The sequence below is a fragment of the Sphingomonas sp. jy18 genome, from assembly GCF_056931895.1.
Genome location: NZ_JBXPBT010000001.1, coordinates 506,515 through 730,970 on the forward strand (window position 1 = coordinate 506,515; position 224,456 = coordinate 730,970).

The 224,456-nt window shown below is 66.6% G+C and carries 214 protein-coding genes, 4 tRNA genes and 1 riboswitch (1 of these 219 running past the window's edge); of the genes, 128 read left to right on the plus strand and 90 right to left on the minus strand.

What is annotated here, in order from left to right:
- Positions 1–63 precede the first annotated feature (63 nt).
- Positions 64–1,623, plus strand: a complete 1,560-nt coding sequence (locus tag AC0QC4_RS02460) for a flavin-containing monooxygenase (protein WP_483658127.1) — start codon at positions 64–66, stop codon at positions 1,621–1,623.
- Here the strand turns inward: AC0QC4_RS02460 and AC0QC4_RS02465 are convergent.
- Positions 1,563–1,898 (minus strand): hypothetical protein, encoded by a 336-nt coding sequence (locus AC0QC4_RS02465; RefSeq protein ID WP_483658128.1) that lies wholly within the window; start codon positions 1,896–1,898, stop codon positions 1,563–1,565. The two genes, AC0QC4_RS02460 and AC0QC4_RS02465, sit on opposite strands and share 61 nt — an antisense overlap.
- 191 nt (positions 1,899–2,089) lie before the next feature.
- Between AC0QC4_RS02465 and AC0QC4_RS02470 the strand changes: the two genes are divergently transcribed.
- On the plus strand, positions 2,090–3,277 hold the full coding sequence (locus AC0QC4_RS02470) for a hypothetical protein (protein WP_483658129.1): 1,188 nt from the start codon (positions 2,090–2,092) through the stop codon (positions 3,275–3,277).
- Between the two features lie 7 nt (positions 3,278–3,284).
- On the opposite strand, the gene AC0QC4_RS02475 is transcribed toward AC0QC4_RS02470, so the two are convergent.
- The 3 genes from AC0QC4_RS02475 to AC0QC4_RS02485 form a co-directional block, all read right to left on the minus strand.
- Positions 3,285–4,514 (minus strand): cytochrome P450, encoded by a 1,230-nt coding sequence (locus tag AC0QC4_RS02475; RefSeq protein WP_483658130.1) that lies wholly within the window; start codon positions 4,512–4,514, stop codon positions 3,285–3,287.
- A 67-nt stretch (positions 4,515–4,581) separates the two neighbouring features.
- Entirely contained in the window at positions 4,582–5,616 is a 1,035-nt protein-coding gene (locus AC0QC4_RS02480; protein WP_483658131.1) for a zinc-dependent alcohol dehydrogenase, read from the minus strand.
- Complete coding sequence (locus AC0QC4_RS02485; RefSeq protein WP_483658132.1) at positions 5,613–6,026, minus strand: DUF4267 domain-containing protein; 414 nt, start codon at positions 6,024–6,026, stop codon at positions 5,613–5,615. The genes AC0QC4_RS02480 and AC0QC4_RS02485 overlap by 4 nt, the downstream gene beginning before the upstream one ends.
- 122 nt (positions 6,027–6,148) lie before the next feature.
- Between AC0QC4_RS02485 and AC0QC4_RS02490 the strand changes: the two genes are divergently transcribed.
- Positions 6,149–7,030 (plus strand): LysR family transcriptional regulator, encoded by an 882-nt coding sequence (locus AC0QC4_RS02490; protein ID WP_483658133.1) that lies wholly within the window; start codon positions 6,149–6,151, stop codon positions 7,028–7,030.
- A 124-nt stretch (positions 7,031–7,154) separates the two neighbouring features.
- Here AC0QC4_RS02490 and AC0QC4_RS02495 read toward each other — a convergent pair whose 3' ends face one another.
- A complete protein-coding gene (locus AC0QC4_RS02495) occupies positions 7,155–8,516 on the minus strand; it encodes a flavin-containing monooxygenase (RefSeq protein WP_483658134.1) in 1,362 nt (453 codons plus the stop codon).
- Between the two features lie 189 nt (positions 8,517–8,705).
- On the opposite strand from AC0QC4_RS02495, the gene AC0QC4_RS02500 reads away from it, so the two are divergent.
- The 7 genes from AC0QC4_RS02500 to AC0QC4_RS02530 all read left to right on the plus strand — a co-directional run bounded on the left by AC0QC4_RS02500 (position 8,706) and on the right by AC0QC4_RS02530 (position 16,233).
- Positions 8,706–9,638: a M23 family metallopeptidase gene (locus AC0QC4_RS02500; protein WP_483658135.1), complete on the plus strand. Its 933-nt coding sequence runs from the start codon at positions 8,706–8,708 to the stop codon at positions 9,636–9,638.
- Between the two features lie 69 nt (positions 9,639–9,707).
- Complete coding sequence (locus AC0QC4_RS02505; RefSeq protein WP_483658136.1) at positions 9,708–10,307, plus strand: thiamine biosynthesis protein ThiC; 600 nt, start codon at positions 9,708–9,710, stop codon at positions 10,305–10,307.
- A 65-nt stretch (positions 10,308–10,372) separates the two neighbouring features.
- A riboswitch (TPP riboswitch) is annotated at positions 10,373–10,478 on the plus strand.
- A gap of 33 nt (positions 10,479–10,511) precedes the next feature.
- Complete coding sequence (gene thiC, locus AC0QC4_RS02510; protein WP_483658137.1) at positions 10,512–12,371, plus strand: phosphomethylpyrimidine synthase ThiC; 1,860 nt, start codon at positions 10,512–10,514, stop codon at positions 12,369–12,371.
- Positions 12,368–12,634 carry a hypothetical protein gene (locus AC0QC4_RS02515; RefSeq protein ID WP_483658138.1) on the plus strand — a complete coding sequence of 89 codons (267 nt, stop codon included), beginning with the start codon at positions 12,368–12,370 and terminating at the stop codon, positions 12,632–12,634. Before thiC ends, AC0QC4_RS02515 begins: the two co-directional genes overlap by 4 nt.
- Before the next feature lie 155 nt (positions 12,635–12,789).
- On the plus strand, positions 12,790–13,716 hold the full coding sequence (locus tag AC0QC4_RS02520; protein ID WP_483658139.1) for a helix-turn-helix domain-containing protein: 927 nt from the start codon (positions 12,790–12,792) through the stop codon (positions 13,714–13,716).
- A 70-nt stretch (positions 13,717–13,786) separates the two neighbouring features.
- Positions 13,787–14,413, plus strand: coding sequence for a hypothetical protein (locus AC0QC4_RS02525; RefSeq protein WP_483658140.1), 627 nt, complete (start codon positions 13,787–13,789; stop codon positions 14,411–14,413).
- Positions 14,414–14,553: 140 nt separating this feature from the next.
- Entirely contained in the window at positions 14,554–16,233 is a 1,680-nt protein-coding gene (locus AC0QC4_RS02530) for an RNA-directed DNA polymerase (protein ID WP_483658141.1), read from the plus strand.
- Positions 16,234–16,278: 45 nt separating this feature from the next.
- Here the strand turns inward: AC0QC4_RS02530 and AC0QC4_RS02535 are convergent, their stop codons facing one another.
- Positions 16,279–16,680: a DUF2200 family protein gene (locus tag AC0QC4_RS02535; protein WP_483658640.1), complete on the minus strand. Its 402-nt coding sequence runs from the start codon at positions 16,678–16,680 to the stop codon at positions 16,279–16,281.
- Entirely contained in the window at positions 16,599–16,949 is a 351-nt protein-coding gene (locus AC0QC4_RS02540; RefSeq protein WP_483658142.1) for a hypothetical protein, read from the minus strand. The genes AC0QC4_RS02535 and AC0QC4_RS02540 overlap by 82 nt, the downstream gene beginning before the upstream one ends.
- A 138-nt stretch (positions 16,950–17,087) precedes the next feature.
- On the opposite strand from AC0QC4_RS02540, the gene AC0QC4_RS02545 reads away from it, so the two are divergent.
- Positions 17,088–17,951, plus strand: a complete 864-nt coding sequence (locus AC0QC4_RS02545) for a hypothetical protein (protein ID WP_483658143.1) — start codon at positions 17,088–17,090, stop codon at positions 17,949–17,951.
- Between the two features lie 95 nt (positions 17,952–18,046).
- Here the strand turns inward: AC0QC4_RS02545 and AC0QC4_RS02550 are convergent, their stop codons facing one another.
- Both AC0QC4_RS02550 and AC0QC4_RS02555 read right to left on the minus strand, forming a co-directional pair.
- Entirely contained in the window at positions 18,047–18,766 is a 720-nt protein-coding gene (locus AC0QC4_RS02550) for a phosphatase PAP2 family protein (RefSeq protein ID WP_483658144.1), read from the minus strand.
- A 265-nt stretch (positions 18,767–19,031) separates the two neighbouring features.
- The gene (locus AC0QC4_RS02555; protein ID WP_483658145.1) at positions 19,032–19,550 is read right to left on the minus strand and encodes a sterol desaturase family protein; all 519 of its coding nucleotides are present in this window, start codon (positions 19,548–19,550) and stop codon (positions 19,032–19,034) included.
- 82 nt (positions 19,551–19,632) lie between these two features.
- On the opposite strand from AC0QC4_RS02555, the gene leuC reads away from it, so the two are divergent.
- The 4 genes from leuC to AC0QC4_RS02575 all read left to right on the plus strand — a co-directional run bounded on the left by leuC (position 19,633) and on the right by AC0QC4_RS02575 (position 23,111).
- Entirely contained in the window at positions 19,633–21,060 is a 1,428-nt protein-coding gene (gene leuC / locus AC0QC4_RS02560; protein ID WP_483658146.1) for a 3-isopropylmalate dehydratase large subunit, read from the plus strand.
- Positions 21,061–21,147: 87 nt separating this feature from the next.
- Positions 21,148–21,504, plus strand: a complete 357-nt coding sequence (locus AC0QC4_RS02565; protein ID WP_483658147.1) for a hypothetical protein — start codon at positions 21,148–21,150, stop codon at positions 21,502–21,504.
- A gap of 80 nt (positions 21,505–21,584) precedes the next feature.
- Positions 21,585–22,142 (plus strand): YqhG/Tai3 family protein, encoded by a 558-nt coding sequence (locus AC0QC4_RS02570; protein WP_483658148.1) that lies wholly within the window; start codon positions 21,585–21,587, stop codon positions 22,140–22,142.
- 30 nt (positions 22,143–22,172) lie between these two features.
- Entirely contained in the window at positions 22,173–23,111 is a 939-nt protein-coding gene (locus tag AC0QC4_RS02575; protein WP_483658149.1) for a D-2-hydroxyacid dehydrogenase, read from the plus strand.
- Positions 23,112–23,252: 141 nt separating this feature from the next.
- On the opposite strand, the gene putA is transcribed toward AC0QC4_RS02575, so the two are convergent.
- The gene (putA, locus tag AC0QC4_RS02580) at positions 23,253–26,363 is read right to left on the minus strand and encodes a bifunctional proline dehydrogenase/L-glutamate gamma-semialdehyde dehydrogenase PutA (RefSeq protein ID WP_483658150.1); all 3,111 of its coding nucleotides are present in this window, start codon (positions 26,361–26,363) and stop codon (positions 23,253–23,255) included.
- 247 nt (positions 26,364–26,610) lie between these two features.
- Positions 26,611–27,666 (minus strand): sigma-54 interaction domain-containing protein, encoded by a 1,056-nt coding sequence (locus AC0QC4_RS02585; RefSeq protein WP_483658151.1) that lies wholly within the window; start codon positions 27,664–27,666, stop codon positions 26,611–26,613.
- A gap of 79 nt (positions 27,667–27,745) precedes the next feature.
- Between AC0QC4_RS02585 and AC0QC4_RS02590 the strand changes: the two genes are divergently transcribed.
- The 7 genes from AC0QC4_RS02590 to AC0QC4_RS02620 all read left to right on the plus strand — a co-directional run bounded on the left by AC0QC4_RS02590 (position 27,746) and on the right by AC0QC4_RS02620 (position 33,850).
- Positions 27,746–28,063 (plus strand): hypothetical protein, encoded by a 318-nt coding sequence (locus AC0QC4_RS02590; protein WP_483658152.1) that lies wholly within the window; start codon positions 27,746–27,748, stop codon positions 28,061–28,063.
- Positions 28,064–28,152: 89 nt separating this feature from the next.
- Entirely contained in the window at positions 28,153–29,352 is a 1,200-nt protein-coding gene (sucC, locus tag AC0QC4_RS02595) for an ADP-forming succinate--CoA ligase subunit beta (RefSeq protein ID WP_483658153.1), read from the plus strand.
- 76 nt (positions 29,353–29,428) lie between these two features.
- Positions 29,429–30,175 carry an electron transfer flavoprotein subunit beta/FixA family protein gene (locus AC0QC4_RS02600; protein WP_483658154.1) on the plus strand — a complete coding sequence of 249 codons (747 nt, stop codon included), beginning with the start codon at positions 29,429–29,431 and terminating at the stop codon, positions 30,173–30,175.
- A gap of 1 nt (position 30,176) precedes the next feature.
- Entirely contained in the window at positions 30,177–31,106 is a 930-nt protein-coding gene (locus AC0QC4_RS02605; protein WP_483658155.1) for an electron transfer flavoprotein subunit alpha/FixB family protein, read from the plus strand.
- A gap of 10 nt (positions 31,107–31,116) precedes the next feature.
- Positions 31,117–32,475 carry a DUF389 domain-containing protein gene (locus AC0QC4_RS02610; protein WP_483658156.1) on the plus strand — a complete coding sequence of 453 codons (1,359 nt, stop codon included), beginning with the start codon at positions 31,117–31,119 and terminating at the stop codon, positions 32,473–32,475.
- On the plus strand, positions 32,472–33,467 hold the full coding sequence (locus AC0QC4_RS02615; RefSeq protein WP_483658157.1) for a cupin-like domain-containing protein: 996 nt from the start codon (positions 32,472–32,474) through the stop codon (positions 33,465–33,467). Before AC0QC4_RS02610 ends, AC0QC4_RS02615 begins: the two co-directional genes overlap by 4 nt.
- Before the next feature lie 56 nt (positions 33,468–33,523).
- A complete protein-coding gene (locus AC0QC4_RS02620; protein ID WP_483658158.1) occupies positions 33,524–33,850 on the plus strand; it encodes a hypothetical protein in 327 nt (108 codons plus the stop codon).
- Positions 33,851–34,036: 186 nt separating this feature from the next.
- On the opposite strand, the gene AC0QC4_RS02625 is transcribed toward AC0QC4_RS02620, so the two are convergent.
- A complete protein-coding gene (locus AC0QC4_RS02625) occupies positions 34,037–34,951 on the minus strand; it encodes a crotonase/enoyl-CoA hydratase family protein (RefSeq protein WP_483658159.1) in 915 nt (304 codons plus the stop codon).
- Between the two features lie 216 nt (positions 34,952–35,167).
- On the opposite strand from AC0QC4_RS02625, the gene purC reads away from it, so the two are divergent.
- The gene (gene purC, locus AC0QC4_RS02630; protein ID WP_483658160.1) at positions 35,168–35,947 is read left to right on the plus strand and encodes a phosphoribosylaminoimidazolesuccinocarboxamide synthase; all 780 of its coding nucleotides are present in this window, start codon (positions 35,168–35,170) and stop codon (positions 35,945–35,947) included.
- A 30-nt stretch (positions 35,948–35,977) separates the two neighbouring features.
- Positions 35,978–36,445 carry a hypothetical protein gene (locus tag AC0QC4_RS02635; RefSeq protein ID WP_483658161.1) on the plus strand — a complete coding sequence of 156 codons (468 nt, stop codon included), beginning with the start codon at positions 35,978–35,980 and terminating at the stop codon, positions 36,443–36,445.
- 30 nt (positions 36,446–36,475) lie between these two features.
- Here AC0QC4_RS02635 and AC0QC4_RS02640 read toward each other — a convergent pair whose 3' ends face one another.
- Complete coding sequence (locus AC0QC4_RS02640) at positions 36,476–36,871, minus strand: GFA family protein (protein ID WP_483658162.1); 396 nt, start codon at positions 36,869–36,871, stop codon at positions 36,476–36,478.
- A 304-nt stretch (positions 36,872–37,175) separates the two neighbouring features.
- Between AC0QC4_RS02640 and AC0QC4_RS02645 the strand changes: the two genes are divergently transcribed.
- Together AC0QC4_RS02645 and AC0QC4_RS02650 are read left to right on the plus strand one after the other, a co-directional pair.
- A complete protein-coding gene (locus tag AC0QC4_RS02645) occupies positions 37,176–40,034 on the plus strand; it encodes a M16 family metallopeptidase (protein ID WP_483658163.1) in 2,859 nt (952 codons plus the stop codon).
- Positions 40,035–40,056: 22 nt separating this feature from the next.
- Complete coding sequence (locus AC0QC4_RS02650) at positions 40,057–40,992, plus strand: glycerophosphodiester phosphodiesterase family protein (protein WP_483658164.1); 936 nt, start codon at positions 40,057–40,059, stop codon at positions 40,990–40,992.
- 513 nt (positions 40,993–41,505) lie between these two features.
- Here AC0QC4_RS02650 and AC0QC4_RS02655 read toward each other — a convergent pair.
- Entirely contained in the window at positions 41,506–41,856 is a 351-nt protein-coding gene (locus tag AC0QC4_RS02655; protein WP_483658165.1) for a metalloregulator ArsR/SmtB family transcription factor, read from the minus strand.
- A 55-nt stretch (positions 41,857–41,911) separates the two neighbouring features.
- On the opposite strand from AC0QC4_RS02655, the gene AC0QC4_RS02660 reads away from it, so the two are divergent.
- Entirely contained in the window at positions 41,912–42,874 is a 963-nt protein-coding gene (locus AC0QC4_RS02660; RefSeq protein WP_483658166.1) for an acyl-CoA desaturase, read from the plus strand.
- A gap of 65 nt (positions 42,875–42,939) precedes the next feature.
- Positions 42,940–44,148, plus strand: coding sequence for a M20 metallopeptidase family protein (locus AC0QC4_RS02665; RefSeq protein ID WP_483658167.1), 1,209 nt, complete (start codon positions 42,940–42,942; stop codon positions 44,146–44,148).
- Here AC0QC4_RS02665 and nadB read toward each other — a convergent pair.
- Both nadB and AC0QC4_RS02675 read right to left on the minus strand, forming a co-directional pair.
- On the minus strand, positions 44,145–45,734 hold the full coding sequence (gene nadB, locus AC0QC4_RS02670) for an L-aspartate oxidase (RefSeq protein WP_483658168.1): 1,590 nt from the start codon (positions 45,732–45,734) through the stop codon (positions 44,145–44,147). The two genes, AC0QC4_RS02665 and nadB, sit on opposite strands and share 4 nt — an antisense overlap.
- 4 nt (positions 45,735–45,738) lie before the next feature.
- Positions 45,739–46,656 carry an ABC transporter ATP-binding protein gene (locus AC0QC4_RS02675; RefSeq protein ID WP_483658169.1) on the minus strand — a complete coding sequence of 306 codons (918 nt, stop codon included), beginning with the start codon at positions 46,654–46,656 and terminating at the stop codon, positions 45,739–45,741.
- A gap of 119 nt (positions 46,657–46,775) precedes the next feature.
- Here AC0QC4_RS02675 and AC0QC4_RS02680 point away from each other — a divergent pair, with 119 nt between their 5' ends.
- The 12 genes from AC0QC4_RS02680 to AC0QC4_RS02735 all read left to right on the plus strand — a co-directional run bounded on the left by AC0QC4_RS02680 (position 46,776) and on the right by AC0QC4_RS02735 (position 56,584).
- Positions 46,776–47,363: a DUF4402 domain-containing protein gene (locus tag AC0QC4_RS02680; RefSeq protein WP_483658170.1), complete on the plus strand. Its 588-nt coding sequence runs from the start codon at positions 46,776–46,778 to the stop codon at positions 47,361–47,363.
- Positions 47,364–47,425: 62 nt separating this feature from the next.
- Positions 47,426–47,941: a DUF4402 domain-containing protein gene (locus AC0QC4_RS02685; protein WP_483658171.1), complete on the plus strand. Its 516-nt coding sequence runs from the start codon at positions 47,426–47,428 to the stop codon at positions 47,939–47,941.
- Positions 47,942–47,991: 50 nt separating this feature from the next.
- The gene (locus AC0QC4_RS02690; protein ID WP_483658172.1) at positions 47,992–48,240 is read left to right on the plus strand and encodes a zinc-finger domain-containing protein; all 249 of its coding nucleotides are present in this window, start codon (positions 47,992–47,994) and stop codon (positions 48,238–48,240) included.
- A gap of 25 nt (positions 48,241–48,265) precedes the next feature.
- The gene (tldD, locus tag AC0QC4_RS02695) at positions 48,266–49,711 is read left to right on the plus strand and encodes a metalloprotease TldD (RefSeq protein ID WP_483658173.1); all 1,446 of its coding nucleotides are present in this window, start codon (positions 48,266–48,268) and stop codon (positions 49,709–49,711) included.
- Entirely contained in the window at positions 49,708–50,262 is a 555-nt protein-coding gene (locus AC0QC4_RS02700; protein ID WP_483658174.1) for a DUF924 family protein, read from the plus strand. Before tldD ends, AC0QC4_RS02700 begins: the two co-directional genes overlap by 4 nt.
- A gap of 132 nt (positions 50,263–50,394) precedes the next feature.
- On the plus strand, positions 50,395–50,982 hold the full coding sequence (locus tag AC0QC4_RS02705; RefSeq protein WP_483658175.1) for a pyridoxamine 5'-phosphate oxidase family protein: 588 nt from the start codon (positions 50,395–50,397) through the stop codon (positions 50,980–50,982).
- Between the two features lie 6 nt (positions 50,983–50,988).
- Positions 50,989–51,198 carry a putative signal transducing protein gene (locus AC0QC4_RS02710; protein WP_483658176.1) on the plus strand — a complete coding sequence of 70 codons (210 nt, stop codon included), beginning with the start codon at positions 50,989–50,991 and terminating at the stop codon, positions 51,196–51,198.
- The gene (locus tag AC0QC4_RS02715; RefSeq protein ID WP_483658177.1) at positions 51,195–51,893 is read left to right on the plus strand and encodes an endonuclease/exonuclease/phosphatase family protein; all 699 of its coding nucleotides are present in this window, start codon (positions 51,195–51,197) and stop codon (positions 51,891–51,893) included. The genes AC0QC4_RS02710 and AC0QC4_RS02715 overlap by 4 nt, the downstream gene beginning before the upstream one ends.
- Before the next feature lie 166 nt (positions 51,894–52,059).
- Positions 52,060–52,398 carry a P-II family nitrogen regulator gene (locus AC0QC4_RS02720; RefSeq protein WP_483658178.1) on the plus strand — a complete coding sequence of 113 codons (339 nt, stop codon included), beginning with the start codon at positions 52,060–52,062 and terminating at the stop codon, positions 52,396–52,398.
- A gap of 50 nt (positions 52,399–52,448) precedes the next feature.
- The gene (locus AC0QC4_RS02725) at positions 52,449–53,954 is read left to right on the plus strand and encodes an ammonium transporter (protein ID WP_483658179.1); all 1,506 of its coding nucleotides are present in this window, start codon (positions 52,449–52,451) and stop codon (positions 53,952–53,954) included.
- A 281-nt stretch (positions 53,955–54,235) separates the two neighbouring features.
- Entirely contained in the window at positions 54,236–55,366 is a 1,131-nt protein-coding gene (locus AC0QC4_RS02730) for a serine hydrolase (protein WP_483658180.1), read from the plus strand.
- A gap of 252 nt (positions 55,367–55,618) precedes the next feature.
- Positions 55,619–56,584, plus strand: coding sequence for a hypothetical protein (locus AC0QC4_RS02735; RefSeq protein WP_483658181.1), 966 nt, complete (start codon positions 55,619–55,621; stop codon positions 56,582–56,584).
- 107 nt (positions 56,585–56,691) lie between these two features.
- Here the strand turns inward: AC0QC4_RS02735 and rplL are convergent, their stop codons facing one another.
- Both rplL and rplJ read right to left on the minus strand, forming a co-directional pair.
- The gene (gene rplL / locus AC0QC4_RS02740; RefSeq protein WP_483658182.1) at positions 56,692–57,066 is read right to left on the minus strand and encodes a 50S ribosomal protein L7/L12; all 375 of its coding nucleotides are present in this window, start codon (positions 57,064–57,066) and stop codon (positions 56,692–56,694) included.
- A gap of 63 nt (positions 57,067–57,129) precedes the next feature.
- Positions 57,130–57,645, minus strand: a complete 516-nt coding sequence (rplJ, locus tag AC0QC4_RS02745) for a 50S ribosomal protein L10 (protein WP_483658183.1) — start codon at positions 57,643–57,645, stop codon at positions 57,130–57,132.
- 434 nt (positions 57,646–58,079) lie between these two features.
- Between rplJ and AC0QC4_RS02750 the strand changes: the two genes are divergently transcribed.
- Entirely contained in the window at positions 58,080–59,543 is a 1,464-nt protein-coding gene (locus AC0QC4_RS02750) for a B12-binding domain-containing radical SAM protein (protein ID WP_483658184.1), read from the plus strand.
- Between the two features lie 40 nt (positions 59,544–59,583).
- The gene (locus AC0QC4_RS02755; RefSeq protein ID WP_483658185.1) at positions 59,584–61,689 is read left to right on the plus strand and encodes a RelA/SpoT family protein; all 2,106 of its coding nucleotides are present in this window, start codon (positions 59,584–59,586) and stop codon (positions 61,687–61,689) included.
- A 125-nt stretch (positions 61,690–61,814) separates the two neighbouring features.
- On the opposite strand, the gene AC0QC4_RS02760 is transcribed toward AC0QC4_RS02755, so the two are convergent.
- Together AC0QC4_RS02760 and AC0QC4_RS02765 are read right to left on the minus strand one after the other, a co-directional pair.
- Positions 61,815–62,309 carry a flavodoxin family protein gene (locus AC0QC4_RS02760; RefSeq protein ID WP_483658186.1) on the minus strand — a complete coding sequence of 165 codons (495 nt, stop codon included), beginning with the start codon at positions 62,307–62,309 and terminating at the stop codon, positions 61,815–61,817.
- A gap of 13 nt (positions 62,310–62,322) precedes the next feature.
- A complete protein-coding gene (locus AC0QC4_RS02765) occupies positions 62,323–62,973 on the minus strand; it encodes a Crp/Fnr family transcriptional regulator (RefSeq protein ID WP_483658187.1) in 651 nt (216 codons plus the stop codon).
- Between the two features lie 107 nt (positions 62,974–63,080).
- Here AC0QC4_RS02765 and AC0QC4_RS02770 point away from each other — a divergent pair, with 107 nt between their 5' ends.
- The 7 genes from AC0QC4_RS02770 (at position 63,081) to AC0QC4_RS02800 (ending at position 70,360) form a co-directional block, all read left to right on the plus strand.
- Complete coding sequence (locus AC0QC4_RS02770; RefSeq protein ID WP_483658188.1) at positions 63,081–63,911, plus strand: TauD/TfdA dioxygenase family protein; 831 nt, start codon at positions 63,081–63,083, stop codon at positions 63,909–63,911.
- A gap of 129 nt (positions 63,912–64,040) precedes the next feature.
- Positions 64,041–65,993 carry an alkyl/aryl-sulfatase gene (locus AC0QC4_RS02775; protein ID WP_483658189.1) on the plus strand — a complete coding sequence of 651 codons (1,953 nt, stop codon included), beginning with the start codon at positions 64,041–64,043 and terminating at the stop codon, positions 65,991–65,993.
- 194 nt (positions 65,994–66,187) lie between these two features.
- The gene (locus AC0QC4_RS02780; protein WP_483658190.1) at positions 66,188–66,709 is read left to right on the plus strand and encodes a PH domain-containing protein; all 522 of its coding nucleotides are present in this window, start codon (positions 66,188–66,190) and stop codon (positions 66,707–66,709) included.
- Positions 66,706–68,304 carry a PH domain-containing protein gene (locus AC0QC4_RS02785; protein ID WP_483658191.1) on the plus strand — a complete coding sequence of 533 codons (1,599 nt, stop codon included), beginning with the start codon at positions 66,706–66,708 and terminating at the stop codon, positions 68,302–68,304. The genes AC0QC4_RS02780 and AC0QC4_RS02785 overlap by 4 nt, the downstream gene beginning before the upstream one ends.
- Positions 68,301–70,076, plus strand: a complete 1,776-nt coding sequence (recJ, locus tag AC0QC4_RS02790) for a single-stranded-DNA-specific exonuclease RecJ (protein WP_483658192.1) — start codon at positions 68,301–68,303, stop codon at positions 70,074–70,076. The genes AC0QC4_RS02785 and recJ overlap by 4 nt, the downstream gene beginning before the upstream one ends.
- An 85-nt stretch (positions 70,077–70,161) precedes the next feature.
- Positions 70,162–70,236 (plus strand) — tRNA-Glu (locus tag AC0QC4_RS02795).
- Between the two features lie 49 nt (positions 70,237–70,285).
- Positions 70,286–70,360: transfer RNA gene (locus AC0QC4_RS02800), tRNA-Glu, on the plus strand.
- Positions 70,361–70,417: 57 nt separating this feature from the next.
- Here the strand turns inward: AC0QC4_RS02800 and AC0QC4_RS02805 are convergent.
- Complete coding sequence (locus tag AC0QC4_RS02805) at positions 70,418–70,822, minus strand: DoxX family protein (RefSeq protein WP_483658193.1); 405 nt, start codon at positions 70,820–70,822, stop codon at positions 70,418–70,420.
- Positions 70,823–70,947: 125 nt separating this feature from the next.
- Here AC0QC4_RS02805 and AC0QC4_RS02810 point away from each other — a divergent pair, with 125 nt between their 5' ends.
- The 4 genes from AC0QC4_RS02810 (at position 70,948) to AC0QC4_RS02825 (ending at position 75,422) form a co-directional block, all read left to right on the plus strand.
- Positions 70,948–71,616 (plus strand): zinc ribbon domain-containing protein, encoded by a 669-nt coding sequence (locus tag AC0QC4_RS02810; RefSeq protein ID WP_483658194.1) that lies wholly within the window; start codon positions 70,948–70,950, stop codon positions 71,614–71,616.
- A 36-nt stretch (positions 71,617–71,652) separates the two neighbouring features.
- Positions 71,653–73,878: a CHASE2 domain-containing protein gene (locus tag AC0QC4_RS02815; protein ID WP_483658195.1), complete on the plus strand. Its 2,226-nt coding sequence runs from the start codon at positions 71,653–71,655 to the stop codon at positions 73,876–73,878.
- Between the two features lie 120 nt (positions 73,879–73,998).
- The gene (locus AC0QC4_RS02820) at positions 73,999–74,748 is read left to right on the plus strand and encodes a hypothetical protein (protein ID WP_483658196.1); all 750 of its coding nucleotides are present in this window, start codon (positions 73,999–74,001) and stop codon (positions 74,746–74,748) included.
- Positions 74,749–74,900: 152 nt separating this feature from the next.
- Positions 74,901–75,422 (plus strand): thermonuclease family protein, encoded by a 522-nt coding sequence (locus tag AC0QC4_RS02825; RefSeq protein WP_483658197.1) that lies wholly within the window; start codon positions 74,901–74,903, stop codon positions 75,420–75,422.
- A gap of 167 nt (positions 75,423–75,589) precedes the next feature.
- Here the strand turns inward: AC0QC4_RS02825 and AC0QC4_RS02830 are convergent, their stop codons facing one another.
- Entirely contained in the window at positions 75,590–76,165 is a 576-nt protein-coding gene (locus AC0QC4_RS02830; protein WP_483658641.1) for a LuxR C-terminal-related transcriptional regulator, read from the minus strand.
- A 90-nt stretch (positions 76,166–76,255) separates the two neighbouring features.
- Entirely contained in the window at positions 76,256–77,071 is an 816-nt protein-coding gene (locus tag AC0QC4_RS02835) for a M15 family metallopeptidase (RefSeq protein ID WP_483658198.1), read from the minus strand.
- 187 nt (positions 77,072–77,258) lie between these two features.
- Between AC0QC4_RS02835 and AC0QC4_RS02840 the strand changes: the two genes are divergently transcribed.
- From AC0QC4_RS02840 to grxD, 3 genes are read left to right on the plus strand one after another with little or no spacing between them, the layout of a single operon-like run.
- Positions 77,259–77,582, plus strand: coding sequence for a DUF1476 domain-containing protein (locus AC0QC4_RS02840; protein ID WP_483658199.1), 324 nt, complete (start codon positions 77,259–77,261; stop codon positions 77,580–77,582).
- A gap of 7 nt (positions 77,583–77,589) precedes the next feature.
- Complete coding sequence (locus AC0QC4_RS02845; RefSeq protein ID WP_483658200.1) at positions 77,590–77,829, plus strand: BolA/IbaG family iron-sulfur metabolism protein; 240 nt, start codon at positions 77,590–77,592, stop codon at positions 77,827–77,829.
- 19 nt (positions 77,830–77,848) lie between these two features.
- Entirely contained in the window at positions 77,849–78,169 is a 321-nt protein-coding gene (grxD, locus tag AC0QC4_RS02850; RefSeq protein WP_483658201.1) for a Grx4 family monothiol glutaredoxin, read from the plus strand.
- A 75-nt stretch (positions 78,170–78,244) separates the two neighbouring features.
- Here the strand turns inward: grxD and AC0QC4_RS02855 are convergent, their stop codons facing one another.
- Positions 78,245–79,201, minus strand: a complete 957-nt coding sequence (locus AC0QC4_RS02855; RefSeq protein WP_483658202.1) for a tyrosine recombinase — start codon at positions 79,199–79,201, stop codon at positions 78,245–78,247.
- Entirely contained in the window at positions 79,201–81,009 is a 1,809-nt protein-coding gene (locus AC0QC4_RS02860; protein WP_483658203.1) for a hypothetical protein, read from the minus strand. The genes AC0QC4_RS02855 and AC0QC4_RS02860 overlap by 1 nt, the downstream gene beginning before the upstream one ends.
- A gap of 157 nt (positions 81,010–81,166) precedes the next feature.
- On the opposite strand from AC0QC4_RS02860, the gene AC0QC4_RS02865 reads away from it, so the two are divergent.
- Genes AC0QC4_RS02865 through AC0QC4_RS02875 form a run of 3 tightly spaced genes read left to right on the plus strand, consistent with a single transcriptional unit; the run spans position 81,167 to position 82,967 of the window.
- A complete protein-coding gene (locus AC0QC4_RS02865; protein WP_483658204.1) occupies positions 81,167–81,718 on the plus strand; it encodes a shikimate kinase in 552 nt (183 codons plus the stop codon).
- Complete coding sequence (gene aroB, locus AC0QC4_RS02870) at positions 81,715–82,824, plus strand: 3-dehydroquinate synthase (RefSeq protein ID WP_483658205.1); 1,110 nt, start codon at positions 81,715–81,717, stop codon at positions 82,822–82,824. Before AC0QC4_RS02865 ends, aroB begins: the two co-directional genes overlap by 4 nt.
- Complete coding sequence (locus tag AC0QC4_RS02875; protein ID WP_483658206.1) at positions 82,824–82,967, plus strand: DUF2256 domain-containing protein; 144 nt, start codon at positions 82,824–82,826, stop codon at positions 82,965–82,967. Before aroB ends, AC0QC4_RS02875 begins: the two co-directional genes overlap by 1 nt.
- A gap of 24 nt (positions 82,968–82,991) precedes the next feature.
- On the opposite strand, the gene AC0QC4_RS02880 is transcribed toward AC0QC4_RS02875, so the two are convergent.
- Positions 82,992–83,525: a L,D-transpeptidase family protein gene (locus tag AC0QC4_RS02880; RefSeq protein WP_483658207.1), complete on the minus strand. Its 534-nt coding sequence runs from the start codon at positions 83,523–83,525 to the stop codon at positions 82,992–82,994.
- 10 nt (positions 83,526–83,535) lie between these two features.
- Positions 83,536–84,825, minus strand: coding sequence for an adenylosuccinate synthase (locus AC0QC4_RS02885; RefSeq protein WP_483658208.1), 1,290 nt, complete (start codon positions 84,823–84,825; stop codon positions 83,536–83,538).
- A 124-nt stretch (positions 84,826–84,949) separates the two neighbouring features.
- On the opposite strand from AC0QC4_RS02885, the gene AC0QC4_RS02890 reads away from it, so the two are divergent.
- Positions 84,950–85,996, plus strand: a complete 1,047-nt coding sequence (locus AC0QC4_RS02890; RefSeq protein ID WP_483658209.1) for an alpha/beta hydrolase — start codon at positions 84,950–84,952, stop codon at positions 85,994–85,996.
- Between the two features lie 56 nt (positions 85,997–86,052).
- Here the strand turns inward: AC0QC4_RS02890 and AC0QC4_RS02895 are convergent, their stop codons facing one another.
- The 4 genes from AC0QC4_RS02895 to AC0QC4_RS02910 form a co-directional block, all read right to left on the minus strand.
- Positions 86,053–87,171 (minus strand): ATP phosphoribosyltransferase regulatory subunit, encoded by a 1,119-nt coding sequence (locus tag AC0QC4_RS02895; protein WP_483658210.1) that lies wholly within the window; start codon positions 87,169–87,171, stop codon positions 86,053–86,055.
- Position 87,172: 1 nt separating this feature from the next.
- Complete coding sequence (locus AC0QC4_RS02900; protein ID WP_483658211.1) at positions 87,173–87,571, minus strand: endonuclease domain-containing protein; 399 nt, start codon at positions 87,569–87,571, stop codon at positions 87,173–87,175.
- Between the two features lie 102 nt (positions 87,572–87,673).
- On the minus strand, positions 87,674–89,260 hold the full coding sequence (serA, locus tag AC0QC4_RS02905; RefSeq protein WP_483658212.1) for a phosphoglycerate dehydrogenase: 1,587 nt from the start codon (positions 89,258–89,260) through the stop codon (positions 87,674–87,676).
- A 139-nt stretch (positions 89,261–89,399) separates the two neighbouring features.
- Positions 89,400–90,512 carry a phosphoserine transaminase gene (locus tag AC0QC4_RS02910; protein ID WP_483658642.1) on the minus strand — a complete coding sequence of 371 codons (1,113 nt, stop codon included), beginning with the start codon at positions 90,510–90,512 and terminating at the stop codon, positions 89,400–89,402.
- A gap of 135 nt (positions 90,513–90,647) precedes the next feature.
- On the opposite strand from AC0QC4_RS02910, the gene AC0QC4_RS02915 reads away from it, so the two are divergent.
- The 3 genes from AC0QC4_RS02915 (at position 90,648) to AC0QC4_RS02925 (ending at position 93,247) form a co-directional block, all read left to right on the plus strand.
- A complete protein-coding gene (locus AC0QC4_RS02915; RefSeq protein ID WP_483658213.1) occupies positions 90,648–91,445 on the plus strand; it encodes an alpha/beta hydrolase in 798 nt (265 codons plus the stop codon).
- A gap of 36 nt (positions 91,446–91,481) precedes the next feature.
- Positions 91,482–92,147: an extensin-like domain-containing protein gene (locus tag AC0QC4_RS02920; RefSeq protein ID WP_483658214.1), complete on the plus strand. Its 666-nt coding sequence runs from the start codon at positions 91,482–91,484 to the stop codon at positions 92,145–92,147.
- 188 nt (positions 92,148–92,335) lie between these two features.
- Entirely contained in the window at positions 92,336–93,247 is a 912-nt protein-coding gene (locus AC0QC4_RS02925; protein WP_483658215.1) for an LOG family protein, read from the plus strand.
- Between the two features lie 33 nt (positions 93,248–93,280).
- Here AC0QC4_RS02925 and ligD read toward each other — a convergent pair whose 3' ends face one another.
- Complete coding sequence (gene ligD, locus AC0QC4_RS02930; protein ID WP_483658216.1) at positions 93,281–95,791, minus strand: DNA ligase D; 2,511 nt, start codon at positions 95,789–95,791, stop codon at positions 93,281–93,283.
- A 4-nt stretch (positions 95,792–95,795) separates the two neighbouring features.
- A complete protein-coding gene (gene ku / locus AC0QC4_RS02935; RefSeq protein WP_483658217.1) occupies positions 95,796–96,659 on the minus strand; it encodes a non-homologous end joining protein Ku in 864 nt (287 codons plus the stop codon).
- 185 nt (positions 96,660–96,844) lie between these two features.
- Between ku and AC0QC4_RS02940 the strand changes: the two genes are divergently transcribed.
- The 4 genes from AC0QC4_RS02940 to AC0QC4_RS02955 all read left to right on the plus strand — a co-directional run bounded on the left by AC0QC4_RS02940 (position 96,845) and on the right by AC0QC4_RS02955 (position 101,789).
- Positions 96,845–97,339, plus strand: coding sequence for a hemerythrin domain-containing protein (locus AC0QC4_RS02940; protein WP_483658218.1), 495 nt, complete (start codon positions 96,845–96,847; stop codon positions 97,337–97,339).
- Positions 97,340–97,418: 79 nt separating this feature from the next.
- Positions 97,419–99,713 carry a UDP-galactopyranose mutase gene (gene glf / locus AC0QC4_RS02945; protein ID WP_483658219.1) on the plus strand — a complete coding sequence of 765 codons (2,295 nt, stop codon included), beginning with the start codon at positions 97,419–97,421 and terminating at the stop codon, positions 99,711–99,713.
- Positions 99,710–100,891, plus strand: coding sequence for a hypothetical protein (locus AC0QC4_RS02950; RefSeq protein WP_483658220.1), 1,182 nt, complete (start codon positions 99,710–99,712; stop codon positions 100,889–100,891). Before glf ends, AC0QC4_RS02950 begins: the two co-directional genes overlap by 4 nt.
- A 142-nt stretch (positions 100,892–101,033) precedes the next feature.
- A complete protein-coding gene (locus tag AC0QC4_RS02955; RefSeq protein WP_483658221.1) occupies positions 101,034–101,789 on the plus strand; it encodes a Crp/Fnr family transcriptional regulator in 756 nt (251 codons plus the stop codon).
- Positions 101,790–101,806: 17 nt separating this feature from the next.
- Here the strand turns inward: AC0QC4_RS02955 and AC0QC4_RS02960 are convergent, their stop codons facing one another.
- Positions 101,807–102,739, minus strand: a complete 933-nt coding sequence (locus tag AC0QC4_RS02960) for an NAD(P)/FAD-dependent oxidoreductase (RefSeq protein WP_483658222.1) — start codon at positions 102,737–102,739, stop codon at positions 101,807–101,809.
- Positions 102,740–103,350: 611 nt separating this feature from the next.
- Between AC0QC4_RS02960 and AC0QC4_RS02965 the strand changes: the two genes are divergently transcribed.
- Positions 103,351–105,315, plus strand: coding sequence for an AAA family ATPase (locus AC0QC4_RS02965; RefSeq protein WP_483658223.1), 1,965 nt, complete (start codon positions 103,351–103,353; stop codon positions 105,313–105,315).
- A 135-nt stretch (positions 105,316–105,450) separates the two neighbouring features.
- On the opposite strand, the gene rtcA is transcribed toward AC0QC4_RS02965, so the two are convergent.
- Positions 105,451–106,467, minus strand: a complete 1,017-nt coding sequence (rtcA, locus tag AC0QC4_RS02970) for an RNA 3'-terminal phosphate cyclase (RefSeq protein WP_483658224.1) — start codon at positions 106,465–106,467, stop codon at positions 105,451–105,453.
- A gap of 182 nt (positions 106,468–106,649) precedes the next feature.
- On the minus strand, positions 106,650–107,876 hold the full coding sequence (locus AC0QC4_RS02975; RefSeq protein ID WP_483658225.1) for an RtcB family protein: 1,227 nt from the start codon (positions 107,874–107,876) through the stop codon (positions 106,650–106,652).
- Positions 107,877–108,132: 256 nt separating this feature from the next.
- Here AC0QC4_RS02975 and rtcR point away from each other — a divergent pair, with 256 nt between their 5' ends.
- The 3 genes from rtcR to AC0QC4_RS02990 all read left to right on the plus strand — a co-directional run bounded on the left by rtcR (position 108,133) and on the right by AC0QC4_RS02990 (position 116,566).
- Positions 108,133–109,728 carry an RNA repair transcriptional activator RtcR gene (rtcR, locus tag AC0QC4_RS02980; RefSeq protein WP_483658226.1) on the plus strand — a complete coding sequence of 532 codons (1,596 nt, stop codon included), beginning with the start codon at positions 108,133–108,135 and terminating at the stop codon, positions 109,726–109,728.
- Between the two features lie 94 nt (positions 109,729–109,822).
- A complete protein-coding gene (locus tag AC0QC4_RS02985; protein ID WP_483658227.1) occupies positions 109,823–111,010 on the plus strand; it encodes a M48 family metalloprotease in 1,188 nt (395 codons plus the stop codon).
- 3 nt (positions 111,011–111,013) lie between these two features.
- Positions 111,014–116,566: a WGR domain-containing protein gene (locus tag AC0QC4_RS02990; protein WP_483658228.1), complete on the plus strand. Its 5,553-nt coding sequence runs from the start codon at positions 111,014–111,016 to the stop codon at positions 116,564–116,566.
- A 99-nt stretch (positions 116,567–116,665) separates the two neighbouring features.
- On the opposite strand, the gene AC0QC4_RS02995 is transcribed toward AC0QC4_RS02990, so the two are convergent.
- Positions 116,666–116,740 (minus strand) — tRNA-Gln (locus AC0QC4_RS02995).
- A 251-nt stretch (positions 116,741–116,991) separates the two neighbouring features.
- Positions 116,992–118,092 carry a branched-chain amino acid aminotransferase gene (locus tag AC0QC4_RS03000; RefSeq protein ID WP_483658229.1) on the minus strand — a complete coding sequence of 367 codons (1,101 nt, stop codon included), beginning with the start codon at positions 118,090–118,092 and terminating at the stop codon, positions 116,992–116,994.
- Positions 118,093–118,199: 107 nt separating this feature from the next.
- Here AC0QC4_RS03000 and AC0QC4_RS03005 point away from each other — a divergent pair, with 107 nt between their 5' ends.
- Positions 118,200–118,742 carry a MarR family winged helix-turn-helix transcriptional regulator gene (locus tag AC0QC4_RS03005; RefSeq protein ID WP_483658230.1) on the plus strand — a complete coding sequence of 181 codons (543 nt, stop codon included), beginning with the start codon at positions 118,200–118,202 and terminating at the stop codon, positions 118,740–118,742.
- 4 nt (positions 118,743–118,746) lie between these two features.
- On the opposite strand, the gene AC0QC4_RS03010 is transcribed toward AC0QC4_RS03005, so the two are convergent.
- Together AC0QC4_RS03010 and AC0QC4_RS03015 are read right to left on the minus strand one after the other, a co-directional pair.
- Entirely contained in the window at positions 118,747–119,085 is a 339-nt protein-coding gene (locus AC0QC4_RS03010; protein WP_483658231.1) for a hypothetical protein, read from the minus strand.
- Between the two features lie 112 nt (positions 119,086–119,197).
- The gene (locus tag AC0QC4_RS03015) at positions 119,198–119,518 is read right to left on the minus strand and encodes a DUF4870 family protein (RefSeq protein ID WP_483658232.1); all 321 of its coding nucleotides are present in this window, start codon (positions 119,516–119,518) and stop codon (positions 119,198–119,200) included.
- A 172-nt stretch (positions 119,519–119,690) separates the two neighbouring features.
- On the opposite strand from AC0QC4_RS03015, the gene AC0QC4_RS03020 reads away from it, so the two are divergent.
- The 4 genes from AC0QC4_RS03020 (at position 119,691) to AC0QC4_RS03035 (ending at position 121,417) form a co-directional block, all read left to right on the plus strand.
- Positions 119,691–120,131 carry a DUF1330 domain-containing protein gene (locus tag AC0QC4_RS03020; protein ID WP_483658233.1) on the plus strand — a complete coding sequence of 147 codons (441 nt, stop codon included), beginning with the start codon at positions 119,691–119,693 and terminating at the stop codon, positions 120,129–120,131.
- Complete coding sequence (locus tag AC0QC4_RS03025; RefSeq protein WP_483658234.1) at positions 120,128–120,517, plus strand: hypothetical protein; 390 nt, start codon at positions 120,128–120,130, stop codon at positions 120,515–120,517. The genes AC0QC4_RS03020 and AC0QC4_RS03025 overlap by 4 nt, the downstream gene beginning before the upstream one ends.
- Before the next feature lie 64 nt (positions 120,518–120,581).
- Positions 120,582–120,983 (plus strand): GFA family protein, encoded by a 402-nt coding sequence (locus AC0QC4_RS03030; protein WP_483658235.1) that lies wholly within the window; start codon positions 120,582–120,584, stop codon positions 120,981–120,983.
- A gap of 95 nt (positions 120,984–121,078) precedes the next feature.
- Positions 121,079–121,417: a TFIIB-type zinc ribbon-containing protein gene (locus AC0QC4_RS03035; protein ID WP_483658236.1), complete on the plus strand. Its 339-nt coding sequence runs from the start codon at positions 121,079–121,081 to the stop codon at positions 121,415–121,417.
- Between the two features lie 12 nt (positions 121,418–121,429).
- Here the strand turns inward: AC0QC4_RS03035 and AC0QC4_RS03040 are convergent, their stop codons facing one another.
- The 4 genes from AC0QC4_RS03040 to AC0QC4_RS03055 all read right to left on the minus strand — a co-directional run bounded on the left by AC0QC4_RS03040 (position 121,430) and on the right by AC0QC4_RS03055 (position 125,993).
- Positions 121,430–122,566: a serine hydrolase domain-containing protein gene (locus AC0QC4_RS03040; RefSeq protein WP_483658237.1), complete on the minus strand. Its 1,137-nt coding sequence runs from the start codon at positions 122,564–122,566 to the stop codon at positions 121,430–121,432.
- On the minus strand, positions 122,563–123,354 hold the full coding sequence (locus tag AC0QC4_RS03045; protein WP_483658238.1) for an SDR family oxidoreductase: 792 nt from the start codon (positions 123,352–123,354) through the stop codon (positions 122,563–122,565). The genes AC0QC4_RS03040 and AC0QC4_RS03045 overlap by 4 nt, the downstream gene beginning before the upstream one ends.
- Before the next feature lie 206 nt (positions 123,355–123,560).
- The gene (locus AC0QC4_RS03050; protein ID WP_483658239.1) at positions 123,561–124,697 is read right to left on the minus strand and encodes an acyl-CoA dehydrogenase family protein; all 1,137 of its coding nucleotides are present in this window, start codon (positions 124,695–124,697) and stop codon (positions 123,561–123,563) included.
- 111 nt (positions 124,698–124,808) lie between these two features.
- On the minus strand, positions 124,809–125,993 hold the full coding sequence (locus tag AC0QC4_RS03055; protein ID WP_483658240.1) for an acyl-CoA dehydrogenase family protein: 1,185 nt from the start codon (positions 125,991–125,993) through the stop codon (positions 124,809–124,811).
- A gap of 215 nt (positions 125,994–126,208) precedes the next feature.
- On the opposite strand from AC0QC4_RS03055, the gene AC0QC4_RS03060 reads away from it, so the two are divergent.
- Together AC0QC4_RS03060 and AC0QC4_RS03065 are read left to right on the plus strand one after the other, a co-directional pair.
- On the plus strand, positions 126,209–127,057 hold the full coding sequence (locus tag AC0QC4_RS03060; RefSeq protein WP_483658241.1) for an SDR family NAD(P)-dependent oxidoreductase: 849 nt from the start codon (positions 126,209–126,211) through the stop codon (positions 127,055–127,057).
- A gap of 8 nt (positions 127,058–127,065) precedes the next feature.
- Positions 127,066–128,505: an MFS transporter gene (locus tag AC0QC4_RS03065; RefSeq protein ID WP_483658242.1), complete on the plus strand. Its 1,440-nt coding sequence runs from the start codon at positions 127,066–127,068 to the stop codon at positions 128,503–128,505.
- 122 nt (positions 128,506–128,627) lie between these two features.
- Here the strand turns inward: AC0QC4_RS03065 and lepA are convergent, their stop codons facing one another.
- The 7 genes from lepA to crtY form a co-directional block, all read right to left on the minus strand.
- Complete coding sequence (lepA, locus tag AC0QC4_RS03070) at positions 128,628–130,445, minus strand: translation elongation factor 4 (protein ID WP_483658243.1); 1,818 nt, start codon at positions 130,443–130,445, stop codon at positions 128,628–128,630.
- Between the two features lie 32 nt (positions 130,446–130,477).
- Entirely contained in the window at positions 130,478–131,011 is a 534-nt protein-coding gene (locus AC0QC4_RS03075) for an AAA family ATPase (protein ID WP_483658244.1), read from the minus strand.
- On the minus strand, positions 131,008–131,583 hold the full coding sequence (gene pnuC / locus AC0QC4_RS03080; protein WP_483658245.1) for a nicotinamide riboside transporter PnuC: 576 nt from the start codon (positions 131,581–131,583) through the stop codon (positions 131,008–131,010). Before pnuC ends, AC0QC4_RS03075 begins: the two co-directional genes overlap by 4 nt.
- A 7-nt stretch (positions 131,584–131,590) precedes the next feature.
- A complete protein-coding gene (locus AC0QC4_RS03085; protein ID WP_483658246.1) occupies positions 131,591–132,541 on the minus strand; it encodes a phytoene/squalene synthase family protein in 951 nt (316 codons plus the stop codon).
- Positions 132,542–132,638: 97 nt separating this feature from the next.
- Positions 132,639–133,220 carry an LOG family protein gene (locus AC0QC4_RS03090; RefSeq protein WP_483658247.1) on the minus strand — a complete coding sequence of 194 codons (582 nt, stop codon included), beginning with the start codon at positions 133,218–133,220 and terminating at the stop codon, positions 132,639–132,641.
- Positions 133,217–134,698, minus strand: coding sequence for a phytoene desaturase (locus AC0QC4_RS03095; protein ID WP_483658248.1), 1,482 nt, complete (start codon positions 134,696–134,698; stop codon positions 133,217–133,219). The genes AC0QC4_RS03090 and AC0QC4_RS03095 overlap by 4 nt, the downstream gene beginning before the upstream one ends.
- Positions 134,695–135,852 carry a lycopene beta-cyclase CrtY gene (gene crtY, locus AC0QC4_RS03100; RefSeq protein WP_483658249.1) on the minus strand — a complete coding sequence of 386 codons (1,158 nt, stop codon included), beginning with the start codon at positions 135,850–135,852 and terminating at the stop codon, positions 134,695–134,697. The genes AC0QC4_RS03095 and crtY overlap by 4 nt, the downstream gene beginning before the upstream one ends.
- 104 nt (positions 135,853–135,956) lie before the next feature.
- Here crtY and AC0QC4_RS03105 point away from each other — a divergent pair, with 104 nt between their 5' ends.
- The 3 genes from AC0QC4_RS03105 to AC0QC4_RS03115 all read left to right on the plus strand — a co-directional run bounded on the left by AC0QC4_RS03105 (position 135,957) and on the right by AC0QC4_RS03115 (position 139,019).
- The gene (locus AC0QC4_RS03105; protein ID WP_483658250.1) at positions 135,957–137,141 is read left to right on the plus strand and encodes a CaiB/BaiF CoA transferase family protein; all 1,185 of its coding nucleotides are present in this window, start codon (positions 135,957–135,959) and stop codon (positions 137,139–137,141) included.
- A gap of 144 nt (positions 137,142–137,285) precedes the next feature.
- Positions 137,286–137,738, plus strand: coding sequence for a hypothetical protein (locus tag AC0QC4_RS03110; protein WP_483658251.1), 453 nt, complete (start codon positions 137,286–137,288; stop codon positions 137,736–137,738).
- 12 nt (positions 137,739–137,750) lie between these two features.
- The gene (locus AC0QC4_RS03115; RefSeq protein WP_483658252.1) at positions 137,751–139,019 is read left to right on the plus strand and encodes an MFS transporter; all 1,269 of its coding nucleotides are present in this window, start codon (positions 137,751–137,753) and stop codon (positions 139,017–139,019) included.
- Here AC0QC4_RS03115 and galK read toward each other — a convergent pair.
- From galK to AC0QC4_RS03140, 5 genes are all read right to left on the minus strand, one after another.
- Complete coding sequence (gene galK / locus AC0QC4_RS03120) at positions 139,005–140,159, minus strand: galactokinase (RefSeq protein ID WP_483658253.1); 1,155 nt, start codon at positions 140,157–140,159, stop codon at positions 139,005–139,007. The two genes, AC0QC4_RS03115 and galK, sit on opposite strands and share 15 nt — an antisense overlap.
- Complete coding sequence (locus tag AC0QC4_RS03125) at positions 140,156–141,226, minus strand: UDP-glucose--hexose-1-phosphate uridylyltransferase (RefSeq protein ID WP_483658254.1); 1,071 nt, start codon at positions 141,224–141,226, stop codon at positions 140,156–140,158. The genes galK and AC0QC4_RS03125 overlap by 4 nt, the downstream gene beginning before the upstream one ends.
- Positions 141,223–143,274, minus strand: a complete 2,052-nt coding sequence (locus tag AC0QC4_RS03130; RefSeq protein ID WP_483658255.1) for an alpha-galactosidase — start codon at positions 143,272–143,274, stop codon at positions 141,223–141,225. The genes AC0QC4_RS03125 and AC0QC4_RS03130 overlap by 4 nt, the downstream gene beginning before the upstream one ends.
- 9 nt (positions 143,275–143,283) lie before the next feature.
- The gene (locus AC0QC4_RS03135) at positions 143,284–144,711 is read right to left on the minus strand and encodes an MFS transporter (protein ID WP_483658256.1); all 1,428 of its coding nucleotides are present in this window, start codon (positions 144,709–144,711) and stop codon (positions 143,284–143,286) included.
- Positions 144,712–144,825: 114 nt separating this feature from the next.
- Positions 144,826–147,303 (minus strand): TonB-dependent receptor, encoded by a 2,478-nt coding sequence (locus tag AC0QC4_RS03140; RefSeq protein WP_483658257.1) that lies wholly within the window; start codon positions 147,301–147,303, stop codon positions 144,826–144,828.
- Positions 147,304–147,565: 262 nt separating this feature from the next.
- Between AC0QC4_RS03140 and AC0QC4_RS03145 the strand changes: the two genes are divergently transcribed.
- Positions 147,566–148,570, plus strand: coding sequence for a LacI family DNA-binding transcriptional regulator (locus tag AC0QC4_RS03145; RefSeq protein ID WP_483658258.1), 1,005 nt, complete (start codon positions 147,566–147,568; stop codon positions 148,568–148,570).
- Positions 148,571–148,618: 48 nt separating this feature from the next.
- On the opposite strand, the gene AC0QC4_RS03150 is transcribed toward AC0QC4_RS03145, so the two are convergent.
- The 3 genes from AC0QC4_RS03150 to AC0QC4_RS03160 all read right to left on the minus strand — a co-directional run bounded on the left by AC0QC4_RS03150 (position 148,619) and on the right by AC0QC4_RS03160 (position 151,206).
- Positions 148,619–149,482, minus strand: coding sequence for an ROK family protein (locus AC0QC4_RS03150; protein WP_483658259.1), 864 nt, complete (start codon positions 149,480–149,482; stop codon positions 148,619–148,621).
- A gap of 4 nt (positions 149,483–149,486) precedes the next feature.
- A complete protein-coding gene (locus AC0QC4_RS03155; protein ID WP_483658260.1) occupies positions 149,487–150,644 on the minus strand; it encodes a glycoside hydrolase family 68 protein in 1,158 nt (385 codons plus the stop codon).
- Positions 150,645–150,765: 121 nt separating this feature from the next.
- Positions 150,766–151,206 carry a PaaI family thioesterase gene (locus AC0QC4_RS03160; RefSeq protein WP_483658261.1) on the minus strand — a complete coding sequence of 147 codons (441 nt, stop codon included), beginning with the start codon at positions 151,204–151,206 and terminating at the stop codon, positions 150,766–150,768.
- A 173-nt stretch (positions 151,207–151,379) separates the two neighbouring features.
- Between AC0QC4_RS03160 and AC0QC4_RS03165 the strand changes: the two genes are divergently transcribed.
- The 7 genes from AC0QC4_RS03165 to AC0QC4_RS03195 all read left to right on the plus strand — a co-directional run bounded on the left by AC0QC4_RS03165 (position 151,380) and on the right by AC0QC4_RS03195 (position 160,099).
- The gene (locus AC0QC4_RS03165) at positions 151,380–152,684 is read left to right on the plus strand and encodes an acyl-CoA dehydrogenase family protein (RefSeq protein ID WP_483658262.1); all 1,305 of its coding nucleotides are present in this window, start codon (positions 151,380–151,382) and stop codon (positions 152,682–152,684) included.
- A 112-nt stretch (positions 152,685–152,796) separates the two neighbouring features.
- A complete protein-coding gene (locus AC0QC4_RS03170; protein WP_483658263.1) occupies positions 152,797–153,888 on the plus strand; it encodes a Zn-dependent alcohol dehydrogenase in 1,092 nt (363 codons plus the stop codon).
- The gene (locus AC0QC4_RS03175; protein ID WP_483658264.1) at positions 153,885–154,961 is read left to right on the plus strand and encodes a phosphotransferase family protein; all 1,077 of its coding nucleotides are present in this window, start codon (positions 153,885–153,887) and stop codon (positions 154,959–154,961) included. Before AC0QC4_RS03170 ends, AC0QC4_RS03175 begins: the two co-directional genes overlap by 4 nt.
- 127 nt (positions 154,962–155,088) lie before the next feature.
- Entirely contained in the window at positions 155,089–155,892 is an 804-nt protein-coding gene (locus AC0QC4_RS03180) for an SDR family NAD(P)-dependent oxidoreductase (protein WP_483658265.1), read from the plus strand.
- Between the two features lies 1 nt (position 155,893).
- Positions 155,894–157,096 carry a serine hydrolase domain-containing protein gene (locus AC0QC4_RS03185; RefSeq protein ID WP_483658266.1) on the plus strand — a complete coding sequence of 401 codons (1,203 nt, stop codon included), beginning with the start codon at positions 155,894–155,896 and terminating at the stop codon, positions 157,094–157,096.
- A 133-nt stretch (positions 157,097–157,229) separates the two neighbouring features.
- Positions 157,230–159,242: a 3-hydroxyacyl-CoA dehydrogenase NAD-binding domain-containing protein gene (locus AC0QC4_RS03190; RefSeq protein ID WP_483658267.1), complete on the plus strand. Its 2,013-nt coding sequence runs from the start codon at positions 157,230–157,232 to the stop codon at positions 159,240–159,242.
- A 44-nt stretch (positions 159,243–159,286) separates the two neighbouring features.
- Positions 159,287–160,099, plus strand: coding sequence for an SDR family oxidoreductase (locus AC0QC4_RS03195; protein WP_483658268.1), 813 nt, complete (start codon positions 159,287–159,289; stop codon positions 160,097–160,099).
- A gap of 37 nt (positions 160,100–160,136) precedes the next feature.
- On the opposite strand, the gene AC0QC4_RS03200 is transcribed toward AC0QC4_RS03195, so the two are convergent.
- Positions 160,137–160,424, minus strand: coding sequence for a 4a-hydroxytetrahydrobiopterin dehydratase (locus AC0QC4_RS03200; protein ID WP_483658269.1), 288 nt, complete (start codon positions 160,422–160,424; stop codon positions 160,137–160,139).
- A 149-nt stretch (positions 160,425–160,573) separates the two neighbouring features.
- On the opposite strand from AC0QC4_RS03200, the gene AC0QC4_RS03205 reads away from it, so the two are divergent.
- Genes AC0QC4_RS03205 through AC0QC4_RS03215 form a run of 3 tightly spaced genes read left to right on the plus strand, consistent with a single transcriptional unit; the run spans position 160,574 to position 162,209 of the window.
- Positions 160,574–160,975, plus strand: a complete 402-nt coding sequence (locus tag AC0QC4_RS03205; RefSeq protein ID WP_483658270.1) for a metallopeptidase family protein — start codon at positions 160,574–160,576, stop codon at positions 160,973–160,975.
- A complete protein-coding gene (gene ccmA / locus AC0QC4_RS03210; RefSeq protein ID WP_483658271.1) occupies positions 160,972–161,562 on the plus strand; it encodes a heme ABC exporter ATP-binding protein CcmA in 591 nt (196 codons plus the stop codon). Before AC0QC4_RS03205 ends, ccmA begins: the two co-directional genes overlap by 4 nt.
- Complete coding sequence (locus AC0QC4_RS03215; protein WP_483658272.1) at positions 161,559–162,209, plus strand: heme exporter protein CcmB; 651 nt, start codon at positions 161,559–161,561, stop codon at positions 162,207–162,209. Before ccmA ends, AC0QC4_RS03215 begins: the two co-directional genes overlap by 4 nt.
- A gap of 81 nt (positions 162,210–162,290) precedes the next feature.
- On the opposite strand, the gene AC0QC4_RS03220 is transcribed toward AC0QC4_RS03215, so the two are convergent.
- From AC0QC4_RS03220 to coxB, 10 genes are all read right to left on the minus strand, one after another.
- On the minus strand, positions 162,291–163,163 hold the full coding sequence (locus AC0QC4_RS03220) for a class I SAM-dependent methyltransferase (RefSeq protein WP_483658273.1): 873 nt from the start codon (positions 163,161–163,163) through the stop codon (positions 162,291–162,293).
- A 3-nt stretch (positions 163,164–163,166) separates the two neighbouring features.
- Positions 163,167–164,561: a threonine synthase gene (thrC, locus tag AC0QC4_RS03225; RefSeq protein WP_483658274.1), complete on the minus strand. Its 1,395-nt coding sequence runs from the start codon at positions 164,559–164,561 to the stop codon at positions 163,167–163,169.
- 109 nt (positions 164,562–164,670) lie between these two features.
- The gene (locus AC0QC4_RS03230) at positions 164,671–165,336 is read right to left on the minus strand and encodes an SURF1 family protein (protein ID WP_483658275.1); all 666 of its coding nucleotides are present in this window, start codon (positions 165,334–165,336) and stop codon (positions 164,671–164,673) included.
- A complete protein-coding gene (locus AC0QC4_RS03235; protein ID WP_483658276.1) occupies positions 165,333–165,740 on the minus strand; it encodes a DUF983 domain-containing protein in 408 nt (135 codons plus the stop codon). The genes AC0QC4_RS03230 and AC0QC4_RS03235 overlap by 4 nt, the downstream gene beginning before the upstream one ends.
- Positions 165,741–165,748: 8 nt before the next feature.
- Positions 165,749–166,618: a cytochrome c oxidase subunit 3 gene (locus tag AC0QC4_RS03240; protein ID WP_483658277.1), complete on the minus strand. Its 870-nt coding sequence runs from the start codon at positions 166,616–166,618 to the stop codon at positions 165,749–165,751.
- A gap of 59 nt (positions 166,619–166,677) precedes the next feature.
- Entirely contained in the window at positions 166,678–167,244 is a 567-nt protein-coding gene (locus tag AC0QC4_RS03245; protein ID WP_483658278.1) for a cytochrome c oxidase assembly protein, read from the minus strand.
- Complete coding sequence (locus AC0QC4_RS03250) at positions 167,241–167,384, minus strand: hypothetical protein (RefSeq protein ID WP_483658279.1); 144 nt, start codon at positions 167,382–167,384, stop codon at positions 167,241–167,243. The genes AC0QC4_RS03245 and AC0QC4_RS03250 overlap by 4 nt, the downstream gene beginning before the upstream one ends.
- A complete protein-coding gene (locus AC0QC4_RS03255; protein WP_483658280.1) occupies positions 167,381–168,295 on the minus strand; it encodes a heme o synthase in 915 nt (304 codons plus the stop codon). Before AC0QC4_RS03255 ends, AC0QC4_RS03250 begins: the two co-directional genes overlap by 4 nt.
- A 62-nt stretch (positions 168,296–168,357) precedes the next feature.
- On the minus strand, positions 168,358–170,031 hold the full coding sequence (gene ctaD, locus AC0QC4_RS03260; protein ID WP_483658281.1) for a cytochrome c oxidase subunit I: 1,674 nt from the start codon (positions 170,029–170,031) through the stop codon (positions 168,358–168,360).
- A 23-nt stretch (positions 170,032–170,054) separates the two neighbouring features.
- Positions 170,055–171,131 (minus strand): cytochrome c oxidase subunit II, encoded by a 1,077-nt coding sequence (gene coxB / locus AC0QC4_RS03265; protein ID WP_483658282.1) that lies wholly within the window; start codon positions 171,129–171,131, stop codon positions 170,055–170,057.
- Positions 171,132–171,343: 212 nt separating this feature from the next.
- Between coxB and pyrE the strand changes: the two genes are divergently transcribed.
- From pyrE to accC, 8 genes are all read left to right on the plus strand, one after another.
- A complete protein-coding gene (gene pyrE, locus AC0QC4_RS03270) occupies positions 171,344–171,931 on the plus strand; it encodes an orotate phosphoribosyltransferase (protein WP_483658283.1) in 588 nt (195 codons plus the stop codon).
- The gene (locus tag AC0QC4_RS03275) at positions 171,928–172,674 is read left to right on the plus strand and encodes a pyridoxine 5'-phosphate synthase (RefSeq protein WP_483658284.1); all 747 of its coding nucleotides are present in this window, start codon (positions 171,928–171,930) and stop codon (positions 172,672–172,674) included. The genes pyrE and AC0QC4_RS03275 overlap by 4 nt, the downstream gene beginning before the upstream one ends.
- A 109-nt stretch (positions 172,675–172,783) precedes the next feature.
- A complete protein-coding gene (gene acpS, locus AC0QC4_RS03280) occupies positions 172,784–173,197 on the plus strand; it encodes a holo-ACP synthase (RefSeq protein ID WP_483658285.1) in 414 nt (137 codons plus the stop codon).
- Positions 173,198–173,218: 21 nt separating this feature from the next.
- Positions 173,219–174,139, plus strand: a complete 921-nt coding sequence (gene lepB, locus AC0QC4_RS03285; RefSeq protein ID WP_483658286.1) for a signal peptidase I — start codon at positions 173,219–173,221, stop codon at positions 174,137–174,139.
- 52 nt (positions 174,140–174,191) lie between these two features.
- Positions 174,192–175,310 carry an AI-2E family transporter gene (locus tag AC0QC4_RS03290; RefSeq protein ID WP_483658287.1) on the plus strand — a complete coding sequence of 373 codons (1,119 nt, stop codon included), beginning with the start codon at positions 174,192–174,194 and terminating at the stop codon, positions 175,308–175,310.
- Positions 175,307–175,747 carry a type II 3-dehydroquinate dehydratase gene (locus AC0QC4_RS03295; RefSeq protein WP_483658288.1) on the plus strand — a complete coding sequence of 147 codons (441 nt, stop codon included), beginning with the start codon at positions 175,307–175,309 and terminating at the stop codon, positions 175,745–175,747. Before AC0QC4_RS03290 ends, AC0QC4_RS03295 begins: the two co-directional genes overlap by 4 nt.
- A 59-nt stretch (positions 175,748–175,806) precedes the next feature.
- Positions 175,807–176,292 carry an acetyl-CoA carboxylase biotin carboxyl carrier protein gene (accB, locus tag AC0QC4_RS03300; RefSeq protein WP_483658289.1) on the plus strand — a complete coding sequence of 162 codons (486 nt, stop codon included), beginning with the start codon at positions 175,807–175,809 and terminating at the stop codon, positions 176,290–176,292.
- Between the two features lie 10 nt (positions 176,293–176,302).
- Positions 176,303–177,658: an acetyl-CoA carboxylase biotin carboxylase subunit gene (gene accC / locus AC0QC4_RS03305; RefSeq protein WP_483658290.1), complete on the plus strand. Its 1,356-nt coding sequence runs from the start codon at positions 176,303–176,305 to the stop codon at positions 177,656–177,658.
- 24 nt (positions 177,659–177,682) lie between these two features.
- On the opposite strand, the gene AC0QC4_RS03310 is transcribed toward accC, so the two are convergent.
- A complete protein-coding gene (locus tag AC0QC4_RS03310; protein ID WP_483658291.1) occupies positions 177,683–179,368 on the minus strand; it encodes a putative bifunctional diguanylate cyclase/phosphodiesterase in 1,686 nt (561 codons plus the stop codon).
- A gap of 143 nt (positions 179,369–179,511) precedes the next feature.
- On the opposite strand from AC0QC4_RS03310, the gene AC0QC4_RS03315 reads away from it, so the two are divergent.
- Positions 179,512–180,213 (plus strand): hypothetical protein, encoded by a 702-nt coding sequence (locus AC0QC4_RS03315; RefSeq protein WP_483658292.1) that lies wholly within the window; start codon positions 179,512–179,514, stop codon positions 180,211–180,213.
- A gap of 10 nt (positions 180,214–180,223) precedes the next feature.
- Here AC0QC4_RS03315 and AC0QC4_RS03320 read toward each other — a convergent pair whose 3' ends face one another.
- Together AC0QC4_RS03320 and parC are read right to left on the minus strand one after the other, a co-directional pair.
- Positions 180,224–181,474, minus strand: coding sequence for a cytochrome P450 (locus tag AC0QC4_RS03320; RefSeq protein ID WP_483658293.1), 1,251 nt, complete (start codon positions 181,472–181,474; stop codon positions 180,224–180,226).
- Positions 181,475–181,640: 166 nt separating this feature from the next.
- Positions 181,641–183,938, minus strand: coding sequence for a DNA topoisomerase IV subunit A (gene parC, locus AC0QC4_RS03325; RefSeq protein ID WP_483658294.1), 2,298 nt, complete (start codon positions 183,936–183,938; stop codon positions 181,641–181,643).
- A 294-nt stretch (positions 183,939–184,232) separates the two neighbouring features.
- Here parC and AC0QC4_RS03330 point away from each other — a divergent pair, with 294 nt between their 5' ends.
- Together AC0QC4_RS03330 and AC0QC4_RS03335 are read left to right on the plus strand one after the other, a co-directional pair.
- Entirely contained in the window at positions 184,233–185,153 is a 921-nt protein-coding gene (locus tag AC0QC4_RS03330) for a MarR family transcriptional regulator (protein ID WP_483658295.1), read from the plus strand.
- 61 nt (positions 185,154–185,214) lie between these two features.
- Positions 185,215–185,290 (plus strand) — tRNA-Val (locus tag AC0QC4_RS03335).
- Positions 185,291–185,394: 104 nt separating this feature from the next.
- On the opposite strand, the gene AC0QC4_RS03340 is transcribed toward AC0QC4_RS03335, so the two are convergent.
- The 6 genes from AC0QC4_RS03340 to fsa form a co-directional block, all read right to left on the minus strand.
- Positions 185,395–185,664 (minus strand): CBU_0592 family membrane protein, encoded by a 270-nt coding sequence (locus tag AC0QC4_RS03340; protein ID WP_483658296.1) that lies wholly within the window; start codon positions 185,662–185,664, stop codon positions 185,395–185,397.
- 67 nt (positions 185,665–185,731) lie between these two features.
- Positions 185,732–186,274: a VOC family protein gene (locus AC0QC4_RS03345; protein ID WP_483658297.1), complete on the minus strand. Its 543-nt coding sequence runs from the start codon at positions 186,272–186,274 to the stop codon at positions 185,732–185,734.
- Positions 186,275–186,278: 4 nt separating this feature from the next.
- The gene (locus AC0QC4_RS03350) at positions 186,279–186,929 is read right to left on the minus strand and encodes a carboxymuconolactone decarboxylase family protein (protein WP_483658298.1); all 651 of its coding nucleotides are present in this window, start codon (positions 186,927–186,929) and stop codon (positions 186,279–186,281) included.
- A gap of 29 nt (positions 186,930–186,958) precedes the next feature.
- Entirely contained in the window at positions 186,959–189,640 is a 2,682-nt protein-coding gene (acnA, locus tag AC0QC4_RS03355; RefSeq protein WP_483658299.1) for an aconitate hydratase AcnA, read from the minus strand.
- 191 nt (positions 189,641–189,831) lie between these two features.
- Positions 189,832–189,984: a hypothetical protein gene (locus AC0QC4_RS03360; protein ID WP_483658300.1), complete on the minus strand. Its 153-nt coding sequence runs from the start codon at positions 189,982–189,984 to the stop codon at positions 189,832–189,834.
- Between the two features lie 112 nt (positions 189,985–190,096).
- Positions 190,097–190,750, minus strand: a complete 654-nt coding sequence (fsa, locus tag AC0QC4_RS03365) for a fructose-6-phosphate aldolase (protein WP_483658301.1) — start codon at positions 190,748–190,750, stop codon at positions 190,097–190,099.
- A gap of 43 nt (positions 190,751–190,793) precedes the next feature.
- Between fsa and AC0QC4_RS03370 the strand changes: the two genes are divergently transcribed.
- From AC0QC4_RS03370 to AC0QC4_RS03395, 6 genes are all read left to right on the plus strand, one after another.
- Positions 190,794–191,534: a DUF2490 domain-containing protein gene (locus tag AC0QC4_RS03370; RefSeq protein ID WP_483658302.1), complete on the plus strand. Its 741-nt coding sequence runs from the start codon at positions 190,794–190,796 to the stop codon at positions 191,532–191,534.
- Between the two features lie 113 nt (positions 191,535–191,647).
- The gene (locus AC0QC4_RS03375) at positions 191,648–192,292 is read left to right on the plus strand and encodes a DUF2490 domain-containing protein (protein ID WP_483658303.1); all 645 of its coding nucleotides are present in this window, start codon (positions 191,648–191,650) and stop codon (positions 192,290–192,292) included.
- A gap of 41 nt (positions 192,293–192,333) precedes the next feature.
- Positions 192,334–193,701 (plus strand): DNA repair protein RadA, encoded by a 1,368-nt coding sequence (gene radA, locus AC0QC4_RS03380; protein ID WP_483658304.1) that lies wholly within the window; start codon positions 192,334–192,336, stop codon positions 193,699–193,701.
- Positions 193,702–193,724: 23 nt separating this feature from the next.
- Complete coding sequence (locus tag AC0QC4_RS03385) at positions 193,725–194,012, plus strand: BrnT family toxin (RefSeq protein ID WP_483658305.1); 288 nt, start codon at positions 193,725–193,727, stop codon at positions 194,010–194,012.
- Entirely contained in the window at positions 193,999–194,229 is a 231-nt protein-coding gene (locus AC0QC4_RS03390; RefSeq protein ID WP_483658306.1) for a BrnA antitoxin family protein, read from the plus strand. Before AC0QC4_RS03385 ends, AC0QC4_RS03390 begins: the two co-directional genes overlap by 14 nt.
- Positions 194,230–194,274: 45 nt before the next feature.
- Positions 194,275–194,577, plus strand: coding sequence for a HigA family addiction module antitoxin (locus tag AC0QC4_RS03395; RefSeq protein WP_483658307.1), 303 nt, complete (start codon positions 194,275–194,277; stop codon positions 194,575–194,577).
- 30 nt (positions 194,578–194,607) lie between these two features.
- Here the strand turns inward: AC0QC4_RS03395 and AC0QC4_RS03400 are convergent, their stop codons facing one another.
- Complete coding sequence (locus tag AC0QC4_RS03400; protein WP_483658308.1) at positions 194,608–195,984, minus strand: pyridoxal phosphate-dependent decarboxylase family protein; 1,377 nt, start codon at positions 195,982–195,984, stop codon at positions 194,608–194,610.
- A 126-nt stretch (positions 195,985–196,110) separates the two neighbouring features.
- On the opposite strand from AC0QC4_RS03400, the gene AC0QC4_RS03405 reads away from it, so the two are divergent.
- Genes AC0QC4_RS03405 through AC0QC4_RS03420 form a run of 4 tightly spaced genes read left to right on the plus strand, consistent with a single transcriptional unit; the run spans position 196,111 to position 199,214 of the window.
- Entirely contained in the window at positions 196,111–196,641 is a 531-nt protein-coding gene (locus tag AC0QC4_RS03405) for a CvpA family protein (protein WP_483658309.1), read from the plus strand.
- Entirely contained in the window at positions 196,638–197,066 is a 429-nt protein-coding gene (locus tag AC0QC4_RS03410; protein ID WP_483658310.1) for an iron-sulfur cluster assembly scaffold protein, read from the plus strand. Before AC0QC4_RS03405 ends, AC0QC4_RS03410 begins: the two co-directional genes overlap by 4 nt.
- The gene (locus tag AC0QC4_RS03415) at positions 197,063–198,868 is read left to right on the plus strand and encodes a cation:proton antiporter domain-containing protein (protein WP_483658311.1); all 1,806 of its coding nucleotides are present in this window, start codon (positions 197,063–197,065) and stop codon (positions 198,866–198,868) included. Before AC0QC4_RS03410 ends, AC0QC4_RS03415 begins: the two co-directional genes overlap by 4 nt.
- The gene (locus tag AC0QC4_RS03420) at positions 198,861–199,214 is read left to right on the plus strand and encodes a DUF423 domain-containing protein (RefSeq protein WP_483658312.1); all 354 of its coding nucleotides are present in this window, start codon (positions 198,861–198,863) and stop codon (positions 199,212–199,214) included. The genes AC0QC4_RS03415 and AC0QC4_RS03420 overlap by 8 nt, the downstream gene beginning before the upstream one ends.
- A gap of 15 nt (positions 199,215–199,229) precedes the next feature.
- On the opposite strand, the gene AC0QC4_RS03425 is transcribed toward AC0QC4_RS03420, so the two are convergent.
- Both AC0QC4_RS03425 and proB read right to left on the minus strand, forming a co-directional pair.
- Complete coding sequence (locus AC0QC4_RS03425; protein ID WP_483658313.1) at positions 199,230–200,177, minus strand: NAD-dependent epimerase/dehydratase family protein; 948 nt, start codon at positions 200,175–200,177, stop codon at positions 199,230–199,232.
- Between the two features lie 163 nt (positions 200,178–200,340).
- Positions 200,341–201,447: a glutamate 5-kinase gene (proB, locus tag AC0QC4_RS03430; protein WP_483658314.1), complete on the minus strand. Its 1,107-nt coding sequence runs from the start codon at positions 201,445–201,447 to the stop codon at positions 200,341–200,343.
- A 419-nt stretch (positions 201,448–201,866) separates the two neighbouring features.
- On the opposite strand from proB, the gene AC0QC4_RS03435 reads away from it, so the two are divergent.
- Positions 201,867–202,418, plus strand: coding sequence for a rhomboid family intramembrane serine protease (locus tag AC0QC4_RS03435; protein WP_483658643.1), 552 nt, complete (start codon positions 201,867–201,869; stop codon positions 202,416–202,418).
- Between the two features lie 10 nt (positions 202,419–202,428).
- Here AC0QC4_RS03435 and obgE read toward each other — a convergent pair whose 3' ends face one another.
- Positions 202,429–203,478, minus strand: coding sequence for a GTPase ObgE (obgE, locus tag AC0QC4_RS03440; RefSeq protein ID WP_483658315.1), 1,050 nt, complete (start codon positions 203,476–203,478; stop codon positions 202,429–202,431).
- A gap of 163 nt (positions 203,479–203,641) precedes the next feature.
- Between obgE and AC0QC4_RS03445 the strand changes: the two genes are divergently transcribed.
- The gene (locus AC0QC4_RS03445; protein WP_483658316.1) at positions 203,642–204,298 is read left to right on the plus strand and encodes a ferritin-like domain-containing protein; all 657 of its coding nucleotides are present in this window, start codon (positions 203,642–203,644) and stop codon (positions 204,296–204,298) included.
- 64 nt (positions 204,299–204,362) lie between these two features.
- Here the strand turns inward: AC0QC4_RS03445 and AC0QC4_RS03450 are convergent, their stop codons facing one another.
- A complete protein-coding gene (locus AC0QC4_RS03450) occupies positions 204,363–204,974 on the minus strand; it encodes a TetR/AcrR family transcriptional regulator (protein WP_483658317.1) in 612 nt (203 codons plus the stop codon).
- A 58-nt stretch (positions 204,975–205,032) separates the two neighbouring features.
- Between AC0QC4_RS03450 and AC0QC4_RS03455 the strand changes: the two genes are divergently transcribed.
- A complete protein-coding gene (locus AC0QC4_RS03455) occupies positions 205,033–205,893 on the plus strand; it encodes a metal-dependent hydrolase (protein ID WP_483658318.1) in 861 nt (286 codons plus the stop codon).
- A 34-nt stretch (positions 205,894–205,927) separates the two neighbouring features.
- On the opposite strand, the gene AC0QC4_RS03460 is transcribed toward AC0QC4_RS03455, so the two are convergent.
- Positions 205,928–206,671 (minus strand): GIN domain-containing protein, encoded by a 744-nt coding sequence (locus tag AC0QC4_RS03460; protein WP_483658319.1) that lies wholly within the window; start codon positions 206,669–206,671, stop codon positions 205,928–205,930.
- A 93-nt stretch (positions 206,672–206,764) separates the two neighbouring features.
- On the opposite strand from AC0QC4_RS03460, the gene AC0QC4_RS03465 reads away from it, so the two are divergent.
- The 3 genes from AC0QC4_RS03465 to AC0QC4_RS03475 all read left to right on the plus strand — a co-directional run bounded on the left by AC0QC4_RS03465 (position 206,765) and on the right by AC0QC4_RS03475 (position 209,850).
- Entirely contained in the window at positions 206,765–208,297 is a 1,533-nt protein-coding gene (locus AC0QC4_RS03465) for a S10 family peptidase (RefSeq protein ID WP_483658320.1), read from the plus strand.
- 88 nt (positions 208,298–208,385) lie between these two features.
- Positions 208,386–209,669, plus strand: coding sequence for a cytochrome P450 (locus tag AC0QC4_RS03470; RefSeq protein WP_483658321.1), 1,284 nt, complete (start codon positions 208,386–208,388; stop codon positions 209,667–209,669).
- A gap of 1 nt (position 209,670) precedes the next feature.
- Complete coding sequence (locus tag AC0QC4_RS03475) at positions 209,671–209,850, plus strand: rubredoxin (protein WP_483658322.1); 180 nt, start codon at positions 209,671–209,673, stop codon at positions 209,848–209,850.
- Between the two features lie 21 nt (positions 209,851–209,871).
- Here the strand turns inward: AC0QC4_RS03475 and AC0QC4_RS03480 are convergent, their stop codons facing one another.
- From AC0QC4_RS03480 to AC0QC4_RS03490, 3 genes are read right to left on the minus strand one after another with little or no spacing between them, the layout of a single operon-like run.
- The gene (locus tag AC0QC4_RS03480) at positions 209,872–211,449 is read right to left on the minus strand and encodes a sensor histidine kinase (RefSeq protein ID WP_483658323.1); all 1,578 of its coding nucleotides are present in this window, start codon (positions 211,447–211,449) and stop codon (positions 209,872–209,874) included.
- The gene (locus AC0QC4_RS03485; RefSeq protein ID WP_483658324.1) at positions 211,446–212,150 is read right to left on the minus strand and encodes a response regulator transcription factor; all 705 of its coding nucleotides are present in this window, start codon (positions 212,148–212,150) and stop codon (positions 211,446–211,448) included. The genes AC0QC4_RS03480 and AC0QC4_RS03485 overlap by 4 nt, the downstream gene beginning before the upstream one ends.
- Positions 212,151–212,161: 11 nt before the next feature.
- Positions 212,162–213,769 carry a DUF4153 domain-containing protein gene (locus tag AC0QC4_RS03490; protein WP_483658325.1) on the minus strand — a complete coding sequence of 536 codons (1,608 nt, stop codon included), beginning with the start codon at positions 213,767–213,769 and terminating at the stop codon, positions 212,162–212,164.
- 246 nt (positions 213,770–214,015) lie between these two features.
- On the opposite strand from AC0QC4_RS03490, the gene AC0QC4_RS03495 reads away from it, so the two are divergent.
- The 3 genes from AC0QC4_RS03495 (at position 214,016) to AC0QC4_RS03505 (ending at position 217,405) form a co-directional block, all read left to right on the plus strand.
- Positions 214,016–214,870: a PhzF family phenazine biosynthesis protein gene (locus AC0QC4_RS03495; protein WP_483658644.1), complete on the plus strand. Its 855-nt coding sequence runs from the start codon at positions 214,016–214,018 to the stop codon at positions 214,868–214,870.
- 1,495 nt (positions 214,871–216,365) lie between these two features.
- On the plus strand, positions 216,366–216,644 hold the full coding sequence (locus AC0QC4_RS03500; RefSeq protein ID WP_483658326.1) for a hypothetical protein: 279 nt from the start codon (positions 216,366–216,368) through the stop codon (positions 216,642–216,644).
- Positions 216,641–217,405 (plus strand): BRO-N domain-containing protein, encoded by a 765-nt coding sequence (locus tag AC0QC4_RS03505; protein ID WP_483658327.1) that lies wholly within the window; start codon positions 216,641–216,643, stop codon positions 217,403–217,405. The genes AC0QC4_RS03500 and AC0QC4_RS03505 overlap by 4 nt, the downstream gene beginning before the upstream one ends.
- On the opposite strand, the gene AC0QC4_RS03510 is transcribed toward AC0QC4_RS03505, so the two are convergent.
- Entirely contained in the window at positions 217,387–218,388 is a 1,002-nt protein-coding gene (locus AC0QC4_RS03510) for a phage portal protein (protein ID WP_483658328.1), read from the minus strand. The two genes, AC0QC4_RS03505 and AC0QC4_RS03510, sit on opposite strands and share 19 nt — an antisense overlap.
- Positions 218,388–220,232: a terminase large subunit domain-containing protein gene (locus tag AC0QC4_RS03515; RefSeq protein WP_483658329.1), complete on the minus strand. Its 1,845-nt coding sequence runs from the start codon at positions 220,230–220,232 to the stop codon at positions 218,388–218,390. Before AC0QC4_RS03515 ends, AC0QC4_RS03510 begins: the two co-directional genes overlap by 1 nt.
- A 160-nt stretch (positions 220,233–220,392) precedes the next feature.
- On the opposite strand from AC0QC4_RS03515, the gene AC0QC4_RS03520 reads away from it, so the two are divergent.
- From AC0QC4_RS03520 to AC0QC4_RS03545, 6 genes are all read left to right on the plus strand, one after another.
- Positions 220,393–221,271: a GPO family capsid scaffolding protein gene (locus AC0QC4_RS03520; RefSeq protein ID WP_483658330.1), complete on the plus strand. Its 879-nt coding sequence runs from the start codon at positions 220,393–220,395 to the stop codon at positions 221,269–221,271.
- A gap of 71 nt (positions 221,272–221,342) precedes the next feature.
- Positions 221,343–222,392 carry a phage major capsid protein, P2 family gene (locus AC0QC4_RS03525; RefSeq protein WP_483658331.1) on the plus strand — a complete coding sequence of 350 codons (1,050 nt, stop codon included), beginning with the start codon at positions 221,343–221,345 and terminating at the stop codon, positions 222,390–222,392.
- A gap of 164 nt (positions 222,393–222,556) precedes the next feature.
- Positions 222,557–223,339, plus strand: coding sequence for a phage terminase small subunit (gpM, locus tag AC0QC4_RS03530; protein WP_483658332.1), 783 nt, complete (start codon positions 222,557–222,559; stop codon positions 223,337–223,339).
- Between the two features lie 139 nt (positions 223,340–223,478).
- Complete coding sequence (locus AC0QC4_RS03535) at positions 223,479–223,955, plus strand: head completion/stabilization protein (RefSeq protein ID WP_483658333.1); 477 nt, start codon at positions 223,479–223,481, stop codon at positions 223,953–223,955.
- The gene (locus AC0QC4_RS03540; RefSeq protein WP_483658334.1) at positions 223,955–224,188 is read left to right on the plus strand and encodes a tail protein X; all 234 of its coding nucleotides are present in this window, start codon (positions 223,955–223,957) and stop codon (positions 224,186–224,188) included. Before AC0QC4_RS03535 ends, AC0QC4_RS03540 begins: the two co-directional genes overlap by 1 nt.
- Positions 224,189–224,193: 5 nt before the next feature.
- Positions 224,194–224,456, plus strand: partial view of a hypothetical protein gene (locus AC0QC4_RS03545; protein WP_483658335.1) — the 5' portion only. 118 nt of this gene lie beyond the right edge of the window; only the first 263 of its 381 coding nucleotides appear in the window; its start codon is at positions 224,194–224,196; the stop codon falls past the right edge of the window.

Below are 224,456 nucleotides of genomic sequence, written 5' to 3' on the forward strand. Positions count from 1 at the left end.
GCGGTAAGGTGCGCTTGTGGCATCATGCGTGCCAACAGAAGCGCAAAGCGGGGAGAGTGAGAGATGGCCGAGTCGGCGGTTGCGGAGCGCCCTGCTCCGGAAAGCGATACCACCCATGTCGACGTGCTGATCGTCGGTGCCGGGATTTCCGGCATCGGATCGGCCTATCATCTGCAGGATCAGTGCCCGGGCAAGAGCTATGTGATCCTGGAGACCAAGGACAGGTTCGGCGGGACGTGGGAGACGCACAAATATCCCGGCGTCCGTTCGGACTCGGACCTCTACACTTTCGGCTACCGCTTCAAGCCATGGGTCGGCACCCCCATCGCCACGGCGGACGAGATCCTCAAATATATGGGCGAGGTGATCGAGGAGAACGGCATCGACGCGCATATCCGATACGGCCACACCATCACCGCCTGCCACTGGTCGAGCGCCGACAATCTCTGGACGGTGGAGGCCACCCGCAAGGCCGACGGTGCCATGCTGCGCTTCACCTGCAATTTCCTGTGGATGTGTCAGGGCTATTACAACCACAATGACCCCTATCTGCCCGACTGGGCGGGGATGGGCGACTATAAGGGCATGCTGGTCCATGCGATGAAATGGGACCCGGCGACCGACTATGCGGGCAAGCGGGTGATCGTCATCGGATCGGGCGCCACCGCGGCCACCGTCATCCCGGCGATGGCCGAGACGGCCGCGCATGTGACGATGCTGCAGCGTTCCCCCACCTATTTCTTCTGCAGCGAGAACAAGAATGAGCTGGCCGACAAGCTGCGCGCCGGGGGCATCGACGAGCCGACCATCCACCGCGTGGTCCGCGCGCAGATCATGTACGATCAGGACCAGCTCACCCGCCGCTGCCAGGAGGAGCCGGAGGTGGTGGTGGAGGAGTTGCGCGAGCTGGTGCGCGCCTTCACCGGCAAGCCCGACTTCCAGTTCGAGCCGCATTTCACGCCCCGCTATCGCGTGTGGCAGCAGCGGCTGGCCTTCTGCCCCAATGGCGACATCTTCCAGCATGCGGTGGCGGGCCGGGTCAGCGTCGTCACCGACGAGATCGAGCGCTTCACCGAAGCCGGCATCCTCACCAAGGGCGGCGAGCATCTCGAGGCGGACATCGTCATCGCCGCCACCGGCTTCAAACTCTCCGTACTCGGCGGCATCCCCTTCAGCGTTGACGGGCGCGCCATCGACTGGGCCGATACCGTCACCTATCGCGGCATGATGTTCACCGGCGTCCCCAACATGGCGTGGGTGTTCGGCTATTTCCGCGCGAGCTGGACGCTGCGTGTCGACATGATGGGCGATTTCATCTGCGCGCTGCTCAACCATATGGACGCGCGCGGCGCGCACAAGGTGGAGGTGGCGTTCCGCCCCGAGGATGAAGGGATGGAGATCCTCGACTGGATCGAGAGCGACAATTTCAACCCCGGCTATCTGGTCCGCGACCTCGACAAGATGCCGCGCCGCGGCGCCAAGGAGGAATGGCGCCACAACCAGGATTATTGGGCCGAACGCGATGCCTTCCCCAGGATCGACCTGGAGGGAAGCGAGTTCGTCTATGACGGCCAGCGCCGCAATGCGAGCGCGGATGAACGGGTGGCGGAGGCGGCGGAATAGTCAGGCGGGCGCGTCGGTCGCTCACCGCCGCGCCCGCGCCACCATGGCGTCTCGGGCATGTCCGTGGAAACCCGCCCCGGAAACTCCGGCTGCCGCTTGTCGAGGAAGGCCGCGACGCCTTCATGCACATCGGCGCGCTTGCCCAACGCGATGTTGAGCGCGGCATCGACCGCGAGCGCGCCGGCCGCGCTGTCCTCTGCGCCGAATTGCCACAGCATCCGGCGGGTCAGCGCCAGCGAGACCGGCGCGCAATTACTGGCGATGTCGAGCGCCATCTTCCGCGCCCGTGCCACCAGCGCGTCAGCGAGGGTGACGTTCGTATTCTGAGCCTCGACCGGCCGATACCATCACCGTAGTAGGCTATGGACACAGCCGGAATATCTACCATAACGGCGGTATGCGCAGCGCATCCATTGGTCATCGCGTCCGCTGCGCAGGCAGCATCGTCAGACGGCTTTGCTGGGCGATGCCAGCAATTTTAGTCTTACTGCATGCGCCGGATGTTAAGGCTGAACAAGCCCGGTCCCCATCGATGTTCGATCTAGTGACGGGGGGTATGGATGCACCGCGCCGCACACAATTCTGCGCCTTTGTCGCGCGGATGGCAGCAACAAATGCTGGAAATGCAATAGACCCTTCAGTCCGTGCGACGCGTGCCGCTTCGGCCAGGCAACTGATGGTCCGCCTGGAAGCGTCTTTGGCTGCGGCCGATGCCCCACTCTCGGCCGAGCAACTTGAGGCCATCGAGCGCGAAAATGGGACGGCGTTCGGCCTGCTCAGCTATGCTCCTTCGCCAGCACTGCGTGACGCCGTCGAGGCGAATGGTATTGGCGACGTTGTCGGGTTGCTGATCGTCGAGACAGTCAGCCATTGCAACGCGATGCTCGATGGTGCTGGGGTGCCCGCTGCACCGTTGGTTGCGGTAGAGCCGCCGCCGTTCCAATGGCGCGGACAGACAGCAGAGCAATTGTTCGCCAGCGGCGGGCTGTTCCCCTTCGCCGCCAAGATTTGCGTCGGCAGGACAGTCACCTCTGCCGATTTCGCCGGGGCACCACTCAGCCAGCGCGGCGTAGAAGGCATGTCCCTACTCGACTGGGCGATGGCCTGTGCAGATAAGACCGCTTACTCAGCATTGCTCGACGCCAATTTCGACGCCACAGACGCAGGGCTATTCGGTGAGAAACCGCTGGTCCTTGCCGCACGGGAGACTGATCGTTGGTATCTCGCCACACTATTGTCCCACGGCGTACCCGCCGATAGCGCGGGCCTTCGCGGCTCGGCCTTGACAGAAGCTTGGGATCCAGCGGCCGAAGGCGGTGGCGAAGCCTACGCCATGCTCCGGGCTGCCGGTGCATCGCTAGATTTTCCTGATTACCGTTCGTCTATGTGGAACCAATGGAGCATTTTTAGACGCTGGGAAGCAATACTGGCGCATTGGGAAGAATTTGGCAGTGATCCGGTCGCACTCGGGCGATCAATAAGTGTGGAGTTCGAGCGCGATGGCCGGACGCGTGGCAGCCGGGCTGCGTTGGAAACCATCCGCCAGCGACTGACGTCCCAGTATGGCGTCTGCTTTCCGGTCGGCCCGACTAGGCACTTTGGCCGCGACGAGCGCGGCTACCTGATCCAACCCAACTGCCCACCGCACGGCTGAACGCCGCTCATTGCTGTTCGAGCCTGACCGGCATGGCGGTGAAGCCGTGCAGGAAGGGGCTGGCCAGCCGGGTGGGCGCGCCATCGGGGTGGATGCGCAAGCGGCGGCTGACAATCTCCTCGATCAGCGTGCCGATCTGCACCTCCGCCAGCCGCGCGCCGACGCAGCGGTGGATGCCATGGCCGAACGCCAGATGCCGCCGCGCATTGTCCCGCCCGACATCGAAGTGCTCGGCATCGGGGAAGACGCTCTCGTCGCGGTTGGCGGAGATATACCATAGCACCACCTTCTCGCCCTCGCGGATGCGCTGCCCGCCCAGCTCGGTATCGGCGAGCGCGGTGCGGCGCATGTGGGTGACCGGCGATTGCCAGCGGATGATCTCCTGCGCGGCATTGGGGATGAGCGACGGGTCCGCGCGCAGCCGGTCGAGCTGGTCGGGGTAGCGGTCCAGCGCCTCGATCAGCCCGCTCATCGAGTTGCGCGTGGTATCATTGCCGCCGACGATCAGCAGCGCGATATTGGCGATGCGCTCCATCGGCGTCATGTTGCCCATCGCCTCGCTGTGGACCATGCGACTGAGCAGATCGTCGGTCGGCGGCAGAACGCGGCGCGCCTCCAGCTCGCGGTCGAAGCGGGCCAGCATCTCGCCCATCTGTACCATGAACTCGGCGCGATACGCATCGTTGAGGTTCTCGGCCGATACCCCGCTCGCCCAGTCCGACCAGCGCTTGATGTCGCGCCATTCGTCGAACGGCATGTCGAACAGGATGCACAACATGCCCAGCGTCTGCGGGATCGAGACCCGCTCGACCCAGTCGAACCTCTCCCCCACCGGCAGACCGTCGATCAGCTCCTTGGTCCGCTCTCGCACTTGGGCGTCGTGCTTGCCCATCTGGCTGGGGTTGAAAGCCGGCGCGATCACCCGCCGCTGCGCGGTATGGACCGGCGGATCCTCTGCGATGAAATTGGGGAAGGCCATTTCGTTGACCGAATCGGCGATGGTGATGTTGCCCTTGTCCCAGCGCGAGGTGAAGACGTCGTGGCGTAGCTCCACCTCCTGCACCAGTGCATGAGTGACGACCGACCAATAGCCGCCGAACGGGCTGTCCGGGCACCAGCTGACAGGCATCTCGGCGCGCAGCTTTGCGAAAGGCTCCCGCCAGCGATCCTCGACATAGAGCGCATCGGCGCTGACATCGACGGGGTTGACCGCTCGCCCTTCGATAATGGTCGCCATGTCCGAACCCTCCCGCTGCTTTGCGGCAGGATGCAGCCATTGGGCGGCCAACTCAACAGCCGAGCGTTTACCGCAGGAACACGATCTTCGGCCCCGCTTCCGTCATCGCCTCGGGCGCGTCGGCGAAGCGGGCGAGGCGGTGGGTCACCGGGGCAGGGTTCAACTTGCCGCAGGCGATGCAGCCGACCACATCGTGCAGCAGCGCGCGCGATTGCACCCGGCCGGTGTGCAGCGTCAGCCCCTTGTAATAGGCCTGGTGCAGCGGCACCGGCGTGGTCGTGCCCAGATGGATACTGACCACGGTCAGCACGCCATTGGCAGCGGTCGACTGGATGGCAAAGGCCAGCGCGGCGGCATCGCCGGCGGCTTCCACGACGATGTCATATTGCTCTTTCGGGCTGCGGCCATCGCCCAGCGCAAGCGGCTGCGCGATGGCACCCAGTGCCTGCGCGCGGGCGCGGCGGTCCGCATCGTCGTCGAGATAGACGGTGGTGCCCGCGCCCAGCGCCACCGCTGCGGCGACCGCATACAGGCCCACGCTTTGTGCGAGGCCGCCGATCACCAGCACCGATGCACCGGGCCGTTCGGCGAGCGGCGCAGCGACGCCGCGCCAGCCATCCGCGATATTGTCCGAACAATTGGCGGCGATCTCGACCGGCATGCCATCTGGCACCGGCACCAGCATGTGATCGGCAAAGGGCACCCGCACCAGATCGGAAAAGCCCCCGCCGAAATCGGGCCGCGGCCCGGCGGCGAGGCCGTATGCGGCATAGGGCGGAAAGGCCGTGCAGCTATTGGTCCAGCCGCGGCGGCACGCGTCGCAGCGACCGCAGGAGAGCTGGAACGGCACGATCACCCGCGTGCCGGGCGCGACGCCGGCCGCAGGCCCGGCATCGACCACCTCGCCCACCATCTCATGCCCGAAGGCGAACGGGCCGGGGAAGGGCACGCGGCCGGTGGCGATATGCAGGTCCAGATCGCAGCGCGCGACCGCCAGCGGCCGGACGATGGCATCGGTATCGGATGCAAGCATCGGCGCGGCGACATCGCGCCATTCGAAGGCGCCGGGGGCCAGGAAGGTGAGCTGTTGCATGCCGGTCATGACGCACTCTTTCGCGCCAGGCGCAGCAGCAGCAGCGCCGTCACCGCCAGATAGGCGGCGATGGCGAGATGGCGCGCCACGATGCTCGCCGATCCGCCCGCCGCGCTGACCTGCGCCGCATCGGCCATCGGCATGATCACCGCGACAGCGGCGAACCAGCCCAGAGCCGCGAACTGGCGCAGGCCGAGCAGCACCGCCGGTACCAGCGCCAGAAACAAGGCGCGGCTGGCATAGACGGTGACGAAGGCGCTGTTGGCATCGGCCGCGCCGGGCGTGCCGAAGCGGGCGACGAAGGCGGTGGGGGCTGCAAAGGCCTGCCACGCGTTGAACAACATCATCGCCACGATCAGCGCAACCAGCCACACCGCCAGGCTGCGCACTGGAAAGGGGGAAACGGGGATAGCGCTCATGCTGGCCTCCTTGGTCGATGCCCATCGCCTACCACTGGCCCAGCTTGCACCGCCATGTGCGATATTGCATGATAGTCCTGCGAAAACGCACATCGTGAGGATTTCTGAGGAGTTTGCATGCCATGCCCATGCCGGACGCTGCCGATTGCGATGCGTTGGTGGCGCTTTGCCGCCATGGCACACTGAGCGCGGCGGCGAAGAAGCGTGGCGTTGCCATCACCACCATCGCCCGCCGCATTGCCGCTCTGGAGGCGGCGACCGGGCTCAAGCTGATCGACAAGCGCGCCAGCGGGGCAGTGCCGACCGAGGCGGGGCGCGCGCTGGCCGCAGCCTCCGACGGGCTGAGCGCGCAGCTTGACCGCATCGCCCATCTGGCCGCATCGCTGCGCGGCGGCACCCGCACCCGGCCGATCCGCGTATCGGCGACCGAGTTCATCATCTCCGACGTGCTCGCCCCGTCGATGATGCAGTTGACCGGCGGGCGCAGCACTGTGCCGGTCGAGCTCAGATCGGAAGCCGATATCGTCAGCCTTGCCGCGCGCGATGCCGACATCGCGGTGCGCATGGTCCGGCCCGAAGGCGCGAGCCTGATCATCCGCAAGCTGCCGGCGCTGACGCTGTCGCTCTACACGACCCGTCGCTACCTCTCCGCCAATCCGCAGGCTCTTGCCGATCTCTCGCGCGCGCATCTGCTGAGCTATGACGACAGCTACGGGCCGCTGCCGGAGACGGCGTGGATCGAGGAGCGCCGCCTGACCGGCGCGGTGCAGCTGCGCACCGGCAGCACGCGGGCGCTGCTGACCGCCACCCGCAACGGCGCGGGCATCGCCCTGCTGCCCGACGCCATCGCCGCGCGCGATCCGGCGCTGGTGCAGCTTGACGCCCGACTGGCGGTGCCACCACGCACGCCGTGGCTGACCTTCCATGAAGACATGCAGCGCGATGCCGCGCTGCGCCACGTCGCCGACTGGATCGAGCACTGTTTCAGGCGGCTGGTGGGGTAACCCTCGGTTCCCCGGGCTTATGCGAGTGATCCGCAGCCCTGAGCCTGTCGAAGGCCGATTCTCAGTGAGGCACAGCGCCCTTCGACAAGCTCAGGGCTGCGGTTTGAATCGAGAGGTGCAGTTCTTAAGCCGCCTCGCTCACCCGCCCCGGCACCGGCAACCGGTTACCCGCCGCCGCCGCGCGCTTCGCGCCCTTGGCCAATTCCTTCTTCAGCGCGCGCACATAATGGTCGAAATCGAGCTGGATGGTGTGTCGCCGTGCCTGGTAATAGCCGCCCGTGTAATATTCCTCATCGGCGGCGATGATGCGCTGCATCTCGGCTTGCGATGGTGGCGCATAGCTGCCGGCCAGATAGCCCGCGACCAGCTTCGATTGCTGCTCGGCGAAATTGACCAAAGTCGGCAGCGGCTGGGCAAGGCCCATGTAGAACAGGTCGGGCACTCCGGGCTTGATGATCCGCTTGAACAGCGGCGGCGGGCGGTTGTCGCTGTCGGCCTGCAGCGCGGGATCGTCGAAGAAGGGGAATTTGATGTCATAGCCGGTCGCCCAGACGATGGCGTCGAGCTGTTCGCGGCTGCCATCGGTGAAGACCACGCCGTCGCCGTCGAGCCGTTCGATCCCCGGCTTCATCGTCAGGTCGCCTGATCCAGCGCGCAGCAGGAATTCGCCGGAGACGGTGCCATGGCTCTCGAACGGGCCGATTTCGGGCTCGGGCAGGCCATAATCGCTCATCCGCCCGACCAGATTCTTGACCATCCGCGCGCCCAGCCACAGCCGCAAGCCCTTGGGCATCCATGCCGGTGCGGGGTTCTTGTCGAGCGGCTGCCCGCGGTAATATTTGGGGAAAATCCACACGCCCCGCCGGGTCGAGACGAACAATTTGCTGGCGATCGGGCGCTGCGACAGCTCCGAGGCGATGTCCATCGCGCTGTTGCCCATGCCCACCACCAGCACCCGCTTGCCGACGCAGTCGATCGGCTCGAACGGGGAGCGATACTGGTGGCTGTGGATCTGCGGGCCATCGAACGTCCCCGGATACGCCGGGATGCGCGCCGCCCAGTGATGGCCGTTGGCGACAGCAAGCGCGTCATAGGCCAGCGTCTCGCCGTTCGACAGCGTCACTTGCCAGCCGCCGCCTTCCTGCCGCGCCGCCTTTTCCACCCGGGTGTTGAAGCGGATGTGCCGCCTGAGGTCGAAATGATCGACATAGTCATGGAAATACTGGAGCAGTTGCGCATGGTGCGGATAGTCGGGCCAATCGGCCGGCACCGGATAATCCTCGAACGCCAGCCGCCACTTCGACGTGTCGATATGCAGGCTCTTGTAACAGGCCGACATGCCGTTGGGATTGCCGAAATACCAGTTGCCGCCGATGTCGTCCGACGCCTCGTAGATGGTGAAGGGTATGCCATGATCGGCCAGCCGCTTGGCGGTGGTAAAGCCGGAGCATCCGGCACCGATGATGCAGACGTGCGGCAAGGCCATGATCGCTCTCTCTCCCCTATGTTTGGGGTCGAGTATCCGCATGCTGCCTCGCTCTGTCCAGCGTTGGTTGACGTTTACGTGAGCGGGAAGAGCTGCGCCCGCATTCGGCCACCGCATCCGCGTTGCGCGTACCGATCGGCTGCGGCATAGCAGGGCTCTCTCGGGACATTGACCATCGGAGCGATTCCCGTGAGCCCTCTTTTGCTGCTGCAATTTCTCGCGCCGCCGCTGGCTGTCGCCTGGCTGGCGTTCGGGCGACCGGTGACCGCGACCGACCTGATGCTGCGCACGGCGGCCGCCGTGCTGGTGCTGCTCGCCGCCGCGCTCGCCGGAACCTGGCTGCTGCTGCCGCGCATGGTCGTCGTCCCGCTCGGCCTGCTGCTGCTCGGCGCGCTGTTCATGGCGCTGCGGCCGCTGGCGCGTCAGGCGCCGCCGACCCGGATCGGTGGCCTGGCCTGGGCGGGACGGGCGCTGTGCCTTTCGGTCACTGTCGCCGCAGGCTGGGTGGTGGTGCAGGGGGTGAGCGGTCGATCGCCGCCGGACCGGCCGGTCGATCTGGCGCTGCCCTTTCTCGAAGGCCGCTATCTGGTGACGGCGGGCGGCGCCAACGCGCTGCTCAACACGCATGCCGCCGCCGGCCAACCGCAGGCGCAACGCAGCGCGGTCGATCTGGTGCGTATCGATGGCTGGGGGTTCCGTACCCATGCCGCGACCCCCTTCAGCCAGCCCGACGATGCGGCCGCCTATCGCATGACCGGCACCACCGTTGTCGCGCCGTGCAGCGGGATGGTGGACGCGGTGGTCGACGACCGGCCCGACCTGCCGGTCAACGCACCCGCCGAGGCCGGCGCGCTCGGCAATCATGTCGTGCTGCGCTGCGCAGGCCTCGCCATCGTGCTCGGCGGCCTCCGCCAAGGCAGCATCCTGCCCGCCGTGGGCGCGCCGCTGGCGCGGGATGAGCCGATCGGCGTCGTCGGCACCAGCGCCGGCGGAGAACCGCACCTGCACATGCACGTGCAGCGCGCCGCCGCCCCCGGCCTGCCCCCGCTCTCCGGCGCGCCGCTGTCGTTCCGGCTGAGCGGCGGCTACCCGGTGCGCAACACCCAATATCGGGTACGCTGAGCGCTGTAACCGCCAGCCCCGTTGCCGCGAACACCCCATATCCGTTTCTTCATCAAACAGGGGCAAATCATGGAAATCACGCATAGCCGCACCGTGCGGATCATCGCCGCGCTGCTCGTCGTCGCGACCATTACCCAGTCGATCTACACCGCGCTGTACGTCGCCAAGATGGATGTGCCGCGGCAGTTGCTGTGGGGCACCGAGGGCATCCTCTTCTCGCTGCTTGCCGCACTGGCCGGGGCGGCGATGGTGCGCTCCAAGGCGCTGACGCTGGCCTTTGCCGCCATCGCTTTCGGCGCGGTGCTCAACATCGTGCAGGTCGGGGTCGGCCTGACCCTGTTCGGTCCGTTCGGGGAGGCCGCCGATGCGGTCCCCGCACTTGCCCCGGCGGCGGGCGCAACGGTCGCCTTTGCCTTCTTCGTCTATAACGCCGCCAAGATCATGCTCGGCCTCGCCGCGCTGGTCGCGGGCCTGGCCCTCACCGGGCGCGGCAGCAAGCTGCTGGGCGGCGCGACCGTGCTGGTCGGCGGCATCGCGCTGATCGCCAACGCAGCATCGCTCGCTGGCGGAACCGAGGTCTTCGGGGAGCTCCCGCTGGCCGGCGGCTCGGGCGTGCTGGCAACGCTGCTGCTGGCGCTGAGCCTGTTCGGACTCGCCAAGGACGACTGATGGCGCGCGGGATGCGGCGAACCGTCGCATCCCGCTCGACTTGCGCGCACGCCCGCGCTATCCCGTCACCATCCCCGGGGAGCCGCTTGGCTGAGAGGGGCGGTTAGCATCGCCCGACCCGTCGAACCTGAACCCGTTAGCACGGGCGGAGGGAGCGGTGTCGCATGTTCCGGCCCGCACTCCGCCAACTGGAGCGCATGAGCCATGGCCGATATCCCAGCCCGCACCGAACTCGCCGTCACCACCGGCCCGATCCGCGGCAGCAAGAAAATCCACGTCGGCCCGCTCAAGGTGGCGATGCGCGAGATCCATCTCGAGCCGTCGTCGGGCGAGCCGCCGGTGCGGGTCTATGACACCTCCGGCCCCTATACCGACCCGGCGGCGCGCATCGACATCATGGCGGGCCTGCCCGAGCTGCGCCGCGAGTGGATCCGCGCGCGCGGCGATGTCGAGGAAGTGACGCAGCGCGAGGTGCGGCCCGAAGACAATGGCCAGCTCGGCCCGGATCGCAGCGGCGGCGTCCCTGCCTTCCCCAACGTCCGCAAGAAGGTGCTGCGCGCCAGGGCCGGCGCGAACGTCAGCCAGATGCACTATGCCCGCCGCGGCATCATCACGCCCGAGATGGAATATGTCGCCGAGCGCGAGAATCTCGGCCGCGCCCGCCTAGCCGAGTACAAGCGCGACGGCGAGAGCTTCGGCGCCGCCATCCCCGATTATGTCACCCCCGAATTCGTGCGCGACGAGGTGGCGCGCGGCCGCGCCATTATCCCCAGCAACATCAACCACCCCGAATCCGAGCCGATGGCGATCGGCCGCAACTTCCTGGTCAAGATCAACGCCAATATCGGCAACAGCGCCGTCGCATCCGATGTCGCGAGCGAAGTCGACAAGATGGTGTGGGCGATCCGCTGGGGCGCGGACACGGTGATGGACCTTTCCACCGGCCGCAACATCCATGACACCCGCGAATGGATTTTGCGGAACAGCCCCGTCCCCATCGGCACCGTGCCCATCTATCAGGCGCTGGAAAAGGTCGGCGGCATTGCCGAGGATCTGACCTGGGAAATCTTCGCCGATACGCTGATCGAACAGGCCGAGCAGGGCGTCGACTATTTCACCATCCACGCCGGCGTGCGCCTGCCCTATGTTCCGCTCGCGGCGAAGCGGATGACCGGCATCGTCAGCCGCGGCGGCAGCATCATGGCCAAATGGTGCCTGGCGCACCACAAGGAGAGCTTCCTCTACGAGCGCTTCGACGAGATCACCGAGATCATGAAGGCCTATGACGTCGCCTATTCGCTGGGAGACGGCCTGCGCCCCGGCAGCATCTATGACGCCAATGACGAAGCGCAGTTCGCCGAGCTCTACACGCTGGGCGAGCTGACCAAGCGCGCCTGGGCGCAGGATGTGCAGGTGATGATCGAAGGGCCCGGCCATGTGCCGATGCACAAGATCAAGGAGAATATGGAAAAGCAGCTCGAAGCGTGCGGCGAGGCGCCCTTCTATACCTTGGGGCCGCTGACCACCGACATCGCGCCGGGATATGACCATATCACCAGCGGCATCGGCGCGGCGCAGATCGGCTGGTATGGCACGGCGATGCTCTGCTACGTCACGCCCAAGGAGCATCTGGGCCTGCCCGACCGCGATGACGTGAAAGTCGGCGTCGTCACCTACAAGCTCGCCGCGCACGCCGCCGATCTCGCCAAGGGCCACCCGGCGGCACAGGTGCGCGACGATGCGCTGAGCAAGGCGCGCTTCGAATTCCGCTGGCGCGACCAGTTCAATCTCAGCCTCGATCCCGATACCGCCGAGCAGTATCACGACCAGACGCTGCCCGCCGAAGGCGCCAAGACCGCGCATTTCTGTTCGATGTGCGGCCCCAAATTCTGTTCGATGAAGATCAGCCAAGAGGTGCGCGAATTCGCCCGCCTGCAGAACCAGCCCGCCGACGGCTTCATCGCCGCGGAAGAGGCCGAGGCCGGCATGGCGCAGATGAGCGAGGTCTATGAGGAGACAGGCCGCGAGCTCTATCTCGGTGCAGGCGGGCGCGAGCACGATTGATGGGCTGGCTGGCGGCGCTGGCCAGCGCGCTGCTGGCGCTGCTCACGGCCCTGTTCACTGCGCTGTGGCTGGCACGGCGCGCGCTGCCTTATAACGAGATGGGCCGGCATTTCGATGCAGCGTCGGCGGTGGTGTATGATGAGGGCGCGGTGCTGGTCTATGGCGCGCTGGCGCTGATCTGCGGCGCGGGCGCGCTCGCGTCGACGCTCGTCACGCGGCTCCTGTGGCGGAAGCGCCCGGATGGCCTGCCGCCGCGCGACTGACCCCGCGCCCACCCCGCAACACGCGATTGCATGGACATCCCCCGCGGACTTTGCCATCCTGCGGACAGGGAGAGAGCGGGATGACGGGGAACGACCAGGCGCCTGACCGGCACAAGCCGCATGCCAGCAGCCATAGCGGCGGGCGCGGCTGAGCGATGGCCGCCGCTGCACCGCAGCTCGATTCCGTGCCGCTCAGCTTCACCGCCCCCACACCCGGCGCGGTGACCATGCATCGCGCCAGCGGCATCGTCTCCACCTGCCTGTTCGGGACCTTCAACGGCGAGTGGACGACGGCGGCGATCGAGGGGCTGGCGTTCGACACGCTGCTGCTGACGCGCGGCAGCAACCGGCCGTGGCATGGCGTGCTCGGCGGGGCGCCCTTCAGCGTCGAACCGCACGGCACACTGCTGATCAGCTACATCCCGCAGGGGGTGCGCGGCGAGATGACCTATTTTGCCGAGGCCAACACATCTTCGCTGCTGATGTTTCCGCCCGGCCGCCTGGCCAACATGATGCCGGCAGACAGCGCCGCTGCAGCCACGCCCATCGCGATGCTCGACAGCGCGCGGCTGGTGGCGCTGTTCCAGATGATCGAGACCGAGATCCTCGATCCCGATACCGAGCGCCCCGGCCATATCGAGACGTTGACGCGGATGCTGGCACGGGCGCTGGCGGAGCGGGCGACGCCACACGCAACCGGCAGCCGCGCGCATATGGACATCGGCCCATACAAGCTGAAACGCGTGCTCGACTATGTCGACGATCATCTCGACAAGAATGTCGACATTGCCACGATGGCCGAGGTCGCCGGGCTGTCGCGCTATTATTTCATCGGCATTTTCAGGCGCGCCACCGGTCGATCCCCTTATCAGCATCTGCTCCACCGGCGGGTGGCGCATGCGCAGACGCTGATCGCCAACAGCGATCTGACGCTGGCGGAGATTGCCGAGCGCAGCGGCTTTGCCAATCCCGGCCATTTCAGCACCGCATTCAAGCGCGCCACCGGCCAGCCACCTGTCCGCTACCGGGATCTGGTACGGCGCGGCGTGCCCGTTCCCGGCACTGTGCTGGCGCAACCCTGAACGCGGCACATTGGTTATCGACAACCGCATGGTCGCCATGCTCAATGCTCTGCGTTTCAGGAGCATTGCCATGGCCCGCCGCATCGTCCCGCTGCTGATCCTCTCGACGCTCGCCGCCTGCGCGCCCGATGCGTCGTCACCGCCGGCGGCGTCCGGGGCGACGGGGGCGGATGCCGCCGCGCCCGCCGATCCGGCACCGGCCGCGCAAGCGATGGCGCTGACCGTGGAGGCCGAGGGCCTGCGCCTGGTCGATCCCGCCAGCGGCTCCGCCCGCCCCATCCCGTTCGGCACTGCGCAGGCGCAGGTGATGACCGCGCTGGCCAGCCGCGGCGCGGCGGAGACGGGGACCAATGCGGAATGCGGCGCCGGCCCGCTCGCCTACGCTCGCTGGCCCGACGGGCTGACCCTGTGGTTCCAGGAGGGCGCCTTCGCCGGCTGGGCACTCAACGCCCCCGCACCCGACGCGCCGCCATCGCCCGCCGGCGGCATCAGCACCGCCAGCGGCCTGACCGTGGGCAACAGCCAGACCACCCCCAGCACCCGCGCCGATCTCGACAGCGCCTATGCCGCCACCGTCGAGCAATCGACACTGGGCACCGAATTCACGGCGGGCGAGCTCTACGGCCTGCTCGACGGCGAGGGCAGCGGGGCGAAGGTGACGGCGCTGTGGGCGGGGGTGAGTTGCAATTTTCGGTGAGGGGGGCAGCGGGCTAACAGTCAACGTGGGGTTCGCACCGTAGAGCGCCTTCACACCGTGAATTGCGGTTGGATAAGCTGCAACCACCTCGCTTTGATTGAAAGGCTAGCCAACGGAAATTCAGATACTATAACGTGCGAATGGATGAAGCACACTTCAAACGGGCGATATTGCATCTCGCGGATCTGAGCGACACTGACATACTGCCGCCGCTCTTTGAATTCCAATTTTTTAAGGAAGCGGCTGATTCAGTCGTTAGGAAACTGCTTTCCTTTACACCTGGTTCATACAACCCTGTCGGCGTGTTCGAAGTTCTGAGTCCCAAAACGCAGACGTCATTCAGAATCGCACACCAACTCCACGCAACCGACACATTGCTCTTCACCGCTGCTGCTATTGAGGTTGCGGCGGCGATCGACCAAGCCAGGCTCGGACCCGAGCATGGGGCGTTCTCTTATCGCTTTAATAGCGACGCTGCTTCCCCAAGCCTTTTCACTGATGAATGTAGCTATCACGAGTGGCTCATTTCAATATCTAATATGTGTGAACCGGCAAAGCCGTTCTCTAGTGAAATGTTAGTATTGGAAACCGATATCTCTGATTTTTATGGACGAATATATTTCCACAGAATAGAACATGTTCTTGATGATATTGAGGCCGCTAACGCACCACGTAAAATTATCGAGAACATTATCAAAAACTCCCGTGCTCGACAGTCGCACGGCTTGCCTGTCGGCGGCGCTGCTTCTCGTATTGTAGCAGAGGGAGTTTTGATTGATGTAGATACGATGTTGCGTCGTGAAGGGATTAAATTCACGCGTTTTGTTGACGATTTTCGGATTTTTGTTTCAAATCCCGCTGAAGCTCACACTGCGCTGTGCCGATTGGCTGAGCATCTTATGTTAACTGAGGGGCTTTCACTTAATGCAGCTAAGACTAGAATTGTATCTGCCTCTTCGGTCAAGGAGGAAATAGATAATAGTTTTTCCGATATATTTACGAATGATGAGCGCAATGGTCTTGATCGCTATTTTCAAGCGATTTATGACTCCGAGGACGTAGCTGAAACGATATCTGATGCAATTGATGTTGGCACTCTTATACAAAAGCTAGATAAGGCAATCAAACTTGAGAAAATAGATTATACGGCTGTAAAACTAATTCTAAGAGCACTAAGAGTAAGCCAAATTGATGACATTATGGGCTTTATGAGCCAATTTTCCCAGTTACTATATTTTGCACCACGAGATTTCTGTATGCTTCTTGGTGCCCAAGCGCAGAAAAATGCAGAGTCGGCCGATAGTATAGCAGACAGACTGCTTACTGTTGTAAGAACTTCCCCATTTAAAGACATGGCACTGGTGCGGATATGGGTAAATCATCTTTTTGTTGCTGGTGCGCTCCCGATTACCGATGCTCGAATGTCCCAGCTAGATTTCGGCGAGACTCAGATTGAGCGCCGCCAAAGCGTTTTGTTGCGCGGACGTTTGAAGGACAGGGCCTTTTTTCGGGAAGCGAAAACACGGTTTGGCGACCTTAGTGAGTGGGAGAAGCCGGCAGTAATGCTTGGTGCATCATGTCTAGCCGCAAGCGAATACGAAACATGGCTTGGATTCTGTAGAAACAAATCGACTAATATCGTTTTCGATGAATACATTTCTTGGTTAAAATCTAATCGGTCTGAGTTGCTAAAAAAACTGGATCAAAGCTTTGTGATAAAGTCAAGAAGTGAGAGAATGGCGGAATTATTTGGCGATATTGATTTTGAAAGTCTTTTTGGTAGCATTTTTGCTGCCAACCGCACACAGTCCGGCGCGTAAATCGGGCACTCTAGGGGTGCTAGAATTCACGCAATTATGGGTGCGCTACATCAAATCCGGCACACTCCCCTCATCCCTCCCGCATCCCTCCCGCAAGATCTTCGCCAGCGCCTTCCCCCGCGCCGGCTCGTCGATCAGCTTGTCCAGCACGCGGATGTCGCGCATCAGCGGGTTGTCCACCGTCTCCACCCGCACGCAGCACACTACCCCGGTCACCGCATCCCGCGCCGGGTTGCGGCGGGGGGCCGGGGTGAACAAGCGGCGGAGATCGGCGCGGCTGTCCAGCACCGCCTGCGGCCCGGCGGCGTCATAGCCGGTCAGCCCGCCGATGATCGGAAGCGCGCCGACTCTGCGGCCTCGCCTCGCTACAGCGGCAGCAATTGCCCGTCCCAGCCATATTGGCTGCCATTGCCCGTCTCGACGCGGATCAGATTGAGGTCGATCGATAGCGGCGCACTGCCCGGGCCGTTCATGATGCCGGTCGCCGCGACATAGTCGGTCGCCCCCGCGCTGTCCGCGCCCCATATCGCAAAGGCCGAATAATTGCGCCCCGGCACCGATCCGGCCGCCGCCCAGTTGCCGCCGACAGTGAACAGCATCTTCTTGAACCACAATTGCCCGGTGACCGCGCCGGTCGCATCGTCGGTCAGGAAATTGATCGTCACGTCGCGCGATCCATCGGAATATGGCTTGCTGCCCAGTTCCCAGTTCGACATCGGCTTCACTCCCTCTACCGGCCCGTCACAGACCATCGGACAGTGCACGGGCTATCACATGGCATTGCGGGCGCGCAGCGATATCCTCGCCTGAAAAAACGCTTTCCTACATGTTCCTTTTATGTTCCAAACTGTCCGATGGAACAGACCGACTCAGCCCATGGTGACGACGCCACGGCCGTCACCACCACCCACCCCTATGACCCCGCCGACTATCGCTGGGTACCCGTCCGCCGCAAGCCGCGCCTGGATGGCTGGACGGAGGAGAAGCAGCGCCGCTTTATCGAGGAGCTGGCGGATACCGGCATCGTCCGCGTCGCGGCCAAGGCGGTGGGGATGACGCCGCAGAGCGCCTACCGGCTGCGCCGCTCGCCCGATGGCGCCGCCTTTGCCCGCGCCTGGGATATCGCCCGCCAGCATGCCGGCGCCCTGTTGGAGGATATCGCCTTCGAACGCGCCATAGAGGGCGTCGAGCAGAATATCTTTGATGAGCATGGCACCGTCGTCTGCACCAAGCGGGTGGTCAATGACCGGCTGCTGACCTTCTTGCTCGCCCATCTGATGCCCGACCGCTACGGGCGCGCCGCCCGCGGCGCGGGCGCAGACGCCGCCGCCGCCGCCGCCGCCGCCCGCAACACCGAAACAGCCGTCGACTCCATCGTAACGCAGACTGTCAGTCTGGCGGACAGTTTGCGCGCCATGGAACCGCAGCTCCCCGCCCCGGCCGAGCAACTGCTCGACCCCGATACGCTGGCGGCGGAGCTGGCGCTGGCCGACATGGCGGACGGGGAATTGCCCCATTTTTTCAACGAGCAGCGCCCCGAACCGACCAAGGCCCAGGTCGCAGCGGCTGAGCGCGCCGCGGTCGCCGCGCGCGGCGAGGCCGCCCTCGCCAAGCTGGACCGCAAGCAGGGCCCGCTCACCGATCAGGAATTCAACGACTTAAGCCTCTACCTCGACCCCACCCAGCGCAAGCCACTCGGCAAGAAGCGTTTCAGGTGAAACTTTAGCGGAACCTTTGGCGCAAATGCGTCGCCTGCGGACCTGATCCGGCGGCTCCTGCGGAGGCGATCCGCGGGCCGCCCACCCCGCCCCGGCTACACCATATCCCGCACCGCCCCGGCCATGGCGCGCAAATCGATCAGCATGTTGGCGATCTGGTGCATGGCGAGGAAGAACAGGGGATAGAACAGCGCCGGGTGGGTGCGGGAACGCAGGACGATGGTCTTGAGCAGCGCCAGATGCGGCACCACCCGCGCGCCGATCATGGCGATGATCACCCCGATCAGCCCGCCGACGATGAGATCGCTGGCATAATGCAGGCCGAGGTACAGGCACGGCAGCAGGATCATGACGATGACCCACAGCATGCCGACGATCGCGGCGCGGCGGGAAACCAGCCAGATGCCGGCGCACAGCGCGCAGAACAGCACGCCATGGTCGCTGGGAAAGCTGCTTTCGCCGGCGATGTTGAGCGAGTCCAGCGTGATGCCCTCGGGCAGGCGGAACGGCAGGCTGCCGTCGAATAGCGGGCGCGGGCGGAACGGCAGGGTCAGCGAGAGCAGCCGCGCCACCACCTCTGCCACCGCGCTGCTGATCAGCACGCCCAGGATCGCCAGCCGGTCCTGCCGCACCCGCGCCCGCACGCGGGTGCAGCGGCCGACCTCCGTGAACCAGGCGAACCACAGGAAGGCGCAGAGCACCCCGCCCTTGAGCAGCGCATTGGCCGAGAGCATCCACACCAGCCGGTCGAATTCAGGGCTGATGCCGTTGAGCGAGGCGAAGAAATGGGAAATGCGGTAATCGAACGAGGCCATGGATGCGAAATCTCTGCTGCAAGGCGCGCGGGCGCGGGGATGCAGGCTCGTTCGCAAGGAGCGGGCCAATTGCCCCGGGCGCGGATTTCCACACGATCGGCCGATGCGGGGGGTGCGGCGCGAGGGGCGGCGTTGCAAAATGCAATGCCGATCGTCGTGATTTGCGACGACCGCACTGGACTGTTTCCGCATGAGGAAGCGCGCGGGAACGGCGCGGCAGGGTGTCGACGCGCGTCCGCCTGACCGGCCCAGCGCGCCGGGGTCTTCAGTCCTGCGCCGACTCGCGCAGGCGGGCGCGGCCTTCGCTCACCTGGCGCCTGAGGTCGGCCTTCAGCGCCTCGGGCGAGCGGGCAAAGAGGAAGCCGAAGCTGACCCCGCCTTCCTTGCTCTGGGTGGCGTGGTGCAGCTTGTGCGCCTGCACCAGCCGCTTGGCATAGCCCGACTTGGGCACCCAGCGGAAATAGCGCTGGTGGACGAGGCCATCATGCGCCAGTGTGTAGAGGATGCCGTAGCCGAGGATGCCGATGCCGATGAAGGTCGCGGGCTCCCACGCCGCGGCCCCGGCGACCAGCGGGCTGCCAGCCGCGAACATGCTGATGCTCATCGCCGCGCCGACCACGGCGTAGAGATCGTTCTTCTCGAACATATTGTCGTGCCGCTCGTGATGGTCACGGTGCCAGCCCCAGCCGAAGCCGTGCATCACATATTTGTGGCTGACCCAGGCAACGCATTCCATCGCAAGGATGGTGACGATGATGATGACGATGGCAGCGATTGGCGACATGGCTGTCCATATAGGCGAAAGCGGCGCGGGTTTACAGAGCGGCTTGCGTTTCGCTCGCCGATGGTTCTAGGCAATTTTCATCATGCCAGCACCCAAGACCCTGTACGAAAAAATCTGGGACGCGCACATCGTCTCGCAGCGCGAGGACGGCACCGCGCTGATCTTCATCGATCGCCATCTGGTGCATGAAGTCACCAGCCCGCAGGCTTTTGCCGGGCTCAAGGCCAATGGCCGCGGCGTGCGCCGCCCGGACCTGACGCTGGCGGTGCCCGACCATAATCTGCCGACCACCCCGCGCGTCGACGCCGCCGGCCGGCCGGTGCCGATCGCCGACCCCGAAAGCGCGGCGCAGCTGGAGGCGCTGGAGGCCAATGTCGCGGCGTTCGGCGTGCCCTATATTCCGGCGACCGACGTGCGGCAGGGCATCGTCCATGTCATCGGCCCCGAACAGGGCTTCACCCTGCCCGGCCTGACCATGGTCTGCGGCGACAGCCACACCGCAGCGCATGGCGCGCTCGGCGCGCTCGCCTTCGGCATCGGCACGTCGGAGGTGGAGCATGTGCTGGGCACCCAGACCCTGTGGCTGGCGCCATCCCGGACCATGGAAGTGCGCGTCGATGGCGCGCTCGGGCCGGGGGTGACGGCCAAGGACGTGATCCTCCACATCGTCGGCCTGATCGGCACGGCGGGCGGCACCGGCCATGTCATCGAATTTCGCGGATCGGCCATCGAGGCGCTGAGCATCGAAGGGCGGCTGACGATCAGCAACATGGCGATCGAGGCTGGCGCACGCGCCGGGCTGATCGCGCCCGACGAGACCACCTTCGCTTATTTGAAGGGTCGGCCGATGGCGCCCAAGGGCGCCGCCTGGGACGCCGCGCTGGCCTATTGGCGGACGCTGCCGACCGACGCCGGCGCGCGCTTCGACAAGAGCGTGCTGATCGACGCGGCCGACATCGCGCCGAGCGTGACCTGGGGCACCAGCCCGGAGGATGTCGTGCCGATCACCGGCAGCGTGCCCGCGCCGGAAAGCTTCGCCGACCCTTCCAAGCAGGAAGCGGCGCGCAAGTCGCTCGATTACATGGGCCTGACCCCCGGCACGCCGATGAGCGCGGTCGAGGTGCAGAATATCTTCATTGGCAGTTGCACCAACAGCCGCATCGAGGATCTGCGCGCCGCCGCCGCCGTGCTCAAGGGGCGGCGCAAGGCCGAGGGCGTGAAATGGGCGATCGTCGTCCCCGGATCGGGCTTGGTCAAAGCCCAGGCCGAGGCGGAGGGCATCGACCGCATTTTCATCGACGCCGGCTTCGAATGGCGCGAGCCGGGCTGCTCGGCCTGCCTCGGCATGAACCCGGACAAGGTGCCGCCTGGCGAGCGTGCGGCATCGACATCCAACCGCAATTTCGTCGGCCGGCAGGGGCCGGGAGCCCGCACCCACCTCGTCTCCCCGGCCATGGCCGCGGCGGCGGCGGTGACCGGGCGGCTGAGCGACGTGAGGGCGCTGGTCTAGGGCCAGGGCCCTGGGCCGCCTGGCCGCCCGGCGCGGGAGCGGCACGAAAGCGCTTGCTTACATCAATGTAAGTGATACGCTTGCCGGATGCTCGACCGCATCCTCTGGCTCATCCTGGCCGCCATCCACGCCACGCCGGCGCTGGCTTTCATCCGCCCCGCGACACTGAGCGCGATGTATCGCCTGCAGGCGGACAATCCGCTGTTCCTGCTGATGCGCCACCGCGCTGCGCTGTTCGTCGTCATCCTCGTCATCGCGCTGTGGGCGATGGTCGATCCGGGGGCGCGGCGCCTGGCCTCGGTCGCGCTGGCGATCAGCATGCTCAGCTTCCTGTGGCTTTACTGGCAGGCTGGATCGCCGCCGGCGCTGAAAACCATAGCGCTGGTCGATCTGGCCGGCCTGCCGGTGCTGGCTCTGGCCATGGGGCGGGCTTTTACGCAATAAGGCGGGGCTGTTATGGCAAGACTCGCGCGCGGCTGCAGCGGCCATGCGCAGCCGCCCGATGAACAAGAAGGGGAGAAGCGATGCTACGCACTGTGCTTTTGGGAACGACCGCAATGCTGCTGGCCGCCTGTTCGGCCAGCGACAAGGCTGCAGACGCCGCGCCGACCGCCGCGGACAGCGCAGCGACCAGCCCGTCCTTCACGCCGAGCGACGCCGACCAGACCGCACTGCGCGATGCCGTCACCGCGCTGTTCGAACCCTACAAGAGCGAGGATTTCCCCAGCATAACCGAGCGACCCATCTTCACCCAGGCAACCGGCGCACTGGTCCAGCAATGGGAGCGCAGCCAGACCGACCAGATCGACGTGCTCGGCGATTTCGACTGGCTGTGCCAGTGCAATGATAATGATCCCAGCCAGTTCGCGCTGCTGGAGCAGACCGCGGAATGGTCGGGGCCCGACAGCGCAACCGTCACGGTGCAGACCCGCGGGGATCCCGCCAGCCAGACCCGGCTGATCATGGCCATGCGCCGCGAAACGGGCAAATGGTTGATCGAAGACCTGACTTTCCAGGGTCTCGAGACACCGCTGGTGGCGCAGTTGCAGCGGGAAATCGCCGCCAACACCGCCGCCCGCTGACCCTTCGATCCGCCCGCTGAAGGAACCGGCATGACCATCCTCGTCGCCTCCGCCATGGTCCGTCCCGCACTCGAGCAGCGCCTGCCGGACTGGGTCGATCCGCACTGGTTCACCAGCACCGAAGAGCTGTTCGCGCTGGCGCCGACCGCGGAAATCGGCTGGTTCGACCTCTACAAGAAGGACGACATGGCCGAGGCGGTGCGCCGCGCGAGCAACCTCAAATGGCTCAACTCGATCTATGCGGGCGTCGACGGCATGCCGCTCGATCTTCTCGCCGAGCGCGGCGTCACCTTCACCAACGGTGCCGGGATCAACGCGATCACCATCGCCGAATATGTGGTGATGGGCATGCTGACCGTCGCCAAGGGCTATCGCGACGTGGTGCGCGCGCAGGAACGGCACGAGTGGCTGATGGATTCACCGGGCAAGGTCGAGCTCTACGGCTCGCGGGCCTTGCTGCTCGGCTATGGCGCGATCGGCAAGCTGGTCGAGGAGCGATTGGTGCCGTTCGGCGTCGACGTCACCGTGGTGCGCCGCTCGAAGGGCGACAAGGTGCTGGGGCCCGATGAATGGCGGGCGCAGCTCCATGAATTCGACTGGGTGATCCTGGCCGTCCCCGCCACCGCAGAGACTGACGGGATGATCGGCGCCGCCGAGCTGGCGGCTATGAAATCCAGCGCCGTGCTGATCAACATCGCCCGCGGGACGGTGGTCGATCAGGATGCGCTGGTGGCGGCGCTGTCCGCCAAACAGATCGGCGGCGCCTTCCTCGACGTGACCACGCCCGAGCCGCTGCCGCCGGGGCACCCGCTGTGGGGCCTCGATACGGCGCACATCACCATGCACTTGTCCGGCCGCGCGCAGGACAAGATGTTCGGCCGCTCGGTCGAGCGGTTTCTGGCCAATCTGGAACGGTGGCACAGCGGCGAGCGGGTGGAGCCGCAAGTGGATTTGAAGCTGGGGTATTGATCATCCCCTCTCCCGCCTGCGGGAGAGGGAAAGACGCCGAAGGCGGCGAGGGTGAGGGTGTGTCTGGGCGCCGTCGCTCTCGGCACACACCCTCACCCTGGCGCTTCGCGCCTGTCCCTCTCCCGCAAGCGGGAGAGGGCATTATCGCGCCATCAGCGCGGCATTGCCACCCGCTGCCGTGACATCGGTGGATATCGTCTTTTCCTCGGCGAAGCGGAACAGATAGTGCGGGCCGCCGGCTTTGGGGCCGGTGCCTGACAGGCCGCGCCCGCCAAAGGGCTGCACGCCGACGACGGCTCCGATCTGGTTGCGGTTGACGTAGATGTTGCCGACCCGCGCGCGCGCCGCGACATGCGCCGCGACGGCGTCGATGCGGCTGTGCAGCCCCAGCGTCAGGCCATAACCGCTGGCATTGATCGCATCGATCACCGCGTCCAGTTGTTCGCCCTCATAGGTGGCGACATGCAGCACAGGGCCGAAAATCTCGCGCTTCAGATCGGCGATGGTGTCGAGGCGCACGAGCGTGGGCGGCACGAAATGGCCGGATGAGCCATCGAAGCGCGTTGCCTGTGCGATGACGCGGCCGGCGGCGCGCTGTTCCTCGACATAGGCGGCGATGCCACCCTGCGCTTCGGCATCGATGATCGGGCCAACATCGGTGGCGGGATCGGCGGGGTTGCCGACCTGCAGCTCGGCCATCGCCCCGGCGATCATCGCGATCATGCCATCGGCAACGTCACGCTGCACGATGAGCAGCCGCAGCGCCGAGCAGCGCTGCCCCGCGCTCTGGAAAGCAGAGGCCACCGCGTCGCGCGCCACCTGCTCGGGCAGCGCGGTCGAATCGACGATCATCGCATTGATGCCGCCGGTTTCGGCGACCAGCGCGGCGATGGGGCCATCGCGCATTGCCAGCGACCGGTTGATCAGCCGCGCGACCTCGGTCGATCCGGTGAACACCACCCCGGCGATGGCCGGGTGCGCGGAGAGCGCCGCACCGACCGTCTCGCCCGGGCCGGGCAGGAAATGCAGCACTTCGGGCGGCACCCCGGCGCGGTGCAGCAGATCGACAGCGGCAGCGGCGATCAACGGGGTCTGCTCGGCAGGCTTGGCCAGCACGGCATTGCCCGCAACCAGCGCGGCGCTGACCTGCCCCAGGAAAATCGCCAACGGGAAATTCCACGGGCTGATGCAGGCGAACACGCCCTTGCCTTCGAGGATCAGCTCGTTGCGCTCGCCGGTGGGGCCAGGCAGCGCGGTCGCGCGGTTGAAATGGGTGCGGGCTTCGCGCGCATAGTAACGCAGGAAATCGACCGCCTCGCGCACTTCGGACACAGCGTCGGCCAGCGTCTTGCCCGCCTCGTCCATCGCCAGCGCCAGGAAGATGGCCTCCTCGGCTTCGAGCAGGTCGGCGGCGCGCTCGAGCCGGTCGGCGCGGAAATCGCCTCCGGCGAGGCTCCAGTCGGGCTGGGCAGACAGGCTGGCGGCGACGGCGGCATCGACTTGTCCCGCATCGGCATCGGTGACCGTTCCGACCACGTCGCCGGTCGCCGGGTTATGGACAGGTGCACCGGTTCCGGCGTGCACGGCCCCAGCGACGACTGGTGCAGCGTGTCGTGGCGTGCGCCGCGCCTCGGCCATCGCACCGAGCAGCGCCTCTGGCACGCCGGGATCGCCCAGATCATGGCCACGGCTGTTGCGCCGCTCGGGCAGATAGAGGTCGAGTCCGGTCGGCAGCGGCGCGGTGCCGGTGGGGCGGGCCGCCGGCTCGCGCGGGTCGATCGCCAGTTCCTCAACGGTCACGTCGGGATCGGCGAACTGGTGGACGAAGCTCGAATTGGCGCCATTTTCCAGCAGGCGGCGGACAAGATAGGCGAGCAGGTCGCGATGGGTGCCAACGGGCGCATAGACGCGCACCGGACGCACCGGCCGGTCCTGGCTCGGGGCGATATCCATCAGCGCATCGTGCGCGCCCTCGCCCATGCCGTGCAGCCGCTGCAATTCATGGTCGGTCGCGCGCCCGAACAGCTTACCGATATAGGCGATGGTCATCGCATTGTGCGTGGCAAAGGCCGGATAGATGCAGTCGGCGAGGCCATGCAGCAGCTGGGCACAGCGCATGTAGTTGGTGTCGGTATGGTTCTTTTCGGTGAACACCGGCCAGTCGCCGAGGCCCGCGACCTGCGCGCGCTTGACCTCGCTGTCCCAATAGGCGCCCTTGACGAGGCGCAGCGCCACCCTGACGCCGCGGGCGCGGGCGAGCGCGCCGACCCATTCGATGACCGCCGAGGCGCGCTTCTGATAAGCCTGGACGACGATGCCGAGGCCGGCCCAGCCATCCGCCACACCGGCGTCGACCAGACCGGCGAAGATGTCGAGATGCGGTTCCAGCCGGTCGCTCTCCTCGGCATCGATCATCAGCGGCACATTGGCATCGCGTGCCGCCTGGGCGAGCCTGAGCACCACCGGAAACAGCTCCTCGGCACGCCGCTTGGGCTGCAGATATTCGTAGCGCGGGTGCAGCGCGGAAAGCTTGATCGAAATGCCGTGGTTTGCGTGCGGATCGCCCGATTTTGCGTGCCGGCCGATCGCGGCGATGGCATCGGCATAGCTCGCCGCATAGCGCGCCGCATCCTCCGCGGTGCGCGCCGCCTCGCCCAACATGTCGAACGAAGCGAGTTCTCCCTTTTCCTTGTTGGCGCGCTTCAGCGCCGCGCCGATATCCTCGCCCATCACGAACTGCTGACCGAGCAGCTTCATCGCCGCATAGGCCGCCTGGCGGATCACCGGCTCGCCCGACTTGCGGATCATCCGCTTCAAGATCGCGGCGGGGGAAGAGGTGCTGCCGATCTGGTCGAGCAGCAATGTCGCCGAGCCGAGACTGAGGCCGAAGCCGCTCAACTGGATGAGGAAGCTGTCGCCGCTTTCGCCATCGGCCCAGTGGCGCCCGGCGATCTTGTCGCGGATCAGGGCATTGGCGGTGTCGCTGTCGGGCACGCGCAGCAGCGCTTCGGCAAGGCACATCAGCACCACGCCCTCCTCGGTGGAGAGGCGGTATTTGTTCATCAGCGCGCCGACCAGCGTGTCGCGCTCGCCCTCGGCCTTGGCCGCGGCGATGATGCGCCGCCCCAGCGTCTTGACCGCCGCCACATCGGGACCGGCAGCCGCCAGCGCCGCGAGGTTGGAGGCGACAATGGCCGGTTCCGGCTGACGGTGGAGGGCGCGGATGGCGGTGCGGGGCGGGTGGCTGATCATCGGTTCGCCATAGCGCAATAAAGTTGCGCGCGAAACCACAGGCTGCCGCTGCCGCACCTGCCTAAAAGACCAAAAGCAAAGGGGCGGAGCGTCGCCGGTCAGGCAAGGGACCAGACTGGCCCGACCAGGCGACGCTCCTAGGCTGCCGTCCGAGTCCGACACCCATGGGGGTAACGGGTTCGAAACCGGTCAGGGGCATGAACCGGCACCTCTGACCACATTAGTGTGACTTCGGTCGGCTCCATGTTCAAATACTTTGCGGCAGTCCGAGTTCCCTCTGCGCTACACTCAACTTGTCTTTTTCTGACGGCAACTGGTCCAGTCCGTAACGACGCATGCGGTCGACAAAAGTCGTGCGACTCAATCCGACCCGCCGCGCCGCAGCGGCGACCGTCCATCGGCTGATTTCGAGCGCAGCGAGCAGTTGCTGGCGCTCGATGGCATCGAGCAGTCCGCGCAGGTCGCCATCGGGCAAAACCGGGGCGACAGACGCGTTCCCGGGTCCGCCAGCCGGGGCGAGCAGCGCATCCCACTGCGCCGCCTCCAGTCGGCCGCCAGCGGCAAACACCGCCGCACGCGTCAGGATCGTCCGCAGCTCGCGGACATTGCCGGGCCAGTCATGCGCGGACAGCCGGGCGAGCGCCGCATCGTCGATGCGCAGCGCCAGCCCGTGCCGCGCGATGATCGCCTCGCACAGCACGCCGATGTCCTCGCGCCGATCGACCAGCGGCGGCATCGTCACCGGCCACACCGCCAGCCTGTACCACAGATCCTCCCGGAACCGCCCCTCCCGACAGGCGCCGGCAAGATCGCGGTGCGTCGCACATACCACCCGGCCGGTGAAAGCGATCGGCCGCACCGATCCCACCCGCTCGAATTCCCGGGTCTCCAGCACGCGCAGCAGTCGCACCTGCGCGGCCAGCGGCATGTCGCCGATCTCGTCGAGAAACAGCGTGCCGCCGTTGGCCGCTTCGAACCGGCCGACGCGGCGCTGGCTGGCCCCGGTGAAACTGCCCCGTTCGTGCCCGAACAAGTCGGATTCGATCAGCTCGGCGGGAATCGCACCGCAATTGACCGCGACAAACGGCCGGGCCTCTCCGCCCAGCGCGTGCAGCGCGCGCGCCGCCACCTCCTTGCCGCTGCCGGTCGGGCCGTGCAGCACCACCGGTGCATCGCTGCCCGCTGCCAGCCGCACCATCCAGCGCAACCGCGTCATCGCCGGGCTGTCGCCGACCAGCAGCCGGCGCGCAGCATCGTCGGGCTCGGGGGAAAGAATATGCAGGAGCGGACGGGCACTGGTCATGCAGCGCGTTTGCGGGCAAGACCGTTAAGGCCGGGCAATCGACCGCGCCGGATTGGCGCCGAAGCAGGAGCAATTGATCATGGCTGTACGTTGGATCGCCGCCACGGCGGCGCTGGTCTTGCTGGCGGGCTGCGCCACCCCGGAACAGCGGGTGCGCGCCGGCTTGGTCGACGCCGGCCTGTCGCCGCCGCTCGCCGCCTGCATGGCGGAGCGCATGGTCGAGCGGCTCAATTTGCTGCAATTGCGCCGGATCGGACGATTAGGCGCGCTGCGCGACGCCAATGTCCGCGAATTGTCCGTCGAGCAGTTCCTCCACCGCGCCCGCGCGCTCGGCGACCCGGAGATTCTTGCTGTAATGACGACATCGGCCGGCATCTGCGCGATTCGCACCCGCTGACCGCTTTGCTTCGCTTGGCGCATGTGCTTTAGGCCATCCCGAGTCCCCTCGCGCGCGACGCAATTATCAATCAGGAAGGCCCGCACCCCATGAACATTCACGAATATCAGGCCAAGGAATTGCTGGCGAAGTTCGGCATTGCCATCCCGGCGGGCCACGCCGCGATGAGCGTCGAGGAAGCGGTTGCCGCCGCCAAGGCGCTGCCGGGGCCGCTCTATGTCGTGAAGTCGCAGATCCACGCCGGCGGGCGCGGCAAGGGCAAGTTCAAGGAATTGGGGCCGGATGCCAAGGGCGGCGTGCGGCTGGCCTTCAGCCTCGACGAGGTCGAGGCACACGCCAGGGACATGCTGGGCAACACGCTAGTGACGGTGCAGACCGGCGAAGCGGGCAAGCAGGTCAACCGCCTCTACATCACTGACGGCGCGGACATCGACAAGGAATATTACCTGTCGCTGCTGGTCGACCGCAAATCGAGCCGCATTGCCATGATCGTCTCGACCGAAGGCGGCATGAACATCGAGGATGTCGCGCACGACACGCCAGAAAAGATCATGACCATCACCATCGATCCCGCCACCGGCCTGACCGATGCCGATGCCAAAAAGGCGTCGGACGCGCTTCTGCTGGAGGGCGATCTTGCCGCCCAGGCGCAGGATACGGTCAAGAAGCTCTACGAAGCCTTCGTCGCCACCGACATGGAAATGTGCGAGATCAACCCGCTGGTGCAGACCAACGACGGCAAGATCCTCGTGCTCGACGCCAAGGTCTCCTTCGATGGCAACGCCATGTTCCGCCACAAGGACATCGCCGAACTGCGTGACGAGACCGAGGAAGACCCGGCCGAGGTCGAAGCGAGCAAATATGATCTCGCCTATATCAAGCTGGATGGCGACATCGGCTGCATGGTCAATGGCGCGGGCCTCGCCATGGCGACGATGGACATCATCAAATTGAACGGCATGTTCCCCGCCAATTTCCTCGACGTCGGCGGCGGCGCCTCGAAGGAGAAGGTGACGGCCGCCTTCAAGATCATCCTCGCCGATCCCAATGTGAAGGGCATCCTCGTCAACATCTTCGGCGGGATCATGAAGTGCGACATCATCGCCGAGGGCATCGTCGCGGCGGCCAAGGAAGTGAATCTGTCGGTGCCGCTGGTCGTCCGGCTGGAAGGCACCAATGTCGAGCAGGGCAAGAAAATCCTGTCCGAAAGCGGCCTCGCCATCGTCCCCGCCAACGACCTGGGCGATGCCGCGCAGAAGATCGTCGCGGAAGTGAAGAAGGTGGCTTGAAGCCGGGGCGTCAGCAGTTGACGTTAACGTCAACCAATCCTACAGCGCGTCACGCATTTTTCGAGGGAGTGAACCCATGAAAGCCCTGGTTACCGTCAAGCGGGTGCTGGATTACAACGTCAAGCCGCGGGTCAAATCCGACGGCAGCGGCGTCGATCTGGCCAATGTCAAAATGTCGATGAACCCGTTCGACGAAATCGCGGTCGAAGAAGCCATCCGCCTCAAGGAAAAGGGCGTGGTGAGCGAGATCGTTGCGGTCAGCGTCGGGCCCGCCAAGGCCGCCGAAACGCTGCGCACCGCGCTCGCGATGGGTGCAGACCGGGCGATCCTGGTCGAGACCGACGCCGAGGTCGAACCGCTCGCGGTCGCCAAGCTGTTGAAGGCGATCTGCGACGAGGAAGCACCGCAGCTGGTGATCCTCGGCAAGCAGGCGATCGACGATGATTCGAACCAGACCGGCCAGATGCTGGGCGCACTGACCGGCTGGGGCCAGGCGACCTTCGCCAACGAAGTCGCGATTGCCGATGGCGTCGCCACGGTGAAGCGCGAGATCGATGGCGGTCTGCAGACCGTTACCGTCAAGCTGCCCGCCATCGTCACCACCGACCTGCGCCTCAACGAGCCACGCTACGCCTCGCTGCCCAACATCATGAAGGCCAAGTCGAAGCCGATGGCGACCAAGAAGCCCGAAGACCTCGGCGTCGACATCGCGCCGCGCCTCAAGACGCTCAAGGTTTCCGAACCGCCGGTGCGTTCGGCGGGTATCAAGGTCGGTTCGGTCGACGAACTGGTTGAAAAGCTCAAGGCAATGGGAGTCGCATGACATGAAGACGCTCGTTTGGGTCGAACATGACGGTGCGACCGTCAAGGATGCCACGCTGTCGGCGGTGACCGCCGCTGCGGCGATCGGCGAGGTTCATCTGCTGGTTGCCGGCCAGGGCGTCGGTGCCGTGGCGGACGCTGCCGCCAAGATCGCCGGCGTCGGCAAGGTGCATGTCGCGGACGACGCTGCCCTCGCGCACGCTCTCCCTGAGAATGTCGCACCGCTGGTCGCCTCGCTGATGGCCAGCCACGACGCCTTCGTCGCGCCCGCCACCACCACCGGCAAGAATATCGCGCCGCGTGTCGCCGCCCTGCTCGACGTGATGCAGGTCAGCGAGATCCTGTCGGTCGAGGGCCCGAAGACCTTCACCCGCCCGATCTATGCCGGCAACGCCATCGCAACGGTCGAATCGAGCGATGCCAAGCTGGTGGTCACCGTGCGCGGCACCGCTTTCGACAAGGCGAGCCGCGAAGGCGGCAGCGGCACCATCGAAGCCGTCGGCGGCGCCAGCGAAGCAGGCACCTCGGGCTTCGTCGGTGAGGAAATCGCCAAGTCGGAACGTCCGGAGCTGACCAGCGCCAAGATTATCGTCTCGGGCGGTCGTGCGCTCGGCTCGGCCGAGAAATTCCAGGAAGTGATCATCCCGCTCGCCGACAAGCTCGGCTCGGGCGTCGGCGCCAGCCGCGCTGCGGTCGACGCGGGCTATGTCCCCAACGATTATCAGGTCGGCCAGACCGGCAAGATCGTCGCGCCGGAAGTCTATATCGCGGTCGGCATCTCCGGCGCGATCCAGCACCTTGCCGGCATGAAGGATTCGAAGACCATCATCGCCATCAACAAGGACGAGGACGCACCGATCTTCCAGGTCGCCGACATCGGCCTGGTCGGCGATCTGTTCACGATCGTTCCGGAACTGACCTCGAAACTGTGAGCCGGCTCCGGTGAGCCGCCACCCCGGACGCGCCGGTGTCCACACCGCCGAATTCTCGGCGGGTGGACGCCGCGCTTCGCACGAGGCGGCGGACACCGGATCTGCTCCTGAGGAAGACGCGCCCGCGGCCGATACGCATGGCCGTTCGCTGATTCTGGCCAGCGTCGCGCGCGATGCGCGGCTCGACCGCAAGTTCATCCTGCTGATCACGCTGGCGACCGCCATCGCGACGCTCGGCCTGCTGCAGGACAGCGCGGCGGTGGTGATCGGCGCGATGCTGGTCTCGCCCCTGCTCGGGCCGATCATGGGCGTCGGCTTCGGCCTCGCCACGCTGGAACCGACGCTGATCAAGCGCTCGCTGATCACGCTCGCGGCCGGCATGGGTGCCGCCATCGGCATCGCCATGCTGCTGGTCTGGCTGTCGCCGATCGCCGACGTCACCGGGGAACTCAGCGCGCGAACCCAGCCGACCTTGCTCGATCTCGGCGTCGCGGTGGTCGGCGGCATTGCCGGCGTCTATGCCATCTTGCGCAAGCTTTCGGGCGTGATGGTCGGCGTCGCCATTGCCACCGCGCTGGTGCCGCCGCTCTCCACCGTAGGTTTCGGGCTTGTCACCGGCCGCCTCGACATGGCCTTGGGCGCGGGCCTGCTGTTCCTCACCAACACCCTCGCCATCGCCTTTGCCGCGACGGTGGTGGCACGGCTGAACCGCTTCGGCCCGTCGCTGACGCCGCAGCATACCGCGATGCAAGTGGTGGGCATCGTCCTCACCCTCGGCATCCTGTCCATCCCGCTCGCGCTCTCGCTCAATCGCATCGCGCGGGAGGTGGCGGCGCGCTCGGTGGTGCAGACCCAGCTCAATGCGCTGATCGACGGCGCGACCCGCATCGACGAGCTGTCGGTGCAATTGCAGGACGAGGCGGTGACGGTCGATGGCGTGCTGCTGGTCGACCGGTTCGATGCGACGCTCAACACGCGGTTGCGCGATGCCGTGGCGGAGCGGCTCGACCGCAGCGTCAGCGTCAATATCGTCCAGCTCCGCCAGCAGACCGGCGCTGCCCAGCAGGTCGAGGACCGGCTCAACCAGCGTCTCGCCGCGCTCGAACGACGCGATGCCGAAAGCGAGGCGCTGCTGCGCGAACTGATGGTCGGCGGCCTCATCGAGCGCAGCGCCATCAGCCTCGATGCCCAGACCCGCCGCGCCGTCGTCGCGCGCGATGCCGATGGCGAGGGCGATCAGGTCGCCGCCGCGCTCGACCGGATCATGGCCGCCGCCCAGGCCGCGCACCCCGGCTGGGCGATCGTGTCCGGGCCACTCGTCCCCGTCACCCCCGCCCCGCCGGCGCCGCCAGCAGAGACCGCACCATGATCGCCACGCCCGACAAGCGCAGCCTGATCGCCGCCGGGCTCGCCGAGGGCGAGGACGATGCGGCGCTGCTCGCCCGCCTCACCGCTGCCGGCATCTCCGAAGCGGCGGCGCGCTACGAGATCGGCCGGCTCGCCAAGGATCCCTTCGCCGCCGCACTGCGCAGCCTCGCCGCGCGCCATGCCAAGCAGGGCTGGTTTCTCGCCAATCAGGCGCGCCTCACGCTCGAACAAGTCGGCGCACTCGATCTCGCCACCGTCGACGCCATCGATCCAGACCGCTTCTATCGCGACTTCTACGCCGCCAACCGCCCCGCCAAACTCACCGGTCTGATCGCCCATTGGCCCGCGCTGACCCGCTGGAGCCTCGACCATTTCGCCGCCATCGCCGGGGATCGCGTCGTCGAGGCGCAGGTGCAGCGCGACAGCGCAGTCGATTACGAACTCGCCAAGGACAATCACCGCCGCCAGGTTCGCTTTGCCGATTTGGTCGAATGGCTGCGGCCGGACGAGGCCAGCAACGACGTCTATCTCACCGCCTACAACAGCGGCACCAATGCGGTCGCGCTGGCCCCGCTGTGGAACGACATCGGGACCGTCGCCATCCTCGAGCGGCGCGGCGACAGCGACGGCTTCTTCTGGCTCGGCCCGCGTGGCACGCTGACGCCCTGGCACCATGACCTCACCAACAATCTGCTGGTGCAGGTGCTCGGGGAAAAGCGCATACGCATGGCACCGCCCTGGGCATGGGCGCGGATGCGCAACAGCACCCACTGCTTCAGCGACTGGGATAACGAGCCCCTGCCCGCCGGCCCCGGCGACGCCACCCGCCCGCCGGTGCTCGAATGCACCATCGGCCCGGGCGAAGCGATCTTCCTGCCTGTCGGCTGGTGGCATCAGGTCGAAGCGCTTTCGCTCTCCGCCAGCGTCAGCTTCACCAACTTCGCCCGCGCCAACGCGCATGTGGAAGACTATCGCAGCTGGGGCGCGATCTGAGCGAGGGAACGGCGCCCAGCGTCGCGGGTTGATCTGGGGTTCGCAAGGAGACCGCCATGCCCCGTGACACTGCCCCTTCCCACGAAACCGAAAATCAGGAACAGGACGATGCCGCCGCGCAGGCGCAGGCGGTGGCCGACGATGCGCTGGGCCGCAGCGACGATCCGTCCGAAGACAGCGTAAAGGCCAGCCCGCGCGACCCGGCAACGCTGACACCCGACGATGCACCCGACCTCATCGACCGCATGGAGCAGATGGTCTCGTCAGGCCATATCGACATGGACGCCTATCGCGGCGAACCCGCGCATGACGACGAGGCGGACAGCTATGGCGCGGATCCCGACGAAGTCGATGACGCCGACGGCGTGCCGCACGACCGCTGACGCCGGTTGCCCGTGACGCGAAAGCGACGTTCGCCGCATTGCCATCGCCCCCTCTCGTCGCCCCGTGCTTGACACGGGGCAAGGCTTTATCCGGCATTGTTGTCGGAGCAGCCAAGCCCCGCATCGAGTGCGGGGCGACGGTTGTAGCGATACGGATTCCAGTTTGCGGCTAACTAACAGCCGCTCTCACTCATAGCCCGGGTCGACATCGAACGGCTCGAACTGCGGATAATCGTTGGCGACGCTGTCGGTGAACACCGGCGGCCGTTTTTCAAGGAAGCTGACCACGCCTTCGCGCGCATCGGCCATGCGCCCGCGCGCGAAGATCATCCGGCTGTCCCAGCGGTGCGCGACATTGGGATGGCTGGCCCCCGCCATCCGCCACAGCATGTGGCGGGTTGCGGCGATCGACACCGGCGACGATTCTGCCGTCAGCCGGTGCGCCAGCGCGAAGGCGGCGTCGAGCAGCGCGCCGGGTTCATGGATCGACTGCACCAGCCCAGCGTCGCGCGCTTCCTCGGCGCCGAAGATGCGCCCAGACATGCACCAGTCGAGCGCAGTTGGCAGGCCGACAAGACGTGGCAGGAACCAGCTCGACGCCGCTTCCGGCACGATACCGCGCCGCGCGAAGACAAAGCCATAGCGCGCGGTGGTGCTCGCGATGCGCATGTCCATCGGCAGCGTCATCGTCGCGCCGATGCCGACGGCCGCGCCGTTGACCGCGCCGATCACCGGCTTCTTCGCGGCAAAGATGCGCATCGTCAGCTCGCCGCCCGAGTCGCGCACCAGCGGGTGCGACCAGTCGATGCTGCCATCCTCCCCCACCGGGGACGAGCCGCCGTCGCGTGCGTCGCCGCGCCCGCGCTTGTCATAATCGAAGGTTGCCGCCCCGGCAGACAGGTCCGCGCCAGCGCAAAAGGCCCGCTCGCCGTCGGCGGTGAACACGACCGCCCTTACGGCATCGTCGCCATCCGCCTCATCGAGCGCCGCGATCAGCTCGTCCTTCATCTGCGCGGTAAAGGCGTTCATCGCCTGCGGTCGGTGCAGCGTCAGCAGCATTGTATTGCCTTCGCGTGCGGTCTTTATCTGCACTTCGGACAATGGCTCTCTCCCTCGATCGATGCGTTTCGATTCACTACCCGTCCACCGTGCCCATCTCCGCGCCGAGCGCAACCCCGCAATTGCGCGACTGCCGCCTTTGGGCTAATCGGGGAGGCAAGCCCCGGCCGGTCGAGCGACTCTCGCGCTCCCCGCAGCCGGGGCAAGATGTTTTCGCGCCGTCGCCATCCACGCGCCGGCCAGCAGGGGTTGCTCCGCATGGCACGTCGCCGCCAGATCTACGAAGGCAAGGCCAAGATCCTCTACGAAGGGCCGGAGCCGGGCACGCTCATCCAGTATTTCAAGGACGATGCCACCGCCTTCAACGCGCAGAAGCGCGGCACGATCAACGGCAAGGGCGTGCTCAACAACCGCATTTCCGAGCATGTCTTCACCCTGCTCGACCACATCGGCGTGCCCACCCACTTCATCAAGCGCCTCAATATGCGCGAGCAGCTGATCCGACAGGTCGAGATCGTGCCGATCGAGGTCGTTGTCCGCAATGTCGCCGCCGGCAGCATCTGCACGCGGCTGGGGCTGGAAGAAGGCACGCCGCTGCCGCGCACCCTCATCGAATATTATTACAAGGACGATGCGCTGGGCGATCCGCTGATCAGCGAGGAGCATATCGCCTGCTTCAACTGGTGCAGCCAGGACGAGCTCCATGACATGCAGGATCTCGCCATCCGCGTGAACGATTTCCTGTGCGGCATGTTCGCCGGCGTCGGCATCCGCCTGGTCGATTTCAAGATGGAATTCGGCCGCCTGTGGGACGGCGACTGGAGCCGCATCATCCTCGCCGACGAGATCAGCCCGGACGGCTGCCGCCTGTGGGACATGGCGACCAACGAGAAGCTCGACAAGGACCGCTTCCGCCGCGACCTCGGCGGCGAGGTCGAGGCCTATCAGGAAGTCGCGCGGCGGCTGGGGTTGTTGCCCGAGGATGGCAATACGGCGGTGCTGGACCTGGAGAGCCACCGGAAGAAGAAGGGGGGGTGAGACCCGCCATAAGACATCTAAGAGGAAAATGTGACTGCAAAGCCTGACGATTGGAAGCGTTTGCCATTTGGCGACACGGCGTCGATTCCTTACGCAGATAGCTTTAGCGACTCCCAGTTCGAGCGGATTGCAGCTGGTTTGATCCCGCAGGCTATGGAGGACAAATGGTTCGCTTACGTTGAGGGATCGACACTGTACTTTCATCGGAGTTGGACTGGACAAGCCGTCTATCGCGTCGAGTTCAACAAATGCGATGAGCAATGGATCGTCGCCGACGCGCAATGCGACGCAGACTTAATCTTAAACTCAGATAGCAACTATCTAGCCGAGCTTTTGGGTTTCCTCATCCACAATCTGCTCTTGGGCGGGCGCAAACCCTTCCCCCGACCGGCGGGCGTTTCAGAAGCGATGCCGGGAATGTATCAACATGCCATTTCCGGCAGCGGATACCCTGAGACAGTAGTTGCTCAGAAACGCTGGTGGAAATTCTGGAGTTGAGGGACATGATGGCCGTTAAGGCTGGACCCCTCAATCATGCACCACCCCATCCCCCGTCACTTCCAGCCAACCATGCTTGCGGCTCTCATACACCGAGAAATCCGGCGCTTGAAATGAGGGGTCGGCAAAGCAGCCGACCGGCACCGCGACCATCCCCGGCAGCGCCTCGATGACGAAGGCGAGGGTCGATCCGCAGGTCGGGCAAAAGCGGAACTCCGCCCAGTTGCCGCTGTCCCCCACTGTCCGCCACTCGCGCAGTTCCCCGCGCAGCACCACATCCGCCTCGGGCCAGCGCGCCTGATACGAGAACGCGCTGCCGCTGCGCTTCTGGCAGTCGAGGCAATGGCAAACCGAAGCCCGCACCGGCTCGCCGGTGACGGTAGCGCTGAACTGCCCGCAGCGGCAGGTGGCTGTGCGTGTCGTCATGGAGAGGGAGTGTGGGCCGATGGGTCGGCTCAGGCAAGATTATCTCACACAAAGGCACAAAGGCACAAAGACTGAAGGAAGAGGGTTTCACGCAGAGGCGCAGAGGGGTTGCGCTGTTCCACGAAGCGGCTGGACCATTGGCTGTTCAGCCGTAGTCGCGATGTTTGAACTTGAAGAGCGGCTGCGCCGCATAGCCTCTCTGCGATCTCTGCTTCCTCTGCGCCTCTGCGTGAACCAATCTCTGCTGCCCTCGGCACCGCCACCGGCCATTGACCGTTCACCTGCCCCCCGCGAAAAGGCCGACATGATCCGCTCGCTCATCGCTGCACTCGCCTTCGTCGCCGCCCCGCTCGCAGCGCAGCCCGCCGCCCCGGTCAGCCCTGCCACCAACCCGCAGACCCCCGCCGCTGTCGCCTGGGGCTTTGCCGGCAGCGATCTGCCGCCTGACCCCGACGTGCGCTTCGGCGTGCTGCCCAACGGCATGAAATATGCCCTGCACCTCAACACCACCCCGCGCGCGGGGATCGTGCTGCGGCTGCAGTTCGACATCGGCAGCCTGGCGGAACGGGGCGACGAGCGCGGGCTCGCGCACTTCCTCGAACATATGGCCTTCAACGGCAGCACCAACGTGCCCGAGGGGGAGATGGTGCGGCTGCTCGAACGGCAGGGCCTCGCCTTCGGCGCGGACACCAACGCCTCGACCGGGTTCGATACCACGAGCTACCGGCTCGATCTGCCACGCAACGAAGCCGCCCTGATCGACACCGGCCTGATGCTGCTGCGCGAAACCGCCAGCGAGCTGACCATCGCCGATGCCGCCGTCGAGCGCGAACGCGGCGTCATCCTGTCCGAGCGGCGCGCGCGGGACAATTACGCTTTTCGCAACCTGATGAGCCAGCTCGATTTCCTCTACGCGGGCAGCCTGGTGCCGCAGCGCCTGCCGATCGGCACGGAGGAGGTGATCCGCACCGCCCCGGCCGAGCGGCTGCGCGCCTTCTACCGCCGCTGGTACCGGCCCGAACGCGCCACGCTGGTCATCGTCGGCGACATGAACCTCGATACGATGGAAGCCGACATCCGGCGCCGCTTCGGCGACTGGCAGGGCAGCGGCGCTGGCGCGGACGATCCCGTCGCGGGTGCGCTCGATCTCGCCCGGCCCGCCGCAGCTGACATTTTCGTCCATCCTGCGGTTGCGGAAACCGCCGCGATCACCTGGCTGCGCCCATGGCGGCTGGAGCCAGACAGCCGCGCGCTGCGGCTGCGCCGTGCCCTCGAATCGATTGCCGAGTCCATCCTGGAGCGCCGCCTGTCGCGGCTGGCGCTGGTCCCCGATGCGCCCTTCCTCTCGGCCGGTTTCAGTGCCGGCAACAACTTCGACATGGCCGACAGCATCGGCATCTCCGCCCAGACGCGCGATGGCGGCTGGCCGCGCGCGCTCGCCGCGATAGAGAATGAGCTGCGCCGCGCCCGCGAGCATGGCTTTACCGAGGCCGAGGTCGCCGAGCAGATCGCCAATTCGCGCACCGCCATCCGCAACGAGGTCGCCGGCATGGCCACCCGGCGCAGCGGCGCTCTGGCCGACCGGCTGCTGTCCGCCGCCGACGGGCGCAGCGTCGTCACCACCCCCGCCTTTCGTGCCGCGCTGTTCGAGGAGTTCGCCCCCGCCATCACCCCCGCCACCGTCACCGCCGCTTTTCGTGCGCTGACCGACGGCCATGGCGCGCCGCTGGTCCGCCTGACCGCCAAGGCCGAACCGGAGGGCGGCCGCGATGCGCTGCTCGCGGCCTTTGCCGACGCCACGCGTGTCGCGGTGCTGCCGCCCGAAGCGCGCGCGGCACAGAGCTTTGCCTATACCGATTTCGGCACGCCGGGCAGCGTTGTCAGCGATGATCGGATCGCCGATCTCGACATCCGCCGTGTCCGCTTTGCCAATAATGTCATGCTCAACATCAAGCGCACCGAGTATGAGGATGACCGGGTTCGCATGCTGGTCCGGATCGACGGTGGCGCCTTGCTCAACACCGTCGAGGATCCGACCCGCGTCACGCTGGCCAGCGTGGTGCCGCTGGGCGGGCTCGAAGCGCACAGCAGCGACGATCTGCGCAGCATCCTCGCCGGCCGCACCGTACGCCCCAGCTTCGGCCTCGGCACCGACAGCTTCAATCTCGCCGCGCTGACCACGCCGGACGATCTGCTGCTTCAGACGCAGTTGCTCGCCGCCTACCTCACCCATCCGGGCTATCGCCCCGAGGCGCTCGACCTGTTCCGGCGCGCGCTGCCACAGCAATATGCCGCGAGCGACGCCACCCCGGGCGCGGTGCTCGGCCGCGATGTCGGCGCGATCCTTGCCGATGGTGATCCGCGCGTGGTGCAGCCGCCGCTGGAAACCATGCTCGCGCTCGACTGGCCAGGCTACCGTGCCGCCGTCGCCGACAGCATCGCGCATGGCGCCATCGAAATCGGCATCGTCGGCGCGGTCGATGAGGAGGCCGCCATCGCCGCCGTCGCTGCCACCTTTGGCGCGCTGCCGGAGCGCCGAGCGGCCTTCGATCCCCGCACCGCCGAGCGGTCGCGCAATTTCGCGCGTGACCGGTCGACCCGCACCCTGTTCCATCGCGGCGAGGCCGATCAGGCGGTCGTCCAGACATACTGGCAGGCCCGCGATGCCGAGGACCAGCGCGAGGCGATCCGGCTCGAACTGCTCGCCGATGTGATGACCATCCTCCTCACCGACGAGCTGCGCGAACGGCTCGGCCAGACCTACAGCCCCTCGGCCGGCGCCAGCCTGTCGCTGGATTTTCCGGGCTACGGCTTTCTCTACGCGTCGAGCAATGTCGCGGTGGGCGATGTTGCGGCGGTCGAGGCCGCCATCGACAGTATCGCCACCCGTCTGCGCGACGCGCCGATCGATGCCGACCTTCTGGTCCGCGCCCGCGCGCCCTTCGCCGAACGGCTGCGCCAGTCGCGGCGGGAGAACGGCTATTGGCTGCCCTATGTCGCCGCTGCCGCCAGCGAGCCTGAGCGGCTCGACCGCAGCCGCAACGCCATCGCCGAACTCAATGCCGCGACTGCCGAGGAGCTGCAGGCGCTGGCGCAGCGCTATCTCACGCCCGACCGCGCACTCAGGGTCCGCGCCGTGCCGCAAGGCTGGACCGGGCCATGACCGGCGTGGCATGGCGATAGCGATGAATCGCCTGCCCGCCCTGTCTGCCGCCCTGCCCGCCATCGCGCTGCTCGCCGCCTGTTCGGCGGTGGCCGAATCGCCGCCTCCCGGCGGCGCATCGGGTCCGCCACTCGGCGCCTATTTCGATTGCCTGCGCACCCGCAACCAGGCGGTGGTCAGCGCACATCGGGCCGGGCCTGCCGCGGGCCTTCCCGAAAATGCCCTGGAGACGATGCGCGCCACGCTCGATCGCAATCCGCGCGCGCTGCTCGAGATCGATGTCCAGCGCAGCGCCGACGGCGTGCTGTTCCTGCTCCACGACGACCGGCTGGAACGCACCACCACCGGCCGTGGCACCGCCACCCAGCTGCGCTGGCGCGCTCTGTCGCGGCTGAGGCTCAAGGACGATGCCGACACCGTCACCCGCGCCCGCATCCCCGCGCTTGCCGACGCGCTTGCGCTCGCCCGCGCGCGGAATGCCATCGTCCAGCTCGACGTCAAACGCGGCACGCCCTTTGCCGACGTGGTTGCCGCTGTCCGCACTGCCGGGGCCCAGCGCAACGCCCTCATCATCACCTACAATGAAACCGACGCTGCCGAAGTCGCGGCGCTCGCGCCGGACCTGATGGTCTCGATCAGCGCCTTCGACGGCGCCGCGCTCGATCGCCATCGTGCCGCGGGTATCGACCCGCGCCAGCTGCTCGCCTTCACCGGCACCCGCGATCCCTCGCCGCGCTGGTTCGCACAGCTGCGTGCGGCCGGCATCGAACCGATCTTTGGCACACTGGGCCGCGAAGGCACCCGTCTCGACGATCGCTGGCTGGCGGATGGCGACCCGTCCGAATTCGCCGAACTGGCCCGCGACGGCGTGGTGATAATCGCCACCGACCGCGCGTCCGAGATCGAAGGCGCACTGCCGCCGCTCACCTGTAGCGTGCCGCAGGCAGCGCAGAACTGATGCGCTTCGCCGGCCTGGCGGCATTCCACCAGCATACAGCACAGACCCGCGACCTTTCCCGCCACGACTGAGGTCGCCTGCGGTTTGGTGCGCCCGATGCGCTTTTCGCCAACACAAAGTGGTAAGGGGGAAAAGCCGGTCGCCTGCTCGGCGAAAGGAGCAAAAGCGCAAAAAAAACGGGCCGGAGGCGCGAAGCGCTCTCCGACCCAGCCTTCCGGGCTCTCCCCTCCCGAAACTCGTGACACTCTTATGACGGTGATTCGGCCTGCTGAAAAGAGGGAAAATGCCTTTTCTGGCAGCAGCACTGCCATTTTTTTACGCAGCCCCGCCACCAGACGACAGGATGGACCCGACAGCCGGTCATTTCCGCCCGAAAGGCGGACCCTGGCAATCGTGCCGGACGCGCCGCGGCATCCGCTTCAGCCAGTGGCGCACTCTCCCGCAGGTGGCCAACATCGGTAACGCAGACGCACAATCCGGAACGCGACAGATGTCACGTCGTCTTACGGGCAATTAGCTTTCGCCCGCCGCCTCCCGCTCCGCCAGCTCACGCGACTCCGCCTTTAGCGGGCGCGAAACCGGGCAAACCTGTTGCACGTAGCCATTCAACACATTGGCCAGCGCGTCTGGCAACAGCCGGTAAAAAACAAACTGGCCGCGCTTTTCGCCGACGATCAGCCCGGCATTCTCAAGCACCGAAAGATGCTGCGACACCGCCGGCTTGGTCATCGCAAACCGTGCAGCGATGTCGCCGGCACTCAGCTCGGCATGCGCAAGATAAGCCAGTATCTTGCGGCGAGGCGTCGAGGCCAAGGCTTGAAACACGCGCTCCATGGCAAGGCACATGGCGATGGCGCAGGCCATTGACAAGCATTTAGATATTTAAGTAATTACTTATCTATTGAAGGGAGAACTTGTCATGCCGCGTCATGCCGATCCGCACGCCGTCAACCATATAGATGAGGCCGCAGGCGGCGATCCGCTGACAGGGCAGGTGCGCACCGATTGGAGCAATGTCGCGTGGAACGGCGGGATGGCGGCCGTCGCGCTGATTGCTGGACCATTCACGGCCACCCCCGCGGCTATCGCGCTGTTCGTCCTGCTGACCGGTGCCGTGCTGTTGCTTGGCCACAGTATCGGTTACCATAGGCTGATGATCCACGGCAGTTTCGCCTGCCCGCGCTGGCTCCGCCGCACCTTGATCTGGTTCGGCACGCTGGTCGGTATGGCTGGACCCTATGGCATCATCCGGGCGCACGATACGCGCGACTGGGCACAGCGACAGCCGGAATGTCATCCGTTTCTGGCGCACCGCACCGGCATGCTGCGCGACGCCTGGTGGCAAATCTATTGCCGCCTGGAACTTACCCAACCGCCGCGCTTCGATTTCGGAACCATCGAGGGCGACCGCTTTATCGGCTGGCTGGAGAAGACATGGCGCTGGCAGCAGCTTCCCGTTGCGTTGCTGTTGCTGGCTGTCGGTGGCTGGGGCTGGGTGGTCTGGGGTGTCGCGGCACGCGTCGCGGTGGCCAACCATGGCCACTGGCTGGTCGGCCATCTTGCGCACAATCGCGGCCCGCAAAGCTGGCTGGTCGAAGGCGCGGGCGTGCAGGCGCATGACGTGCCGTGGGCGGCGATCCCGACAATGGGCGAGGCATGGCATAACAATCATCACGCGTTCCCAGGATCGGCAAAGCTCGGGCACCACCCGGGGCAAAGCGATTGGGGTTTCGCGGTCATCCGGCTGCTCGAGCGATTGGAGCTGGTCTGGGCGGTGCAGACGCCTGAGACGCTGGGGGAGCGCGCCGAGCTGAAGGCGGTGCCTGCGACAGCAAGCACTGACGGAATCGGCCGGACTGCACTCATCTGGGAGCAGAGCTGACCTCGACATTGGTCTGAACCAGCGGCACTATCGTGGCTCCATTTCTGAAAGGGCCCACTGTCCCCATGAACGCCCCCACCAACGCCTGGCATGCTGCCGCGACCACCATCCTGCCCGATCTCGTCGCGCTGCGCCGCGCCATCCATCGCGAGCCGGAGCTTGGCCTGCACAATCCGCTGACGCTGGCCAAGATCAAGGAGGCGCTGGCGGGGCTGCCGCTCAGCTTCCGCGAAGGGCCGTCGACCACCGGCCTCGTCGCCACGCTGGAATGTGGCGGCGGCAATGGACGGCGCGTGCTGCTGCGCGGCGACATGGACGCGCTGCCGCTGACTGAGGAGACGGGGGACGATTATGGCAGCACCATCGACGGCGCGATGCACGCCTGCGGGCATGACACGCATGTCGCGATGCTGGTCGGCGCCGCCAGGCTGCTCTGCGCGCGGCGGGAGGAACTGACCGGCACGGTGATGTTCATGTTCCAGCCGGGCGAGGAAGGGCATCATGGCGCGCGCTTCATGCTCGACGATGGCCTCATCGATCCGCTGCCCGATGCCGCCTTCGCGCTCCACATCATGCCCAACGCCCCGCACGGCCTGTTCGCCAGCAAGGGCGGCGCGCTGCTCGCCTCGTCGGACGTTCTGCGCATCGTGGTGAGGGGCGCGGGCGGCCACGCCTCGATGCCGCACGATGCGGTCGACCCCATTCCGGTCGCCTGCGCTATCGTCTCGGCGATCCAGACCATGGTCACCCGCCGCGTCTCGGTGTTCGATCCCGCGGTGGTGACGGTGGCGAAAATCAGCGCCGGCACCACCAACAACATCATCCCCGAAACCGCCGAGCTGCTCGGCACCATCCGCACCCTCAGCCCCGGCCAGCGTGCGCGGGTGGCGGACGAGCTGCGCCGCGTCGCGCCCAACATCGCGGCGGCGCATGGCTGCACGGCGGAGGTCGAGATCACCGAAGGCTTCCCGGTGACCATCTGTGACGGCCGCGCGGTCGATTTCGGCGCGGAAGTGGTACGCGACCTGTTCGGTGCCGACGCGTGGCGCCGCATGGAGCATCCGGTGATGGGGGCCGAAGATTTCGCCTATGTGCTGGAAAAGGTGCCCGGCGCGATGTTCTGGCTGGGCGCCAGCCACGAAGGCGCCGACTGGCGGACATGCTGCGGCCTCCACTCCAACCACATGGTCCTCGACGACAGCGTCATGGCCCGCGGCGCGGCCTGGCATGCAGGCGTGGCGGAGCGGTTTCTGGCGCAGGGGTTCGGGGGCTAAGGCACCAGCACCATATCCACCGCTTCAGCTGCCGTCGCCGGATAGTCGGTGGTATAATGCAGCCCGCGGCTTTCCCGCCGGCGCAGCGCGGAGCGGACGATCAGCCGGGCGACCTCCAGCAGATTGCGCAGCTCGATGAGGTCGGGGGTGACGCGGAAATTGCCGTAGTAATCGTCCACCTCCTGCGCGAGCAGGTTGACCCGGTGCATGGCGCGCTCCAGCCGCTTCGTGGTGCGCACGATGCCGACATAGTCCCACATGAAGCGGCGGATCTCGCGCCAGTTGTGCTGGACGATCACTTCCTCGTCGGGTTCGGTCACGCGGCTTTCGTCCCAGCCACGGATCGGTGGCGGAACCGGCAGCGCGTCGAAGCGGGCGATGATGTCGCGCGCCGCCGCCTCGCCATAGACGAAGCATTCGAGCAGCGAGTTGGAGGCGAGGCGGTTGGCACCGTGCAGGCCGGTCATCGTCACTTCGCCCGCGGCATAGAGCCCGGGCAGGTCGGTGCGCCCGGCCTTGTCCACCATCACCCCGCCGCAGGTATAATGCTGCGCCGGCACCACCGGGATGGGCTCACGCGTGATGTCGATGCCGAGACCGATCAGCTTGTCGTAGATGTTGGGGAAATGGCCCCTCACGAAATCGGCAGGCATGTGGCTGATGTCGAGGTGGACATAGTCGAGGCCATAGCGCTTGATCTCGGCGTCGATGGCGCGGGCGACGACATCGCGCGGTGCCAGCTCCAGCCGCGGGTCGTAATATTGCATGAAATGCTTGCCGGTCTGCGGGTTGACCAGCTTGCCGCCCTCGCCGCGCAACGCCTCGGTGATCAGAAAATTCTTGACCTCCAGATTGTAAAGGCAGGTCGGGTGGAATTGCATGAACTCCATGTTGGCGACGCGCGCACCCGCGCGCCACGCCATGGCGATGCCGTCCCCGGTGGCGCCGCGCGGTGCGGTGCTGAACAGATAGGCGCGCCCCGCCCCGCCGGTGGCGAGGATGGTGGCGCGCGCGGTCAGCGTCTCCACCGCGCCGGTCGCCCGGTTGAAGGCATAGAGGCCCCAGACATGGCCGGCCCCGGAAAATTGCTCCTGATGGCGGCCGGTGATCAGGTCGATGGCGACCATATCGGGTTTCAGCACGATATTGGGATTGGCCGCCGCCGCTTTTTCCAGCGCACGCTGCACCGCCGCGCCGGTCGCGTCGTCGACATGGACGATACGCCGCGCGCTGTGCCCGCCCTCGCGGGTCAGGTGCCAGCGTTCGCCCAGTGAAACATCGCCGCCGTTGAACGGCACGCCAAGATCGGCCAGCCGCTCGATCGCGGCGGGCGCATTCTCGACCACGAATTCGACGACATCGCGCTGGTTGAGCCCCGCGCCCGCGACCATCGTGTCCTCGATATGGCTTTCGAACGTATCGCCGGGTTCGAGCACCGCCGCGATCCCGCCCTGTGCCCAGGCCGTGGAGCCATCGCTGAGCGCCCCCTTGGCCAGCACCAGCACACGATGCCGGTCCGCCAGCGTCAGCGCGGCGGTAAGGCCAGCCGCGCCCGAACCGATGATGATGACGTCGTAAACCGACACCGGGTCACGCCGCCCGGGTCAGTTGCACGAACACGTCCTCAAGATCCGCCTCGCGCGTCGAGACGTCGACAATCTTCAGGCCGGCCGCGGTTGCCGCCGCCAGCACGTCGCCCGCGTTGGCGTGGTCCTTGTTGTAGCTGATGGTGATTTCGTGCGCCCCGGTCTGCTCGACCTTCTCGAAACTGCCATGGTCGGGCAGCGTGGTGACGTCGCCGGAAAGGGTCAGCACCACCGCCTTTTCCCGCGCCATGCCGACCAGCTCGCGCGTCGGCTTGTCGGCGATGACGCGGCCGTGGTTGATGATGGCGATACGATCGCACAGCTCCTCGGCTTCCTCGAGATAGTGGGTGGTAAGCACCACCGTCACGCCCTCGCGATTGAGCTGGCGGACATAATTCCAAAGCTGCTCGCGCAGGTCGATGTCGACGCCGGCGGTCGGCTCGTCGAGCACGATGATCGGCGGCGAGTGCACCAGCGCCTTGGCCACCAGCAGGCGGCGCTTCATGCCCCCCGACAGGGTGCGGGCATAAGCATTGGCCTTGTCTTCCAGCCCGACTGCGCGCAGCAGTTCCAGGCTGCGCCGCTTGCCCTTGGGCACGCCATACAGGCCTGCAACCAGTTCCAGCGTCTCCATCGGCGTGAAGAAGGGATCGAACACGATCTCCTGCGGGACTATGCCGATCGACGCCTTGGCGTTGCGCGGATCGGCATCGATGTCGAAGCCCCAGATGGTGGCCCGGCCGGAGGTCTTGCGTACCATGCCCGACAGAATGTTGATCGTCGTCGATTTGCCCGCGCCATTGGGGCCGAGCAGGCCGTAGATCATGCCGCGCGGAATGGTGAGGCTGACATCGTCGAGGGCTCGCTTGCCCCCTGCATAGACTTTGCAAAGGGATTCGATGGTCAGGGCGGCGTCTGTCATGCCCCAGCGCTTAGCGCGTCGCCGGTGCAAAGCGCAAATGCAGATACGCCGAAGGTAAAGCGTCCATTTACCATCACCGGAAACCACCCGTGCAGATGGCCTGTGCCATAGCGGCTTCCATGGGGACCAGACCATATCCTGCGCGAGGCAATTCGCGCATCCACCGCATGTGGGCGGGCGCGCTTTGCGCCGTGACGCTTGCCGTCGCGGCACAACCCGCCGAGGCGCAGCAGACGCAGGGGCCGACGCGCACGCGCCAGGCCGAAGCCAAGTCGATCGTGCTGCGCCAGCTGTCCTTCTTCCGCGTGCAGGATCTCGATTTCGGTGACATTATCCCCGGCCCGACGGCAGGAGTCGTGCGCATCCTGCCCGATGGTACCCGCACCGTCACCGGCGGGGTAACCGTTGTCGGCAACACCCACCAGCCTGCCCGCTTTGCCGGGCTCGGCAGCGTCAACCAGCAGGTGCTGATCAGCGTGTCGGCCAACACCATCCAGCTGACCGGACCGGGCGCACCGATGACCCTGTCGCAGTTCGAGATCGGCTCGTCACCGACCGCCATCCTCTCGACCACGCCAACCCGCTTCCGCATTACCAGCACCAACGGCCAGTTCAATTTCCCGGTCGGCGGGCGGCTGGCTGTGGGCGCCAATCAGGCCGCGGGCAACTACAGCGGCACATTTTCGATAACGCTGGATTACCAGTAGTTTCTCCAATCTTTACCAAATACCGACAGGGCGCTTTCATCCAGCCGGGCTAGGATGGCGCGGTGACCAGACGACTGCCAACCACCTTGCGCGCCGCGCTGATGTCGGCTCTGGCCGTTGCATGGCCGGCCTGCGCGTCGGCCGCGAACGGCACGGCTATCGGGCGCAGTATCGTGCTGAACCGCTTCGAGGTAACCAATACTCAGGACCTCGACTTCGGCGATCTCGCTTCCGGCGCTACGACCGGACGGGCAACGGTCGACGCCAGCACCGATGCCCTGACCGTTACAGGCGGGGTTGCCCGGCTTGGCGGGACACCCAATGCTGCGGTGTTTTACGCGGCTGGCGTCGTCAACCGGGTCTTCATCGTTCAGATCCCGACCGGGACCATAACCCTGTCCAACGGCAGCGGCGGGACTATGACGGTCAGCAACTGGACCACCAACGGCGGTACCAACCGCAACCTCGGCCCGACCGGCGTGGCGGTGATCCGCGTCGGGGCAAGGCTCAACGTCGGTGCCAACCAGGCCAGTGGCACCTATAGCGGCACATTCAACCTCACCGTTGTTTATCCTTGAACGACTGAAGCCGATTGCCCGGCGCGCGCCGCAATGATAATCGCGCCGCCATGATTCAGCCGCCCGAAACCATCCGCACCGACAGCGCCCGCGTTTCCTGCATGGGGGCCAGCGACGTCGCCGGGACCGCGCTCGGCCACCCGCGCGTGTGGCTGCAGATCGATCCGGCGGACGGCTATGTCGATTGCGGCTATTGCGATCGCCGGTTCATTCTGATTGGCGGCGTGGCCGACGGGGTCGCGCAGACCGGCGCGGACACCGGCCACAGCCAGGCCGCCGACCGCAGCTCTGGTCTTTGATCGCAGCCTGCCCCATATCGGCGGGATGACAGCAGCACTCGATCCCCGCGCCTTTCTCTACCGCCCTGACCGGCTTGACCCCGACGATGCGGCCCGGTTGACCGCACAGGCGCTGTCAGGCGCAGAGGATGGCGAGCTCTACCTGCAGTATAAGCTCAGCGAGTCGCTCGGCTTCGACGACGGACAGCTCAAGACCGCGGATTATTCGACCGACGCCGGCTTCGGCCTGCGCGCGGTATCGGGCGAGATGACCGGTTTCGCCCAGGCCGGGGAGATCAGTGCCGATGCCATCCGCCGGTCGATGGCGACGCTGCGCCTGATCGATCCGGCCAACCAACCGGCCGCCGCGCCGCCGCCGCGCACCAATCGCCATCTCTACAGCGACATGAACCCGCTCGATCTGGTGCCCTTTGCCGACAAGGTGGCGCTGTGCCAGCAGGTCGACGCCGCCGCGCGGGCCCGCGATCCCAGAGTGGTGCAGGTGTCGGTCGGGCTGGTCGGCACGTGGAGCGTGGTCGAGATCGTCCGCGCCGACGGCTTTGTCGCCACCGATGTACGCCCGCTGGTGCGGCTCAATGTCAGCATCGTCGTCGAGGAGAAGGGGCGGCGGGAGAGCGGCAGCTTCGGCATCGGCGGACGGCGGATGTACGATGACCTGTTCGCCCCCGAGACATGGAACCGCGGGATCGACAAGGCGCTGGCGCAGGCGCTGAACAATCTCGGTTCGGTCGATGCACCGGCGGGCGAGATGACCGTGCTGCTCGGCCCCGGCTGGCCCGGCATCATCCTCCACGAAGCGATCGGCCACGGCCTCGAAGGCGATTTCAACCGCAAGGGCACCAGCGCCTTTTCCGGCCGCATCGGACAGCGCGTCGCCGCGCCCGGCGTGACCGTGGTCGATGACGGCAGCCTCTCCTCCCCCGTCTCCGGCGGACGGCGCGGATCGCTGACCATCGATGACGAAGGCACCCCGACGCGTGAGACGGTGCTGATCGAGGACGGCATCCTGCGCGGTTACATGCAGGACCGGATGAACGCGCGGCTGATGGGCATGGAACCGACCGGCAACGGCCGCCGCGAAAGCTACGCCCACGCGCCCATGCCGCGCATGACCAACACCTTCATGAAAGCCGGGCGGGACGACCCCGCCGAACTGCTCTCCCGCGTCAAGGACGGCATCTACTGCACCAGCTTCGGCGGCGGACAGGTCGACATCGTCTCGGGCAAATTCACCTTCTCCTGCACCGAGGCGTGGCGCGTGAAGAACGGGCGGATCGGCGATGCGATCAAGGGCGCGACACTCATCGGCGACGGGCCGGAAGTGCTGAAGCGCGTCATCGGCATCGGCAACGATCTCGAACTCGACGAAGGCATCGGCGTCTGCGGCAAAGGCGGCCAGGGCGTACCCGCCGGCGTCGGCCAGCCGACCCTGCTGATCGAAGGCATAACGGTGGGCGGAACCGCGGCGTGAGCGCCGTCCCGGACGACTGGCCCGATCAGCTGCTGCGCTTCTGGTTCGACGAGCATATGCGCGATGATTGGTTCGGTGGCGGTGCCGATTTCGATGCCGATGTCGCCGAACGGTTCGGCGACTGGCGCGAGGACCTGCGCGCGCAGCCGGTCGAGACCTTCACCATCGGCGCCGCGACCGCGCTCGCCGCGGTGCTGCTGTTCGATCAGGTACCGCGCAACATGCATCGCGGCAACGCAGAGGCCTTTGCCACCGACGAACTGGCGCTCGCCATTGCGCGTGCGGCGGTGGCGCGCGGCTTTGATGAGGCGTTGACCACCGACCAGCGCCTTTTCCTCTACCTGCCCTTCGAACATAGCGAAGACATCGACGACCAGCGCGAGTCGCTGCGGCTGATGGGTTCGCTGGACAACCCCGAATATCTCGACTTCGCGCAGCAGCATTTCGCCATCGTCAAACGCTTCGGCCGCTTCCCGCATCGCAACGCCGCGCTGGGAAGGGCAGACCGGCCCGGGGAAGCAGAAGCCGTGGCGGCGGGCGGGGGTTGGTAGCCCCGGTTGCCAATCACCGGCATTCTACTATTCGTCGTTCTCGCGACGGCAGGAATCCACCCGATCGCGCATCAGGCGCGGACAGGCGATGGATTCCCGCCTTCGCCGGAATCACGATGACAGGGCTATCCCATGGAATTCACCGACACGCTCACCGCCGATCATCGTGCCTTCATCGCCAGGCAGCCGATGTTCTTTACCGCCACCGCTGCTGCCGAGGGCCGCATCAACCTGTCACCCAAGGGATATGATGCCTTCCGCATCCTCGCCGACGACCGGGTGGCCTATCTCGACCTCGGCGGGTCGGGCAATGAGACGCATGCCCATCTGGCGGCGGCCCAACCAGACCAGGGTCGCATTACCATCATGTTCTGCGCCTTCGATCGCACCGCGCTGATCCTGCGCATCTATGGCCGGGGCAGGCCGGTGCTGCCGCAGGATGCGGACTGGGAGGCGCTGGCCGGGCATTTCACCTTGCTGCCCGGCACCCGCCAGATTTTCGACATCCGCGTGGACAGTGTCCAGACCAGTTGCGGCTGGGGCGTGCCGATGATGGCGCTGGAGCGCGAGCGCCCGACGCTGAAGAAGGCGCATGCCCAATCCGACCCCGAAAAATGGGCCGCCAAGATGGCAACACGCACCCGCAGCATCGACGGACTGCCCACCCGCGCCACCGATCGCTTCATCGCCGGGGATGCGTCCGCGATGTCAGGTGACTGACCGGTCATGAGCCTTGTCGAGCTGGCGCGCTTCGCCAACGCCCATGAAGCCGAACTGGCGCGCGGAAGGCTGGAAAGTGTCGGCATCCCGGCCTTCTGTTTCGACGGCAGCATGAACATCGGCGAAGGTGTCGGCTTCCTCATCCCGGTGCGGCTGATGGTGCTGCCCGAACAGCGGGACGAGGCCGCGGCGGTGCTGCGCGAGGCCATGCCGTGAGGCTGCGGGTCGCCAGCTACAACATCCGCAAAGCCGTGGGATTGGACCGGCGGCGCGACCCGGAACGCATCCTTACCGTGCTCAAGGAAATCGGGGCGGACATTGTCGCCCTGCAGGAGGCGGACCGCCGGTTCGGCCAGCGCCATTCCTGCCTGCCGCTGGCGATGATCGACGATCATGGCCTGTACAAGCCAGTGCCGCTCGATACGCGCCCGGACAGCATCGGCTGGCACGGCAATGCACTGCTGGTGCGCAAGGAGGTCGAGGTGCGCGACGCAGCGATCGTGCCGCTGCCGACGCTCGAACCGCGCGGGGCGATCAGGGCCGATCTCGTGATCGGCGGGCGCGACGTCCGCGTTGTCGGCATGCATCTCGATATCTCGGGCATCCGCCGCCGCCAGCAGGTTCGCACCATCCTCGCGCATGTGGAGGCGTGCCCGCACCGCTGCCCGACCGTGCTGATGGGGGATCTCAACGAATGGTCCCCGACCGGCGGCGCACTGCGTGAATTTGCCGGATGCCAGATCCTGGCCCCTGGCCGCAGCTTCCACAGCCGCCAGCCGATGGCCATGCTCGATCGCATCATCCTGTCAGGTCCGGTCCGGGCGGATGCCAGCGGGGTGCACCACAGCGCCCTCAGCGCCCGCGCATCGGACCATCTGCCGGTCTGGGCTGACGTCATAATCGACGATTGACCCGGACCGCTGCCTGAAAAACAGGCAGCACTGCTTCGCAGCTGCACAAAATTTCAGGTGCTTGCGCAACTTTTCCCGTCAGAATGGCCCTGATCCGACGCATTGATGCGTCTGGCACGCCCATTGCATCGCTTTGCTGTGCAGCAGCACTGACAAAGGGGGGCGCATGCGACTGATCATAGCCATCATCAAGCCGTTCAAGCTGGACGAGGTGCGCGAGGCGCTCACCGGCCTCGGCGTCAGCGGGATGACCGTGACCGAGGTCAAGGGCTTCGGGCGGCAAAAGGGGCAGACCGAGATTTATCGCGGTGCCGAATATGCCACCAATATGGTGCCCAAGGTGAAAATCGAACTGGTCTGCGACGCTGCCATCGCGCCGCGCGCGGTGGAGGTGATCCAGCAGACCGCCGGCACCGGCAACATCGGCGACGGCAAGATTTTCGTGCTCGACGTGGCCGAGGCCGTCCGCATCCGCACCGGCGAAACCGGGGAGGCCGCGCTGTGACCGCACCGTTTCCGGACCATGACGCATCAACCATAAAGGACCACAGGGGAATGCAGCGACTATTTGCACGAACCGCCGCAATCGGTGCGGCGGCCACGGCCTTGGTATCGAGCGCGGCCAGCTGGGCTGCTGCCGCCACCGAGGCCGCGACCACTGCCGCTGGCGATGCCGCGACCGCAGCCGCCGCCACCGTCGCCGCGGCCGCAGACGGGCCGATCAAGGCGCCGACCGTCGAACAAATGGCAGGCATGGTCGACAAGGGCGACACCACCTGGATGCTGATCAGCTCGGCGCTGGTGCTGCTGATGTCGATCCCGGCGCTGGCGCTGTTCTACGGCGGGCTTGTCCGCACCAAGAACATGCTGAGCATCCTGATGCAGGTGTTCATGATTGTAAGCGTCGCCGCGCTCGTTTGGGTCGGCTGGGGCTACAGCATGGCCTTCACCTCCACCGGCACGCCCTTCCCGGCTCTGGTCGGCGGGCTCGACAAGGCATTCCTTGCCAACGTCAATGCCGGCACCTTTGCCGCGACGTTCAGCAACAATGTCTACATTCCCGAATATGCGTTCATCGTCTTCCAGATGACCTTTGCCTGCATCACGCCGGCGCTGATCGTCGGCGCGTTCGCGGAGCGGGTGAAGTTCACGCCGCTGATCATCTTCACGGTGCTGTGGCTGACGCTCGCCTATTTCCCGATCGCCCACCAGGTTTGGTACTGGGCGGGTCCGGACTTCCTGCCCGATGCGCCGACCGATGCCGGTCTGCTGTGGGGCTGGGGCGCGCTCGACTTCGCCGGCGGCACCGTGGTGCACATCAATGCCGGTATTGCCGGCCTGGTCGGCTGCCTCATCGTCGGCAAGCGGGTCGGTTACGGCAAGGAAGCAACCCCGCCGCACAGCCTGACCATGACCATGATCGGCGCTTCGCTGCTGTGGGTGGGCTGGTTCGGCTTCAACGCCGGGTCCAACCTCGAAGCCAATGGCCTCGCCGCGCTGGCCTTCATCAACACCTTCGTCGCCACGGCTGCCGCCGCTGTCGCCTGGTGCCTGATCGAGCAGTTCCACCACGGCAAGCCGTCGCTGCTCGGCGCGGTCACGGGTGCTGTCGCCGGTCTGGTTGCGATCACCCCGGCGAGCGGTTTCGCGGCCCCGATGACCTCGATCCTGCTCGGCTTCGCGGCTTCCGGCTTCTGCTACCTGTTCGTCGCTTTCGTGAAGAACAAGCTGGGCTATGACGACACGCTCGACGTGTTCGGCGTGCACGGCGTGGGCGGCATCGTCGGCGCGATCGGCACAGCCATCGTCGCCGATCCGGCGCTCGGCGGGCAGGGCTTCTTCGACTATACTGTCTTCCCGGCAGTGGCAGGCACCTATGACATGGGTGCCCAGCTGATCACGCAGATCAAGGCCGTAGCCTGGACCGTGATGTGGACCGCCCTCGTCTCGGCCGTCCTCTTCTACGGTCTCAAATTCACCATCGGCCTGCGTCCCAGCGAGGAAGGCGAGCGCGAAGGTCTCGACCTCACCGATCATGGGGAACGTGCCTACAATTATTGAGATCAACAGCTCGGGGGCCGTCGCCGCTCCGTCCTCTCTCCCTTCCCTAACGGAACGGAAGCGGCCCCCAACCGAGGTTCCTCCTGCGAACCGCCTGGCCCGGAGCGAGAGCTCCGGGCCATTTTTTTATGATGCATGCGCGGCGACTGCGGCCGTCCGCAGCAACGGGCATGTCCGCAACAACGCTTCGTCGTGCTGAGAGAATCGTTCGTCGCAGCCGGCCTAGGTGCGGCGGGCAAAAGGCGGGCAGACAGGGGCCATCGGGAGGCAAGACAGAATCGATGGGCAGCAACAGGCATAAGGCAAGCGCGCTGATGATGGCGGTAGCGGCGCTGGCGCTTGCCGCCTGCGCCGGTACGGTGCCGCAAACGCGCGCGCCGACGCCGCCGGTCGCCAGCACCACCGGGGACCGGCCCTGGTCGCCGCAACCGCTGCCGCAGCAGCCCGCACCGGCGCCGTCGCGCTTCGATCCCGGCGTCAGCCGCCCGCCAGCGGGACTGGAGCCGGTGATCCATGAAATCTGGCGGACCTTCCCCGGTCGCACCGGCATCGCCATCCGCCGCATCGACGGCGACTGGCTGGTCTCGCGGCGCGGTGCCGAATTTTTCCCGCAGCAGAGCGTCTCCAAATTATGGGTGTCGCTGACGTTGCTCGACCGGGTTGATCGCGGCGAGGTGAGCCTGTCCGATCGCATCGCCATCACCCCCGACGATCTGACGCTGTTCCACCAGCCGCTGGCAGCGCGGGTGCGGCGCGAGGGGCAGGTGCAGGAGACGGCCGCCGCGTTGCTCGATCTTGCCATCACTGGCAGCGACAACAGTGCCAATGACGCGCTGCTGCGACACGCCGGCGGGCCGGACGCCGTGCGGCGCTTCATCGAGCGACACGAGCTTGGCCGCATCCGCTTCGGCCCCGGCGAGCGACTGTTGCAGAGCCGGATCGCCGGACTCGACTGGCAGCAGCGCTATTCGGCGGGCAACAGCTTCCAGGTGGCGCGTGAGGCGCTGCCGCTCGCCATCCGCCAGCAGGCGCTGCAGCGCTATCTGGCGGATCCGGAAGACGGCGCAAGCCCCGACGCGATCGTGACGGCGCTGGCGCGGCTGGCGCGGGGCGAGCTGCTGTCACCGGCATCGACACAACTGATCATCGACACCATGCACCGTACCCGCAGCGGACCGCAGCGGCTCCGCGCCGGCGTTCCGGCCGGTTGGCAGGTCGCGCACAAGACCGGAACCGGGCAGGTGCTCGGCGCGGTATCCACTGGCTATAACGATATCGCCATCCTCACCGCGCCCGATGGCACGCGTTACGCTGTCGCGGTGATGATTGCCGACACTACCGCCAGCATCCCGCAGCGCATGGCGATGATGCAATCCGTAAGCCGTGCGGTCGCGCAATTCCACGGGCAGTAAGGCAAGGCCGCACCAAAGCTGAACCAGCGTGACAGACCCGCAGTGCTGAGTGTGTCGAAACACGCCCCTGCGATAAGTGCTCCTATACCGATCCGGAGACGGTCTAGGGCCAAGCGCCCTAGACGATGCTTGACGGCCCGATCCGGCTGAACGGCAAATGAACCAGATCGGTTCGTCGCGCCAGTGCCACCGCTGGTCGGCAAAAATGGCGACGGGTCGCGTCGCTAGTGCGGCAAGGCGCGTTGAGCGGGCATGACACAGAAAGCCCCCCTCTCCCTTCGCACGGCCAGCGCCGCGATTGCCGCGGTGCTGGCCCTCCCTTCCACCAGCGTGCTCGCGCAGGAGCTGACCTCGCCGGCCGCGACACCGACGACCTCCGCGCCGCAGATCATCCTGCCGCAACCGGTGCCGCCGACCGAGCCGACACAGCCGGCGCCGGGCGAGACCATCCCCCAGCCGCCGCCCGCGCCGGTGGCCGCCGAGCCCACCGCTGCGCCGGTCGCAGCGGCACCGGCTCGCCGCACCCCGCCCGCCGCCAGTCGCGCTGCCCCCCGCAACGCCGCCGTGACAGCGGCTCCTGCCCCGATACAGTCGGCTGACGAAACCTCTGCTCCAGCAGTTACACAGCTCCCCGGTGAAGACAGCGGCGCCGTAACCGCACCGCCGTTCATCGATGAGCCGGTCGCCCCCGCTACCGTGTCGACCGGGAGCATCAGCGACGATGGCCTGTCGGCCACCGAGCTGGGCCTGATCGGCGGTGCCTTGGCGATCGGCGGAATCGTCGGCGTGGCGCTGCTCAACCGCCGACGCCGGGACCCTGACGCGCCGCCATTCGACGTGATTGCCGCCAGCAACGCACCGCCGCCGCCGGTCCCGCAGCCCCGCGCCGAGGTGCCGATGCCGGCTGTCGCGCCTGCAGCCGCAGCGGCAACGCACGCCGCCGCGCCGGTCCGTCAGCCGCAGATGCAGGCGCAGACCAGCGTCCCGCCCAGCATCGGCCCGCGCAGCCCCAAACCACGCAGCACGGCGGTCGGTCGTCATGAGGCGATGGTCGATGACGGTCCCACGGCCGAAAATCCGTTCCTGACCCGCCGCAACCGCCTGCGCCGCGCGCGCTTCCTCGACAAGCAGGAGCAGCAGGCGCGCGAAAGTGCGGTCGGCGGGGATGACTGGCTGGACGATTACCGGCGCCAGTATCGCGCGACGCCCGCCCGCTGAACGTAGCGCCTGCCGCGCGCCACGCACCCCGGACGGGCAAACAAAAAGGGCGCCTCCCTCGCGGGGGGCGCCCTTTTCGTGTCACTCCGCCCTGGCGGGCGAGAAGATTACTTGAGCTCGACGGTACCGCCGGCAGCTTCGATCTTCTTCTTGAGTTCTTCGGCTTCAGCCTTGCTGACGCCTTCCTTGACGGCCTTCGGCGCGCCTTCGACCAGCGCCTTGGCTTCGCCCAGGCCCAGACCGGTGATCGCGCGGACTTCCTTGATGACGTTGATCTTGTTGCCACCGTCGCCGGTCAGGATCACGTCGAATTCGGTCTTTTCTTCTTCGGCCGGAGCAGCGGCAGCAGCCGGGCCAGCAGCGACGGCAACAGCGGCAGCAGCCGAAACGCCCCACTTTTCTTCCAGCATCTTCGACAGCTCAGCGGCTTCGAGGACGGTCAGAGCCGACAGGTCTTCAACAATCTTGGCGAGATCAGCCATTTTCTTCACTCCATGTCTTTCATGCCGGCGCAGCGTGCGCGCGGGCTGGTTCACTCAAACGGATTATGCGTCTTCCTTGGCCGCGTAGGCGCCGAACACGCGGGCCAGCTGGCCTGCGGGTGCTGCGGCGATCTGCGCCAGCTTGGTCGCCGGGGCCTGTACCAGGCCGACGATCTTCGCGCGGAGCTCATCGAGCGACGGCAGTTCGGCCAGAGCCTTGACGCCGTTCACATCGAGCACGGTATCGCCCATGCCGCCGCCGACGATTTCGAACTTGTCGGTCGTCTTGGCGAACTCGACCGCGATCTTGGCGGCAGTGACGGGGTCGTCACTGGTCGCAAGTCCGGTCGGACCGGTCAGCATGTCGCCGATACCGGTATAGGCGGTGCCTTCGAGCGCGATCTTGGCAAGACGGTTCTTGGTGACCTTGAAGCTGGCACCAGCGTCGCGCATCTTGTTCCGGAGAGCCATCGACTGGGCGACAGTCATGCCGTGGTTGCGGGTTACCACAACCGCGCCGGCTCCGGACAAGGTTTCACGCAACGCGGCGACAACGTCGGCCTTCTGATTGCGGTCCATGCCATTCCTTTCACTCATGCAGCGGAATTTGACCCCCGCTGCGGCTAAAACAGGCGGAGGGCTTGCGCGGGAAAACCCGGCGCGCCAACCGCCATTCTTCTCATCCGTGGGGAATGGTCATGCCGGCGCGAAGGCCAGCGAACGCCGGAGGTGCCGCCAGATTATGCGGCATCCGGTGAAAGACATGTCCCCGTCTAGGCTGGCAATTTAAGGAGCCATCCTTCCCGCAAAGGGAAGAAGCGCCCCACCAACTGTCTCGGACGGTGACGGCGGGCAGACCCGCCGGTCGCGGCTGCCCATAGCCATATGGCTGCCAGAGTCAATCGATTAGGCTTAAGGGGTCTGCACATAGATTTCACACGCCGCCCAATAACGCTGCATCGCCCGGCGTTATCCGCCTTGCCGCACCACGCTAGGAGGAATTGGACGTGAGAGTGAAATTCATCCTGCCAGCGCTCACGGAAGCGAAGAGCCCTTTCTGGCGCCCGATCAAATATTCATTGTTCCCGCCGCTCGGTTTGGCAACGCTCGCGGCTTTTCTGGCTCCCGATGACGAAGCGGAGTTGGTCGACGATCATGTCGAAACTCTGCACATCGACGATTGCCCCGACCTTGTCGTGATCCAGGTGTACATCACCAATGCCTATCGCGCTTACTCTTTGGCCGATCACTACCGAGCCAAGGAAAGTTTTGTCGTGCTCGGCGGGCTGCACGTTACGTCGCTGCCCGAAGAAGCTGCCGCGCATGCCGACACCATCTTCATCGGCCCGGGCGAGCAGACCTTTCCCGCCTTTCTCGCCGATTTCAGGGCAAAGCGGCCCTTGCGACGATATGCATCGACTGCAGGGCGCTCAATCGAAGGCCTTCCGCCGATCCGACGGGACCTGATCAAACGGCATTTGTATCTCGTCCCAAATTCCATCACTGTCACACGCGGCTGCCCACAGCATTGCGACTTTTGCTACAAGGACGCCTTCTTCGCCGGTGGGATCAGCTATTATGCCCAACGTGTCGATGAGGCGCTGGCCGAGATCGACCGTCTGCCCGGGCGACATCTATACTTTCTTGACGACCATCTGTTCGGCAACCGGCGTTTTGCAGAAGGATTGTTCGACGGGATGCGCGGCATGGGGCGGTTGTTTCAGGGTGCGGCAACGGTGGACTCGATCCTGCGCGGCGATCTGGTGGACCGTGCCGCCCGCGCGGGCCTCCGAAGCCTGTTTGTTGGCTTCGAAACTTTCTCGCCCGATAATCTCAAGGCCAGCAACAAGAAGCAAAATCTCTCGCGCGACTATGCGGCAGTGGCGCGGCGGCTCAGCGATCTCGGCATCATGATCAACGGATCATTCGTCTTCGGAATGGACGATGACGGACCAGATGTGTTCGCTCGCACCGTCGACTGGGCAATCAACAACGGCGTGACCACCGCCACTTTCCATATCCAGACGCCCTATCCCGGAACCAGGCTCTATCAGACTCTCGCAGCACAAGGCCGGATCACTGTGCATGACTGGGACCGCTACGACACCCGCCATGTTGTGTACCGACCAGCGCGACTTACGGCAGAGGAGCTCAAAGAAGGCTATGATCGTGCATACCGCGACTTCTACAGCTGGTCCAATATCGCGCGGGGGGCGGCGACGCACGACGGACTCAAGCATCGCGCCAAGCATTTCTTCTACGCAGGGGGCTGGAAGAAATTCGAACCGCTGTGGAACGCAGTGATCAAGACGCACCGGTTGTCGAATATGACCCCTCTGCTTGAAGGCGTATTGTCGAAGGTCACTTCGAAGCGCCACCGCATCAGCGGCGCGGCGCCGTATCGAACACCCACTACTTCGGACAATGGCAGCAGGCAGCCCCGGCCAGCCCTGCAGAGTCAAGCAGAACAGCAATAAAGCGGTTGCAACGGGCATCGGAAACGACAACCTTGGGGACATGCTGCGCCAGTACCAACTTGTCGAAAAAGTGCGGGACTATGACCCCGATGCCGATGAGGATGCGCTGAACCGTGCCTATGTTTTCACGGTGCAGAAGCATGGCAGCCAGAAGCGCGCCAGCGGCGACCCCTATTTCAGCCACCCGATCGAGGTCGCCGGCCTGCTGACCGACCTCAAGATGGATCAGGAAACCATCATCACCGCGATGCTCCACGATACGCTGGAGGATACGCTGACCACGCACGAGGAAATCGAGCGATTGTTCGGGGAAGAGGTGGCGCGGCTGGTCGATGGCGTCACCAAGCTGAGCCAGATCGAGCAGAAGGAGATTTCCGCCGAGACCGAGCGCGAGAAGGCGGCGGAGAATCTGCGCAAGTTCCTGCTGGCGATGTCCGACGACATCCGTGTCCTGCTGGTCAAGCTGGCCGACCGGCTGCACAACATGCGCACGCTGCATTTCATCCCCAAGCCGGAAAAGCGCCGCCGCATCGCCCGCGAGACGCTGGATATCTACGCGCCGCTCGCCGAGCGCATCGGCATGTACGAATTCATGCGCGAGATGCAGCTGCTCGCCTTCAAGGAACTTGAGCCCGATGCCTATGCCAGCATCACCGGCCAGCTCGACAAGCTGACCCGCGGCGGCATCGACCGGGTGGAGAAGATCAGCGAGGAGCTGCGCACGCTGCTCGCCGCCAACGGCATCGAGGCCGAGGTCAAAGGCCGCGCCAAGCACCCCTATTCGGTGTGGCGCAAGATGCAGGAGCGGCACGTCAGCTTCGAGCAGGTCACCGACATCATGGCGTTCCGCGTCATCACGCCCAGCCCGGACGACTGCTACCGCGCGATGGGCATCATCCACCGCAAGTGGAAGATGGTGCCCGGCCGGTTCAAGGATTTCATCTCGACGCCCAAGCGCAACGGCTATCAATCGCTGCACACGACGGTGATGCGCGGCGAGAACATGCGCGTCGAAATCCAGATCCGCAGCCGCGACATGCACCGCCAGGGCGAGTTCGGCCTGGCCGCGCACTGGGCCTACAAGCAGGGCACCCGCCCCGACGGGCAGGCGAGCTGGATCCGCGACCTCGTCGAGATTCTCGACACCGCGCAGGATGCCGACGAGCTGCTCGAACACACCCGCATGGCGATGTACCAGGACCGGATCTTCGCCTTCACCCCCAAGGGCGCGCTGCACCAGCTGCCCAAGGGCGCGACGCCGGTCGACTTTGCCTATGCCGTGCACACCCGGCTGGGCGACAGGACGGTGGGGGCCAAGGTCAATGGCCGGCTGGTGCCGCTGCGCACCCAGCTCAACAATGGCGACACCGTCGAAATCCTGGTGTCCGACAAGCAGACGCCCGAGCCTGCGTGGATGGGCTTTGTCGCCACCGGCAAGGCGCGCGCCGCCATCCGCCGCCATGTGCGCGGCAAGGAGCGGGGCGAGACCATCGCGCTGGGCAAGAGCCTGTTCGACGACATCGTCCGCCGCCTGCCGGTCAAGGTGGGGGACAAGGCGATCGCCAGCGCGCTCGAACGGCTGAAGCTGCCCGATATCGCCGAGCTGCATTTCGCCATCGGCCGCCAGCGGCTGAGCGACACTGTGGTGATGGAGGCGCTGGTGCCCGGCGTCGTCGCCGACATGAAGCGCGCCGGCGTCAAGATCGGCCCGCCCCGCCCGATCACCATCGAAGGGCTGACCCCGGGGGTCGCCTATACGCTCGCCGATTGCTGCCATCCGGTGCCGGGGGACCGCATCGTCGGCCTGTCGCGCCCCAATGAGGGGATCGAAATCCACGCCATCGACTGTGAAGCGCTGGCCAATGGCGAGGATGCCGACTGGATCGACGTGCGCTGGCAGGCGGACAGCGAAGGCGGCACCGCGCGCCTGCTGGTGGTGGTCAAGAACGAGCCGGGCACGCTCGCGGAAGTCAGCGGCATCATCGCCCGCGCCGGAGCCAATATCGTCAACCTGCGCCTGTCATCGCGCGAGGGGGGGTTCCACAGCTACGATGTCGGGCTGGAGGTGAAGGACGTCCAGCATCTGATGAGCATCCTCTCCACGCTGCGCGCCTCCGATGCGGTGATGACGGCAGACCGGGGGTAGCGCCGGGACGGCCAGTCAAGAGGCCGTCATTGCGAGCGCAGCGAAGCAATCCAGGGTCGGCGCAAACCGGTCTGGATTGCTTCGCTGCGCTCGCAATGACGATAGGGTCTGGGCACTGTGGCGCCTCAGAATATGCCCATCGCCAGACCGGCCGCCATTGCCGCGCCCAAATCTCGCGCCTTTTCCAGATCGGCGGCTGGCACCGTCTTGTCCGCCAGAATCGCCTCGGGCGTATCCGCACCGGTGCGCACGATCAGCGGTTCGGCGACTGGCTTGAGGCGCCAGCCGGTGGCGATGCGCTGCCACTGGCGCACCGCACCCTCGCCATCGGTACCTGCGGCAATGACCAGCGCATAGGCGCGGCCCTCGATGCGGCCGAGCAGCGGATAGTAAAGGCGGTCGGCCATTTCCTTCATGGCGCCGGACATGCTGGCGAGATTTTCAGGACAGGCGAAGACGAAGCCGTCTGCCGCCAGTCCATCCTCGGCCCTGACATCGCTGGCGGCGATCAGGCGGACCGTGACATCCTCTGCGATCGCCAATGCGCCATCCCGCACCGCTTCGGCGAGGGCGCGGGCGGTGCCGGTGCGGCTGTGCCAGGCGATCAGGAGCGTGGGCATGGGAGCTTATCCATCATCGCGCATATCGCATCAATCCGGGCCTGTTAGTCACGGTAACGTTACGATAACCGCGCGCGATCAGGCCCTGCGCTTCCAGCGTGGCGAGATGCGCGTTGACCGCCTTGCGCGACAGGCCAGTGAGCTCGCCGAGATCGGCCTGGCCGAGCGGCACTGCCGCGCCTTGCGCAAATTGCAGCAGCCGGGCGGCGACCCGCGCCAGCGGCGCGAGGGTGAGTTGCTGGGCAAGCGCGACCAGCGCGGCGTCGAGCTGGCCATGCACCGCCTCGCTGAGCGCGCGCCACATGTGCGGTTGCTCCGCCGCAATGCGCTCCATCGCCCGATCGGACAGCAATAGCGCACGGGTCGGGCGGGCGGCGCGGGCGGAGACGATGCGCGAGGCCGCTCCGCCCATGCGCGAACGGCCGAACACGCTGCCGCCCGGCATCAGCCCGATCAGCGCCGCGCGATCCTCCCCCACCGGCAGCTCAAGCCGCAGCAGGCCGTCGCGGATCAGCCACAGGCCGGTATCCTCGTCGCCCTCCAGATAGGCGGTCTGCCCGGCCGCAAGCGTGACGGCACGCAGTTGCGCCAGCATTGCGGCGCGCAGGGCCTGCGGCTGGTGGCGGAACCAGCCGATGGGGGCGAGATCGGCATCGGTGAGCATCGGACAAATTGTTACCAAAGTGACAGTGTTTGTCGAGCCGCGCGCTATCCTGCCCCCGTCCCGTAGCGACCCGACCAGCGGCCGCGCGGGCGGGAACGGGAGAGACGATGATGCGGATGCAACCGCTGGCCGAGCATGTCGGCATGGAAATCAGCGACTTCGACATGACCAGCGCCGACGCGGCGGGCCTGTCGGCGATCAAGGCGGCGGTGGCCGACCATGGCGTGGTGGTACTGCGCGACCAGATGCTGAGCCCCGAACAGCATATCGCCTTTGCCAAGGCGTGGGGCGGGATCGACGTGAACAATTATTTCCCGGCCAACGGCGGCTATCCGGAGATTGCCGAGGTGCGCAAGGCCGAGACGCAGATGGTCAATATCGGCGGCGGCTGGCACACCGACCATAGCTATGACCAGATCCCCGCAATGGGATCGATCCTGGTGGCGCGCGAGCTGCCGCCGGTGGGTGGCGACACGCTGTTCGCCAGCATGGGCGCGGCCTATGACGCGCTGTCCGAGGGGCTGAAAGCGACGCTGGCAACGCTGACGGCGGTGCATTCCGCCGACCATATCTATGGCCATGACGGGGTATATGCGAAGACCGACCAGGCCGGCGACCTCAAGGGCCACGACCTCAAGACCCGCGCCGTGCATCCCGTGGTGATCCGCCATCCGGTGACGGGGCGGCGACTGCTCTACGTCAATCCGGCCTTCACCCTGCATTTCGAGGGCTGGACCCGCGCCGAGAGCCTGCCGCTGCTGACCTATCTCTATGAGGTAGCGATGCGCGAGGCGCATCAATGCCGGGTACAGTGGCAGCCCGGATCGGTGGCGATCTGGGACAACCGCTCGACCTGGCACTTCGCGCAGAACGACTATCATGGCCACAGGCGGGTGATGCACCGGATTACGCTGACGGGGGAGCCGATCGGGGCGTGAGGGGGGCTCTGGCCCACCCCCGGCCCCTCCCGAAAGCGGGAGGGGAGCGAGACTTGGCGAGCCGAAGCCGAGCTTAGTCGCAGCGGGGTGGGCAGGAACACAGCAGAATTTTCGGGAGGGGAAAGACACATGAACCGCCGCATCATCACCACCGCACTGGCCATCGCGCTGGCCACCCCGGTGCAGGCGCAGCAGGCGAGCGAGGCGACGCGGGCGGCCAATGCTGCCGCGCTGGCCGCCGCTGCTGCCGACGAAGCGCGCGAGGCGGCCGAGGATGCGGCGGCGCGGCGCGGCTTGCTGGCGCAGATTCCCGATGGCGTCATCACCGATGCGGGAGGGCGGACCATCTGGGACTGGCGGCCCTATGCCTTCCTGAACGCCGAGGCCGCGCCGCCGACCGTCCACCCGCGGCTGTGGCGCCAAGCGCGGCGCAACGCGGTGCATGGGCTGTTCGAGGTGGTGCCCGGCGCGATCTGGCAAGTGCGCGGTTACGACATTTCGGTGATGACCATCATCCGGGGAACACGCGGCTGGATCATCGTCGACCCGCTGACCAGCGAGGAGGCAGCGCGCGCCAGCCTCGACCTTGCCAACCGCACGCTGGGCGAGCGGCCGGTGACGGCGGTGATCTTCAGCCACAGCCATGCCGACCATTTCGGCGGGGTCGGCGGGGTGACGACGCGCGCGGCGGTGGCGGCGGGCGATGTCCGCATCATCGCGCCGCACGGCTTTGCGCGGGAAGCGGTGGCGGAGAATGTGCTGGCCGGCGTCGCGATGCAGCGGCGCGCGGCCTATATGTTCGGCACCAGCCTGAGCCCCGGTGTCGGCGGCCAGGTGGATACCGGCCTCGGCCCGCGCATCGCCGGGGGCACGACCGGCTTCATGGAGCCGACCGAAACGGTCGGGCCTGAGGGCGCGACGCTGACCGTCGATGGCGTCGAGATGCAGTTCATCGACGCCGCCAACACCGAAGCCCCGTCCGAATTCCTGTTCTATCTGCCGCGCTGGAAGGCGCTGCACACCACCGAGGTCGCCACCAAGACGCTGCACAATCTGCTGACCCTGCGCGGCGCGCTGATCCGCGATGCGCTGGTCTGGTCGCGCGTCATCGATGCCGCCGCCCAGCGCTGGGGAGACGCCGACGTGCAGCTGGCATCGCACGGCTGGCCGACCTTCGGGCAGGACAATGTCCGCACCTATCTGGCCGGGCAGCGCGACATGTACCGCTTCATCCATGACCGCACATTGGGCGCGGCCAACCGCGGGGCGACGCTGCACGAAATTCCCGACATTCTCGCCGCGGCGAGCCTGGGTATCGACCCGTCGGCGCGCGGCTATTACGGGACCGTCAATCACAATGCCAAGGCGGTCTATCAGCGCTATTTCGGCTGGTGGGACGGGGTGCCGGCCAATTACAATCCGCTGCCGCCGGTCGAGGCCGCGCGCGGCTATGTCGAGCTGGCGGGCGGGGCCGACCGGCTGCTGGCTGCAGGGCGCGCGGCGCACGCCGCTGGCAACCATCGTTGGGCGGCGGAATTGCTCAACCATCTGGTGTTCGCCGAGCCCGACAATGCGCCTGCCAAGGCGGCGCTCGCCGATGCCTATGAACAGCTCGGCTTCCAGGCCGAGAGTGGCGCCTGGCGCAACTATTATCTTGCTGCCGCCGCGACGCTGCGCGGGACCGAGGCGACCAATGCACCGGTGCGCAGCCAGTCCGCCGACTATGTCAGCGCCATCCCGACGCTGGACCTGTTCGACGCGCTGGCGACCCGGCTGGCCGCGACCGAGCCGCTCACAACCCCGCAGTTTTTCCGCTTCGTCTTCACCGATACCGGCGAGACGGTGACGGTGGAGCGGCGCGGGGTGATCGAAATCCCGCGTCTGGGTCCGAACGATGCGGCGGTGACCGCGGAGGTGCGCACCACCCGCATGGCCTTTGCCGCGCTGCTCGGCGGACGGGCGCAGGCCCCGGCGCTGATCGCGGCGGGGCAGCTTGCCTTCTCCGGCGACGTGCTGGCGCTGCAGCGCTGGCTGGGCGAGCATCAGGCACCGGATCCGGCGTTCAATGTGGTGGTGCCCTGAGACTATCCGTCATTGCGAGCGCAGCGAAGCAATCCAGGGCGGTGGCCGCTGACCCTGGATTGCTTCGCTGCGCTCGCAATGACGAAGAGGGTAGAATGAGGGTCCGCAGTCGATAGCACCCACCCCAACCCCTCCCCGTTCCGGGATGACCTATGGCCCTTCCCCCCGCCGTCTCATTCCACTAAACCACCGGCATGACCGAACCGGACTTGCCCGCTCCCCAAGCAGATACCCACGCCGAGACCGAACCCGCGCTGCAGCCTGTCGAACCTGGCTACCGCACGGTGCTGCGCATCCAGTGGGCGATGCTGATGGTGCCGATCAGCATCGGCGCGATCGTTGCAGATCTGGCGGTGCTGCGCGGCAATGGCCTGCCGTGGGGGTTCCTCTCGGTCGCCTCGCTGCTGCTGGCGCTGCTCGCCATCACCGTCACCGCTGCGCGCCAATATGGCCATCTGGGCTATGCCCTGGGGGCGGACGACCTGCGTGTGGTGCGCGGCTATGCCTTCCATACTGATACGCTGGTGCCGTTCGTGCGCGTGCAGCATATCGATGTCGGCCAAGGACCGGTCGAGCGATTGTGCGGGGTGGCGCATCTGGTGGTGCACACCGCCGGCACGCATAACAGCATCGTCACCCTGCCCGGCCTGTCCCGCGCCACAGCGGAGGCGATGCGCGACAGCATCCGGCGCCACATCCAGACCGATTTCGCATGAGCGAAGAAGCCGTCGCCGCACCATCGACCGCGATGCCAGCGCACCGCTTTTCCGGTGTGCCGCAGCGGCTGCACCCGTTCACCCTGCTGCTGTCGGTGCTGCGGCTGGGCCCGCGCTCGCTCAACATGATCCCGGCGGCGGTTGCGCTGGGCGTCACCGGGCAGGCACGGTTCATCATCCCTGCCATCGCCGCCTATCTGCTGATCTCGCTGCTCTTCAACTGGCTGGCATGGGCGCGCTTCAGCTGGACGGTCGATGCCGATGATGTGACCATCGCCAGCGGGGTAATCTCGCGGCAGCAACGGGTAATCCCGTTCGACCGCATCCAGGACGTCAGCATCGAACAGGGGCTGCTCGCCCGGCTGTTCGGCCTCGCCAAGGTCGGCTTCGAGACCGGATCGGCCGGGGCGGACGAGAATGAGGCAAAGCTCGACGCGATTGCGCTGGCCGATGCCGAGGCGCTGCGCGAGCATATCCGCACGCACCGCAGCGGAGCGGTGGCACCAGCGATGGTCGCGCCGGACCAGGATGCCGCCGATGCCGTGGCCAAGGCCGTGCCCGCCGCCGTACCGGATGAGGGGCGCATCGTCTTCGCGATGGACGGCAAGCGGCTGATCGTCGCTGGCCTGTTCAATTTCAGCCTCGCCATCTTCGCGGTGCTGTTCGGCTTGCTCAGCCAGATCGACGACCTGCTGCCGTTCGATCCGTTCGACATCGACATGTATATCGATCTGTCGCGCTCGCTGGGGCTTGGCGACTGGGTGATCGCGCACCAGTGGCTGTCGTTCGTCGGCGGCGGCCTGGCCGTGCTGCTGCTCGGCATGGCGACCGGCATCGTCCGCACGGTGCTGCGCGATTATGGCTTCACGCTGGAGCGGACCGCGCGCGGCCTCAGGCGGCGGCGCGGGCTGACCACGCGCACCGACGTGACCCTGCCGATCGCGCGGGTGCAGGCTGCGACGGTGGCGACCGGCTTCATCCGCCGCGCCTTCGGCTGGTTCGAGGTCAAGCTGACCAGCCTGGCCGGCGACGGCAAGGACGAGAAGGATCATGGCATCGCCCCGCTGGCCTCGCTGGACGAGGTCGACGCGATTCTCGCCGAACTGACGCTCGACCGCGCCGGCTTCGAGGACAGCGGCCACGGCGGCGAGGGCTGGCACCGCTCGCACCCGGTCGGCATCTACATCTGGCCGCTGCTGCTGTTCGTGCTGGGCTGCATCATGCTGATTCCCAACATGCTGTCGCCCGAGGCCTTCATCCTTGCCGACGCGATCGACCCCGATCTGTCCTTCGTGCTCGGCGCGCCGCTGGTCGTCGCGCTGCCGGTGCTGCTGTTCGGCTGGCTGGACTGGCGGCACCGCCGCTGGCGGTTCGACGGGCGGCTGCTGCACATCACCGACGGTTTCCTGTCGCGTAGCCACATCATTCTGCCGGCGCGCAACATCCAGAGCGTCGAGATCGGCATCGGGCCAATCGTTCGCCGGGTCGGCGCAGCGCATGTCCGGCTGGGCGTGCCCGGCGGCAGCGCCTCGATCGCCGCCATCCCGCGCGGCGAGGCGATGGCGCTCCGCGCGGCGCTGCTGGCGGCACGATGAGCAACACCGCGGAGGCGCGCCCGGCGCTGGGCATCGCCCGGTCGCTGTCGGGCCAGGCGTGGCGCTGGCGGATGGGCAGCGATGACGAGCGACTGCGCCCCGACGATCTCGTCACCCGCATCCTGCTGGCGCGCGGCGCCCCGCGCGAGGAGCTGGAGCGCTATCGCAGCCCGACCTTGCGCGGCTTCATGCCCGATCCGTCGATCTTCGCCGACATGGACCGCGCCACCGAACGGCTGGTGCAGGCGATCCGCGGCGGGGAGAGCATCGCGGTCTATGGCGATTATGACGTCGATGGCGCGACCTCGGCGGCGCTGCTGATCCGGCTGCTGCGCGACTGCGGCGTGGCGGCGCGGCCCTATATCCCCGACCGGCTCTTGGAGGGCTACGGCCCCTCGGCCGAGGCACTGGTGCGACTGAAGGCGGAGGGTGCGGACCTCGTCGTCACCGTCGATTGCGGCGCGCAGGCGTTCGCGGCGCTGGGGGCGGCTGAGGAGGCGGGACTCGACGTCATCGTCGTCGATCATCACCAATGTTCGACCGCGCTGCCCCCGGCGCTGGCGCTGGTCAATCCCAACCGGCTGGACGAGTGCGCGGAAGGGCGCGGGCACGGGCATCTCGCCGCCGTCGGCGTCGCCTTCCTGCTCGCCGCATCGGTGGTGCGGGCGCTCAGGGCGGGCGGCTGGTTCGCGGCGCGGCCCGAGCCCGATCTGATGGCGCTGCTCGATATCGTCGCGCTGGGGACGGTCGCCGATGTCGCCAAGCTGCAAGGGCTCAACCGTGCCTTCGTCGCACAGGGGCTGAAGGTGATGGCGCGGCGGCAGAATGTCGGCCTGTCCGCGCTCGCCGATGTCGCGCGGCTGACCAAGGCGCCCGGCGCGCACGAGCTGGGCTTTGCGCTAGGCCCGCGCATCAACGCCGGGGGCCGCGTCGGGCAGGCCGATCTCGGTGTGCGGCTGCTGACCACCGAAGACCCGTCCGAGGCGCGCGCCATCGCCGCCGAGCTCGACCGGCTCAACGAGGAGCGCCGCGCCATCGAGGCGGCGGTGACCGAACAGGCGCTGGCGCTGGCCGACGGCTGCGCCAACGCGTCGGTGGCGGTGGTGGCCGGCGAGGGCTGGCACCCCGGGGTGATCGGCATCGTCGCCGGGCGGCTGAAGGAGCGGATGGGCAAGCCCGCCATCGTCATCGCGCTGGGCGAGGACGGCACCGGCAAGGGATCGGGCCGCTCCATAGCGGGGGTCGATCTGGGTGCGGCGATCATCGCCGCGCGCGATTCGGGGCTGCTGGTCGCGGGCGGCGGCCACGCCATGGCAGCGGGGCTGACCGTCGCGCCCGGCGGCTGCGATCCGCTGAGCGGCTGGCTGTGCGATCGGCTGGCCAGCGATGTCGCTGCGGCGCAGGACAATCGCGCGCTCTCGCTCGACGCATTGCTGGCGCCCGGCGGCATCAATGCCGATTTCGCCGAGGCGATCGAGGCCGGCGGGCCCTATGGCCATGGCTGGTCGCAGCCGCGCATCGCCACCGGGCCGGTGCGGCTGATCAAGGCCGACACCGTCGGCACCGGCCATGTCCGGCTGATCGCGGCGGGCGACGACGGCAAATCGTTCAAAGCAATCGCATTTCGCGCGGGCGACAGTGCGATGGGCCAGGCGCTGCTCGCCGCCGGGCCGGGCCGGCGCCTGTGGCTGGCCGGACGCGTCAAGCGCGACGACTGGACCGGGCGCGGTGCCGCCGAACTGCATCTCGACGACGCCGCCTTTGCCGATTGAATCGCATGACGCCGCTTTTCCCCGCTTGACCGTGCGGGCGTGTCATCCTAAGGGGCGCGCCTGCCAAGCGCCTTGGTGCGCATCTGGCCCCTTCGTCTAGCGGTTAGGACGCGGCCCTTTCACGGCTGAAACACGGGTTCGATTCCCGTAGGGGTCACCACCATCCACCTCTCGCCCAGCAGTCATGCTCCCGCCCCGGCGGCAGCAACGGCCCCTTCGTCTAGCGGTCAGGACGCGGCCCTCTCACGGCTGAAACACGGGTTCGATTCCCGTAGGGGTCACCATCTGCCGGCAGCGCCGACGAACCCATCCCGGGATGACGCGCTTCCGGAATCCCGCCATCATCGCGCGCGTCTGCCGAATGGCCAGTCGGTCGCCCCGCCCACCCACAGCGCCAGCCAGATCAGCACCGGCTGCAGCATCAGCCGCGGGCCATGGTACCACCAGCTCAACTGCGTACCGCCGATGGCGATGCCGTTCAGCGCATGGTTGATGTTGGCCGGGAAGACGCACAGCGCATAGAGCGCTAGGCCGATGCCGGCGGCGACCCGCAAACGCGGAATCATCAGGCCGATGGCACCGGCCATCTCCGCGACCCCGGTCAAGGCCACCACCGCTTCGGGATAGGGCACCCAGCCGGGGGTGATCGCCAGAAATCCGCCCGGGCTGCGCAGGTGCAGCACGCCGGCGAGGAAATAGAACAGCGCCAGCAGCAGCCGCAACGCCGTGCGCACCTTGCCCGTCATCGCTTTCCCCCCTTCCCTCGCGCGGCCGAAGCGGCGGCCATGATAGGCGCAAGCGCGCCCTTGCGATACCGGCGCGATTCGTTGCACAACCGGGGTCTGTTGTTCGACTGGGGGGAACGAGATTCATGCAGTGCCATCAGTGCGGGACCGAGCTTGCGGCGGGGGCCGCCTTTTGCAGCAACTGCGGCGCAGCGACGCGCCCGCCCGCGCCGACCCCGACGCCCGCACCGCAGGCCAAGAGCAACCTCGGCTGGATAGTAGCGCTGGTCGCGGTCGCCTTGCTGGGGGCTGCGGTGACCTACATAGTGGTCGGCGGTCAGGATAGCGCTGCCGACACCGCCGCCGCCGAGACCAGCGACGCCGAGGCCGAGACGACCGCCGCGCCCGATACGGCCGAGGACAGCGCACCCGCCGAGGAAGCGGCGCCGCAAGACAACGCGAGCGACAGCAGCGTCACCAACGACGGCGGCGAGGCAGCGCCCATCGCCTCCTATGTCGCCTATATCGGGGAGGCCGATCTCTATGCCAGCGACGGCCTGCGCCTGACCCAGCCATGGCAGGTGCTGCGGCAGGACCGCGCCAATTTCTACCGCTACGGGGTGCGCGACGAGGGCGACGAGGGCGATCCCTTCTTCGATACCGCCGAGAACCGCGCCACCATGGAACGGATGGTGATGTCCGGCAGCATCGATCCGGCGGCGGCGCGGCGCATCGTCCAGGGCGGCGTCTATGTCGAAGTGACGATCTACGGCGCCGGCAATCGCGGCGATTATCTCGACGTCCGGGTGCAATAGAGCCTGCCCTGACGCCGGACCCTCGCATCGCATGCCTTGACCGGCGCGCCTGATTTCGCCACCACCGGCGGTGTCGGGGGTCGCTTCCCGCATCGCCGGAATCTGTCAGAACAGCCGGCCGTTGCCGACCATTTGGGGGAATGGATGGCGGATGACCAGCCAGAGCAGGCGCCCGACGCCTCGATGGAACGCCGCATTGCGGCGGGCCGCAAGCGCCTGCGCCGCACGCTCGCCCAATTGGGCCTGCCCCGTGTCATCCTGACTGCCGCAGTGCTGATCGCCGCGGTGTTCCTTGCCCGGCTGGGCGGCAACCTGCCGATCATCAACGATTTCGAACGCGCGCTGTTCGATTTCCGCGCCACCGTTGCCGCGCCGCCGGTCGAGCAGGACAAGCGCATCCTGCTCGTCACCTACAACGACGAGATACTGATCGAACGCAAGGTGCGCTCGCCGCTCGACCGCGCGCTGCTCGCCGACGCGCTCGCCGCGCTCGACCGCATGGGGGCGAAATCGATCGGCATAGATATTCTGATCGACCAGGCCACCGACAATGACGACAAGCTGCGCGCGCAGTTGCGGGCGATGCGGACGCCGACCTTCGTCGCCTTTGCCGAGCCGACCAGCAACCCCAACAATATCCAGTTGCAGCAGAGCCAGTTCCTCAGCGCCTTCGTCGAGTCGGTGACCACGCCGGTCACCCGGCCGGCCAGCATCCGCCTGAGTACCGACGATGACGACAGCTATCGCCGCTGGCCTGGGCGCGCACCGGGCACGCCGCAGCTGATGACGGTGGCGATGGCCCAGCAGGACGGTTTCGACGACAGCTTCTCGCGCTATCGCGGTGCGGTGCGCTGGCGGTTGCCGGCGCGCGTCTCGATGGAAGAGGGCGTCGATGCGCAGGAGGTGTTCGAGAATGTCCCGATCACCACCTACACCAACCCGCTGATGCTGACGCCGGAGAATTTCGGCTTCATTGCCGAGCAGGTGCGCGGTCGCCATGTGCTGATCGGCGGCGACATCATCGATTACGATGAATTCGTCACGCCCATCAACCGCCTGCCCGATCCGGTGACAGGCGAGCCGACCAAGATCATCGGGCTGGAAGTGCATGCGCACATGCTGGCGCAGATCCTCGATTCCGCGCCGTTGACGCAGATGCCGACGCTGGCCCTGTGGGCGGCCGCCATCCTGGCCGTGGCGGCGGGCGCGCTGACCGCGTTGTTCGATTTCCGCCCGTGGATTTCGGCCATACTTCTTCTGGTGCAGATGGCGGTGATCGCGGTCGTGCCCTTCCTGCTCCACACCAACGGCATCGACACGCTGCCGCTGCCGGTGGTCGGCGCCGCGCTCGGCTGGCTGCTGGCCTTCATCGCCATCATGTCAGCGGTGCGCGCGGTGGGGGCGGAAGAAAAGGCGTTCGCCGCGTCCGCGCTGGGCAAATATCTGCCGGTCGACATCGCCAGGGAAATCATGCGCGATCCCGAGCGGCTGGCGCTGCATGGCGAGAAGAAGCCGATCTACTGCCTGTTCAGCGACCTGCAGGGCTTCACCGAGATGAGCCACCAGCTCACGCCTGAAAAGGTCGCCTTCGTGCTCAACGCCTATCTCGATACGCTGTCCGAGGTGGTGCTGCAGCATGGCGGGACGCTCGACAAGTTCGTCGGCGATGCGGTGGTCGCCTTCTGGGGCGCGCCGGTGTCACGGCCCGACGATGGCGCGCGCGCGCTTGCCGCGCTGAAGGCGATGACCAGCGCGGGCGAGGCATTCGGCGCGCGCATGGCGGCGATCGATGCGGAGCTGCCGCCGATCGGCCGCACCCGTGTCGGCCTGCACCATGGCGAGGCGGTGGTCGGCAATTTCGGCGGAGAGGGGCGCATCCAATATACCGCGCTGGGCGACAGCATGAACACCGCCGCGCGGCTGGAGGCGGCCAACAAGCCGATGAAGACCCGCGCGCTGGCCAGCGCCGAGGCCATCGCCGGGCTCGACACGCGCACCATGACCGCGATGGGCCGCATCTGCCTGCGCGGGCGCGCGCAGCCGGTCGACGTGTTCGAGCCGCGCCCGGATCTGGACAATAGCCAGCGCGCCGCCATCGGCCGGCTGGTTGCGGCCCATGCCGCAGGCAAGGGTGCAGATTATGCCACGGCGCTGGCCGAGGTGCGTTCCCTGCTCGCGCGGCTCGCAAATGGCGAATCGATCGCCTTCCTTATCGAACGGCTGGAAAGCACGGCACCGGGAGAAGCCTATGCACTCGGCTGAGCCTGTAATCCCTTTCGCCCCCGGTTTTTCTGCCGTTCATGTGATTTGGCGCACGGTGCGCCGCGCCAGTGCTGCTATGACAACGCCACGACGACTGTGCACGATCAGGAGGAAAGTGCCATGACCATGTTGAAACCCGCCCTGCGCCTCGCCACCGCGCTCGCGGCGCTGGGCCTTGCCACCGCTGCCGCCGCCGATGTGCTGGTGGTCCGCTCGACCGGCCCGTCCGCCAGCACCTATCCGGTCGGCCGGCGCCTGCCCGACAGCGAGCGGGTGGTGCTGCGCACCGGCGACCGTGTGGTGATCGTCGGCGAAGGCGGCACCCGCACGCTCGCCGGACCCGGCAATTTTCCGGTGCGTGCCTCGGTCCAGTCGACCCAGGGGCGCAGCACCACGCTCAACCGCTATCTCAGCGCCAGCGGCGGCGGCATCAGCCGCACCGGGGCGGTGCGCGGCGCCGGCGCCGTCGAAACACCGCCCAATCTGTGGGTGCTCAATGTCGCCTCGGCCGGCAGCTTCTGCACCATCGATATCGCCAACGTCTGGCTGTGGCGTGCCGACAAGGAGCAGGACACGCTGCTGACGGTGGAAAATACCGCCACTCCGGACGCAAAATCCTCGCTCGCCTTTGTCGCCGGGCAGAATTTCCGCCGCTGGCCGGCCGAGGAAATGCCGATTGTCGAAGGGCAGAGCTATCGCTTCACAGGCCCCGGCATGGCTGAAACCAGCGTGATCAACTTTGTGTCGATGCCGGCGCTCCCCGAAGACGCGTCGGTGGGCACCATCGCCAACGCGCTCGCCGAGCGCAACTGCACCGACCAGTTGGCGCAGCTCGGCGCGCGGCTCGACGAAAGCGGCAGCGGCTACTGACCCCCAGCCATCACAGGCGGTGAGCGGGCCGGTCGACCGAAGGGTTGGCCGGCCCCTTTGCTGGGGGCGGCGTGCCTTGCCTGCCTCCGTTTCCGCGCTGATCCGGTCCGGTCTTTACCCTCTGGCAGGCCGGGCGGGCCTATGTCGCGCGGATGGCCCCGCCTTTCCACCCCCGCCGCCAACGTCGCCGCGCGCGTCCGAGCGCGGGCATCGTGCTGCCGGCGATGGCCGCAGCCTTCGCCGCAACACTCGCCATCCTCGGCAGCGGCGGCAGAGCCCCGGTCGCGCCATTGGCTTTGGCCTCCGCCCCGCCATCGCCCGGGGAAACGGTCGATGCGCGCTTCGGCCTGTGCGAGCAGGGCGGGGAAACCTGCGTGGTCGATGGCGACACCATCCGCTATCTGGGGCGCCGCATCCGCCTTCTCGACATCGATACGCCGGAGCTGCATCCGGCGCGCTGCGCGGCGGAGGCACAGCTCGGCGAGGCCGCCAAGCGGCGGCTGCACACGCTGGTCAATCAAGGGAGCTTCGCGCTGGTCCGCGACGGGCGGGACCGCGACCGTTATGGCCGCGAGCTGCGCCGGCTGCTGCGCGGCGAGCATGATCTTGGCATGCAGCTGGTCGCAGAAGGGCTGGCCCGCCCCTATGCAGGCGGCCGCCGAAGCTGGTGCTGAGCCGCGCCACAAACCTCTGTCATCTGCGGAAAAACAGACATCGCACCGGCCAGCTGTGGGGAAGTGCGCGGTGGATCCCGACCCGCGTGGCAGGCCGGGCAACTGACCGGTGCGATGCTGAAAACTTCCTAGACCCGCCGCGCCGATCTGCCGATACCGGCTTTGGCCTATAGCCCCGCTTCGACCGCCAGACGCACGGCGGAGGCGGAGGTGGTCAGCCCCAGTCGGTCCATCAGGATGCTGCGGTGCATCTTCACCGTCTTTTCGGAGAGGCCGAGCATGCCGGCGATCTGCTTGTTGAGAAAACCGTCGGCGACCAGCTTGAGCACCTGCCGTTGTCGCTCGGACAGCGCCTTGACCGCCTCCGCCGCGCGCACCCGGCGCGAGGTCGACGGGCCGGGCGCGGCATCGGCGAGTTCGACCTGCGAGCCGAGGAAATAGCTGAGCTCGCCTTCCTCGTCATACATCGGTGCGACCAGCACCGCGTTGCGGAATGGCGTGCCGTCGGCCTTGTAGTTGAGGATTTCGACCAGCACCGGCCGCCGCTCCCGCACCCCGTTGCGAATCGCCTCAGTCAGCCACGGCTCGGTGCCCGGGCCGGACAGGAAGCGGCAGTTGCGGCCGAGAATGTCGGACGCGCCATAGCCGGTCAGCGCCATGAAACTGTCGTTGCAGACGACGATCGGATTGTCCGGCAGACGCGGGTCGCTGACCACCGACGCGATCGGGCTGTCAGCCACCATCCGCGTCACTTGCGCCGGCAGGCGGTAATCGCCTGAACTGTAAACATGGGCTGTCACAATGAATAGTCTAACCCGAACTACGCCTTAACGCTATACCCCGCTGAGCGCCGACTGTGCCGCGCCGCTGCCCTTCCAGCGGAAATGCCATGGCTCATAGGTCACGCCCTGCGCATTGCCTTGCGGGAACGACATCTCGAAGCCGAAACGACCCGCATTTTCCGAGAGCCAGCGCCCCACGGCCGTCGTGGCAAAGCAGGCTTCGAGATTGCAACCCGGGTCCTTGCGACTACCGAAATCAATGGTGAAGCCGGTCGAATGTTCCGAATAGCCCGGCGGGGCCACCGAAAAGGCTTGCCCGGCAAAGCCGCGCGCGGCGATTCGCGCGCGGTTGCAGAAGATCGCCGCCTGCCGCTCGATCGAGCGATAGCAGCTGATGCCCATGATGTCGCCGCCCAGCCCGTCGGCCTCGGCCGCGTCGAGCAACTGCTTGAGCGCATCGGCCATGTCGCGGTGGATCTGCTGGCAGCCGCCAGAGCCGAAGCCGGACGGCACCCCGGTCAGCGATCCACCCGCCGGCTCGCCGAAGCGGCGGTGGCCGTAGAGGGTGGTGCCGGGTTCGGTGGAGAGATCGCCGCGGCACAGCTTGGCGGCGCGGGCCTCCTCGTTCGTCTCGTCGGGGGTCAGCTTGTCGCCCTCGGCCGGGCGAGGTGCGCCGGCCGGGGCCGCCGCGCGCTCCGGATTGTCGCCGCCGAACGGATCGGGCGCGGACAGATCGGCCCCGTCCTGCCAGTCGCGCGGATCGACCACGCGGCTGGGCGGCTGCGGCCCGCCGAACAGATGCCAGGCGGCCATGGCCAAGGCGCCGATGAGAGCTGCTCCGAGCAGCAGCAGGAAGACCTTACGCATGCCCTGCCTCTACCCGCTTTGCACGAGCGATGGAATCCCGCGCAGCCGGATCTGCCGAGGAATTGGGCAATACTGCCGCCGCGCACCTTCTGTCCCCCCGGTTGCGTGTCCCGGCTGCGCCACTTACATAGGGTGAACTCGGGCGGGCGTGCCCAGCGCCCCGCCCCACCACCTGCAAGGAGCCACCATGACCAGCTTCGACGACCGCGAACGCGCGTTCGAAAACAAGTTCGCCCGCGACGAGGAACTGCAGTTCCGCATCACCGCGCGCCGCAACAAGCTGGTCGGGCTGTGGGCCGCCGACAAGATGGGGCTGACCGCCGAGGAATCCGACAGCTACGGCAAGTCGGTAGTACAGGCCGATTTCGAGGAAGCGGGCGACGAGGATGTGATCCGCAAGCTGTTGGGCGACATGGTCGCCGCCGGTGTCGACATCGACGAAGCCGCGGTGCGCGCCGCGCTCGAGGAAAAGTCTGTCGAGGCGCGCCGCCAGTTCATCGAAGGCGTCTGATCCCGTCATGCCGATGGCCGCCGACGATATTGCCACGCTGATCCGCGCCGCCATCCCCGATGCCGAGGTGACGATCACCGATCTCGCCGGCGACGGGGACCATTATGCCGCGCACGTCGTCGCGGACAGCTTCCGTTCCATGAACCGCATCGCGCGCACCCGCGCCGTCTACGCCGCGCTCGGCGGCCGCATGGGCGGGGAATTGCACGCGCTGCAACTGACCACCGCCGTTCCCGACCAAGCCTAAGCCCCAAGGATCGACCCCGATGTCCGATACCAACGCCCGCATCGCCGAAATCGTCTCCACCAACCCGGTGGTGCTGTTCATGAAAGGCTCGCCGCTGTTCCCGCAGTGCGGCTTTTCCAGCCGCGCCGTCGCCATCCTCGACCGGATCGGCGTCGAATACAGCAGCGTCGACGTGCTGCAGGATCAGGAAATCCGCGCCGGCATCAAGGATTTCTCCGACTGGCCGACCATCCCCCAGCTTTATGTCAACGGCGAGTTCATCGGCGGATCGGACATCATGATGGAGATGTACGAGGCCGGCGAACTGCACGAACTGTTCGGCAAGCCCGCCGAGGCTTGAGGCCGACTGGCGCCATTTCACTCCGCAGTGCTGAGCTTGTCGAAGCACTACGGTTCAAACAAAACAGGACAGCCTCTAGCCGCCGCCGTCCTCTCCGGGGCTTCCCGCTCGCGCCCCGTCCATCCGCGCCAGCGGGTGGCGGCGGTTGACCAGCTCGACCAGTCGGCGGCTGTCGACATGGGTGTAGATTTCGGTGGTGGCGATGTCGGCATGGCCCAGCATCGTCTGCAGCGCCCGCAAGTCCGCGCCGCCTTCCAGCAGGTGCGTGGCAAAGGCATGGCGCAGCACATGCGGGCTGACGCGCGCCGGATCGATGCCCGCCGCGGCTGCGGCCTCGCGGATCAACTGGAACAGGCGGATGCGCGACATCGGCCGGTCCCCCACCGGAAAGGCCCAGCGCGATTCGGCGGGCACCATTGCCAGCCAGCCGGACAGCGCCTGCCGTGCCCGGTCGGACAGCGGCACCAGCCGTTCCTTGCCGCCCTTGCCCTGGATGATGAGATAGGGCCGCCCGGACGAAAAGGCGCGGCGCGGCAGCCCGGCCAGTTCGCTGGCCCTCAGCCCCGATCCGTAGAGCAGTTCGACCAGCGCCAGCAGCCGCCGGCCCGCCGCATCGCCACTCGCCGCCCGCGCCTCGACATGGGCGAACAGCACGGCGATGTCATCATGGCTCAGGATGCGCGGCAAGGGTCGCTGTAGCGAGGGCCGCGCCAGCCGCGCTGCGGGATCGTCGGGCCGCAGGCCTTCCTCCTCGCAGAAACGGTAGAAACCCTTCACCGCCGACAGCTTGCGCGCCAGGCTCGACGGCGCCAGCGTCTGCCACCCGGCGGCGAGCTGTGTGAGATTGTCGGTCGTGGCCCCGGCAAGGCCACCGGAATCGCGCAGCGTAGCGGCGGCCTGCAGCAGGTCGCGCCGGTAAGCGATTTGCGTGTTGCGCGCCGCGCCGCGCTCGGCCGCGAGCATCTCGATGAACCGATCGATCAGCCCCAGATCCGAATCGCTGGCGACCGGCGCGTCGCCCGGCGCTGGCATCAGGCGCGGGTCAGGGCTTCGGCTGCGATCATCCGCGCCTCTGCCCCCAACCCCACTTCGCGCAACGCCCGGGTGATGTGGTAGAGGTGATAGGGCGGCACGGTGCTCCAGTCGCGTCCCTGCAGCCCGGCTGCCACCAGCAGCGCCACCGTGCCCGGCTCGCCCCGCGCGGCGGCCATGCGGATGTTGCGCGTCCAGCGAGTCTCTGTCCCCAGCGCCAGCCCCTGATCGCGCGCGAGATCGGCGCCATCGTCGGCGCTGACGCGGCCGAGCCCGATCAGCGCGGCGGCCAGAAAGCGCGTGCGCAGGCTGCCGTCGCTCGGATCATCGCCGGCGAAATCGCCGACCGCGCCGGCATCGACACCGACCAGCGGACGCGGCGAGCCGACCGCGAGCAGGCCCCACGCCTGGCTGCCGACCCTGACATTGCTGGCCCAGGCCATGGCGTTGGTGTCGAGCCCGCCGGCGAACATCGCAGCCAGCATGTCGAACGCCTCGTCATCGGCCAGATCGACCGGGCCGATGCGCGCCGCCGCACGCGCGGCCAACACCCGGCCGGCATAGCCCTGCCCGTCGGCCGCGCCCATCGCCACGATCGAGGCGACCCGCACCGAAAGATCGCGCGCGGCGAAGGCCAGGCGCAGCTCGCGCGCCATGTCGGTGACATCCTCGCTCGCCCCGTCGCTGTCCGCTGCCCAACTCACCAGATCGACATAGCCGCGCGCCGAAAGCACGCCTTTTGCCGCCGCGGCCGGTGCCCAGGCCAGCCGCTGCTCGACGCCGATCATCGGCGTCTGCACCGCCCAATGGCGCAGTTCAGGCGTCGCCCGCTGCCAGTATTCCGTCGGAATCTCGACACCGGTGGCGGTAGCGAGACCGAAGCGCCACGGTGTCAGCGCCTCGACATCGTCCCACAGCACCGTTGCCGAGCGGCGGCTGTTGATGCCGGCACCGACCACCTTTTCAGCGAGCTTGATATCGATCGCCGGCAGCCGTCCGCGCCGCTGGCTGCGCTCGATGCCGGCACTGGCGGTGCCGGATTCGCCGACCATGGCGCTGCACATCGCTGCGGCCAGATCCCATTGTTCGTTGCCGCGCCCGGCCATCGCCGGGACATAGGGGCACAGCCCGCCCGGATCGGCATTTGCGATATAGACCGCCAAGGCCGCGTCGCGCATGCGCTCGCTCGCCTTGTCGACGTCGACCGACTGTACCAGCATGCGCGCGGCAACCGATTCGCCCTGCCGCAGCAGCAGCAGCGCACGCGCTGCGGCGAAATCCGCACCATTGATGTTGGGCGGGGTGTCGACGCCCGAGAGCAGCGCGCGGCGCAGCAGGATCGAGCCCCAGCGCGACACCAGCGGCTTGCGCGTGCCGTCGATCAGTGCGGTGAGATAGAGCCCGCGGCTGCCGAAGGCGTTGGCGGGCATCCCGCCGGTCTCAGGCGTCAGCGGCCCGATGCGGGTCAGCAGGCGGCGCGAACCGGGGGGCAGGTCATAGCGCGGCGGCAGCGCCGCTTCGTCCTCGGCAGCCGCACCATCCTCGGGCACCTCTGTCGCGTCGCCGTCGGCAAGCGGCACCGCGCCGGTGGCGGGCGACGGAGCCGGGCGCGCCGGACGGGCCGGGTCCGCGGTCGGCGCGGTGGGGCGCGGGGCAGGCGTCGGCGCCGGAGCGGGCGTGGGCGCCGGGCGCGCAGGCGGCTGGTCGAAGCCCGGCGGCAGCAGCGATTCCTGCCCGATCACCGGCAGCGCCACCAGCGCAGTCAGCAGCCCGCCTCCGATCCAGAGCGTCGATTTCCTGAGTGCCACGCGCCTCGCCCAATCCCTTTACCCTTGGCGTCCGGCCTGTCCGGCCGGTCCGCGCACCGCTTCCTTAGCGGCTAGGAGCCGTCGGGGGCAATGCCGCTCGCTGCACCCGGCGGGTCCGTGGCATTTACGCACCGGCAACAACCGTTATAGGCGGCGCATGGCTGCCACTTCCGCCCCCCTTGCCCCCCATCGCGACGGCAAGCCGATCGTGCTGGTCGGCATGATGGGATCGGGCAAGTCCAGCGTCGGGCGGCGGCTGGCGGCGCGGCTGCACCTGCCCTTTTACGATGCCGACGACGAGATCGAGAAAGCGGCGAAGATGAGCATCGCCGAAATCTTCGACCGCTATGGCGAACCCTATTTCCGCGATGGCGAACGGCGCGTGATCGCCCGCCTGCTCGATCAGCCGCGCTGCGTGGTCGCCACCGGCGGCGGCGCCTTTGCCCAGCCCGACACGCAGGCGATGATTCTCGATCGCGGCATCGCGGTGTGGCTCGATGTGCCCGTGCCGGTGCTGGTCGACCGGGTGGCGCGGCGCAACCACCGCCCGCTGCTGCGCGGCCGCAACCCCGCCGAGGTGCTGACCGAATTGCTGGCACGGCGGGCGCCCGATTATGCCAAGGCGCCGGTGCGGGTCCGTTCCGACGCGGCGCCGCACGGCCGCGCCGTCGATGCCATCATATCCGCCCTGAAGGAGCATGGCGCATGAGCCAGCCGACGATCGTTCCCGTGGAGCTGGACGCACGCCGCTATGACGTGACCATCGCCGACGGCGCGCTCGACGATGCCGCGCGCCACCTTGCCCCCTGGCTGCGCGGCCGCGCGGTCATCGTCACCGACAGCACGGTCGCTGCCACGCAACTGCCCCGCCTCACCGCTGCGCTGGAGGCCGGCGGCATCCCTGCATCGACCATCGTCGTGCCCGCAGGCGAAGGCAGCAAGAGCTGGGACGGCCTTGCCCGCCTCGTCGACGGGCTGCTCGGGGAAGGTGTCGAGCGCGGCGACCATATCCTCGCGCTCGGCGGCGGGGTGATCGGCGATCTTGCCGGTTTTGCCGCCGCCATCGTCAAGCGCGGCTGCGGCTTCGTGCAGATCCCGACGACGCTGTTGGCGCAAGTCGACAGCTCGGTCGGCGGCAAGACCGCGATCAACACCGCCGCCGGCAAGAATCTCGTCGGCGCCTTCCACCAGCCAGCCTTCGTCCTGATCGATCCGACCACGCTCGACACGCTGCCGGCGCGGCAACTGGCGGCGGGCTATGCCGAAGTGGTCAAATATGGGCTGATCGACGATGCCGGCTTCTTTGCCTGGTGCGAAGAGCATGGCGCCGCGCTGCTCGCCGGGGATGCCCCCGCGCGCCGCCACGCCATCGCCCGCAGCGTCGCCGCCAAGGCGGCCATCGTCGCCGATGACGAGCGCGAGACCAGCGGCCGCCGCGCGCTGCTGAATCTCGGTCACACCTTCGGCCACGCGCTGGAGGCCGAGGCCGGCTTTTCGGACCGGCTGCTGCATGGCGAGGCGGTGGCCGCCGGCATGGCGCTGGCACTGCGCTATTCGGTGCGGCGAGGCCTGTGCCCGGCCGGGGATGCAGCGCGCGTTGCCGCCCATCTCGACAGCGTGGGCCTGCCCGACGGGCTCGCTGCCGCCGGAATCGCCGCCGACGGCGCGACGCTGACCGCGCACATGGCGCATGACAAGAAGGCCAGCGGCGGCAAGGTGCCCTTCCTGCTCGCCCGCGGCATCGGCCAGACTTTCCTCGCCCGGGATATCGACCTCGCCGATGTCGCCGCCTTCCTTGACGGCGAGGCCCGCTGATGCCGAACGGCGTCGCCAAGGCCAATCTGCCGCAAAAGCTCTGCCCGGTGTGTCAGCGCCCCTTCACCTGGCGCAAGAAATGGGCGCGCGACTGGGCCAACGTCATCTACTGCTCGGACCGCTGCCGCCGCACGGGAAGCTGAGGGAAGCGCTGGGAGACCGCCCCTTCAGGGACGAATGGTGATCTCCGCTCCGACTATAACCGCGCCATAGAGCTGACGCATCTGGGCATTGGTCAGCGCAATGCAGCCATCAGTCCAATCATAGGCAAGCGCCGGGCCGGGCCAGAGGTTGGGCTGGCCGTGGATGAAGATGTCACCCCCTGCGGACCGCCCGCGCGCGGCCGCAAAGGCCCGGTCGGCGGCATTGGGATAGTCGATCTTGAGGCTCAGCACATAGCGGCTGCCGGGATTTTTGACGCTGATGCGATAGGTGCCTTCGGGGGTCCGCTCGTCGCCTTCGAACTGTTTGTGCCCGCGCGGGGCATCGCCCAGCCGAACGCCGGTGTAGCGCACGACTTCGCGCCCCGCGGCGAAGCCGATCAGCGTGCGCTCGCTCTTGTCGACCAGCAGGTGGTCGATCCGGGTCCCGGCGGGCAGCGGCGCGACCCATGGCTCGGCAGGCATCGCCAACCACAGGGTTGCGCCGCCCAGCGTCAGCGCCAGCATGGGCAACAACAGCAGCCAGCGCTTGCGGAACATTGCGTGCCGCTCAATCGCTGAACGGATCGCGGATCAATATGGTGTCGTCGCGCTCCGGGCTGGTCGAAACCAGCGCGATCGGGGTTTCGATCAGCTCCTGCACCCGCTGGACATACTTGATGGCCTGTGCCGGCAGGTCGGCATAGCTGCGCGCGCCAGCCGTGGTTTCCTGCCAGCCGGGCATTTCCTCGTAGATCGGCTCGACCTCGGCCTGATCGGCAGCGTGGCTGGGGAAATAATCCAGGATTTTTCCGCGCAGGCGATAGCCGGTGCAGATGCGGATCGTCTCGAACCCGTCGAGCACGTCGAGCTTGGTCAGCGCGATGCCGGTCACGCCGGAAATGGCGCAGGCCTGGCGCACCAGCACCGCGTCGAACCAGCCGCAGCGCCGCTTGCGCCCGGTGACGGTGCCGAATTCATGGCCGCGCTCGCCCAGCCGCTGGCCGGTCTCGTCCTCGAGCTCGGTCGGGAACGGGCCGGAGCCGACGCGGGTGGTATAGGCCTTGGCGATGCCGAGCACGAAGCCGATGGCGCCGGGGCCAAGCCCCGAACCGCTCGCCGCGGTGCCGGAGACGGTGTTGGAGCTGGTGACGAACGGATAGGTGCCATGGTCGATGTCGAGCAGCACGCCCTGCGCGCCTTCGAACAGGATCTTCGCGCCCGCCTTCTTCACCTTCTTCAGCCGCTTCCACACAGGCTGGGCGAATTGCAGCACCGAATCGGCGATTTCGGCGAGCTGCTCGACCAGCTCGGCGCGATCGATCGGCGGCTGGCCGAAGCCGGCGCGCAAGGCGTCATGATGCGCGCACAGCCGGTCGAGCTGCGGCCCCAGCGCGTCGAGGTGCGCAAGATCGCAGACGCGGATGGCGCGGCGGCCGACCTTGTCCTCATAGGCCGGGCCGATGCCGCGCCCGGTGGTGCCGATCTTGCCCGATCCCGCCGCATTCTCTCTGAGGCCGTCGAGGTCACGGTGGAAGGGCAGGATCAGCGGGCAATTGTCGGCAATCGCGAAATTCTCGGTGGTAATCTCCACCCCCTGTCCGCGCAGCTTGGCGATCTCGTCGCGCAGCGCCCAGGGATCGAGCACCACGCCATTGCCGATGATCGACAGCGTGCCGGTGACAATCCCCGACGGCAGCAGGCTCAGCTTGTAGGTCTGCGTGCCCACCACCAGCGTATGGCCGGCATTGTGCCCGCCCTGGAAGCGCACCACCGCATCGGCGCGGCTCGCCAGCCAGTCGACGATCTTGCCCTTGCCCTCGTCGCCCCATTGCGCGCCGATCACTGCTACATTGGCCATTGCGATTCCTGCTGTCCTTGAGCGCCCGCCGCGAAGGGCCGGGCCGCATGGCGCGTTACTGCCCGCAAGAGCATGCGTCTATGGCAAAGCATGCTGTTTGTTGGCCGGGCCACAGGAGAATGCGATGCGCCGTTTGATCATGCTGTCCCTCTGTGCCGCGCTGCTGGCGAGCGGGCTTGCGGCGGCGCAGGACCGGCAGCGCCTGCCCGCCGACTGCCGGCGCGAGGTGATGGCGCTGTGCCGCGGCGCAGGCGGGCGGGACGCAATCCGCGCCTGCGTGCGCAACCGCATCGCGGAGCTGTCCGAGGACTGCCGCGCCGCCATCGTCGAACGCGCCGTCTCCCGTCGCGGCGGGGAAGCGGCGCGGGGCGGCGAGCGGGCGCGCCCGGCGAGCGGCGGCAGCGAGCTTGCCTTCGGCAGCGACGCCCGCCAGCGGCTCGATTACTGGCCCGCCGCGCGCCCGGCCGACGGCGCCGCCCCGCCGCCGCTGGTCCTGTTCATCCACGGCGGCGGCTGGTCGATCGGCGACAAGCGGCAGGGGGCCGGGGACAAGCCGGCCTATTACACCGGCCTCGGCTATGCTTTTGCCTCGACCAACTATCGCCTCGTCCCCGATGTCACCCCGGCCGACCAGGCCGCCGACATTGCCGCCGCCATCGCCATGCTGCGGCGCGATGCCGCGCAGCTCGGCCTTGATCCCGACCGCATCATAGTGATGGGACACAGCGCCGGCGCGCATCTCGCCGCGCTGGTCGCTACCGACGAACGCTATCTGGCAGCCGCCGGGGTGCCGATGCAGGCAATTGCCGGTGTCGTCCTGCTCGACGGCGCTGGCTATGACGTGCCGCGACAAATGGCAGGCGCGCGCCTGCTCACCGAGCGCCTCTACCGCCCTGCCTTCTCAGACGATCCGGCACGCCAGCGCGCGCTTTCCCCGATCACCCACACCGGCGGCAGCGATGCCCGCCGCTGGCTGATCCTGCACGTCGCCGAACGCGCCGACTCCGCCGACCAGTCACGCCGCCTTGCCGAAGCGCTGCGCAGCGGCGGCGCCGCCGTAGAGCTGCGCGGCATCGCCGGCGCCAGCCACATGTCCGTCAACCGCGACGCGGGCCGCGCGGGAACGACAGAGGGCGAGGCAATCGCGGGGTTTCTGAGGGGGGCCGAGTAGCGCCGAGGCCCCAGGCGGTCCTGTCTGGTCGCACCGCAAACCGGTCGGGCCGGTCCCTAGCCGCCCAGACGGGCCGGGCCGGTGGCGGTGAGATGGTGCGAGCAGCCGAGCGTTTGCGCGTCGTCGGCCGCATCCAGCGCTGCCACCGTCACCCAGCCGTCGGCGCGCAGCGCGGCGGCGGCGGCGCGATCATGGCCCTGCGGCAGGAACAGGCGCGGCTCGCGCTCACCCCGCCCCAGCCCGCCGCCGATCAGCGGGTCGGGGTAGAGCGAGAAGCCGACGGCAGGCTCCGACCGCCCGTCGCCATGGACAATGCTGTAGCTGCCGCCGCGGCCGACGGTGACGGCGTGCCCGGCGACAAAAATCGAGAAACCGATCCAGCTCTGATATTCGAAGCCGTGCCGTTCGGACGGATCGAGCGTCACCGTCGCATGCGGGGCGAGGCTGGCGGCGATGGTCTTCAATGCGGCGATGCGGCTGGCGAGCGCCCCGCCGGCGTCGATCGCCTGCAGCCGCGCCACCGCGGCATCGAACGGGCCGGTGGCGGCGAGCAGCGGCAGATAGGCGTCCGCCCCCAGCGCGGCGAGCGCACCGGCGTCCTTGGAATCGAGCTCGGCCTTGACCGCGGGGATGGTCTCCGCCGGCAGCGGAAAGGCGCTGGCGGCGAGCGTGTCGACGAGATCGGGCAGCGTCAGATCGACGGTGATGCCGGTGACGCCGGCCGCGGCGAGCGCCTCGACCGCGAGCGTGGCGACTTCGCTGACCGCAGCGACGCTGTCGCTGCCGATCAGCTCGGCACCGACCTGGGTCATCTCGCGATCGGGCCACAGGCTCGACGCGGTCAGCTTGACCACCTGGCCGGCGTAGGACAGGCGCAGCGGGCGTGGCTGACCGGCCAGCCGCGAGGTGGCGATGCGGCCGATCTGGCGAGTGATGTCCGGCCGGATGGCGAGCGTGCGGCGCGAGACCGGATCGGTAAAGCGCAGCAGATCCCTGGCCGCCGTGTCTCGCGCATTGCCGGCCAGCGTCTCGCGAAACTCGGCAATCGGCGGTGCGACGCGCGCATAGCCATGGCTGCGCAGCACATCGACCATCGCACGGCACACATCGCTGGCCGCTTCGGCCTCGGGCGGCAGGCGATCACGCAGACCTTCGGGGAGGAGCTGGGGAGGCATTTTACTCCCTCTCCCCTCCGGGGAGAGGGTTGGGGAGAGGGGCAGGGTTGAGCGCGCGACCGATCATTTCAAGCACACCTTCTAAGTTGGTCAGAACATCGCGATTAGTGAAGCGGATGACCTTATAGCCTTCATTCTCGATCAACCCCGTCCGCCGCTCGTCATAGGCCAACTGCGTTCCATGACTGTCGCCGTCAAGTTCGATCACCAGCTTGGCCTCACGCGCTGCAAAATCGGCAATGTAAGGGCCGACCAGCACTTGGCGGGAGAATTTGACACCATGGAAGCGTCTGGCACGCAGATAGTGCCAGAGCTTTGCCTCCGGCGGAGTCATCTCGCTGCGCATCGCCCGGGCATTGGCGAGTTGAACGGGGTCTTTGCGTGGCAATGCTGCTCCCATCCCTGCTTTGCTTGATGACTGCCCCTCTCCCTAACCCTCTCCCCGGAGGGGAGAGGGAACAGGCGGCGCCCTCTCCCCTCCGGGGAGAGGGGCCTTAGACGATCAGAACCGCAGCGCCTTGACCTTCTTCACGCCTTCGATGCGGCACACCGCCCACAGCACCGGCTCGGGCACCGCACCGTCGACCGAGAGCAGCAGCACCGCCTCGCTGCCCGCTTCGCGGCGGCCGAGGTGGAAGGTGCCGATGTTGACGCCCGCTTCGCCCAGCGTCGAGCCAAGGCGGCCGATGAAGCCGGGTGCGTCGACATTGACCACGAACAGCATGTCGCCCGACAGATCGGCTTCGACCTTGATGCCGTAGATTTCGACGAGGCGCGGCTCGCTCTTGCCGAAGATGGTGCCAGCGACCGAGCGGGCACCGTCGGCCGTGGTGACGGTGACGCGCAGCAGCGTCGCATAATCGCCCTCGCGGTCATGGCGCACCTCGCGCACGTCGAGCCCGCGTTCCTTGGCGAGATAGGGCGCGTTGACCATGTTGACGGTGTCCGAATAGACACCCATCAGCCCGGCCAGCACCGCCGCGACGATCGGCTTGGGGTTGAGCTGCGCAGCGGCACCCTCGGTCTCGATGGCGACGCCGGTGATCGCTTCGCCCTCGAGCTGGCCGACCAGTGCCCCCAGTTTTTCCGCGAGCGCCATGTAGGGCTTCAGCTTGGGGGCTTCCTCCGCCGACAGGCTGGGCACGTTGAGCGCGTTGGTGATACCACCATTGACCAGATAATCGGCCATCTGCTCGGCCACCTGAATGGCGACATTGACCTGCGCCTCGCTGGTCGACGCGCCGAGATGCGGCGTGCAGATGAAATTGGGGGTGCCGAACAGCGGATGGTCGGGCGCGGGCGGCTCGACCGCGAACACGTCGAGCGCCGCGCCGGCAACATGGCCGCTGTCGAGCGCTGCCTTGAGCGCCGCCTCGTCGATCAGGCCGCCGCGCGCGCAGTTGATGATGCGCACGCCCGGCTTGGTCTTGGCGAGATTTTCCGCCGACAGGATGTTGCGAGTCTGGTCGGTCAGCGGCGTGTGCAGCGTGATGAAATCGGCGCGCGCCAGCAGCGTGTCGAGATCGACCTTCTCGATGCCCAGCGCCACGGCGCGGTCGGCAGAGAGGAAGGGATCGAAGGCAGCGACCTTCATCTTCAGGCCCAGTGCGCGGTCGGCGACGATCGAGCCGATGTTGCCTGCGCCGATCAGGCCCAGCGTCTTGCCGGTCAGCTCGACGCCCATGAAGTCGTTCTTCGGCCATTTGCCGTCCTGCGTCCGGGCGTTGGCTTCGGGCAACTGGCGGGCCAGCGCGAACATCAGCGCGATGGCATGTTCGGCAGTGGTGATGCTGTTGCCGAACGGCGTGTTCATCACCACCACGCCCTGCGCCGAGGCGGCGGGGATATCGACATTGTCGACACCGATGCCGGCGCGGCCGATGACCTTGAGGTTGGTCGCGGCGGCAATCACCTCCTTGGTCGCCTTGGTCGCCGAGCGGATGGCGAGCCCGTCATAATCGCCGATGATGGCGATCAGCTCGTCCTTGGTCTTGCCGGTGATTTCATCGACCTGGACGCCGCGCTCGCGGAACACCTGGGCAGCGCGCGGATCCATCTTGTCGGAGATGAGGACTTTGGGTTGGGTCATGTTTTGTCTCCCTCTCCCCTTCAGGGGAGAGGGCCGGGGAGAGGGGCAGTGTCTCGCTCCGGCCCGTGAATGATGGGTTTGTATAAGGACTGCCCCTCTCCCTAACCCTCGCCCCTGAAGGGGAGAGGGGACTGGATGGTCAGCTCTTCAAACTGGCATAAGCCCAGTCGAGCCACGGCCCGAGCGCCTCGATGTCCGCGGTATCGACCGTCGCACCGCACCAGATGCGCAGGCCCGGCGGGGCATCGCGATAGCCCGCAATGTCATAGGCCGCGCCTTCCTTTTCGAGCGCGCCGGCAAAGGCCTTGATGAAGGCTTCGTCCGCGCCCTCGACGGTCAGGCAGACCGAGGTACGGCTGCGGGTCGCCGGATCGGCGGCGAGGTGGCCGAGCCATGAGCGATCCGCTACGATCGCATCGAGCGCTGCGGCATTGGCGTCGGAACGCGCCTTGAGCCCGGAAAGGCCGCCCAGCGACTTCGCCCATTCGAGCGCGAAGATCACGTCTTCCACCGCCAGCATCGACGGCGTGTTGATCGTCTCGCCCTTGAACACGCCTTCGCTGAGCTTGCCCTTGGAGGTCAGGCGGAACACCTTCGGCAGCGGCCATTCCGGCGTGTAGCTTTCCAGCCGCTCGACCGCGCGCGGCCCAAGGATCAGCACGCCATGCGCGCCCTCGCCGCCCAGCACCTTCTGCCAGGAGAAGGTGGTGACATCGAGCTTGTCCCAAGGCAGATCATAAGCGAAAACCGCGCTGGTCGCGTCGGCGAAGCTCAGGCCCTGACGATCGTCGGCAATCCAGTCGCCGTCGGGCACGCGCACGCCGGAGGTGGTGCCGTTCCAGGTGAACAGGACATCATTGGTCCAGTCGACGGCGGAAAGATCGGGCAGCTGGCCATAGTCGGCGCGCAGCACGGTGGGGTCGAGCTTCAGTTGCTTGACCGCGTCGGTCACCCAGCCCTCGCCGAAGCTTTCCCACGCCAGCGTGGTGACCGGCCGCGCGCCGAGCATGGTCCACATCGCCATTTCGAAGGCGCCGGTATCGGACCCGGGGACGATGCCGATGCGGTGCGTATCGGGCACCTGCAGCACCTCGCGCATCAGATCGATGCTGTAGCCGAGACGCGACTTGCCGATCTTGGCACGATGCGAACGGCCAAGCGATTCGGTGGACAGTTTGTCTGGGGCCCAGCCCGGCGGCTTGGCGCAGGGACCGGAAGAAAAGAAAGGACGCGCGGGTTTGCGCGTCGGCATCGGGTTCGTCACAATATTCTCTCCTTGCAGAGAGCTCGCGCACCGTTGGGGGAGCGTGGCCCGGCGACGGCCCTAGAGATATTCATCCGCCAGTCAAGCGAATGTCCGCAGCAACAGAAAAACGGGGAGCACAATATGCGGAATTTCCATCGGTTCGCTCTGAGCGTTGCGGCGGCCACGGCGCTGACAGGCTGTGCCGGTATCGTGCGTGACCGCATCTATCGGCCGTCGGACGTGGCGGCCGCTCCCGCATGGCAGGAACGTGCGCCGCTGGCCGTCAGCGTCCGCACCAGCGATGGCATCGAGCTCAGCGGACTGTTGTGGGAGCCGGTGGCCCCGCAGCGCGACATCATCGTCTATTTCCACGGCAATGGTGGCAGCCTGTATCGTGACGCAGTGCGCGCCGAACCGCTGGCCGCTGGCGGGCGCGGCGTATTGATGACCAGCTATCGGGGCTTTTCAGGCAACCCGGGCCGCCCCAGCGAGGCCGGCCTTGCCCGCGATGCACAGGCGTTCACGGATTTCGCGCGCAGCCGACTGCCTGCTGGCGGCCACCTTTACCTGTTCGGCCATTCGCTTGGCGGCGCGGTGGCGCTGACCGAGGCCGAGCGCAGACCGGTCGATGGTATCGCAACGCTCGGTGCGTTCACCCGGCTCGCCGATGCCGCGCCGCCCGTCGTGCGGGGCATCCTCCCCGACCGCTACGACAATCTTGCCCGTATTGCCCGGCCGGGACCGCCGGTTACTCTTTTCCACGGCACCGCCGATGCCATCATCCCCTATGCGCATGGCGAACGGCTGGCAGCGGCTGGCGGGGCGCGCGCCAGGCTGGTGCCGCTCGACGGCGGCGGACATCATGTCGATATGGCGCGGCTGGCACCGCTGGTGTGGCGTTCGCTCGCGCAAGCGCCCGCTGATCGCCCCAACCGTTAACGCGGTTTTTACCATGTCGGGCGTACCTCTGGCGCCATGTTCCGCCTCGCCGCCCCGCTCGCCGCCGCCCTCGCGCTCAGCGCCTGCCTCGGCGCGCCGGAGCGTCGCGGGGAAGCCCCGCCATCGACCAGCCGTCCCTCCGTCTCGCGCCCGGTGCTCGCCGCACCATCGCCCGAAACGCAGAGCTGCTTTGCCGACCTGCAGCGCGCCGACGTGCGTTTCACCCCGCTGCCCGATCAGGATTTCGGCGGCGGCTGCATCACCCGCGGCACGCTCGCGCTCAACGATATCGGCACGCCGACCACCAATCTCGGGCCCATGACCTGCCCGCTGGCGCGCAATTTCGTCGCCTGGGTGCGCCACGCCGTCCGCCCTGCCGCGCGGCAGGTCTATGGGCAGGATGTGGTGCGCATCGAAACCTTCGGCACCTACAATTGCCGCAACGTCAATGGCGCGGCGAGCGGCCGACTCTCCCAGCACGCCTATGCCAATGCCATCGACATTTCCGCCTTCATACTCGCCGACGGGCGGCGGCTGACCGTGCTCGGCGGCTGGAATGGCGACGATGACGCCAAGCAATTCCTGCGCCTGATCCGCGGCTCCGCCTGCCGCCGCTTCGGCACCGTGCTCAGCCCCGATTACAACAGCCTGCACGCCAACCACTTCCACTTCGACATGAGCGGACAGAATTACTGCCGGTGAATAATCCCCTCTCCCGCTTGCGGGAGAGGGACAGGTCGCGCAGCGACCAAGGTGAGGGTGTGTATGCAGCGCATCGCTCTATAACACACCCTCACCCTCGCCGCCTTCGGCGTCTTTCCCTCTCCCGTAAACGGGAGAGAGGTGAGGGATTCTTGGCACCGTAACCCAAAACCGCTAGACCTGCGCCAATGACCGATACCAAACCCAATGGCTCGCGCTTCCATAAAGCGCGCGAAGACGCCCGTTTTGCCACGCAGAACCTCTCCACCCCCCAGACCGACAGCCCGGCCTACCGCCTCGCCTTCCAGGACACCGAATTCCTGCTGCGCGAGGATCTGCGCCCGGTGCGCTTCCAGCTCGAACTGCTGAAGCCCGAACTGCTGCTCGACGAAGCGCAGATCGCCTCGATGCTGGTGGTTTATGGCTCGGCGCGCATTCCCAGCCCCGATCATGCGCAAACGCTGCTCGACGCCGCCAAGACCCCCGAAGAACAACGCATCGCCGAAAATCTTGCCGCCAAGGCACCCTATTATACCGAGGCAATGCGGCTCGCCGCGCGCGCCAGCGCGGTGCCGCGCGATGCGGCCGGCAAGCGCCATTTCGTCGTCTGCTCGGGCGGCGGCCCCTCGATCATGGAAGCCGCCAACCGCGGTGCGCATGAATGCGGCGAAACGTCGGTCGGGCTCAACATCGTGCTGCCGCACGAGCAGGCGCCCAACATCTATGTGACGCCGGAGCTCAGTTTCCAGTTCCATTACTTCGCGCTCAGGAAGATGCATTTCCTGCTGCGCGCCCGCGCCGTCTGCGTTTTCCCCGGCGGCTTCGGCACCTTCGACGAGACCTTCGAGCTGCTCACCCTGATCCAGACCGGCAAGATGAAGGCGATGCCGATCCTGCTGTTCGGCAAGAGCTTCTGGAACCGCGTCGTCGATTTCGACGCGCTGGCCGACGAGGGCGTGATCAGCCGCCGCGACCTGGACCTGTTCCACTTCGTCGAAACCGCCGAAGAGGCCTGGGCGCACATCGTCGATTTCTGGAAGGACGACCCGCTCGGCGCGCTCGCCGCTGCCGAGCCGACCCACGACTGCGGGCGGTTCTGAGGCGGCGGCTGCCGCGCGTTCTACCCGACCCGCTCAGAAATCCGGCAGCCGCTGCGCCGCGAAACCCCAGCCAACCAGCGCCTTGTTCCGGGCGCGGTCGAGCAGCGCCTGGCTGTCGGCGATGGTCCAGCGGGCGGCGGTATCGATGCCGTCGAGCTCGTCCCAACCGACCGGCACCGCGACCGGCACGGTGGAGCGGGCGCGCGCCGAATAGGGCAGCACGGCGGTGCTGCCGCGCTGGTTGCGCAGCCAGTCGATGAAGATCCTGCCTTTGCGCTTGGCCTTGCTCATCGTTGCGACAAAGCGGTCGGGCTCGGCGACGCTCAGCGCCTCGGCAAAGCGCCGGGCAAAATCCTTGTGCACGACCCACTCGTGCCCCGCGGTCAGCGGCACGACCACATGCACCCCCTTGCCACCCGAGAGCATCGCAAAGCTGACCAGCCCTATGTCCGACAGCCGGTCGGCGATGTCGCGCGCGGCGCGCTTGACCTCGGCAAAGCCCAGCCCTTCGTCGGGGTCGAGATCGAAGATCATCCGGTCGGGCCGTTCCACCGCATCGCTGCGGCTGCCCCAGCCGTGGAATTCGATGGTGCCCATCTGCACGCAGGCGAGCAGCCCCTCGACATTCTCGACGAACAGATAATCTTCCGCGCCGCCATCCTTCTCTCGGATCGCGACATGATCGACATGGTCGCCGAACGCCCCCGAATCATGCTTCTGGAAAAAGCATTGCTTGGCGCGCCCCTGCGGACAGCGCACCAGGCTGATCGGGCGACGCGCGGCAAAGGGCAGCATCAGCGGCGCAATCGCGGCATAATAGTCGGCAAGCTCGCCCTTGGTGCGGCCGCTATCGGGGTCGATCACCCGGTCGCGACTGCTGATCGCGACCGTCGCGGCGGCAGCGGGCGCTGGCTGCGGCTGCTCGGGCGTCACCGCCTTTGCCGGCTTGTCGCTGCGCAGGCCCAGAAAGCTGCCGTGCCGCACCCGCCCGTCTGCCGTGAATTCAGCGAAGGCGACCTCCGCCACCAGCCTGGGCTTGACCCAGCGGGCACCCCGGCTCTCGGCCCGCGGCACATCGACCGGCGCGGTGCCGGTGGCCAGTTTTTCCAGCTTCGCCGCCAGTTCGGCCAGCGTATCGCCGTCGAACCCGGTGCCGACCTTGCCCTTGTAGACGAGGCTGCCGTCCTCATGCTGGGCGAGCAGCAGTGAAGCGAAGGGCCGGTTCGCCGCGCTGCTCCTGCTGGCACCGACGATGACGAATTCCTGCCGCCGTGTGCATTTGACCTTGACCCAGCTCTGCGTGCGTTTGCCGCGATAGGGGGCGTCGATGCGTTTGGAGATGATCCCTTCCTGCCCGGCACGGCACATCGCATCGAACAGCTTTTCGCCCGCGCCGATGACATGATCGGCCACATGGATCGGCGGTGGGGCATCCCCCAGCAGGGCCGCCAGCCGTTCCTTGCGTTCGATGGTGCTGAGCCCGGTCAGATCCTCACCGTCGAGGCTGAGCAGGTCGAAGGCGTGGAACGCCAGCGGATTGGCCTCGTCCTCTGCGCCATGGCCGCGCTTGAGCGCGGCCTGCAGTGCGGAAAAATCCGGATTGCCATCCTGCCCCGCCGCCACGATTTCCCCGTCGATCAACGCCGGCGGCAGGTCGAGTGCGCCGAGGCTGCGCACCAGCGCCGGGAATTTGTCGGTCCAGTCGAGCCCGTTGCGGGTATGGACCGTCACCTTGTCCGCGCCGACCGAGACCAGCGCGCGATAGCCATCGAACTTGATCTCGTGCAGCCATGCGTTGCCCGTCGGCACCGCGTCGACCAGCGTCGCCAGTTGCACGGGCTGGAAGGCGGGCGGTTTGTCGCCACGCTTGCGCGGCTTGGATTCCTTGCGGTTGTGGCGGCCGGACCTCGCCATGACATCGGCAAAATCGTCCCCCGTCTTGCCCGACAGGCTGACCGATCCTTTGGTGTCGGCGGCAATTTCCGCCATCGTCCGGCCGGTCAGCACGCTGGTCAGCGCGCGGTCCACCAGCACATCGCCGCTCTGGGCATGCGCGTCGGCCAGCTTGCGCAGCAGCCAGTTCTCGCGTTTCTCGCCCGCACGCGGTTTCAGCCGGATCAGCAGCCACTCACCCTTCATCCGCTCGCCATCAAGCGTGAAATGGAGGTGCCCCTTGTCGATATCCTTGACGCTCTTGCCGTCGACCGGCGCCCAGGTGCCGCGATCCCACAGCATCACCGTGCCGCCGCCATATTCGCCCTTGGCAATGATGCCTTCGAAATCGGCGTAGGACAGCGGATGATCCTCGGTGCGCACCGCCAGCCGCTTGTCGCCGGGATCGGGGCTCGGCCCGCGCGTCACCGCCCAGCTTTTCAGCACGCCATCGACTTCCAGCCGGAAATCCCAGTGCAGCCGGGTGGCGTCGTGCTTCTGGACGATGAAACGGTTGCCGCCCGGGCTCGATTCGCGTTTGCCCCTGGGTTCGGTCGTGCGCCGGAAATCGCGTTTGGCATTATAGCTTGCCAGCGAATCGGTGCGCGCCATCGCGTCAGGCCCGCTTGCGCGTTGAGGGTTTTGCCGCGGCCTTCTTTGTCGGCGCTTTGCTCTTTGCCGCAGTGCCGCCACCCTCGCCGACCGATTTCTTGAGCGCGGCCATCAGGTCGATGATATTGCCGCCGCCGCGCGCCGGACCGTCGTCGGCATCCTCCAGCACCAGCTTGCCCTTGGCCTTGGCCTTCTTCTCCACCAGCCGCTTGACGCCCTCGATATAGCGGTCGTGAAACGCCTCGGGTTTGAACGGGCCGGTCTTCTTGTCGATCAGCGTGGTCGCAAGGTCGAGCAGGTCGGCATCGGGCTTGGTATCGGGAATGTCGCGGAAATAGCCCTGCGCCTTCTGCACCTCGTCGGCGTAGCGCAGCAGCTCCATCACCAGCCCGCGCCCGCACGGCTTGATCGAGACGAGCTGCTCGCGCCCGCGCACCGAAAGCTGGCCGACGCCGACCTTCTTCGCGGCCCGCAGCGCCTCGCGCAGCACGACATAGGCTTCCTCGGCCAGATCGTCGGCGGGAACGACGAAATAGGGCTTCTCGTAATAGAGGACATCGATGTCCTCCGCGGCGACGAACTGGACGAGCTCGAGCGTCTTGCGGCTCTCGATCTTGACCGCCTCGATCTCCTTGTCCTCCAGCAGGACATAATTGCCCTTGGAAATCTCGTAGCCCTTGACGATGTCGTCGCTGTCGACCGGCCCTACCCCGGCGGCGGTCTTCTCATATTTGATCGGCTTGCCGCTGGGTTCGTGGATCTGCCTGAAGGCGATGGCCGCACCCGATCTGGTCGCCGCGTAGATTTCGACGGGTATCGACACCAGCGCCAGTCGCAACTGGCCTTTCCAATAAGCGCGTGCCGGCATCGGCAGGACTCCTCGACCCCCTCAATCCGGCATGGGCAGGCAAGTTCCGTGACGTACCCGATGGCCGTGCAATCGCGCGTCGGACCGGCGCCACGGGCTGCCGCACTTTACCACTAACCTGGGTTACCCGCAGGGAACCCGGCCGGACGCTCATCACTTGAACAGCCCGAAGGAGTTGTTCTGCGATGGCTGACAAGAATGCAATCCAGTTACTCGCCGCAGACCACCGCGCGGTGGAGGAGCTGTTCGAAAAATTCGAATCGGCCCGGTCCTCGGCCCAGAAAAACAAGATCGTCCGCCAGATTTGCGACGAACTCACCGTGCACGCGATGATCGAGGAGGAGATTTTCTATCCCGCCGTCGCCGATGCCGTCGAAGAGGATCTGCTCAAGGAAGCCTATGTCGAGCATGACGGCGCCAAGCGGATCATTCTCGATCTGCTGAACGGGGAGCCGTCCGACACCTTCTACGATGCGAAGGTGACGGTGCTCAAGGAGATGATCGAGCATCATGTCCGCGAAGAAGAACGCCAGCGCGACAGCATGTTCGCGCAGGTCCGCAAGGACGATGTCGATCTCGATGCGCTGGGCGAAAGCCTGCTGGCGCGCAAGACCGAGCTGATGGCGATGGCAGCGGCGGGCACCCTGCCGCCTCCCAAGATGCTGACAGCGCCGACTTAGCAAGCCGCGTCAGACCTCGATCCCTCCCTGCATTTCCGCTTGCCCGTTTCGCGCGGGCCGTCTTTCCGAAAGCTCCCCCATGACCTTCGATTCTGCCGACGGCGCGCCAGTCGCCGATCAAACCGCCGCGCCCTCTAGCGACGCGGGACGCAAGCCCGTGCTGCTTTGCCTGTCGCACCTGCGCTGGCAGTTCGTGCTGCAGCGCCCGCAGCATCTGATGACACGCTTTGCGGAGCGCTACACCGTGATCTTTTGGGAAGAGGCGACCGAGCAGCCCGGCGCGCCGATGCTCGATGTGGTCCATGACAGCAGCGGCGTCATCGTTGCGACCCCGCGCCTGCCGCACGGACTCGACGCGGCGGATCGGCAGCGGCTGACCGCCGGTATGCTCGAGGAGATGATCGCCGACCGTGGCGGCGAGGTCGCGGTACGCTGGTTCTACACACCGATGATGCTGCCGCTGGCGCGCGGCATCGCCTCGGCGGTCACCGTGTTCGATTGCATGGACGAGCTGTCCGCCTTCCGCTTCGCCCCCGCCGAACTGCCCGCGCTCGAGGCCGAGCTGCTCAAGCTCGCCGATGTCGTCTTCACCGGCGGCTACAGCCTCTATGAAGCCAAGCGCGCCCAGCACGACAATATCCACCCCTTCCCGTCGAGCGTCGACCGCGCCCATTTCGAGCGTGCCCGCAGCGTCGCACGCGCCGATGGTCCGCCGCTGTTCGGCTTCTATGGCGTTATCGACGAGCGGCTCGACCTCGATCTGGTCGCAGCGCTCGCCGATGCGCGCCCCGACTATCGCTTCGAATTCATCGGCCCGGTGGTCAAGATCGACCCCGCCGACCTGCCCCGGCGCGCCAATATCGCCTACCCCGGCGGCCAGGCCTATGCCGATCTTCCGCTGTCCCTGGGTCGCTGGGATGTCGCGCTGATGCCGTTCGCGCTCAACGACTCGACCCGCTTCATCTCGCCGACCAAGACGCCGGAATATCTCGCAGGCGGCAAGCCGGTGGTGTCGACCGCGATCGTCGATGTTGAACGGCATTATGGCGATCTCAACGGCGTCGAGATCGCCGGCGGCGTGCAGGCTTTTGCCGAAGCGTGCGACCGCGCACTCGCCCTGTCGCGCACGCCGCAAAGCTGGCTGCCCGCCGTCGACCGTGCGCTGGTGTCGCTGTCATGGGACATCACCCAGTCGGCGATGCAGAAGCATATCGACACCGTCGCCGCCCGCAAGGCGCGCCAGCCCGCGCGCCATTATGACGTGCTGATCGTCGGCGCCGGTTTTGCCGGGGCGGTGATGGCCGAACGGCTCGCCAGCCAGGCGGGCAAGCGCGTGCTGCTGATCGACAAGCGCGATCACATCGGCGGCAATGCCTATGACGAGCGCGACGCCGCCGGCAATCTGATCCACCGCTACGGCCCGCATATCTTCCACACCAACAGCGCCGACATCGTCGACTATCTGTCGCAGTTCACCGACTGGCGGCCCTATGAGCATCGGGTGCTGGGCAAGGTGCGCGGACAGTTGTTGCCGATCCCCATCAACCGCACCACCATCAACAGCCTCTACGGCCTGTCGCTCGACAGCGACGATGCGGTCGAAGCCTTTTTCGCCAGCCGTGCCGAACCGGTCGACGAGGTGCGCACATCGGAGGATGTCGTGGTCGGCCGCGTCGGGCGGGAACTCTACGAACTCTTCTTCCGCGGCTACACCCGCAAGCAATGGGCGCTCGACCCCAGCGAGCTCGACAAGTCGGTGACGGCACGCGTGCCGACCCGCAGCAACACCGACGACCGCTATTTCACCGACACATTCCAGGCGATGCCGGCCGCGGGCTATACCGCCATGTTCGAAAACATGCTGGCCTCGCCGCTGATCGACGTGCGCACCGGCACCGATTACGGCGACCTTGCCGGCGTCACCTGGGACCGGATGGTGTGGACCGGCCCGGTCGACGAATATTTCGACCACCGGTTCGGCAAGCTGCCCTACCGCTCGCTGCGCTTCGAGCATGAGATTGTCGATACGCCCGGCTACCAGCCGGTCGGCACGGTCAATTATCCGTCGGAGGATGTGCCCTACACCCGCATCAGCGAGTTCCGCCACATGACCGGCGATGCCAATGCGCAGACCAGCATCGTGCGCGAATATCCGATGGCGGAAGGCGACCCCTATTACCCCATTCCGCGCCCCGAAACGCAGGCGCTCTACAAGCGCTACGAGGCGCTGGCGCGCGCGAGCGACACCATCTTCGTCGGCCGCCTCGCCACCTACCGCTATTACAATATGGACCAGATCGTCGGGCAGGCGCTTGCCGCCTTCCGCCGTGTGGAGCTCGACCGGCCGATCCGGCTCAGCGTGGCCGCCGCATGACCCTGACGGGCGAAACCTTGGCGCGCGAAAGCGCCGATGGCGCCACCGCCGCCGACTGGTTCGACAGCCCGGTGATGGCCGGTTTCGAATGCACCAGTTACCGGCGGCGCGACGGCATCCGGCTCGACGTCCAGGCCGCGACACGCCACCACCGCCGCGCGCTCGAGGATTACCGGCTGGTCCGCCGTCACGGCATGGCCTCGGTGCGCGACGGGCTGGTGTGGCACCGGATCGAACACGTCCCCGGCTGCCATGACTGGGACGATTTCGACCGGATGGTCGACGCCGCCCAAGCCGCCGGAGTCCGCGTGATGTGGGATCTGCTGCACTTCGGCTGGCCCGACTGGACGCACCCGCTGCAGCGCGGCTTCGTCGAGCGCTTCGCCGAGCTCGCCGCGCGCGCCGCCGAACGGATGGGGCCGGACGCGGCGGTGGTGCCGATCAACGAGATCAGCTTTCTCGCCTGGGCGGCCGGCGACGAAGGCTTCATGCACCCCTGCATGAAGGGGCAGGGCGACGAGATGAAGCGCGGCCTGTGCGCCGCCTTCATCGCCGCCGCCAGGGCGGTCCGCAGCGCGGCGCCTGCCATGCCGATCATGACCGCCGAACCGCTGATCGCCGTCATTCCGGAGCAGGAGGAGCATGCCGCGGGTGCCGCCGAGGCGCATGAGGCCCAGTTCCAGGCGCTCGACATCATTCTCGGCCGCGCCGCCCCCTATCTCGGCGGGGACGAGGCGCTGGTCGATGTCGTCGGCGTCAATCATTATCCGCACAGCCAGTGGATGCACCCCTCGCGCACCCTGCCCGATCAGCCGCACGCGCTCGCCCCGCTGCTGGTCGCCGCGCAGCAGCGCTACGCAAGGCCGCTGTTTCTGGCCGAAACGGGGTGCGAGGGTGCGGGCCGGGCCGACTGGTTCTTCCATGTCGCCGCGCAGGTGGAGCAGGCCAATGCCGCCGGGGCGGATGTGCGGGCGCTGTGCCTCTATCCGATCCTCAACCATCTGGGCTGGGAAGACGATCGCTACTGCCCCAACGGCCTGTTCTGCGGCGTCGGCAGCGAACGGACACTGCACGCGCCGCTCGCTGCTGCGCTGCGCCGCTGGGCCGATGGAGAGAGGCCGGAAGTCGGCCATCCGCTCGCCGCAGTGTCGCAGACCCGTGTCGGGCTCGCCGCCTGAGCATCGGCCGATAGGAAGCACGGCCCGGCGGTCTGGCGACGGCCGGCTGCAACCCTTCGACTAAACATGGGTTAATGCCTGGAGGGCTGCGGTCGCCTATGACTGCATGGCGGGGGCTGCGATGACAAGGTGCATCCTGGCCATGACAAGAGCGTACAACCCGGGCGATGCGCCGGACACGGCCGATGCGCTGGTCCGGTTCCGCCAGCATCAGCAACTGGCGCACGCCAATCTGGTGCCGGACAGCCTGTATCTGCTGCTGCGCGGCTGGGTGATGCGCTACCGCATCCTTTCCGACGGGCGGCGACAGATCACCTCTTACTATCTGCCCGGCGACATTTGCGGCCTGTACTGGCTGCACGGAGACAATGCCGGCCAACCGGTGGAAGCGGCCAACGAGGTCGAGGCGGTGCAACTGCCCTGCGCGGACGTGCTCACCACCGCGCAGGCCGATCCCGGCTATCTCGACCGGCTGACACGCGAAGTCGCCCTCGGCGCGGCGGTGCAGGCCGAACATCATGTCACGCTCGGCCGCCGCACCGCCGCCGAGCGGCTGGCGCAGCTTTTCTGCGAGATCCACTTCCGCATGGACGCCGTCGGCCTGTCCCGCACCGGGGAATGCGACATGCCCTTCACCCAGGTCGACATCGCCGACATCAGCGGCCTCACCGCCATCCACGTCAACCGCGTGCTGCAGGAACTGCGCGGCGCAGGGATGATCGAGTTGAAGGCGCGGCGGCTGAAACTGGTCGATCCCGATCGTCTCGCCCGGCTGGCGATGTTCGACCCGCGCTATCTGTCGGGTCTGGCCGGACCGCGCCTGCGCGATGGCATCCGCGATTATGCTCGGTCCCGCCAGACCGGCTCGTTCGGCAAGACCGCTGCCGCCGCCATCTGACCGGCGGACAAGACGGCTCAGCGCGCCAGCGCCTCGCGCCGCAGCGGGGTCGCCGCGGCCAGATCGTTGCGGATCGTCGTCGCCGCAACTCCGCCCTCGCCCATCGCGTGGCTGATCTGGTCGAGCCCGACCACCACATCGCCCGCCGCATAAAGACCGGCCACGCTGGTGCGCTGGTGGCTGTCGACCTGGATGCAGCCGACATCCGAGACCCGCGCACCCAGCGCCGTGGCCAGCGACGAATGCACGTCCGATCCCAGCGCCGGATAAAGGGTGTCGAACGCCAGCGCCCCCTCGGCGGTCTCAATAACGATGGCGCCGCCTTCGACAGCGCACACATGCGACGGCCCGTCGACAAGCCGGATCCCCGACCGCGCCAGCGCGTCCCGCTGCGGCGCGTCCAGGTTGTGTGCGCCATCGGGGGCGATCAGCGTGACGGTGCGGGTGAAGCCGCGCAGGAACAGCGCCTCATTGGTGCCGCGCTCGCCCGTGCCGATCACCGCCACCGCCTGGTCGGTCACCTCATAGCCATCGCAGATCGGGCAGTAGCGGATATGCCCGCTGGCCAGCGCCCTATCGTGCAGCGCCTCGTCCACCGAAGGCCGCCGGTTGTGCACTCCGGTGGCCAGCAGCACGGTGCGCGCCGCAACCACGCCCTCGCCCCATTCGGCCTCGAACCAGGCGCCGGCGCGCTCGATCCGGGTGACCCGCCCGCGCACCACCGACACGCCGAAACCGCGCGCCTGCTCGACCATCCGTGCGATCAGCGCGCGCCCGCTGATCCCGCCGGGAAAGCCTGCATGATTGTGGGTGCGCGGAATCGACAGCGCCCGGCCGTCGCCGGCATCGACCAGCAGCACGGAGAGGTGAAAGCGCGCCAGATACACCGCCGCCGTCAACCCCGCCGGCCCGCCCCCGACGATCAGGCAATCGACCCCATCCCGCGCCATGCAGCACCCCTCCCCCCGCACCGGCAGCCGACATCCCGGCGCGATCCACGGTCCGACCAGAACCGTTGGGCGGTCCTTCCGGTTCCGTAAGGGCGGACGGGCGTCGGGGGCCGGTGTCGCAAGTCGTGGTGACGGGATGGCCGCACGAGCAGCGACGCCTCGAGCTCGTCGATGAACGCTCGGCGCGATGAAACAGATCCGGGCCGCAGTCGCGCAATCATGGCTGGCCTGCGTCGCAAACGGGCTGCCTGTCATTGAACAAGAAAGCCGGATGACACGAGTCACGACCCGGATGAAATCGGTTGGGAAGCGATGCCTGTTCAGTCGAAATCCGAAACATGATCCGTTTTGCGGAAGAACTTGAATATTCGGCGTCCTTGGTCTATCGGCCCGCTCAGGTTACGGCAATGGTGCCGGATCGGAGAAAAGCATTGCTGGCAGTTACAACCTCTCGGGGCGCCTTGCCCGCTGGTTGCCAGCCCTTCTCGTAAGCGTCCCACGGCGCTGCGGCTGGGCGGGTCAACCGCAGCCGCGCTTCGATATATTTTGCAACAATCGAAGATGGCCTGTCGGCGCGATCCATCGCGTCCGCTCGGGGCTGGTGGGATATCATGAACGAACATCATATCGTCCGGAGCATGCTGCTCCGGATGGGTCGCGGCCACGCCGCGACATCGTCGATCGCCAAGACGATCATGGAATGGGCGCAGCCCCATAATGCCTGGCTGCTGCCGGGCGCGAGTGGGGACGAGGAGCCCGGCTGGGATGTGCTGATGGCCGGTCTCGCGGAGCCGGCGTCGGTCGATGCCGCGTGCCCGCAAGCACTGGTCCTGGCGTCGGATCTGGCCGACATGCTCGATCTGGTGCCGTTCGACCGCGCCCTGTTGACGCTGATGGTGGCGTGCACCCGTATTCCGCGTGTCGCATCGCTTGCCGACATCGCCATGCGGCATGGCTACGACCTGCCGACCGTGCTGGGCACGCTGGCCGGGAGCCACCCCAATGACGCCGAACGCATGGTGCGCCAGAGCGCCATATTGCGGCTGGGGCTCGTCGGCTTCAGCGCCAATTGGCAAGGCCGGCCCGAAGTCGTGATCGAATGGCCGCTCGAGCGCCTGCTGGACCGCGCGCCGACGACCGACGCCGGCATGGTCGACGCCCTGGTCGGTCCGGCGCAGGACGCGGCCCTCACTCTCGACGATTTCGCGCATGTTGCCGACGCGGACTTTCTCGTCCGGCTGCTGCGCGGTGCGGCCGACGCCGGCGCAGCGGGGATCAACATACTGATCCACGGACCGCCCGGCACCGGCAAGACCGAGTTTGCCCGCACCCTGGCGGCGGCGGCTGGCGTCACCCTGCATGGCGTTGCCGAGGTGCAGGGCGATGACGATGAGCCGTCGCGCCGCGACCGCGTCCGCGCGCTCGGGCTGGCGCAACGGCTGCTCGGCAGGCGGCGGCGTGCGGCGCTGCTGTTCGACGAGATGGAGGATATCATCGGCGACAGCGAGCGCTCGTCCGGCGACTGGTTCGCGCGCCGGGTGGGCAGCAAATTGTTCGTCAATCGCATGCTGGAGACCAATCCGGCCCCGGTCATCTGGACGACCAACGCGATCGGCAACATCGACGACGCGATCCTCAGACGGATGAGCTTCGTGCTGACCATGACAGTGCCGTCGCGCCGCGCCGCGCTGCGCATGCTCGACCGGATCGCCAGCGACGAGGGCGTTGCGGTCAGCGAAGGTCTCGTTGATCTGATCGATCGGGCACCCGAAACAGCATCGGTCCTGCGCGTCGCCGCCCGTGCCGCGCGCCTTGCCGACGATGCCGATGGCGGGGCGCGGGCGGCATCCGCGCTGGTGCGGGCACTGCGCGGCGGCGAATTGCCGTTGCCGGGCCCGGGCATGATCGATCTCGACCTGTTCGACACCGATCGGGCGCTGGCGCCGCTGTTCGACGCCATGCGCGTAACCGATACCCCCGACGTCTCGCTGCTGCTGACCGGACCGCCCGGGACCGGCAAGACCGCCCTCGCCCATCATCTCGCCCGGACGCTCGACCGTCCGCTGGTGATCAAGCGGGCCTCCGACCTGCTGTCCAAATGGGTCGGGCAGACCGAGGCGCAGATCGCGGCCGCCTTCGCCGAAGCGCGTCGGCAGGAAGGTGTATTGCTGTTCGACGAGGCGGATTCGCTGCTGCTCGACCGGAGCAGGGCGCATAATGCGTGGGAGGTCGGGCAGGTCAACGAGCTGCTGACCTGGCTCGATCGTCACCCCTATCCGGTGGTGGCGGCAACCAACCACCCCGGCTCGCTCGATCCGGCAAGCTTGCGGCGCTTCGTGTTCAAGCTGGACCTGCGCCCGCTCGGGCGCGACAGGGCCGCGAGCGCCTTTGCCCGCTTCTTCGATTGCGCCGCACCGGCGGCGCTGGCCGAGCTGACCGAGCTGACACCGGGCGACTTTGCGGTGGTTGCGCGGCAATTGCGCCATGCCCCGGCGCGCGATGCGGCGGACATCGTCGAGAGGCTGCGCCAGGAATGCCTGGCCAAGCCGGGCCGCGCCGGCCGGGTGGGCTTCTGATAGCGCATCTCCTGGCGGCCGCACCGGCCGGCGTCACGATGGCAGGCAAAGCGGGCGTCGCGGCGGGGTTACGCCTCGCCTAGCCGTGCCGAACCGGTCGCCGCCCCGGAAGCGTGACCGCGACGCCGCCGGGCGCTATCCCAGGGCGACCAGCCACCGGCCATCGTCGCGCTCGTCGAACGCGAAGGCGCGGCCGGTGAAGCGTGCGATCAGCGCGGCAGCGGTGCGGCTGTGGTCGCTCGGTTTCACGGTGGTGAAGCTGCCGGCACCGGCCATGGCGATGGGCAGCAGCAACTGGTCCTGCAGATAGGGCCCGGCGAAGGCGCCCGACGCAAGATAGCCTGCCATGCGCTTGGCCGCAGTGCTGGCGATATGTTCGGCAGGAACGCCGATCTTGCCGAAGGCGGACATCACCTCGGTGACATGCTCGCATTCGGCGGTGATCAGCAGCGCATTGCCGGGTCCGCGATCGGCCGACAGCTGCACCGGAACGAAGGCCTCGTCCGGCCAGTCGGCCAGCCGCTTGCGCGCGGTGGAGAGCTCGCGGTCGGCGACGTCGAAGGGAATGCCGGCGACCAGCGCCTCGACCTTGCCGGAGCGAAAGTCGCCGCGCTCATGGCAGGCGATCGGCGCGAGCGGCGACGGTGCGATGTCGAGCACGATCCGCCCGCCCCCACGGGGGTAGAAGCCGTGGCGCTCCAGCGTCACCGACAGGCGCGGGCCCATGCGGGCGAGGACCGGCAGCAGCGTATGGGCAAGAAATTCGAACGGCGGGGCGGAGGCCGCATGGGTCCCGCCCTCGATCACCAGGCGCGAGGGCGCGTCCGCCAGCATCAGCGGGACAAGCACGGTCTGCACGACCAGCGCGGTGGAGCCCGCCGTGCCGATGGCGAAGTGATACTCGCCCGGCACCACCGTGCCAGGGCGGAAGCTCAGCCGCCGCGACCCGACCGCCAGCCCCGAACATTCGGCCGATCCGATCACGGCTGCCGCCTCGATGGCGGTGACATGCTGGCGCATCAGGCCGGGTTTTTCCCGGCCCCCGCGAATATTGTCGATGGTGAAAGGCTCCCCGGTCAGCAGCGACAGCGCTGCCGCATAGCGCAGCACCTGCCCCCCGCCTTCGCCCTCGGAACCGTCGATGGTGATCATGACTTGTCTCTTGCGATTCTCGATGGCGGTGTCGATCGCATGATTGCGTCGGATTTCGGTTCAGTGTGAGCCGAAAATTGTGGGACGGCGTGACCCGGAGCGCAGCGACCTTGATGGTCGTGAGCACCGGAAGCACGCCGTCCCGCGATTTGCAGGCCAGCCTGGGCCGAAAGTCGATGCAATCACCCCTTCACGCACACCACCTGCTTCAGCGTATGCACGATTTCCACCAGATCGGCCTGCGCGGCCATCACGGCTTCGATCGGCTTGTAGGCGCGCGGCGTTTCGTCGATGACGTCCGCGTCCTTGCGGCACTCGACACCCGCCGTATCGGCAAGATGCTCGTCGAGCGTCACCAGCTTCTTCGCCTGCGTGCGGCTCATCACCCGGCCTGCGCCGTGCGAGCAGCTGTCGAAGCTTTCCGGGTTGCCCAGCCCGCGCACGATGAAGCTTTTTGCCCCCATCGAACCCGGGATGATCCCCATTGTCCCCTTGGCTGCACGCACCGCCCCCTTGCGGGTGACCAGCACATTCTCACCGAAATGATGCTCGCGCGTCACATAATTGTGATGGCAGTTCACCGCCTCGCACGCAGCATCGAACGGCTTGGCAATCTGGCTGCGCAGCGCATCGAGCACATGCGCCATCATCACCTGCCGGTTCAGACGGGCAAAGTCCTGCGCCCATTCGACCGCCTCGACATAATCGTCGAAATGGTCGGTCCCTTCCGGGAAGTAGGCGAGATCCTCGTCAGGCAGGTTGATGTGCCATTTGCGCATGTCCTGCTTGGCCAGTTCGATGAAGAAGGTGCCGATGGCATTGCCCACGCCCCGCGAGCCGGAATGGAGCATCACCCACACCCGCTGTTCCTCGTCGAGGCACAGTTCGATGAAGTGGTTGCCCGTCCCCAGCGTGCCAAGGTGCATCAGGTTGTTGGTGTTGCGCAGCCGCGGATGCTTGGCGACGATCCGGCCGAAGCGCTCGGCGAGCTTCGCCCAGGCATCCACCACCACGCGCGGAGGCTCTCCCCATGCGCCCTTGTCGCGCAGGCCGCGCCCGCCGGTGCGGCCGTGCGGCACCGCCGCCTCGATCGCCGAGCGGATGTGCGCGAGATTGTCGGGCAGGTCGCTGGCGACCAGCGAAGTGCGCGCCGCCATCATCCCGCAGCCGATATCGACGCCGACCGCGGCCGGAATCACCGCGCCCTTGGTCGGGATCACCGAACCCACGGTGGCACCGATCCCCACATGCACATCGGGCATGGCCGCGATATGCCGGAAGATGAACGGCATCCGCGCCGCCCGTGCGAGCTGCTCGCGCGCGCTGTCGTCGACGGGCACACCGCGCGTCCACGACTTGACCGGCACACCGCCCGCCCGCTGCTGAAATTCGTACGTCGTCTGGGTCATCGCAAAAAACCTCTAGCAGGTTTGGGGCGGCCGGCCCATTCCGGCCGCCCTTCAGCCTGCTTGTCGCCGGGTGTTCGATAGTCCCGACCGCTAGTCTGTAGCATCGCGCATGCCAGATCGCGCTCCGGGACCAAACTCTCCGCTATCACATTGATTATCGTGGATATTGTTTGACAAGCTGAGAATTGCAGCATGTCGCGGAAGCGCCCAATACGAGACAGTTGTATAGTATACTATAATAATTTATCGCACTTGCATGAAGCCCACGACAGTCATCGGATTTCTCGGCTCGACGCTCGACGCGGGCAAGTTCGGCGCGACGCGCTGGAACAAGTGGCGCCCGTCGGTCAGCATCTGCATGCAGGAAGATTTGCGCGTCGATCGCTTCGTGCTGATCCACGGCAGCTATCACAGCCGCCTCGCCGAATTCGTCGCCGGGGATATCCGCGATGTCTCGCCCGAGACCGAAGTCGTGCCGCATCTGATGGACTTTGCCGATCCGTGGGATTTCGAGGAGGTGTACGGCAAGCTGCTCGACTTCGCGCAGGCCTTCCCGTTCGATCCCGAGGTGCACGACTATCTCGTCCACATCACCACCGGCACGCACGTCGCGCAGATCTGCCTCTTCCTGCTGACCGAGGCCCGCTATCTGCCCGGCCGCCTGCTCCAGACCCAGCCGGCGCGTAGCGGGCCGCAGCCGATCGGAAGCTGGAACGCGATCGATCTCGATCTGTCGCGCTATGATTCCATCGCCACCCGCTTTGCCGAGGCGAGCGCGGAGAGCACCAGCTTCCTCAAGAGCGGGATCGATACCCGCAATGCCGCCTTCAACCGGATGATAGAGGAAATCGAGCAGGTGGCGGTGCGCAGCCGCGCGCCCATCCTGCTGATGGGCCCGACCGGCGCGGGCAAGAGCCAGCTCGCACGCAAACTCTATGAGCTGAAGAAGCTGCGCCACCAGGTCAGCGGGCCGTTTGTCGAGGTCAACTGCGCAACGCTGAAGGGCGACAGCGCGATGTCGGCGCTGTTCGGGCACAGGAAGGGCGCGTTCACCGGCGCGGTGCAGGATCGTCCGGGGCTGCTCAGGAGCGCCAACAATGGCGTGCTGTTCCTCGACGAAATCGGCGAGCTGGGGCTCGACGAGCAGGCGATGATCCTGCGCGCCATCGAGGACGGCCGGTTCCTGCCGGTCGGTGCCGACAGCGAAGCGAGCAGCGCCTTCCAGCTGATTGCCGGCACCAACCGCAACCTGATGGATGCCGTTTCCGCCGGCGCCTTCCGCGACGATCTGTTCGCGCGGCTCAACCTGTGGACCTTCACCCTGCCGGGCCTTGCCGAGCGGCGCGAGGACATCGAACCCAATCTCGACTTCGAGCTGGACCGCTTTGCCGAACGCGAAGGCACGCGGGTGACCTTCAACAAGGAGGCGCGCGAACGCTATCTCGCCTTTGCCACCGCCCCGGCGGCGCGCTGGTCAGGCAATTTCCGGGACCTTGCCGCCAGCGTGATCCGCATGGCGACGCTGTGCCCCAACGGGCGGATCGACACGGACACGGTCGCGCTCGAAACACGCAGGCTGTCCCGACTGTGGTCGGGCGAGGCATCGCGGCCGTCGGGGCTCGAGGCCGTGCTGGGCGAGGAGCGGCTGGCCGGGCTCGATCCGTTCGATCAGGTGCAGCTCGACTATGTCATCGGCGTCTGCCGCAGCAGTGCCAGCCTGTCCGACGCGGGCCGCAGCCTGTTCGCGGCCTCCCGCCAGCAGCGCACATCCACCAACGACGCCGACCGGCTGCGCAAATATCTCGCCAAGTTCGGGCTCGACTGGGCCAAGGTCACCGCCGCGCACGCCTGACCGGCAATCAGGCTGGAAAGCGCCTGTCGATAAGCTATAGCCGACGGCGCGATCCGAATTATTCATCAAAAAATTGCGTTTGTCTGGGGTCACCATGGAATCGGCAAGTCTGGCAGTGCAGCGCGATCTGGAACCGCCAAGATACCATAAGGATCTGGCCGACTATCTGAAGCAGGAAGAGCCGCAGGTTTGGGATTGGGCGACCTCCGCCAACATCCATGTCCAGCAATCCGAAGAAATTCGCGACGTCATGCTGCGCCAGACGTACCGGCTTGAATCAGCAAGCCACCCCGCGGTGTTCGCGGCCTGTGCAACGGCGATGGAGCGGCTGGGGATCGACGCGCCAGCGACACTGTACCAAGCCCATGACGGCGCGATGAACGCGGCGCTTTTTTATGTGCCCGGGGAGGTGCATCTTGTCTTTTCGGGCCCGACGCTCGAACGACTGACCGACGCCGAACTGCTGGCCCTGCTGGGCCATGAGCTGGCGCACTACAGATTGTGGTCGTCCGATGGCGGGGATCATTATGTCGCAAGCCGCATCCTTGATCTCGCCTTGTCCTTTCCGGACGCAAAGCCATCGCACCGCGAAACCGCCCGTCTGCTGAGCCTGCATACCGAGTTGTACGCGGATCGCGGCGCGGCGCTCGCGGTCGGCGATCTGGCGCCAGCGGTATCGATGCTGGTCAAGGTGATGACCGGCCTGAGTTCGGTCGACCCGGCCGCCTATCTGCGTCAGGCGCTCGAACTGGAATCGAGCACGACCAAGTCCGCCGGATATTCGCACCCTGAATCCTTTCTGCGGGCGCGCGCGCTCGAATTATGGTGGCAAGGCTCCGATTCGGTCGAAGACTGGATACAACAACGCCTGCACGGCCCATTGTCGATCGAAGCGCTGGACCTGCTGCGCCAGCGGGCTTTGACGCAGACGACCCGCGCTTTCCTGGGGCATTTGATTGCCCCGGACGGAGACCCCGACAGCCCGGTACTGACGCAGGTGCGGCGCTATTTTCCCGACTTCGCGCCCGCTGCGGAGAAATTCGATCTCGACAGTATCGGGCCGGAAAAAATCGACGATGCGACGCGCGACTATTTCATCGCCCTGATGTTCGATTGCGCCATGGCCGACCCGGATCTGACCGACGGCATGATGCCGATGGTTGCGCAGGTGGCGCAGGCGATGGGCGCCGAGGACCGGCTGAAGGCTGCGCTCAAGCGCGATCTCAAATGGACCAGGAGCAGGATCGATGGCCTGTTCAAACGTGCAGCGAAGGCGGCCTGAACGATGTCGGAGCACCCCCCGCACAATCCGGTCGCGACCGACGAGATGGCCGTACCCCGCAACCTGAGGGAGGTGCTCGGAACGCTCGAGCATGTCTTGCCCCCCGAGGACATCATCCATCTGATGATCGGGCTGATGCGGGAGGTTGCCGCCTTGCACGCCCAGGGCAAAGTCGCGGAGCTCACCCTCGGCTCGATCCGCGAACGGGCCGACGGCCAGCTCGAACTGGTCGACCCGGCCGGCAAGGTGCCGTCCAGCAACCTCGCCGCGATCGACCGCGTGCAGCCCAAGGTCTCGACCGCGCTCAAGGTCGTCGGCGAATATCGGGTGACCAGCGAGGAAGAGCTGGGGACCAAGATCGAAACGCTGAGCGCCGAAGATGGCGAAGCGGCTATCATCACCAAGCCCGTCTATCTGCCCGACTTGCGCAACTGGGAAATCGAGCTCGGGCATCATGACGAGATCACCGACGTCTTCCAGATCGGCATGGTCATGGCGTGCCTCGCGTGCGGGCTCGAACCGACCGACCCCGCACATATCGAACGTTTTGCCTTCCACCGGTCGAACCTGTTCGCGATCGCGCCGCGGCTGCACCCGGTGCTCGCGTCGATCATCCTCGAAGCCACCGCGCTCAACCGCCACGAGCGCGCCACCGACCTCGCCGACCTCGCGCGTCGGCTCGAAACCTACCGCGACCAGCCTGTGGCACTCGACGTGGAGAATGTGCTCGCCGCATCGCAAGGCACGGCGGGCCGGCGCGGTGCCGTGCTGTCGCATCTGCGCGACCGCTTGTTCGACCTGTCGCGCCGCAACAAGCTGATCCATTTCCGCCCGACCCAGTCGAGCGTGAACCTGACCGAAGCGAGCATGCCGATCGTCATGCGCATCGAATCGATCCGGGCCGATCAACTGTGCACCTGGAAAGGCAAGTTCGTCGAGGATGTGCTGTCCGGCCGGTCGGTGCCGCTCAACCAGTGGCTCCGCTTCGAAGATCAACCGCATCTGCCGAGCGCGTTCGACCGGCTGATCCAGGAAACCCGCCGCGACCGGGCCGAATATGGCTTCAGCCACCTCAGGCTGGTGGTCGCCTTCCTTCATTGGCACAACCTCAAGGAAGCGCCCAACGAGCGCATTTCCTCGCCACTGCTGTGGCTGCCTGTGGAGGTCAGCAAGACCAAGGGCGTGCGCGACCAATATGTCGTGCGCTGCACCGAACCGATGGCCGAATTCAACCCGGCGCTGCGCCACATGCTGCGCCAGCTCTATGGAATCGAGCTGCCCGACGAGATCGACCTGACTAAAGTGCGGCTGGCCGACATCCATGCCGATATCATACGGCAGATCCACGCGAGCGAACCCGGCGTCCGGCTCGACCTGCAGGAGCGCCCGCAAATCCAGCTGATCCACCGCAAGGCGGTGCAACGCGTCAACCGCTTCAACAAGCGCCGCAATATCGGCCGGGAAGCCGTCAGCACCAAGACCGACTTCAGCTATGCGCGCGACGATTATCGACCGCTCGGGCACGCCCTTTTCGAAAAGTTCGTGAAGCCCGCGCCATTGCCGCAACGCATTGCCGCTGGCGGATCGCTGCGCCCGCGCGCCGACCATGCGGTCGCTGAGACCGAGGCACTCGCTTATGCCAAGGGCGGCAGCGAAGGGCACAAATTTGCGTGGGAATTCGATCTGACCCAGGTCACGCTCGCCAATCTCAACTACAAGAAAATGTCGCTGGTCCGCGACTATTCCGAGCTGATCGAGCGCCCCGAGGCGCTGCCGGGGTTCGACCAGGTCTTCTCCATCGAACCGCGCCCCTTCGTTCAGGAGGTGCCGCCCGCGCTCCCGGTCGTCGAACAATGGAATGTCGTTCCCGCCGACGCCACCCAGGACGCGGCGGTTGCGCTTGGCCGTACCGGTCGCAGCTTCATCATCCAGGGCCCGCCGGGCACCGGAAAGTCGCAGACCATCACCAATCTCATCGCCGACTATGCCGGCCGCGGGAAGAGGGTGCTGTTCGTCTGCGAAAAGCGCGCCGCGCTCGACGTGGTGTTCCATCGGCTGGGCCAGGCCGGCCTCGATAGCCTCGCCTGCATCATCCATGACAGCCAGGAGGACAAGAAGGCGTTCATCGGCGAACTCAAGGGCCATTATGAGCGCTGGGGCAAGACCGCCGATGGGCTGGATGCAAAGCGCAAGGTGCGCGAGCGGACGGTCAGCGCGCTCGAGCAGCATATCGGCGCGATTGCCCAATATGACGCCGCGGTCGGCGACGACAGTGGCGGTGCGAGCCTGCGTGCGCTGGTACGCCGCGCCGCGCAATTGCCGCCACCGCCCGGCGGCATGGGCCACGCGCTGCGTGAGCGGCTGCCGGGCCTGCCGGCGTGGGACACGTCCCGCAGCGCAGCAGAACGCTGCTTCAGGCAGATAAAGGATCTGTCCGGCCTCGACAGTCTCGGCGCACACCCGTTCGCTCTGATCAACGCCGCGACCATGGCCGACGAGCGCCCCTATGCCCGGGTCGCGGCGATGATCGACCAGGCCGAAGCGCTGATGCAGCGGCTCGACCGCTGGCTCGACGGCGGCAGCGCCGTGATCGACACCAGCGCGACACTGGAAAGCGGGATAGCCGTATCGACGCTGGCCAGACAGCTGGGTGACACCGGCCTCGGCCAGTCTCTCGACCTGCTCGATCCGGCATCGGCGGCATCCGACCGCTTGCAGTCCGATTTCGCCATGATCGCGCGCCTGGAGGAGCGGCACAAGGCCGCTGCCAGGGATGCCGCCAACTGGCGCGACCCGCTGGACCCGGGCGACACGCAGGCCGCGCTCGCGCTGGCGCAGGCCAAGGAAGGGTCGTTCTTCCGTTGGCTCAGCAGTCCGTGGCGCGCGCTGCGCAAGACCATCGATGCCCGCTATGACTTTGCCGCGCATGCGGTGGCGCCGCGCGTGTCGACGGTGCTGGAATGGCTCGCCGCGCAACAGGCGGCCGCCGCCGAACTGGCCAGTGCGCAGGCGGCCTTGGGCGAGCGCCTGCACTCCGGCGATCTGCCCGGGCTGATGACGCTGCGCAGCGAGCTTTCGGGCGTGACCCATCTCGACGCGGCGCGGCGCCTGCTGATCGAAAAAGCCGGCCAGTCCGACCGAGTCCGGGAGTTTCTGGCAGGCGAAGCCCACCATGCCGATGTCCTCCGTCAACTGCAGCAGTGCCTGGCCGATGTGCTGGAAAGCCCCGACCAGCTGAGCTTCGATGAGATCGGCGAGCGTTTGCGGGACATGCGCGAGGCTTTGGACGATCTGCCGGACCTGCTGCCATCGCTGGGCGAGGTCCACCAGTCCGACCCCGGCGTCTCCCTGGCGTTGCGCTTCCTGCCGATGCCGCTGGCCGCGATCGAGGCACTGGTGGTGGACGAAGCCATTGCCCGGCTGGAGCGGGAGCGACCCGACATCCGGCGGTTCGATGTCGAACGGCTGATCGCCGCGTCGCGCCGTGCGGCGGCAGCACGCGACCGGCTGCGCGACGAGAATGCCGACGCCATCCAGGCCACCCTGCACCGCCAGTTCCGCGAGCATGTCAAACTGTCGGAACAATCGGTCACGCAGCTCGATTCGGCCGGGCGCGCCTTCAAGAAAATCTATGCCACCGGGCGGCGCGAGCTGGAGCATGAATTCGGCAAGACCATGCGCTATCGCTCGATCCGCGATCTCGCGAGCGGCGATCCGGGGGCGGTGGTCAACGATCTCAAGCCGATCTGGCTGATGAGCCCGCTGTCTGTCTCGGACACGCTGCCCTTGCGGCCCGACCTGTTCGATGTCGTCATCTTCGATGAAGCCAGCCAGATTCCGATCGAGGAAGCCGTCCCCGCGCTGTGCCGGTCCGCCCAAGTCATCATCGTCGGCGACGAGATGCAACTGCCGCCGACCAGCTTCTTCTCGACCGCGCTCGACGAAGACGACATGCAGGTCGTTGCCGAGGAGGATGGCGAGCGCATTGCGATCCTGCTCGACGCTGACAGCCTGCTCAACCAGGCCGCGCGCAACCTGCCGGCGACCCTGCTCGCCTGGCACTATCGCAGCCGCTTCGAGGCGCTGATCAGCTTTTCCAACGCCGCTTTCTATGCCGGGCGGCTGGTCACCATTCCCGACCGCAGCCTGCGCGTGGCCGGCGAACAGCCGGCGGTTGTCGAGTCAAACGACGAAGGCCATTGGCGCGCCGGTACCGACCGGCTGTTGTCGATGCCGATTTCGACGCATCGCATCGCCGATGGTCTCTACGAGAACCGGGTAAATGGCCCGGAGGCGCGCTACATTGCCGGACTGGTACGCGAACTGCTCACCCGGCAGAGCGGCGAGAGCATCGGTATAGTTGCCTTCTCCGAGGCCCAGCAAAGCGAAATCGAGGCGGCGCTGGACCGCCTGGCGGCCGACGACAAGGCCTTCGCCACGGCGCTCGAAAACGAATATGCGCGCGAGGACGATGGCCAGTTCAATGGCCTGTTCGTCAAGAATCTGGAGAATGTGCAGGGCGACGAGCGCGACATCATCCTGATGAGCGTGTGCTACGCGCCGGGCCGCGATGGCCGGATGGCCATGAACTTCGGCCCGATCAACCAGCGTGGCGGCGAAAAGCGCCTCAACGTGATCTTCAGCCGGGCGCGGCGCCACATGGCAATCGTCACCACTATCGCGCCAGAGGCGATCACCAATGTCCACAATGATGGCGCCCGGGCGCTGCGCAGCTTCCTCGCCTTTGCCGAGGCGCAATCCAACGGCGCGCACGACCATGCCCAATCGATATTGAGCACGCTCAACCCCGATGCGGGCGCGACGTTCGGCGCCGACCTGCCGCCCGACCCCGTCCGCTCCGCCATTGCCGCTGCCCTCCGCGCGCGTGGCCATGACGTGCATGAGCATGTCGGCGGTGCCAGCTTCCGCTGCGACCTTGCCGTGGTGAACGCCGATGGCACCGGCTATGCGCTGGGCATATTGCTGGATCGCACGGCCCGCGAAGAGTGCTCGGTCGAGGAACGTTTCGTCTTCCGCCCCGGCATCCTGCGCAGCTTCGGCTGGCGCGTAATCGATCTGCCGGTCGCATCCTGGCACCGCTCACCCGGCACGATGATCGAACGGATCGAATCCGAACTGGCCCGCTCGAGCTGGGATCTGGCCGACAGCGATCCCTTTGTCGGCGTGACCCTGCCGGAGACCACCCAGGCATCGCCGGCGCCAGCAGCGGCCCGACCGCAAGCCGCCACCCCCACTCCCGCCTCCGCCCCGGCGCCGGTTGCCGACAGGCCGGAGGACGGCAGCCCCCCGACCAGCCCGAACCCGCCCGCCGCCCCGCAGCCGGTGCCGGGCATGACCGAGTTCCGCTTCGTCGAAGGCAGTTCCAGCAAATTCTGGCGGGTAGGCGTGCAGGGCTCCGACCTCATCGTCGAATATGGACGGATCGGCACGAACGGGCAGCGGGTCATCAAGACGTTCGACAGCGAAGAGCGGGCCAAGCGCGAAGCCGTGAAACTCACGCTGGAGAAGACGCGCAAAGGCTATCAGGAGACCTGATCCACCCAGCCCAGCCCAATGGCGCGCCGCTGGCGGCGCGCGGACACGCGCCAGCGCATGCACAGCCGCGACCGCGCTCCCTACGACCATGATCGAAAATGGCTGGGGCGGCAGGATTCGAACCTGCGCATGGCGGTACCAAAAACCGCTGCCTTACCGCTTGGCTACGCCCCAGCATCGTCCCCGTCTGGCGACGGGGAAGCGCGCCTATATCCATCTCCTTGGCCGAAGCAAACCCCCGACGCGGACGCTCATACCACCCTGCACTGATCGTTACCCATGAGGATTGCCATTTCCCGTTTGCTGGCGAGGAGCGGACGCCGCCGCGATGCGGGGCATCGTGGCAAGGCCGCGACGATGTCCAGCGGGCGGGAAATGGCAACCGAAGGCGGGTCCTCTTGGGTCCCGATCATTGCAGGGTGGTATCAGTCGATGCGCTGCACCCAGCCATGCGGATCGGCGGCGAGGCCGCGCTGGATGTCGACCAGCCGCTGCTTCATCCGCTGTGTCGCCTGCCCCGGGCCGCCCGAGCCGACGGTGAAGCTGAAGTCCGCGCCGGTCACGCTGGCGATCGGCGTCACCACCGCGGCCGTGCCGCAGGCAAAGGCCTCGACCAGCCGGCCAGACTCGGCATCGGCACGCCACTGGTCGATGGCATAGCGTTCCTCGCGCACCACCAGTCCCTGTTCGCGCGCCAGCGTGATCAGGCTGTCGCGGGTGACGCCGGGCAGGATGGTGCCGTCGAGCGGCGGGGTCAGCAGGCTGCCGTCGTCGAACACGAAGAACAGGTTCATGCCACCCAGTTCCTCGACATAGCGGCGCTCGGCGGCATCGAGGAACACCACCTGGTCGAACCCCTTGGCGATGGCCTGGCTCTGCGCGCGCAGGCTGGCGGCATAATTGCCGCCGCACTTGGCGGCACCGGTGCCGCCGGGCGCGGCGCGGGTGTCTTCCTCGCTGACCAGCAGCCGCACCGCCGGTGCCCCGCTCTTGAAATAGCCGCCCGCCGCCGTCGCGATGACGAGGTAGAGATATTCGGTGCTCGGCTTGACGCCCAGGAACACCTCGGACGCGAACATGAACGGACGCAGATAGATGGAGCCGCCCTCGACCTCGGGGAACCAGGCCGCATCGGCGCGCACCAGCGCCTTCACCGATTCGACGAACATCGCCTCGGGCAGTTGCGGCATCGCCATGCGGTCGGCCGAGGCGTTGAAGCGCCGGGCGTTGGCATCGGGGCGGAACAGCGCCATCGCGCCGTCGGCCAGCCGATAGGCCTTCAGCCCTTCGAAAATCTCCTGCGCATAATGCAGTACCGCTGCCGCCGGATCGAGGCTGATCGGCCCGCGCGGGACGATTGCCGCTTCGTGCCAGCCGCGCGCCTCCGAATAGCGGATCATCGCCATATGGTCGGTAAAGGTCTTGCCGAAGCCCGGATCGGCAATCCGCGCGCTGCGCTCCTCGGCCGGCACCGGCGCGGGGTGCGGGGTGGTGGCGAGGCGGAACGGGCTGGCAGCGTCGGTCATCGGCAGCTTTCGGCGTAAGGAAGGTCGCCCCGGCGGTTACCGGCGGCGGCGGGGCCGGTCAATGCTGCGGCCTTGCCAAGCCGCCAGCGGGGTGCTTGTGCTGTGCCATGGTCAAGCCCGGCCCGGACAGCAGCGCCCAGGATGGCGATTATGGCATCGCCCGCCTGCGCGTCTCCGCCTCGCCGCTGTTCCTGCGCCGGGCGGAGGTGCAGCGCGGCGTGGATCTGCTGCTGCTCGGCCATGGCCAGTTGATGCGCGGTGCGGAGCCGGTGCTGAAAGAGGCCGGCATCGGCCGCGCCCACGCCCGTGCACTCGGCCATGTCACCCGCTGGCCCGGCCTCGCCATGGGCGATCTGGTCGAGCTGACCGGCACCAGCAAGCAGGCGCTGACCCGTGTGGTGCGCGAGCTTGCCGACAAGCAGCTGGTCGCGGTCGAGCCCGGCGCGCGCGACCGCCGGCGCCGGCAGATCAGCGCCACCGCCGCCGGTGCCGCGCTCGCGCTGCGCATCGACGCCGCCTATGCCGCAGCCATGGCCGATGCCTATGGCCTGTCGGGCCGTGAGAGCGTCACCGGTTTCTGGCAGGTGCTCGAAGGGCTGGTGCCCGTCGCGCTGCGCAGCCGCTTTGCCGAATGGGAAAAGCAGCGCTGAGCCGTCAGATGGCGTGCTGGCCCAGCAGCACCTTGCGCATGTCGCCACGCGCCGCGCCGGTCAGGATCAGCAGATAGACCGACAGGAAGCTCGCGCCGCCGAACAGCGCCAGCAGCGACAACAGCAGGCCCTGCCCGCTCCAGCCGTGCCGCCAGCCCACCCACAGCGCGGACAGGCTGAGCATGAACAGGAAATCGAGGTTGAACTGCCCCGGCCAGCCCATGCGGCCGATATCGCCGAAGAAAATGGGGATCAGGCCCCAGCCATGCGCGCCGATCACCATCACGGTATAGACCGTCAGCGCCAGCATGATCACCACCAGCCACAGTCGGAATAGCGCCATCGTCTCTCTCCCCATCGATTGGATGTAGCGCGTGCTACAGCAATCCGGATGGGCAGGCAACCGCGTCGACGGCGCTTTCTCCGATCCTGCGCCCGCACGCGCGGGCGCGGCCTTACCAGGTCAGCGAGCCGGGGTTGGGCATCGGCATCTGCCTCTGCGCGCCGACCAGGCTCAGCACCGATCGCACCACCACCAGCACGCCGACGGCGATCCAGGTGAGGATGCCGATCAGCACGAACAGCAGGAAGAAGCTGATGATCGAGCCGATGAAGCCGATCCAGAAGGTGTTGATCAGATAGGTGAGGTGGCTTTCCTCCCAGCTCCCCTGCGCCTCGCCCCTCCACACATAGGCCAGCACCACGCCGATAATGCCGGTGACGCCGATGAAGCACGACGCCAGATAGAGCAGCGCGACGATTGTCGGCCGGTTCATGTCGAATCCCGAAGCTGGCTGTGCCATGGTCCATACCCCCCAAAAAGACAGATGCTGACCGGATAGATGACATGAAGCCGCCGGCGCGGCAATCGCCCAATCCGCCGCCCGCGCCTCTTCCTTCGGCCCGGCAAATCGGCCATCGTCGCGCCGCAAGAGAGGGAGCGCAGCCATGTCCGAAGAAGCCTGTATCGACCCCACCCGCGCCGCGTTCGACGCGTTCAAGGCGCTGCCGCGCGACCAGCCGGTGGAGATGCTCAATCTGGTGCGCTTCCGCGCGGCCGCCGCCTATCCCGCCGATCACCCCTGCGCCCCGCTCGGCCTGACCGGGGAAGAGGCCTATGCCCGCTACGGCGAGGACAGCGGCCCCATCTTCCGCCGCGTCGGCGGCAGCGTGCTGTGGCGTGCCGCGCCGCAACTGGTGCTGACCGGCCCGGCCGACGAGGCGTGGGATACCGCCTTCGTTGCCCGCTACCCGTCCGCGCACGCCTTTCTCGCGATGGTCACCGATCCCGACTATCGCCTCGCGGTCGTCCACCGCCAGGCGGCGGTGCGCACCTCGCGGCTGATCCGCACCAGCGGCCTGCCGGCGGGAGAGGGTTTCGGCGGGTGAGGGCCGCGCGGCTGATCTTCGCCGTCGCCGCGGTTTACGGCATCGCCGTGCTGCTGCCCGGCCTGTTCATCGAACAGGGGCCGGTGCCGCTCTACCCGCCGCTCGCCCAGCCCGAATTCTACTATGGCTTCTACGGCTCGGCACTGGTCTGGCAGCTCCTGTTCATCGCCATCGCACGCGATCCCGTGCGCTACCGCCCGCTGATGCTGGTCGCGGTGCTGGAGAAAGCCGCCTTCTTCCTGCCGTGCCTGTGGCTGTGGCAGTCCGGCCGGATGGCGCCGCTCAGCGGCCCGTTCATCGGCGCGATGGTCGATGGCCTGCTGATGCTGGCCTTCCTGCTTGCCTGGCGCCTGTCGCGCCCCGCACCGGCCACCGCCCCGGCCTGAGCTTGCCGCCAGCAATGTTTATGCTATGTTCTCCCCACGGACTCGGGATGGAGGGAGGATGCGCATGATCACCGGGGGATGCCATTGCGGCGCGGTCCGCTACGAAGCGCAGGGCGAACCGCTGCACCATGCGCTGTGCCATTGCAGCGACTGCCGCCGCTCGGCCGGCGCGCCGATGGTCGGCTGGATCGCCTTTGCCGCCGACGCGGTGCGGCTGACCCAGGGCAAAACCGCCGTCTATGCCGGCAGCGCCCATGGCCGCCGCCATTTCTGCATCCAGTGCGGCACCGGCCTGTTCTATCTCAATGCCGAGATGCTGCCGGGCATCGTCGATATCCAGTCGGCCACGCTCGACGAGGCAGAGGCCCATGCCCCCGGCGCACACATCCAGGTCGCCGAGCGCCTGCCATGGATGACGCACATCGCCGACCTCCCCGAGTTCGACCGCTTCCCCGGCCCGGAGTGAGCGGCGCCCGCGCTTGCGCGCAACGCCCTTGCGCCCCGCCCGCGGCAACGCCATCTTGAATCGCGGAGGGGCCTGTAATCCGGGAACCCTTACCCATGCGCTCTGCCGATCAAGTCGCCGCCATGTCCTGCCCCGTCTGCCGCGTGCCGCTCGCGATGAGCGACCGGCAGGGCATAGAGATCGATTATTGCCCGCAATGCCGCGGCGTCTGGCTCGATCGCGGCGAGCTCGACAAGATCATCGAACGCAGCGCCGCGCCCGCCCCGGCCGCCCCGGCCCCCGCCCCGCAGCCCGCGCGCACCGCGCCGGGGCCCGAGGCGCACCCCTATGCCGGCGGCCATGATCCCCGCTACGATCCGCGCTACGGCCACGGCTATGGCCACAAACCCTATGGCAAGCGCCGCAAGAGCTGGCTCGAGGATATTTTCGACTGAGGCCTGTGCGCCTCAATCCTGCGAGAGCGCCTGCCACATCGCCATGGCAAGCCCCAACCCGCGCATGTCGCCGGTGGTGGTCCCTTCCATGCGGTTCATGACGTAAGAGAAGCTGGTGCGCGCATCCATGTCGATGAAGATGATCGATCCGCCATAGCCGCCCCAATAGAGGCTGTTCGGATTGGGGAAGGGCACCAGCCCGCCCGCCAGCCCGAAGCCCATGCCATAGCGCACGGGGATGCCCAGGATCAGGTCGACCCCCTCGATCTGCAGTTCCAGCGCCTTGCGGCATCCGGCTTCAGAAAGGATGCGCCTGCCCTTGGCGACACCGCCATTGGCGAGGCAGGCATGGATCTCCGCGACCGAACGGGCATTGCCCGTGCCCCCCGCCGCCGGAATTTCCGCGCCGCGCCAGCCGCGCGTGCGCGTGGCAGAGACGTCGATGCCCGGGTTGGTCGCCATGTTGCGCACCAGCGCATCGTCAGCGACGGCGGAGATCGATGCGTCCGACGGTGGCGGCTGCAACTCGGCCACTCGCGCGTCCTCGCTGGCCGGCAGGCCGATGTGGAAATCGGCGCCGAGCGGTTCGGCAATCTCCCGACGGAACAGCGTGCCGACCGACACGCCGGCGATTCTGCGGATCACCTCTCCCACCAGATAGCCCTGCGTCAGCGCATGATAGCCGGGCGCACTGCCGGGCTGCCAATAGGGCTCCTGCGCCGCCAGCAGAGACGTCGCCTTGTCCCAGTCGTACAGGTCTTCGGTGGTGATCGGCTCCTTCCAGCCGGACAGGCCCGCACTGTGGCTCATCAGGTGCGCGACGGTGACGTCGCCCTTGCCCGCGGCGGCGAACTCCGGCCAGTAATGCGCAACGCGCGCACCGAAATCCAGCTCGCCCCGGTCGGCCAGCAGCAGCGCGGTCAGCGCGGTCATCGTCTTGGTGGTCGAATAGACATTGACGATGGTGTCGCGCTGCCACGGGCGGGTCCGCGCCGGATCGGCATGGCCGCCCCACAGGTCGACCACCGTCTCCCCTTCCAGCGTCATGCAGACGCTGGCACCGATATCCGCGCCGGACGCCAGATTGGCCTCGAGCACCGCTGCAATCCCGGCAAATCGCGGGTGCGCAAAACCTTCGACGAGGGTCATGCGTCGATCGACGTGCCCACCGCCGCATGCACCAGCCCGCCGTCGACGGTGATCGTCTCGCCGATCACATAATCGCCGGCGCGGCTGCACAGGTAGATGGCGGCAGCCGCCATGTCCTCGGGCGTGCCGATGCGCCGCGCGGGAATGCCCTTGGCCACCTCGTCGCCATGGTCGCGGGCGGCGCGGTTCATGTCGCTTTCGAACGCGCCCGGCGCGATGGCGGTGACGATGATATTGTCCTTCACCAGCCGCGCCGCCATCCGCTTGGTCAGATAGAGGATCGAGGATTTAGACGCGTGGTAGCTCCACGTATCCCACGGGTTGAGGCGCAGGCCGTCGATCGAGCCGACATTGACCACCTTGGCCGGGCTGTCCTGTGTTCCCGCCGCTTTCAGCAGCGGATAGAGGGCCTGCGTCAGGAAGAAGGGACCCTTGACGTTGACGTCCATCACCTTGTCCCAGCCGGCTTCGGGAAATTCCTCGAACGGCGCGCCCCAGGCGGCACCGGCGTTGTTGATCAATATGTCGAGCTTGCTCTCACGCTCGGCCATCGCCGCCGCCAGCGCCTTGCAGCCCTCGACGGTCGAGACATCGCCGGGGATGCCGATCACCCGCTCGCCGAACTTCTCCACCGCCGCCGCCACCTGCGGCCCCTTGCGCGCGCTGATATAGACCCGCTCGCACCCCGCCGCGAGAAAGCCTTCGACAAACATCGCCCCGATGCCGCGCGATCCCCCGGTGATCAGGGCGGTCTTGCCGGTCAGGCCGAAAAGGATGGTGAGGTCCATATCATTCTCCCTCTCCCCTTCAGGGGAGTTTGGATTGAAAGGGTCAATCCAGTCCCCCGGACTGGATTGTTGGATTGCCGGGGGCAATCCAATGCCCTTTCAATCCAAACTGGCCGGGGAGAGGGGCAGTCCTGTCCCGGCCCATAAGCTGTAATTACGGAGACTGCCCCTCTCCCTAACCCTCTCCCCTTCAGGGGAGAGGGGACTCAATAGCCGTTCATCCGCGCCACGCGGTCGACGTGATAGTTCACGTCGCCCATATATTCCGCCAGCGCACGGTCGCGTTTCATATAGAGGCCGATGTCATATTCGTCGGTCATGCCGATGCCGCCGTGCATCTGCACGCCTTCGCGCACCGCCAGATTGGCCGCCTGGCCGACCTTGGCCTTGGCGACCGAGACCATCAGTTCCGCACCGTCGCTGCCCTCGTCGAGCAGTTGCTGCGCCTTCATCACGCTGGCGCGGGCGATCTCCATTTCCGCATAGAGATGCGCGGCGCGGTGCTGCAGCGCCTGGAATTCGCCGATCAGCTGGCCGAACTGCTTGCGCTGCTTGAGGTAGGTCATGGTCATGTCCATCGCGCCGGTGCCGACGCCCAGCAGCTCTGCCGACGCGCCGGTGCGCGCGGCGGCGAGCAGCGGCTTCAGCGCCGCCCAGCCCTGATCGACCTCACCCACCACCGCATCGGCGGTCACTTCGACGCCGTCGAACTCCAGCTTCGATGCCAGCGAGGAATCGACCAGCCGGCGCGGATCGGCGGTCAGGCCCGCCGCATCGCGCTGCACCGCAAACAGGGTCAGCCCCTCTTCCTCGCCGGCCGCACCGCCGGTGCGCGCCGCGACCAGCAGCATGTCGGCGACATGGCCGTGCAGCACGAAGGTCTTGGAACCGCTCAACCTGAACCCGTTGCCCGACCGCTCGGCCTTCATCGCGATGCGCTCGGGCCGGTGCCGGGCGCTTTCGTCGATGGCGAGCGCGATCACCGCGTCGCCCGCGGCGATGCGCGGCAGCCACTCCTCGGCCGTCGCCCCGCCCGCCGCCTTGAGCGCCGAGGCCGCCGCGACCGAGGTCGACAGGAACGGCGAGGGCGTCAGATTGCGGCCGATTTCCTCGAGCACGATGCCCGCTTCGGCATGGCCCATGCCCAGCCCGCCCTTGTCTTCGGGCACGAGGATGCCGGTGAAACCCATCTCGGCAAACTGCTTCCACAGGTCGCGGCTGAATCCGGTCGCGTCGTTGCTGTCGCGCAAGGACCGCAAGTGCTTGACCGGCGCGGTCTCGGCGATGAACGGCGCCACCGTGTCCTTGAGCGCGGTCTGGTCGTCATTGTGATAGAGAGGCATGTCTTCTGTTTCCTTATTTCGTCACCCCGGGCTTGACCCGGGGTCGCTGGCCGTCTGGCACCGCATCACTGCGGCACGCGGCCCCGGATCAGGTCCGGGGCGACGAAAATGTCACCCCCCCGGCAGCTCCAAAATGCGCTTCGAGATGACATTGAGCATCACCTCGCTGGTGCCGCCCTCGATCGAATTGGCCTTGGTGCGCAGCCAGGTGCGCGGACGGGCGCCGTGGCGCGACTCGTCGCTCTCCCACTCCAGCCCTTCCGAGCCCGATCCCGACATCACCAGCTCGTGCCGGCGCTTGTTCAGTTCGGTGCCCGAATATTTCATCATGTTGGAGGAGGCGGGGTGCGCCCGGCCGGTCTTCCACATGTCCATGAACCGCTCGCCCATCGCGCGGAAGGCGAAGACGTCGACGTCGAACTTGGCCATTTCGGCGCGCAGGATCGGGTCGTCGAGCTCGCCCGAGGCATTGACGCCCAGCGACTTGGCGAACAGCGCGCCGCACGACACCATGTCCGCGCCCGCGCCGCCGGCGGAGATCATCTCGCGCTCATGCCCCAGCAGATATTTGGCGACATCCCAGCCGCAGTTGACCGTGCCGACGAACTGGTCCTTGGGTACCTTCACATTGTCGAAGAAGGTTTCGCAGAACGGCGAGTTGCCGCTGATCAGCAGGATCGGCTTGGTCGACACGCCCGGGCTCGCCATGTCGAACAGCATGAAGGTGATGCCGCGATACTTGTCCGCCTTGTCGGTGCGCACCAGGCAGAAGATCCAGTCGGCCTTGTCGGCATAGCTGGTCCAGATTTTCTGGCCGTTGACCAGCCAGTGATCGCCCTTGTCCTCGCCGAAAGTCTGCAGGGAGACGAGGTCGCTGCCCGATCCGGGTTCCGAATAGCCCTGGCACCAGCGGATTTCGCCACGCGCAATCTGGTTGAGGTAATGGACCTTCTGCTCTTCGGTGCCGAACTGCAGCAGCGCCGGCCCGAGCATCCAGATGCCGAAGGAGGACAGCGGCGAGCGGGCGTTGATCCGCGCCATTTCCTCGCGCAGCACCTTGGTCTGGGCCGCGGTCAGGCCTGCGCCGCCATATTCCTTGGGCCAGTCGGGCACGGTATAGCCCATGTCGCGGCACGCCTCGAACCAGGCCTTCTGCGCCTCGCTCTTGAACTCGGCGTTGCGGCCGCCCCAATAGGTGTCGTCCTCGCTCTTCATCGGCTCGCGCATCTCGGCCGGGCAATTGGCCTCGAGCCAGGCACGCGTCTCGGCGCGGAATGTCTGCAGGTCGTCGCTCACCTCATCCTCCTCGTCCTGCCAGCCGGTACGCCTGCCCGGACGGAGCAGCGCGGCTGGCCATGTTGACGTGAACGTAAAGCAGTTTCGCCCGCCTGCGCAAGCACCGATTGCAAAGATTGCGGATGCCGTAGCGCCACCATAAGCTGCTTGACGCGCGCCTCTCTTCAAAAGCACAGTATGGCCATGCCGCAGCAAAGACGGCGAGGGAGAGTGCCATGCGATTCGCGGGGAAGACCGCCGTCATCACCGGTGCGGCGTCGGGGATCGGCCGCGCCACTGCCGAGCTGTTCGCCGCCGAAGGCGCGACCGTCATCGCCGCCGATATCGATGCGGCCGGCGGGGAGGACCTCGCCGCCACCTCCAACGGCAGGATCCTGTTCAAGCAGACCGACGTGTGCGACGTCGACGCGATCAAGGCGCTGATGGAATTCGCTGCGGAAAGGACCGGCGGCATCGACGTCGTCTTCAACAATGCCGGCGCCGGCGGCGCGCGCGAGGGCATCGACGAGATCGACGCGGCCGGCTGGGACCGGACGATGGACCTGCTGCTGCGCTCGGTGGCGATGGGCATCCGCTACGCCGTGCCGCACATGATCGGCCGGGAAGGCGCCAGCATCGTCAACACCGCCAGCATCGCCGGCCTCGAAGCGGGCTATTCCCCCACCGCCTACGCCGTCGCCAAATGCGGGGTGATCCACCTGACCAAGGTCGGCGCGACCGATCTTGCCAAGCACAACATCCGCATGAACGCCATCTGCCCCGGTTTCATCCAGACCAACATCTTCACCGCCTCGCTCGACATCCCGCCCGAGCATCGCGAGACGGCGAAGGCGATGATCTTCGAAATCTCCAACCACACCCAGCCGGTCAAGCGCGGCGGCCAGCCCGCCGACATCGCGGCGATGGTCGCCTTCCTCGCCTCGAAGGACGCCGGCTTCATCACTGGCAGCCATTTCGTCGTCGATGGCGGCATCACCACCGGCCAGCCGCACAGCTGGAACCCGGATGCCCCCAGCCTGTTCACCCCGCTGCAGGCCTTTGCCGAAGAGGTCGGCAGCCAGTGAGCACGGGCGTGCGCGCAGCCCCCGGCGCCGGCCCCGCTGACCCGTCCGTCGCCGCAGCACACCCCGCCGCCGCCGCATCGCCCGCCCCCGGCGTGCCGATGCCGACGCGCGTCCTCTACGGCTTCGGCTCGATCGCCTATGGCATCAAGGACAATGGCTTCGCCGTCTTCCTGTTGCTCTATTACAACCAGATCATCGGTCTCGACGCCGGCCTCGTCGGCCTTACCCTGCTCGTCGCGCTGCTGCTCGATGCGCTGATCGACCCTGCCGTCGGCCATTTGTCGGATCGCACCCGCAGCCGCTGGGGCCGCCGCCACCCGTGGCTCTACGCCTCGGCGCTGCCGATCTTCGGCTGCTGGCTGGCGCTGTGGATGCCGCCGGAGGGCAGCCAGACGCTGCAGCTCGCCTGGCTGCTGCTGTTCGCCACGCTGGTGCGGATGAGCCTGTCGATCAACGAGGTGCCCTCGATCGCGCTGGCGCCAGAGATGACCGAGGACTATCACGAGCGCACCTCGATCCTCGGCATCCGCTACCTGTTCGGCTGGGCCGGCGGCCTCGCCATGCTCGCCGCGGCCTATGGCATCTTCCGCCTTGCCGATCCCGATGTCGTCACTGCGGCGGATTTCCGCGCCTATGCCGTCACCGGGGCGATCGTCATGCTGGTCACGGTGCTGGTCTCCGCCATCGGCACCCACCGCCGCTTCGCCCGCCCCAGCGCGGCGGGGATGCACCAGCCGTCGCTGCGCGACATGCTGACCTGCCTCAAATTCCGCCCCTTCCAGATCCTGCTCCTCGCCGCGATGTTCGGCTTCGCCAACCAGGGCATCGGCTTTTCGCTGTCGAGCTTCCTGCTCGCCTATGTGTGGAAGATGGATGCCGCGCAGCAGGTGCTCTATTCGGGCTGCCTGTTCTTCGGCGTGCTGTTCGCGCTGTGGCTGGCGCGGGCGATGGGCGCGCGCTTCGGCAAGCGCGGCACCGCGATGCGCCTCGCGCTCGTCACCGGTGTGCTCGCCATTGCTCCCTATGTCCTGCTGCTCGCCGGGGCCTGGCCCCAACCGGGCGGCGCCGCCTCGCTATGGACCTTCCTGCCGATCGTCACCCTCGCCACCGGTACCGGCATCGCCACCATGATCACCGGCGCGTCGCTGATGGCCGACGTCACCACCATGCACCAGAAGATCAGCGGCAAGGCGCAGGAAGGGGTGTTCTTCTCGGGCCACTTCTTCATGCAGAAATGCGTCACCGGCATCGGCATCTTCGTCGCCGGGCAGATTTTGGTGCTGATCGCCTTCCCGCCACAGGCCAACCCCGCGACCATCGCGCCCGTGGTCGTCGCCGATCTCGCCCGCGCCTATGTCGCCGTCACCATCATCCTCGCCGCCGCCACCGCCTGGGCCTTCTCCCGCTTCCCGCTCGATGCGGACAGCGGCGCAAACCCGACCGCCTGACCGGGAGCACTTGTCCCTAACTGCGGCTGTCGATGCTATGCTCCTGCAGCTCGTCGATCCTCAGCCCGAATGTCCATCGGGGTCTGGGGATTTGGTGAGCTCGGCTTCCGTCGCCAGCCTGCTCACTCCTCCCCCATCCGCAACGCCGCAATAAACGCCTCCTGCGGGATCTGCACGCTGCCATATTCCCGCATCCGCTTCTTGCCTTCCTTCTGCTTGTCGAGCAGCTTCTTCTTGCGGCTGATGTCGCCGCCATAGCATTTCGCGGTCACGTCCTTGCGCATCGCGGCGATGGTTTCGCGCGCGATCACCTTGCCGCCGATGGCGGCCTGGATCGGGATTTTGAACAGGTGGCGGGGGATCAGGTCTTTCAGCCGCTCGCACATGCCGCGGCCGCGGCTTTCGGCCGATCCGCGGTGGACGATCATTGATAGCGCGTCGACGGCTTCCGCGTTGACGAGGATGCTCATCTTGACGAGATCGCCCGGGCGGTGGCCGATCTGGTGATAGTCGAAACTGGCGTAACCCCTTGAAATACTTTTCAATCTGTCATAAAAATCGAACACAACCTCGTTGAGCGGCAGTTCGTAGACGATCTGCGCGCGGCCGCCCACATAGGTCAGCTGCTTCTGGATGCCCCGCCGGTCCTGGCACAGCTTCAGGATGCCACCCAGATATTCGTCGGGGCAATAGATGGTCGCCTCGATCCACGGCTCCTGGATCTCATCGATGCGGTTCGGGTCCGGCATGTCCGCCGGGTTGTGCAGCTCGATTTCCTTGGCGTCCTCGGTCTTCGATTTGCTCAACGACAGCTTGTAGACCACCGACGGCGCGGTGGTGATCAGGTCGAGGTCATATTCCCGGGTCAGCCGCTCCTGGATGATTTCCAGATGCAGCAGGCCCAGGAAACCGCAGCGGAAGCCGAAGCCGAGCGCGGCGCTGGATTCCATCTCGAAGCTGAAGCTCGCGTCGTTGAGCCTGAGCTTGCTGATGCTCTCGCGCAGCTTCTCGAAGTCCGCAGCATCGGTGGGGAACAGGCCGCAGAACACCACCGGCTGCACCTGCTTGAAGCCCGGCAACGGCGCATCGGCCGGCCGCTTGGCGTCGGTGATGGTGTCGCCGACGCGGGCCTGCGCCACATCCTTGATCTGCGCGGTTATGAAGCCGATCTCGCCCGGCCCCAGCTCTTCCAGATGCTCGATCTTGGGGCGCATGCAGCCCACGCGATCGATCAGGTGGGTGGTGCCCGCAGCCATGAATTTGACATTCTGCCCCTTGCGGATGCTGCCATCGATCACGCGGATCAGGATGACGACGCCGAGATAAGGGTCGTACCATGAATCGACCAGCATCGCCTTCAATGGCGCGGTGCGGTCTCCCTTCGGCGGGGGGATGCGGGTGACGATGGCTTCCAGCGTCTCGGCAATGCCGATGCCGGCCTTGGCCGAAGCCAGCACCGCATCGTCCGCAGGCAGGCCAATGATGTCCTCGATCTCCGCCTTGACCTTGTCGACGTCCGCCGCGGGCAGATCGATCTTGTTGATCACCGGCACGATCTCATGGTCATGCTCGATCGACTGGTAGACATTGGCCAGCGTCTGCGCCTCCACCCCCTGCGCGGCGTCGACCACCAGCAACGCGCCTTCGCAGGCGGCGAGGGAGCGCGAGACTTCATAGGCGAAGTCGACATGGCCGGGCGTGTCCATCAGGTTGAGCTGATAGGTCTTGCCGTCGGCGGCGGGGTAAGACAGGCGCACCGTCTGCGCCTTGATGGTGATCCCGCGTTCCTTCTCGATGTCCATGTTATCGAGGACTTGGGCGGTCATTTCGCGGGCGGAAAGGCCGCCGGTGTGCTGGATCAGCCGGTCGGCCAGCGTCGATTTGCCATGGTCGATATGCGCGATGATGGAGAAGTTGCGGATCAGCGAAAGGTCGGTCATGCAAGCGCCCCTAGCAGCGGTGCAGGCCGATGTCAGCCTCGCTGCATCGCGGCAATCGCGGCGAGCGCGCGCTCGAACCGCCGCTCCCCGGTCCCCGCTATCCCCACCCAGCGCAGCTTGCGCCGTTCCAGCTCCTTGACCAGCGCGGCACGAAACCGGTCCCGCTGGCGCTGCTCGGTCTGGATGCGCACCCCGTCATCCTCCCACGGCAGGTCATTCTCCATCACCAGATAGAGGTCGCTCTCGAACAGGTCCCCGCCAAACCATGGATCGAGCGGCGCGCCGGAGAAGTGCGCCCAGACAGAGGTGACGATGGCGTCGGTGTCCGCCACCACTGGCGACACGCCAACGTTGAAGGAGGTCATCACCGTGCCACGGATGTTGCTGTCCTGCACCTGGCCGACATGCACCAGCTGCTCCATCGACAGGTCGTTGCCGTGCGCGGCGCAATAGGCGCGGGCATATTCCTTGACCGCGACCACGCCGAAATGCGCGGCGATCTTGCCTGCCAGCCAGCTCTTGCCGGTGCTCTCGGCTCCGGCGACACAGATGGTCAGAATGCTCATGCCGGGGCGACACCGGATGCGTTCTCTGCGCGGCGCCATTCGACCCAGCCAACGATGCACATGACAAGGAACAGGCCATAGAGCCCCGCCGTCAATTGCAGATCGCGGCTCCAGTAGAGCCCGATCGCCAAGACATCGACCGCGATCCAAACCAGCCAGTTCTCGATCCGTCGCTGCGCCAGCAATATCTGCGCGGCGACGCTGCCCATCGCCACGGCGGCATCCCACCATGGGGACACCGCGTCGGTGAAGCGCATCATCACCCAGCCCCAGAGCGCGGTGGCGGCCATCACGCCCACCAGCCACAGCCAGCGCTCGCCGCTGCGCATCCGCATGACCGCAACCGGGCCGCCCAGCCCGCCAGCGCGCGCCCACGCAATCCAGCCCCAGATGTTCACGACGGCAAAGAAGACTTGCAGCCCCATGTCCGAATAGAGCCGGGCCTCGCGGAAAATCTCGAAGTAGAGCAACACCATCGCGATGCCGACGGGGTAATTCCAGATGCTGCGGCGGATGAGCAGCGCGATATTGGCGACGCCCAGCGCCACCGCGATCATCTCGAGCTGGTTCATGGCCGTCTCACGCGCGCGGGCGGGTCCACAGGCCTTCGCGGGACAGGGCCTCATCCGATGGCTTGCCCGACCACATAGCGCGACCCAACGCGGCGGCGACGAAGCCAGCCTTCTCGCTGCCAGTGGTGGTCACGCGATGGTCCCATGCATGTTCGCCGCGCTCACGCACCTTTTCGGCAATCGCACCATAGATGTTGGACGCAGCCAGCACCGCCCAGCGCGAGCGGAAGGGCAGGCGTGCCGCACCGATCCGCGCCGACGCTTCGTAGAGATCGACATATTCGGCAAGCCATCTGGCCATAACGGCGAGGCGCTTGCGATAGGCCGGATGCATATGCTGGCCGGGCGGGATGTCCATCTCGACCAGCCAGTCCATGGGCAGATAACAGCGGTCGCCCGCCGCATCTTCGGCCACGTCACGGGCAATATTGGCGAGCTGGAAGGCGAGGCCGAGGTCGCAGGCGCGGTCGAGCGTGTCCTCCTCAGCCGGATCGACCCCCATCACCACCGCCATCATGCAGCCGACCGCACCCGCGACATTCCAGCAATAGCTGAACAGGTCGGCCTCGGAACGCGGGCGCCAGCCAGCGGCGTCACGATCGAAACCCTGCAGCAGCGCCTCGGCAAAGCCGCGCGGGATCGGGCATTCGATGTTGAGCATGGCCAGGCAGTCGAACGCCGGATTGCCGGTCGTCTGACCTGCATAGGCAAGGTCGGTCAGGCGCCGGATGGTTGCGGCCCGCTCTAGCGCCTCGTCATCGGCAATGGTCATCAACCCGCCATGGTCCTGGCCGTCGGCGATATCGTCGCAGGCCCGGCACCAGGCGTAAAGCAGCCAGGCGCGCTCGCGGGTACGGGTGTCGAACAATTTGCTGGCGGCGCCGAAGGATTTGGAGCCCTTGGCTATGCTCGCCTCGGCGAAGGTGACCAGGAATTGGCGGTCGGGAAGAGAGGTCATGGTTGCCGCTCCATCGTTATTGCGAGCGATGCGCGGCAATCCAGTGCGGCTCTGCGCGACTCTGGATTGCTTCGCTGCGCTCGCAATGACGTGGGTGTCACAACTGCTCCGCTTTCATCGCGAAGATCGTCTTGTGCGGCACATAGGTGGCCATGGCGTCGAGCAACGGCTCGAGCTCCTCGCGCACGATCATGATGCCCTTGTGCGCCTCGCGGATGAAGCCGGTTTCGACCATCTTGGCGTTGAATGCGATGAGCCCGTCGTAAAAGCCGGCGACGTTGAGCAGCCCGACCGGCTTCTGGTGATAGCCGAGCTGCGCCCAGCTGATCGCCTCCCACAACTCGTCCATGGTGCCGACGCCGCCCGGCAAGGTCACGAACCCGTCGGCCAGATCGGTGAACAGCCGTTTGCGCTCGTGCATGCCGGGAACCACGTGCAATTCGGTGCAGCCGCGGTGCGCGACTTCCGCGCCGACCAGCGCTTCGGGGATGATGCCGATGACCTCACCGCCAGCAGCAAGCGCGGCGTCGGCCACTGCTCCCATCAGCCCCAGCCGGCCGCCGCCGTAAACGACACCGACGCCGCGTTCCGCCAGCATGGTGCCGACGGCGCGGGCAGTGTCGATGTACAGCGGATCGGCAGGTGTGGCCGAGCCGCAGTAGATGGCGAGCCGTTTCATGTCAGATCCTCGATCATCAACCCCGCTGTTGCCTTGGCGCTGCCGACCACGCCGGGAATGCCCGCACCGGGATGGGTGCCGGCCCCGACGAAATAGAGATTGTCGATCACATCGTCGCGGTTGTGGGTGCGAAACCAGGCGCTCTGGGTCAGCAGCGGCTCCAGGCTGAAAGCGCTGCCGAGATGGGCGTTGAGATCGTGCGCGAAGTCCTGCGGCGTATAGTGGAACTGGACCACCACCTTGTCGTGGATGTCGGGGATGTTCATGCGCTCGCCAACGACATCGAGAATACGCTTGGCGTAGACCGGCCCCATTTTCTCCCAGTCGATCGGCAGCTTGCCCATATGGGCGACCGGAGAGAGCACGTAGAAACTGGCGTGGCCCGGTGGCGACATGCCCGGATCGGTGATCGTCGGGTGATGCAGATAGAGCGAAAAATCGTCCGGCAGCACGCCATGGTCATAAATGTCGGACAGCAGGCCCTTGTAGCGCGGACCGAAGATGATCGTGTGATGCGCGATATGGGGGAAATCGCCCTTGAGCCCGAAATGGAGGACGAACAGCGAGGGCGAATATTTCTTGCGCGCGAGGCTCTTGGCCGCCCGCTTGCCGCGCGCGGAATTGCCGAGAAGATCGCGATAGCTGTGCATGATGTCGGCGTTGGTGGCGACCGCATCGGCATCCGCACTCCAGCCGCTCTTGGTCCTGACGCCCGTGACATGGTCGCCGCGCGTGCAGATTTCGGTGACCGGATCATTGAGCCGCAGCACGCCGCCCAGCCGCTCGAAATGAGTGACCATTCCGGCGATCAGCGCGTTGGTGCCGCCACGCGCGAACCAGACGCCGCCGTCCTTCTCCAGCTTGTGGATCAGCGCGTATATCGAGCTCGTCTTCATCGGGTTGCCGCCGACCAGCAGCGTATGGAAGCTGAACGCCTGACGCAGGCGCTCGTCCTGAATATAGGATGACACCATCGAATAGACGCTGCGCCACGCCTGATAGCGGGCAAGCGCAGGAGCGGCGCGCAGCATTGCGGCAAAATCCAGGAACGGCACCGATCCGAGCTTGAGATAACCCTCCTCATGCACGCCAGCACTATAGTGCAGGAACCGGTCATAGCCGGCGACATCGGCGGGGTTGAAGGCGGCGATGCCGGCGCGCAGCTTTTCCTCGACATTGGTATAGTCGAGCTCGGACCCATCGGGCCAGTTGAGCCGGTAAAAGGGCTGCACCGGCATCAGCTCGACATCCTGCGCCATGTCAGAGCCGCTCAGCTCCCACAGCTCGCGCAGGCACGGCGGATCGGTGATCACGGTGGGGCCGGCATCGAAGGTGAAACCGTCGATCTTCCAATGATAGCCACGCCCGCCCGGCTTGTCCCGGCTTTCGACAACTGTCGTGGCGATGCCTGCAGACTGGAGGCGGATAGCAAGTGCGAGGCCGCCGAAGCCGGCGCCGATAACGATAGCGGTTTTCATCTCATTCCTATCAGCGCGCGCACCGCCGCGCTTATGGGCATCGGCGGACGCCCCGACAAGACCCTCAATCGATCGGCAAGCGTCGATTTTCCGGCATAGAAGCGCTCGACCAGCGGACGTGGCAGGCGGTAGAAATGTTCGAGCACACGATAGCGCTGATCGGGCACGGCGCCACGGAACAACATGGTGTCGAGCATCCGGTAGAAGCCGCCGCTGCGCCATGAAGCCCGGGCTGACGCGCGCGTGGCCAGGCCCAGATCGTCGAGCGGCCAGCGCCGGACGATGTCCAGCGCCGATGCGACAGCGAGCGGCAGCGAATAGCCGGTGGTCGGATGGAACATTGCAGCGCGCGATCCGATCCGCGCGACCGGATCGTCGGACGGCCAGACCGAATCGAAATCGCCGCCGACGATGACCGGCAGGCAGCCCTGCTCTTCGCGCTCCACACCGGTCACCACCCAACCCTTGGCGCGCGCATAGTCGTCGATACGTGCCACAATCGCATCGCGGTCGACGATAGTGTCATCGCTGTAATAGGTGTCTTCCACGAACAACCGGTCGGGCCCGAACGGCAACACATAGACGAAGCGATAGCCATCGATCTGCTCGACGGTTGCGTCCATGACGATGGGCCGGGTCAGCCCATGCGGCTGCGCGAGCACCAGTTCCTGTCCTACGAACTTCTGCCAACCGCAGTCATAAGCCGCGCCCTCCGACCCCGGACCACGCGCGTCCAGCACCGCGCCGGCGCTCAGCGCGTCACCATTGGCGAGCGTCGCACCTGTCGGCGTCAGCGCCGCGACGCGGACATCGGTCCGCGCCCGCTCCCCCAGCACGCGACGCAACTCCTCGTCCAGCTTTTCGGATGTGATGCTGGCGTAGGGCGTGTCGAGCGTGCGGCTGCGCACCGGAAAGGCAATGTCGTAGGCATCCCAACGATGCGCGACGAGCGGCGCGACCAGATCATGCCCCGCGGCGTCAAGATCGCTGGCGAAGAAGGACCAGACATGATTGCCGCCGAAGCTCTCTCCGCCATCGACCAGCTCGACCCGCACCTCGGGCCGGTATTTGGCAAAAGCCAGCGCGACGAGCGCTCCGGCAAGGCCGCCGCCGACGATCAGCAGATCGGGTTGATTGGAGGATGGGAAAGACATTGGCTTTCCCCATAGGAGATAGACCATGGCCTGTCGAAGGCCATATGCTCTTGACGCTTACGTCAAGCGCCGCGACTGTCGGACAAAGAGAGGGAGGCAGCAGCATGTTCGAGGCAGGCGACGGCCAGCCATTGCTCAGCGGGGTGCGCGTCATCGACCTGACGTCCGTGGTGTTCGGGCCTTATGCCACCCAGATCATGGCCGATCTGGGGGCCGACGTGATCAAGGTCGAACCGCCGCACGGCGACCATTTCCGCCCGGGCACCCGCCCTGCGGTCACCCCGGGGATGGGGTCCGGCTGGATGGCGGTCAACCGGGGCAAGCGCTCGATCGCACTCGATCTCAAATCGGCCGATGACCTGGCGGTGATGCGCGCGCTGCTGGCGGAGGCCGACGTGTTCATCTGCAATGTGCGCGGTGCCGCGATGGAGCGGCTCGGACTCGATTATGACGCAGTGGCAGCGATCAAGCCCGACATCATCTATGCGCATTGTGTCGGCTTCGGCCAGGACGGACCCTATGCGCCTTTGCAGGCCTATGACGATGTCATCCAGGCGGCGACCGGCACCTGCAGCCTGCTGCCACGCGTCGACGGGCAGGACCGTCCACGCTATCTGCCAAGCCTGATTGCCGACAAGGTGGCAGGCCTGCACGCCGCCTATGCCGTGCAGGCAGCTCTGATCCACCGGCTGCGCACCGGGCGCGGGCAGCGCGTCGAAATCCCCATGTTCGAAGCCTTCACCAGCTTCATCATGCTCGAGCATCTGGGAGACCAGACCTTCGAGCCGCCGATAGGTCGCGCCGGCTATGCGCGGCAGATCGACCCCGATCGCCAGCCCTTTCCGTGCAGCGATGGCTGGCTGAGCATCGTCGCCTACACCGACGGCGCCTGGCCGCGACTGTTCGCGCTGCTGGGCGAACCGGAATTTCTGGACGACGACCGTTTCCGCACGCCCAAGGACCGCTTCCTCAACAGCGGCCTGCTCTATCGCCGGATGGCGGAGCTGACCCGCGCCTTCACCACTGCCGACCTGCTGGCGGCGCTGCGCAGCGCCGATATTCCGGCGCAGCGTGTCCGCGATCTCGACGAAGTGATTGACGACCCGCATCTGCAGGCGACCGGCTTTATCCGCGTGCGCGAGCACCCCAGCGAAGGCCGCTATCGCGACTTGGCCCCTCCGGTCGCGTTCAGCGATGCGCCCATGCCGCCGGCATCGCCACCGCCGACGCTCGACGCCGATGGCGCGGATATTCGTGCAACTGTGCGCCAGCGCACTGAAACTGGCTGAGAAATTTGGCTTGGACATCACATCAAGTGGCTGCATAAAGAAGGCACCCGAACATGAACGAAACGAGTCTAGGGCGCTCAGAAATCGTTCAGGCGGAAAGCCGCATGCAGGCCTTGTCGAAATGACGAACAGGGGAAAAATATCATGAAGAAGCTTGCACTTGCCACCGCCGCCGTCCTGCTGGTCGCCGGCCCTGTCACCGCACAGAACACCGGCCTCAATGCCAACTATGGCTCGATCACGCTGAACTCCGGCTTCACGCCCGATCCGTATCGCGTCAACGTCCGTTCCGGTGGCAGCATTTCTGCCAGCAACATTTCCAGCGGATGCGCCGGCAGCATCAGCGATGCGCCCGATTTCGAACTGACCTACAACGCCGGTTCGCTGCCGCTGGTGTTCCGCACCTCGTCGAGCCGGGACACCACGCTGATCGTCAACGGCCCCGATGGCCAGTGGCATTGCGATGATGACAGCGCAGGCAATCTCAACGCGCAGATCAGCTTCGCCAAGCCGCAAAGCGGCACCTACGACATCTGGGTGGGCAGCTATGGCGGCGGCATCTATGATGCGCAGCTGCAGATCACCGAACTGCCCTAAACCGGCCGCGCAGTGACAGACGAGGCCAGCCGGATCGCCGAATGGCGCGCCGGCTGGCCGGTTGTTCTGGCCTCGGCATGCGGCATCGGCACCGGGGCCGCGCTTTACCAATATGTCTCCAGCCTGTTCATCGGCCCGGCGCAGACCGAGCTTGGCTGGAGCCGCGGCGATTTCGCGCTGATCGGCGCAACACCACTGATCGGGGCGCTGAGCGCCCCCCTGATCGGGCGGCTTGCCGATCGCTATGGCGTTCGCCCGGTAGCGATCATCGCCACCATCACCATCGCCGGTGCTTTTTTCGGCCTGTCCCAGCAGGGCGGCTCTGTCGCGGAAGCCGTGGCATGGATGCTGTTGCTGGGCTTTGCCGTGCCCGGCACAACCGGCATCGTCTATTCGCGCGCCGTGACCGGCTGGTTTTCGCACAATCGCGGGCTGGCGCTGGGCCTGATGTCGTCGGGCATCTCGATCGGCGCCTTGCTTGCAACGCCGCTTATCGCATGGGCCATCGGCGTGGGCGGGTTTCGTGGCGGCTATATGGGGCTGGCGCTGCTCGCCCTGTGCATCGGTCTGCCGGCCATCCTGTGGGGGCTGCGGGAGCGGGTATCCCTGGCGGTCGCACGGCAGGCGCCCGGGGTCGACGACGCGCAGCCAGACCCCGCCATGCCCGGACCATCGGCGCTGCGGTCTCTGCTCGCAACCCGCCGCTTCTGGCTGCTCGCAGCGGTGATGTTTCTGGTCAACATCCCGTCATCGGGCATATTGACGCAGCTCACTCCGCTGTTGACCGACAAGGGCGTGGCGCGCGAAACGGCGGCGCTGCTGCTATCTCTCTATGCCGGATCGGTATTGGCCGGGCGGATCGGCATCGGCGGGCTGTTCGACCGCCTGCCTGCACCGCGCGTGGCAGCAGCGGTCACCCTGGTCGCAGCCATCGGCTGCATCGCCTTCCACAGCGCAACGCCGCTGGCCTTCGTCTATGTCGGCGTCGTCACCGTCGGCCTGATGCAGGGGGCGGAAACCGACGTGCTGGCCTATTTCGTCTCGCGCCTGTTCGACCATCGCCATTTCGGCACGATCTACGGCTTGCAGGTGACGGGCGGGATGACGGGGACCGCAATCGGCATCATTGGCTTCGGCCAGCTCTACGACCGGCAGGGCAGTTACGATGTGGTGTTGCTGATCGGCGCGGCGATGCTGGTCGTCGTCGCCGGTCTCTATCTCTCGCTGAGCGGGGCAATGGCAGCAGCCCGCGATGCGGACAGTGCGTCAGCCCAGAACTGACGCCCCGGCGCAACCACGCTCGATCATGATCATCGGCAGCCCGCCTTCGGGAGTGCGATAGCCCGCCTCAACCGCAGCACGCACGGTCGCCACACGATGCTGCGGCATCAGCGCAACCACCGCGCCGCCGAAGCCGCCGCCGGTCATGCGTGCGCCCCCATGCTCGCCGATGGCGGCCTGCAATAGTGCGACCAGCGCATCGATGGCCGGGAGGGTGATCGCAAAATCGTCCCGCATCGACGCATGGCTTTGCGCCATCAGGGTGCCCAGCGTGACAAGATCGCCCGCCGCGAGAGCGTCCGCGGCATCGAGCGTTCGCGCATTCTCGCTGACGACGTGGCGCGCGCGTTGGAAAGCGACACCATCCAGCCGGTCCTGCGCGGCTGCCAGCATCGCCATGTCGGCGTCGCGCAACGCGGTAACGCCGAGCGCTGATGCCACGGCCTCGCAATCGGCACGGCGCTGATTGTAGGCGCCCTCCACCAGGCCCCGCGTGATCCCGGAATGGACGATCATGATCGCCATGCCGTCAGCCAGCGGCACCGGGCGGCAATCGAGGCTGCGGCAGTCGATCAACAGCGCATGATCGGCCACCCCGCGCGCCGAGACCAGCTGGTCCATGATGCCGCAATTGGTGCCGACCACTTCGATTTCCGACTTCTGGGCAAGTTGCGCGATGCGCGTGGCATCCGTCGGCGCCGATCCGCCGATCCGATGCAGCGCCGTCCCCAGCGCCACCGCCAGCGAGGCCGACGAGGACAGGCCCGAGCCTTGTGGCACGGTACCGGTGAGCATGATGTCGAGCCCGGACAGCGCGAGGCCGGCCGCGCGCATCATCGCCACCATGCCCTGTACGTGGGCGGACCAGCAGCCGCTGCCCGGGGGCGGGGGCGTGTCGCCAATGCGCCAGTGCGCCTCGGCGCCGTCGAGATCGAGCGCGACCGCGCGCACCGCATCGTCGTCACGCCGCCGTACCGCCACGCGCGTCTCGACCGAAATCGCCGCTGGCAAGACGAACCCATCATTATAGTCGGTATGCTCGCCGATAAGGTTGACCCGGCCCGGCGCGCGCGCGACGACATCCGGCGCCGCGCCGAAGGTCGCTGCAAAATGCGCGGGAAGCTGTTCCAGCCGGCTCACAGGCTGGCCGCCCGGTAATGCACGTCGCTCACCGCACGCAGCCGCTGTGCGGCCTGTTCGGGCGTCAGGTCGCGTTGCGCCTCGGCCATCATCTCATATCCCACCATGAACTTGCGCACCGACGCCGACCGCAGCAGCGGCGGATAGAAATGCGCATGCAGTTGCCAATGCGCGGTCTCCCCGTCGCCGAAGGGCGCGCCGTGCCAGCCCATCGAATAAGGAAAACTGCATTCGAACAGATTATCGTAACGGATGGTGAGCGCGCGGATTGCGCGCGCAAGATCCGCGCGTTGCTCTGCCGTGCAATCGTGCAGGCGCGCGACGGCGAATTTGGGCAGCAGCAGCGTCTCGAACGGCCAAGCCGCCCACCAGGGCACAATCGCGAGCCAATGTGCGGTCTCGACCACGACGCGCGGCCCGCCCGCTTCCCTCTCCGCCAGTTGCAGCAGCATCGGCGCGCCATGCCGCTCCAGCCACGCCGCTTGGGTCCGATCCTCGGTTGCAACCAGACCCGGCACATAATCGGTCGCCCATATCTGCCCGTGCGGATGGGGGTTGGAGCAGCCCATCTGTGCGCCCTTGTTCTCGAACAGCTGGACGTGCTGCCAGCGGCTGCCCAAGGCCGCGATCTCGGCGCACCAGCAGTCGACCACTGCCTCCAGCTCGGTCGCAGTCAGCTCGGGCAAGCTGCGGCCATGATCGGGGGAGAAGCAGATCACCCGGCTGGTGCCACGCGCACCTGCGACCTGAAACAGCGAGCCGCCTGCATCAGCGTGCCCTGCCCCAACCCACGGCGCGCCGTCCGGTCCGGGGGCATCGGGCTGCAGCGCGGCGAAGTCATTGGCGAAGACGAAAGGGCCAGCATAATCGGGATTGCGCTCCCCCGTTACGCGCACATTGCCGGGGCAAAGATAACAGTCGGGGTCATGCGCGGGCCGTGCGGCGAAGTCGGGCGCGTCTTCCTGCCCCTGCCACGGCCGCTTGGCGCGATGCGGGGAAACGAGCAGCCACTCGCCCTTCAGTGGATCGAACCGGCGATGCGGATGCTCAGCAGGATCGAAACTCATATCGCAGTCACCTCGAAAATCCGCACCGCCTCGGCCGGCATGCGCGGCAGGGCAAAGCCGGTGCGCGCCAGCCATGCGCCATCATGCTCGATACTGTCCTTGCCAACGCGTGCGATGCGATAACGCTTTACCGGGTCGAGCATCGGCAGCCGCAGCAGCGGCGGATAGGCCTGCGCACTGAGATCGATGCGGGTGACGATAAGCAGCAAGGAATGAGCGTCGCCCACCGCCTGCCAGACGACATGATCGCCGGCGTCGCCCAGCCAGGTCCGCCCGCTGTGGAGCCGTCCGCGCAGGTCCTTGTAGCGTGCGATGGCGGCGCGCAATTCCTCACGTTCCGCACCCTGCAGCTGGCGCACGTCCAGCTCGACGCCGAAATGGCCGGGCAGCGCGACGCCGCTGCGAAACCCCATGCCCTGCATCCGGCCGGTGGCGTGCGCCGGGGATGCACCGACATGCGCACCCATCAGCTCGGGCGGCATGAAGTGCAGGAAACCCCGCTGGATGTCGACGCGACTGACCGCATCGATATTGTCGCTGGTCCACAAACGGTGTGTGTAACGGAGAATTCCGGCATCCATGCGCCCGCCGCCCGCACCGCACGCTTCGATCTCCACGGCCGGAAAAGCGCTGCGCAGCCGCGCCATCAGCGCATAGGCTCCTGCGACCTGGCGGCGGAACATCGCCCGCTCTCCGGCGTGGGTCAGCGCGCGGTTATGATCCCATTTGAGGTAGGATATCGGCAGGCTGTCGAGCAGGGCAGCAATGCAGCCGAACAGATGATCGCGCACCTCTTCGCGCGCCATGTCGAGCACCAGCTGGTTGCGCGCGGTCAGCAATGGCCGGCCGGCAATCTGCAACGCCCAGTCGGGATGGGCGCGATAGAGATCGCTGTCCGGATTGACCATCTCCGGCTCGACCCACAGCCCGAACTCCATGCCTGACGCGATGACATGGTCGGCGAGTGCACCAAGCCCGTCCGGATATTTGCGCTTGTCGATCGTCCAGTCGCCAAGCGACGATGTGTCGTCGTCGCGCTGGCCGAACCAGCCATCGTCGAGCACGAACCGCTCGATGCCGAGCTCTGCAGCCGACGTCGCCAGGTCCTTGAGCGCGGCCTCGTCATGACGGAAATAGAAGCCTTCCCAGGTGTTGAGATGCACCGGGCGCGGGCGCATCGTGCCACCCGGCCAGTCGAGCCGCTGGCGGATGGCGCGGTGAAAGGCCCACGCGACGCCATTGGCGCCATCGCTGGCGCAGGTCGCCAGCACCTCGGGGGTGGTCATCCCCTCCCCCGGCGCCAGCCGCACCTCGCCGGGCGCGAGCCATTCGCCGATCTGCCATAGCCGCCGCCCGTCATCGCACCAGTCGATGCTCTGGACGTGGTTTCCGCTCCACGCCAGCTGGGCGCCCCATGCCGTACCCTCCGGCGCGGTGACGATCGCCCCGGGGAAGCAGTCATGGCTGGTCGTCCCGCCCCGATTCTCACGTCGCCAGCCAGAGCGGGTCAGGGCATCATCGATGGCAACAAACTCTCGGTTGTGCCGCCCACCATAAGAGCGGACATGATCGGCCTGCGCAGGCAGCGGCAGCACAGCGGCCGCCAGCCACTGGACATCGAGCACGCCGTCACCCTCGTTGGTCAATGCGGTGGCCAGCGTCAGCGCGTCGCTGGCCGGATCGAGCCGCGCTGTCACCGTCACGCAGATTTGCGCTACGGCGTCGCGCATCGCGAAGCGCACGCAGGCCGGATCGGGCCGGTCGACGGTGCATTCTGTGACGGCAAAGGTCCAATCGACGCCGCCGCGGTGCGCCAGCAGCGCCGCCGGCCCGAACCAGCCCATGCCGGTGCCGGGCAAGAGCGACAAAGGATGATCGCTCTCGGTCGAGAAACTCGGGCGACTGCGGGTCGTGACCAGCGCCGGGCCCGGTGTCACCCCGTCGGGTAGCCGCAGCCCCCAGTAACGCCACAATGGCGCAGCGCCTGGCTGGAGTTCCCAGATGGCGGTGCAGGCTGGCGAATGGAGAGTCAGATAGTCGGAGGCCATCCCCGACGCTTAGGCAGCCGCACGCTCTCCGGCAATGTCGCTCGGCGCGGGTATCGGCGGATCGAGCCGCACGAACAGTGTCGCGACTGCCCCGCACAGCATCAACACACCTGCGAGATACAGCACATGGCGGGGGTCGTCGCCCAGCAGGCCGTAGATGTCGAACGCCGCGAAGGTGAAAATCTGCAGCAGCATAGGGATGACGATGAACATGTTGAAGATGCCCATGTAGATGCCGGTGCGCTCGGGCGGGATGCTTCCCGCCAGCATGATGTACGGGTTGCCCATGATGCTGCCCCAGCCCACCCCGATGCCGATCATCGGCAGCAGCAGCGCCAGTGGCGCATTGATCTGAAAGCCGAAGATCACGGCGCCCTCATTGGCGGTGACACCGGGAATCGCGAGCATGGCAAGGCCGGAAGCGACCAGGGCGGCTGCGTGCACGGCCTTGACCCCGACGCGCCGCACCAGTGGAACCATCGCCAGCGCCGAGGCGAAGGCGATGAAATTGTAGAAGGCACCCGCCTCGCCATAGGCGAGCTGTGCGGTGCGGAAGGCTTCGCTCGCGCCGTCTTCCGTACCGAACGCCGATTTGGCGAACGACAGCGCGACATATTGCCAGTAGCAGAACATCGCAAACCACTGGAAAAGCTTGACGAAGGCAAGCTGGCGCATGGTGTGCGGCATGTCGACGATGGCGTCGCGGATATCGCGCAGCATGGTGCGCACGCCCATCGGCTGGCTGCGCATCAGCGCCACCTCGCCTTCGGTCAGCGGCAGTTCGGGCACCGCCATGACCGACCAGACGATGGTCGACAGCGACAATATGGCGCCGATGGCGAAGGCCAGGCGCGCGGTGTCGGGGATGCCGTTGGCATCGACGGCGTTGGGATCCATCCCGAAGCCCACGAAGATCGACGGCGCTGCGAAAGCCAGCATCTGTGCAAGGCCGGTGAAGCTCGACTGGGTGAGGAAGCCGAGCCGGTGCTGGTCCTCGTCGAGCCGGTCCTTCACATAGGCGCGATAGGGCTCCATGGTGATGTTGTTGGCCGCATCGAGCACCCACAGCAGGGACGCCGCCATCCATAGCGCGCTCGAATAGGGCATGAAGAACAGTGCCAGCGAACAGAAGATCGCGCCAATCAGGAAATAGGGCGTGCGGCGGCCCCAACGCGTTACCGTCCGGTCGGACAGCGCGCCGATGATCGGCTGGACGAGCAGCCCGGTCATCGGACCCGCCAGCCACAGCAACGGCAGACTGTCATAATCCGCGCCGAGATAACGGTAGATGGGGGACATGTTGGCCTGTTGCAGGCCGAAACTGAATTGGAGGCCGAGGAAGCCGAGGTTCATCTGGATGATGCGCCACAGGCTCAGCAGCGGCTTGCGCGCCGCGCCGGTGCCAAAGCCCGCCGGTACCGCCATCGCCCCTGCCATATGCACCTCTCCCGCCGCCGCCTCTCATGGCGGTCGGCCTGCTTGTTTCACGCCGGTGACCGGCCTTCAAGCGAAAGGGGCGACCGGTGGTTGTCGGCCGCCCCGAAAGCGATGTCAGAATTCGAACCGCACCGCCGCAGCCACGGTGCGCCCGTTGATCGAGCGGGCACGGACGATGCCATTGCCGGGGATCGACCCTTCCTCCGCCTCGGTGATGCCGACCGTGTTGAACAGGTTGTTGGCATTGAGCGAGAGCTCGACCCTTTCAAGCGGACGGAAGGCGACGAAGGCATTGACCTGCGCAAAACCGGGCAGGACCAGATCGTTATTGTCCTGTGCATAGCTGTCGGTGGTGCCGATCAGCTGCGCGCCGATGGTGAACTGGTCGGTCTCGTAGCGCGGGGCGAGCTGATAGATGAACTCGGCCTGGCGACGCGGACGGTTGCCGACATTGGCCGGCGAGATGTTGTCGTCGGTGATCTCGGCATGGGTCCAGGTTGCACCGCCGCTGATCGAGAAACCGCCGACGCGATAGACACCTTCGAGCTCGATGCCATAAGCCTCATAGCCGCGGCTGAAGAGGCGCTGCGTCGTTGCTTCGAAATTCTCTTCCTCGGTCGTCGCGTAAAAGCCGGTGGCATAGAGCTGAATGCCGCTCGACTGATATTTCAGGCCGACTTCGGCCTGATCGACGAAGTCGACCGCCACCGCATTGTTGAGCAGCGCGCCGTCCGAATTGCGGACATTGTTGCCGTTGAACAGGATACGGTCGGCATTGGCGCGGCCACCGCGGCTGTAGCGCCCGAATATCGAGAGATCGTCGGCCAGGCGATAGTTCACGCCCAGCGAGTAGCTGACATAGTCATAGTCATAGTTGACGAGGCCAGGCTGACCGAGCGGCACGACGCTGGTCTGGCTTTCGGGCACGGAGATGGTGCCATTGCCGTCGATGTCGCGCGAGGTCAGGCCCACGCGACCGCCACCGAGATCGGACCCGAACACCGCGCCTTCGGCCGAGCCGAAATCGAAGCGGATGCTGCCATCGATGGTCAGCTTGTCGAAATCGAAGCTGAGCGAGGCGAAGGGCGCGTTGGTATCATAGGCGAGGTCATAGACGCGGCGGCAGCAGTTGCCGAAGAAGGTCGCGCCATAGCCGACCGTGCCGCCGTCGGTGACGGTTACGCCGGCGGCATTGCGGACATTGACCAGCGCGGCATCGCCGCCCCCGCGCACCTCCAGCAGGTGCGCCGTCCACAGCCAGCTCGTGTCGATTTCCTGGCGCGACTTGTAGAAGCCGATCGAGAAGTCGGCCGTGCCGCTGCCAATGTCGAAGCTGCGGTTGAGGCGGATGTCGTTGGTGACATTGTCGAGGCTGTTGAGCCGCGTGTTGAACAGCACCACCTGCGCGACCAGCGCGTTGGCAGCCAGTACCTGACCCGCATTGGGGCCGTTGGCGAACACCGCGGTCGCGCCGGCACCGCCGATGCCGGTTGCGACCGACGAGGCTGTGCCCACCGAACCGGGGAAGGGCGAGGTAAAGCCGCCGGAGATGTCCGAATAGCGGAAGCGGTTGGTCAGCTGCCAGCCATCCAGAATGTCGAACTGGGCTTCGAAGCCGACCGACTTGACCACCGGATGCATGCCATCGCGCACATCGTAGCGACCGACATTATTCTCGCCGTCGAGGGTGGTGGCGGTGACGAAATAGCGCGAATGGAGGCTGTCTTCGTTGATGTCGAAGCCGGGCACATTGCTGTAGTCGGGGTTCGAGGCCGAACCGGTGACCAGTACGGGGTTGGGCAGATAGCCGACGGCATTGTCGTTCAGATACTTGCCGTAGAGGCGGATGTAGCCGCCTTCGAACTCGCGGGTGATGTTGACCCGGACCTGGCCGCCCTGCAGGCCATCGTAGCCGATGTCGCGCGGGCCTTCGCCCTGGCGATAGAAACCGCCGATATGGACCAGCAGATTGTCCGACAGGCGGGTGCCATAGTCGAAATCGACGCGATACTCGTCATAGTCGAGCCCGGCCGAGACCTGGATGGCACCGCCTTCGACTGCACCGGTCTTGGAGATGAAGTTGACCACGCCGCCCGGCGAATTGGAAGCGAAGGTCGAGGCCGAACCACCGCGCACCGTTTCCACCCGCGCGACATTGAAGTCCGAGCGCAGGAAAATGTCGGCGTTGGCGAAGGTGATGTCGCCGAATTCGAGGATCGGAAGACCGTCTTCCTGGAGCTGCAGGAACTTGGCGCCGCCCGACGCAACCGGCAGGCCGCGCACCGCGATGTTGGCGTTGCCTTCGCCGCCAGAGGACTCGGAACGGATACCCGGGAGCGCACGCAGGATCTCTGCGGCCGAGCGCGGAGCGGCTTCGAGAATCTGGTCGGCCGACAGCGAGCTCACCGAAACCGAGGTTTCGAGGCGGTTGCGACCGCGAGGTTGGGCGGTGACGACGATGTCCGGCGCCGATTCGCTGGCCTCATCGTCGGCGGGTGCCGCGTCCTGTGCTGCCGCCGGCATGGCACAGGCCAGCAGCGCAATTGCCAGAACAGTCGTGGATGCGCCGAAACGGCGGACATGCAATGCCATGATACTCTCCCCTGCGAAATCCGTGCGGAGAGGCTTGGGCCCTCCTGCAGAGTGCCTCCTGCCATCCTTCGCAATCGATTGCAATAGCGAGTCATTGCGACGCCGAGGCTTTCGTGCAATCGATTTCACGAATAACCGGCAGCTGTGACTTCCGCGCCACACGCGGCCGTGGTTGCCAATGTCTTTACCAATGTGCAGATAGAAGCGAGGGGAACAAAGGCCTGGCCAGCCAAACAGGACCAGAGGCGGCACCGTCAATACCATGACGCGTATCAGAAACATCAAGGAACTGGCCGACATGGCCGGTGTGTCGACAGGCACCGTTTCGCGCGCACTGGCCGGATCGACATTGATCAGTGCATCGACCCGTGAGCGCATTCAGGCGATCGCCGCCGAATACGGGTTCAAGCCCAATATCCTGGCGCGCAACCTGCGCACCCGCAAGACCGGCGCGATCGGCGTATTGATCCCGCTGGGGCACGAAACCGGCCAGCATATTTCCGATCCCTTCTTCATCACCATGCTCGGCCTGCTCGCCGATTCGCTGACCGAGCGCGGCTATGATCTGCTGCTGTCGCGTGTCATTCCCGCCAACGACAGCTGGCTCGAGGATTTCGTCGATTCGGGTCGGGTCGACGGCGTCCTGGTCATCGGCCAGTCGGATCAGGCCGCCACGCTCGATGCGGTTGCAGAGCGCTATCGCCCGCTCATCGTCTGGGGTGGCCACTATCCCGGGCAGCGCCATTGCTCGGTCGGCTCGGACAATTTCGCGGGCGGTGGCCTTGCCGCGCGCCATCTCATCGAGCGCGGGTGCAAGCGCATCGCCTTTTTCGGCGATCCGCGCGCGCTCGAAATCGGCCAGCGCCTCGATGGCTGCCGCGCCGCCATGGCCGAGGCCGGGCTCGCCGATCAGTTGAGCGTATTGCCAGCGCACCTTATCGCCGAAGCCGCCCATCCCGACATCGCCAGCTATTTCGCCACCGGCGGAGAGCGCCCGCACGGCATCGTCGCCGCGTCTGACGTCATCGCCATGAGCGCGCTGCGCGTGCTCGCCGAGCAGGGCCTGTCAGTGCCCGGCGACGTGCGTGTCGTCGGTTACGACGGTCTGGCGCTGGGCGAGCAGACGGTACCGCGCCTGACGACGGTCAGTCAGGATCTCACCGCCGGCGCGGCCCATCTGGTCGATCTGCTGCTGCGCCGGATCGCCGGTGAAGACGCCGAATCGGTGGTTCTGCAGCCCGAGCTTGTGGTGCGGATGTCGAGTTGACCTAGGTCGCAAACTGACACTGCGGCCTATCGATATTGCTGCCAGCGATCACCCGTCGATCAGCGCCAGAGCCCCCATCAGTCCTGCATCGTCCCCCAGACCGGGCGGTGTAACCAGTGGCCCCTCTGGCAGCGGAAAATAGCCTGCCGCGAGCATCCGCGCCTGCGCGTCGACGGCCGCATGCAGCCCCGGTGTCGCCATCACGCCGCCGCCGATCACCACCCGCTGGGGTGAGAGGATGGCGAGGAAAGCGGTCACCGCCTGGGCCAGATACCAGGCGATCACGTCGCGCGCGCCATGGGCTTCCGGCAGATCGGACAGCGATGCACCCCAGCGCGCAATGATTGCGGGTCCGCTGGCCAGCCCTTCCAGGCAGGCACCATGATAGGGGCAACTGCCGTCGAAGACGCGGTCTGCCGGGTGTCGTGGCAAGCGCATATGGCCCATTTCCGGGTGCGAGGCGCCATGCAGTATCCGCCCGTCGATGACCGCGCCGCCCCCGATTCCGGTTCCCACCGTGAGATACAGCAACGAACGCAGCCCCTGCCCCGCGCCCCAGCGGTGCTCGGCCAGCGCCGCACCGTTGACGTCGGTATCGATGGCCACCGGGCAACCGAACGCGGCAGCAAATGGCCCGACCAGATCGGCACCGCTCCAGTGCGGTTTGGGTGTCGCGGTGACATGGCCCCATGTCGGCGAGTGCCGGTCGAGATCGAGCGGGCCGAAGCTCGCTATGCCGATACCGTCAAACGACCCGCCATGGCTGGCGAACCAGTCTACTGCGGCGCTGAGAACCAGTTGCGGCGTGGTTGTGGGCAGCCGGTGGCGCGCGACGATGGCACCATCCTGCCACAGGGCGAGCACGAACTTGGTGCCGCCTGCCTCGATCAGTCCGTAACGCCCCCCGGTCATGCGTTCAGCCTGCCACCCAGGCCCTGTCGCCGTCCAGTGCTATGCTGAACCGCGGGGCGGGCACGCCACCGAAATGCGCGCGGCGCACCTCCGGCGACTGGTCCGCCGGATCCGTGCGCAGACCGGGCATTTCCAGAAATCCGGCGACGTCCAGCTCACCGGTCACCCACCAGCTATAGGTCTGGTAAGGCGCATCGGGCGGGTTGCCGGCGACCAGGCCATGGCCGTTAAGCGGACGCCACGGCCCCGTCATCCGATCGGCAACCATCCCGTAAAGTCCATTGGGGCCCGCCGGGCCACCGGGGGCAAACACCCGCCGCTGGGTGGAGAAAAACAGATAATAGCGCCCGTCGCGGGCGATGATGTGCGGCCGCTCCAGCTCATTGTTGAGGCCGGTCACATCGAGCAGCGGGTCGAGCGCGACCCACAGGCCGCCCTGGTGGCGCGCAACGCCAATCGCCCCGTTCCAGTCGCTGGCGGCATCGGGGATCGACGCGGTGAACAGCAGATATGCGCTGCCGTCGGCGGGGTCGCGAAAATAGGCCGGGTCGCGGAACCCCTTGATGAAGCCGGGCACACCGCTGACCTGATCGACAACCATGTAGCGCTGCCCATCGGCAGTCAGCGACTCGACCGGATCGGACCAGTCGGCGATCCGCAGCGTCTCCCCTGCCCCCACCAGCCGGCCGCTGGTCTCGAACAGGCGCTGGGCAAAAGTGGGTGCCGGCTCGCCACGATGACCCGCGGCGGTGAAAAAGAGGGTGACGCGCCCGCTCGCCGGATCATACAGCGCGGATCCCGCCCATTCGCGGCTGCCCGGGCACAGATCGTCCGGCAAGGCATGGCCGCAATCGACCAGCGTCCCGTCGGGCTGTTCCAGTACCAGGCGGACGCGGGCGATGCCGTGCCGCTGGTCCGAATCGGGGAGGCGCGGCGCGGACAGGATCATCCACAGCGTCGCGCCATCGAAGCGGGCCGTCGTGCCATCGGCCAGCTGCAACGGCCACATGTCCCACAGGTCAAGCCCGGCGATGCCCCGTGCCCGCGCTGCGGCCAGCGACGCCGCGTCGATCAGCGGAATGGTGGTTGTCGCGTCCTGCGCCAATCCCGCCACTGCCATCGCTGTCCAGCGTGAACCGGTCGTATCGACTTCCGCCCCCACTTCGCTCTCCCACTGCGCCCCGAGCGCGCTGCACGCTCCATAGCGAGGGAAAGACCAGACAACAACAATCGATTGCATAAGCCGCAAGCCGATAGAGCGATCCGCATTGTTTCGCTGGTGGCTAGGCGGTTGCGGCGCGCGCCGCCGACTCCACTCTGGCGCGATCGGCCAGCATCAGCGTGGAACTGGCCTTAGCCAGCACCTTGCCATCGGCATCGAGCAAGCGCCCTTCGAAGAAGCAGGTCGAGCGTCCGCGCTTTTCGACCCAGGCCTCGGCAATGACCGAGCCCGGGCGCGCTGGCGCGAAAAAGCTGACCTTGAGTTCCAGCGACATCGGCACCACGTCCGGCCCGGCCATCGCGATGGCGGCGTGGGCCATCGCCGCATCGATCCAGCCGGTGACAAAGCCGCCCTGCACCACGCCGCCGGAATGGCACATGTGACTGCCGGCGCAATATTCGATTCGGGCGCGCCCTTCGGGCAGCATGTCGATGACCCGGACGAGTCCGAGCGTTGCGGAAAGGTCGCCCGGAGCAACGGGTGGCAGTGCGGTGTCGGTCATCATACCATGATGAAAGCTTGAGCAATTCTGTGCAAGCACCCCGCCCGCCCCACGGCATACCGATTTTTCGTTCGGCGGGGCTTGGCAAGGCCGCGCCGCCGGTCCAAGGTTGACGGACACGTAAAGCAACAACGCCGGGCAATCTGGCCGGGCAGGGCAAGTGGGAGCGAGAGATGGAATTCGACCTGAGCGATCGGCAGAAATATTGGCAGGGCCGCGTACGCAACTTCATCGCGGACCATGTCCGACCGGCAGTACCCACTTACAAGGCCCAGGATCGCGAGGGCGAACGCTGGAAAGTGATCCCGGTGGTCGAGGAACTGAAGGCCAAGGCCAAGGCAGACGGCATCTGGAACCTGTTCATGCCGCCGCGCCAGCCGACCCACCATCATGTCGATGAAAGCTTCGAGTTCGAAGGCCCCGGCCTCACCAACCTCGAATATGCGCTGTGCGCCGAAGAAATGGGCCGTGTCGGCTTTTCGTCTGAAACGATGAACTGCTCCGCACCGGATACCGGAAATATGGAAGTGTTCCATCGCTATGGCACACGCGAGCAGAAGGAGCGCTGGCTTAAGCCGCTGATGAACGGTGAAATCCGTTCCGCCTTCTTGATGACCGAGCCGGCTGTCGCCTCGTCCGACGCCACCAATATCGAGACCCGCATCGAGCGCGATGGCGACGATTATGTGATCAACGGCCGCAAATGGTGGTCGAGCGGCGTCGGCGATCCGCGCTGCGAAGTCGCCATCGTCATGGGCAAGACCGATTTCGGAGCCAAGCGCCACGCCCAGCAATCGATGCTGGTGGTGCCGATGAACACGCCGGGCATCACCATCCTGCGCCACCTGCCGGTGTTCGGCTATGACGATGCCCCGCATGGCCACATGGAAGTCGAGCTCAAGGATGTGCGCGTCAACGCCACCGAAGCGATGCTGCTCGGCGAAGGCCGCGGCTTCGAGATCGCGCAAGGGCGCCTCGGGCCGGGCCGCATCCACCACTGCATGCGCACGATCGGCGTCGCCGAAGAGGCGCTGGAGCGGATGACCCGCCGCCTGCTGACGCGTGTCGCTTTCGGCAAGGCGCTGGCCGAGCACAGCGTCTGGGAACAGCGCATCGCCCGGGCGCGCATCGATATCGAGATGACGCGGCTGCTGTGCCTGAAGGCTGCGGACATGATGGACAAGGCCGGAAACAAGACCGCCGCCAACGAAATCGCCATGATCAAGGTGCAGGCGCCGAACATGGCGCTGCAGATCATCGACGACGCCATCCAGGCGCACGGCGGCGGCGGCGTTTCCGACGATTTCGGCCTTGCGAACATGTATGCGCATCAGCGCACGCTGCGGCTGGCCGATGGCCCGGACGAAGTCCACGCCCGCGCCATCGCCCGCAACGAGTTCGGCAAATATGGTGGGCGCGACGCGATGAATGCCGCGAAGGAAGGCTTTTCGTCGGGCGATCTCGGGGTGGCTCGGTAATTTCAGCCGCTAGAAGGAAGACCGTAGCCCCGAGCCTGTCGAAGGGCGCTTCGCCATAACGACAGAGGCCCTGCGACAGGTTCAGGGCTACGGATATTAAGGATCAGCGTTGATGACCAAAGCCGCCATCCTCACCGCCCCCGGCCAGCCGCTTTCCGTCGAAGATGTCGTCGTCGACAAGCCCGGCCCGCACGAAGTGCTCATCCGCACCGTCGCCTGCGGCCTGTGCCACAGCGACCTGCATTTCATCGAAGGCGCCTACCCGCACCCCCTGCCCGCCATTCCCGGGCATGAGGCGGCAGGTATCGTCGAGGCGGTGGGCAGCGAGGTGCGCACGGTGAAGGTGGGCGATGCGGTGATCTCCTGCCTGTCCGCCTTCTGCGGCCATTGCGAATATTGCGTCACTGGGCGGATGAGCCTGTGCATGGGCGGCGACACCCGCCGCGCGCCGGGCTCGCCCCCGCGCATCACCCGGCCCGATGGCAGCGTGGTCAACCAGATGCTCAACTTGTCGGCGTTCAGCGAGCTGATGCTGATCCACGAGCACGCCTGTGTTGCCGTCAATCCCGAGATGCCGCTCGATCGCGCGGCGGTGATCGGCTGCGCGGTGACCACCGGTGCTGGCACCATTTTCAACGCCTGCAAGGTGACGCCAGGCGAGACGGTGGCGGTGGTCGGTTGCGGCGGCGTGGGTCTTGCCACCATCAATGCCGCGAAGATCGCCGGGGCCGGGCGCATCATCGCTGCCGACCCGATCCCCGAAAAGCGCGAGCTGGCAATGAAGCTCGGCGCGACCGATGCCATCGACGCGCTGGCCGACGATGCCGCCAAGCAGATCGTCGAGATGACCAGGGGCGGCGTCGATCATGCCATCGAGGCGGTCGGTCGTCCGGCATCGGCAGCGCTGGCGGTGGGATCGCTGCGGCGCGGCGGCACGGCAACCATCCTCGGCATGATGCCCTTGGCGGAAAAAGTGGGCCTCTCCGCGATGGACCTGCTGTCGGGCAAGAAGCTGCAGGGCGCGATCATGGGCGGCAACCGCTTCCCGGTCGATATCCCGCGCCTCGTCGATTTCTACATGCGCGGCCTGCTCGATCTCGATTCGATCATTGCCGAACGCATTCCGCTCGAGCGGATCAACGAAGGCTTCGAGACAATGAAGAAGGGCGACAGCGCGCGCAGCGTGATCGTGTTCGACCAATGAGCGGGGCGATCAACGCCGAGGAAGCGTTCAAGGGCACGGTGGTGCCCGAAGGCGCCGACCTGCTCGACGAGGCCAAGCTGACCGCGTGGATGGAAGCCAATGTCGCAGGCTTCGCCGGGCCGCTGCGGCAGGGCAAGTTCGCCGGTGGCCAGTCCAACCCGACCTATCGCATCGATTCCCCTTCCGGCAGCTATGTGCTGCGCAGGAAGCCGTTCGGCCCGTTGCTGCCATCGGCGCACGCGGTCGACCGCGAATATAAGGTGATCGCCGGGCTGCACCCGACCGGCTTTCCTGTGGCGCGGCCGTACGGCCTGTGCACCGACGACAGCGTCATCGGCAGCTGGTTCTACATCATGGGCATGGTCGAAGGTCGGACGATCTGGGACGGGTCGATGCCCGGTGCCACCCCTGAGAGCCGCCGCGCGCACTACAACGCGATGATCGACACGCTGGCGGCGCTGCACAGCGTCGATGTCGCGGCCGCCGGTCTGTCGGACTTCGGCAAACCGGGCAATTATTTCGGGCGGCAGGTCGATCGCTGGACCAAGCAATATCGCCTGTCCGAAACCGAAACCATGCCGGAGATGGAACGGCTGATCGAATGGCTGCCGGCAACGCTGCCCGAGCAGACCCGCACCAGCGTGGTGCATGGCGATTATCGCATCGACAACATGATCTTCCATGCCAGCGAGCCCAGGGTGCTGGCAGTGCTCGATTGGGAACTGTCGACCCTGGGCGATCCGCTCGCCGATTTTACCTATGTCGCGATGGCCTGGGTGACCGAAAACGGTGGCCGCTCGGGCGTGATGGATCTCGACCGCATGGCGCTCGGCATCCCCGAGCTGGAGGAGGCGGTCGAGCGCTATTGCGCGGCAACCGGGCGCGACAGCGTGCCGGACATGAACTGGTATTTCGCCTATAATTTCTTCCGCCTCGCAGGGATCATGCAGGGCATCAAGAAGCGGGTTATCGACGGCACCGCCTCGTCCGCGCATGCCAAGCAGATGTCCGAACGGGTCAATCCGCTGGCCGAGCGGGCGTGGGCCTTCGCGGTCAAGGCGGGCGCGGAGTGAGTTTAGCCCTCTCCCCCTACAGGGGAGAGGGTTGGGAGAGGGGCAGTCCTTGATACCAAACATTGGGCCGGCGCGAGAGACTGCCCCTCTCCCCGGCCCTCTCCCCTGAAGGGGAGAGGGAGAAAATATGGCATTGCTCGAAGGCAAAGTGGCGATCATCACCGGGGCGGCGTCCGGCATCGGGCGGGCAAGCGCGCTGCGCTTTGCTGCCGAGGGTGCCAGGGTCGTCATCGGCGACAAGAGCGACGCGATTTTCGAAACCGAACGCCTCGTCAGGGAAGCGGGCGGAGAGGTGCGCGCGCGGACGATGGACGCGGGCGACGAAGGGCATGTGCAGGGCCTGGTGGGCGAGGCGCTGACTGCGTTCGGCGGGCTCGATGTCGCCTTTGCCAACGCCGGCATCATCGGCGACATGGGCGGCATCTTCGATATCGACCCGGCCGCGATGGCCGAGACATTCCGTGTCAATCTGATCGGCCCGGCGCTGATGGTGAAACATGCCGGCAAGGCGATGGTCGATCAGGGGCGCGGCGGCGCGATCATCCTCACCGCCAGCGTCGCGGGCCTCAATTCGGGCGCGGGGCCGGTGACCTATTCGGCATCCAAGGCAGGCGTCATCAATCTCGCCAAGACCTCGGCACAGCAGCTGACCACCAGCGGCGTCAGGGTCAATGCGATCTGCCCGGGCCTCACCGAAACCGGCATGACCAAACCCACCTTCGATTACGCAAGGGCAAAAGATGTGATGCACAAGGTAGGACAGCTCAATCCGCTCAAGCGGGCAGGACAGCCCGAGGAACTGGCCAATGTCGCGCTGTTCCTCGCCTCTGACCTCGCCAGCTATGTCAACGGGCAGGCGATCGCGGTGGATGGCGGGCTGACCAGCTCGCACCCCGTCACCCGTCAGCTCCTCGGCCAGACGTCGCACTGACATGCTGACCGTAGGCAACGCACGCGAGCTCGGCTTCCTGCCCGACCGGCTGGAGCGGATGAACGCCTTTCTCCAGTCGAAATACATCGACAGCGGTCGCCTGCCCTGCGCTGCGCTGCTGGTCGGCCGTGGCGACGAGGTGGCGCATCTGTGGACCTCCCGGATCGGCGAGGATGCCATTTTCCGCATCGCCAGCATGACCAAGCCGGTGACATCGATCGCCGCCATGCAGCTCGTCGAGCAGGGACGCATCGCGATCAGCGATCCGGTCGCCAAATATCTGCCGGAGCTCAAGGACCTGCAGGTGTTCGTGGCAGGCGGCGGCGACATCCCGTTCGTCACCCGTCCGCCGACCACGATGATGCGGGTGATCGACCTGCTGCGCCACACCGCCGGCTTCACCTACAGCTTTCAGGAACGCACCCCGGTCGATGCCGGTTACCGCAAGTCGGGCCTCGAAAACTGGCGCAAGGTGGATGATGCAGCATTCCTGGCCGAGCTGGCCAAGCTGCCGCTGGATTTCGACCCCGGCACGCGCTGGAACTATTCGGTGGCCACGGACGTGCTGGGCGTGCTGGTGGCCCGCGTGTCCGGGCAATCGCTGGGCGACTATTTTGCCGAGCATATCTTCGCGCCCCTCGGCATGGTCGATACGCATTTCGACGTTCCGGCCGACAAGGCCGGGCGCATGCCCGATTGCTTCACCTTCGATCCGGCCGACAAGATGCGGTTGATCGACAAGGGCGGCACCGACAGCGGCTGGGTGGGCAAGCATGTCTTCCAGTCGGGCGGCGGCGGGCTCGCCTCGACCCTGGCCGATTATCACCGCTTCTGCCGGATGCTGCTCAACGGTGGCACGCTGGATGGCGCGACCATCATCGGCCGCAAGACGCTGGACCTGATGACCGCCAACCACCTGCCCGGCGGCGGTGACCTGACGATGCACAGCAAGAGCCTGTTCAGCGAGGCGGAGATGGCCGGCATCGGCTTCGGCCTCGGCTTTGCCTGCAACATCGACCCGGCCGCGACGATGCTGGCCGGTTCGGTGGGCGAATTCTACTGGGGCGGCATGTTCTCGACCGCCTTCCTCATCGACCCGGAAGAAGATCTGACCGTGGTATTCATGACCCAGCTCAGCCCGTCGAGCACCTATCCGATCCGCCGCGAACTGCGGACGTTGATCTATTCGGCGCTGGCCGCGTGAGCAAAGTCGAATCCCACCATCGTCATTCCTGCGAAGGCGGGAATCCGGCTGATACCGCTCGATAAGGCACCGTCAGATGATGGATCCCCGACTTCGCGGGGATGACGAAACGTAAAAGCGCAAGGAGACCCCGATGACCGACACCCCCGTTTCCGTAACCATGGAGCGCGATGGCGAGATTGCCGTCGTCGTCGTCAACAACCCGCCGGTCAACGCGCTGAGCTGGCATGTGCGGCAGGGCCTCGCCGACAAGTTCGCCGAAGCCATCGCCGACGACAGCGTCAAGGCCATCGTGCTGCGCTGCGACGGGGCGACCTTCATCGCGGGCGCCGACATCACCGAATTCGGCAAGGCACCGCAGGGGCCGGACTTCAACAGCGTGCTCAATAGCATCGAGGCAAGCCCCAAGCCCGTGGTCGCGGCCATCCATGGCACCGCGCTCGGCGGCGGGCTCGAAACCACGCTGGTCTGCCATTATCGCGTGGCCGTACCCTCGGCCAAGCTCGGCGTCCCCGAAGTCAAGCTGGGCCTGTTGCCGGGCGCCGGCGGCACGCAGCGGCTGCCCCGTATCGTCGGCGTCGAAATGGCGGCGCAGATGGTCTCGTCGGGCGATCCGCTGTCGGCCAAGAAGGCCGCTGACGCCGGTCTGGTCGATGCTCTGGCGGGCGAGGACAGCCTCGCTGCAGATGCCATTGCCTTTGCCCGCGACGCCATCGCCAAGGGCCCGCGCCCCAGCCGCGAGCGCCCTGTATTCGGCGATGTCGCGATCATCGAGACGCTGAAGGCAGCCAATGCCAGGAAGTGGAAGGGCTTCGAGGCGCCCTATGCCAATCTCGCCTGCGTCGAGGCCGCGACGCGGCTCCCGTTCGACGAAGGCCTTGCCTTCGAGCGGCAGGAATTCACCAAGCTGATGTTCGGCAGCCAATCGGCTGCACAGCGTCACATCTTCTTTGCCGAACGCCAGGCCGCCAAGATCGATGGCCTGCCGAAGGACATCGCCTTGCGCCCGATCAAGACCGTGGGCGTGATCGGCGCCGGCACGATGGGCGGCGGCATCACCATGAATTTCCTGGCCAAAGGCATTCCGGTGACCATCGTCGAGATGGAGCAGGCGAATCTCGATCGCGGCGTCGGCGTGATCCGCAAGAATTACGAGGCCAGCGCCGCAAAGGGCCGCTTCACCGCCGAGCAGGTCGAACAGATGATGGGCCTGCTTACCCCGTCGCTCGACCTCGCCGATCTGGCCGGGGCCGACCTCATCATCGAGGCGGTCTATGAGAATATGGACGTCAAGAAGGAGCTGTTCGGCAAGCTCGATGCCATCGCCAAGCCGGGCGCCATCCTCGCCAGCAACACCAGCTATCTCGACGTCAACGAAATCGCCTCCGCGACGGCTCGGCCGCAGGATGTGGTGGGCATGCACTTCTTCTCGCCCGCCAACGTCATGAAGCTGCTCGAAGTGGTGCGCGGCGACGCCACCGCCCCCGATGTGCTGGCAACGGCGATGGCCATCGGCAAGACCATCGGCAAGGTCGCGGTGGTCGCCGGCGTCTGCCACGGCTTCATCGGCAACCGCATGCTGGCGCAGCGGCAGGCCGCGGCCAACCAGATGCTGATGGAAGGCGCGACGCCCGACCAGATCGATCAGGTCCACCTCGATTTCGGCATGCCGATGGGGCCGTTCCAGATGGGCGATCTTGCCGGGCTCGACATCGGCTGGCATCGCGACCCCAGCCGCATCGAGACGGTGCGCGACGCGCTGTGCGCGGCCGGGCGCTGGGGCCAGAAGACCGGCAAGGGCTTTTATGACTATGACGAGAAGCGCAACCGCACAGTGAGCCCGGAGGCACTGGCGATCATCGAGGATTTCCGTTCCAAGTCGAACCTGCCCAAGCGCGAGATCAGCACGCAGGAGATCGTCGAGCGCACGCTCTACCCGATGGTCAACGAAGGCTACAAGATCCTCGAGGAAGGCAAGGCCCAGCGCGCGTCGGACATCGATGTGGTGTGGATCTACGGCTACGGCTGGCCCGTGTATCGCGGCGGCCCGATGTTCTGGGGCGATCTCGAAGGTGCCGGCAAGATCGTGGAGGCGCTCGAGCGTCACGGCGTGGCGGTAGCCGACAGCCTGAAGGCCAAGGCCTGACCCGCCCGCAGGCGGCGACGGGCCAAGGGGGGGCAAGGCACGCGATGAGCGAGCGCAAGGCGATCTTCATCACCGGCGGCGGATCGGGCATCGGCCGCGCCACCGCCCAGCTGTTCGCCGGCAAGGGCTGGCTGGTCGGCATCGCCGACATCAACGAGGCAGGGATGCGGGAAACCGCAGCCCTGCTGCCCACCGGCCTTGCCTCGCTCCACCGTCTCGACGTGCGCGAGCGCCATCAGTGGGATGCGGCGCTCGCCGATTTTGCCAAGATCAGTGGTGGCAGGCTCGATTGCCTGTTCAACAACGCCGGCATCGGCTCGGGCGGCAAATGGGATGCGCTCGAGCCTGACGAGGCAGACCGGGTGATCGACATCAACTTCCGCGGCGTCGTCAACGGCATCTACGCTGCGCGGCCCTATCTGCTGGCGACCCCGGGCAGCGCCATAGTCAATACCGGCTCCGCCTCCGGCTTCTACGGATCGCCGGGCCTCGCCGTCTATTCGGCAACCAAGTTCGCCGTGCGCGCCCTGACCGAGGCGCTCGAGATCGAATTTGCCGCCGACGGCATAGTGGTGCGAAGCGTCATGCCGGGCTTCATCGATACGCCGCTGCTCAACCGGGCGGTACCGGGAACCAACGAAACCAGCCGTGACCGGGTGGTCGCCGCCGGCCTTGAGTTCACCCCGGTCGAGCAGGTTGCGCAAGCAGTGTGGGACGCCATTCACGGCGAAAAGGTGCATATCCCGGTCGGCAAGACTGCGCGGCAATTGTCCTTCGCCATGCGCTGGATGCCGGGACGGCTGCGCAAGCGGCTGAAGCAGTCGGCGGGAAATGCCAGCCTGCTGGGCAGCAAATAGGGGCTCCCCGCAACGACTGCAGCCTGAGCTCCCGACCCTAGAGCAGCGCGTCGATGCTCGCCGCCATGCGGGCATCGCGCTCGGACAGGCCATCGGCATCATGGGTGGTCAGCGCGATGGTGACGCGATTGTAGACGTTCGACCATTCGGGATGATGATCCTGCACCTCGGCGAGCAGCGCGACCCGGGTCATGAAGGCGAAGGCCTCGCTGAAATCGCTGAACTTGAAGGTGCGGATGATGGCGTCGCGTCCGGGCTCGAGAGCCCAATCAGGATGGGCGGCGAGCAAAGCGGCGCGGGCTGCATCACTAAGTTTTTCGACCATCCACCATCTCCGTCATTACGAGCGCAGCGAAGCAATCCAGAATTGCGCAGCGCCGCACTAGGGTCAGGACCCTAGATTGCTTCACTGCGCTCGCAATGACGAAAGGGAGAAGCTTCGACAAGCTCAGGGTGAGCGGATATGGAGATGGGGTGACCTCTCGCCCGATCCACGCCCCGACCGCCGACGCCATCGATGCCATCGCCCGCGCCGCATGGGATACCCTGCCCGAGCAGTTTCGCGCCCACCTCGGCGCCGTGCTCTTCCGCGTCGAGGAATTCGCCAGCGACGATGTGCTCGACGCGCTCGGCATCGACAACCCGCTCGAACTGACTGGCCTGTATTCGGGCCGCCCGCTGGGCGAGAAGGGCAACGCCATGAGCGGCGATCTGCCTGACATGATCCACCTCTATCGCGTGCCGATCCTGCTCGAATGGGTCGAGAGCGGCGAGGAACTGGAGCATCTGGTGCGGCATGTGCTGATCCACGAGGTGGGCCATCATTTCGGCCTGTCCGACGAGGATATGCACGCCATCGAGGATGGCGCGATTTGAGCGCCTCGCTGCTGGCCTTCGACGCCCTCGCCTGCCGCCGCGGCGACCGCATCCTGTGGCGCGGCGCCAGCGGCCGGCTGGCGGCCGGCGAAGCGGTCCATGTGACGGGCGCGAACGGTATCGGCAAGTCGAGCCTGCTGCGCATTCTCGCCGGACTGCTACCGGCCGCGGCAGGCACGGTCGAGCGCACGGCGCAGACCGCACTGATCGACGAAACGCATGCGCTCGACCGGATGCTGCCGCTGGCCGAAGCGCTGCTGTTCTGGGCGCGGCTCGACGGCGGCAATCGCGCCTCGGTGCTGACCGCGCTCGACCGGCTGGGTATCGCCCATCTCGCACCGGTGCCGTTGCGCATCCTCTCGACGGGACAGAGGAAACGCGCGAGCCTCGCGCGGGTGCTGGCCGCCAATGCGCCGTTGTGGCTGCTCGACGAGCCGGCCAATGGCCTCGACCGCGACGGCGTGGTGCTGCTGGAAGGGTTGATGGCGGCGCATCGCGCGGCCGGCGGGGCGATCGTGTTGGCATCGCACCAGCCGCTGCTGCTTGGCGATGCGGCCGCGCTCGATCTGGCGGCCCTGGCGCCATGACCGCGCTCGCGTCCCTCATCGCCCGCGATCTGGCGCGCGAATGGCGCAGCGGCAGCTGGTGGCTGCCGGTCGCCTTCTTTTTGCTGGTGGCAACGCTCTATCCGTTCGCGGTTGGCCCGCAGGCCGAGCTGCTGGCGCGCACTGGTGGCGGGATATTGTGGGTGGCGGCACTGCTCGCCGCATTGTTGCCGGTCGAGCGCCTGTTCGCGGCCGACCGCGACAATGGCGTGCTAGATCAGCTGGCAGTGCGCGGCATCGCCGATGAAAGCGTGGCGGCGGCGCGGCTGGTGTCGCACGCTATCGGTTTCGGCCTGCCGCTGCTCGCCGCAACCGTGCCGGGCGCGGCACTGCTCGGCCTTAGCACCGAGGCCTGGCTGCGGCTGGTGACCGGCCTCGCCATGGGTGCGCCTGCGCTGGCCGGCCTTGCGGTGATGGTCGCCGCGATCACGCTGGGCTCCCGCAGCAGCAACGCGCTAGGCGGGTTGATGATGCTGCCGCTGGCGGTGCCGGTACTGATCTTCGGCGCGGGCGCGCTCGACGATCAGGGGCGCGGTGCGATGCTGTTCTTGGGCGCGGCCTCGCTGCTGCTGGTAGCGGTAACCCCGTTTGCCGCAGGCGCGGCGCTACGGGCGGTGCGGGAGAATTAACCGTCGCCCCGGACTTGATCCGGGGCCGCTGGAGGCGTTGCGCACTATCGATAGCTGCCCCGGATCAAGTCCGGGGCGACGTCATGATCTGCTCCAACGCGCCCAAATGGCCGTGGGCAGAAGCAACCCCCTCGATTCCTCACGAATCGACAGTTCACCCGCCTCGATGGTGCCGCCGAGGTGCCCGAGCGCCTGGTTGAGCAGTTCCTGCAGCGCCAGCGCCGACATGCGCACCGCATAGACGGTGAGGAACAGGAATTTGGACTCGGCGTCGAGCAGCTTCGCGCAATCGTCGATCAGCGCCGGCAGGTCTTCCTCCAGCCGCCACACCTCCCCTTCGGGTCCGCGGCCGAACTTGGGGGGATCGAGCAATATCCCGTCGTATCGCCGCCCGCGCCGCACCTCGCGCGCGACGAACTTCTGCGCGTCATCGACAATCCAGCGTACCGGGGCATCGGCCATGCCGGATAGCGCCGCATTTTCGCGCGCCGCCGCCACGGACTTTTTCGACGCATCGACATGCACGACCTGCGCGCCGCTGGCCGCCATGGCGAGACTGCCGACGCCGGTGTAGCCGAACAGGTTGAGGAATTGCGGCGCTGCCATACCCGCCACCCGGCCGCGCATCCATTCCCACACTGGGGCCATGTCCGGGAAGAAACCGAGATGGCGGAAGGGCGTGCAAGTCGCCGTGAAGCGCACGTCGTTCCACGCTAGCGGCCAGCCTTCGCGCGGCACGGGGCGGGCAAATTGCCAGCGACCGCCGCCCTCCTCATCGGAGGCCGGCACGAACTCGCCATCGGCGTCCCATGTCTCCAGCGCCGGCGCCCACATCGCCTGCGGTTCCGGGCGGATGAAGCGATAGGGGCCATAGCGTTCGAGCTTGCCGCCGTTGCCGCTGTCGATCAGCCCGAAATCGGGCCAGGGCTCGCCGGTGAGGGTGATCAGCGACACGGCCTATCCCGCCGCGTGGGCCAGCACGAAATCGCGCACCGCGACATAGTCGCCCGGCAGGCTGGTGAAGCGCTCCTCGCGGTCGAACAGGCTGCCGACACGCGGTGGCAGCGAGGGACGGCGCCCGGTGGCGCGCTCGACCGCGTCCTGGAACTTGGCAGGATGCGCGGTGGCGAGCGTCACCATCGGGATTGCCGGATCGAGGTCATCGGCACGCGCGGCCGCAAGGCCGACGGCGGTGTGCGGGTCTATCACCTGGCCCGCATGATCCCACGCCCAGCGCAGCGCACCGGCCATGGCATCGCCATCGATGCTGGCGCTGGTGAACAGCGTCGCCGCGCCCTCGCGCTGGCTGTTGGTCAGCTGCATCGCCCGCGTCGCTTCGAAGCCGCGCATCTGTTCGGTCATCGCCGCGCCATCGCGTCCGCCGAGATCGAACAGCAGCCGCTCGAAATTGGAGCTGACCTGGATGTCCATGCTGGGGGTCGCGGTTGGGGTGACTGTGCCCGCGCTGTAATCCCCGGCAGAAAGAGCGCGGTGGAGAATGTCGTTGACGTTGGTGGCCACCACCAGCCGGGCGATCGGCAGGCCCATTTTCGCCGCGACATAGCCGGCAAAGACATCGCCGAAATTGCCGGTCGGCACCGAGTAGGCGACTGGCCGATGCGGCGCGCCCAGCCGGACGGCGCTGTAGAAATAATAGACCACCTGCGCCGCGAGCCGTGCCCAGTTGATCGAGTTGACCGCCGAAAGGGTAAGGCGCGAGGTCACCGATTCGTCGGCGAACATGCGCTTCACCATCGCCTGCGCGTCGTCGAAGCTGCCATCGATCGCGACATTGTGGACATTGTCCGCGATCACCGTGGTCATCTGTCGCCGCTGCACGTCTGAGACGCGGCCTTCCGGGTGGAGCATGACGATCGACACCTGCGCGCGCCCCGCCACAGCATCGATGGCGGCCGAACCGGTATCGCCCGATGTCGCGCCGACGATGGTCAGGTTGGTGTCGGTGCCGGTCAGGAATTTTTCGAACAATAAGCCGAGCAGTTGCAGCGCGACATCCTTGAACGCCAGCGTCGGGCCGTGGAACAGCTCGAGCAGCCAATGGCGCCCATCGACCTGCACCAGCGGTGTCACCGCATCATGGCTGAACCGGCCGTACGCGGCCCGGGTCAGCGTGCGCAGATCGTCCGCGCCAATGGCATCGCCAACAAAGGGGGCGAGCACCCGGGCTGCGGTTTCGGCATAATCGCACGCGGCCAGCGCAGCGATCTCTTCAGCGCTGAACTGTGGCCACTGCTGCGGCAGATACAGCCCGCCATCGGGCGCGAGGCCGGCCAGCGTGACAGCGCGGAAGTCGAGCGGCGTCGCGGCGCCTCGGGTCGATTGGTAGAGCATGGAGCATCGCGTTAGAGCCGAAATGCCGAAAAGAAAACCGTGGCCCTGCGCCTGTCGGAGGGCGCCTTGCCGTCACGCGCCCTTCGGCAGGCCCGGGGCTGCGGATCGCTTACGCCAGGGGCGTTGCTGCCGATGCCTTTTTCCACCGCTGTCGCAAAGCAAGCCCATAGATGGCCACCGCAGCCAAGGCGAACAGGAACCATTGCACCGCATAGGCGAGGTGGTTGTTGGCGACCCCGCTGGGGTCTGGCGGGGTGGAGGCGAGCAGGCCGGCGGGAGGGGCGGAGACGACCAGCATCGGGCGCGGCACCGGGCGGGTACCGGTCAGCGCTGCCCACAGCCCGCCTTCGACCGGTTCCTCGACGATCAGCCCCTCGACCTCGCCGCCGGTCCATTGCGGCCGATATTGCGCGTCCTCGGACAGGCCGAGATCGACGACGAAACCCGGCCCTTCAGCGCCAGTACGGCAATCGGCAAGCTGGCGGTAGCCGGTGGTGCCATCGGTCGCGCGCCCGCCGATCTGGCGCCAGCCGGTCACTTCGAGACACACGCCCGACGACCGGCGGAACAGGCGCTCGGGCGGAATGGGCCCGCCGCGCGGCAGCGCCACGGGGGCATCGAGCGCGGCATTGCGCTGGTAGAGGGCGAGGAGCGCGGCCTTCTCATCGGCCCGTTGCAGCTGCCAGATGCCAAGGCCGATCATCGTCGCGACCGCGGCCAGAACGAACAGCGTGGCGAAGACGGGTATGCGGCGCTGAGGCCCGGTGTCGCTCATGCCTCGCGCCCTTCGGTCGAACCATCGAGCCGCCCTTCGCGGCCCTCACGCTGGTGCTCGGCGGCGAGCAGGCCCGCCTTGGCGAGGCGCAATCCCCCCACCGTCAGCGCTGTTGCGAGCAGCGGCCACAACAGCAGATGCACGACGAGTGGCGGGTGTATCCCGAAATGCACAGCCAGCGCGGCGGGCACGATCAGCGCGCCAACCGCCATCACCAACAGGGCGGCAGGCCCATCGCCGACATTGAATCGTCCGAAATCGAGGCCGCAGATGCGGCAGTGACCGGCGAAGCGCAGCAACCCGTCATACAGCGTCGGTGCCCCGCATTCGGGGCAGAGACCGAAAAGGGCGGCCTGCAGGATTGCGGGCCGCCCCTTCGGTGACGCTGGCGTGGGGCCGGTCATGCGATCGGTCAATGCACCGGCGCGCCCCAGCCACCCCAGACATAGACGACGATGAACAGGAACAGCCAGACCACGTCGACGAAGTGCCAGTACCAGGCAGCCGCTTCGAACCCGAAATGCTGCTGCGGGGTGAAGTGGCCCTTGTACGCCCGCACCAGGCAGACGATCAGGAAGATCGTGCCGATGATGACGTGGAAACCGTGGAAGCCGGTCGCCATGAAGAAGGCCGAGCCATAGTTGAGCCCGCCGAACGGAAAGGGTGCGACCGCATACTCATAAGCCTGGATCGACGAGAACAGCAGGCCGAGCAGGATGGTGACCCACAGGCCCTTGATCAGGCCGTCGCGGTCGCCCTTGAGCAGCGCATGGTGCGCCCAGGTAACGGTGGTGCCCGAGCACAGCAGGATCAGCGTGTTGAGCAGCGGCAGATCGAAGGCATTGACCACCTCGATGCCCTTGGGCGGCCACTGCAGAAGCGCGATGGCGCCTTCCTGGCCGAGGAAATTGGTGGTGACGCCGTCGACCACTTCGAGCGGACGCGGGAAAAGCGAGAAATCGAACCAGGCCCAGAACCAGCCGACGAAGAACATCACTTCGGAGGCGATGAACAGCAGCATGCCGTAGCGCAGATGCAGCTGCACCACCGGCGTATGGTCCCCCGCATGGGCTTCACGCACCACATCGGCCCACCAGAAATAGAAGGTGGCGATCACACCGGCGACACCGAAGCCGAACACGAACTTGCCGATGGGGCCGAACACTTCCGGGTGCCACCAGGACACCAGGCCGAAAAACATGATCATGGCGGCAAAGGAGCCGACCACCGGCCAGACGCTCTGGTCTACAAGATGATAATCATGATTCTTGGCACCGCTCATGACGGGCATTCCCCTATGCTTGTCCTCGCCCGCGCGCGGGCGTCGATTGATGGTTGGCCTTAACTTCCTGCCGCGCTCTCGTCCACCGGGAAGAAAGTGTAAGACAGGGTGATTTCCTCGATATCGCGCGCATCTGGATCGTCGAGAATGCGCGGATCGACATAATAGACCACCGGCATGCGCACCTGCTGACCCGGCTCGAGCCGCTGCTCGGTGAAGCAGAAGCACTGGATCTTGCTGAAGTAGGGCCCGGCCTGGCTGGGCGTAACGTTGAAGGTCGCGGTGCCGGTAATCGGCCGGTTCGACTCATTCTTGGCCACGAAGATCATCATGTCCCGCGCCCCGATGCTCAGCGTCTCGCGCGGGCGCTCCGGGTGGAAGGTCCAGGGCAGATCCTTCGATACGTTCGAATCGAACCGTACCGAGATCAGCCGGCTGCTGGCCTGCACCTGCGCCGCCTGCGCTTCGCTGACCCGCATGGTGGTGCCGCCGAAGCCGGTCACGCGGCAGAACAGGTCATAGAGCGGCACCGACGCGAAGCCGAGGCCGACCATGGCGGCAGCGAGCAGCGCGGCGAGACCGGCGGTGCGCAGGCGCGGATCGAGGCGGCGGGCAATCGCGATCATGAAGCGAGTCCGATCTTGGCGATGGTGATGAAAAAGAACAGCGCGGCCAGCGCAAGCAGGCCGAGGCCCATCACCCGCGAGCGATTGCGCTGGCGACGGCGATATTCCTCGATATCGAAATCGGGGGGCAGATCGCTCATGCCGGGATCCACCGGTCGGCGACCACCGCCGCGAACAGGATGAACAGATAGAGGATCGAAAAGGCGAACAACTGCTTTTCGGGCTTCATCTTGTCAGCATCGACGGTGGTGCGGAAACCCACCCGGGCTGCCATGACCAGAAAGGCAGCAGTCAGCGTCACGGCGGCATAGCCGTAGATTGCGCCGGTGTAGCCCAGAGGCCATGGCGCGATGGCCGCGGCGGCCATCGGCAGCGTGTAGAGGAAAATCTGCGTGCGGGTGGCGCGCTCTCCAGCGACTACTGGCAGCATCGGGATACCGGCATTGGCATAATCGATGCGCACGAACAGCGACAGCGCCCAGAAGTGCGGCGGCGTCCACAGGAAGATGATCGCGAACAGCAGCCACGGCAGCGGGTCGAGCCCGCCCGTCGCCGCTGCCCAGCCGATCAGCGGCGGGAACGCACCGGCGGCGCCACCGATGACGATGTTCTGCGGCGTGCGCGGCTTCAGCCAGACGGTGTAGATCAGCAGATAGTAGAGGATCGACGTCGCAAGAATCGCGGCGGCCAGCCAGTTGGTGGCAACCCCGAGCAGCAACACCGAAAACACGCCCAGCCCCACGCCGAAGTGCAGGGCGGAGACAGGCTCCATCCGCCCGGCAGGAAGCGGGCGCGCCGATGTCCGCCGCATCGCGGCATCGACATCGACCTCATACCATTGGTTGAGTGCCCCGCAGGCGCCAGCGCCGAGCGCGATCGCGAGGATGGCGGCAAAGCCCAGCACCGGGTGGATGGCGACCGGCGCGGCCAGCATCCCGGCAAGCGCGGTGAAGATGGCAAGGCTCATCACCCGCGGCTTGGTCAGCGCAAGGAAGTCCCGCCAGTCGGCAGGCATCAGCAGCGGTTCGCGGGTGGTGGTGGACGGGGTCATGATGATTGTCGATCTGGTCCGGTCGCCGCCCCCCTCAAGCGCGGCGACCGGTCCATCAAGGCTCAGGCGATCTTCGGCAGATCGTTGAACTGGTGGAAGGGCGGCGGGCTGGACAGCGTCCATTCGAGGGTCGTCGCGCCCTCACCCCACGGATTGTCGGCGGCCTTCTTGCCCGCCAGCAGCGTGTAGGCTAGGTTGACGAAGAAGATCAGCATGCCGGCGGCCATGATGACATAGCCGATGGACGAGATCTGGTGCCAATATTCATAGGCGACCGCATAGTCCGGATAGCGGCGCGGCATGCCCTGCTGGCCCAGGAAGTGCTGGGGGAAGAACATGACATTGACGCCGATGAAGAACACCCAGAAGTGCAGCTGGCCGAGGAACTCGTTGTACATGCGGCCCGACATCTTGGGCAGCCAGTAGTAGAAGCCCGCGAACAGCGCGAACACCGCACCCAGCGACAGCACATAGTGGAAGTGGGCAACGACATAATAGGTGTCGTGCAGATTCTGGTCGACGCCGCCGTTGGCCAGCACCACGCCGGTCACGCCACCGACGGTGAACATGAAGATGAAGCCCAGCGACCACATCATCGGCGTCTTGAAGCTCAGCGAGCCGCCCCACATGGTGGCAAGCCAGCTGAAGATCTTGATGCCGGTCGGCACCGCGATCACCATCGTGGCGGCGGTGAAGTACATTTTCAGGTCGACGCTCATGCCGACGGTGAACATGTGGTGCGCCCACACGACGAAGCCGACCACGCCGATCGCGACCATGGCATAGGCCATGCCGAGATAGCCGAACACCGGCTTGCGGCTGAAGGTCGCCACCACTTGGCTGACGATGCCGAAGCCCGGCAGGATCATGATATACACTTCGGGGTGGCCGAAGAACCAGAACAAATGCTGGTAGAGCACCGGATCGCCCCCGCCGGAGGGATCGAAGAAGGCCGCGCCGAAGTTACGATCGGCCAGCAGCATGGTGATGGCGGCAGCCAGCACCGGCAGGGCCAGGAGCAGCAGGAAGGCGGTGACAAGCACCGACCAGACGAACAGCGGCATCTTGTGCAGGGTCATGCCCGGCGCGCGCATGTTGAAGATGGTGGTGATGAAGTTGACCGCGCCGAGAATCGATGCTGCACCGGCGAGGTGGAGCGAGAAGATCGCCATGTCCACCGCAGGGCCGGTCGAGCCGGAGGTCGACAGCGGCGCATAGACCGTCCAGCCGGTGCCGGCACCGAGGCCGCCGGCACCGCCGGGCACGAACATCGAGCCGACTAGCATGAGGAAAGCGACGAAGGTCAGCCAGAAGCTGACATTGTTCATGCGCGGGAAGGCCATGTCCGGCGCGCCGATCATCAGCGGCACGAACCAGTTGCCGAAACCGCCGATCATCGCCGGCATCACCATGAAGAACACCATGATCAGGCCGTGGGCGGTGATCATCACGTTCCAGAAATGCTTGCCCGCAGTATCGGTGGCGTCACCGCCGAGCATGCCCGCCCAGCCGGGCAGATACTGAATGCCGTGCTCGGCCAGTTCAAGACGCATCATGCCCGACAGAATGCCGCCGACGATACCGGCTACGATCGCGAAGATCAGATAGAGGGTGCCGATGTCCTTGTGGTTGGTCGACATGAACCAGCGGCGGAAGAAGCCAGGGGTTTCGTCATGATGGTCATGTGCATGCTCATGGCCTTGCAGGTCGGCGGGGTTGGCGGCGATGCTGGTCATCGTGTCCGTATCCTCGTTCGAAATCAGTTGGCTGCGGGCGCAGCGGCAGGGGCGGCAGCGGTCGGCGCAGGCGTTGCAGCGGCCGGTGCCGGAGCAGCCGGTGCCGGAGCGGTGGCGGCAGGAGCGGCGGCGGTCGGCGCAGCCGCGGCAGCCGGTGTCACCGAGCCACCCTTGCTCGCCACCCAGCGAGCGAAATCGGCCTCGCTGACCACCTCGACGGCGATCGGCATGAAGGCATGATCGATGCCGCAAAGCTCCGAACACTGGCCATAATAGACGCCGATCCGGTCGGCACGGAAGGTCACTTCGTTGAGACGACCGGGAACCGCGTCCATCTTGGTCCACAGGGCAGGCACGGCCCAGCTGTGGATCACATCGGAGCCAGTCACGATCAGCTTGACGGTGCGATTGACGGGGACGACCATGCGCTCATCGACGGCAAGCTGGAAAGGCTCGCCACGCGCCGCTGCCGTTTCACGGTCCAGCATGCGCGAGGTGATCTCGGAGATACCCTGGTCAGGATATTCATAACCCCAGTACCACTGGTAGCCGGTCACCTTGACCGTCAGTGCATCGCGGGGCGGCGGGGCATATTGCTTGGCGAGCAGGTCGATGGATGGCACTGCGATGGCCACCAGAATGAGGACCGGGACCAGCGTCCAGATGACTTCGATGGTCGTATTGTGGGTCGTCTTCGACGGCACCGGATTGGCTGCGGCGCGATAACGGGTGACGATCCACAGCATCAGGCCGAGCACGATGAGCGAGACGAAGGCCATCATCGGGATGAGCAGCGCATCGTTCATCCACTTCGCGTAGCGGCCGTTTTCGGTCACCTGCGGCTGGAAGTCGATGCCCTTGGCGACGGGCTGGCCGATGCCATCGACGGGGCGGGCGTGATCGAACGCCGGCGCAGCAGCGGCGGGCGCTGCGGCGCTCGCCGCGTCGGTCGTTGCTGCAGCCGGGGCGGCGGATGCCGGAACATCGGCAGCCGGCGCGGCAGCGGGGGCGGTGGCCACCGGTGCGGGCGCCGCGGCATGGGCCGCCAACGGGGTTATCGCGATCATCGTCGCAAGGAACAGGCGCTTGAACATCTGCATGGCTATCTCGGTTCACCCCGGTCGAATCATGGCCGTCCAGCCGCCAAACATGACGTGCAGGACAGTTTGCACTAACGTCTTTCGCGTCCGCTCTGCTGTTGCAGGCCGGCTCGATTTGGCGGCGCTATAGACCGGCTTGTCGCGGCTCACAAGCGCCACTAAGGCGCATCGGGCCTGCCAACCCCCTCAACCGGGCACTATCGGAAAAATTCATGACAGAAGACGAGATACTGGCCGAATTCCGCGCCGCGGATGCATTATTGTCCGGCCATTTCCTGCTTTCCTCGGGCCGGCACAGCGCCCATTACCTGCAATGCGCACGGGTCCTGATGGACACCGACCGGGCGGGACGGCTGGCCGTTGCCCTCGCCCAGAAGCTGCCGCGCGAGCTGCGCGCCGAGATCGATGTCGTCATCTCACCCGCCATGGGCGGCGTGATCATCGGGCATGAAATGGGCCGTGCCCTATCGCGACCGGCGATGTTCGTGGAACGGCCCGATGGCCAGTTCGAGCTGCGCCGCGGCTTTGCGATTCCAGCGGGCGCGAAGGTGCTGCTGGTCGAAGACGTCGTCACCACCGGCCTGTCGTCGCGGGAAGCGATCAAGGCAATCGAGGCGGAGGGAGGCCATGTCGTGGCCGCCTGCAGCCTGGTCGACCGGTCGGGCGGCGAGGTCGACCTTGGCGTCCCTTACACCGCGCTGATCGCCCTCAATTTCCCAACCTATGCGGCGGACGCGCTGCCGGTCGAGTTGGCGGCAACGCCAGCTGTCAAGCCGGGCAGCCGCAAGGCGCCGGCATGACCGAGCGCGCCCCTGTCCCGCGGCTGAGGCTGGGCGTCAACATCGACCATGTGGCGACCATCCGCAACGCGCGCGGGGGCGACCACCCCGATCCGGTACGCGCCGCAGAGATTGTCGCGCGCTTCGGTGCCGACGGGATCACGGCGCACTTGCGCGAAGACCGGCGCCATATCCGCGACGAGGATCTGGCGCGGATCATGGCGGCGACCGATCTTCCTTTGAACCTGGAGATGGCGGCCACGGAAGAAATGCTGGCCATCGCGCTGCGCCACAAGCCGCACGCCGCCTGCATCGTGCCCGAGCGGCGCGAGGAACGCACGACCGAGGGCGGACTGGATGCCGCGGGACAGCACAACCACCTCGCCCCGATCGTCGCCCGTCTGGCCGATGCCGGCATCCGCGTCAGCCTGTTCATCGAGCCCGACGCGCGGCAGATCGACGCTGCCATCCGCCTGCGCGCCCCGGTCGTCGAGTTGCATACCGGGCGTTACGCGCATCTGGCCGACGGACCCGACCGCGCAGCGGAGCTGAAGCGGCTCGCCGATGCGGCCGCGCTGGCCGCGAAAAACGGCATCGAACCGCACGCAGGGCATGGCCTCACCTTCGACAATGTCGTACCGATTGCCGCCATCCCGCAGATCGCCGAACTCAACATCGGCCACTATCTGATCGGCGAGGCGATTTTCGTGGGGCTGGAAGCGAGCGTTTCGCGGATGCGCGCACTGATGGACGAGGCGCGGTGAGGCGCAACCGCCCCGTCACCCCGACCTTGAGCCGCGGTCTATCTGGACCGAGCGCCAGTCCGTCAGCGTCCCCGGATCACGTCCGGGAATACGTCCTGATGGGGCCGTCATGATTATCGGTCTCGGCTCCGACCTGTGCAATATCGAGCGTATCCAGGCATCGCTCGACCGGTTCGGCACGCGCTTCGAGCAGCGGGTGTTCACCGCTGTCGAACAGGCAAAGGCCAACCGTCGCCCGTTCACCAAGGCGGGAACGCTGGCCAAGCGCTTTGCGGCCAAGGAAGCGTTCAGCAAGGCCGTCGGCACCGGTTTCAAGCGTGGCGTGTTCATGAAGGATATCGGCGTGGTCAACGCCCCTTCGGGCGCGCCGACGCTGGCGCTGACCGGCGGCGCGGCGGCACGGCTCGCCGAACTCACGCCAGCGGGGCACCAGGTCCGCATCCATTTGACCTTGACCGACGACCATCCCTGGGCACAAGCATTTGTGATACTCGAGGCATTGCCGATCCCCCCGGCGGCCTGACCAGCGCGAAAGACCCCTGCCTTGACCGATACCGCATTGGCCGCCGACGCCGGCTCCACCGACAAGCAGCAGACCAGCTGGCTTGAAGAGCTGCGCAACCTCGCCTTCCTGCTGTTCATCGTGCTGTGCATCCACAGCTTCATCGCCAAGCCCTTTTACATCCCTTCGGCGTCGATGATGCCGGGGCTGCTCAAGGGCGACCGGCTGGTGGTCAGCAAATACCCTTATGGCTGGTCGTTTGCGTCGGTCAGCTTCCACCTTGCCCCACGCTTCTCCGGCCGACTGTTCGGGCGATTGCCCGCGCGTGGCGATATCGCCATCGTCGAACCCAACGGCGTGCGCACCGACTATATCAAGCGGGTCATCGGTCTGCCTGGCGACACCGTGGAGATGCGCGCCGGGCGGCTTTGGCTCAATGGCGTGCCGGTGAAAAGCGAGGTCATGCCGTCGCGATCCATCCCCATCGATCTCAATATCGACGATCCGGCCGATGACCGCGATGGCTGCACCGGCCGGGAAGAGACATCGCAGAGCGGCCAGCGGGTGTGCACCGTCGACATCGTCCGGGAAACGCTGCCCGATGGCACCTTCTATGACACCATCGACAATGGCTATCAGCGCTGCATCCCCGGTGCGCCCTGTGCCGACGATTTCGGGCCGATCACCGTGCCGGCCGGCCACGTTTTCCTGATGGGCGACAATCGCGACAACAGCTCGGACGGGCGCTTCCCCTCCGACATCAACTACAAGGGTCTGGGCGGACCGGTGCCGCTGGAAAATCTGGGTGGTCGGGCGGAGTTCATCACCTTCAGCCTCGATGGCAGCGCGAGCTGGTACAATCCGATCAGCTGGTTCACCTCGATGCGCTCGGGCCGCGCCGGGACCAGCCTGCGCCCCGGACACACGCCGCCGCCGCGCGCGCAACCTGCGGCAGGCCGGTGAGTTGAGCGGCGCGAGCGCCAGTGAGCGCCCGCTGCCCTGAAGGGGGACGATGATGAGCGAGACACCCGGCCCCAACGAAATGCGCAATCCGCTGGTGCGGCAGGAGCTGCAGCGGGCATCGGTGTGGATCGGCCTGATCGTCGCGGTCGCATTGGTCTGGCTGCTCGCCCAGCCGCTGCTGCTGATCGTCGCTGCTATCGTCTTTGCCACCATGCTCGACGGCGGCACGCGCCTGCTCGGGCGGGTGTTGCCGATCGGCCGAGGCTGGCGGCTGGCGATCATCCTGCTGGCGATGGTCGGCTTCCTCGGCTGGGTGGTGGTCTATGCCGGGCAGCAGCTGACGCAACAGGCCTTCGAGCTGCAGGACACGGTGATCCTGCAGATCGAGCGCGGGCTGGCCCTGGCCCAGGCCAACGGCATCGAGGTGCCCGCCTTCGACCCGGCCAAGCTGGTCGAATATGCCGCCGGATCGGTTGGCCGGGTGACCGCAGTGGTCGGCAGCGTGCTGGGTGCGCTGACCTCCATGTTCCTGATTTTCGTGCTCGGCATCTTCATCGCCATAGAGCCGCGCAACTATGAGCGCGGCATCGCCTGGCTGTTGCCGACCAGCGAGCGCGCGCACTTCTACGATGTCGCCGACAAAATGGGCTTCACGCTGCGCCGCCTGATGGCCGGGCGGCTGCTGGGCATGTTGATCGAGGGCGTCGCCACCTGGATCCTGCTCGAAATCTACGGCATCCCGATGGCGCTGCTGCTCGGCATCATCACCGGCCTGCTGGTGTTCATCCCCAATGTCGGCGCGATCATCTCCGGCGTGCTGATGGTGCTGGTGGGCTTTTCGATCGGCGTCGATGGCGGGCTGTATGCGCTGGCGGTCTACATCGTGGTGCAGACGGTGGACGGCAATATCATCGTACCGATGGTCGCCAAACGCACCGTCGATCTCGCCCCGGCGCTGGTGCTGGGCGCGCAGCTGCTGTTCGGCGCGCTGTTCGGCATCCTCGGCCTCGCACTCGCCGACCCGATCGTGGCGATGATCAAGACCTTCCTCGAAAAGAGCGCCGACCGCGATGCCAAGGTCGTCGAGGCGGAAACGAAAGAGGAGAGCGCCCAGCGCAGCGGTGTGGCCGCGCGAATCGCCCGCCGGGCAGCGGAGCCGCCCGCCGCATGACTGCCCTGCCGCGCATCCTCGTCCTCAACGGCCCCAATCTCAACCTGCTCGGCACACGCGAACCGGACATTTACGGCACGCAGACGCTGGACGACATCCGCACGATGCTGGAGGCGCAGGCCGCCGGGCTGGGGCTCGCCATCGACTTCCGGCAGACCAACCATGAAGGCGTGCTGGTCGACTGGCTGCACGAGGCGCATGGCGCAGGAGCCAAGGCGGTCCTGCTCAACGCGGGTGCCTATACGCACAGCTCGATCGCGCTGCTCGATGCCATAAAGTCGATCCGCACCCCGGTCATCGAAGTGCATCTCTCTGACCCGATGACGCGCGAATCCTTCCGCCATATCAGCTATGTAGGCATGGCTGCCCGGGCCTGTTTCGCCGGGCATGGTACACGCTCCTATGCGCTCGCGCTGGACGCCGCCGCCGCTCTCTGACTATAGCAGCCCCATCAGTGGCGCGGGGACGCCACCAACAGCTTCGGGAACAGCAGACAATGTCCGATGACAAACCGCACGGCATGAAGGTCGATATCGCGCTGGTGCGCGAACTGGCACAGCTCGTGGCCGACACCGATCTCAGCGAAATCGAGGTGGAGGATGGCGATCGCAAGATTCGCGTTGCCCGCCAGCTTGCCGCAGCGCCGGTCGCTTATACCGCCCCTGCGCCCGCCATGGCAGCGCCTGCCGCCGCCGCCGCTCCGGCCCCGGCTGCCGCCAGCGAGGCCGCTGCACCGGCCGCCGGCGATGCCAATGCGGTCAAATCCCCGATGGTCGGCACAGCCTATCTTACGCCCGAGCCGGGCGCCGCCCCCTTCAAGTCGGTGGGCGACAGCGTCAAGGAAGGCGATACGATCATCATCATCGAAGCGATGAAGGTGATGAACGCGATTGCCGCGCCACGTGGCGGGACATTGACCGCGATGCTGGTCGAAAGCGGGCAGCCGGTCGAGTTCGACCAGCCGCTGTTCGTGATCAGCTGAGCCGCACAGCATGGCTATTGAAAAGCTGCTGATCGCCAACCGCGGCGAGATCGCGCTGCGCATCCACCGCGCCTGTCATGAAATGGGCATCAAGACCGTGGCGGTGCATTCCACCGCCGACGCCGATGCGATGCACGTCCGGCTGGCCGACGAGGCGATCTGCATCGGGCCGCCCGCCGCGAAGGACAGCTATCTCAACATCCCGGCGATCATCTCTGCCGCCGAGATCAGCGGGGCCGACGCCATCCACCCAGGCTATGGCTTCCTGTCGGAGAATGCACGCTTTGCCGAGATCATCGAGGCTCACGGCATCGCCTTCGTCGGGCCCAAGCCCGAGCATATCCGCACCATGGGCGACAAGATCGAAGCCAAGCGCACCGCCGGCGCGCTGGGCCTGCCGCTGGTGCCCGGCAGCGACGGCGCGGTCAGCGAGCTGGCCGAAGCGCAGGCGATTGCCGAGGCTGCCGGCTATCCGGTGATCATCAAGGCAGCGTCGGGTGGCGGCGGGCGCGGCATGAAAGTGTGCACCGGCCCGGACGAGCTTGAAACCCTGATCGCGCAGGCGGGCAGCGAAGCCAAGGCGGCGTTCGGCGACGCGACCGTCTATATCGAAAAATATCTGGGCAATCCGCGCCACATCGAATTCCAGGTGTTCGGCGACGGCAATGGCAATGCCATCCATCTTGGCGAGCGGGACTGTTCGCTGCAACGCCGCCACCAGAAGGTGCTGGAAGAAGCCCCCTCCCCCGTCATCTCCGCCGACGAGCGCGCGCGCATGGGCAAGATCTGCGCCGATGCCATGGCGGGCATGGGCTATCGTGGTGCAGGCACGATCGAATTCCTGTGGGAAGACGGGCAATTCTATTTCATCGAGATGAACACCCGCATCCAGGTCGAGCACCCGGTGACCGAGATGATCACGGGCTTCGATCTGGTGCGCGAGCAGATTCGCATCGCCTCCGGCCACCCCCTCTCGGTCCGTCAGGAGGATCTGGAGTTTCGCGGCCACGCCATCGAATGCCGCCTCAATGCCGAGGATCCGCGTAGCTTCGCACCCTCGCCGGGGCTGGTGAAGGCCTATCACCCCGCCGGCGGGATGCATGTCCGCGTCGATAGCGGACTCTACGCCGGTTACCGGGTGCCGCCCTATTATGATTCGATGGTGGCCAAGCTGATCGTTTACGGCCGCTCCCGGCAAAGCTGCATGATGCGGATGCGCCGCGCGCTCGAGGAAATGGTGATCGACGGGATCAAGACCAACATCCCGCTGCACCAGGCCCTGCTGCGCGAGGCCGATGTCATCGACGGCAATTACACGATCAAGTGGCTGGAAGAATGGCTGGCCGCGCAGGAAGCCCAGAGCTGAAAGTCCGGAGCGGGTAGGCCGGCGCTAGCGGCCTGCCGTGCGCTGCCATGCGGCGAAGGCGGCATCGGCATCGAGCGGCCGCGAAAACAGATAGCCCTGGCCGGTATGGCAACCGATCGCTGCGACCTGCTGCGCCACGGTCTCTGTCTCGATCCCCTCGGCGGTGGTCTTGAGCCCCAGCGCCTCGCCCAGCCGATGGATGGTCCGGACGATGGCCAGACTGTCGGCGCTGGTGTCGATGCCTGCCACCAGGCTGCGGTCGATCTTGAGCGTGTCGATGGGCAGGCGCTGCAGGCTGGCAATGTTGGAATAACCGGTGCCGAAATCGTCCATGGCGATGCGGACATCGAGCGCCACCAGCGCGCGCAGGATGGCATCCGACGCCTCGGCATTCTCCACCACCGAACTTTCGGTCACTTCGATCATCAGCCGGTGGCCGGTCATGCGTTGCTGGGCGAGCACGCCCTTGACCACGCCGACGATGTCGTCACGCGCGAGCTGGATCGGCGAGACATTGACCGACATATGGACCGGCACCGGGCGCGAGGCCCGCTCGTCCCAACTGCGCAGCGTTTCCATCGCGCGGGCCAGCACCAGCCGCCCCATCGGCACGATCAGCCCGCTGTCCTCGGCGATCGGCACGAACTCGGCGGGAGACACCACCTCGCCCTCATGGGTCCAGCGTGCCAGGGCTTCGAAGCCGACGACCTTGCGCTGTTTCATGTCGACCAGCGGCTGGAAGGCGAGCGACAGCCGTTCTTCGTCGATCGCGTGCCTCAGCGCAGTCTCGCGGTCGAAGCGCTTGTGCAGCCGCGCTAGCGCGACCGGCTCGTAGAAAGCGACGCCTTCAGCGTTATGCTTGGCCTGCTTGAGCGCGATCTGGGCCTGGCGCAGCATGTCGGCCGCATCGCCCTGATCGCTCTCCCCGGCCGGCGGCCGGGTGACTTCGGCAATTCCGCCGACCGCGCAATCGACGTTGATCATCAGATCGCCGATGCGGAACGGCGCGTCGAACGTCTCGCGCACGCGCACCGCGAGGCTGCGGGCGCCATCTTCGTCGGGACGCGTCAAGGACAGCAGCGCGAATTCGTCCCCGCCGATTCGCGCGAGCAGATCGGTGGCGCGGGTCTGCTGGCGCAGGCGGCGGGCAACGGTGAGCAACAGCTCGTCGCCGGCCAGCGCACCGACGCTTTCGTTGATCCGGCTGAACCGCTTGAGATCGATCACCAGCAGCGTGAGCACTTGGCCATGCGGCAGCCGTTCGAGCAGCCGCTTTTCCAGATTCTCGCCAAAGCCGGCGCGGTTGGGCAGGCCCGTCAGGCTGTCCGACAGAAGCTCGCGGCGCAGATTCGCCTCGGATCGCACCAGCGTTGTGCGGTCGATCAGGCTGAGCAGAGCCCTGCCCGGTTCGAGCGGGCGCACGGCGGCTTCGAACACGCGGCTCTGGAAGCCACCCTGCTCCCAGATTAGGGCAGCGTCGCCTTTGCTCCCCGATACGACATCGACACAGGCCCGGTACAATGCCGAATCGGTCACCACTGTCTGAAAGGTGCCAATCAGCCGTTCGAACCGCTGGTTGCGCCATGGCGCATCGAGCGTTTCACCGCGCAATGCAATGATGGCAGCGGCATGCGGCATCGCTTCGAGCCAGCCAAAGCTGTCGCTTTTCGCAGGGGCCTGCGTAACCCGGGAGGTGGCGGCGCGAGTCATGGGCAATAGCTATGCGGGCAATCCATGAACAAAGCGTTGTATCGCGCCTGCTACTGGCCAGTTGCAAGAGATGGGGAAAGGCAGCACAAAGTGGGCGTCAGCTGCCCTGCAGTGGCTCAACTTCGGTATTGGAGATATCGACCATGCGATCGCTGGCTTTGCTTTCCGTCATTCTGCTGGCGAGCTGCGCGCCGGAGACGCCCGAGCAGCAATTCGACCGGGAAATCGCGGCGGAACCGGGAGCCGCGCGCATCATGGCGGCGATGGAAGAAACCTTCCCTCAGGAGCATGCCGCCCTGCGCCAGCGGCTGATTGCTCTGATCGCCGCGGGTGGGACGCCGGAGCAGTTCCGAATGACCGCGGCGCAAGCCTTCAGCCGCGTAGTCGAACAGAACAAGCAGCATCTTGCTGCTGCACCGCAAGCCAATCTGGAGGCCGTCATCCGCAGCCAGCGCATCGCCGCCGAGGCATTGCAGGCACATGCTGTGGAACAATGCGCCGCTTATGTGATGGGCGGATCGGTAACGGTTCCCGATGCCGATGCGTCGGTGAAATCCGGCTTGTCCGATTCCACGGTGGCGGTCCTGCGCGCTGCTGCAGCTGGCCGGATGCAGCCGGTCGATCGCAGCCGCGATTCGATCGGCCAAAGCGACATCAACGCCTTTTCCGCCGGCTTGCGCAGCGCCGGGGCCGATCAGGCAACAATCGATGCCGCCATCGGCAACGGCTTCTTCGGCATGTCGGCGCCAGGGCAGTGTTCCGGGGGCATTGCCATATTGAAGGCGCTGGAAAGCATGGAGGATGCGCCTGCAGCGCGCATTTTCGCGGCATTCGTTTCAGCTTGATAGCAATCGATCAATAGGTGGACACTTCGACCATCATCCGCGAATACCCATGCACGAAGCTGGCCGGTACGCGCACCGGCTCTTCGACACACTCGACCCGCAGCCGCCGCTTGGCCATCTCCTCCAGCAGCACGACCAGCTGCAGTTCGGCCACGCGCGCGCCGACGCAGCGGTGGATGCCATAGCCGAAGGACAGGTGCCGCCGCGCATTGGCGCGATCGACGATGATGCGGTCGCCATCCGCGAACACGCTTTCGTCGCGGTTGGCGGAGAGATACCAGAGCGCGACCATGTCCCCCTGTTTCATCCGTGCTCCGTCGACCTCGACATCCTCGGTGACCGTGCGGCGCATGTAGGACAGCGGCGTCTGCCAGCGAATCAGCTCCTGCACCGCGTTGGGGATCAGCGACGAGTCCGCTTCCAGCTTGCGGCGCTCGTCGGGGAATTGCGACAGGCCGTAGGCATAGGCCGACATGGTGTTGCGGGTCGTGTCATTGCCGCCAACGATGAACAGGATCAGATTGCCGATGAACTCGATCGGGTCCATCGCCTGCATCGCCTCGGACTGGAGCATCACCGAGATGAGATCGTGGCCCGGATTGGCGACGCGCTGTTGCCACAGGTCGGCAAAGGCGGCACCCATCTCTTCCATTTCGGCATTGAACCGGTCCCAGCCGCCCTCGGCGACAATGGCGTCGACATTGCCGCCGGCATCCGACCAGCGCGTCAGCTTCGCACGTTCTTCCCATGGAAAGCCGAAGATCTTGGCCAGCATGCCTGTGGTCAGCTCGATCGACACCCGCTCGACCCAATCGAACGGCACACCGATCGGCAGACTGTCCAGCAGCGCGCCCGTGCGCGCCTGCGCCTCCGCCCGCATCGCGGCGACTTCGCTGGGGCCGAACGCCGGGGCAACGGTGCGACGCTGGCCGGTGTGACGCGGCGGGTCCATCGCGATGAACTGTGGCAGGCGGCGTTCGCCCGGACGTGAACGGTGCGGTTCGATGCCAAGCGTGATGCCGCCAAGCTCGAAGCTGGACGAGAATATCTTCGGCAGCGCCTCGATATGGACAATCGGCTTGTAGCTGCTCACCGACCAATAAGGGCCGAATTTGGACTCGGGCACATATTGGATCGGTGCATGGGCGCGCAGCGTGCGGAACGGCGCCTGCCAGCGATCCTCGGCATAAAGTTCCGGCCGGGCGACGTCGATCGGGGCGATGGGCGCTGTCTCTGCGCAGATGGTTGCCGTGGCCGACATTATTCTCTCCCGCTTGCGCGCCGGTCGCTTTCGCCGGCCATGGTGCACCATGCCCAGGCAGCGCCGGTCACTCTCGGAGAGGGAGCTTATCGAGTTGAAGCAGACGCTACAAGCGCTGCTGCATCGGCTGGCCGCAGCGCCGGACGCCCGCGTTGCTGGGACTTGCTCAGGCCATGAAACGCTGATCGCGTGGGAACCCGGACGGGGCCATCCGCCCGGCGGCACCGCGGGCGGCGCGCCAAAGCGTCAGATCGGCTTCGGTCCTTACACGCCCGCTGTCGCCGCCCATCGGCCAGCTCAGCCCCTGCGCCAGCACCAGCGTCCGCGCATCGGATAGCCCGCCGTCACGATAGCGTTGCAGCATTACCCCTTGGCCGCGGGCCATCTCCGGCAGATCGGCGAGCGGGAAGACCACCAGCTTGCGATTGTCGCCGACGACCGCAACATAATCATCCTCGGCCGCGATGGCGCGGACCACCGCGAGGCGGCATCCGGACTTGAGGTTGACCACCGCCTTGCCCTTGCGGGTCTCCGCGACCAGATCCGCGTCGGTCACGACGAAACCATGGCCGCTGGTCGAGGCCACCAGCCGCTTGGTGCCGGGGTGCGCTGCGAACAGCGCGACGATGTCCCCGCCTTCACCCTCTATATCCGCCATCAGCCGCACTGGCTCGCCGAAACCGCGCCCGCCCGGCAGCTTGTCCGCCGCCAGCGTGAAAAAGCGGCCGCCGGCCGTGGCCAGCAGGATGCGGTCAGTGGTCTGGGCATAGGCGGCAAAGGCCAGTTCGTCGCCTTCCTTGAACGTCAGCTTGGCCTTGGCGGCGTCATCGATGTGCCCACGCATCGCCCGGATCCAGCCGCGCTTCGACAGGATGACGGTGATCGGCTCGCGCTCGATGAACGCTTCGATCGAGATCTCACGCGCCGGAGCGGCCTCGGCGATGGTGGTGCGGCGTGCCCCGAGCGCGGTTTCCGGCCCATAGACTTCGCGCAGCTTGGCCAGATCGCGCTTCATGCGCGTGCGCTGACGCGCCGGGCTGTCGAGCAGCGCCTGCAGCTCGCTGCGCTCCTTCTCCAGCGCCTCGCGCTCGCGGATCAGCTCCATCTCCTCAAGCTTGCGCAAGGAACGCAACCGCATGTTGAGGATCGCCTCGGCCTGCCGGTCGGTCAGCTCGAATTCGGCCATCAGCACCGGCTTGGGCTCGTCTTCCGAGCGGATGATGGCGATCACCCGGTCGAGATTGAGGTAGGCGATGATGTATCCGCCGACCAGCTCCAGCCGCTCGTCGATGCGGGCGATGCGGTGCCGCGTGCGGCGCACCAGCACGTCGAACTGGTGGGTCAGCCAGTGCTGCAGCACCTCTTTGAGGCCCATCACCCGCGGTGTGCGTGTCGCATCGAGCACGTTGAGGTTGAGGCCGAAGCGGCTCTCCAGATCGGTAAGCCGGTACAGGCTTTCCTTGAGTATATCCGGGTCGACATTGCGGCTCTTGGGTTCGAGCACGATGCGCACGCGCTCGTCGCTCTCGTCGCGCACATCCTCCAGGATCGGCAGCTTCTTGTCGGCAATGATCTGGGCGATCTGCTCGATCAGCTTGCCCTTCTGGATGCCATAGGGGATTTCGCTGACCACCAGCTGCCAGGTGCCGCCAGACAGCCGCTCGACACCGCTCGCCTCCCAGCTGCCATCCTCCAGCCGCCCGGTCGAAAAGCGCGCCCGCAGGCGGAAACTGCCGCGCCCGGTCGCATAGGCGGCGGCAATGCTGTCGGCGCTATCCACCAACAGCCCGCCCGTGGGGAAATCCGGCCCCTGCACATGCGACAGCAGATCGGCCAGCTCCGCTTCGGGCCGGTCGATCAGCAGCATCGCCGCATCGATGATTTCGGCCGCGTTGTGGGGCGGGATATTGGTTGCCATGCCCACGGCGATGCCGCTGGCGCCATTGGCCAGCAGATTGGGGAACAGGCCGGGCATGATCTCCGGTTCCTGTTCCTCGCCATTGTAGGTCGGGCGGAATTCGACCGTGCCTTCGTCGAGACCCGCCATCAGATCGATGGCGACGCGGGTCAGCTTGGCTTCGGTGTAGCGGTAGGCAGCCGCATTATCGCCGTCGATATTGCCGTAATTGCCCTGCCCGTCGACCAATGGGTACCGCAGCGAGAAATCCTGCGCCAGGCGGACCATCGCGTCATAGGCGGCGGTGTCGCCATGCGGGTGATATTTGCCGATCACCTCGCCGACGATGCGTGCCGACTTCTTGTGCGCCTGCGCGGGATCGAGCCTCAGGCCGCGCATAGCCCATAACAGCCGGCGATGGACCGGCTTCAACCCGTCGCGCAGATCGGGCAGCGAGCGAGCGGTGATCGTCGACAGCGCATAGATCAGGTAGCGATCGGAAAGCGCGCTATCGAAAGGGGTGTCGGCAACGGCGGCAGGCGGGGTCGGGTCGGCGGAATCTGTCATTGTCGCCGCGCGATAGCAGCGGGGTCGCCGTCACGCAAAGGGCGTGACGCATCCGTGCCGAGCCGACGGCATGTCCGGCAGAAAGGTCCGGAATGGAGGGCAACCACCGCTCCTGGCAGTCATGCGGCGATTTGGGTCCAGATTGACACCGATGCCGCTTTGTTCCTATTATGATCCCGTAACGGTCGGGTGGTAGGCAGGCGGCATCCCCCCGGACACAGGATGATGCCGGCCATGCAACAGCGCGACCCCCGCCCCAATCCCTTCCAGCCTCCGCAAATGGCGCCGGGCCCCATGACAGGCTTGCGGGATGGGCCGACCATCGGCCTTGTAGGCCGCGACAGCGTTCCGGCAGACATGGCACAGACCTGTGCCTCGTTCGGCCTGCGGTGCGCCCTCATCGCGCCGGAGCATCTGGACGCCGGGCTGCCGATCACGGCCACCCTCCTCTGGGCCTGCGTGGACGATGCCGGAGCGCCATGGGTCTCCACGCTACGCGATCGTGCCGAAGCAGAGGCTTTACCGCTGATCGTGCAGACCCGGATCGAGGCGCTCGACCCGGTCGAAGCATTGTTCGGGGCATTGCCCGACACCAGCCTGCTGATCGAAGCGGACGGGATCGAGATCGCGGCGGCACTCGCGCGCCGCCTGTCCGCCGTCGCGCCGGTGCTGCATGCGTCGTCCGCCAGCGAGCAGTTGCGCGACCGGCAGATCGCCACCCTGCAGGAGGAAGTGCAGCGGATCGGACGGATGCTGGCACGGCTGGCAGCCGAACCTGCGCCACGCAACGACCCGCCCAGCCCGTTCATCGAAGACCATGTCCGCGCCCCGGGGCGCGACTTCCGCGCTGGCGATGCCGAGGCCGGGCCAACCCTATCCGCGCGCGATGTCCGGACCATCATCCGGCAGCGGCGGCTTCGGGACGAACTGTTCGATGCCGACCTGTTTGCGGACCCGGCCTGGGACATGTTGCTCGATCTCTATGCCGCGCAGCTCGACAGGACTCGCGTCTCCGTATCTAGCCTGTGCATTGCCGCCGCCGTGCCCGCGACGACCGCACTGCGCTGGATCAAGACGCTGACCGACAATGGTCTGTTCATCCGCCAGGCCGATGTGCACGACGCCCGCCGCATCTTCATCACATTGTCCGACGCCGCAGCGCAGGCAATGCACCGCTATTGCGCCCGGCTGACCGACCCGCGCCTCGCCGTATAGCGGCCGCCCTGTCCTATTGCCTTCGCCCCAGCGCGATGGCAAAGGCGCAGTCCCCACAGGGGGGCGCTTAGCTCAGTTGGTAGAGCATCTCGTTTACACCGAGAGGGTCGGCGGTTCGAGCCCGTCAGCGCCCACCATTTTCGGGGAAACACATTGTCCGGGGGCCGATTCTCCGCCAAATGCCGAGCGACAGCGCGGCATCAAATGCGGCCCGAGCGGCCCCTACCCTCTCAACCCGATATCATGTCGACGGCCCACGCGTCCGCCCCCGGGCGCGCCACACCGTCCACAAGGTGAAAATGCCCATCAACGCCCAGATGACGTTCAGTCCGGCCGAGGGCAGCGCGCCATTATAGCCGGAATTGAGCACGAAGCCGGCCGCGCCGATCACGTTCATCCATTGATACAGATATCCCCGCGCCTCCAGCTTGCCCAGCGACAGCAGGATATAGCTGGCAAGGATGATGGCGGCGGCGAGCCAGCCGATGACTTCGATGGCGATCTCTAACATCGTTCCGCTCTGGCCCAGCAATCGGAGAAAGGAAATGGCCGGCAGCAAGCTCCGGCACCGGCCTGGTTCAGCCTGTCGCGACCGGCGTTGCGGCAGGCCAGTGCTTCATCTCGGCCGGAGGGGGGCTGGGCTGCACGGTCCGTTCGCCGAGCGCAGCAAGCGCGCGCTCACGGTCGGCGGCGGTGAACGTGCCGGTGGTCAGGCAGAATTCGACCATATTGTCATTGGGGTCACGGGTATAGACCGAGCGGCACCAATTATGGTCGATCTCGAGAACGTCGAGGCCGTGCGCCGTCCAGCGCTCGCGCCAGGCGTCGAGTTCCTCGCGGCTGGAGACCGCAAAGCTGTAATGGTTGGTGCCCATCGGCATGTTGGCCGCAGCATTGAGATCGTAAGTGTAGCGCTCGGCGCCCGGCGTATCGTTCAATTCCCAGAAGGCGATGAAGCGGTTGTCATCTCCGTCCATGCGATAGAAGAAATGCTTGCCCCAGCCGCCGCCCATCACCGGCGCTATCTCGACCTTGACCAGTTCGAAACCCATCACCGTTTCGTAGAAATGGTGGATGGCCGCCATGTCCCGTGCGGCAAGGGCAAGGTGGTGATAGGCCATCAGATCAATCCTCTGCTGCGCGGCGATCGACCATGCCCATGACATCCGCCGTCGCGCCATCGGGGGCGGGCACTTCGGTCACCGGGTCGGGCAGGTCGTCATATTCGAGTTTCAGCGCACGGCTCATCACCGCATGCATCATGTAGGTGCAGGTGACATAGGTCAGCTCGATGATCTGCACCTCGTCGAGATGCTCGGCGAGCGCGGCGAACAGGGCATCGTCGGCGCGCCCCTGTTGCAGCACCAGCGCATCGGTCCACGCCAGCACAGCGCGCTGAGCGGGATCGAAGCAGCTCGCGACCTGCCAATGGCGGATCGCTGCGGCCTGCTCGTCGCTGAGGCCGGCAAAGCGGGCCGCCTTCATATGTTGCGAATAGACGAAGCGGGAGCCGATCAGCCAGCCGGCGCGGGTCTGCCCCAGTTCCCGATGCACCGGGTCGAGCCGGCGCTTGGACGACCGATAGAAACCGAAGCCTTCGGTGGTGTGGCGAAAGGCATCGGGCACCTGCGCGAACACCGTCCACCAATTGCCCGGCGTACCGGTCGCGGTGCCGGGTTCGGCGACCGGATCGCGGTCGCCGAACAGGCTGGTATACAGGTGCAGGATGAACGGATCGGAGATTTCGTCGCGCGGGATCTGCCTCAACCGTGGCATGTCCGCTTCCCCCCGATCCGCTTCCGTCCTTACGCCGCCAACTTCCTCAGCACATAGTGGAGGATGCCGCCGTTCATGAAATATTCGAGCTCATTGGCGGTATCGATGCGGCACAGCGCATTGAAGCTGAAGGTCGAGCCGTCCGGACGGGTGACGTCCACGGTAACCGTCTGGCGCGGCTGCAGCGACGCGATGCCGGTGATGGTGAAGCTGTCGTCGCCGGTCAGGCCGAGCGTCTGGCGGGTGGTGCCTTCCTCGAACTGCAGCGGCAGCACGCCCATGCCGACCAGGTTCGAGCGGTGGATGCGCTCGAAGCTTTCGACGATCACCGCCTTGACGCCGAGCAGGTTGGTGCCCTTCGCCGCCCAGTCGCGCGACGATCCGGTGCCATATTCCTTGCCGGCGATCACCACCAGCGGCGTGCCGTCGGCCTTGTGCGCCATGGCCGCGTCATAGATCGGCATCACCTCGCCATCATAGCGGCTCATGCCGCCCTCGATGCCGGGCACCATCTCGTTCTTGATGCGGATGTTGGCAAAGGTGCCGCGCATCATCACGTCATGGTGGCCGCGACGCGCGCCATAGCTGTTGAAATCGGCCTTGCTGACCTGATGCTCCATCAGCCACTTGCCCGCCGGTGAGTCGGCCTTGATCGAACCGGCCGGAGAAATGTGGTCGGTGGTGATCGAATCGCCGAGGATGGCGAGCGGCTTGGCCCCGACGATGTCGCCGACCGGGGCCGGGGTCATCGTCATCCCCTCGAAATAGGGCGGGTTGGCGACGTAGGTAGAGCCGGCGCGCCACTGATAGGTTTCGGAGCCTTCGACCTGGATGGCCTGCCAGTGCGCATCGCCCTGATAGACGCTGGCGTAGCGGCTTTCGAACATCGCCCGGTCGATATTGGCGTTCATCACCTCATGCACCTCGGCATTGGTCGGCCAGATGTCCTTGAGGTAGACGGCGCTGCCATCCTGCGCGGTCCCGATCGGGGTGGTAGTGAAATCCTCGGTCACCGTGCCCTTGAGCGCATAGGCGACGACCAGCGGCGGCGAGGCGAGGAAGTTGGCGCGCACGTCGGGCGAGACGCGGCCTTCGAAGTTGCGGTTACCCGAGATGACGGAGGCCGCGACGATGTCGTTGCCGTTGATCGCCTTGCTGATCGGTTCCGCCAGCGGGCCGGAGTTGCCGATGCAGGTGGTGCAGCCATAGCCGACCAGATTGAAGCCGACCGCGTCGAGATCGGCGGTCAGGCCGGCACGGTCGAGATAGTCGGTGACGACCTGCGATCCCGGTGCGAGGCTGGTCTTGACCCACGGCTTGGGCTTGAGGCCATAGGCATTGGCCTTGCGCGCGACGAGGCCGGCGGCGACCAGCACGCCGGGGTTCGACGTGTTGGTGCAGCTGGTGATCGCGGCGATGACCACGTCGCCGTCGCCGATGTCATGGTCCTTGCCCTCGACCGCGACGCGCTTCACGCCTTCATGCTTGTAGACGCCCGCGAGATCGGCGTTGAACACATCGTCGACTTCGGTGAGCACTACCTTGTCCTGCGGGCGCTTGGGGCCTGCCAGCGACGGCACGACGCTGCCCATGTCGAGCTCGAGCGTGTCGGTGAACACGGGATCGGGCATGTCGGCATAGAGCCACAGGCCCTGCGCCTTGGCATAGGCCTCGGTCAGTGCCACCTGCTCCTCGCTGCGGCCGGTGAGGCGCATATAGTCCAGCGTCTTCTCATCGATGCCGAAGAAGCCGCATGTCGCGCCATATTCCGGCGCCATGTTGGCGAGCGTGGCGCGATCGGCGAGCGTCAGCGACTGCAGGCCGGGGCCGAAATATTCGACGAAGCGGCCCACCACGCCCTTGGCGCGCAGCATCTGGGTGGCGGTCAGCACCAGGTCGGTGGCGGTGACGCCTTCCTTGAGCGCGCCGGTCAGCTTGAAGCCGACGACTTCGGGAATCAGCATCGACACCGGCTGGCCGAGCATCGCCGCTTCCGCCTCGATGCCGCCGACGCCCCAGCCAAGCACGCCGAGGCCGTTGATCATGGTGGTGTGGCTGTCGGTACCGACGCAGGTATCCGGATAGGCGATGGTCGCGCCGTCCTCGGCCTGGCTGGTCCACACCGCCTGCGCGATATGCTCGAGATTGACCTGGTGGCAGATGCCGGTGCCTGGCGGCACGGCCTTGAAATTGTCGAGGCTCTTTGAACCCCATTTCAGGAAGTCGTAGCGCTCACCGTTGCGATAATATTCGATCTCGACATTCTGTTCGAACGCCTTGGGGTGGCCGAATTCGTCGACCATCACGCTGTGGTCGATGACCAGATGCACCGGCACCAGCGGATTGATCTTGCTGGTGTCGCCGCCCAGCTTGGCGATGGCATCGCGCATTGCCGCCAGATCGACGACGCAGGGCACGCCAGTGAAGTCCTGCAACAGCACGCGCGCGGGGCGATACTGGATTTCGCGCTGGTCCTTGGTGCCGGGGTCCTTCTGCCAGTCGATCACCGCCTTCACATCGTCGGTCGAGACGGTGAAGCCGCCGTCTTCGAAACGCAGCAGATTTTCCAGCAGCACCTTCATCGAAAAAGGCAGGCGCGAGGCATCGCCGAATTTCTCGGCGGCCTTGGCGATGCTGAAATAGGCATAGTCCTTGCCGCCGACGCTGAGCGTGCTGCGCGTGCCGAGGCTGTCCTGTCCGATGGCGGTCATGCGTCTTCCCCCTTGTACTGAGCCGTTCGAAGGCCGGTCCGGGGGATGCGTGGGACGACCTGCTCCCTCACGCAACTGCCGCCGACGAAACGGGTGATCATGCGATGGGGGGTGCCTTAGCGCACCCGCCCTTGCAGGAAAAGAGGCGCGCGCGATGCTTTTGCGGCATCATGCTGGCACGACACGCGCTTTTACCGGAAGGCGGCGCCGGTCATCCAGATGACGCTGAGCGCGACCACAGCCAGCGTCAGCGAAATCAGCAGCACCCAGCGCACGATGCCGGGCGTGCTGCCGGCGCGGGCTTCCTCGGTGGTTTCGCGAACTTCATCGCCGTGGCGTTCCATGGTCCTGCTCCTGCTCCTCACGCCATCAGGCGCCGTTTCGCAAGCAGAACGCCGGTACCGGCTTATGGTTCAATCCCATCCAATCATCACGCCTATCGATGGCGGACCAGTGTCAGCCGATGCTCTGCCCGGTCTTGGCCCAATCGGCGAGGAAGCCTTCGATGCCCTTGTCGGTCAGCACATGCTTGAACAGCGCCTTGATGACCGCGGGCGGGGCGGTCATGACATCGGCACCGATCTTGGCGGCTTCCAATACATGGATGCCGTGGCGGACGCTGGCGACCAATATTTCCGTAGCGAAACCATAATTGTCGTAGATCAGCCGGATGTCGCTGATCAGCTGCATGCCGTCGAAGCCATTGTCGTCATGCCGCCCGACGAAGGGCGAGACGAAGGTGGCCCCGGCCTTGGCCGCGAGCAGGGCCTGGTTGGCGGAAAAACACAGGGTGACATTGACCATGGTGCCATCGCCGGTCAGCGCTTTGCAGGTCTTCAGGCCGTCGATGGTCAGCGGCACCTTGATGCAGACATTGTCGGCGATGCGGCGCAGGATTTCCGCTTCCTTCATCATCGTATCATGGTCGAGCGCGACCACTTCGGCGGACACCGGACCGTCGGTCAGCCCGCAGATTTCTCTGGTCACTTCGATGAAATCGCGCCCCGACTTGGCGATCAGCGAGGGGTTGGTGGTTACACCGTCGAGCAGGCCGGTGGCGGCCAGTTCGCGGATGTCGGCGATCTCGGCGGTGTCGGCAAAGAATTTCATTGCGCTTGCAGTCCCTTGTCCCCTGCGCCTAGGCGCATTGCTCATGATTCGGCCCCGCTATAGCCGCCACCTCGCCCGCGCGACAGGGCAGCCAGGCAGAGGCAGCCTGCGTGCCCGCGCGCTCGCCCATGCGGCCGGCCTCGTCGCCGCCGCCGCGTGCGCGGCCCCGGCGCATGCGGCCGATGACGCGCAGGTCTGGGCGACGGTCGCCGCCGAGGTCCGGCTCGACCCCGATACCGCGCTGACGCTCGACGCGATTTCCCGCTCGCGGCCCGACAGCATCGACACCGGCCAGATCATCGCCCGCATCGGCTTGCGCCAGACAATCGCCACCGATACCAGCGTGCAGCTGACCTATGGCTGGTTCCACAATCTGATCGAAGGCGGCCCGAACACCACCGAGCACCGCTTCGGCGAGACGCTGGCGACCCAGCTCGGCACCGCCGGGCGCTGGCGCTTCGATGCGCGGGTGGGGCTGGAGCAGCGGCTGCAGGACAGCGGCGGCGAGGTGGGCTGGCGCGGGCGCGAGCGGCTGCGCGCCAGCTACCGGCTGTCGCAAAGCCTGGATGCGCAGTTCAGCGAGGAGCTGATCGTCGCCGCCAACGACACCGCGTGGGGCCAGCGATCCGGCCTGTCGGTCAGCCGGCTGGGCAGCGCGCTGCACTGGCGGATCACCCCGCAAGTCGGCATCGCGCCGGGCTACACCTGGCAGCATGTCTTCCGCCGCCCCGGGGACGACCGCGACGACCATCTGATCCAGATGACCGTCGACCTGCACTTCTGAAGGCCCGGCACCGCCGCCCGACGCCGCGGTTGACATCCCCGGCAGGTCTGCCAAGTGCGTCGCCAGCATTGCCATGGAGGGGGGCTTCATGGAGATCTGCCTTGCCTTGTCGTGTGCTCGCGGGACTTGCTCTCGCCATCTTGCTGATTCCCGCCCCGGCGCTCGCCGCCGACGATAATTTCGAATTCTGGATCAACCCGTCGGTCGAGATCGCGGTCGGCGACGATACCAGCGTCGAGATCGAGACCGCCCAGCGGTTCCGCGATGGCGATGACGGCAACCCCGACACCTATTTCGGGCGGCTGTGGCTCAAGCACGACCTGTCGGACAATGTCACCCTGTCCGGCGGAGTAGAACGGCGGATCAACGATGGCGCCGCCAACGAGACCCGGCTGCTGCAGCAGATGTCCTTGAAATACGGGATATTGCGCGGGCGGGTGCGGCTCGAGCAGCGTTTCGTCGACAATGCTGCGCAGACCGGATGGCGCTTGCGCACGCGCGGCGGGGTCAGCGTGCCGCTGGGGCAGGAGTCGCGGTGGAGCTTCGATGCCGACGCCGAGACCTTCTGGACCCTGCAGGCGACCAGCGGCACCGGGCAGGAGGGGCTGACCGGGCTGCGAACGCAGATCGGCGTCGGCTACGAAGTCAGCGATCGCTGGAGCCTCAGCCTTGGCTATCTGCGCCAGCAGGATATTCGCGACGGGCGCGAGGATGTGGTCGGCCATGCGCCGATCATCGGCATCGAGGCGAGTTTCTGAGCGGGCTGGCGTTCTTGCTGTGTTCCGTATAAACGGAGCCGATGGCCAAGCCGAAACGAACCTTTGTCTGCCAGGCCTGCGGCGCATCGTCGAATCGCTGGCAGGGGCAGTGCGCCGATTGTGGCGAGTGGAACACGCTGGTCGAGGAAGCGCCGGTCACGGCCTTTGCGCAGAGGCATGACCTGTCCGCCGGCGGCATGCGTATCGTCACCGAGACCCTGTCGGGCGCTGAGACGATGCCGCAACGGCTGCTGTCGGGGATCGCCGAATTCGATACTGCGCTGGGCGGCGGGCTGGTGGCAGGTTCGGCCAGCCTGATCGGCGGCGATCCGGGCATCGGCAAGTCGACGCTGCTGCTGCAGGTCGCGGCGCGGCTGGCGCTGGCCGGAAAATCGGTCGCCTATGTCTCGGGCGAGGAAGCCACAGGGCAGGTGCGGCTGCGCGCCGGGCGGCTGGGCTATGCCGATGCGCCGGTGGTGCTGGCAGCGGCGACATCGGTGCGCGACATCCTCACCACTTTTTCAGGCAGCGCGGCACCCGACCTGCTGGTGATCGATTCGATCCAGACCATGCATTCGGACCTGATCGACAGCGCGCCGGGCACGGTCAGCCAGGTACGCGCTTCGGCGCAGGAGCTGATCCGTTTCGCCAAGGAGCGCGGCACCGCACTCATTCTGGTGGGCCATGTCACCAAGGACGGCAGCCTCGCCGGCCCGCGCGTGCTGGAGCATATGGTCGATACCGTGCTGGCGTTCGAAGGCGAGCGCAGCCACCAGTATCGCATCCTGCGCAGCGTCAAGAACCGCTTCGGCGGCACCGACGAGATCGGCGTGTTTGCGATGGGTGCCGGCGGTCTGGCCGAGGTGGCCAATCCTTCCGCGCTGTTCCTGACCGACCGGCATGGCGAGACCACGGCGGGCACGGCAGTGTTCCCGGCGATGGAAGGGACACGGCCGGTGCTGGTCGAAATCCAGGCGCTGACGCTGCGGCTGGCCAGCGGGGCGACCCCGCGCCGGGCCGTGGTCGGCTGGGATTCAGGACGCTTGGCGATGATCCTGGCGGTGCTGGAGGCGCGCTGCGGCCTCTCGCTCTCCTCCGCCGAAGTCTATCTCAACGTCGCCGGGGGCTATCGGCTGGCCGACCCCGCCGCCGACCTTGCCGTCGCCTGCGCCATCGTCTCCGCCTTCGCCGAGCGACCGCTGCCGGCAGGCGCGGTGGTGTTCGGCGAGGTTGCGCTGTCCGGCGAGCTGCGCCCGGTCGCCCACGCGCCGCTGCGGCTCAAGGAAGCCGGCAAGCTCGGCTTCGAGCGGGCTCTCCTGCCCACCCTGGGCGCGCCAGACACCACGCTCAGAACGGAAACGCACGCGACGCTGGCGGGTGTGGTGGACCGGCTGCTGGGGCCGGGGTGATGCCCGCGCTTGCCTTTTAATGGGTGCACATTAATATACGAATCGAGTTTGATCCAGCGAAGGATGAAATCAATCTCGCCAAGCATGGCATTTCATTGCAGGCGGCGGCCGCTTTCGATTGGGATACGGCAATCGAAACCGAAGACGACCGTTTCGATTATGGTGAGTTACGCTTCGTTGCGCTCGGTTTCATTGGCGAGAGCCTTTACGCGATGGTGTTTACCGAAGGCTCCGATGACGACAGCATTCGTGTGATCAGCCTGCGCTCAGCCGAAAAGCGCGAGAGGAGAGATTATTTTGATCAAGTTTGACCCTGCCATTCACGATGACAATCCAACCATGGATACCGGCTTCATTGCCCGAATGAAGCCGTCCAAGCGTGGGCGTCCGAAGCTGGAGGCTCCCAAGGTCGAGGTCAAAATCCGCCTCGACGCCAATATCGTCGAGCATCTGCGTGGCAGCGGGCCTGGGTGGCAAACGCGGGTGAATGCGGCGTTGGGTCAGTTGGTAACGGATGGGCGGATTTGAGACCATTGACTGCGCTGAAACGCTATTTGGATTTGGAGGATTATCATGGCGCTTAGGATGCATCCCTCGCTGGCTGTGCACGTCGGCGACTGGCTGAAGACCGAGATCGTCGATCCAGCCGGCGTCAGCGCAACGGCGCTGGCGACGCATTTCGGCGTGTCGCGTCAGGCGTTGAGCACGTTGCTCAATGGCAACGCCAGCCTGTTCGCCGACATGGCCATCCGCTTTGAAAAGGCGTTCGGGATCAAGGCCGATACCTTGCTGCGGATGCAGACGAGCTATGAGCTGGCGCAGGCGCGCGCGCATGAGGCGGAAATCAAGGTCGATAAATTCGCGATTGCCGCTTGAGACCGTGCATCCAGGGCGCCGTGCGCCACGTCACCGCAATCCGCGGAGCGCCTCTGCCGCCGCCGCCACGGTGCGCGCGACGTCGTCAGCGCTGGTGTTCCAGCCGCACACGCTGATCCGCATCACCCGTTCGCCGTCCCAGCTGCCGCCGCTGAAAAAGGCTTCGCCGCTGCCGTTAATCGCGGCGATGACCGCGTCGCTGATATTGCTGCCTTCGCGCGCGTCGAAGCGGATCAGGCCCTGGTTCATCGTCGGCCGGGCGACGCCGATGGCGCCGTCGAGCGCGACTATGCCGTCGTAGATGGCGGCGGCATGATCGCAGCAGCGCTCGACCATCGCGGCGAGGCCGTCGCGGCCAAGCTCCATCAGTGCGGCGAGCGCCGGTAGCGCGCGGGCGCGGCGCGACCATTCGGGGGTGAAGTCCATCGGATCGCGCACCGGCCCGCCGCTGGTCAGATAGGCCGCCGTCATGCGCATGGCCGCGCTATGGGCGGCAGCATCGCGGGTGATCGCCATGCCGCAATCATAGGGGGTGTTGAGCCATTTGTGCCCGTCGGTGGCCCAACTGTCCGCCAGCGCCACGCCGGCAACCAGCGGCGCCAGGCGCGGGCTGGCATTGGCCCACAGACCGAAGGCGCCATCGACATGCACCCATGCCCCGGCGGCCTGGGCGATGGGGCACAGCGTCGCGAAATCGTCGCACGCGCCGATGTTGAGATCGCCAGCGTTGAGGATGACGATGGTCGGCGCATCGGGCGCCTCGCCCAGTGCCGTGCGCAGCGCTTCCGCCGAGACCCGCCCGGGTTGCGGCCCGCCCAGCGGAATGACGCACGCGCTGCCGAGGCCGAGCAGGCGCAGCGCACGTGTGACCGACGAATGATGATGGGCGTTGGCGAGCACGCGGATTGCCGGTGCACCGTGCAGCCCCTGCTCCTCGACATCCCACCCCTGCCGCGCCAGCACCGCGTGGCGTGCGGCGGCGAGCGCGGTGGTGTGGGCCATCTGGCAGCCGGTGACGAAGGCATAGCTGGCATCCGCCGGCAGGCGCAGTGCATCGAGCAGGAACCGGCCCGCGACCTCTTCCAGCACCGCGCCGGCGGGGCTGGTCGATGCGAGCACGGCATTCTGGTCCCACGCCGCGCACAACATGTCGGTGGCGAGCGCAGCGGGCAGCGCGCCGCCCTTCACCCAGGCGAAAAAGCGCCCGCCGGCGTTGCCGGTCAGCCCCGGTTCGGCGGCGGCGGCGATGGCGCGCACCACCTCGGTCGCGGCCATGCCATGCGCGGGGAAGTGCGCGGGAAGGGGCGCGCGCATCTGCTCCGGCGTGCCGCGGGAAGCGACCGGCCGGGTGTCGAGCGAGGCGAGGTAGCGGCGCGCCTCGGCGAAGGCGATGTCGAGCGTATCCATGGCCCTGTCGTAGAGAGGGGCAGTGGGCCTGTCGACGCCGAAGGCATCGTCAGGAGGCCGCGGCTGGAGGGGGTTCCCGCACAGTTTTCATTGCTCCCCCAACGCGCACCGCCTAATCGGCAAGCCATGGCCAGCTTCACTGCTCTCGACGTCCTCGTCCTCCTCGCGCTCGCCGGCGGCTTCATCACCGGGGCGTTGCGCGGGTTCGTGCAGGAATCGCTGAGCCTCGCCGCGCTGATCGTGGCGCTGTTCGCGGTACGGCTGTTCCACGAGCCGCTGACGATGTGGCTGTACGAGCTGGTGGGCACGGAGGCCGGGGCCGGCGTGCTGGCCTTTGCGCTGATCATGGGGGTGATCTGGGGCGGCGGCAAGCTGGTGGCGCGGCGCATCGGCGGAGCGACACGCAAATCGCTGATCGGCCCGGTCGACCGGGTGCTGGGCGCCGGGTTCGGCACGCTGAAAGCGCTGCTGATCGTCGCCGCCGCCTTCATGGTCGTGACGCTGGGCCATGACCTGATCTTCGGCAAGGACAGCGAGCGGCCCGCATGGATGGAGGAAAGCCGGACCTATCCGCTGCTGCGCGCGACCGGTGCCGCGCTATCCGGTCTCGTCGCCGAGCGGCTGTCCGACGCGCCGGCCGCAGAGCCCGCGCCATGAGCGGCGCGCTCTACACCACCGAGATTTTGCGGCTGGCGCTCGGCGCCGCGCTGCACCCGCGGCTGCCCGCGCCGCACGGCAGCGCCGAGCTGCGCACCCCGGTGTGCGGCAGCCGTATCCTCATCGACATCGCGCTGGGCGACGACGGGCGCATCGCTGCGGTCGGCATGGATGTCCATGCCTGCGCGGTCGGCCAAGCCAGTGCCGGCCTGTTCGCCGCTGGCGCTACCGGCCGCGATATCGGCGCCATCGCCACGACGCGCGGCGCGCTGGCCGACTGGCTGAGCGGCGAGCGGGCGACCCCGCCCGACTGGCCGGGAATCGCGGCGCTCGCCCCGGCCCGTGCCTATCCCGCACGGTATGCCGCGATCCTGCTGCCGTTCGACGCGGCGCTCGCCGCCACCAGCCGCCGGGCTGCGGCATGAACGGCGCAGTCCTGATCGAATTCACCATCCTGCTGGGTGCGGCGCTGCTGTTCGTGCTGCTGTTCCGCCGCATCGGCCTGGGTGCGGTGCTGGGCTATCTGGTCGCCGGCGCGCTGGTCGGCCCGCAGGGGTTTGCGATGGTCGGCGGCGGCGAGGAGAAGCTGGCCTTCGCCGAGCTGGGCATCGCCATGCTGCTGTTCCTCGTCGGGCTCGAACTCTCCCCCAACCGGCTGTGGCGGATGCGTCGCGAGATCTTCGGCCTGGGCCTGACGCAGGTGATGGCGTGCGGCATCGCGCTGACGGGGTTCCTGCTGTTCGCCACCGGCTTTACCTGGCAGGCGGTACTGGTGCTGGCCTTCCCGCTGGCGCTGTCCTCCACCGCGCAGGTGCTCCCCAGCCTCAAGGCGACCGGCCGGATCAATTCGCCGTTCGGGGAGCGCGCCTTTTCCATCCTGCTGTTTCAGGACCTGTCGATCGTCCCGCTGATCACGCTGGTCGCCGCTCTGTCCCGCGTGCCGCCCGACCCATCCGATCCGTCGGGCTGGACGCTGGGGCTCTACACCGTCGGTGCGGTGGTGGGGCTGGTGCTGGCCGGGCGTTTCATCATGACACCACTGCTCAAGCTGGTCGGCGGCATCGGCGAGCGCGAGCTGTTCGTGGTCGTCGGCCTGTTCGCGGTGCTGGCGAGCGCCGGGCTGATGCATGCGCTGCACCTCTCCGTCGCACTGGGCGCGTTCGTCGCCGGGGTGATGCTGGCGGATTCGCCCTATCGGCACGAGCTGGAGGCCGATGTCGAACCGTTCCGCTCGATCCTGCTGGGCCTGTTCTTCCTCGCCGTCGGCATGGTGCTCGATCTGGAGGTGGTCGCGGCACGGCCGCTGACGGTGATCGGGCTCGCCGCCGGGCTGGTGATCGTCAAGACCGGGACGATCTGGGTGGTGGCGCGGCTGTTCGGCATGAGCTGGCGGCCGGCGCTGGCGCTGGCGCTGCTGCTCAGCCAGGGCGGCGAGTTCGGCTTCGTGCTGTTCGCGCAGGCGCAGGAGGCGCTGCTGATCCGGCCGGAGGCGGCCAGCCTGTTCGGCGCCGTCGTCACCCTGTCGATGGCCAGCACGCCGTTCCTGATGCTGTTCGCGCGGCGGCTCGAATACAGCCGCAGCGACGAGGATATCGCCGCCGACCGCGCGCTCGACGGGCCCGAGCATGCGCCACGGGGTCGCGCCATCGTCGTCGGCCACGGCCGCTTCGGCCAGATCGTCTCGCAGATGCTCAACGCTGCCGATTGTTCGGTGACGCTGATCGACAAGCGACCGGCCACCATCGAGACCTCCGGACGATTCGACATCAAGGTCTATTATGGCGACGGGCTGCGGCTCGACGTGCTGCGTCACGCCGGTGCCGAGGACGCGCAGGTGATCGCCTTCTGCATCGACGACCAGAGCTATGGTGCCGAGCAGATCGAGCCGGTGATGCATGCCTTCCCGCAGGCCAAGATATTCGTTCGCGCCTATGACCGGCGGCAGATGATGGCGCTGGCCCCGGCCGGGCCGCACGGCGCGGTGCGCGAGACCTTCGAAAGCGCAATGGCGATGGCGCTGATGACGCTGGAGGCGGTGGGCACCGAGCCCGGCGACATTGCCGATGCCGAGCGCGCGGTGCGGCATCTCGATACCAAGCGACTGGCGCTGCAGATCGATAGCGGCGACATCAGCGCCGGCATGGACCTGCGCTTCTTTGCCGGCAGCAAGCAGCGGCCACGCGAGATACTCGACCGCATCGCCGACCGGCTGAGCCGCGATGACTGACCGGCGCAGCCTGACCATCGCAGCGGCGCTGTCCGCCGCGCTGGCGATCGGCGCGGGGGCGTTCGGCGCGCATGGCGCGGCAAGCCCGCAGGCGGCCGAGTGGCTACGCACCGGCGGCCTGTACCAACTGATCCACGCGGTCGCCGCGCTGGCGCTGGCGTCACGCTTCCCGCGTGCCACCATCGCCCTGCTGACCGGCGCCGCGCTGTTTGCGCTGACCCTCTATGCGATGGCGCTGGGCGGCCCGCGCTGGCTGGGGGCGGTGACCCCGATCGGCGGCGTGCTGATGATCGGCGGCTGGCTGGCGGTCGCCTTGGCCGCGCTGCGCGACCGGCCCACACGCTAGGCAGACGCTGGAGCGCTAGAGCAGGCCGTTGGCCCGGTACCAGCGCGCGGTTGCCGCGAGCCCGTCGGCAGCGGCGATTTCCGGCTGCCAGATGGCCTGCGCAGGCCGCAGCGCGGGATCGACCGTCCAGTCGGGATGCGCCATGTAGCTGGCGCGGTCGGGCGTCAGGCGGGCCTTTGGCCCGCGCACCAGCCGGTCGCCGCGCGCCGCCGCATGCAGCAGCCAGCGCGGCGCGGACACGGCCGCAAGGCGGGTCCGGCCGACCGCGGTGCCGATGGCGTCGGCCAGATCCCGGTGGGTCATGCCGCCCGCCGTGCCGTCATCGACCTCATAGAGCTGGCCGGTGCCGTCATGGCCAGCGGCGAGCGTAACCAGCAGCCGGGCAAGGTCCACGACATGGACCAGCGACAGCCGCCCGGCAGGGGGCAGCAGCATGAAGCCACGCCGCGCCATGCGGAACAGCTCCAGCATGTCGGCATCGTGCGGGCCGTAGATGGCCGGCGGGCGGACGATGGTCCAGTCGAGCGCGGAGGCGCGCACCACATCCTCGGCACCGGCTTTCGACCAGCCATAGTTGCTGAGCGCGGGTTCGCGCGCCGCAAGGCTGGAGACATGGACGAACCGCCTGACCCCGGCCGCCGCCGCGGCATCGACCACCGCCTGCGTGCCCGCGATATTGGCGACGGCGAACGCCTCCCGCGTGGGCACATTGACCGCGCCGGCGATGTGCAGGACGGCGTCGGCACCGGCGCACAGCGCAGCAAGTGCGGCGCCGTCGGAGAGATCGCCCGAAACCCACGCCACCCCTTCGCGTGCAACCTGCGGTCGACGGGCCAGCGCGCGGATGCGGTGTCCCTGCGCCAGTGCATGATCGACCACCGCCTGCCCGACGAAGCCGGTCGCGCCGGTAACGGCGAGCGTCAGCACGGGAACCCGCCCGTCGAAAAAACGGGTTCGCACCAAGTCGCCAAGCGGCCAGGAGCGCGTGCCTTGTCGCGATGCGACCTGTTAACTGCTGGCATCAGGACTGCGTTTGGATTGCTCTCTTGAGCCGCGTCGCGGATTGAGCTGCGCTCCTCGCCTCTTGGCGACTTGGCGCAACCCCCTCTGATTTCAATAGAATACATCACAGCAGCGCCATATGGTCGCGATGAACCATCGCCGCCCGCGGGGCATAGCCCAGCGCGGCCTCCTGTGCATCGCGCGGCAGGCCGAGGATCAGGGCGGCATCGACGGAAGGATATTCGGAGAGGCCGCGCGCCACCACCGCGCCGTCCGGCCCGGCGATGTCGAGCACGTCGCCACGCTCGAACTGGCCGGAGACGGCGCGCACCCCGGCGGCAAGCAGGCTGGCGCCGCCACGCAGCGCCCGTACCGCGCCCGCATCGATGGTCAGCATGCCGCCGGCGGTCAGCCCGCCCGCCAGCCATGCCTTGCGCGCCCGCGCCGCGCGTTCGGCTACGAACAGCGTATGTCGCGCCGCGCCCGAGAGCGGCCGTGCGACCCGCCCGGAGGCGATGGCGAGGTCCGCTCCCGCGCTGTTGGCGATGCGCGCGGCGGCGATCTTGGAGACCATCCCCCCCGACCCCATGCCTGACGCCGATCCGCGGTCGGCCATGGCCTCCACCGCGCCGTCGATCCGCTCGACCCGCGCGATATGCTGCGCGCCCGGCAGCGCCGGGTTGCGGTCATAGAGGCCATCGACGTCGGACAGCAACAGCACGCCCTGCGCGCCCGCCGCCTGGCCGACCCGCGCTGCCAGCCGGTCATTGTCCCCGAACCGGATTTCCTCTGTGGCGACGCTGTCATTCTCATTGATGATCGGCACCACGCCGAGCGTCAGCAGCCGGTCGAGCGTCGCCGCGGCATTGAGATAGCGCCGCCGGTCTTCGAGATCGCCCAGCGTCACCAGCATCTGCGCCGCGGTCAGCCTCTCGGCCCCGAGCACCTCAGCCCACACGCTCGCGAGCGCGATCTGCCCGGTCGCCGCCGCCGCCTGCGCATCCTCAAGGGAGGCGCGCCCGCCCTTGGCCAGCCCCAACCGCCGCGCCCCCAGCGCGATCGCGCCCGAAGATACCACCGCCACCTGCTGCCCGTCGCGCATGCGCGCCGCGATATCCGCCGCCACCCCCTCCAGCCACGCCCGCCGCACGCCGCCATCGGCATCGACAAGCAGCGCCGAGCCGATCTTGACGATCAGGCGCGGACAGGTGGCGGGCGGGAACAGGATCATTGTGGCCGCGATAGCGCGTCAAAGGGCATGCGCCAATCAGTCGCCGGGCAAATTCGCATGCACTGAGCAAGGTTGGGGCACCCCAAGCGGGCATGCCGCGCTACTATCGCCCATCCCCGCCACCAAGCTTTGACCGTGCCGGTCTCGAGGTCGGTAGTTTCCATGTATCCACTGCCCGACAGCTCCTCGCGGCAATCGAATGGCCGCCCAATTTTCTCGACGAGTGCGCGACAAATGCTATATTGTCTTCGATGAGCGAAGACGGTGGATATTCATGGCATCGGCCTGTGCCAGCCACCGAGGCGGATTCACTTGGAAAACTCGCGGAAGGTTCGCACCCCATCGAGGGTCGGATTGTTGCGATATTATTGTGTGGACTGTGCACTGCGCTTCTTATGGTCCATCTTGTCGATGGATCCATGCGACACTGGATCGAGACATGGGGCGTGAGTTGGAGCGCATTGAACGACGGTCGATACGAGACCATCGTTTTGCACATGATCACGCATGCCGGACTTATCCATCTGGCCTTCAACGCCACTGCGTTATGGGCGATTGTGCCGATTGTGGTGGGCCATGTAGGTGGCTTCCCAAGAAATATCTTCCGTTTCTTGGTCTTTTTCTTTCTGTCCGGACTGGCGGGGGCCAGTGCATTCCTGCCGTTCCACATCGGTAGCACGACCCCAATGGTCGGAGCGTCTGGCGCGATTTGCGGACTTCTCGGACTATTGTGGCGGATCAATCCGGAGGATCACCGGGTATTGCCGCTGCTTTCCCGCAGGACTTGGCAGCTGGCCAAGCGGTTCATCGCCGACCATTTCTGGCCGCTCGTCATGTTCACACTTCCAGCCCTACTGGCCCACCGGGAAGGTGGCGTCGCTTGGGAAGCGCATGTCGGCGGCCTGCTGTTTGGGCTTTGGGCAGGACCCTATTTTCTGGAATCGAAGCCGCACCATTTCTCCGACGGCTGATGCTCTCGATTTACACCGGCGACCATTCGATCGCATCCTCGCCGTCGTCGTCCTCGCTCACTGCGGCATGATCGCTGCCGATCGCCTCCAGCAGCTTGTCCAGCGCCCAGTCGACGCCGACGCCGCTCGCGCCGCTGATGCAGATCACCTCCGCGCCGCTCTCTTCCTCGAGCTCTGCGCTTAATGCGGCGATCAGTTCGTCGTCGAGCGTGTCTATCTTGTTGAGCGCGACCACCACCGGCTTGTCGGTCAGGCCCGCGCCATAGGCTTCCAGCTCGTCGCGGACGATGCGATAGCTGGTGGCGACATCCTCGTCATTGGCGTCGACCAGATGCAGCAGCACCCGGCAGCGCTCGATGTGGCCGAGGAACCGGTCGCCGATGCCCGCCCCGTCCGCCGCGCCTTCGATCAGGCCGGGGATGTCGGCGATGACGAATTCATTGCCCTTGTGCCGGACAACGCCGAGCTGCGGGCGGGTGGTGGTAAAGGCATAGGCGCCGACCTTGGCCTGCGCGTTGGTGACCTGGTTGATAAAGGTCGACTTGCCGGCGTTGGGCAGGCCGACGAGACCGGCATCGGCGAGCAACTTCAACCGCAGCCAGACGTACATTTCCTCGCCCGGCCAGCCGGTGCCATGCTGGCGCGGGGCGCGGTTGGTGCTGGTCTTGTAGCTGGCGTTGCCGCGCCCGCCATCGCCGCCGCGCAGCAGCACGATGCGCTGCCCGACCGTGGTGAGATCGGCAATCAGGCTGCGCTCCTCGTCATCGGCGAGTATCTGCGTGCCGACCGGCACCTTGATCACCAGATCGTCGCCGCCCGCTCCCGTGCGGTCCTGTCCCATGCCGCCATGGCCACGCTCGGCCCGGAAATGCTGGGTGTAGCGAAAGTCGATCAGCGTGTTGAGGCCGGGCACAGCTTCGAAGACGATATCGCCGCCCTTGCCGCCGTTGCCGCCGTCGGGCCCGCCATATTCGACATATTTTTCCCGGCGGAAGGATACGGCGCCGCCGCCGCCCGCGCCGGAGCGGATGAAGATCTTGGCTTGGTCGAGGAAATGCATCGCGCGCCTTTAGTCGGTGGTCGCCCATTTGGCGAGTCGCCGCGCTGCCGGGACATTGCGCCCCGGCAACGACGAAACCGCAGCCGCCCCCTGCGCATTACCCCCGCATGGCGCGCGGCACCCTGCCGCATCCCCCCTGCGCCACATGCGAAAGGAACCCATCATGATCGGCAACGACAATGAAGCCACGCTCAACAGCCTGATCGCGACCACGCTCGACAGCGTCGACGGCTATCGCAAGGCGGCCGAGAATGCGACCAGCGACCATTATCGCTCGATGTTCACCGAATTCGCCGGTGAGCGCGAACGCTGCGTGCGCGACCTGCAGGCCGAAGTGCGAACCCTGGGCGGCAATCCGGAAGACGACGGCACCGTACTCGCCGCCGCGCACCGCGCCTTCCTGTCTCTTCGCGATGCCGTGACCGGCAGCGATGACAGCGCGATCATCAAGGAAGTCGAGCGCGGCGAAGACCATATCAAGGCCAAATATGAATCGGCGCTCGACAGCGGCAAGCTGACCGGATCCGCCGAAGCAGCCGTGCGCAAGGCATATGAGTCGGTGCGCCGCGGCCACGACCGGATGAGCGCGCTCAAGCACAGCATCGAGGGCAGCAGCGGCACGGCATCGCAAAGCGGCGGCACCAGCCATGACCGCAGCGGAACCAATGACGGCATCGCTGCGGGCACCGGCACTGGCGCCGCCTTCGGCTCGACTCATCGGTCGGGCACGGATGCCGATGCCCCGCTGACCGGCTTCGGCAGCAGCCCGGGCATCGCGACCGGCGGTGGCGCCATGACCGGCGACACGCGCGGCTATTGATCGGACCAGAGGTTCGAGGGCAGGGCGCGGCGGGCAACCGTCGCGCCCTTGCTTGTGCTAGGGGTCAGCGCTCCAGCACGTCATGGCCATGTTCGGCCATGAACGCGGCTATGCGGCCTTCGACCAGTTCGGTCGCCAATACCCGGGAGGTATCGCGCGGCAGGCCGAGCGCCGCGGCCATCGGCTCGCCCATCAGCGCGTCGCCGAGCGCCATCAGCACCAGCGCCAGCGTATCCTCATGCAGCACCCGTTTTTCATGCGCGTCGGGGGAGAGGTGATCGATCAGCGAGTGGATCGACTCGACAATCGGGTCGAGCGCGTCCTCGTTTCCGGTCATCACCATCCAGCTGGCGAGCGCGCCCGCGCCATCGCGCCCGAAGGCGTCGAAGGTCAGATCGACGATCTCGCGGATATTGCGCTGGCCCGGTTCGCTCGCATCGATATTGGCGGCGATCTTGTCGCACACCTGGTCGGTCAGATGGCTGGCGAGCGCCTTCTGCAATCCGGCGGCGCTGCCGAAATGGTGCAGCAGATTGGCGTGGGTGCGGTCGATGCGGGCCGACACCGCCTTCAGCGTCACCGCCTGCGGCCCGGCTTCGATCAGCAGTTCGCGTGCCGCATCCAGCGCCATTTCCCTCGATGCCGCATGGCTCAGCCGCTTTCTCACTATTGACATTCGTGTCAGTTTCTCTTTATCTGCTTCCTGTTGCCATGTTGCAGCCGGAGCATCGCAAATGTCCAGCCTTTCCCTCTCCCCCACCCCTGCCGACCTGACCATCACCCCGCGCGACCGCCGCTTCGGCCGCGACGTGGCGCAGCGGCGCTGGTGGATGAACGGCGATCCGATCGCCACCGCCTTCTACAATGCGCTGTCGGTCACCTTCCCGCGTGGCGAAGCGATGTTCATCGAGGCGGTGAAAGCCCATCGCGACGGTGTGCCGCCGAAGCTGGCGCAGGAAATCCGTGCCTTCACCATGCAGGAGGTGATGCACAGCCGCGAGCACGTCGCCTTCAACCGCAAGGTGGAGGAAGCCGGCTACGACCTCAGTGAACTCAACGCCGATGTCGACCATGTGCTCGACCTGATCGCCAAGCGCCCGCCGATGGTCAATCTGCTCGCGACCATCGCGCTCGAACATTACACCGCGATCCTTGCCGCCGATTTCCTGCGCAATCCGGCGTTGCTGGAGGGTGCCGACCGCGAATGGGGCGATCTGTGGCGCTGGCACGCGATCGAGGAGATCGAGCACAAGGGCGTCGCCTATGACACCTTCCTCCACGCGACCAGGGGCTGGACCCGTTGGCGCCGCTGGAAGGCCAAGACCATCATGATGCTGCTGGTCACCAGCCGATTCTGGCCCAAGCGCATCAAGGGCATGAAGGCGCTGCTGCGGCAGGATGGACTCAGCGGCTGGAAGGTCACGGCGCGTATCTGGTGGTATCTGCTCGGCAAGCCCGGGGTGCTGCGCAAGCTGGTCCCCGAATGGCTGAGCTACTTCAAGCCCGGCTTCCACCCCTGGCAGCATGACGACCGGGCGCTGATCGGCAGTTATGACAGCGCATTCGAGGACGCCCGGCTGAAGGTGGCGGCCTGATCGTCCCTCTCCCGCTTGCGGGAAGGGGTTGGTATCATTCCACGTCGGCGGTGGTGGGGAGCGTTCCGCGTGCGGCGGGGCCGCAGTTGACCGTGCCGGCACCGACATTGCGCACCGTGCAGCGCGCGCGGCCGGTGACGGTGACATTGCCATCGCCCAGCGCATCGACCCGCGCCGTGCCGCTGGCCGCATAGTTGCCCGAACCGGCGCCGCTCGACCGCACCGACAGATCGCGCGGCAGCACCGCTTGCGCCTCTATCGCGGCGGCACCGCTGTTGACCGCGCTCATCGACCGCGCCCGGCCGGCGACGGTGACCGTGCCCTGCCCCGCCGCGCGTACGTCAAGCTGTTCGGCGATGATCCCGCGCGCATCGAGCGTGCCGGCCCCGTCGAGCGTGACGATGACCTGCTGGCCGCGCATGCCGGTGACGGTGACCCGCCCGCCGCCATGCACGCTGATGCGGGACAGACCGCGCGCATTGATGCGGATGCGCGCCGGCGGCTCTCCCGCGCGACGCGGTCCATAAGGCCCGTCGGATAGCTGGCGGATGGTCAGCGTGCGTTCCTGCACCTCCATGCTCAGCGTCTCCAGCGTCGAACGCGCGCCTTCGGCATCGGCGCGCACCGGCGCTGCGTCGACGATCTCGACGATCATGTCGCCGCGCACGTCGACGGCGTCGAAGCCGGTCAGACCGAACCTCTTGCTATCGGCAGAGGCCGGCACGGCGAACAGCGAGACGGCAAGGGTCGCGGCGATGAGCTTGGTGGCTGGTGTCATGCGGAGGAGTCTGCCCCCCGACGCCCGGCAGCGCAAGTATCCTTGCACTGCGGGCGGCATCGGCTATCCCGCTCAGGCAAAGGGGAGATGACAATGCGCAAGACAGGTTTGGCTCTGGCATGGCTGGCAACGGGCGCGGTGGCGCTGGCGCCGATGGCGGCGACAGCCCAGCAGGCGCGCGCGACGCCGGCCCCTGCGGCGGCAACGGCCCCGGCGGAAACCGACCAGCGCCAGCCCAACCGGTCGGTCACCCGCCACAGCGGCACCTTCAACGGCGTGCGCGTCGACTATGTCGCCACGGCCGGCGAAACCTTCCTGCGCGCCGACGACGGCACACCCCGCGCCTCGATCTTCTCAACCAGCTATGTGCGCGCTGGCAACGATCCCAACCGCCCGGTCACCTTCCTGTTCAACGGCGGTCCGGGCTCCGGATCGCTGTGGCTGCACATGGGCGCGTTCGGCCCGGTGCGCGTCGCCATCCCTTCCGATGCGCGCGATGATGGCGCACCGCCCTATCCGCTGGTCGCCAACCCCGACAGCCTGCTCGATGTCACCGACATCGTCTTCATCGACCCGGTCGGCACCGGCTTTTCCTACGCCATGCCCGGCGTCGATCCGGCCGATTATTGGGGCGTGACGCAGGACGCGCGCTCGGTCGCCCAGTTCATCCGCCAGTGGCTGGACGAGAATGGCCGCTGGAATTCGCCCAAATATCTCGGCGGCGAAAGCTATGGCACCACCCGGTCGGCGGCGGTGCTCAACCAGCTCGAGGGCAGCTACAATGATGTCGGGCTCAACGGCATCATCCTGATTTCGACCGTGCTCGATTTCGGCGCGGGTGCTGACACGCCGGGCAACGAGGTCAGCTACGCGCTCAACGTGCCGAGCATGGCGGCAACCGCGCTGTTCCACGGCAAGTCGGCCTTCAACGGCGCACCGACCGCGCAAGTGGTGGCCGAGGCCCGCGACTGGGCGATGAACGTCTATCTGCCCGCGCTGATGCAGGGCAATGCGCTGAGCGGCGAGCGCCGCGCGACGGTGCGCCGCGACCTCGCCCGCTACACCGGCATTTCCGAGGAATATATCGAGCGCGCCGACCTGCGCATCACCCCGGCGCGCTTCTACAAGGAGTTGCTGCGCGACCGGGGCCTGACGGTCGGGCGGCTCGATGCGCGCTACACCGGGGTCGATGCCGACGCGGCGGGCGAGACGCCGGACAATGACCCGAGCTTCTACGGCATCGATGCCGGCTATACCGCGGCGATCAACGACCATCTGCGCCGCACGCTGAACTATCGCACCGACCGGGCCTATTCGACCATCGGCGGGGTGCGCAATTGGGACTGGCGGCTGAACGCCGGCCGCGACAGCGACACCTACCTCAATGTCGCGCCCTATATCAGCCGGGCGATGCGGGAAAATTCCGGGCTGCGCGTGTTCAATGCGCAGGGCTGGTACGATTTCGCCACGCCCTTTTTCGCAGCCGAATATGCGCTGACCCGCACCGGTTTCCCCCGGGATCGCATCACCTTCCGCTATTATGACAGCGGCCACATGATGTATGTGCGCGACGAGGACCGGGCAGCGCTATCGCGCGACATCCGCGCGTTCATCCGCGGGCAGTAGCCAACGGTCCGGAAGCCGCCATGGCTTGACCTGTACCCGACTTTGGTTGACGTTAACGGAAACCAAAGCGCCGGGAGAGGGCCAGAGCATGACCGCACCAACATTGTCCGAGGCGCTGTCGCGCACCATCGTCGATCCGATAGCCTATCAGCAGGCGACGCCGATCGACGAGGCCTTTGCCGAAATCCGCCGCGATGCGCCGATGGCGATGACGGCCGAAACCGAATACGCCCCCTTCTGGGTGGTGTCCCGCCACGCCGACGTGATGGAAGTGGAGCGGCAGGGCACCATCTTCTTCAACGAACCGCGCCCGACCGTCGTCTCGCCCAAGGAGAGCGAGGCGGTGGTGCGCTTCCTGACCGGCGGCGAGGCCAATCTGATCCGCAGTCTGGTCTCGGTCGACGGAGCCGAGCACAAGGCGCTGCGCGGCGTCGTCTTCCCCGCGATGACTCCGGCGGCGGTCAAGAAGATGGAAGAGCAGGTCCGCGGCATCGCCAAGGTCTGGGCGCAGGACATGATCGACCGCGCGCCCGAATGCGATTTCGCCGAGGAGGTCGCGTTCTGGTACCCGCTGCGCGTGATCATGACGGTGCTGGGCGTGCCGCAGGAGGACGAGCCTTACCTCATGAAGCTGACGCAGGAGCTGTTCTCCGCCGGCGACCCCGAGCTCAACCGCAACAAAGCGGAGGTCACCCCCGCCGAGGCGCTGCAGCAGCTGGTGCAGACCAACGCCGATCTGGAAGCCTATTTCGCCGAGGTGACCAAGCGGTTCCGCGAGGCTCCCGACGACGCCAAGGTCAACAGCCTGATCGCCAACGCCACCATCGACGGTGAATATCTCAACCACCGCCAGATCATGGGCTTCTACATCATCGCCGCAACGGCGGGGCACGACACCACGTCCAACACCACCGCGTCCGCGCTCTGCTCGGTTGCCGAGCGGCCCGAGCTGCTGCGGCGATTGCAGGCCGACCCCTCGCTGATGGGCCAGTTCGTCGACGAGAGCATCCGCTGGGCGACGCCGGTCAAGCATTTCATGCGCACCGCCATGGCCGATGTCGAGGTTGGCGGGCAGCAGGTCAGACAGGGCGACTGGCTGATGCTGCCCTATCAATCCGCCAACCGCGACGAGGCAGCGTTCGAGCGGCCGTTCGAATTCGATATCGACCGCAAGCCCAACCGCCATGTCGCCTTCGGCTACGGCCCGCACGTCTGCGTCGGCCAGCATCTCGCCAAGATGGAGATGCGGCTGTTGTGGGAGGAATTGCTGCCGCGCCTGTCCTCGCTGGAACTGACCGCGCCGCCCGAGCTGACCCGATCCAACTTCGTATGCGGGCCCAAGCATGTCCGTGTCCGCTTCGGGGTACAGTGACATGGCGGGGGAGCCATTCAAGGTCTGGCAGTGCCTGAACTGCGGCTATGTCTATGACGAGGAGGCCGGCGATCCGGCAGAAGGCCTCGCCCCTGGCACGCGCTGGGCCGACATCCCCGCCGACTGGTATTGCCCGCAATGCGGCACCGGCAAAGACGAATTCGAGATGGTCGAGATGTGATTACGGCCGCGGGCAGCGGTATCAGGCGCGGGACAGCACCAGCCGGAAATGCGCGCCTTCGCTGCTGTCTTCGAGGGTGAGCGCGCCGCCGGCACTTTCTACCAGGCTGCGCGCGATGGCGAGGCCGAGGCCGGTGCCGCCGCTCTCCCGCTTCGAGGTGAAGAAGGTGTCGAAGATGCGGCCGCGGTCCGCAGGGGGAATGCCGGGTCCGTTGTCGGCAAAGTCGATCCGGATGCTGTCGGGGAGCAGGGTTGCGCCGAGGCCAAGCCGGCCTGCCCCCGCCTGCCGCGCATTGTCGATCAGCACTGCGGCGATGGCGCGCAGCGTCTCGGCGTCGAGGGCGACCATCGCCCCCGCCGCCACCGCGCAGTCGATGGCAAAGCCCTCGCTGCGATAGCCGTCCGCCGCCTGCGCCAGCACCGCCCCGGCATCGCAGCAGGCGCTGCCATCGGGTGCGCGCATGTCGGCCTTGGCCAGCTCCATAAGCCGCCCGGTCAGCCTGGACAGGCGATCGGCATCGGCGCGCATGTTGGCGAGGAAACGCCGGCGCTCGGCCGCGCTCATCTCCGTCCCATGATCCTCGATCAGTTCGAGTCCGCCGGTGATGCCGGCGAGCGGGGTCTTGAACTCATGGCTGAGCGAAGCCGCGAAATCGCGCAGATAGCGGGAGCGGCGGCGGATGCCGTCGGCCATGCTACGAAACTCGGCATAGAGCGTCTCGATTTCGATCACCCGTAGCGACGGATCGCCGGGAAAATCGCTGCGCCCGGCGGCGACGGCGCGGGTGGCGGCGGACAGCCGTTCGATCGGACGGACAATGGTGCGTGCCAGCAGCGCGGTGAGGAAGATCAGCGTGAGGAAGATGGTGACGACGCCGATGCTGATCTTGCCCCAGTCTTCCGCCATGCCCGCGAACAGCGGCGGCGGCGAACGCGAGATGAGGATGACACCGACGGGGCGGCCGTCGACGCGGATCGGGCGCGCATGATGCAGGCGCAGATTTTCGGCGCGGCTCAGCCAATCGAGCGGGCGGTCGCGCTGATGCGGGTGCAGCCGCCGCAACCGGGTCGCGGTGCGCCCGGCCAGCGCCTCACGGACTTCATCGGCGACAGCGAGGCGAAAGCCCGGGCGATCGCCGTTGAGCAGGATCGCCTGACGGTCGAGCAGGCGGACCGAGGCCAGCGTCGCGGCCTGTGTTTCGGCAATCGCCGGGGCGAGGCGATCGGCCACCTGCTGCGCTGCCGGGTCCGGCGTCAGCGCGGTCGGGACCGGATCCGGGCGGGTCGGCAGGATCGGGGCGTCGTTGAGGTCGACTTCGGTCGGCACCAGCTCGTAGCGACTGTTGATGACCGGCCGCGCGCGCGGCGGCGCGGCGGCATCCGTGCCCGGCCACAACAGCGCCGCGCTCGCGGCCAGCGCCGCGCCCTGCGCAATCAGTTCGGCTTCGGTGCGGCGTACCAGCGCGTTTTCGTAAACCCGCAGGAAGATTGCCCCGACGCCGGGCAGCGCCGCAACCAGAAGCAAGGTACCGAAAATGATCGTGCGCAGGTGCAGGCGCGGCCAGCGGCGGGCGATGGCGGCCTTGAGCGCCGCTCTCATGCCGGTGCGGGCATACACGCCCCAAGCCGGTAGCCCACGCCCGGCCGTGTCTCGATCAGCGTCGTGCAGCCGACCGCGCCGAATTTGGCGCGCAAGTTGCGGACATGGCTGTCGATGGTCCGGTCGGTGATGGCAAAGCCCGGCCCGTGCAGCCGGTCGATGATCGCATCGCGCGAAAAGAAGCGCGCGGGCATAGCGGCGAGCGTGCGCAATATGCCGAATTCGGTCGCGGTCAGCGGCACCTCCACGCCCTGCCACAGCACCGTCCAGCCATCGACATCCATGTCGAGCCCGCCGTGGCGGATCAGCCCGTGGCTGGCCACCACCGGCGCCTTGGGCGTGGTGCGTCTGAGGATCGCCTGGCAGCGCGCCACCACTTCGCGCGGGCTGAACGGTTTGACGACATAATCGTCGGCGCCGAGCTCGATGCCCACCACCCGGTCGATCTCCTCGTCGCGGCTGGACAGGAACAGCACCGGGGTGTCGCCCTCGCTGCGCAAGCGGCGGCACACCTCCAGGCCGTCCATGCGCGGCATGGCGATGTCGAGGATAACGAGGTGCGGGGCGTGCGCCGCGACCTGCGCCAGCGCGGCTTCCCCGTCGCCTGCCTCGATCGTCGTCATCCCCGCCTTGGCCAGCGCGAAGGCCAGCAGCTGGCGGATATGGGGGTCGTCATCGACGATCAGGATGGTGCGGGACATGGGGGCCATGATCATTGCGGTGCGGTCGGTGTCAATGGGGCGGGGGTAGGCGCGACGGCTGGTGCCGTCGTGATGGGCGGAGCGGGTGGCACAACAGGCCTCAGAGGGCGGCCATGGCAATCCCGATATCCTGCTGCCAGCTTAAGCGGCGAACGGTAGCTGTCGAGCGTATCGGCACGTGCGGCCCGACGCCGGTCGCGCACAGTCCAGGCGCCAGATTGCTCCTTCCATCGGATTTGCTGACGGAGATGCTGACGGGTGGCGGTAACGCGCTCGCGGAATTCGGCGGTCAAGTGTGGGTTGTGCTCAAGCTCAATGAGCGGCAGCAGCGCCGAGGAGCCGAGGCTGCGCATGTAGCAGAGATCGAGCTGCACGCCCTTGCCGCCGACCTCTCGCGCATGGGTGGCGTTCCAGCGCGCGACGATTGCGCCATGGTCGACGAACGCCGCGACGGAGAGCAGCAGCAGCGCGGCCGCCGCATTGGCGTTGATCAGCCACGGCCCGCTCTTGCCGCTGAGCATCCGCCACAGGATGAAGAGCAGGCCGAGCGCGACCAGCGCCATCCATTCGAGCGCGGCGAGGCGCAGCAGCGTCAGCGAATAGGCCTCGACATAATCGATTGTGCGCAGTGCACTCGATGCCACCAGCAGGACATTCTGTGCGATCCACAGCGTCACCAGCCAGCGGATCGCCGGGGTTGCGGCGGTCTGCGAGCCGGGCCGCAATGTCACCAGCACGAACAGTCCGGCGAGCAGCGCGGTGACGATCAGCGGATAGGCGCCGCGATGCGCATATTCGGCGAGGTTCATGTCGTCGGGCAGCGGCACAAGGCCCCACAGCCACGCGACATCCATGCCATTCTGCAGCGCGAACAGCGCGTTGAACATGACCAGCGACAGCGTCACCGACGCGACGCTGACGCCGGGGATGCGGACGTCGCCGGTCCCGTCGAAGCTGGCGAGCAGCCGCAGGGCCAGCCGGGGACGCAGCGCATTCCAGGCGAACAGCAGCAGCAGCGCCCAGAGTATCGGGCGGAGAATCGCAAAATCGTCGATGCGCTGGTTCCCCAGCCAGTCGCGGATCACCGGATTGGCATCGGCAAACAGCATCAGGAAGATGGCGGTACCGATCAAGGGCAGGGCGACGGTGGAGGCCAGGGTGCGCAGCGGCAATGCCCGCATCGGTCGCCCGCGCGCACGCATGGTAGCTTTAAGCCGACTCAGCCGGGCAAGATCGAGCAGGGGCAGGATGGCGCTGGTCATTGTCTGCCACACCAGCCGCTGGAACCAGCGCCACGCATCGTCGAACGGGCCGGTGCGTGGCTTCAGAATGGCGATGCCCAGCGACGCACCGAACAGCCCCCAGGCCAGCAACGACGGATCGAAGATCAACGCTGCGACAAAGACAAGGCTGGCCAGCCAGAAGGCCAGCGCGACGCGATCCCGGACGATGGCCGGGCGCCCCGCCATCGCGGCAATCGCCAGCGCGGCCGCGAACAGGCCGTAGCCGGTGCCGCCCCAGTGCCGCTGGTAGAACAGCCAGTCGCCGACGGCGATGACCAGAATGGCGAGGACAAATTTGAAACCGAGTGAACTGATGAAGCGACGCTGCGCGGTCATTACATTTCCCCTTGAAGGCAAGGGCCGCTATGCGCGCGCCATGCGCAGACCGGGCGGTGCGCGGTGTCGGCGTGTGGTGCGATGATCGTGCAGAAAATGTGCAGGCGGGTGCGGCCCGCCATCCCGTGGCCGCCCGCGCAAGGGACTGACGGCGGCCCCCGCTTCGCGCTTGCAATCGGCGGGACGATGGCAATGGTGCGCCCTGCGCCGCTGGCGGCGGCGCTGGAAGAGCGGGTTGGACGGATTATGGCGCGTTATCCCTTTCAGATGGTCGATGTCTTCGGCGAGAGCCCCTTCACCGGCAACCCGCTGGCGGTCATCGCGCTGGCAGAAGACCGCGACACGGACGCGCTTCAGCGCATCACCCGCTGGTTCAACCTCTCCGAAACCGCGTTTCTGCTGCCGCCGAGCGTGCCACAGGCCGACTATCGCGTGCGCATATTCACGCTCGACCGGGAATTGCCCTTTGCCGGGCACCCGACGCTCGGTTCCTGCCACGCCTGGCTGACCAATGGCGGCGTGCCCCGGCAAGCCGACATGATCGTGCAGGAATGCGGTGCGGGTCTTGTGACAATCCGGCGCGGCGAGGCCGGACTTGCCTTTGCCGCTCCCCCGCTGCTCCGGTCGGGCCCGGTCGAACAGGCCAAGCTCGAAGAAGCCTGCAGCGTGCTCGGCATCGCGGTGGCCGACCTAGTCGCGGCAGAGTGGATAGACAACGGACCTGGCTGGCTGGGGCTGCAGTTGGCGAGCGCGGATGCCGTCCTTGCGGTACGACCGGCGCGTGCGCATGCAACGCGGATCGACATCGGCATGGTCGGGCTGCATCCGGCCGGTCATCCCCATGCCTATGAGGTGCGCGCCATCTTCAGCGATCCGCACGGCGCGTTGATCGAGGATCCGGTAACCGGCAGTCTCAACGCCTCGGTAGCGGCGTGGATGATCGGGAGCGGGCAGGCACCGCACCGCTATACCGCCACGCAGGGAACCTGCCTCGGCCGGCGCGGGCGCATCGCCATCGAGCAAGACGATGCAGGGCGGATCTGGGTGGGCGGCAATACCGCAACGATGGTGATTGGGCTGACCGGCGATTCTGTTCTTTAGCGCCTCAGCAGAACGATCACGCCCGACCTGAAACGACAAAAGCCCCGGTCTTGCGGCCGGGGCTGTCGACAAATCTGGTTGCGGGGGCTCGATTTAGCCGCTGGCATAAATACGCCCTCATCGCAGCGGCCTAACCCCTCTCTCCACTGTCGATCGACATCGTCGTCACATAGCGAGCTGATCGTGAGATCTGCGCGGACAAAGTGCGTGCATAGATTTTAGCCTTGGCCCTCGATTTATTGTGTGGGTATGCGCGGGGATGACATAACCTTCCTAACAATGGCGGTTTTCTGCGGCTTTGCGACCTAACATCTGACCTAACATTGACCTAACCAGATTATATAGATCAGACCTAATTATTGAGGATGCTGAAACCCGCAGAAATCCTAGGGATTAGGTCGAGCGCCGGGAAAAATTAGGTCAAGGTTAGGTGCCCGACCTAATTTTTTTCCCAAGCGTTTTCAGTGGCTTGGCATAGGAAACGATGCCAGATTAGAAATGTTAGGTCATCCCCGCGCCCCCTATCCAGATAAGCGCCACCCGATCGCGAAAAATCGTTTCCGCCCAGCGTGTTGCCGGCTGCATCGCGTCGCGTCGAACTGCGTAGCGCGTCTACCGCTCCACACCCCTCGCAAGGCCGCGGCCGAGGCCGGGGGCCGGGGGGCGGCCCTCTGCGTCCCCACATCAAGAAGAGCGAGCAGGCGAGGCGTGGGGGCGAGCGCGGCGCGCTGGGTCAGGGTGGCGCCCTCGCCCTAGTTCGCGCTTTGTTCCATAGGGTGCCGTCCGAGTCGGCGGAGGATGGCGATGAGATGGTCCAAGGAGGGGCAGCGGATCCCGACCACTGTCTTTGAGGCGGCGCTACATCACGAGCCAGTTCGCGCCACCTGCTGTCGCTGCGGGCGGGTCGCGATCTTCGACCCGCACCAGCTGTGGTGGCTGTTCCATCGTCGAGGCTGGGACGATCGGCTCGCTGCAGTCGGCCAGCGCATGCGATGCTCGAGCAGACATCCTTCCGACGGACGTGAGTGCCGGGCGCGCGCGTCGATCGATCTGGCCCGCTTGGGCACGGCAGCGACGGTGAGCCTGCCATGGCCGCCAAAAGCAGAATGGAAGCGGGCGGTCCGTCGGGTGCGGACATGATGACGGCGTGGCCTGCGGGGCCAAACCCCGTCGGTATAGTCCTAAGGTGTATCGCTTAGCATAACGCCTTGGCGCGTCAGTCTTCGACGCCCAAGCCCATTGTCATGAGACGGCGAACAGCCTCAGGACGGCTGATTTCCGGGGCATTTGCCTTAATCCAGGCATCCAGAACTGATAGCTCAACGGGCTGAAGGCGAACGTTGACGCCAGTTCCTCGCCCGGTAGCGGGACGTCCGCGCTTTTTTGGGGTGCCCGTAATTGACATTCTGAAAATGGGGTGCCACAAAATGCGAGCCGATGCAAGGTAGCCCCCTCGCACCGGCTCTGACCGCAACCGTTCCTGAGGAGAACGACATTGGCTAAAGCCTCCATATCCGCCGCTCCGGCTGCATCCAAGCCGGTAAAGGAGCCATTCGTACTGGGTCACTTCCAATTGGGCGAGGAGGCGGAATATGCCTTGCGCGACCTGGGCGAGGCGATGGACGGCGTGGCCATGGCTTTCGCCTGCGCCAGCCCGGATGGTGGCGAGGTCCTAGAGGATCAGATCGCCGCGATTTTCCGCACATTTGCGCGGATGACCCGTTATATCGGCAGTGATCTGCCCTTCCGCTCTGCGAACGAAACCCGCCAATGACCCTGCTTGCGCTGCCCTTCGAAGTCCGCATCGTCGATCGCGACGGCGCGCTGTGGTGGTTTGCCACCGACGTCGCCAAGGCGCTGGGCTATCGCAGCGCGCCGGATATGACGCGCTACATGGATGAGGATGAGCTCACTACGCTAAAAGAGCGTAGTGACAAATATGTCACGAATAGTGACGTTTTTACAAGTACGCTAAAACAGCGTACTTACCTCCGCGGATCGGATGCAGCGCTCATTTCCGAGTCCGGCCTGTTCCGGGCGATCCTCCGATCACGCCGGGCCGAGGCGAAGCGCTTTCAACGCTGGGTGGTGCATGATGTCCTGCCCAGCATCCGCCGCTATGGCTTCTACGATCCGGCGCGCGTCGCCGCTGCCGCACAGCTGGCGGCCATCGACCAGCACAGCGACGCGCCGGCGGCGGCAACCGCTGCCGAGCGGTTTCTGGAGGAGCGCGACCGGCTGATCGCCGAATCCGGTCTGGATTTCGACCGGCTGACCAGCCTGTCGCGCAATCACCTCTCCGCCATCCGCCTGGGCGGCACCAACATGGCCAAGTTTCTAGGCCGCATGCAGCGCTGGCAGGCGCTGCTGTGTGCGGGTGCCGACGTGCACTACATCCTCACCGGCATCCGGCAGAGGACGCACAGCGACCGGACGCTCAAGCGCGCCATGGATGTGGCGGACGAAATCGGCCGACAGGATCTGCTGACCCGCGCCCGGCTTTTGTTTGGCGATGGTCAGGCAGGCACTTCGTAGGGATCGAAGTCGACGGCGGTCACGCCCAGTGCATCGTTGATCGCCATGAAGACCCGCTGCAGGGGCTGGATCTCGTGCAGCCAGAACATCTTCGCCGCATCGGTCACGCTGCCGAAACCACCGCTGTTGTTCGGCACCACGCCGAGCAGCTGGGGCGGCACCCGGTGCGCCGCCAGAATGTCGTCCCGGCTGCAGTTCTTGATGCTCATGAATTCGTCGCGGGCTGCGACCTCGCTCACCGGGATGATCTGCACCCCGTCCTTCTTGCCCTTGGGGATGTGGAGATAGAGGTTGCGGAAATTGCCCGGCCCCTTCGCCTGCCGCAGCGCCTCGCGGATCTTGTTGCTGTCCTTGTCCTGCAGGCCCTCCTCGTTGATGTAGAGGATGAAGCCCGCATGGCTGCCGTTGAGATAATAGCGCCGGCGAAAGATGGTCGCGGCCTCATTGAGCAGGCCCGACTGCAGCGCGGCATACCATTCCGGGACACCATAGATCTCCTGCATGAGGTCGGGCTCGAGCAGGTGGATCACCGATCCCTTGCGGAACTCATGGTCATCCTTGCCCGGCTGCAGATAGAAATAGCTGCCCGGCTCGGTGCCGACGCGGGTGTGGATCGCCGGCGATGGCCTTAGCTCGAGCGGGCGGCCTGCCAGATTGTCGATCCGCTCGAGATACCCGTTGCCGGTGGCCAGATAGTCGGTGACCATCCGCGCGAACGCCGCGCGGGTCAGCAGCCGCGATGGGCGGAAGGCAGAGGCGAGCATGTTGCGCTTGAGGATGATGGCGCTGCTGTGGTGCGCGGACATCCGGTGCGCCTTGACCAGGCCGACCATCGAGATCGGCGGAGCGTAATATTTGCCGTTGTGCACGGCCTCGAGCATCATCAGCCATTCGCTGCGATCGATCACGCTCTCCGGCTCGCCGAAGGTGAACGACTCCCACGTCAGCTCGCCGGCGGCGGCAGTTTCGACCTGATCCGACATCAGAAGATCTCCATGGTGCTTTCCCCCGCCAGCGTCGGGTCGAGGGCTTCGTTGAAAAGGACGTGCATCGTCGCCCACGCCAGATCGGCGTGGCCGGTGCCGCCGCCGCGGCCGGCGACATAGGTGACGGACTTGCCGCCGCGGGTGACCTTGGGGTGGATGGCGATGAAGCTGGACATCAGCTCCTGCCACTCGGCGGGGAACTGCAGGCGCCCGTCGGAGATCACCTTCTTGGCCTTGTAGACCATCATCGCCTTGACCTCGGCGGAATAGGTGATGGCCCGGGCGAGCGGGAAGAATTTGACCACCAGGCTGTAGACCGCGCTGCCGACGCCGGTGGTGTCGATCGCGATATGCGTCACATTGTATCGGGCGCAGATCGCCCTGATGATGTCGGCCTGCTCCTGATAGTCGCGGCCGCGCAGCCGCTTCTTCTCGAGCAGGCGGAACTTGCCACCGGGCGTCGCCGGCGGCGCGGCGACGATCAGGCCGGCATCGTCGCCGGTGCCGCTTTCCCCGTTCGGATCATAACCCAGCCACACTTCGCCGTCGCCGAACGGGCGCGCGGCATAGGCGTTGAAGTCCTGCCACTGGGTGAAGGCATCGACCGCGCACCGCCGCATCAGTTCCATCGGGAAGGTCGACTGGCTGTCGTCGAGGAAGCGGCACAGGAACAGCAGGTCGAATTCGTCGGCCGAATGTTCGAAGCGGAGCTCCTCGAGGTCGACCAGGTCGAAGCCACCCTCGATCGCGTCGTCGATCGTGACGATGTGCCGCCAGATCCTGTCGCCGCCCTCGGCGCCATGCTTCAGCGTTTCGTGGCCGATATCGATCTTGACCCGATCGGCCTTGGCGCGGCGGCGGTTGAACTTGTCGCCGCTCCACATCGGATAGGCCTCGTGGGCCAACACGCTCGGCGTCGAGAAATAGGTCCGGCGGTACCGCTTGTGGGTCGCCATCGCCTGCGCGACCTTGTTGAGCTGCTCGAAGCCGAAGATCCAGAAGGCCTCGTCGACATAGATGTCGCCATGATATCCCTGCGCCGTCCGGAAGTTGGTGCCGAGGAAGTGCATCTCGAAGGGCGGCAGCTGGTTGCCGGCCTCATCGGTACCGCGCTGGATCACCAGCGGGTTGCCGCGCAGCGTGATGCCCAGCTCGGCCTGCACCCACTCGACGATATATTGCCGAAAGATATTGGCCTGGTTGCGGCTCGCCGACAGGAAGATCTGGTTGTTGCCGGTCTCCAGCCCGTGGATCAGCGCCTCGCGGGCGAAATACCATGTCGCGCCGATCTGCCGGCTCTTCAGGATGAAGCGGGTGCGGCGGCTGACATTGGCCCACCACGTCTCCTGATGCGCGAAGTTCGCCGCGAGGAACGCCGCCTTCAGTGTGGCGAGTCCCTCGGCATCGATCAGGTTCTTGGCCTTGCTCTTCTTCTCCTTGACCTCGGGGCTGTTGCGATTGGCCACCTTGGGGTTGAGGTCGACCTCATTGCCCCCCCGCATATATTTGCCGATGCGCGCCAGTCGTTCGAACTGGCGCATCAGCAGATCGATCTCCTTGAAGTCGCTGCCGCTCTTGCGCTCCTTGGCGATCAGCATTGCCAACCGGCAATCGAGATGGTCCTCGACCCGCTCGACGCTGCTGGCCGCATCCCACTTGTCGCGCGACTTCCAGCTGCTCACCGTGCTGATCGGCAGGTCGAGTTCCTCGCTGATCTGCCCGACGGTCCAGCCCTGCCAGTAGAGCGATCGCGCGCGCCGACGCGCATCGACCGGCGTCACGGCAGGCGGACGGATGGAGGTCGCCGTCTCTGGCGGATCGAAGGGCGGCGCGGCGCTCATGGCGGCGCACGCTAGGGGAGATCGATGGCCCCGACCCCTGCCCCTTCCTTGTAACGCGTACCGTTACAAGGTTGCGGCGTTGCGGTGCCGCGCATCTTCATGCCCTCACTCCCGCCAGACACCGGTGCCGATGGTGCCATGGTCAAATCGGGAGCTTTTCATGGCCAAGTCCAAGTTTTTCCGCGTCGCCGTCGAAGGCGCTACCGTCGATGGCCGCACGATCGACCGCAAATGGCTCGAGGAGATGGCGGCGACCTATGACCGCAACACCTATGCGGCCCGGGTCAACCTCGAGCACATCCGCGGCATCACGGCGGACCCGCCCTTCCAGTCGCTCGGCGACGTGCTGTCGCTGAAGACGCAGGAGATCGATCTCAACGTCGGCGGCAAGGCCGAGCGCCGCCTCGCGCTGTTCGCCGAGATCGAGGCGCTCGAGCCGCTGGTGCAGATGAACCGCAAGCGGCAGAAGCTCTACACCTCGATCGAGATCAACCCGTCCTTCTCGAACAGCGGCAAGGCCTATCTGATGGGCCTCGCCGTCACCGATTCCCCGGCCTCGCTCGGCACCGAGATGCTGGAATTCGCGGCCAAGGCGTCGGTCAATCCGTTCGCCGCCCGCAAGCAGCAGCCGGGCAACTATTTCTCGGCGGCCGAGGAAGCGACCATCGAGCTGATCGATGGCTCGCCCGAGGCGGACCCGACCGGCGTCTTCGGCGCGCTCAAGGGCCTGCTCGAGCGCTTCACCCCGTCGGCGCCGCCGGCCCCGGCTATCCAGAATCCACCGGCGCCGCAGGTCGATCCTGCCACGGCCCCGGCAGCCCAGCCCGGCGCCGGTGACTTCGCCGCGATCGGCATGGGAATCGCCGCCATCGCCGCCGGCATGGAAAAGATGGCCACCGCCACCAACGCCAGCCTCACCGCGCTGGGCGATCGCCTGACTGCCGTCGAGCAGCTGGCGTCGGGCACGCCGGCGCCGGGCCAGCAGACCCGCCAGCCCGCGACCGGCATGCCGCAGAAGTTCGTCGCCACCGACTGCTGACCCGCATCGATCCAGCCCCGCCACCCGCTCACACCGCTCCGCGCCCGACCTGACCCGACTAGGAAACCGCCATGCAGAACTCCACGCGCATCCTCTTCACCGCCTACGTCTCGCAGATCGCGCTGCTCAATTCAGTGGCGGACGCGACCATCCCGTTCACGGTTGCCCCCGTCGTCGAGCAGAAGCTCGAGGAGGTCATCAAGAACAGCAGCGAGTTCCTGCAACAGATCAACATCGAGCCGGTGGTCCAGCAGTCGGGCGCCAAGGTCGGTGTCGGTGTCAACCGCACCATGGCGGGGCGTACCGATACTGCCGCCGGCAACCGCCGAACCCCGACCGATCCGACCGACACCAGCGATCGCGGGCAGTATTTCTGCCGCCAGACCAACTTCGACAGCGCGATCAAATATGCCAAAATCGACGCGTGGCGACACCGGCCCGAATTCCAGACCCTGCTGCGCGACGCCATTGCCAAGCAGCAGGGCCGCGATCGCATCATGATTGGCTGGCACGGCACCTCGGCCGCCGCGCAGACCGACCGCGTCGCCAACCCGCTGCTGCAGGACGTCAACCTTGGCTGGCTGCACAAGATTCGCACCCATGCCCCTGCGCAGGTGCTCGACGATGGCGATCTGTCGGGCGCTGGCAAGGCGATCTATGTCGCGCCTGGTGAAGTCGGCGTCGAGGTCGACTATCGCAACCTCGATGCGCTGGTGCTCGATGCCAAGTCGCTGATCCCGGAATGGCACCGCGGCCGCACCGACCTGGTGGTCATCGTCGGCCACGATCTCGTTGACGAGAAATATTTCAACATCGTCAACGCCACCGGTGACACCGCCACCGAGGTCGAGGCTGCCGATCGCATCCTGCGCTCGGAAAAGCAGCTCGGCGGCCTGCCGGCTGTCCGCGTGCCCTTTTTCCCGGCCAACGCGATCCTGATCACCACCTTGGACAACCTGTCCATCTACTATCAGGAAGGCACCCGCCGGCGCTTCATCAAGGATGAGCCCGCGCTCGACCAGGTCGAGAACTACGAGAGCGTCAACGAGGACTATGTCGTCGAGGACTATGAGCTGACCTCGTTCGTCGAGAACATCGTCATCGGCAAGAAGCCCGACTGACCGCGATACCCCGAGGGGCTCTGACGGCGGTGTCTGACATCCGGGTCGGTACCGCAACAGCCCGAGCGCAGAGACCGGGGGGACGGGATGCAGAGCATCCCTATCAGCCCCGCCGGTCGCCCGCCGCCGGATCGAGCGGGCACATTGCACAGGAGCCGCTCCGCATGACCAGCCTTGCCCGCCGCCGTCGCGAATCCATCCTCGCCGCGCAACGCGCCACATCGTCGCTGCCGGCTGCAGCTGGCGAGATGAGCGATGCGTCACCCGCGGAGTCCGGCTCTGCCGCCAGCCAGTACCAGCAGCTGCTCGAGCAGCTGGGCGAGGACATGCGCAGCCTGTCGCAGATCCAGTCGGTCGAGCGGAAGATCGAGGCCAAGCGCGCGATGGTCGGTCGCTATCAGGCTTGGGTGGAAGGCGCGATGCGCGCCGGGCGCGATGGCGCGGCAGCCGAAGACGAGATCGTCACCACCATGCTGGTGTGGAACATCGACATCGGCAACTGGATCATGGCGCTGCAGCTGGCCGTGCATGTGCTGACCCACAATCTGCCGCTGCCCGAGCGCTACAAGCGCACCCCGGCAACCCTGATCGCCGAGGAGATCGCCGATCGCGCGCTCGCCGACGTCGGCGCCGTCGACCATGGCACGCTGATCGCGACCGAGCAGGTCACTGCTGCGCATGACATGCCGGACCAGGTGCGCGCCAAGCTGATGAAGGCGCTCGGCCGCAACCTGATGGCGCAGGCCGAGACGTTCGATCCGGACGCGGCAGAGGTTTCTGCCGGCGGCAAGCCGGCGCTGCTGTCGGCTGCGCTCGAGGCGCTGCGCCGCGCCATGGCGCTCGACGAAAAAGCCGGGGTCAAAAAGGACATCGAGAAGATCGAGCGCGAGCTCAAGGCGCTCGCCCCAGCAACACCGCCGACGCCTCCGCAGGGTGGCGGCAGTTAAGGAACCGCCAGCGCCTGCGCTGGGGGAAGGTAATTCAGGGACGCCCCACGGCGCCGGGGGGGCGGTCACCGGCACGGCAGGCCTCGGCCATGTCGCGCACGATGACCCCACCCCCCCACTTTGATCGGAGAGCAAGCACGTGACCGGCTTCGTTGCCATGCCCCCGCCGCCGCAGTCGCCCGATGGCGCGACCATCGATGCGGATGGATGGTTCCCGGGCATCGACGCCAACGCGATGCGCGACAGCATGCAGCTGCGCCTCGATGTACCGCACGCCCGGCTCGTCGCTGCTCTCCAAGGCGCGCTGCTGACGGTCACCGGCGACCTTGCAGATTGGAAGGCCATGCACGTCGCCGCCGGCGCGGAAGATCTGACTGCGGTCGATTCCGAAGCCACGATCGATGGCCAGCATCGCCTGACCTTGCTGTTCCTGCGCGCGGTGCGCTTCGCCGCAGCGGCCGAACTCGCCGATCTCGCCCGGGACTCGGCTGCCACGCAGGAAGCGGTCGACCGGCTCGCCGACGAAATGAGCACTGCCGCCGAGATGCGCCGCGTCTCGATCGCCGCCATCCGCGACATGCTCAAGGTGACCCGCGTCGCCGTGGAGCTGATCTGATGGCCCAGCCCCTCCTGCCCGCTGCCCCTCTCCCTGCCACCGCGCTCGCCGGCGAGACGCTCGACGCGCTGTGCTGGCGCGTCCTCGGCCGCACAGACGGCGTCGTCGAGGAGGCCATCGCTCTCAACCCCGCACATGCCGCCAGCGTCATCCTGCCCGAGGGTGCCGCCATCCTGTTGCCGTCCTCGATCACCGCTGCCCCGGCCATCGAGACGGTCCAGCTGTGGAACTGATACCGATGACTGACTGGCGCGAATTCATGCTCTGGTGGACTTTCTCGATCCTCGCTGCCGCGACCGTCGTCGGCGCGAAGCTCGGCATGCTGCTGTTCGCCATGGCACCCGATCCGCCGGCAGAGCCCGAGCTCGCCGCCCACTGGCGCCGCCGGCGTCGCTGGCTGGTCTATGCCGAACTCTCGGCGCTGCCTGCTTTCGCAACGATCGCTGTCACCCTGACCGCGCACGGCAACCTCGAGCCGATCATGTCGGTGCTGCTGTCGAT

Bases quoted from the DNA above. Each gene is read 5' to 3' on its own strand.
- AC0QC4_RS03330 (WP_483658295.1), top strand. From the start codon at position 184,233: ATGACAGGCTTGCGGGATGGGCCGACCATCGGCCTTGTAGGCCGCGAC.
- AC0QC4_RS02990 (WP_483658228.1), top strand. From the start codon at position 111,014: ATGTCGGAGCACCCCCCGCACAATCCGGTCGCGACCGACGAGATGGCC.
- AC0QC4_RS02525 (WP_483658140.1), top strand. From the start codon at position 13,787: ATGGCCCGCCGCATCGTCCCGCTGCTGATCCTCTCGACGCTCGCCGCC.
- AC0QC4_RS02710 (WP_483658176.1), top strand. From the start codon at position 50,989: ATGAGCCTTGTCGAGCTGGCGCGCTTCGCCAACGCCCATGAAGCCGAA.
- AC0QC4_RS03435 (WP_483658643.1), top strand. From the start codon at position 201,867: ATGCGACACTGGATCGAGACATGGGGCGTGAGTTGGAGCGCATTGAAC.
- AC0QC4_RS03320 (WP_483658293.1), bottom strand. From the start codon at position 181,474: ATGTCGGCCACGGCAACCATCTGCGCAGAGACAGCGCCCATCGCCCCG.
- radA (WP_483658304.1), top strand. From the start codon at position 192,334: ATGGCCAAGCCGAAACGAACCTTTGTCTGCCAGGCCTGCGGCGCATCG.
- obgE (WP_483658315.1), bottom strand. From the start codon at position 203,478: ATGCATTTCCTCGACCAAGCCAAGATCTTCATCCGCTCCGGCGCGGGC.
- ku (WP_483658217.1), bottom strand. From the start codon at position 96,659: ATGCCGGCACGCGCTTATTGGAAAGGCCAGTTGCGACTGGCGCTGGTG.
- AC0QC4_RS02605 (WP_483658155.1), top strand. From the start codon at position 30,177: ATGAAGACGCTCGTTTGGGTCGAACATGACGGTGCGACCGTCAAGGAT.
- AC0QC4_RS03520 (WP_483658330.1), top strand. From the start codon at position 220,393: ATGGCCAAGTCCAAGTTTTTCCGCGTCGCCGTCGAAGGCGCTACCGTC.
- AC0QC4_RS02880 (WP_483658207.1), bottom strand. From the start codon at position 83,525: ATGTTCCGCAAGCGCTGGCTGCTGTTGTTGCCCATGCTGGCGCTGACG.
- crtY (WP_483658249.1), bottom strand. From the start codon at position 135,852: ATGTCTTTCCCATCCTCCAATCAACCCGATCTGCTGATCGTCGGCGGC.
- AC0QC4_RS02725 (WP_483658179.1), top strand. From the start codon at position 52,449: ATGCAGCGACTATTTGCACGAACCGCCGCAATCGGTGCGGCGGCCACG.
- AC0QC4_RS03160 (WP_483658261.1), bottom strand. From the start codon at position 151,206: ATGACCGACACCGCACTGCCACCCGTTGCTCCGGGCGACCTTTCCGCA.
- AC0QC4_RS03130 (WP_483658255.1), bottom strand. From the start codon at position 143,274: ATGGCCTCCGACTATCTGACTCTCCATTCGCCAGCCTGCACCGCCATC.
- AC0QC4_RS02755 (WP_483658185.1), top strand. From the start codon at position 59,584: ATGCTGCGCCAGTACCAACTTGTCGAAAAAGTGCGGGACTATGACCCC.
- AC0QC4_RS02770 (WP_483658188.1), top strand. From the start codon at position 63,081: ATGATGCGGATGCAACCGCTGGCCGAGCATGTCGGCATGGAAATCAGC.
- proB (WP_483658314.1), bottom strand. From the start codon at position 201,447: ATGATCCTGTTCCCGCCCGCCACCTGTCCGCGCCTGATCGTCAAGATC.
- AC0QC4_RS02805 (WP_483658193.1), bottom strand. From the start codon at position 70,822: ATGACGGGCAAGGTGCGCACGGCGTTGCGGCTGCTGCTGGCGCTGTTC.
- AC0QC4_RS03400 (WP_483658308.1), bottom strand. From the start codon at position 195,984: ATGGATACGCTCGACATCGCCTTCGCCGAGGCGCGCCGCTACCTCGCC.
- AC0QC4_RS03175 (WP_483658264.1), top strand. From the start codon at position 153,885: ATGAGCGGGGCGATCAACGCCGAGGAAGCGTTCAAGGGCACGGTGGTG.
- AC0QC4_RS03485 (WP_483658324.1), bottom strand. From the start codon at position 212,150: ATGTCCCGCACCATCCTGATCGTCGATGACGACCCCCATATCCGCCAG.
- AC0QC4_RS02665 (WP_483658167.1), top strand. From the start codon at position 42,940: ATGAACGCCCCCACCAACGCCTGGCATGCTGCCGCGACCACCATCCTG.
- AC0QC4_RS02600 (WP_483658154.1), top strand. From the start codon at position 29,429: ATGAAAGCCCTGGTTACCGTCAAGCGGGTGCTGGATTACAACGTCAAG.
- AC0QC4_RS02920 (WP_483658214.1), top strand. From the start codon at position 91,482: ATGTTCCGCCTCGCCGCCCCGCTCGCCGCCGCCCTCGCGCTCAGCGCC.
- AC0QC4_RS03540 (WP_483658334.1), top strand. From the start codon at position 223,955: ATGGCCCAGCCCCTCCTGCCCGCTGCCCCTCTCCCTGCCACCGCGCTC.
- grxD (WP_483658201.1), top strand. From the start codon at position 77,849: ATGTCCGATACCAACGCCCGCATCGCCGAAATCGTCTCCACCAACCCG.
- AC0QC4_RS02960 (WP_483658222.1), bottom strand. From the start codon at position 102,739: ATGGCGCGGGATGGGGTCGATTGCCTGATCGTCGGGGGCGGGCCGGCG.
- AC0QC4_RS03420 (WP_483658312.1), top strand. From the start codon at position 198,861: ATGACTGACCGGCGCAGCCTGACCATCGCAGCGGCGCTGTCCGCCGCG.
- AC0QC4_RS03250 (WP_483658279.1), bottom strand. From the start codon at position 167,384: ATGAGCGATCTGCCCCCCGATTTCGATATCGAGGAATATCGCCGTCGC.
- AC0QC4_RS03165 (WP_483658262.1), top strand. From the start codon at position 151,380: ATGGAATTCGACCTGAGCGATCGGCAGAAATATTGGCAGGGCCGCGTA.
- AC0QC4_RS03095 (WP_483658248.1), bottom strand. From the start codon at position 134,698: ATGAAAACCGCTATCGTTATCGGCGCCGGCTTCGGCGGCCTCGCACTT.
- AC0QC4_RS03125 (WP_483658254.1), bottom strand. From the start codon at position 141,226: ATGAGTTTCGATCCTGCTGAGCATCCGCATCGCCGGTTCGATCCACTG.
- AC0QC4_RS03075 (WP_483658244.1), bottom strand. From the start codon at position 131,011: ATGAGCATTCTGACCATCTGTGTCGCCGGAGCCGAGAGCACCGGCAAG.
- AC0QC4_RS03000 (WP_483658229.1), bottom strand. From the start codon at position 118,092: ATGACCGACGCTGCCAGCCCGTTCCGCCTCGCCACCACCCCGCACCCC.
- AC0QC4_RS02650 (WP_483658164.1), top strand. From the start codon at position 40,057: ATGAATCGCCTGCCCGCCCTGTCTGCCGCCCTGCCCGCCATCGCGCTG.
- ctaD (WP_483658281.1), bottom strand. From the start codon at position 170,031: ATGACCAGCATCGCCGCCAACCCCGCCGACCTGCAAGGCCATGAGCAT.
- pyrE (WP_483658283.1), top strand. From the start codon at position 171,344: ATGACAGAAGACGAGATACTGGCCGAATTCCGCGCCGCGGATGCATTA.
- AC0QC4_RS03490 (WP_483658325.1), bottom strand. From the start codon at position 213,769: ATGACCGCGCAGCGTCGCTTCATCAGTTCACTCGGTTTCAAATTTGTC.
- AC0QC4_RS02765 (WP_483658187.1), bottom strand. From the start codon at position 62,973: ATGCTCACCGATGCCGATCTCGCCCCCATCGGCTGGTTCCGCCACCAG.
- AC0QC4_RS03515 (WP_483658329.1), bottom strand. From the start codon at position 220,232: ATGAGCGCCGCGCCGCCCTTCGATCCGCCAGAGACGGCGACCTCCATC.
- AC0QC4_RS03510 (WP_483658328.1), bottom strand. From the start codon at position 218,388: ATGTCGGATCAGGTCGAAACTGCCGCCGCCGGCGAGCTGACGTGGGAG.
- AC0QC4_RS03450 (WP_483658317.1), bottom strand. From the start codon at position 204,974: ATGTCAATAGTGAGAAAGCGGCTGAGCCATGCGGCATCGAGGGAAATG.
- AC0QC4_RS03470 (WP_483658321.1), top strand. From the start codon at position 208,386: ATGACCGCACCAACATTGTCCGAGGCGCTGTCGCGCACCATCGTCGAT.
- AC0QC4_RS03150 (WP_483658259.1), bottom strand. From the start codon at position 149,482: ATGACCGGGGGGCGTTACGGACTGATCGAGGCAGGCGGCACCAAGTTC.
- AC0QC4_RS03295 (WP_483658288.1), top strand. From the start codon at position 175,307: ATGACTGCCCTGCCGCGCATCCTCGTCCTCAACGGCCCCAATCTCAAC.
- AC0QC4_RS02895 (WP_483658210.1), bottom strand. From the start codon at position 87,171: ATGCCTCCCCAGCTCCTCCCCGAAGGTCTGCGTGATCGCCTGCCGCCC.
- leuC (WP_483658146.1), top strand. From the start codon at position 19,633: ATGCCAGCACCCAAGACCCTGTACGAAAAAATCTGGGACGCGCACATC.
- AC0QC4_RS03345 (WP_483658297.1), bottom strand. From the start codon at position 186,274: ATGGCCTATCACCACCTTGCCCTTGCCGCACGGGACATGGCGGCCATC.
- AC0QC4_RS02660 (WP_483658166.1), top strand. From the start codon at position 41,912: ATGCCGCGTCATGCCGATCCGCACGCCGTCAACCATATAGATGAGGCC.
- AC0QC4_RS03415 (WP_483658311.1), top strand. From the start codon at position 197,063: ATGAACGGCGCAGTCCTGATCGAATTCACCATCCTGCTGGGTGCGGCG.
- AC0QC4_RS03455 (WP_483658318.1), top strand. From the start codon at position 205,033: ATGTCCAGCCTTTCCCTCTCCCCCACCCCTGCCGACCTGACCATCACC.
- AC0QC4_RS03135 (WP_483658256.1), bottom strand. From the start codon at position 144,711: ATGGCAGGGGCGATGGCGGTACCGGCGGGCTTTGGCACCGGCGCGGCG.
- AC0QC4_RS02820 (WP_483658196.1), top strand. From the start codon at position 73,999: ATGACCATGTTGAAACCCGCCCTGCGCCTCGCCACCGCGCTCGCGGCG.
- AC0QC4_RS02915 (WP_483658213.1), top strand. From the start codon at position 90,648: ATGCGGAATTTCCATCGGTTCGCTCTGAGCGTTGCGGCGGCCACGGCG.
- AC0QC4_RS02475 (WP_483658130.1), bottom strand. From the start codon at position 4,514: ATGGCGACCATTATCGAAGGGCGAGCGGTCAACCCCGTCGATGTCAGC.
- purC (WP_483658160.1), top strand. From the start codon at position 35,168: ATGGCACGTCGCCGCCAGATCTACGAAGGCAAGGCCAAGATCCTCTAC.
- rplJ (WP_483658183.1), bottom strand. From the start codon at position 57,645: ATGGACCGCAATCAGAAGGCCGACGTTGTCGCCGCGTTGCGTGAAACC.
- AC0QC4_RS02825 (WP_483658197.1), top strand. From the start codon at position 74,901: ATGGCCCCGCCTTTCCACCCCCGCCGCCAACGTCGCCGCGCGCGTCCG.
- AC0QC4_RS02720 (WP_483658178.1), top strand. From the start codon at position 52,060: ATGCGACTGATCATAGCCATCATCAAGCCGTTCAAGCTGGACGAGGTG.
- AC0QC4_RS03140 (WP_483658257.1), bottom strand. From the start codon at position 147,303: ATGGCATTGCATGTCCGCCGTTTCGGCGCATCCACGACTGTTCTGGCA.
- AC0QC4_RS02780 (WP_483658190.1), top strand. From the start codon at position 66,188: ATGACCGAACCGGACTTGCCCGCTCCCCAAGCAGATACCCACGCCGAG.
- AC0QC4_RS02570 (WP_483658148.1), top strand. From the start codon at position 21,585: ATGCTACGCACTGTGCTTTTGGGAACGACCGCAATGCTGCTGGCCGCC.
- AC0QC4_RS03255 (WP_483658280.1), bottom strand. From the start codon at position 168,295: ATGACCCCGTCCACCACCACCCGCGAACCGCTGCTGATGCCTGCCGAC.
- accB (WP_483658289.1), top strand. From the start codon at position 175,807: ATGTCCGATGACAAACCGCACGGCATGAAGGTCGATATCGCGCTGGTG.
- AC0QC4_RS02785 (WP_483658191.1), top strand. From the start codon at position 66,706: ATGAGCGAAGAAGCCGTCGCCGCACCATCGACCGCGATGCCAGCGCAC.
- AC0QC4_RS03195 (WP_483658268.1), top strand. From the start codon at position 159,287: ATGAGCGAGCGCAAGGCGATCTTCATCACCGGCGGCGGATCGGGCATC.
- sucC (WP_483658153.1), top strand. From the start codon at position 28,153: ATGAACATTCACGAATATCAGGCCAAGGAATTGCTGGCGAAGTTCGGC.
- AC0QC4_RS03275 (WP_483658284.1), top strand. From the start codon at position 171,928: ATGACCGAGCGCGCCCCTGTCCCGCGGCTGAGGCTGGGCGTCAACATC.
- AC0QC4_RS02575 (WP_483658149.1), top strand. From the start codon at position 22,173: ATGACCATCCTCGTCGCCTCCGCCATGGTCCGTCCCGCACTCGAGCAG.
- AC0QC4_RS03110 (WP_483658251.1), top strand. From the start codon at position 137,286: ATGAAGAAGCTTGCACTTGCCACCGCCGCCGTCCTGCTGGTCGCCGGC.
- AC0QC4_RS03495 (WP_483658644.1), top strand. From the start codon at position 214,016: ATGGCGCGTTATCCCTTTCAGATGGTCGATGTCTTCGGCGAGAGCCCC.
- AC0QC4_RS02470 (WP_483658129.1), top strand. From the start codon at position 2,090: ATGCCAGCAATTTTAGTCTTACTGCATGCGCCGGATGTTAAGGCTGAA.
- AC0QC4_RS03190 (WP_483658267.1), top strand. From the start codon at position 157,230: ATGACCGACACCCCCGTTTCCGTAACCATGGAGCGCGATGGCGAGATT.
- AC0QC4_RS03290 (WP_483658287.1), top strand. From the start codon at position 174,192: ATGAGCGAGACACCCGGCCCCAACGAAATGCGCAATCCGCTGGTGCGG.
- serA (WP_483658212.1), bottom strand. From the start codon at position 89,260: ATGACCCAACCCAAAGTCCTCATCTCCGACAAGATGGATCCGCGCGCT.
- AC0QC4_RS03185 (WP_483658266.1), top strand. From the start codon at position 155,894: ATGCTGACCGTAGGCAACGCACGCGAGCTCGGCTTCCTGCCCGACCGG.
- lepA (WP_483658243.1), bottom strand. From the start codon at position 130,445: ATGACCGACCTTTCGCTGATCCGCAACTTCTCCATCATCGCGCATATC.
- AC0QC4_RS03395 (WP_483658307.1), top strand. From the start codon at position 194,275: ATGGCGCTTAGGATGCATCCCTCGCTGGCTGTGCACGTCGGCGACTGG.
- fsa (WP_483658301.1), bottom strand. From the start codon at position 190,750: ATGAAATTCTTTGCCGACACCGCCGAGATCGCCGACATCCGCGAACTG.
- AC0QC4_RS02545 (WP_483658143.1), top strand. From the start codon at position 17,088: ATGGAACAGACCGACTCAGCCCATGGTGACGACGCCACGGCCGTCACC.
- AC0QC4_RS02520 (WP_483658139.1), top strand. From the start codon at position 12,790: ATGGCCGCCGCTGCACCGCAGCTCGATTCCGTGCCGCTCAGCTTCACC.
- recJ (WP_483658192.1), top strand. From the start codon at position 68,301: ATGAGCAACACCGCGGAGGCGCGCCCGGCGCTGGGCATCGCCCGGTCG.
- AC0QC4_RS02460 (WP_483658127.1), top strand. From the start codon at position 64: ATGGCCGAGTCGGCGGTTGCGGAGCGCCCTGCTCCGGAAAGCGATACC.
- AC0QC4_RS02615 (WP_483658157.1), top strand. From the start codon at position 32,472: ATGATCGCCACGCCCGACAAGCGCAGCCTGATCGCCGCCGGGCTCGCC.
- AC0QC4_RS02830 (WP_483658641.1), bottom strand. From the start codon at position 76,165: ATGGTGGCTGACAGCCCGATCGCGTCGGTGGTCAGCGACCCGCGTCTG.
- pnuC (WP_483658245.1), bottom strand. From the start codon at position 131,583: ATGAACCAGCTCGAGATGATCGCGGTGGCGCTGGGCGTCGCCAATATC.
- AC0QC4_RS02955 (WP_483658221.1), top strand. From the start codon at position 101,034: ATGACAAGAGCGTACAACCCGGGCGATGCGCCGGACACGGCCGATGCG.
- AC0QC4_RS02680 (WP_483658170.1), top strand. From the start codon at position 46,776: ATGGGGACCAGACCATATCCTGCGCGAGGCAATTCGCGCATCCACCGC.
- AC0QC4_RS03475 (WP_483658322.1), top strand. From the start codon at position 209,671: ATGGCGGGGGAGCCATTCAAGGTCTGGCAGTGCCTGAACTGCGGCTAT.
- AC0QC4_RS02900 (WP_483658211.1), bottom strand. From the start codon at position 87,571: ATGGGAGCAGCATTGCCACGCAAAGACCCCGTTCAACTCGCCAATGCC.
- AC0QC4_RS03180 (WP_483658265.1), top strand. From the start codon at position 155,089: ATGGCATTGCTCGAAGGCAAAGTGGCGATCATCACCGGGGCGGCGTCC.
- AC0QC4_RS03170 (WP_483658263.1), top strand. From the start codon at position 152,797: ATGACCAAAGCCGCCATCCTCACCGCCCCCGGCCAGCCGCTTTCCGTC.
- thrC (WP_483658274.1), bottom strand. From the start codon at position 164,561: ATGCTCTACCAATCGACCCGAGGCGCCGCGACGCCGCTCGACTTCCGC.
- AC0QC4_RS02975 (WP_483658225.1), bottom strand. From the start codon at position 107,876: ATGACCCAGACGACGTACGAATTTCAGCAGCGGGCGGGCGGTGTGCCG.
- AC0QC4_RS03005 (WP_483658230.1), top strand. From the start codon at position 118,200: ATGGTCAAGCCCGGCCCGGACAGCAGCGCCCAGGATGGCGATTATGGC.
- AC0QC4_RS03215 (WP_483658272.1), top strand. From the start codon at position 161,559: ATGACCGCGCTCGCGTCCCTCATCGCCCGCGATCTGGCGCGCGAATGG.
- rplL (WP_483658182.1), bottom strand. From the start codon at position 57,066: ATGGCTGATCTCGCCAAGATTGTTGAAGACCTGTCGGCTCTGACCGTC.
- AC0QC4_RS02950 (WP_483658220.1), top strand. From the start codon at position 99,710: ATGACCCTGACGGGCGAAACCTTGGCGCGCGAAAGCGCCGATGGCGCC.
- AC0QC4_RS03030 (WP_483658235.1), top strand. From the start codon at position 120,582: ATGATCACCGGGGGATGCCATTGCGGCGCGGTCCGCTACGAAGCGCAG.
- AC0QC4_RS03060 (WP_483658241.1), top strand. From the start codon at position 126,209: ATGCGATTCGCGGGGAAGACCGCCGTCATCACCGGTGCGGCGTCGGGG.
- acnA (WP_483658299.1), bottom strand. From the start codon at position 189,640: ATGACCGCCATCGGACAGGACAGCCTCGGCACGCGCAGCACGCTCAGC.
- AC0QC4_RS03340 (WP_483658296.1), bottom strand. From the start codon at position 185,664: ATGTTAGAGATCGCCATCGAAGTCATCGGCTGGCTCGCCGCCGCCATC.
- AC0QC4_RS03445 (WP_483658316.1), top strand. From the start codon at position 203,642: ATGATCGGCAACGACAATGAAGCCACGCTCAACAGCCTGATCGCGACC.
- AC0QC4_RS02760 (WP_483658186.1), bottom strand. From the start codon at position 62,309: ATGCCCACGCTCCTGATCGCCTGGCACAGCCGCACCGGCACCGCCCGC.
- AC0QC4_RS02675 (WP_483658169.1), bottom strand. From the start codon at position 46,656: ATGACAGACGCCGCCCTGACCATCGAATCCCTTTGCAAAGTCTATGCA.
- AC0QC4_RS03230 (WP_483658275.1), bottom strand. From the start codon at position 165,336: ATGAGCGACACCGGGCCTCAGCGCCGCATACCCGTCTTCGCCACGCTG.
- AC0QC4_RS02690 (WP_483658172.1), top strand. From the start codon at position 47,992: ATGATTCAGCCGCCCGAAACCATCCGCACCGACAGCGCCCGCGTTTCC.
- coxB (WP_483658282.1), bottom strand. From the start codon at position 171,131: ATGCAGATGTTCAAGCGCCTGTTCCTTGCGACGATGATCGCGATAACC.
- AC0QC4_RS02865 (WP_483658204.1), top strand. From the start codon at position 81,167: ATGGCTGCCACTTCCGCCCCCCTTGCCCCCCATCGCGACGGCAAGCCG.
- AC0QC4_RS02495 (WP_483658134.1), bottom strand. From the start codon at position 8,516: ATGGCCTTGCCGCACGTCTGCATCATCGGTGCCGGATGCTCCGGCTTT.
- AC0QC4_RS02885 (WP_483658208.1), bottom strand. From the start codon at position 84,825: ATGGCCAATGTAGCAGTGATCGGCGCGCAATGGGGCGACGAGGGCAAG.
- AC0QC4_RS03245 (WP_483658278.1), bottom strand. From the start codon at position 167,244: ATGATCGCGATTGCCCGCCGCCTCGATCCGCGCCTGCGCACCGCCGGT.
- AC0QC4_RS03360 (WP_483658300.1), bottom strand. From the start codon at position 189,984: ATGGAACGCCACGGCGATGAAGTTCGCGAAACCACCGAGGAAGCCCGC.
- thiC (WP_483658137.1), top strand. From the start codon at position 10,512: ATGGCCGATATCCCAGCCCGCACCGAACTCGCCGTCACCACCGGCCCG.
- AC0QC4_RS02480 (WP_483658131.1), bottom strand. From the start codon at position 5,616: ATGACCGGCATGCAACAGCTCACCTTCCTGGCCCCCGGCGCCTTCGAA.
- AC0QC4_RS02775 (WP_483658189.1), top strand. From the start codon at position 64,041: ATGAACCGCCGCATCATCACCACCGCACTGGCCATCGCGCTGGCCACC.
- AC0QC4_RS02530 (WP_483658141.1), top strand. From the start codon at position 14,554: ATGGATGAAGCACACTTCAAACGGGCGATATTGCATCTCGCGGATCTG.
- AC0QC4_RS03085 (WP_483658246.1), bottom strand. From the start codon at position 132,541: ATGACCTCTCTTCCCGACCGCCAATTCCTGGTCACCTTCGCCGAGGCG.
- AC0QC4_RS02965 (WP_483658223.1), top strand. From the start codon at position 103,351: ATGAACGAACATCATATCGTCCGGAGCATGCTGCTCCGGATGGGTCGC.
- AC0QC4_RS03200 (WP_483658269.1), bottom strand. From the start codon at position 160,424: ATGGTCGAAAAACTTAGTGATGCAGCCCGCGCCGCTTTGCTCGCCGCC.
- AC0QC4_RS03465 (WP_483658320.1), top strand. From the start codon at position 206,765: ATGCGCAAGACAGGTTTGGCTCTGGCATGGCTGGCAACGGGCGCGGTG.
- AC0QC4_RS03050 (WP_483658239.1), bottom strand. From the start codon at position 124,697: ATGCCTCTCTATCACAATGACGACCAGACCGCGCTCAAGGACACGGTG.
- AC0QC4_RS03405 (WP_483658309.1), top strand. From the start codon at position 196,111: ATGGCCAGCTTCACTGCTCTCGACGTCCTCGTCCTCCTCGCGCTCGCC.
- AC0QC4_RS02810 (WP_483658194.1), top strand. From the start codon at position 70,948: ATGCAGTGCCATCAGTGCGGGACCGAGCTTGCGGCGGGGGCCGCCTTT.
- AC0QC4_RS03370 (WP_483658302.1), top strand. From the start codon at position 190,794: ATGATTCGGCCCCGCTATAGCCGCCACCTCGCCCGCGCGACAGGGCAG.
- AC0QC4_RS03505 (WP_483658327.1), top strand. From the start codon at position 216,641: ATGACCCTGCTTGCGCTGCCCTTCGAAGTCCGCATCGTCGATCGCGAC.
- AC0QC4_RS02840 (WP_483658199.1), top strand. From the start codon at position 77,259: ATGACCAGCTTCGACGACCGCGAACGCGCGTTCGAAAACAAGTTCGCC.
- AC0QC4_RS03480 (WP_483658323.1), bottom strand. From the start codon at position 211,449: ATGAGAGCGGCGCTCAAGGCCGCCATCGCCCGCCGCTGGCCGCGCCTG.
- AC0QC4_RS02485 (WP_483658132.1), bottom strand. From the start codon at position 6,026: ATGAGCGCTATCCCCGTTTCCCCCTTTCCAGTGCGCAGCCTGGCGGTG.
- AC0QC4_RS02465 (WP_483658128.1), bottom strand. From the start codon at position 1,898: ATGGCGCTCGACATCGCCAGTAATTGCGCGCCGGTCTCGCTGGCGCTG.
- AC0QC4_RS03410 (WP_483658310.1), top strand. From the start codon at position 196,638: ATGAGCGGCGCGCTCTACACCACCGAGATTTTGCGGCTGGCGCTCGGC.
- acpS (WP_483658285.1), top strand. From the start codon at position 172,784: ATGATTATCGGTCTCGGCTCCGACCTGTGCAATATCGAGCGTATCCAG.
- AC0QC4_RS02835 (WP_483658198.1), bottom strand. From the start codon at position 77,071: ATGCGTAAGGTCTTCCTGCTGCTGCTCGGAGCAGCTCTCATCGGCGCC.
- AC0QC4_RS02590 (WP_483658152.1), top strand. From the start codon at position 27,746: ATGGCTGTACGTTGGATCGCCGCCACGGCGGCGCTGGTCTTGCTGGCG.
- AC0QC4_RS03460 (WP_483658319.1), bottom strand. From the start codon at position 206,671: ATGACACCAGCCACCAAGCTCATCGCCGCGACCCTTGCCGTCTCGCTG.
- AC0QC4_RS03020 (WP_483658233.1), top strand. From the start codon at position 119,691: ATGTCCGAAGAAGCCTGTATCGACCCCACCCGCGCCGCGTTCGACGCG.
- AC0QC4_RS02490 (WP_483658133.1), top strand. From the start codon at position 6,149: ATGCCCATGCCGGACGCTGCCGATTGCGATGCGTTGGTGGCGCTTTGC.
- parC (WP_483658294.1), bottom strand. From the start codon at position 183,938: ATGACAGATTCCGCCGACCCGACCCCGCCTGCCGCCGTTGCCGACACC.
- rtcR (WP_483658226.1), top strand. From the start codon at position 108,133: ATGAAGCCCACGACAGTCATCGGATTTCTCGGCTCGACGCTCGACGCG.
- rtcA (WP_483658224.1), bottom strand. From the start codon at position 106,467: ATGATCACCATCGACGGTTCCGAGGGCGAAGGCGGGGGGCAGGTGCTG.
- tldD (WP_483658173.1), top strand. From the start codon at position 48,266: ATGACAGCAGCACTCGATCCCCGCGCCTTTCTCTACCGCCCTGACCGG.
- AC0QC4_RS02940 (WP_483658218.1), top strand. From the start codon at position 96,845: ATGGCTGACAAGAATGCAATCCAGTTACTCGCCGCAGACCACCGCGCG.
- AC0QC4_RS02910 (WP_483658642.1), bottom strand. From the start codon at position 90,512: ATGCCGACGCGCAAACCCGCGCGTCCTTTCTTTTCTTCCGGTCCCTGC.
- AC0QC4_RS02620 (WP_483658158.1), top strand. From the start codon at position 33,524: ATGCCCCGTGACACTGCCCCTTCCCACGAAACCGAAAATCAGGAACAG.
- AC0QC4_RS03015 (WP_483658232.1), bottom strand. From the start codon at position 119,518: ATGAACCGGCCGACAATCGTCGCGCTGCTCTATCTGGCGTCGTGCTTC.
- ligD (WP_483658216.1), bottom strand. From the start codon at position 95,791: ATGGCGCGCACCGATTCGCTGGCAAGCTATAATGCCAAACGCGATTTC.
- AC0QC4_RS02565 (WP_483658147.1), top strand. From the start codon at position 21,148: ATGCTCGACCGCATCCTCTGGCTCATCCTGGCCGCCATCCACGCCACG.
- AC0QC4_RS02845 (WP_483658200.1), top strand. From the start codon at position 77,590: ATGCCGATGGCCGCCGACGATATTGCCACGCTGATCCGCGCCGCCATC.
- AC0QC4_RS03145 (WP_483658258.1), top strand. From the start codon at position 147,566: ATGACGCGTATCAGAAACATCAAGGAACTGGCCGACATGGCCGGTGTG.
- AC0QC4_RS02925 (WP_483658215.1), top strand. From the start codon at position 92,336: ATGACCGATACCAAACCCAATGGCTCGCGCTTCCATAAAGCGCGCGAA.
- AC0QC4_RS03525 (WP_483658331.1), top strand. From the start codon at position 221,343: ATGCAGAACTCCACGCGCATCCTCTTCACCGCCTACGTCTCGCAGATC.
- AC0QC4_RS03010 (WP_483658231.1), bottom strand. From the start codon at position 119,085: ATGGCGCTATTCCGACTGTGGCTGGTGGTGATCATGCTGGCGCTGACG.
- aroB (WP_483658205.1), top strand. From the start codon at position 81,715: ATGAGCCAGCCGACGATCGTTCCCGTGGAGCTGGACGCACGCCGCTAT.
- AC0QC4_RS03310 (WP_483658291.1), bottom strand. From the start codon at position 179,368: ATGACTCGCGCCGCCACCTCCCGGGTTACGCAGGCCCCTGCGAAAAGC.
- gpM (WP_483658332.1), top strand. From the start codon at position 222,557: ATGACCAGCCTTGCCCGCCGCCGTCGCGAATCCATCCTCGCCGCGCAA.
- AC0QC4_RS03105 (WP_483658250.1), top strand. From the start codon at position 135,957: ATGTTCGAGGCAGGCGACGGCCAGCCATTGCTCAGCGGGGTGCGCGTC.
- AC0QC4_RS03090 (WP_483658247.1), bottom strand. From the start codon at position 133,220: ATGAAACGGCTCGCCATCTACTGCGGCTCGGCCACACCTGCCGATCCG.
- AC0QC4_RS03045 (WP_483658238.1), bottom strand. From the start codon at position 123,354: ATGGACCTCACCATCCTTTTCGGCCTGACCGGCAAGACCGCCCTGATC.
- AC0QC4_RS02875 (WP_483658206.1), top strand. From the start codon at position 82,824: ATGCCGAACGGCGTCGCCAAGGCCAATCTGCCGCAAAAGCTCTGCCCG.
- AC0QC4_RS02985 (WP_483658227.1), top strand. From the start codon at position 109,823: ATGGAATCGGCAAGTCTGGCAGTGCAGCGCGATCTGGAACCGCCAAGA.
- AC0QC4_RS03235 (WP_483658276.1), bottom strand. From the start codon at position 165,740: ATGACCGGCCCCACGCCAGCGTCACCGAAGGGGCGGCCCGCAATCCTG.
- AC0QC4_RS03350 (WP_483658298.1), bottom strand. From the start codon at position 186,929: ATGCCACGGTTGAGGCAGATCCCGCGCGACGAAATCTCCGATCCGTTC.
- AC0QC4_RS02645 (WP_483658163.1), top strand. From the start codon at position 37,176: ATGATCCGCTCGCTCATCGCTGCACTCGCCTTCGTCGCCGCCCCGCTC.
- AC0QC4_RS02550 (WP_483658144.1), bottom strand. From the start codon at position 18,766: ATGGCCTCGTTCGATTACCGCATTTCCCATTTCTTCGCCTCGCTCAAC.
- AC0QC4_RS02655 (WP_483658165.1), bottom strand. From the start codon at position 41,856: ATGGCCTGCGCCATCGCCATGTGCCTTGCCATGGAGCGCGTGTTTCAA.
- AC0QC4_RS02505 (WP_483658136.1), top strand. From the start codon at position 9,708: ATGGAAATCACGCATAGCCGCACCGTGCGGATCATCGCCGCGCTGCTC.
- AC0QC4_RS02555 (WP_483658145.1), bottom strand. From the start codon at position 19,550: ATGTCGCCAATCGCTGCCATCGTCATCATCATCGTCACCATCCTTGCG.
- putA (WP_483658150.1), bottom strand. From the start codon at position 26,363: ATGATCAGCCACCCGCCCCGCACCGCCATCCGCGCCCTCCACCGTCAG.
- AC0QC4_RS02585 (WP_483658151.1), bottom strand. From the start codon at position 27,666: ATGACCAGTGCCCGTCCGCTCCTGCATATTCTTTCCCCCGAGCCCGAC.
- AC0QC4_RS02855 (WP_483658202.1), bottom strand. From the start codon at position 79,201: ATGCCAGCGCCGGGCGACGCGCCGGTCGCCAGCGATTCGGATCTGGGG.
- AC0QC4_RS02640 (WP_483658162.1), bottom strand. From the start codon at position 36,871: ATGACGACACGCACAGCCACCTGCCGCTGCGGGCAGTTCAGCGCTACC.
- AC0QC4_RS02890 (WP_483658209.1), top strand. From the start codon at position 84,950: ATGCGCCGTTTGATCATGCTGTCCCTCTGTGCCGCGCTGCTGGCGAGC.
- AC0QC4_RS02735 (WP_483658181.1), top strand. From the start codon at position 55,619: ATGACACAGAAAGCCCCCCTCTCCCTTCGCACGGCCAGCGCCGCGATT.
- accC (WP_483658290.1), top strand. From the start codon at position 176,303: ATGGCTATTGAAAAGCTGCTGATCGCCAACCGCGGCGAGATCGCGCTG.
- AC0QC4_RS02730 (WP_483658180.1), top strand. From the start codon at position 54,236: ATGGGCAGCAACAGGCATAAGGCAAGCGCGCTGATGATGGCGGTAGCG.
- glf (WP_483658219.1), top strand. From the start codon at position 97,419: ATGACCTTCGATTCTGCCGACGGCGCGCCAGTCGCCGATCAAACCGCC.
- AC0QC4_RS03035 (WP_483658236.1), top strand. From the start codon at position 121,079: ATGCGCTCTGCCGATCAAGTCGCCGCCATGTCCTGCCCCGTCTGCCGC.
- AC0QC4_RS03240 (WP_483658277.1), bottom strand. From the start codon at position 166,618: ATGAGCGGTGCCAAGAATCATGATTATCATCTTGTAGACCAGAGCGTC.
- AC0QC4_RS03315 (WP_483658292.1), top strand. From the start codon at position 179,512: ATGCGATCGCTGGCTTTGCTTTCCGTCATTCTGCTGGCGAGCTGCGCG.
- AC0QC4_RS02540 (WP_483658142.1), bottom strand. From the start codon at position 16,949: ATGTCGAACTGGGAACTGGGCAGCAAGCCATATTCCGATGGATCGCGC.
- AC0QC4_RS03040 (WP_483658237.1), bottom strand. From the start codon at position 122,566: ATGACCCTCGTCGAAGGTTTTGCGCACCCGCGATTTGCCGGGATTGCA.
- AC0QC4_RS02705 (WP_483658175.1), top strand. From the start codon at position 50,395: ATGGAATTCACCGACACGCTCACCGCCGATCATCGTGCCTTCATCGCC.